Source organism: Phytohabitans kaempferiae (assembly GCF_042433955.1).
Classification (GTDB): Bacteria; Actinomycetota; Actinomycetes; order Mycobacteriales; family Micromonosporaceae; genus Phytohabitans; species Phytohabitans kaempferiae.
In genome coordinates, this window is the sequence record NZ_JBHLUH010000009.1 from 283,791 (window position 1) to 462,661 (window position 178,871).

A 178,871-nucleotide genomic window follows, 5' to 3' on the forward strand; every position below is an offset into this window, starting at 1 on the left:
CTGTCGGGGCTCGTGGCGCAGCAGGTGCAGAGTCAGGAACCGGTGACGGCGAGGGATTGAGATGACGAACACGATTCAGCAGAGCTTCACCCCCAGCCCGGAAGAGGTCGCCCAGTTCCACGAGCGCGGCTACCTCGGCCCGTTCAAGGTGTACGAGGAAGAGGAGATGAAGCGCCTCTGGCGGCGCGAGCGGCTGCGGCTGATGGACCGGACCGGCGCCGTCTACGACGAGGGCGACGCGCAGGCCGGCAACACGAACATCGCCAACTACGACCGCCACCTCGACTCGACCTTCCTCGCCGACCACATCTGCAAGCCGGAGATCGTCGACCGGGTCACCGCCGTGCTGGGCCCGAACGTGCTCTGCTGGCGCAGCGAGTTCTTCCCCAAGTACCCCGGCGACGAGGGCACCGACTGGCACCAGGCCGACACGTTCGCGTTCGCCTCGGGCAAGCCGCAGATCCTCTGGCCGGAGTCGGAGAAGGAGTTCGGCGGCACGATCACCGTGTGGACCGCGTTCACCGAGGCCAGCGAGGACACCGCGTGCCTCCAGTTCATCCCCGGCACGCACCGCACGATGTTCTACGACGAGACCAAGAACATGCACTACCAGCCCGACAAGATCAACGCTCAGGACAAGGACGGCGTCAACCGCGGCTTCTACGGGTACGACTACCGGCAGCTCCAGAAGGACCCGAACTGGCGGCCGCCGGAGGAGCGGGCGGTCTCGATGATCATGCGGCCGGGCGAGGCGATCCTGTTCTGGTCGACGATGATGCACGCGTCCAAGCCGCACACCTCTCCGGAGAAGGGCATGCGCCTCGGCTTCGCCGGCCGGTACGTGCCGACCTCGGTCGCCATCTACCCCGACACGGACGACGTGGACGAGTACGGCGGCAAGGTCAGCCTGAAGGACTACGGCGCGGTGCTGGTGTCCGGTGTGGACACCTACACGCACAACCGGAAGGTGACCGCCACCACGCGGGGCCACGTGTTCCCCGTCCGTTGAACGCGACGCGGTTTGGCCGGACTGGTCGGGATGGGGCGACCAGGCCGGCCACCGGTCTTTCGGTGCCGAGCGGAGAGGGCCCCGCCACATGCTGGACTCGCGTACGAGGGCGGCGGTCGCCCGGCTCGTGACCGCCGTCCTCTCGGTGAAACCGCTCCTCGACGGCATCGCCGCGCCGGTACGGGTCATGCCGGTCGCGGGCGACCCCGCCGCGCCCGCCGCGCGCGGCCCCGCCCTGGACGAGGTGCTGCGGCGGGTCACGCGGGCGGCCGGGGTCGAAGGGCTCGCGCTCTCGCCCGGCCTCGCCGCCGGCGACCTCCAGGTCTTCGAGCGCGTGATCAGCGACCGCCTGGCCCTCGCCGAGCTGCCGGACTCGCTGGCCGCGCTCCCGGACGAGCTGCTGGACGAGGTCGAGGAGGTCGCCGCCGCGGCCGTGGCGGACGGCTTCGACGCGTACTTCCACAAGGAGACGATCCGCTCGCCCGACGGCGTTCCGCTGACCGTGTACGGCGCCGGGCAGGGCGAGACGGTCGTCCTCATCCCCGCCTGCGGCATGCCCGCCGCGCTCACCGAGTCCTGGATGCGCTACCTCGCCCGGGACCGCCGCGTCCTGGCGTGGGAGACCCGAGGGCTCTTCGACGCGGCCGACCACCACGGCGACTTCGCGGTCGACCTCGCGACGCAGGCCGCCGACCTGTTCACCGTCCTGGACCACCACGGCGTGGCCAGCGCGCACGTGATCGGCCTCTGCGGCGGCGCGGTGATGGCGCTCGCGGCCGCGGCCGCCCAGCCCGGCCGGATCTCCTCGCTGAGCCTGTGGCACGGCGCGTACGAGTTCGCCAGCGGCTCGCCGCGCACCAGGTTCCAGAACGACCTGATCGAGCTGATGGCCCTGGCCGCGCGGAGCCGCGCCGCCGCCCGCTCGGTGCAGACCGCCTTCTGCCAGGTGGCGCTCACCAGTACGCCGGCGCAGGTGGCGCACTTCGTGCTCTACCCGTACACCGGCCCGGAGCTCTTCTACCGGTACTGCCGGCTCAACGACAGCCTCGCCCGCACCGACGTCGGGCAGTACCTCACGAAGGTGAAGCAGCCGACGCTCGTGGTCACCAGCCTGGACGACGAGACCGCGCATCCGGAGGGCTCGCGGCAGGTGGCCGGCGGCCTGCCCAACGCGCGCCTCTGGATGATGCCGCACGGCGACCACGCCTCCCTGTTCCACGCCGACGACAGCCTGTTGCGGGTCGCGGTCGACTTCATCGCCGAGGCGGTGGCCGACTCGCCGGCGGCTCCGGCGCCCGAAGACTCCCGGACGGAGTGACGATGAACGGACACGCGCAGGACATCGACCGCCGCTGGTTCAAACGGTTCGGCCGCACCGACAACACCGCGCACGTACGGCTGCTCTGCTTCCACCACGCCGGCGGCAGCGCGTCCGCGTACCGCCAGTGGCGCCGGCTCATGCCGCCCTCAATCGAGCCGGTCGGCGTGCAACTGCCCGGCCGGGCCGACCGCTTCAACGAGCGGACCCACGACCGGATGGGCCCGCTCGTGGACGACCTCCTGGACGCCATCAAGCCACTGCTCGACCGGCGCTTCGCCTGCTACGGCGTCAGCATGGGCGCCCGGGTCGCCTGGGCCGTCGCCCACGCGCTGCGCGAGCGCGCGATGCCGGTGCCGGTGCGGCTGTACCTGGCCAGCAACCCCGGTCCCGCCACCGACGACGGCACCTGGCCGTGGGAGGACCGCTCGGACGGTCTGGAGGGCTACCTGCACGAGATGGGCGGTACGCCGCCCGAGGTGCTGGAGCAGCCGGAACTTCTCCAGGCCCTGCTCCCCACGCTCCGCGCCGACCTTGACGTCCTCACCACGCACAACTTCCATCCGGCCGTACCGCTGGACATGCCGATCCGCGCCTTCGCCGGCGTCGATGACCCGATCGGCAGCCCGGAGCGGATGGACTTCTGGCGGGCCGAGACCACGGCCGACTTCGCGCTGTACCGCCTGCCCGGCGGGCACTTCCACGACGCCGAGGCGGAGGCCCAGGTGGTGAAGGCGATCACCGCCGATCTCGCCTACACGTGAGTGGGCGATGCCAGGGACACAGCCCGTATAAACCGCCAGCGGGGGGCCATGTCCCCGACATCGCCCTCGGCGCGGGGCAGACCACTGTGGACACACGCGAACGCGCTGGGCGAGAAGGGGCGGGCGTCGCGGTGGGCCAAGATCAGATCGCGAGGCCGCGGACGCGGGGCGGCCGGTCAGGCGGCCAGGCGGCCGCGGAGGTCGACGATGTGGCGCAGGGAGTCGAGCACCTGGTCGTGCGGCACGCCGAAGTCGATGAGGCAGGCGATCTCGTCGACGCCGATCGCGCGCAGCTCGCGTACCGTCTCCACGCCGTCCTCCACGGTGCCGAAGAGGCCGCTGCTGGTGAAGTACCGCTCGAAGGCGTGCCGGATCAGAAACTCCTTGTCCCGGTCCGGCAGCCGGCTGAGGTCGAAGCCCGCCGGGAGCAGGCTTGAAGCGGCCTTGACGACCAGGTCGGCGGAGCTGCGCAGGTAGTCGCAGAACGGCTCGCGCACCAGCTCGCGCACCTGGTCGCGGTCGGCGCCGAGCATCGTGTGGAGCATCAGGGCGACGTGGCCCCGCGCGTTCTCGCCGTGCGTACGCGCCAACTCCTCGCGGTAGACGGCGATGTTGCGGGTCACCGCCTCGCGGTCCTGGCCGAGCAGGTGGGTCAGCAGGCCCGCGCCGAGCCGGCCAGCGGCCCGGAAGGTCTCCGGCGAGCCGGCGCTGGTGATCCAGATCGGCAGCTCGGGCTGCACCGGGGCGGGATAGACGCGTACGGACTGCTTCTCCCCCGCGCCGTCGGAGAACTCGACCTCCTCGCCTCGCCACAGCCGCCGTACGGTCTCCACCACGTCCACCATGGCGCTCTTGCGGTCGGCGTAGTTCTCCGGCCGGAGCAGGAAGTCCACCGCGTGCCAGCCGGAGGCGAACGAGACGCCGACCCGGCCGCCGGAGAGGTTGTCGACGACCGACCACTCCTCGGCGACGCGGGCCGGATGGTGCAGCGGCGCGACCACGCTGCCCGCCCGGATGCCGACCCGCTCGGTCACCGCGGCGACGGCTGCACCGGTGACGGCGGGGTTGGGGTACAGGCCGCCGAACGTGTGGAAGTGCCGCTCCGGCGTCCACACCGCCGTCAAGCCGTTGGCGTCGGCGAAGCGCGCGCTCTCCAGCAGCAGCTGATATCCGTCGCCGCCGGCCGCGCCGCTGTCCGCGAAGAAGAAGAGGCTGAAGTCCATCGCAAACTCCTGTCCGCTGCCGCTTTCCTCCGGCTCACGCCCGCGGCCGGCTCCCCCACTCGCCGCCGGCTATCCCGATCGCAGCCGGCCGAGCAGGCTGTCGAGCTGCGCCGGGTCCACGCGGGCCAGCGGGAAGTCGGACGGCGTGTAGACCGGCCCGGTGGCGAGCCGGCCCAGCTCGACCAGCGCGCGCAGCTCCTCGACGTACCGGGCGGCCAGGTCCTCCAGCGTCTGCCTGGCGTGCAGGTGCTCGCTGTACCGCCAGCGGACCGCGAGCCGGCCGCCGGCGACCGAGGCCGCGACCTCGATCAGGTACGGCCGCCGGCCGCGCGGGCTCTCGTCGGCCCCGACCGGCTCCGCCACCACGGTGAAGGCGCCGGACGCCGGCTGGTCCACCTCGCCGAGGTAGGTGAAGGCGAGGTCGGTCGCCGCCGGCGGAGGCGGATCCGGCTCCTGGCGCAGCATCTGCCAGCCGATCCCGCCGGTGGGCACCGCGCGCAGGGCCTCCTTGACCGCCTTCAGGGTCGCCTCGGCCGAACCGGGCTCGGCGGTCAGGGCCACCGGATGGGTCGCGCTGAACCAACCGACCGTCCGACTCAGGTCGACCTCGTCGGAGATCCGCGGGCGGTCGTGCCGTTCGACCGCGACCAGGTGCCGCGGCGCCCCGGTCCAGCCGCTCAGCGTACGGCTCAGCGCCGCCAGCAGCAGCTCGTCGACCGTGCAGGTGAGCGCCTCGGGCGCCGCGCGCAGCAGCTCGCCGGTCGTCTCGGCGTCCAGCGTGGCGGTCACCGTGGCGGCGCTCGCCACCGTGTTGGCCGCGGGCTCCGCCTCGGTGTCCACCGGCAGCCCGGCCGAGGGTCCGGCGACCAGCTCGGACCAGTACGCGCGCTGCGACTGCACCGGCGGCGTGGCGGCGTACGCGATCAGCCGCCGGGACCACGACTGCCACGAGGTGGTCTTGGCCGGCAGCTTGACCTGCCGGCCGGCGGCGAGCTGGGCCAGCGCGGTCGCCAGGTCCTCAAGGAGGACGCGGATCGAGACGTCGTCGGCCACCAGCCGGTGCGCGACGACGGCGAGCTGGTCCGGCCGCCGCCCGCCGAAGGTGAGGAGCGCGAACCGCACCAGCGGCCCGACCGCCAGGTCGAGGCTGGCCTGCGCCTCGGCGACCAGCTCGGCGCTCCGGCGGTCCCCGTCGGCCTCCGCCAGGTCGGCCAGGTCGTAAACGGCGAACGGCGTGACGTCGCCGCGCGGGGCGATCCGCACCTGCGACCGCTCGCCCGCGAGCAGGAACCGCTGGCGCAGGCCGTCGTGGTGGGCGAGCAGGTGCGACACGGCCGTACCGAGCAGCCGCGCGTCGCCGGGGGCGGCCAGGTCGAGCAGGACCGACCGGTTCCAGTGGTGCGGCTCCTCGATGCCCGAGAGGGCGAACCAGCGCTGCGCGGGCGCCAGCGGGACCGGCCCGGTGACGTCGCTCTGCTCGGCGTCGACGGTCGGGCCGGCGGCGGCCACGCCGGAGAGGGCGGAGACGGTCGGATGCGCGAACAGGTCGAACGGGGTCAGGCGCAGCCCCGCCTCCTGTGCGCGGGCGACCACCTGGATGGCCAGGATCGAGTCGCCGCCGATCTCGAAGAAGTTGTCGTGCGCGCCGACCCGGGCGAGCCCGACGACGGCGGCGACGATGTCGGCCAGCGTCCGCTCGACCGGCGACCGGGGCTCGACGTACTCCTCGCCCACCTCCGGGCGGTCGCCGTCCGGTGCCGGCAGGCGGCGCCGGTCCACCTTGCCGTTGGGCGTGAGCGGCAGCGCGTCCAGCTCGACGAACGCGGCCGGCACCAGGTAGGCGGGCAGCTCGCGTTCGAGGTACTGGCGCAGCTCGGCGGGAAGGGGCTCGGCGCCGTCCGGCCGGGGGCCGGGCACCACGTACGCCACCAGCCGCCGGTCTCCGGGCGCCGGCTCGTGTACCGCCACGACCGACTCGGCGACCTGCGGATGCCGGGACAGGACCGACTCGATCTCCATCGGCTCGACGCGGAAGCCGCGGATCTTGATCTGCGTGTCCACGCGGCCGATGAACTCCAGGTTGCCGTCGGCCCGCTGGCGGACCAGGTCGCCCGTGCGGTACAGCCGCTGGCCGGGCCGGGCCGGCTCGGGGTCGGCGACGAACCGCTGCGCGGTCAGGCCGGGCCGGGCCAGGTAGCCGCGGGCCAGGCTGACGCCGCCGATGTACAGCTCGCCGGTGGCGCCGACGGGCACCGGTCGCAGGCGGCGGTCCAGCACGCGCAGGTCGGCCGAGGGCAGGGGCGTGCCGATCGGCAGGTTGGGCCAGTCGGTGACCGGGTCGGCCGGGTCCAGCCGGAAGAAGGTCGAGCTGACCGTGGTCTCGGTCAGGCCGTACACGTGGGCCAGCGGCACGGGGAGCCGGCGCCGCCAGCCGGCCAGCCGCTCGGGCAGCACGCGTTCGCCGCCGATGATCACGAGGCGCAGGCAGTCCGGCAGCGTGCGGTCCAGCCGCTCCAGCTCGCGGACCCACTCGTGCCAGTACGCGGTCGGCAGCTCGATGACGGTCAGCCGCTCGCGTTCGATCAGCTCGGCGAGGTCGTCGCCACCGCCGAGCAGGGGCCGCGCCGGGAAGACCACGCAGCCGCCGGCCAGCCAGGTCGGGAACAGCTCCTCCACGAGCACGTCGAAGCTGGGCGAGGCGAACTGGAGGAACCGGTCGCCGGTGCCGAGCCCAAGCCGGTCCACCACGTCGCGGGCGAACGTCACCAGGGAGCCGTGCTCGATCATCGCGCCCTTCGGCCGGCCGGTGGAGCCGGACGTGTAGACCACGTAGGCCAGCGCGTCCAGGTCCGGCGCCTCCGCCGGGTCGTCCTCGGCCTGGCCGTCCAGTGTGGACGGATCGTCCACGAGCACCGCCTCGTACGCGGGCGCCGGCTCGACACCGGCGAGGGCGCCGGCCAGCCGCTCCCCCGTGAGCAGCACCGTGACCTCGGCGTCGGCGAGCATGAACGCCAGGCGGTCGGGCGGGTAGCCGGGGTCGAGCGGCACGTACGCGGCGCCGGTCTTGAGCACGCCCAGGATCGCCACGGTCAGCGACGGCGTACGGTCCAGCAGGATGCCGACCCGCGACTCCCGGCCGACCCCGCGGGCGCGCAGGTGGTGCGCCAGCCGGTTGGCGTCCCGGTTGAGGTCGGCGTAGCTGGTCGGCACGCCGTCCCAGACGACCGCGGGCGCGTACGGGGCGACGGCGACCCGGCGCTGGAACAGCTCGACGAAGCCGGCGCTCGCCGGTGCCACCTCGGCCGCCACCGGCGGGGCGACGGCCAGCTCCAGCTCACCGACGGGCGTGTCCGGCGCGGTGACGAGCCGCGCCAGGATGCGGCGGAACTGGTCGGCGAGCACGACCACCGTGCTCTCGTCGAACAGCTCGGTCATGTAGAGCCACCGCAGTTGCAGCTCGTCGGTGTTGGGGTTGGCGTCCAGCGTGAGCGGGGTCGCCGCGAGGCTCGACTCCACCGGCTCGGCGGTGATCCGCATGCCGGGCAGCGCGAGCGTGCGCTCCGGCGTCCGGACGTCCAGCCACATGTCCATCAGCGACGCCTGGTTGACCTCCGGCCCGAGGTCGAGCTGTTCGAGCAGGCTGTCGAAGGGCAGGTCCTGGTGGTCGTACGCGGTGACCACGGTGTCCCGGGCCTGCCGCACGATCTCGCGCAGGGTCTGGTCGTCGGCCAGCCGCATGCGCAGCGGGAGCGCGCCGACGAAGCAGCCGATGAGCTGTTCGATCTCCGACCGGTTGCGCCCGGAGACGATCTCGCCGATCACCACGTCGTCCTGGTCGAGGTAGCGGTACAGCAGCACGGCGCAGGCGGCGACCAGGACCACGCCGATCGCGGTCTTCTCCCGTTCGGTGAAGCGGCGCAGCTCGGCGGTGAGCTCCGGCGACAGGTCCGCCCGGTACGCGCCGCCGGCGAACGTGGGCTCGGCCGGATAGGGCCGGTCGCTGGGCAGCGCGAGCCCGCCGGGGATGCCGTCCAGCACGCGCCGCCAGTGCTCCAGCTCGGCCGCTTTCCGCTCCCGCTCGACGTTGCGCTGCCAGGCGGCGTAGTCGCCGTACTGGATCTTGACTGGGGGCAGCTCGCCGGGGCCGCCGCCGCGGCGCATGGCGTACAGCGCGGCGAACTCCTCGACCAGGATTCCCACCGACCCCAGGTCCGCGGCGGCGTGGTCGGTGGTGATCAGCACGACGTGGGTACTGCCGTCCAGGCGCAGCAGGGAGACCCGCAGGCGCTGCGGCTGCGCCGGGTCGAAGGGGCCGACCACCTCGGCCTCCCAGCGCCGGCGCACCTCCTCCTGCCGCTCCTCCGGCGAGAGGTGGGTCAGGTCGACCACCGGGGTCGGCACCGGGGTCGCCGGATGCACCACCTGCACGCGGGCGCCGTCCTCGGCAAGCTCCACAGTGGACCGCAGCACCTCGTGCCGCTCCACGACCTCGGTGAGGACGCTGCCGAGCAGGGCCAGGTCCAGCTCGCCCTCGACCCGGAAGGCGCCCGGGATGTTGTTCGCGGCGCGGTACTGCGCGAACGTCCACTCCCGCTGCTGCTGGATGGCGAGCGGGGCGGGCCCGGTCGCGTCCCGCGGGTCGATCCGGTCCTCCGGCGCGCGGATGCGCGACGCGGTCAGGTCCGCGAGGCGCCGCTCGAGCAGCTCCCGCTGTTTCGGCGACAGCGCCGCGATGCGCCGTTGCAGATCAGTCATGGCTCGTCACCATCCCGGCGTCCTTTCGCAGCACCCGGCGCCGCTCCGCGGGGCGGCGACGGGGCCGCCCTCCGGTAGCGGATGACTCGGGCAGCGTCTGCCACTCGTGCCACGACGCTATTGGTGATCTCCCGGCGTCTGGAGTCACGGGAAAGGGCGACGGGACGGCCCCGAACCGGCCGACCGGAGCCGGAATCCGGGGCGCGGCCGAGCGGTCCGACCAGGTGTGTCCGCCGAAATGGGGACAGGATCGGCGGCCCGCGGCCCGGAATCGTATCCCTGGATTGGGTTTTCATCGACAGCGGCCGAAGGAGGAGGCATGGCAGCAACCGTGCCGTGGCGGCGCACGTTCATGATCTTCTGGATTGGGCAGTTCGTCGCCCTGACCGGACTGGCTCTCGCCATGTTCTCCCTGGGCGTCTACGTCTACCGGCTCTCCGACTCACCGACCACGCTCGGCATCGCCTTCGCGGTGCCGATCATCCCGTTCATCGTGGCCTCCCCGATCGGTGGCGTACTGGTGGACCGGTGGGGACCGAAGCGTGCCCTCCTGGTGAGCAACGCCCTCGGCCTCGGCAACGTACTGGTCGTCGCGCTGTTCCACGCGATCGGCACGTTCGAGGCGGGGCGCGTGCTGCTCTTCCTGTGGGCGGCGGCCGCCATCAAGGCGATGCACCTGGCCGCCTTCGAGGCGGCGACGGTGTTCCTGGTACCGAAGCGGAGCCTCGCCCGCGCCAACGGCCTGCGGATGTTCCTGACCGGAGCCGGCGCGCTGGTCGGTCCGGTGGTCTCGATCCCGCTGCTCGACGCCGCCAACGTGCTGGGCGTGATCCTGATCGGCAGCCTCAGCTTCGCGCTCTCCCTCGTCACGCTGGGACTGGTGCGGATACCGGACATCCAGCGGGACCGCGTCGGCGCCTCGGCCGGCACGAGCTTCGCCGGCGAGTTCCGGGACGCGTGGCGGTACATCACCGCCCGGCCGGGCCTGGTCGCCGTGATGGCGTGCCTCATCGCGATCAGCGCCGCCACCGGCTCCGCCGAGCTGCTGACCACGCAGCTCACGCTCTCATTCACCACCGAGGAGGCACTCAGCGTCGTGCTGCTCTCCGGGGCGTTCGGCCTGGCCGTCGGCACCGTGGCGATGCTCGTATGGGGCGGTCCCAAACGGCTCAGCTCCGGCCTGTTCAGCTTCTCGATGCTGTTCGCCGGCGCGATGCTGGTGAGCGGGCTGCGCCCCAACGTGCTGCTGCTCTCGGTCGCCGCGTTCCTGTTCATGGGGAGCACGCCGATCCTCATCGGCACCGTCAAGACCCTGTGGCAGCTGAAGGTGCGGCCGGAGCTGCTCGGCCGGACGGCCGCGCTGAGCAACCTGCTGGTCGACGTCCCCTACATGCTGGCGAACATCCTGATGGGCTTCGCCGCCGGCCTGGCGTTCGTGCCGCTGGTCGGCGAGGACGAGGTGCGCGTCCCCGTCCTGGAGGCGCTGCTCGGCGCCGGGCCGGGGCGCGGGTACGCGCTCCAGATGATGGTCGTCGGCCTGGTGGTCGCCACCTGCGTGATCCTCGCCTACCGGTCGCCGCGGATGCGGAACGTGGAGGAGGAGCTGCCGGACGTCACCCCCGAGGACGTCGAGGCGGGCGTCGAGACCACTCCCGAGGTGGTCAAGCCGGCCGTACGGTAGCGACGGCGCGACGGGCGCTCCCGGCAACACGCCGGGGGCGCCCCGACCCGTCGGTCAGGGCAGCACCACGTACTGTCCATTGTGGTACACCAGCGGCCTGCCCTCGGTGTGCCCGGCCGTCTCCGGTGCGGCCAGCACGATCACGTGGTCACCGGCCACGACCCGGGTCGCGACCCGGCAGACCAGCCAGGCCAGGGCGCGGTCCAGCAGGGGCACGCCGTGCGGGCCGGGTCGCCACGCCGTCTCGGCGAAGCGGTCGATGCCGCTGGTGGCGAAGGTCCGGGCCACGTCCTCCTGGTCGGCGCCGAGGAGGTGCACGGCCACGTGCGCGGCCGCGTCGAACACCGGAAAGCTGGACGACCCACGGTCGACGCAGAACGAGACCAGCGGTGGACGCAGGGAGACCGACGTGAACGAGGTGGCGGTGATGCCGACCGGCCGGTCCTCGCCCGCGGTGGTGATGACGGCGACGCTGTTCGCCTGCTGGCGCAAGAGGCGCCGCAGTCGGTCGGCCGCCAGGAGCGCCGCCGGGCCACTCGTCACGGTCATACCGTCCTCCTGTGCCCGAAACGTAGCCCGCGCCGCGTGCCCGCCGCGTGTCCCATGAAGCGGTGCCAGGCGCGGGCGGCCGGCGGCGCATCCGGGCGGCAGGCCGGAGTGCGGCCGTTCAGCCCTCGGCGCGTCCCGGCGCCAGCACGAGAAACTCGCCCAGCGCGAGAGCGTCCATCTCGGAGCGTGCGAACGTCGCCACCGCGTCCTCGGGGGTCCGGACGATCGGCTGGCCCCGGAGGTTGAACGAGGTGTTGAGCACCACGCTCATCCCGGTGCGGGCGCCGACCGCGGTGAGCAGCGCGGCGAAGAGCGGCGCCTCCTCGCGGAGTACGACCTGGACCCGGGCCGAGCCGTCGACGTGCGTGACCGCGGGCAACTGGGCGCGGTACCGCTCCCGCACCGGCGCGGTGACCAGCATGTGGCGAAACGCCGGCAGCCACCGGTCGGGGATGTCGAAGTAGGTGGTCGCCTCCTCGGCGACGACCGCCGGCGCGAACGGCCGGAACTCCTCCCGCTGCTTGACGATGCCGTTGAGGTGCTGGCGCATCGTCGGCGACCGGGGATCGGCGAGGATGCTGCGGTTGCCGAGCGCGCGCGGGCCGAACTCCATCCGGCCCTGGCACCAGGCGACGACCTGGCCGGCGGTGACCCGGTCGGCGACCGCCTCGACCAGGGCCGCCTCGCCGAGCCGGAGCACCGTGTAGCCGGCCGGGAGCTGCCCCACGGCCTCGGCCACCTTCGCCGGGTCGCAGCCCTCGCCCCAGTACGGCATCGCCATCCGCACCGGCGGCGCGGGGCGCTGGCGGCGGGCCGCGACGAGGGCCGCGCCGAGTGCGGTGCCGTCGTCACCGGCGGCCGGCTGGACGAACAGGTCGTCGACCAGGCCGCTGCGCGTGATCGTGCCGTTCGCGGTGCAGTTCAGCGCGACGCCGCCGGCCATGCAGAGCCGACGCAGCCCGGTCTGTCCAATGTGCTCGGTCAGCACGTGCAGCAGCGCCTCCTCCAGCCGCCGCTGCAACGCCGCCGCGATGTCGAGGTGCCGTTGCTCGATCGGCGCGTCGGGCTGCCGCGCCGGGCCGAGCAGTTCCGCGATCACGCGGAGCATGGCGCCGTGGGTCTCCCGGTCGGTGTGCGTCCGGTCGGCGTAGATGACGGGAATGTGGACGGTGCCCCCCGGGCCGAGGCGGACCAGGCCGCGGAAGGCGTCGGCGTACGCCGCCGGGTCGCCGTACGGGGCGAGGCCCATCACCTTGTACTCGTCCATGCTGAACAGGAAGCCGAGGTGGTGGGTCAGCGCGCCGTAGAGGATGCCGAGCGAGCTGCCGATCGGGAGCGACGCCCGCTCGGTGAGCTGCCCGCCGGCGCCGTGGAAGACCGTGATGGCCTCCTTCTCCCCCATCCCGTCGGCGACGAGCACGAGCGCCTCGTCGAAGCCGCTGAGGTAGTAGGCGCTGGCCGCGTGCGCGAGGTGGTGGCGTACGTGCACGAGCGGCGTGTCCCGGAGCTTCGGGTACGCGGCGGTGAGCATGGCCCGCTGCACGTCCCGCGCGTACACGTTCTTGTACCAGCCGGCGAGGTTCGCGTTCTCCTCCCAGGCGCGGGACGGCTCGTAGTCGAAGCCGTGCGCGACCACGTCGATGTCGCCGGGCTCCGCCCCCACCTCGCGCAGGCAGGCGTCGATCGCGCCGGCCGGGAACGCGCCGGTGCCCTTGTCGCCGTCGTGCCGCTCCTGGGCCGAGGCGACGATCCGGCCGTGCTCGTCCAGCAGCGCGGCGGCGGAGTCCAGCCCTTGACGCATCCGCGCGGTCCGGGGATCCGCGCCGGGAAGCACCTTCCGCTTGTACGCGGCGCTGGCGCCGAGGCCGCTGTAGCCCAGTACGATCAACTCGGACTCCTTCTCCAGGGCCGGTGGGGCCGTGGACACTAGTCCGATCGTCGCCGAGCGGTGGGCGGCGGCACCGTCGCCCAAAACTGTTACCGCCCCGCGTGCGCGTCCCACCAGTCGAGCACGCGCGTGCCGGAGAGGGTCAGCCACCTCGACGGCTCCCCGGCCGGCACGTCGACCTCAAACCACACGCGCCCCGGCTGCCGTCCACCTTGGAGCCAGCGGCCGTCCGGCTGCCGGGCGGCCCGGACCAGCTCGATCGCCTCGGCCAGGCGCGGGTCGGGCGCGGTGCCGTCGAAGAGGGCCGCCGCGCGGAAGTACTCGGCCGCGTTGAGCGCGCTGTAGCGCCAGCGGAACGGGTAGGCGAAGTGGTCGACCCACGGCCCCACCGGCTCACCGGTGGAGAGCCGGCGGACGAGCGCGCGCTCCAGCAGGTACTCCTCGCCGGCGCGCCGCGCCGCCCTGGTCTCCGCCGTGCCGCCGGTCGCGACCTCGTGGGCGAGCAGCCCCTTGAGGGAGTTGAGCGTCGAGTGGAACGACGAGCGCTTCGAGCCCTCGACCCAGTCGCAGTTCCAGCCGCCGTCGGCGAGCCGGTGCTCCACGAACCAGGCGGCGATGCCGTCGACGTCGGCGCCGAGCCAGACCCCGTTCGCCACCGTCCAGGCGTTGACGCAGCAGTCGACCTCGCCGCCCCAGTACGGCCGGTTCTCGTACTCCCAGCGGCTGTTTTCGGCCAGCAACTCGACCGTGCGGCGCTCGCGCAGGACGGCCGGGTCGAGGCCCCACTCGCGCAGCGAGTTGAGCGTCCACGTGGTCGCCGTCCACGGCTGCGCGCCCGGCTCGGCCGCCTCCGGCCCCTGCCAGTCGAAGTCGCCAGGGAAGAACGCGCCGCCGTCCCACTGGCCGTCCGGGTCCTGGTGGGCGAGCAGGCGGGCGCCGAAGCCCTCGGTGGCGACCCGCGCCCGGGTCGCCTCCCAGACCTCCGGCGGCTCGCCGAGCAGGTCGCGCTCCACCTGCCAGCGCAGGGCCGGGTCGGAGTCGAGGAGCCAGGAGTGCGCGGCATCGGTAGGCATGGCGACCGATGATAGAGCGCGCGGCCGGCCCCCGCGGGGCCCGCCCTTGGTGCGGCGGAGCGTGCGGCCGCGGGAGCGGCGGCCTGGGCCACGGCGGACATCGCGGTAGCCCAAATAGAGATCCGTTACGTGTTGCGCGGGCGACGGGCGACGAGCAGCACGTGGGTCACCGGCCAGTCGAGGGGTTGCCCGTCCGGGCGGGCCAGCGATGCCACCGGCGCGATCCGGTTGTCGACGATCCACTCGTTGCGGAACGTGCCCGACGCGAAGTCGATCTCGAAGCCCACGTCGGTGAGCAGCGCCTTCCAGTCGGCGAACTCGATGCCGCAGAACTGCTCCCGCGCCTCGGAGAGCCAGTTGTCGGCGTAGTCCTTGCGGGTCAGGTAGTCCATCGCGTCCGCCAGCGTGAGGCTGACCCGGCCCGCGTCCCCCTCCACCGGCTCGAAGGGCAGCCCGAAGCGGTAGTCGACCGCGAACTGGTCGAGCCGCGCCCGCGTGGAGAGGCCGGCGACGTACCGCGCGACGTCGCCGGGCGGCAGGCCCGCCAGGTCGGTGCGGGGCGCGGGCGGGTTGGCGCCGTCGGTGGTGTCGAGCCGCAGGACCACGCGCCGGTCCCGGTTGTCGGGGCCGCAGACGTCCGAGTTGATCCAGACCCCACCGGGTACGGTGTGGTCGTAGATCGCCTGGACGAACCGGCGCAGCGACTCCCACCGCTCGCCGTACGACCAGATCTCGTGGGTCAGCGCGAAGGTCAGCGTGGTGTCGACCGACCGGGGCGGGAAGACCGCGCCGCCGAGCACGTTGCGCCGGTAGAAGTACACGTTGGGGTTGCCGAAGCCGCCCTGCGCCTTCTTGTGCACGCACTCCTCGTAGAGGTGGCGGGCGACCTCCACGCCGACGAGGTCGCTCTCGCGCAGCGCCGGGTCGCGGTCGGCCAGCTCGAGGATCGCGCCGGCACCGCAGCCGATGTCGACGATGCGCCCCGGGCGTACGTGCCGGCGCACCAGCTCCCACTTGCGGGCCGCCCCGTCGGCGAACGCCTCCACGTACGTGCGGTAGTCGCGCGTCGCGGTGAGCCCGCCCTCGTCGCCCACCACGGGGTCGTTGGCCACCGCGCGCACCACGTCGACCAGGCGGTACCGGTCGAGGACGTCGACGGTCGCCGGATGGGCCAGCTCCCGCCAGGTGCCGTCGCCGGCCGCGAGGCGCAGCAGCACGTCCCACGGCCGCTCGGGACCGGCGCCGCCGGGCAGCGCGGCCTCCGGGTCCGCCTCCACGCCGGCGATCGCGAACCCCAGCTTCTCGTAGAGAACCGCCACCCCCGGCGTCGAGCAGGCGACGAGCGTGTCGGCCGGGGTCAGCTCCAGCCCGGTGGCCACCGCGATGCTCTTCAGCGTCACCTCGGCGAAACGCTCGGTGGGCGCGGTGTCGAAGACCGGCACGACCACCGACCGCAGCCCGGCGAGCAGGCTGAACCGCTCGATCGCCGCCTCCCGCCGGTGGTACGGCACGGGATTGCGGCGCGTGTTCTCGTGGTTGGCGGAGGTCACCGCCCACACCACCGTCACCTCGCCCGGCCCCGCACGGTCAGCGAGCCGACACAGATAGTCAGCCTGGAAGCGCGTGAGCAGGTGGTGCCGGCCCGGGAAGAGCACGTACGACGGCGGCTGCTGATCATCCATCACCCCTGTTCATAGCATGCCGGCACGCCCCGCCAGACGGAGCGCGGACGCGCGCGGTACCGTCCCGGGCGGCAACGACACCGTCCGATGCCCGACAGTCCGGCGACTTCGCCGCGCCGAGGACGCACCATCGGGCGAAACCAAGATCTTCACGGGAGTGTCGGAATGAGCGGTGGTGGCGTCGTACTGGCCCTCGCCGGCGGGCTGGTCTGCCTGCTGGCCGTGGTCGTGGTGGTCTGGGCGCTGGTCACGTACAACCGGCTGGTGCGCCAGCGCAACCAGGTGGAGGCGTCCTGGGCGCAGATCGACGTGCAGCTCAAGCGCCGCCACGACCTGATCCCCAACCTGGTGGAGAGCGTCAAGGGGTACGCGGCCCACGAGCGCGGCACGCTCGACGCCGTGGTGATGGCGCGCAACAACGCGGTGACCGCGGCTCAGGGGACGACCGTGTCGGGGCGGGCGGAGGCGGAGAACATCCTGACCCAGACGCTCGGGCGGCTCTTCGCGCTCGTCGAGGCGTACCCGGATCTCAAGGCCAGCCAGAACTTCGCCGCGCTCCAGGCCGAGCTGGCCAACACCGAAGACAAGATCGCGTACGCCCGGCAGTTCTACAACAGCGCGGTGCAGACGATCAACACCAGCGTGCAGACGCTGCCCACCAACCTCATCGCGGGCGTCGGAGGCTTCCGCGCGATGGACTACTTCGCCGCCGACGGCGGCGAGCGCGGCCCGGTCCAGGTCCGGTTCTAGCGGTACGGGATGGACGACCGCGCCCTGCTCGACCTGGCCATCGGCGGGCTCGCCGTCGCCGGCTGGCTGCTCGCGTACGGCCTGGCCCGGCTGGTGACCCGCCCGGCCAGCCCGCCGCCCGACCCAGCCACGCCCGACCTGGGCGCCGAGCCGCCCGCCGTGGTGAGCCTGCTGGTCAACCGGTGGCAGGTCACCGAGGACGCGGCCGAGTCGACGCTGCTCGACCTCGCCGCCCGCCGCTTCCTGGAGCTGCGCCAGCCGGCCGCCGACCCGATGCGGACCACGGTGCACCTGCCGTCGACGGCGCCGGACGAGAGCGGGCTGCGGCCGTACGAGCGGCGCGTGCTCAGCCGGATCCGCGGGCTCGCGGTCGGCGGCGTCGTACCGCTGAGCGCGCTGACCTTCCGCGACGAGGGGCGGGCCAAGTCGTGGAACAAGCGGCTGCGCGCCGAGGTGGTCGCCGACGCCCGCGCGGCCGGCCTGTCGCGGCGCCGCTTCGGCCCCGGCGTCACCGCGGTGCTCGTCACCCTGGCGGTGCTCGCCGCGCTCGGCACCGGCGCGGCCGCGTTCCACTATGCGCTGTGGAGCGACTCGGAGGACAACGCCGCCTTCCCGGTCGCGCTCGTCACGTTCATGGTGCTGACCGGGATCGCCGGCCTCTCCCCCGGCGAACGGGACACACCGCTCGGCCGCCAGGTGGCCGCCCGCTGGCTCGGCGTACGGGCCTGGCTGCGCGGCCACGAGCAGTTCGCCGAGCTGCCGCCCGCCTCGGTGACGGTGTGGGACCGCTACCTCGCGTACGGCGCGGCGGTCGGCGCGACCCGCCTCACCAGTGCCGTCCTCGACCTCGGCATGGGCAACCGCGCGCTGGTGTGGTCGTCGTTCGGCGGCACCTGGCACCGGGTACGCGTCCGGTATCCGCGCTTCTGGCCCCGGTACGGCCGCCCCCTCTCCAACCTGCTGGTCCGCTCGCTCGTCTGCCTGGCCATCGGCGCCGCCCTGGTGTGGCTGCTGCCGGGCGGGCTGGACTCGCTGGCCGACATCGACGGCACCGGCCGGCGCGCGCCCGACCCCGTGGGCGACGGCATCTTCGCGGTCGGCGCGCTGCTGCTGCTCTTCGGCCTCTACCTCCTCGTACGCGCCCTGGCCGACCTCGCCACCGAACGCACCATCACCGGCGAGGTCCTGTGGCTGGAGGTCTGGAACTCCTCCTCGCAGGGGAACGACAGCCCGCCCCGGCCCTGGCTGCACTACCTCGCGGTGGACGACGGCACCGCCGACCGCACCACCGCGTGGGGGCTGCCCAGCGAGTGGGCGTCGAGGTGCCAGGACGGCGACACGGTCACGATCCGGGTGCGCCCGTGGAGCCGCCGGATCGTCGACCTGACCGTGGTCGGCCACGGGCGCTCCCGCCAGCTCACCGAGCCGGCGACCGGCGACCTCGGCCCGACGCCGCCGACCGGTGCGCCCGGGCCGGTGCCGGCCACGCCGCGCGCTCCGGTCACGGTCGAGCTGCTGACCGTCGAGGAGGTGACCCGCGCTCTGGGCCAGCCGGTACGCACCGGCGACGCGATGGCGCTGGGCGGCGTGATCGGCGGCACGCAGTACCTCTCCGCCGAGCGGGGCCGGCCGCTGCTGCTGGTGCAGACCGTCACCGGCGCGCCAGCGCGGTGGGCGTGGCGGGCCAACTCGCGCGGCCAGGAGCTGCCCGGCATCGGCGACGGCGCGTACGCCTCCGGCGACCGGGCCGCCCTCCGCCTCGGCGACACCACGCTGGTGCTCACGCTGCTCGGCGAGGCGCGGGGCCGACACACGTACCTGCCGTGGCTGCTGGCCCAGTGCGCGACCCGGCTGGGCACGGAGCGCCGCGTCTAGGTGTTTTGCCCTCCGCGTCGCCGTAGCGCCGCGAGGAGGATCAGCAGGCCCGGCACCGCGCCGAGCAGCCAGACGACCGCGACCGGCCAGTGGATCAGCGCGCCCACGGCACCGCGGATCTCCGGCACGTCACCGACGAGGTAGCTGGCCTCCGGCGGGGCGTCCTGGCAGTCGAGCGCGTACCGGCCGGGCTCGGGCACGGTGATCGTGGCGACCCACGCGTACGAGGCGTAGTCGCCGCCGTAGTTGCCTGGTGGGATGCTCACCGGCTCGGCCCGCCGCTCCGCCACGCCCGGCACGCTGTACCGGCAGTCGGGCCGCCGCGGCGCGGAGCCCATCGCGAGGAGCGCGTAGCGGCCGGCCTTCGGCAGCACCATCTGCCCGGGCATGCCCTCCGGTACGCCTGCCGGCCCCACACCGCCGGCGCCGCCCTCGTCGAACCGGACCGTGCTGTCCTCCGCGCCCAGACGCACCGTGGTCGTCGCCAGCACGGCACCGAGCAGCGCGACGACCACGCCGAGCACCAAGCCGGGCCGGACCCACGCGCGGCCACCGGGCCAGCGCCGCGGCGCGATCACGTGGCCGGCGACCGCGCCGGCGACCGCCAGCGCCGCCCCGGTCCACCAGAACCGGGGCCAGCTCGCCTCGCCGTCGAGCGGGACGACCCAGCGGTACCAGACGGTGGACGCGGCCAGGAACACGGCGGCGACGGCCGTGCCGGCGGCGATCGCGGCGAACCGGCCGACGGCGGTGGACCGCGGGCGCGCGGCGGCGGGCGTGGCGGGCCGGGCGCCAGCGGTGGACCGCGGGCTGGACAGGCGCGCGGCGGCGGTCGCGGCGAGCACCGGCAGCGGGGCGAGCGCCCAGTAGAGGGCGGTGGAGAGCGGCTGGTCCTCCTCCCAGCGGTGGGTCGCCTGGAAGAACACGAGCGGCGCGGGCACGGTCACCGCGAGCCACGCCGCCAGCTCCACCGGACCGGGGAACGCCCGCCCCACCGCCTTAGCGCCCGCACCGTCCATCCGGACCAGCGAACCATCCCGGGACGGCGCCGTCGAGCACGCGGGGCCGATCGCGTTGACGGCGGTCGCCGTCGTGCGCCCCGATGGCCAGGTCGTCGCGGGGGTCCTCCACCGGCGGTGGTTCGCCGACCTCGACCCCACGCCCGCGCCGGCCGCACCCCGCCACCGCGACTGATCTGGGGCAGCATGGGAGGGTGAGCGCGAGCTATCCGCCCGAGCCGTGGCGCCTGCGCGGCCAGATGTACGTGTCACTCTGGTCGGTGCCACGCGCCCAGCTCCCGCCCCTGCCTCCGGCCGTGCGCCCCCTCACGCTCGCCGGACGCGCGCTCGTCGGCACCGCCTGGGTCGACTACGGCCCGGGCGGCGTGCTGGAGTACCGCGAGCTGCTCTCCGCCGTACTCGTCCGGCGTGCCGCCCGGCCGCTGGTGACGATCACCGACATCTGGGTCGACAGCCCCGCCTCCCGTGACGGCGGGCGCGAGCTGTGGGGCATCCCCAAGGAACTCGCCGACCTGACCCTCCCCGCCCCGCGAGCGGGCGGTCCCCGCGCGGGCAGCGACGTCGCGCGAGCCGCCAGCTACGGCGCGGTGATCGCCGAGGCGCGGCTGTCGGTGGGCGCGCGGCTGCCGGGGCGCTGGCCCGCCAGGTTCTCGGTCGCGCAGATGCTGGGCGACCGGATCGCGGTCACGCCGGTGCGCTCCCGCGCGCACGTCCAGCGGGCGACGGCGTCCTGGCACGCGGCGCCGGACGGCCCGCTCGCCTATCTCGCCGGCCGGCAGCCGCTGGTGACGCTCGCCCTGCCCGACTTCCGCCTGCGCTTCGGGCGATCGCCGGCCAGCTAGCGTGAGTCGTGCCCCGACGCCCGCGGTGGCTGACCCGCTAGCGCGACGTCGGCGTGGAGCGGGCGTCTCGCGGTCCGGGACGCGGCCACGCGTTCGGGCTGACATCGGCGGGTCAGGCGGGCACGGCCACGCGCGGCTTCCCAGCCGGCCACGACGCTGGCAGGATGCCGGGATGGACGACACGAGGCAGAGTTCGGTCGACGACCCGCGCCCCGGCCCCACGATGGGTCGGCGAGCCTTCTTCGGCCGGACCCTGCTGGCGACCGCTGGCGCCGCCGGCCTGGTGGCACTCACCGGCTGCCCGGGCGGCGACCAGGATGACGATGACGACGGCGACGGCGACGGCGACGGCGACGGCGACGGCGACGGCGACGGCGACGGCGATGACGACTGACCGCCTCCGGTTGCGGGCCGCACCGCGCACCGCGTCGGCCCCGAGCCGGTCGCGCCGCCCCTGACCCACCGCGATACGGCCAAAATCCCTCAGCGGGTCACGGCGGTCTCCCGCTCGATGTGCGACAACTTCTCGGGATTGCGTACGGCGTAGAGCCCGCTGATCAGGCCGTCGTCGATGCGCAGCGCGAGGACGGTGTCGATCTCGCCGTTGAGCCGGAGCAGCAGCGCGGGGTGGCCATTGACCTGTGCCGGCTGGAGCGACACCGCGTCGGCGATCCGGCCCAGCCCGGCGACCAGCAGGCGGGCCACCTTGGCGGCCCCCATGACGGGCGACGGGACCGCCTTCACGACTCCGCCACCGTCCCCCAGGAAGACGACGTCCGGCGCGAGGATGTCGAGCAGGCGTTGCAGGTCGCCGGTCACGACCGCCCGCCGGAACGCCTCCAGCGCGTCCCGGGTCTCTGCCGGTGAGACGACCCCGCGTGGCTTCCGCGCGGCGACGTGCGCCCGCGCCCGGTGGGCGATCTGGCGGACCGCGGCCGGGCTCTTGTCGACCGCCTCCGCGATCTCCTCGTACGCCAGGTCGAACACCTCGCGCAGCACGAACACCGCCCGCTCGGTCGGTCCCAGCGTCTCCAGCACCAGCAGCATCGCCATCGAGACGCTGTCGGCCAACTCGACGTCCTCGGCCACGTCGGGCGCGGTCAGCAGCGGCTCGGGCAGCCAGGGCCCGACGTACGACTCCTTGCGGCGGCTGAGCGCACGCAGCCGGTCGAGCGCCTGGCGAGTGGTGATCCGGACCAGGTACGCACGCTGGTCCCGTACGGTGTCGAGGTCGATGCTCACCCACCGTAACCAGGTCTCCTGGAGCACGTCCTCCGCGTCGGCGGCCGAGCCGAGCATCTCGTAGGCGACGGTGAAGAGCAGGTTGCGGTGGGCGACGTACGCCTCGGTGGCGCGGTCCATGCGCTCGCTCATAGCTGGCTCCTACCTCTCCGCTCTCGAACCTGCCCCATGCACACAGGACGCCGATCCCCACCGCTTTGTGACGCCCACGATGGGCGACGCGCGTCACACGGCCACGCGGCTCCGTAGCCTCGACCGGAGGCGTGCCGGCCCTGAAGAGCTTTCGCGGTCGGGCTTGGTGTCGCTTCGCGGCGCGGGTTCTCGTCGCGCCCGCGGCGGGGCGCTTGGGCCGCGGGCCGGGCTAGGCGCGGCTGAGCCTGTTGGTCGAAGACGTATCCGCGTATTCGGGGGCGGGGACGCTCACGGCCATCAAGATCCACGCCGCCGCCGGGCCTGGTCACTTCACAAGCGGCTATGTCAGGGACACAGCCCCTTGCGGCCGGTTTGAAAGGGCTATGTCCCCGACAACGCCCACACACACCTCGCCGAGGTCCGGCGCAGCTGGCCCACCGGCCCCGGCATCCACACCACCAGCCACGCATCCGGCGACCCGTCCCGGGAGTGGGCGCACCGGCGCGCCCAGCTCGACAGCTTCTCCAACACACCACACCAGCTCCGAACGCAGCCCAGCCACACGACCACCCCGACACCGAAATCTCTCCAGAGAGCTTTCGGCCCCGTCCACGATGACCTCTGCGGATGGCTGCCTTCTATCGGTTTGTTCGGTTCGGCAAGGTCCGGACGCAGGGCCACGCTCCACAGGCACCTAGTTTCGGCGGACATCGCGGTAGCCCAGGTCTGTCCCGCGGCACAGATCATCTACGACGCGCTGGCGATGAGTCCGATCGTGACGGCCAGGGCGAAGGCCCCGACCGCCAGCCAGGAGATGATCCGTGCGGCTTTGATCAGCCCTCGACCCGCCGGCTGGCCGGAGCGCTCGTCGTGCGCACTGGCCTTGCGGGCGAGCACGAGTGCCACCGGGACAAGGAGCACACCGACGGCCGACAAGACCAGCAGGAACGCCAGGATGGCGACGACGAGGGCCGCCACCGCCTTTCGGTTGGTCGGCTCCGGCTCCGGCTCCCGTGGAGGGTCCGGCTCGGGCTCCCGCAGAGGCGCCGGCTGAGGCTCCGGCGGGGAGGGCCAGGTGACCTGCGGTGCCGGCCGCTGCGGAGCGACCGGTTGTGCCGTCCACTGTGGTGGTTGCGCCGGCGCCGTCCCTTGTCGCTGGGCGGGAGGCTGGGCACGGATGTGCGGCGGCGGCTCGAAGGTGATGGGCGGCACCACCTTGGGACGCGCCTGCGGCCGAGGCGGCGCGGCCTCCGCAGGCGGCGCATCCGAAGGCGCCGCGGCCTCCGCAGGCGGCACCACCACCGGAGGCGGCACGACAGGCGAAGGCGGCACCACCTGCGAAGGCGGCACGACCGGAGGCGGCGGAGGCGGTGGAGCCGACGAAGACGGCGCGAGGCCCTTCGTCATGGGCTCGGTCGGCTGCGGGGTCGGTCGGCTGCGGCGCTTGACGTGTACCTCGACGCGGAGCGCCTGTGCCGTCCCCGAGGCGCGGTCGCGGATCATGATTTTGCCGCGGTTGGGGCCCTCGCGGGGGTTGAGGCGGATCACCACGCGGTCGCCGCGGATCTCCGTGCTCAGCCAGGACGCCTCGGTCTCGGCCGTGCAGTCGACCGGCTCGTCGCCGAGCTGGTAGATCTCGACGACCTCCGGTGCCAGCCGCTCCTCCGGGTCGACGTCGCGGAGCGTGATGCTGGTCTCGGAGAGCGCGAAGACGGGCTCGCGCCGCTGGCCCGTACGCGGCACCTTGCTGATCGGGGGCGGCTCGGGCGGGGGTACGCGCCGGCGTGCCAGCGAGACGGCGGCGTCACCGTCGAACCGGCAGTGCGGCACCTGGTGGGTACTGGCGGTGAGCTGGCCGTGCACGTAGTCGTAGATCTCGCGCAGGTCGACGTAACCGTCGCCGTTGCGGTCGGCCGCCTCGCCGAGCAGGCCGGTCACGAGGTACTCGGTGAACAGGCTCGTGCCGGTCGCGGTCGCCGCGTCGTTGGCGAGGGCGCTGCCCCGGGTGCTGGAGACGATGTATCGCCCGGGGCCGGCCAACTGGAGCCCCACGCCGCCGCCCTTGAACATGCCGCTGCTGCAACAGTCGAGCACGATAACGGTGCACTTGGCCACCGACTGGCCGATGAACTCGTTGATCCGCACATTGCTGACCGCGGTGCGCAGGAGCCGGTCGGACCGTGTGTTGCGTCCGCAGAGAAAGAGCCGATTGCGCTCGTCGAGCAGCCCGTGCCCGCTGTAATAGAGCAACAAAAGATCCTCGCGGTGGGCCGAGGAAAAGAAAGCGTCGAGCTCGTCGAGCAGTTCGTCAGTAGTGCGTTCGGTCACCAACCGGACGTTTTCGTCGGCGAAGAGGCCGGTCTCGGAGTCGACCAGTGCCCGGTGCAGGCGGGCGACGTCTTTCGTCGGTGCGTTGAGCGGATTGAGGCTCGCGTCGGCGTCGAACGTGCTGTTGCCGATCAGCAGGGCCCGGTATGTCATTGCCGTTCCCGCAGGGTTGTCGACACGACCGCGAGAATGTGCGCGAAGGACTCGGGGCCGGCGTTTTCGGCGGTGACGCGGACGGTGCGTTGCTGGCCGTCCGCGCCGGTCACGGTCATCTCGATCGCCCGCCGCTTGTCGCGCGCCAGCCAGGCGCGAACGATCTCGATCGCCGCGGTGAAGACGCCCGCCGAGCCGAGCGAGAGGATCAGCTGGTCGACGGTGCCCTTGGTGCCGGGCACGGGGGTACGCCTGTATCGCACGGAATCGGTGCCGCGACGCAGCCCGTCGACAAGATCGGCGACCTGGTCGAGCCAGCGTGGATCATCGTCGGCGAAGCGTTCGTTGTGCGCGACGAGGGCGACCTCGAGTGGTGTGAGCATTCGCGCTCCAGGGTGAGGTGCTGGATAGCCACATCATCCACTCGGGACATCAACGAAACCAGCCGACGACAAGACGGATTCATGACTCGGCTATTTGGCAGAATTGCCTTTTCGGCCAGTGGCGCCTCGAACGGAGGCCAGTGGCCCCTCGAACGGAAGCCGATGGCGCCTCCGACAGGGGGCGTTTCCAGCCTACGCCGTCAGGAGCCCAAGCATCCCTCCACGGCGTGCGCCGGGGCCCGTTGCGGGGCATGGATAGGCTCCGCTGTCACGGGCGACCGGCGAAGCATCCGGTGGTGAGGAGGACCCGATGACGCCTCAACCGTGTACGGACGGCACGTTCCGGCATCTGTCCGTGGATCTCCACGGAGCGGGCGGCGGGGACGACGGGATGTGGGGGTACGCGCTGTGTTCGGCTCCGGAGCGTCCGATCAGGGGCAGTGATCAGTCGGCGATCGACTTTGTGTACGACATGTATCGCACTGACACATGCGTCGAGATCGCCGCGCTGCCGCCGTGTGTGGAGTGCCTGCGGGTGCGCGCCCCGGCCTCCCCGGACAGGGACCGGTGGCGCCTCGGACGGACGCGCCACCGGCCTTTCACCGACAAGAGATCAGAGACCGGCCGCGTGCGCCGCCGCCGTACCGCCCACGATCGGCAGCACCACGTTGCTGGTCTTCAGCGCCACCTGGAGGTTTGCCCGGGACTGGTCGGCCTGGCTGGAGTACTGCGGATAGCTGCCCACGATGATGACGCCGATCCGATGGCCGGGCTGGAAGACGTAGTCTTCGGGCAGCAGCGGGAAGCTGTAGTTGTACGCCTGCCCGGGCACCAGCGGCACCGCCACGCGGATCGACTGCCGGTTCTGGGCGTCCATGATGCCCTTGGTCACCAGCTCCACATCGGACGTCGCCACGCGCTTCTGGGTCTGCCTGTAGCAGCCGTCGTCGGTCGGGCTGCTCTCGCCCCAGCAGTCCTGGGTCTCCAGCGTGATGATGCCCTCCCCCGAGGCGCGGTGGTTGACCCGCTCGGCGGTGCCGTAGTCGACCAGGATCGCGCCCAGGTTGGTGTCGGTCTGGTCGGCCGCGACGCGCAGCCGCACCTCGGGCGTACCGGAGATGTGCAGTGGCGCGGTCAGCGGCGCCGACAGGTACGCGAGGCGGTTGGGCTGCACCGCGTCGGGGTTGAGGATCATCGTGTTCTGGCTCTGCGTCGGACTGTCCTGGAAGGACTCGCTCCTCGGCTGCGCCACCGGCACCAGCTTGAGCCCGCCGGCACCGCCCGCGCCGGGCTGGAGGAAGACCTCGGTGCCCGCCGTGCCGGGGATCGGCCAGTCGGCGTGCGTCTCCCAGACGTCGGCGGCGCGCTCGATGTCGACCTTCGGCTCGTCCATGATGCCGTTGGGCACGGCGTGCAGCCAGTAGTCGAACCACCGGTGCAGCGTCTCGACCCACACCGCGCGGCGGGAGTCGAACGGGTCGACGTGCCCCTCCTGCGACAGCCACAGCTTGCGCGGGACGCCGTTCTCGGCCAGCGCGTACCAGAACTTGCTGAAGTGGTCCGCGCGCACGTTGTCGTCGTTGAGACCGTGGTAGAGCAGCACGCTGGCGGTCATGTTGGGGACCTTCTTGACGTAGCTGCGCTCGTTCCAGAACGCGGTGTAGTCACCGTGCTCGTCGCCGTCCTCGGCGGCGATCCGGTCCCGCGTCGGCTGGCAGTACGCCCGCCGCTCGGGGTTGGTGACGACGTTGGCGAGGTAGGCGACGTAGCTGTTGCCCCGGGTGATCACGCCGTTGCTGCGGACGTAGTCGTAGTACTCGGTCGGCCCGCTGATCGGCACCACCGTGGTCAGGCCCTTCACGCCGGTCACGGCCGTCGCCATGGCCAGCGACCCGTCGTACGACTTGCCGATCATGCCGGTCCTGCCGTTGTGCCAGTCGGCGCGGACGACCTCACCGGCGGCGTTCCGGGCGGTGGCCCGGCCGTTGAGCCAGTTGATCGCCTGCTTGGCGCTGAGGTTGTCCTCGTTGGCGTTGGTGGTCGGGCAGCCGGTGGAGTTGCCGGTGCCGACCATGTCGAGCAGGATCACCGCGTAGCCGCGCGGCACGAAGTAGTTGTCGTAGAAGAGCGGCCACCGGTCGAGCAGCCCGTCGCCGTCGAGGTCGGCCTTGCACTCGCCCTCGTTGCCCCGGCAGAGCGTCGAGTAGTACGGGCTGGCGTCCATGATCACGGGGACCTTGAGGCCGTCGAGCGTGGCCCTGGGGCGCATCACGTCGAACGCGATGATGTCGCGCAGCCCGTCCCGGTCACTGTCGAACGTGGAATCGATGAACAGCCGTTCGCGGATCGCGTCCGAGTAGCCGAAGACCGGCTGCGTCACGCCGGCGGAGACGACGATCGCCGGGGCTTGCGCGGCCAGCGCGGGCACCGCGCCGCCCACGACGGCGACCGCCACCACCGGTAGCAGGGCAGCGGCCACGCGGAGCAGCCTGCCGATGCGACTCATGCACCCTCCCAAATGCGCCCCGGGGAGCCGCTCGCGGCGCGCGCGTCCCGCCGGGGCCCGCAGGACCCGAGGGTGCGTACGTTAGGGCGCCCGGGCCGCCGGCCGCCATACCCAGGCATGGAAATTTACCGACCTCAGTCAGGTGTCGAAAGGATCGAAGTTGATCTACCGGCAGATGTCCAGTGACGCGCTCGGGCCGGCGCCCATACATTCACGGTCACCTCCGTGGCGGTCCGCGCGCCGACACCTCCGACGAAGGGCTATGGGATGCACCTTCAACTCACCTGGCGGACGGGGTTGGCGGCGGCGGTCGCGACCGCGCTGGTCGTCTCCGTGGCCACCGGGCCGGCCCTCGCGGCGCCCGGCAACCCCGCCGGCGGTACGGGCCCCTTCGAGGTGCTCGACCCACAGGCATGGCAGAACCCGGACACGATGACCTGGAACGACTACCGGCCGGTGCCCAGCAAGAACTGGGCCGATCCCTCGGTGAGCGGGTCGGTGCGCGACTTCAGGATCGCTCTGGTCACGCTCGACTATCCGGACCAGCCCTTCGTCGTCACGCAGCGGGCCCGCTCGACGGTCTTCGGCAACCCCCAGGCGACCGCCCAGAACATCCCCCGCGACCAGGTGGCGAGGTTCTACCAGGAGTTCCTCAACACGCCCAACACGCTGAACAAGGGGCACACCCTCCACGAGTACTGGATGCAGGACTCCAATGGCCGGTACGGCGTCGACCTGGCCGGCTTCGGGCCGTACCAGATGCCCGCCAAGTCCTACCAGTACGGCATCGACAACGGCTTCAACCCCGGCGCCTGCCCCACCGGCGAGCAGTGTGCCCGCAACATCCGCACCGACGGGCTCGGCGCCTGGCGCGCGGCCGTCGGTGACGAGGTCGCCGACCAGTACGAGCTGGTCTTCATCCTCTCCGCCGGCCAGGACGAGTCGTCGACCTGGCAGGAGTTCGGGCAGATGATGTTCCAGACCAAGGAGGACGTGCCGGACGCGTGGGGACCGCCCGACCCGAGCCTGCCCAACTACGCGCGCACCAGGTACGTCGAGTGGACCTCCTGGAAGGCCGCCTCGGCGATCTGGCCCAACGCCGGCGGCGGCTCCTCGACCCAGGCGGAGAGCTCCGGCATGGGCACGTACGCGCACGAGCTGAGCCACCTGCTGAGCATCGGCGACAACTACAACAACCCGTACGGCGTCCCGCTGCGCCGGGCGTACAGCGGGATTTGGAGCATGATGTCGCGCGGCACCTTCAACGGTCCGGGCGGCCCGCACACGCGGTGGCAGATCCCGCCGGTCAACGGCGGCGCGATCGGCTCGCTGCACACCGTGCGCGACAAGGTGAAGATCGGGCTGCTCGGCGAGGAGCACCTGCTGCGGCTCTCCCGCGAGGCGCTCTCGTCGTCGGGGCTCGTGGTCGCCGAGATCACCGCGCGGGCGGTCGACGCCGGGCCGAAGGGGCTGACCGGCATCAACATCGCGATGAACCGCGACAACTCGCCGGCCTGTGTCACCAGCGAGGACCCGCTCTGCGACGGCGGCGGCTACAACAACTACACGGTCGAGGTCGTCGACCGGATGGGCGCCGACTCGTTCGTGCCGGACAGCGGCGTGCTGATCAGCAAGACCAAGAACGCGGACAGCGCGCCCTTCGTGTGGGTCATCGACGCGAACCCGCAGGACATCGACATGATCGACTTCTACCGGCCGGATGGCACGCCGCAGAAGATCACGATGGGCGACTACCGGCAGCTCTCCGACGCGCTCTTCCACGCCGGTACGCGCTCCGGCAGCGAGTACGAGTACGTCGACGCGGCCAACCGCCTGCACTTCTACGTGCTCGACCTCAAGCGCGACGCGGACGGCATCCTGTCGTACAAGGTGGCGGTCCGGTCGCTGGACGGCACCGGCGGCCCGAGCACGCACGGAGTCGACCTGGGCCAGGGCTTCGTCAGCACCGGCACCAAGCCCACCAACAAGGGCGTCACCTGCACCTTCACGCTGACCAACACCGGCGCCTACTCGGCCGGCGGCCAGCAGCATCCGGAGAACGTCTCCGCGTACCTCAAGTCGGACGTGTACCGCCTCACCGCCGACGTGGCCGGGATCGGCTGGCGGGTCGAGGTGCCCAACGCGCTGGCCTCGGTCGGGTTCGGCAAGAGTACGAAGGTCAAGGTCTCGGTCGGCGCCACCGCGAACGCGGCGCCCTCCGGCTTCGTGAAGCTGACCGCCACCTCGGTGAGCGACCCGAGCAAGACGGTCACCAGCCCCTGCCGCGTCGACAAGGACTGACCCGCGATGCGGCGACCCATCGGGCGCGCCGCGGCGGTCGTCGCCGCGGCGCTCCTCGGGGGCGGCCTGAACGGCTGCGGTGACGAGGCCGCCGAGGCGAGGACGGTCCGCGTGCTGGTGCGTGACATCAACATCCGCGAGGAGGGCGTCGACTGCGCCGGCACCGGGGCGTACACGTTCTTCCACAACCGGGCGCCATTTCGCGTGCTCGACGGCGACGGGGAGACGCTGACCGGCGGCCGCCTCCCGCCCGGCAAGGCGGTCCGCACCTTCGAGGAGGATCTCGAGGTCGAGCGGATCCCCACGTACTGCGAGTTCGCGGTGCCGGTCGCGGTGCCCAAGCGGGCGGGGTACAGCCTGGTCGTCGACGACCGCGCGCCGATCCCGCTCACCGCGGACGCCGACTCGCTGGTGGCGGTGGTGCCGTCATGAGGCTGGCCGCGACGGCGCTCGCTGTGGTGCTCGCCCTGACCGGCTGCGGCGGCGAGGCGGTCAAGCCGGCTGGGGGCGCCGAGGCCCTGCCCGGGCCGGTGCCGGCTGGGCTCGCGCCGCGCCCCGCCCCGCCGGACGCGCCCGGCGCGCCCGCGTTCACCGGCGCGCTGACCGACGGGACCAGCCTCGCCGCCGCCGACCTGTGGGCACAGCGCCCGGTCGTGCTCCTCTTCCTCACGTCCTGGTGCACGGTCTGCGCCGAACGCCAGGACGCGCTCAGTGAACTGGCCCGCGCGTACCGCGACCGGGTCGTCTTCGTCGGCGTGGCCAACGACGACGAGCCGGCGGAGCTGGACGCGTACCTGCGCGCGCACCGGGCCGAGTTTCCGGTGGTGGTCGACGCGGACGGCACGATCTCCCGGTCGTACGCCGTCCGCGAGCCCGCCGCCGTCGTGATCGTCGCCAAGGGCGGCGCGCTGCTGCGCGGCTGGCCCGGCGGGCTCGACGCGTCCACTCTGGACGCCCGGCTCCGCGAACTTGTCCTGGGATGAGGTGAAGCGATGCGAACAGTGATCGCGGCGCTGGCGGGGGTTCTCCTCGGCCGCCCCAGGCGCTCAGGAGCCCGGGCCGTACTGGCCGCTGAGCCGGGCGAGCTTGAGCGCCAGGTGCAGGCAGAGCCGCTCGTTGCCGTCCTTCAGGTCGGTCTCGGCGAGCTGCTCGACGCGGTGCAGGCGGTAGTAGAGCGTGGTGCGGTGCAGCCGCAGGCGCTCGGCCGTCGCGTGCGCGTTGCCGGCCAGGTCGAGGTATGCCTCCAACGTCTCCAGCAGCGCCTGGTTGGCCTCGTCGCCGAGCAGCCGGTGCAGCCCGGGGTGGACGCCGGCCACGTCGAGGTGACGACCGTCCATCTGCGACAGCGTGCGGTAGACGCCGAGGTCGGCCCAGGCGACGATGCGCCCCAGCCCGGCCAGCCGCACCCCCACGCGGACCGACTGGAGCGCCTCGTCGTACGAGTGCACGGCGTCCGCCAGCCGGGGCCGGGGCGCGCCGACGCCGACCACGACCCGGGCCACCGAGGCGAGGTTGCGGATCGCGGCCTCCAGCGCCTCGCTCAGGTATCCGGCGGCCGCCTCGGCGGACGGGCGGCCGGCGACCTGCCCGCCCCGGATCAGCAGTACGCCCTGGTCGTGGCGGAGCAGGTGGAGCGCCTCGTGCACGCCGATCCACCGCCGGGTCGCGACGAGCACCTGCTCCAGTGCGATCCAGGCGACCTCGTCGAGCACCTGCCCGCGGGCCGGTACGAGCTGGGCCACCACCGCGGTAGCCGGGCCGTCGAAGGTCACCACACCGTCGGCGAGTAAGGAGCGGGCCACCTCGTCGCGCGTCTCCGGATTGTCCGCCAGCAGCGTGCGGGCCGCCTCCGCCTCGCGCTGGGAGGCCAGCTCGCCGAGCAGGTTCTCCCGGTAGAGGGCGAACGACAGGTCACCGGTCGCCCGGGTCACCACGTCGATGTCCGCGTCGCTCATGCCGCCCTCGACGTCGATGAACCACACGAACCCGAGCAGCAGGTCACGGTGGACGATCGGCACGCAGAGCCGGGGCAGCAGGTCGAGCTCGGGGCAGGCCGGCGTGCGCACCGGCGCGCGGGCCTTCATGATGCCGATGTCGCGAAACCAGGAGATGACCTCGGGCGTGGTGTGCCGGCGCAGGATCGAGGTGCGGCGGACGTCGTCCATCGTGCCGGTGTGCTCGCTGTAGACGACCACACGGTGCCGCCGATCCTCGATCAGCGCCGGCCGGCCCACGCGTGCCGCCATCGTGTCGACGATGCGTTGCAGCTCCAGATTCATGCCGCTCCCGACGCGCTCGTGGCCCGCTGCGCGGCCCGGACGCCCGGTCAGGCACCGACCCCGCCGGTCCTTACCATCGACGCCTTCCGCCGCCCGCGCAAGGGCTCCGAGGACTCACCTCAGTCACAGTCGTGGATGCCCCACGATTTCAGGATTCGAGCTACCGCGACGCCCGTCGCGGTCCAGACCGCCGCTCCCGCGGCCGCACCCTCCGCGCTCCCACAACCTCCCCCCTTGGCGGGCGTGACCGGCAGCGGGCGTCCGACCGCCCACCGGGCAGTCAGCCCCTGGATCGAGACGCGTCGGGCTAGCAGCAGATGCCCGTGGAGCGTGGCCCTGCTCCCGGGATGAGGTGGTCGCGAGGGCTGGGCCGCGTTCGGACCTGGAGTCGTGTGTTGGAGAAGCTGTCGAGCTGGGCGCACCGACGCGCCCAACCCGGACGGACGCCGGATGCGCGGCGTGCGTGCCGGGTCCGCTGGGCCAGCCGGCGCCGGACCCGGCAGGTCCGCGGGCAAATGTCGGGGACATAGCCCCTTCGAGGCCACCGCAAGCGGCAAAGTCCCTGACAAAAGCCCCCTTTGCGCGGGGCGACCAGAGGTCCGTCCGTGGCGATCGGGGCATGGCCCAAGAATTGGTCGATCACGTGGGGTGTACACGCCGGGTCGGGACATCGGGCTGGACCGAGCAACGGAAACGCCATGCAGCTTCGTGTTAGAGGCGAGGCGAGGAGGGTCGGTTGACATTCGAGGAGTACGTCGCGGCTCGGCTGCCGGCGCTTCTTCGGCAGGCGACGGCGTTGGCCGGTGATCCGCACGTGGCCGAGGACGTCGTGCAGGACGTGTTGATCAAAGCGCAAGCGCGCTGGAAACAGATCCGCGGGGTCGACGTGCCGGACGCGTACCTGCGCAAGATGATCGTGAACGAGCTGCTGTCCGCCCGGCGCCGGGTGGCCGCCGCCCTGCGCCGCGAGCGCGCCCAGCCGCCCGCGCCCGTCCTGGATGGCGCCGACGTGGTCGTGGTGCAACGCGCCGCGATCCTCCAGATGATCCGTACCCTTCCCGCCCGTCAGCGCATCGTGATCGCTCTGCGCTACTTCGAGGACATGGCCGACGGCGACATCGCCGCGCTGCTGGACTGCACCGAGGGGACGGTACGCAGTCAGGCGTCGCGCGCGCTGGCCAAGCTCCGCGGGATCGCCGCGACGCAGCCGCCACAGGAGGAAGAATGATCGACAGCGAAGCCATCCGTACTGCCTTCGCCGCCCTGGCCGACCAGGCACCGCCACCGGACCGGATCCGGGCGGCGCTCGCCGCCCGCGTCCGTCAGCACCACCGGCGCCGGCTCGTGCTGCGGCTGGCCGGCGCCGGCGTGGTCGCGGCCTCCACCGGCGTCGCGACAGCAGGCGTGTGGCGAGCCACCCGCCCGTCCGGGCCTGGGTTCCCCGTGCTCGACGGCGGACCCGGCGGCGGCTGGCTTGACGTCCCACTCCAGTACCGGCCGGCGTGGCTGCCCCAGCGGTACGGCGAGAGCGCACGCACGGTCGTCGTCGACGGGGAACGGGCTCCCGTCATTTCCCGGGACTGGCAACCAGGGCCGGCTGAACAGCCGATCTCGCTGCTGGTCGGCTGGCATCCGTCGCTCGACGCGGACCGCCCTGGTGGAACGCCGGAAAACGTCGAGGTCAACGGCGCACCGGGTGAGCTTGTCCAGGTGGACGCCGACCGGTTCGCCACCTACGTCACCTGGCGGGCCCCCGGCCAGCCCCAACTGATGGTGAGTGTCCTGACGGACGACGGTGCCGACGCCCAGCGGGACCTGGCCATGCGGGTCGCGCGGTCGGTGCGGCCCGATCCGGGACGCATCGGGGTCGGCCCCCGCTTCGGCTGGCGTCCGGCGGATATGGCGACCACGCCGTGGCGGCTGCGTCACGGTTTCCAGGACACGGACTGGGTCCAGGATGTTGTGGTCAACGGCACCGGCGGGCGGCAGCTCCTCATCAGCATCGGCGCCGGCGCCGCCACCAAATTCGAGAACACGACCGTCGCCACCGAGCCGATCCGGATCCGCGAGTGGAAGGGCTGGCGAATTCCGGAGATGAATCAGCTCTTCCTGACCCTGCCCGCCGGCGTCGAGGTGTTCGCGCAGCTCGACAGTGGGCCCGCGGGCGAGCAGACCATGTCCGCGTTGACCCGCGTCGTGGAGGAGTTCGACTTCGGACCATGGCCGGACATGAGCTGGGTCGGCAACCGGTGAGCCGCCCACCGAGATCGATCAGCGCCGGCGGCCTCGACCACTCCTGAACCCGCGTCCCGGTCGGCAGCGCCAGCTCGCAGTCCGCGCGATCCACCCCACGACCCACGCATCCGGCGTCCGTCCAGGTTGGGCGCACCGGTGCGCCCAGCTCGACAGCTTCTCCAGCACACCGACCTGACGCCCCAAGCCGGGACCCGGAGCCGCCGGTGCGGGGGCGCCGCGGGCGCGGCGGCGGCCGCAAATTCCGTCGAGGATCGCGGCGGCATGGCCTACCTTGAGCGGCATGGACGTCGATCCGGTGGTGCACAACCGCGCGGCCTGGGATCTCCAGGTCGAAAAGGGCAACGAGTGGTCGCGGCCGGTCTCGCCGGAGACGGTGGCGCGAGCGCGGGCGGGCGACTGGTCGATCGTGCTGATCGGCTACGAGCCGGTCGATCGCTCCTGGTTTCCCGCCGACCTCGCCGGCGTCGACGTGCTCTGCCTGGCCTCCGGGGGCGGGCAGCAGGGCCCGACGCTGGCCGCCGCCGGCGCGCGGGTCACGGTCTTCGACAACTCGCCCCGGCAGCTCGCGCAGGACGAGCTGGTGGCCGGCCGCGACGGGCTGGAGCTGCGCACCGTGCTCGGCGACATGCGCGACCTCTCCGCGTTCGCCGGCGACTCCTTCGACCTGGTGGTCAACCCGGTCTCCAACCTCTTCGTGCCCGAGCTGGCCCCGGTCTGGCGCGAGTGCTTCCGCGTGCTGCGCCCGGGCGGCGCGCTGCTCTGCGGCTTCGTCAACCCGGACGTCTTCCTCTTCGACCACGAGACGCTGGACACGCGCGGCGAACTGGTGGTCCGCCACCGGCTCCCCTACAGCGACCTGACCCACATGCCCGCCGGCGAGCGCGAGCGGCTGTGGGGCGCGGACGCCCCGCTGGAGTACAGCCACACGATGGCCGACCAGATCGGCGGCCAGCTCGCCGCCGGCTTCGTGATCACCGCCTTCGCGGAGGCGCCGCACCACTCCGACGCCACCGCGGGCTGGCTGTCCGGCTACTTCGCGACCCGGGCGGTGAAGCCCGCGGCGTAGCCGTCACAGCGGGTCGCCGGAGCGGGCGCGGGCGAGCGCCAAGCCGCGGGCCGACTCGGGAAAGCGGCGCAGCATCCCGCGCATCCGCTCGGCGTCCACATTGGCTCCGAAGAGGTCGGTGCCGGGCTCGAAGCGCACGCCCTCGGCGAGCGGGCCGGCGGCCACCGGGTCGAAGCCGAGCGCGTCCACGAGGTCGGCCACCGCGTCCACATCGGACGGATCGTCGCCGGCGATCGCGATGCCCTTGCGACCGGGCGAGCCGGCGGGGCGGGCTTCGGCCTCCACATCGCGGTACCCCATGTGGTTGAGGGTCTTGACCACCCGCGAACCGGGCAGGAACGCCTGGACGATCTCGCTCGACGAGGTGCGGGGGTCGGTGAGGTCGTCGCGGACGCCGTCGGTCTCCCACCAGTAGTTCATCGTGTCGACGACGAGCCGGCCGCGGAGCGCGTCCACGGGCACGGTGTGGTACCTGCCGAGCGGGAGGGCCAGCACCACGATGTCGGCGCCGGCGGCCGCCCGCTCGGCGGTGACCGCGACCGCGCCGGGCGCGAGCACCTCGACGGCGAGCGCGATCCGCGCCGGCTCGCCCGACCCGGCGACGAGGACCCGGTAGCCCGCGGCGAGCGCGAGCCGGGCGAGCACGGTGCCGAACCTGCCCGCGCCGAGGATGCCGACCGTCGTGCGCTCTCGTGTGCGGCTCATGGTGGGCGTCAGCCGGGAATCACGTCGCGCACCATGGAGATCACCGGTCAATTATTCGAACGCAACAGTTGATGCGTCAACCACTTCGGGAATGACCCTGGCCACTCCCCCTCGGCGGCGGGCGGCGACGGCCGCCGGGAGGTCCCGCACCGCACGCTCCCCCGGCGCGGTCATGCCAGAGCGGCGCCCGGCCGTGAGAATCTTCACGCCCGCCGGCGAGGCTCGGGCGGTCGCGGGTCAACGCCGGTCGATCGCCGGCGGTCCCGCCCCGCACCAAAGTCGTTGCGCCGTCAAGGAAATCTCCCGGCGCCCGGCGCGACATCCCCCTTTCGGCCCCCCCATGATCCACTCACAGGCCCCTGGCCAGCATCTTTATCCTGGAGCAGGGGGTACGGCAGGTGGCGCCCGGACGTAGCGCGGCGAGTGCGGTGCGTGCCGATGCCGAGTACAAGATGGGGGTATTTCCGACCGTGAGCGGTTTCGCCACCCGGTCCTGGGAGGGCTTGATCATCCCGGCGCCCGGGATCTACGAGCTCGACCCGGCCCACAAGCGGGTCGGCTTTCTGGCCCGGCACATGATGGTCAGCCCGGTGCGGGGCGAGTTCGAGACGGCGACCGCCCGGATCGTCGTCGCCGAGGACCCGCTGGAATCGTCGGTGACCGCCACCATCCAGACGGCCAGCATCAGCACCGGCAGCGCCGATCGGGACGCCCATCTGAGCAGCGCCGACTTCCTCGACGTGGAGACGTACCCCACGCTGGAGTACCGGAGCACCGGCATCAAGCGCCCGGAGACCGAGGACCCGATCTTCTTCTGGGCCCGGCTCAAGGCACACCAGCGAGGGCTGCGCGAGGGCGTCGCCCCAGCGCCCCAGCGCGCCGCCGGCCGCTTCGTGCTCACCGGCGAGCTGACCGTGCGTGACGTGACGCGCCCGGTCGACCTCCAGGTGGAGTTCGGGGGCGCGCGGCGCGACCCGTACGGCAAGGAGATCTTCGGCTTCAGCGCCACCGCCGAGATCAACCGCGAGGAGTACGGCCTGCTCTGGAACGTCGCCCTGGAGAGCGGCGGCGTGCTGGTCGGCAAGACGGTCCGGATCGAGATCGCCGGCGAGGCCATCCGCGAGTCGTGACCGGCGCCGCGGGCGACGCGCGCCCCGCCGCCGAGCCGTCCGGTGGCCGATGTGGACGGCCGCCCTGTTACAGCCGATGAGCTGCCTCGACCGGTCATTGACAGATCAAGTCGATGGCATCCAGGATGGTCGAACCTCCATCCACCGTCCCCGCTCTCCCCGCCGATACTTTTCCGCCGCAGACGTCCCCGCCACGCGGGGGGCGCGGCTCGGGCTGCCGCACGGGCGTGACCGTGCGGCGCCCCACCGTCCATCCACTGTGGATGGCGGTACCCGCCTGTCCGCACACCTCACGGTTCTGTTGCGCCGCAGTCGAAAGGTACCGAGATGTCTTCTTCCTTCCTGCCACGGTGGCGGAGGGGTCTGTTCGCGGCCACCGCCGCGGCGTCCGCCTTCGTCCTGCTGGCCGGTCCGGCCACCGCGGTCCCCGCCGCGCCGGCCGATGCCGGCGACGCCCCCGTCATCCTCGAACGCTTCGCCGACGAGCAGGCCAGCGTCGTGGAGGTCACGGTGGCCGATCGTGACGAGCTCGACCGGCTCGTCGCCACCGGAGTCGACCTGGACCACCACGTCTCCCACACCGAGGCGGGCATCGTGGTCCACGCCGTGGTCACGCCCAACGAGGTCGAAGGGCTGAGGGCGCTCGGCTACCGGGTCGGCCAGACGCTCTTCGACCCGGACGACAGCGAAGACCGGATCGGCGAGCGCGAGGCGACCATCGCCGAGCACAAGGCGGACAACCAGGCGTTCTCCGCCACGCTGGCCCAGAACGCGACCGCCTCCGACGTGCGGATCATCCGGGCCGACTACTACACCTCCGGCACCAACCAGGTGCTCTCGGTCGAGGCGAAGTGGGCGCAGGGACAGACCTCCACCAGCACGCTGACGGTGAGCCGGGACAGCGGCCCCGGCACCCCGATCGGGTCCGGCGGCACGCAGAGCATCTCCCGGTTCGTCGACGCCGGCGTGTACCTGTACCACCGGGGCGCCTCCGCCGTCACCGCCCGGCCCGACAGGATCCAGATCACCAGCCCCACCGGCGACGTCGCGGTCGCGCAGGTCAAGGAGTGGCTCCCGATCGACGGCGAGTCGCCCGAGGGCCCGGGCTACCAGAAGGACTTCGTCACCAGCTACCTCACGCCGACCGAGCTGTACGACCGGATCAAGCGGCTGGCCGCCGAGTACCCGCAGCTCGCCGAGATCGTGGAGCTGCCCTACAAGACAAACGGCTACCGGCGCAAGGCGCAGGTCGTGCTCGGCACCGCCAACGCCAGCCGCGTGGCGGTCGACTCGCTCGCCTGGGGCCACCAGGGCGGCAACGACATCACCGTCGAGCTGGCCGACCCCGGTGCCGCCAACCAGCCGCTCAACGCGACCGTGACCGGCAGCGCGATCCGGGTCAGCCTGGCCACCGACGCCGGCGGCGCGGTCACCAGCACCGCGGCCCAGGTCGCCGCGGTCGTCAACGGGGCGGCGGGCAGCCTGGTCAAGGCGTACACGTACCGCGGCAGCGCCGGCGACGGCGTGGTCACCCCCGTCGCCGCGACCCCGCTGACCGACAACCTGCGGGCGCCGGCCTCCGTCTCCCGCGACCCGCATCCGGTGTACGCCATCCGGATCGGCAAGTTCCGCGACGGCTCCCGCACCGGCGTCCTCGCCTACGCCCAGGAGCACGCCCGCGAGTGGGTCCCGCCGCTGGTGACGATCGAGACCGCCGAGCGGCTGCTGCGCAACCAGAAGCACGACCCCAAGACGCAGGAGCTGCTGCGCACGCTCGACATCTGGATCGTCCCGTCGATCAACCCCGACGGCGGGCACTACTCGTTCTACGACTTCAACTCGCAGCGGCGCAACATGACCAACCACTGCGCCGAGGGCGGTTCGACCGACGCGCTCGCCCGCAACTCGTGGGGCGTCGACAACAACCGCAACTACAGCGAGTACAGCCTCTTCGACGGGTACTCGGGCGCCTCGACGAGCTGCACCGGCGACACGTACGCCGGGCCGAGCGAGCTCTCCGAGCCGGAGAACAAGAACCTCGACTGGCTGGCCAGCCGGCCCAACATCAAGTTCTCGATGAACCTGCACTCCTCCGGCAACTACTTCATGTGGTCGCCGGGCGCGTACTCGGTCCCGGGTCGGATCTCCGCGCCGCGCCCGACCCTGGCCGAGGAGTCGTTCTTCTGGGGCGCCTCCTCGCAGATCCTGACCGCCATCAAGCGGCACCGGAACATGGCGGTCACCCCCGCCCGCACCGGTCCGATCTCCGACGTGCTCTACTCCGCGGCCGGCAACTCCGGTGACATGCTCTGGTACAAGTACGGCATCTACGCCTGGAACTTCGAGGTCGGCACCTCCTTCCAGCCGGCCTGGGACGAGGCGCACCAGCAGACCCTGGAGTACGCCAACGGTCTGGTCGAGCTCATGCGAGTCGCCCGCGCGTACGACAAGGACAAGAAGCGGCCGACCAGCACGCTGGTCACCGCGCCGAGCGCGACCGAGGGCATGGTCGACGTGAAGTTCGACGTGAGCGAGCCGGCCGCCGTCTTCTACACATTGGACGGCAGCAAGCCCACCTTCGACTCGACGCTCTACGCCTCCGCCGGTGTCCGCGAAGGGGGCGAGACCCTGACCGTGCCGTACGGCACGCGGGTCTTCTGGTTCTCCGTCGACGCCGCCGGCAACATCGAGAACAACTACCGGCCAGACACAGAGGCGAAGAACTGGAACCGGGCCTTCGCCATCATCTCCGACAGCTGACCCGTAATCACAGTGCGGCCGGGGCGTCCACCGCCCCGGCCGCACGGCTGTCCACTCCGGACGGACGGTCAGAGCGTCCAGCGCAGATGTGGCTGGTTGACCCGCTTGGCCCGGCGGCCGAGCCGGGAGCGCACCGCGCGGGCCAGCCGCAGGGGCAGCCAGGCGACCAGCTCCATCAGGTAAAAGACCACCAGGGCGAGGGCGATCAGCACCGCCGGCGGCGCGACGACCGGCAGCGCGACGAGCGTGACCAGCGCGACCCGCCACGCCTCCCGCCACCAGCCCGCGCGCCCGCCGCGCTTGGTCAGGGCCGCCCACCGCACGGCCGCCCACATGATCCAGCGACGCAGGAACGGCACGCCGAGCTCCCGCATCGCCTGGAGGAAGATGCCGTCGGCGTCCCGCCAGGTCAGGTCGCCGCCGGAGGCGGGCACGACGACCCGCCAAAGGTGGTCGTGCAGGATCGCCGCCGCGGTGTAGCGGCCATAGCGTGGCAGGAACCACACGAACAGGCGAGGCACCGAGGCGAAGTCGGTCTCCCCGTCGACGGGCACCTCGAAGTCGCGCAGCCGGGCGTTGTACCTGAGCGCGCGCAGCACCGTCCAGCTCGTGTCGTCGCGCTGCCGCACCTCGACCGCGCTGTCGGGGCCGAAGCCGAGAACCCGTGGCGCCGGCTGGGCGGCGAGATCATCTGTAGCGTTGGCCATGGCGGCCTCCTCGCGTCGTTCCTGCCTACTCAGAGTCCCGCCGGCGGGACGTGATACAGGCCGGTCAGGTGGCGCAGATGGTGGTCGCGCGGACGCCCGGTGCCCCGCCCGCACTGGGTCGCCGCGGCGGTCAGTATGGCGTCATCACGCGGCGCCTCACGGCGTGCGGCTGTTCCGGTCGGTCGTGCCGGCGCCGGCTTGCATCCGGTACCCAGGTACAGGCTTACGGTCGAAGCGGAACGGCGCCGGACAGCGGGCCGCCAGCACACGGAGGCATCCCTGATGAGCACGGAACCCACCGGACTGCGCACCGGCGAGGTCGCCGTACGGGCCGGGGTCAACATCCAGACCCTGCGCTACTACGAGCGGCGGGGCCTGCTGGCCGCACCACGGCGCAGCATCGGCGGCCACCGCATCTATCCCACCGACACGGTCGCCCTGCTCGGTGTGATCAAAACCGCCCAGCGGCTCGGCTTCACCCTCGACGAGGTCGCCGAGTTGCTGGAGACCGGGCGGCGCCGCCACCCCTCGCCCGACCTGCGCCAGCGAGCCGTCGCCAAGATCGACCAGATCGACGCGAAGATCGCCGACCTGACCGCGATGCGGGACGCGCTCGCCCAGGTCGTCTCGGCGAACTGCGACAGCCTCACCAACTGCACCTGCCCGGAGTGCCCGATCCCGTTCATCGACCTCAGCCACCTGGAAGGACCACACCGATGACCCTGCCCACACACCGGCCCGCCGAGGTCACCGCCCGGCCGGTCCCGGTGCGGATCGACGCCGCCCCGCCGACCCGCAGCAAGGTCACCGGCGCGCTCGCCGTCCTGGCCTGTGCCGCCTGCTGCGCGCTGCCGCTGCTGATCGCCGCCGGCGTGCTCACCGGTGCGGGCGCGGCCATCCTGGAGAAGACCCTCCTCGCGGTCGCCGCCGGCCTGGCCGCCGCCGCGCTGGGCATGTGGTGGCTGCACCGGCGGCGGGTGCTCGTGGGCCTGGCCGTACCGGCGATCCGCCGCATGCGCGAACCCCGCTGACCAGCGGCCCAGCCGGTGTCGAGCAGCCGCCCGCCGCACACGCCGACCCCGCTGACCAGCGGCTCAGCCGGCGCCGAGCCGCCGTCCGCCGCACGCGCGAACCCCGCTGACCGGTGACTCAGCCGGTGCCGAGCCGCCGGACGAGGTAGCGCCAGGCGTCGTCGATGAGCGCGTCGCCGTAGCAGTGCTCCCGCTTGGACAGTGCCTCCGCGTCGCTGGAGCGGTGCGCGGCGCCGCCGGCCGCCAGTACCCGTAGCTGCATGTCGCAGGCCGCGTCCAGCAGCAGCGTCGCCACGACGGCGGTGGGGATGTCCTTGGCGGCCACGGCCACGCCGTGGTTGACCATGAGCACGGCGGGCCGGTCGCCGAGGCATTCGGCGAGCCGCGCGCCCAGCTCGCGGGTGAGGATGAGGTCGCCCGTGGCGGTGAAGCGGGGGACGTCCGGCGGTGTGAAGAAGGTGCCCTCGTGGGAGACCGGCTCCAGCGCCCGGCCGGTGGCGGCGAGCGCGACCGCGGCCCGCGAGTGCGTGTGCACGACGGCGTTCACGTCGGGGCGCCGGGCCATGATCTCGGTGTGGATCGGATACTCGGCGTGCCGCCGCTCGGTGCCGTCCAGCACGCGCCCGTCCCGGTCGACCAGCACGGTGCGGTCGGCGGTGATCTCCTCGAAGCCGTAGCCGGCGGCCTTCATCCAGGTGCCGGCACCGTCCGGGTCACGCGCGGACAGGTGCCCCCAGACGTAGTCGCCCTGCGCCGCGCCGGCGAGGATCCGGCAGCCGACGGCGATCTGTTCGCGCAGCTCCGCGCTCATGGGCGGCTCCCCTTTCCGGAGTCCGGTGCCGGTGCCAGCAGGTGGCGCAGGCCGTGCACGTCGAGGCCGGACTCGCCGGCGGTGAGTCTCCGCCGCGCGGCGGCCTCCTTCTCCGCGCGCTCCCGGCCCGCGGCGGCGACCCGGGCGGCCTGGGCGCGCGGGACCACCAGCACGCCGTCGTCGTCGGCCAGGATCACGTCGCCCGGATGGACGAGCGCGCCACCGGCCACGACCGGCACGTTGACCGCGCCGGGGTCGGACTTCGCGGTGCCCTGCGCCGAGACGAAGCGGGACCAGACCGGCAGCCGCATCGCGGTGAGGTCGGCGACGTCGCGGACGCCGGCGTCGGTCACCAGCGCCACGCCGCCGCGGGCGCGCAGCGCGACGCCGAGCAGCTCGCCGAACATCCCGTCGCGGCAGAGCGAGGTGGTCGCGACGACCAGCACGTCGCCGGGGCCGCAGACGTCGACCGCGCGGTGGATCGGCAGGTTGTCGCCGGGCGCGCAGAGGACCGTCACGGCGGGGCCGGCGACGCGGGCGCCCGGGTAGATCGGGCGCAGCTCCGGGGCGCAGAGCCCGACGCGGCCCAGCGCCTCGTGGCAGGTGGCCACGCCCAGCTCGGCGAGCGCGGCGCGGGTCGCGTCGACCGCCGCGGTCACGCCGGCCCGCCCGTCCGGTCGACGCCCAGGTGCGAGCGGACGTACATCTGGGCGCCGGCCGCGCCGAGCAGGACCATCAGGTTGCGCAGCGCCACCGGGTTGACGCCGCCGGCGAGCAGGGCCGGGGCGTCGCGGTCGACGATCGCCGCCCGCTCGGTGGGGGTCAGCGCGTAGCCGTCCAGCACCGGATCCGGGTCGGCGTCGAACCGGTCGCGCAGCCCGTCGACATGTTCGAGATCCCACGCCAGGCGGGTCACCGCGTAGGCGCTCACGCCGCCTCCTCGCTTCGCCGGGAGCCGCCGCTCGCGCCGGCCGCCGAGCCCGATGGTTCGGTCGCGAACTTCCTCACGCCGGCACTCCGATCTCGTAGCGGACGATGCCGATGCCGGTGTGCCAGGGGTGCATCGGCGCGTAGGCGAGCACGGTCGCGGGAGCGGATCGGGCCGCACCGTGCGCGACCATCCAGGTACGGATCTCCAGGGCGCCGTTGCCGGCGTACTCGTTGATCCACTCGTCGCTCCAGGAGAGCACCTCGTCGAGCTGGGTCGCGCCGATCAGCTCCAGGAACCGCCGGTCGAACTCCTCGTTGATCTGGCCCGCGCGGGGCAGGCCGACCCAGTGCGAGATGCCGCCGGTGCCGACGACCGCGACCCGTGTGTCGCCGGGCAGCCGCTCCACCACGTCGGCGATGGCGCCACCGAGCGCGAAGCACCGGCTGAGCGAGGGCAGTGGCGGAGTGTTGCAGTTGACGAAGAGCGGGATCACCGGGATCGGCGGGGTACGCAGCAGCTTGGTCAGCGGCACCACGAAGCTGTGGTCGAGCCGCATGTCGAAGGAGCGGGACAGGTCGAAGCCGCGCGACACCAGCCCTTCCAGCAACGCCTCGGAGAGCGCGGCGTGCCCGGCGACCGTACCGGTGGGGTTGCCGAACTCCCCCCACGCCTCGTAGCTGTCGCTGACGCCGAGGCAGAAGCTCGGGTAGTTGTGCAGCCCGAACGTCTCGTAGTGGTCGGTGGCCACCACGATCAGCGCGTCGACCTCCCGGCCGTACAGGTCGTCCCGCATCGTGTCCCAGGCGGCGTGCAGCCCGTCGGAGACTTCGGGGGTGGCGTGCGGATCTCGGGCGATCTTTCCTACGTGCGAGGTGGCGCCCGCGTAGGCCAACGTTCCCATGGATCGGATCTCCTTACTTCTGCGCCATCGCTACTTCTGCGTCATCGCTACTTCTGCGTCATCGCTACTACTGCGCCATCGCTACTACTGCGCCATCGCTACTACTGCGTCATCGCTGGGTCTGGCCGACCGCGAACTCCGCGGGGTCCTCGAAGCTCCGGTCGCCGCCGCGGATCAGCTGGAACACGGTGCTGCGCAGCTCCGCGAAGCGGGCCAGGCTCTTCGTCGCCACCTGGTCACGGGGCAACGGCAGGTCGACGGTGATGTCCCGCAGCACGGTCGCCGGGCGCTTGGAGAGCACCACGACGCGGTCGGCGAGGTAGACCGCCTCGTCGATGTCGTGGGTCACCAGCACCACCGTCAGCCCCGCCTCCGCGCGGATGCGGAGGATCAGGTCCTCCAGGTCCGCGCGGGTCTGCGCGTCGACCGAGGCGTACGGCTCGTCCATCAACAGGATCTCCGGCTGGTACGCCAGGCCGCGCGCGATCGCCACGCGCTGCTGCATGCCGCCGGAGAGCTGCCACGGGTACCGGGAGCCGAAGCCGCCGAGCCCGACCTGTTCCAGTGCCTCCTCGACCCGCGCACGGCGGACCCGGCTGTCGCGGATCTTGTTGCGCAGCGGCAGCCCGACGTTGGTGGCGACGGTCAGCCACGGCATCAGCGAGCGGCTGTAGTCCTGGAAGACCACCGCCATCTCGGCCGGCGGGCTGGTCACCTCGGCGTCGTTGAGGCGCACCGACCCGCCGCTGACCGGCAGCAGCCCGGTCAGGCAGCGCAGCAGCGTGGTCTTGCCCGCGCCGGACGGGCCGACGACGCAGACGAACTGACCCCGCTCGATCCGCAGGCTCATGTCGCGGATGGTCTCCACCGCGTCCTGGTCCTTGCCGTACGTCTTGCACAGGTTGGTCACGACCAGCACTACGCCACTCCCGCCTCTGTCTGGCTGGCGCGAGCGCCCAGGTGGGCGTGCAGCAGCCGCTTCTCGATCGCCAGGAAACCGTTGTTGAGCAGGTAGCCGAGCACGCCCATCAGGATCATGCCGGCCCACATCTCGGGGATGCGGAAGTTGCGCTGGGCGGCGAGGGTGGCGTACCCGATGCCGTTCGTGGCGCCGATCATCTCGCTGATGATCATGACGATGAAGGCGACCGACATGGCGATCCGCAGCCCCGCGAAGATCGGCAGTGCCGCCGACGGCAGGAGCAGGTACGCGGCCCGCTGCCACGGAGTCAGCCGGTAGGACCGGGCCACGTCGTTGAGGGTCGCCTCCACGCCGCGCACACCGTCGATCGTGTTGAGCAGGATGGGGAACACGCAGACGACCGCGATCAGGATGATCTTCATGCTGTCGCCGATGCCGAGCAGCAGGATGGCGATCGGGATCATCGCGGTGGACGGGATGGCCCGGACGAACTGCACGACCGGGTCGAGCGCGTACCGCAGCGTGGTGACCCGCCCGAGCAGCAGTCCGAGGCCGATCCCGGCGGCGGCCGCGAGGCCGTACCCGGCGAACATCCGGGCGAGGCTGGGCGCCACGTCGGAGACCAGCCGCTCGCGCAGCCACGTGTGGTACAGCGCGCTGAGGATCTCCGACAGCGGCGGGAAGAACACCGACGTGCTGTCGCGGGAGGCGAACCACCACAGCGCCGGCGCGCCGACCGGCACGATGAGCAGGAGCAGCCAGGTCCGCAGCCGTTGTGGGGAGAGGGTCATGCCGCACCGCCCGGTCGGTAGGGCTCGTGCCAGCGCAGCATCCGCCGTTCGACGAACTCGAAGAGGCGGACCACGAGCAGCCCCAGCAGGCCACTCGTGGCCACGATGCCGTAGATCGCCGGGTAGACGCCGTTGGTCTGGTACGCGACCAGCCGGCTGCCGAGCCCGGGGACACCGGCGGTGAGCTGCACCGCCATCGCGATGATCAGCGCGACCGAGACCGCCAGCCGCAGGCCGGTGGCGATCGAGGGCAGTGCGCTGGGCAGCGTCACCATGAAGATGCGCTGCACAGTGGAGAGTCCGTAGACCCGGGCCGTCTCGACCGCGACCGGATCGACGCCGCGCAGGCCGTACGTGGTCTGGTAGAGCATCGGGAAGAAGACCCCGACCGAGATGACCATGATGGCGGTCTGGCTGGTGGCGCCGAAGAGCAGCAGCATCAACGGCAGGTAGACGATCGACGGGATGGGCCGGATGAACTCCAGCGGCAGGCGCAGCAGCCGTTCCAGCAGCGGCACCATCGCCACCGCGAAGCCCAGCGTCACCCCGCACACCACGCCGATCGAGACGCCGACCAGCCACTGGAGCATGGTGTAGCCGACCGCCTCCCAGAAGACGGCGGTGGTGGCGTTCTCGGCGAGCCACGCGGCGATGTCGGTGACCGGCGGCACCTCCTCCGGCAGCAGGCCGGTGCGCGCCGCCACCTCCCAGACGGCCATCAGGCTGAGGACAGTGGTGGCGCCCAGCCGGGTCCTGCGGCTGCGCCGGTGCACCGCCTTCGGCTTCGGTTTACCGGTGCGGCGCCCATCCCGCCCGATGGGCGCCGGCCGGGCGGGCGGGGACAGTCCGGCGTCCACCGCGCCGGTCGCTGTCTTCGACTGGGCCACGCGCCACCTCCTCGCGTCGGGGGTCGGATCTCAGGGTTTCCAGAGCAGGTCGTCGACGCTCGGCGCCTTCTCCTTGGCCAGGTCGCCGTATTGCACGAGCACGTCGATCTCGTGCTGGAGCACGTCGCGGTCGATCTCGGTCCCGTACCCGGGCAGGGGGATCTTCGCCAACTGCTCGACCGGCAGCTCGGTGAGCTTGCTGGCCGCCTGGCGGGCCGCCTGCGGGTCGTCGTTGGCCACTGTGGACGCTTCGCCGAGCGCCTCGACGAACTGCCGCAACGCCTCCGCGTTCTTCTCGGCGAAGGAGCCAGCCACCACCGTGTAGATGATCGGCGCCTGCTCCGAGTCGAGGGCGGAGATCGCCGGGTCGCCCAGGCTGCGCAGGCTCGGGTCCTGGCTGGCGCGGTAGGCGAACGGCTGCGTCACGGTGATCGCGTCGACCGTGCCGTCGCGCAGCGCGGCGACGGCGTTGGACTGCGGTATCTCGACCGAGGTGAGCTGCTTGGAGTCACCGCCGGCCTTGTCGATCGTGGCCCGCGTGTGGATGTCCAGCGAGCTGCCCAGCCCGTTGACGCCCAGCTTCCCCTTGACCTGCTGGAACGTGGTGATGCCGCTGTTGGCCCGGACCAGCGTGGCCCGGCTGGCGCCGTCGTCGGTGACCACGTTGTAGCTCACCGACGAGACGATCTTCAGGTCGACGCCCTCGGCGATCGCGGAGATGACCGTCGCGGCGCCGGCCGTGGTCATCTGCCACTGGTTGTTGAGCAGCAGGGGTACGGAGGCCGACGAGCTCTGGTGGCTGTCCAGCTCGACCGCCAGCTCGCGGGCCGTGAACTTGCCCTGGTCGATGCCGATCTGCATACCGGCCACGTTGACGTTCGGGGAGACGCCGATCTTTATCTTCGTTGGCCCGGCCGCGGCGCCGCTGTCGCTACCCGAGTCGCCGCCGCAGGCCGTGACCGACAGCAGCAGCGCTGCCGCCGTGGCCAGGTATCGCATCCGCATTATGGTGCCCTTCCTATGGCATATGAGGAATTTGTTCCTTTCGGCGGCCTTGGTTGATCACCGCACGCTGGCGGCGAACAGGTCGTCGATATCGATAGGTGCGGTCGTCAGGCCCTGCTCGCGGGAGAAGCGGCAGAGCTCGTGCAGCATGTCCCGGTTCTCCGGCAGCCCGTACGGCGCCGGATCCGGTCCCAACATCGCGTCCTGCTGGCGCAGGAACTGCCGGCCCAGCGGGAGGCCACCGGCCACCGTGCGGGTCAGCGCGCCCGCCGCAAGGGCCTTGGCCCGGCGGAACGCCTCGTACAGGTTGTACGCCACCCAGGGATGGCGGTCGTACACGTCGCCCCGGATCACCACGAGGTTGTTGGCCGGTACGAAGCCGTGCGCGGCCACGTACCGCCCGGCCTCGGCCAGGACGTCGTCGAAGAGGGGGCGGAGCCCGTCCCAGCCGGCGGCCGGCTCGTCGGGGTCCACCGCGTTCGGCAGGTGGTAGCGGGCCCGACCGGCCGGCGCGGCGTCCAGCTCGCCGGCGAGCAGCATCGAGTCCAGGCTGCGCCCGGGCGGTACCTGCCGCAGCCGGATCCCGGGCGGGACGGTGAAGCCGGTCGCGCCGCCGTGGCTGCGCTCGGCCGGCCGTTCCATGAACCACTCCACGGACTCCGGCGCCACGCCGAAGTCGTGCTGGAGGATGCCGCGGGTCCAGAGCGCCGAGGTCTGCTGGTACTCCGGCACGCCGACCCGCTTGCCGGCCAGCGCGCCCGGACCGTCGATCTTCGCCGCGGCGTTGGCGTACAGCTCGGTGTGCATGAACCTGCGCCCGGGAAACACCGGCAGCCCGACCATCTCCACGCCCCGCTCGCGGGCGATCAGGAACGACGACAGCGACATCTCCGACGCGTCGAACTCGCCCAGCCGCAACTGCCGCCAGAACAGCTCGGACGGGTCGGAGCGAGTGACCAGCAGCTCGATCCCCTCCGCCGTGACCTCGCCGGAGGCGATCGGCGCGACCCACGGGTTGGCGGTCACGGCCAGGGACAGCCGCAGCCGGCCGGTCATGACTGGCCCTCCATCGTCCGGTGGCCGAACGTGGTCTCGTAGTCCCGGCGCAGAGCCGCGGGGAGCACCAGCTCCTCCAGGTCGCGCAGCCGGTCGGTGCCGAGCAGGGCCTTGTCCGGCACCGGTCCCCACGGGCCGGCGGCGATCCGCTCGCGCCACCGGTCGAGCGCGGGCGGGCCGTCCCGGCGCAGCTCGTGCAGCAGCTCCCAGGCCGCCTGCGCACCGGCTCGGGCGGCGACCACCGGATGCAGCACGATCCGCACCCCGAGCCGCGCATACTCGGCCAGCGTCGGCGCCGGGTCCGGGCCGCCCCAGATCGCCAGCACCGGGGCCGGGATCCGGGCGCACGCCTCGGCCAGCTGCTCGCGGCTCTGCACGGTGTTCAGCCAGACGAAGTCGGCGCCGCCCTCCTCCACGTACGCCACGCACCGGTCGACCGCGTCGGCGAACGTGCCGCCCTCGGCGCCGATCGCGTCGCACCGGGCGCAGACCACGAACTCGGGGTCCAGCTCGTCGCGGGCCAGCACCGCGGCCCGGTACTTGCCGACCGCCTCGTCCCGCGAGATCAGCCGGCGCCCGCTGACCGTACCGGACTTCTTCGGCGCCTCCTGGTCCTCGATCTGTACCGCCGCGACCCCGCTGCGGACCAGCTCGCGGACCGCGAACGTGACGTTGACCGCGTTGCCGTAGCCGGTGTCGCCGTCCACCATGATCGGGATGTCGGTGGCCGAGGCGACGTGCCGTACGTGGTCGACGACGTCGCGCAGGCCGAGCACGCCGACGTCCGGATAGCCGTACAGGAACGCCGCGAGCTGGGAGCCGGCAACGAAGAAGCTCTCGAAGCCGGCCTCCTGCGCCATCCGGGCGTAAAGCGGGCCGAACCCGCCGGGCATCACGGTGACCTCGTCGCGGGCCAGCAGCTCCCGCAGCGCCCGCCGCTTCGCCGTGGCGGTGGGCCGGGCCGGCGCGGTGCCGTTCACGGTGCCACCGCCCCGGGAACGGCCTGCTGGAGCCGGTGGTACCGGTGCCGCGCGCGGGCCTCGTCCAGCCGGGCGCCGGCCGCCACCTCGGCGCGGATCGCCTGTTCGGTCGTCTCGATCTCGCGGGCGGCCGCGAGCACGGCGTCCGCGCGTCCGGCCGGTACGACCAGCGTGCCGTCGTCGTCGGCCACCACGATGTCGCCGGGGCGGACCCGGACACCGCCGATCGACACCGGTACACCGATGGCCTCGGCCCGCACGCGGTCCTTGCCGGTGCGCATCCAGACCGTCCGCGAGTACAGCGAGTAGCCCAGCTCGCGGGCGCGAGCCACGTCCCGGCACGCCCCGTCCACCACCGTGGCGGCGACCCCGCGCCGGGCGGCCGTCTCGCTGAGCAGGCCGCCCCAGATCGTCCCGGTGAGCCGGCCGGCGTTGGCCAGCACCACCACGTCCCCGGGTCGCACGTCGTCGATGAAGTCGCCCACGCTGCCGCCGTCGACGCCGACCGGCTCGTACCGGACGGTGTACGCGCGGCCGGCCACGGTCCCGCCGCCGGCGACCCGCCCGATGCCGGCGGCCTGGCCGTCGATGCCGAGCCGGTCGAGCGCGTCCGACACGGCGGCGGTGGTGAGCGCGCGGAAGGCGTCCAGCACCGTGTTCTCCTCACTCATCGCGCGGCTCCTTCTCGCCTGCGCCGGCTGGCCGGCTCATCCGCTCGTATCCGCGTCCCAGCACCTCGGTGACCGCCGCGCCGCCCCGCAGCGCCTCGGCCATGCGCGCCTCCCAGTCGGCGAGCCCTTCGGCCACCTCGATCACCTCGGTCGCCCGGGCCGCCGGTACGAACACCACGCCGCTGCGGTCGGCCAGCACGAGGTCGCCCGGTTCGACCCGGACCCCGGACAGCTCCAGCGGCTCGCCCTGGGCCACCTCCACCACGCGACCACGCGCGGTGCGTGGCGTGGCCGACCGGGCGAAGATGGGCATCCCCACCTCGGCGAGGTCGTCCACGTCCCGGCAGGCGCCGGCGACCACGACCGCCGCGACTCCACGCAGCCGCGCGGCGAGCCCCAGCAGGCCGCCCCAGCCGGCCGCGCGCCCCTGCGCCGCCTCGTTGTCCACCACGATCACGTCGCCGGGCTCGGCGGCGGCGATCGCGGCGGTGCCGAGGTGCCGGGACGGCGGTCCGGCGCCCGGCTCGGCCAGCCCGAGGCGTACCGTGCCGACCCGCCCGGCGACCCGCCCGCAGGTCCACATCGGACCGATCCCGGTCACCACGCCGGCGAGGCCCAGGCGGTCCAGCGCGTCCGACACCGAGGGCGTGTCCAGCCGGCCCAACCGCTCCACCAGGCCGCTCCCGGCGGCCGCCGCCTCAGGCATCGACGGTCACCTCCTCGGCCAGGCCCGCCTCGGCCAGGCCCGCCTCGGCCACCGCCTGCCGTACCGCCGCCACGTCGGCCGGGGAGAGCGGCTGGAACGGGGGCCGGCAGACCGAGGTCGGGAAGCGTCCCCGCGCGTGCAGCGCCTCCTTCTCCACCGCCCAGTGCTGCATCAGCGGGACCATGCCGTAGATCGCTCGGGACAGCCCGCGCACGCGACCGAACGCCTCGCGGGCCTGGTCCAGCTCACCGGCCTGGCAGAGCCGGAACATCTCCACCAGGTACTCGGGCGCGACGTTCGCGAACGAGCTGATCGCGCCGTCGGCGGTACGGAACCGGCTCAGGAACAGCGACCCCTGGGCGACCAGGAGGGCGACCTTGCGGTCGAAGTACTGGAACTCGGTCCACGCCGCCTCGTAGTCGAACGACGAGTCCTTGATCCCCACCACCTGCTCGACCTGGCGGGCGATCTCGACCAGCACCGGCACGGAGTACCGCAGCCCGGACTGCTCGTGGTACCGGAAGATCACCAGCGGGATGGAGACCGCCTCGGCGATCGCCGCGAAGTACGGCACCACCAGGCCGGGATCGTCGACCGCGCCGAAGGAGAAGTGCGGCAGCGGGCAGACCAGCAGCGCGGAGGCGCCGGCCATCTCCGCCTCGACCGCGCACTCGACCACCTCGCGCGTGCTCATCCCGGTGACGCCGGCGATCAGCCGCAGGTCCGGCCCGGCGGCGTCGCGGGCCCAGGAGATGGCGGCGGCGCGCTCGAACGGGGTCAGGCTCTCCAGCTCGCCGGCGTGGCCGTTGATGGTCAGCCCCGCCACGTCGAACGAGGCGAGCCAGCTCACGTGCCGCCGGAACGCCTGCTGCGACGGCGTGCCGTCGAGGTCCATCGGCATGTTGACGGCCGGGAACACGCCGGCCCAGGTCGATCCGGTCACCACAGTGCCTCCTCGGCCACGAACTGCGCCTGTCTCGTCGCGCGGTCCCGCCTCGCCGCGCGGGCGAACGACAGGTCCCACATCAGCAGGGGGTTGTAGCCGGCCAGCTCGGGCGCGGTGCGCGAGCGCAGCCGGTGCGCGGTGCCGATGCCCGCCGGGGTCGGCACCGGGTCCGGGGCGATCTCCTCCCGGAGCAGGTCGTACAGCTCGGCGACCGGCGAGGAGGAGAGGTCGAAGTGCTCCCCCAGCAGGTCGGCGCAGTCCCGTTCGGCGATCGCCAGCGCGGTGGCCCGCTCGTCGCGGAACAGCTCGTTGGCGTCGAAGGCCGCGTCCACCAGCGCCTGCACGGCTGGCCGCCGCTCGGCGACGACCCGCTCGGTCGTGGTGAGCGTGACGTGGCCGCCCTCGAAGTCGTACCCGGGGTGCGGGATCGGCGTCAGCCCGGCGGCGAGTGCCGGCGCGGCGTAGAGCGGCGACATGAAACAGGCGTCGCACTCCCCCTCGGCGACCCGCTTCCAGTGCCCCCACCGGCCGGTCTCCCGCTGCGGCACCACGACCTGCTCGACCTCGCCGGCAAGGCCCGCGTCCTCCAGCCACAGGCCGGGGAAGAGCGCCTGCGGACCGGTGTCGCGGACCGCGAACCGCCGCCCGGCCAGGTCCTCGACCCGCCCCACGCCGGGCCGGACGAGCAGCAGCTCCCGCCAGCGGTGGGCGGTGCTGGCGACGGTCAGGAACGGCACTCCACGGGCGGCGTAGGTCATCAGCCCCCAGTAGTTCTCGGCGATGACGTCCACCTCGCCGCGCTCCAGCAGCCGCCCCCAGTCCGCGCCGGCCGCACCGGTCATCGGCACCGCCGAGGCGACCCGGCGCAGCTCGACGTCCAGGTCGTACGACCGGGCGCAGTGCCGCAGCGTGTAGAGGTACGGCGCCCGGTCGACGTCCCGGTACAGGACGGTCAGCTCGGCCATCTGCGCAACCCCCAGCCCCTCAGCCGGCGACCGGGGCCGGTGCGAGCCGGTACAGCGACCGGGCGTTGCCGCCGAGCAGCGCCTCGCGCTGCGCGCCGTCGAGCCAGTCGACCTCGTCCAGCAGTGCGCGGACGTCGTCGAACCACCGGCCGGTCGCCGGGTCGACCGCGGAACCGGTGCCCGGCTTCTCGGTGCCGAAGAGGCAGCGGTCCGGGCCGACCGTGCGCAGCAGCAGCTCCAGCGAGTCCTTCGTGTAGAGGCAGGTGTCGAACCAGAGCCGCCGCAGGCTCGCCATGAAGTCGTCGCCGCCGCGCGCGACGAACCGGCCGATCTGGTACGGGATGGCACCGCCGCCGTGCGAGACGACGATCTTCAGGTCGGGGAAGTCGGTGAAGACCGACGACCGCGCCAGGCTGGCCACCGCGATCGTCTCCTCGACGATGAAGTGCAGGCTGAACGGCTCCCGCGCGGGCGGGCGGCAGCCCGCCGAGTGCACCAGCGCCGGTACGTCCAGCTCGCAGAGCGCCTCGTAGAGCGGGTACCAGTACCGGTCGCCCAGCCCGGGCGCCGGCGGATGCTGTCCCTCGTTCGGGTCGGGGTTGAGCAGGCAGCCCACGAAGCCCAGGTCGGTGACGCAGCGGCGCAGCTCGCGGACCCAGGTGGCCGGCTCGGTGGCGGGGTTCTGCGGCAGCCCGGCCACGCCCCGGAACCGGTCCGGGAAGAGTTCGCAGGTGCGGTGGATCAGGTCGTTGGTGGCCTCGGCGAACCACTCGACGATCTGCGGCGGCTGCTCGCTGTGCATCATCGTGTACGGCCGGGGCGAGATGAGCTGCACGTCGATCCCGCCGCTGGCCAGGTGGTCGAGGTGGGAAATGCCGCCGTGCTGGGCGATCGGCCGGGTCACCGCCTCGCGGATCCGGTCGTCGCTGACCGAGAGCCGGCCGCGGCCGTGCGATCCGCGGTGCGCGATCAGGTTCGCCTGGTACGCGTACAGCTCAGGCGGGGCACTCAGGTGCCCGTGCACGTCAACGATCAACTCCAGCCTCCACGGGTAGCGGCCCGGCGTCGGCCAGGCGGATGTCGTACGGGTCCGGCGCGTCCTTCTTGCACACGTCCACGGCATGCAGCCGGCCGCAGCCGGGGCAGGCGTACCGGCGGATCTCCATCACGTCGTTGAGCCGCAGGCCGAGGCGGATCTCCTCCGGGTCGGCCACGTCGCGGCCGGCGTACTCGCGCCAGTTGACGTCGGCCGGGGCGAGCACGTGCGAGCAGGCGCACCTGACCCACAGCCGGCCGGCGGCGTCGCGGGCGAGTTCCAGCCGGTCCCCGAACGGGCCGGCCCGGTCGAGCGCGCCCGCCGGCGGCTCGGCCCGCCGCCCGGCCGGCCAGGCCCGCCGCTCGCCGCGGAGCGCGGACCTGCGCGCCTCGGTCGCCGCCTCGTCCAGCCGGCCGTCCTCGTCGACGACGACGCCGTAGATGGTCCACGCCGCCGCGACGCTGACCACGCGGGCGGCCACGTCCTCGCGTACCGCCGCCACGTCCCGGTCCAGCGGGTCGCCCCAGCCGGCGCCGGAGGGCATCGTGCAGAAGAGCACGGCGTCCGGGCCGAGCGGCTCGCTGCGGGGCATGTCCCGGGTCAGCAGGCGCTCGCCCTCGATCTCGGCGAACTCGGGGACCCGGCCGCCGGCCAGCAGTTGCTCCACGTTGGAGCTTCGGATGAAGTAGCCGCGCTTCTCCGCGCCGGGGTGGCCGCCGAAGATGCCGGCCGAGTCGGGCACGTCCCAGCTCTGCCCGAGGCCGGAGACGGTCGGGGCCCGCTCCGTTCCTTTGTAGACACTCCCGACGCTCAGCCCGCCCCGGTGCCGGCCGGCGCCGCCGCCGTCCTCGCTCAGCCCGCGCCACAGGTAGAGGATCGGCATGTCCAGCTCCAGGTTCTCCACATTGGAGATCTGTGCCCGCTCGATGTTGTGGTGCCCCTGCGCGTACACGCCGTCGTGCCAGCCGTACGCGCCCGCGCCCGTGGCGAGCATGTCGTACGTGCGCCCGGTGAACGCCTCGCCGTCGTTGTTCGTGCCGTACAGCAGGAAGCTCCCCGGACGCCCGCCGGCCGACGCCTGCGCCTCCCGCCAGTACTGGTCGGAGCAGGCGGCCAGCCGGGAGAGGGCGGCGACCGTGGTCAGCTCGACCTCCCACGTGGCGCCGTTGATGCTGGAGCTGACCGCCGCCGGCATGGTGGCGTTGCAGATCCGCCCCTCGGCGCAGACGACCTCGACCGGCCGGAACAGACCCTCGTTCCACGGGATGTCGTACGCGATCGTCGGCATCATGCCGGCCGCGATGCCGGCGTTCAGGCCGGCCCAGGTGCAGTTGGTGGAGTTGGCGGCCTGTGGCGACGAGCCGGAGTAGTCGAAGGTGAGCCGGTCGCCCTGCTTGGTCAGCTCCAGCACGATCTCCGGCACGGTGCCCGAGCGCGGGTCGTACTCCAGGTAGCCGACCGCCCGCACGGTGGCGTCGGGCAGCTCGCGCAGCCGGCGGCGCATCCGCTCCTCGGACGAGCGGATCAGCCCGGCCATGACCGCGAGCGTGGCGTCGACGCCGTACCGGTCGGTCAGCTTGGCGAACCCGTCCGCCGCGGCGTGGTTGGCCGCGATGAGGCCCTTGAGGTCCAGGCTCATCGCGGAGGCCGCCCGGCTGTGCGTGAGGATGAGGTTCCAGATGTCGCGCCGGACCGCACCGCGCTCGACCACCTTGGTCGGGGGCATCATCAGCCCCTCCTGGTAGCACTCGGTCGCGTCCAGGCCCATCCCGCCCTCGCGCAGGCCGCCGATGTCGGCCATGTGCATCATCGCGCCGGACCAGGCGACGAGGCGGTCGCCGGCGAAGATGGGCGCGACGACGGCCATGTCCGGCCCGTGCACCGCCCCCTTCCACGGGTTGTTCACCACGAACATGTCGCCGGGGCGGATGCCGGGGTTCTCCGCGCAGTCGTCGATGACGTGCCGCACCATGGCGGCCATGCACGAGGAGTGGAACAGGATCGTGCGTCCCATCGTGGCGACCGAGCCGTCCGCGAGGTACAGCCCGACGTTGTAGTCGGACATCTCGGTGACGTGCTTGGAGCCGGAGATGGTCCGGATGCGGGCCGCCTGCTCCTCGGTGATGCCGCGCAGGCGGTGCCGGATCACCTCGAAGGTGACCGGGTCGACGTCGGCCGCGTTCATCGGGCCGCTCCCGCTCCGGAGGCGTCGGTCAGCGTGATGATGATGTTCCCCTCTCCGTCCACGCGGGCGTGCTGGTCCGGCCCGACGACCACCGTGGTACCGGGAAACTCGAGGATCGCGGGGCCGGCCAGGTCCGCCTGCCGGGGCAGCCGTTCGCCCCGGTAGACGGCGGTGTCCAGCCGCTGCCGTCCGAAGAGGACGGAGCGCTGCCCGAGCCGAGCCGCGTCCACTGTGGATGCCTCTTCGCTCCAGTCCCGGCTCGCGGCGGAGACGTCGCCCGGGATGCGGCCCTCCACGCGGAACGTATTGATCTCGATGCCCGCCTCCGGCAGGCTCGTCCCCTCGCCGTAGATCCGCTCGTACCGGCTGTGGAACTGGCGCACCAGCTCGTCCAGGTCGTCCGGGGTCAGGTCCCGGTCCGGCACGAGGATCGGCAGTTCGTGGGTCTGCTTGCGGAAGCGGAAGTACAGCAGGCGGCTCGTCCGCAGGCCGGGATGGTCGCCCATCTCGCGGCGGCACCGCTCCACCAGCTCGCCGAAGGTGCGGTTGATCCGCTCCACGTCGAGGAACTCGGCCGGCCGGTCGGCCCGCGGCGGGGTGCGCTGCGGGTCGCTGATCTGCACGCCCCGGTACCGGTCCGAGGAGACCGCCCCGTACGCCGAGTTCACCGTCGCGGTGTACGGCACGACGATGGTGTCGATGCCGGCCTCGCGGGCGAAGCTGTAGGCGTGCGCGGGTCCGGCTCCGCCGTACGCGAAGAGCACGAAGTCGCGCGGGTCGTACCCCTGCTGGATGGTGACCGTGCGCAGCAGGTCGGCCATCTGGTTGTCCACGACGCTGCGTACGCCGGCCGCCGCCTCGTCGACCGGCAGGCCGAGCGGCTCGGCGACGTGCTTGCCGATCGCCTCCTCCGCCAGCTCGCGGCGCAGCGGGATCCGGCCGCCCAGGAAGTACTCCGGGTCGATGATGCCGAGCGTGACGTCGGCGTCGGTGACGGTGGGCCTGGTCCCGCCCCGGCCGTAGCACGCCGGACCCGGTACGGCGCCGGCGCTCTCCGGGCCGACCACAAGGACGCCGTCCTCGTCGACCGCGGCGATGCTGCCGCCGCCGGAGCCGACCGCCGTGATCTGGATCCGCGGGGCGGCCAGGTGGTATCCCCCGTCCACGCTGCTGGTGGCCACCAGCGGCTCGCCGTCCACGATCAGCCCGACGTCGAAGCTGGTGCCGCCCATGTCGCTGGTGATCACGTTGGGGTAGCCGAGCCGGCGGGCCAGTGCCGCCGAGGCCAGCACACCGCCGGCCGGCCCCGAGGCGAGCAGCTCCACCGCGCGGTCGGCGGCCTGGGCGGAGTCCATGACCCCGCCGGCCGAGTCCATGACCGTGAAGTCGCCGGTGAAGCCGTTGTCGCGCAGCCGGCGCTCCAGCAGCCCGACGTACCGGTTGATGACCGGCCCGAGGTAGGAGTTCACCACCGCGGTCGCGGTCCGCTCGTACTCGCCGATCACCGGCGCGATGTCACTGGAGAGGGTCAGGAAGACCTCCGGCCACTCCTCGCGGACGACCTCCGCGGCGGCCAGCTCGTGGTCGGGGCGGACGAAGGCCCACAGGAAGCAGATCGCCACCGCCTCCACGCCCGCCTCGCGCAGCTGACGCGCGGCGGCCCGCACCTGCTCGTGGTCGAGGGCGACGACCTCGGTCCCGCCGAAGCCGAGCCGCTCGTCGACCTCGACGATGTGCCGGCGGTCCACGATCGGCGCGGGGTTGCGGCGGCGGCTGTAGTGCCCCGACTCGCTGTCCAGGCCGGTCCACGAGCCCATCGCCCGCTGTACGGCCAGCGTGTCGGCGAAGCCGCGGGTCGTGATCAGCCCGGTGGTGCTGCCCTTCCGCTCGATCAGCGCGTTGGTCGCGGCCGTCGTGCCGTGGGCGAAGTACCGGACTGCCCGCGTGAAGTCCTCCAGGCTCATCCCGTACTGCTCGGCCGCGAGCTTGAAGCCGTCGATGACGCCCTGGCTGCGGTCTTCGGGCGTGGTGGGCAGTTTGAACAGCCGCAGTACCGACTGATCGTCCAGCACCACCATGTCGGTGAAGGTGCCGCCAATATCGGTCCCCACCGAGAACGTCCGTGCGCTCAAGAGTCCTCCCGTACCAGCGGTCCTATGGTCAGCTAGTGGACCGTATGTTAGGCACGGGCGGCAGCCAAGGTCAACAGGTTGGTAACCAGGTCGAAACGCGGACGAGGCAGATGACCCGGACGCGCGAGAGGCTATCCACTGGTCATATGATGGACAATAGGAACCGATCCAGTGAGGATGCCGATGCTCGAACGTGACGGCCCTATGCCGCTCTACTACCAGATCGCCAACATCCTTCGCAGCAGGATCGCCTCGGGCGAGTGGGCACCGGGCGACCGCCTCCCCTCCGAGGCGCAGCTAGCCGCTTCCTTCCAGGTCAGCCCGGTCACGATGCGGCAGGCGCTGGGCGTGCTGGAGCGCCAGGGACGGCTCGACCGCCGCCAGGGGGTCGGCACGTTCGTCCGCCCCGGGGCCGTCCAGGAGGACCGCGTCCGGATCACCATCCCGCTGGAGATGTTCGCCGAGCCGATCGCCGGCTTCGAGGTGCGCACGCTCAGCCTCGACCACGCCCTGCCACCGCCCGACGTGCGGGAGACACTCGGCCTCGCCCCCGGCGAGCAGTGCGTCCACGTCCGCCGCGTCCGGTCGGCCGCCCACGGGCCGGTGACGTACGCCAGCTCGTACATGCCGCGCTGGATCGGCGACGGGCTGACCCTCGCCGACCTTCAGCACTCCCTGATGACCGACATCCTGGAGAAGCAGGGCGTGCGGGTCAGCGGCGCCATCCAGACCATCGAGGCCAGCCTTGCCAACCAGGACAGCGCAGGCGTCCTCGGCGTCCCGGTCGGCGCCGCCGTCCTCCTGGTCCGCCGCGTGTACCAGCTCGAAAACGGGCAGGTCGGCCTCGTGGCGGTCAACCACCACCCCGGCCACGAGATCCGCTTCGAGCTGCGCCTGACCCGCGACAGCGACGCCGGCCGCTGGGACCTGCACACGCAACAGAACGACACGTAGCCCGGGGCGGTTGCCGAACAGGCGCGGGGTCGAGCGGCGGAGCGGCCGTATCCGCGCCAAAATGGCCCGTATGCGGGTGGCGACGCTCAACCTCTGGTGCCGGCACGGCGACTGGCCCGCGCGGCGGAAGGTCCTGGCGGAGGGGCTACGCCAGCTCCGGCCTGATCTCGTCGCGTTTCAGGAGTCGATCGTCACGGACGGCTACGACCAGGTCGCCGACCTGCTCGGCGACGGGTACGAGCTGCACCACGGCACCGGGCGCACGCCACATGACGGGGCAGGCACCACGATCGCCAGCCGCTGGCCGGTGACGAGGACACACGAGCGGGACCTGAGCGTCAGCCCGCGCGTCGACCCCGCCGAGCCGTGGATCGGCAGCGTGTGCGCCGCCGAGGTCGACGGCCCCGAACCGCTGCTCTTCGTCCACCACAAACCCTCGTACCCGCTGCACATGGAGCTGGAGCGCGAGCTGCAGGCGGTGGCCACCGCACGGCTGGTGGAGGATCTGTGCGGCGGTGATGGGCGGCACGTGGTGCTCGCCGGCGACTTCGACGCCACGCCCGACGCGGCGTCCGTCCGCTTCTGGTCGGGCAGGCAGTCGCTGGCCGGCACGAGCGTCTGCTACCGCGACGCCTGGGAGCACGCCCATCCCGGCGAGCCCGGTTACACGTTCACGACCCGCAACCCGCTGATGAGCTGGGACTGGGACCGGCGGATCGACTACATCCTCGTACGCTGCGGCGGCACCGGACCGACCCTGCGCGTGGACCGGTGCGAGCTGCTCTTCGCCGAGCCGGTCGGCGGAGTGTGGGCCAGCGACCACTTCGGCGTGGTGGCCGACCTCAGCTTCGCGCCGGCCCGACCCTGAGGCGCCGTCCCGGTGCGTCCGGTGTGCAGGGCCACTGGATGCCGCTCCCGCCGCGCAGCTTCTCGTACGTGAGCCCGGCAGCCCGGGTCCAGGCAGGACAGATAGTGCGTTCTGGCCGGCCGAGGAGGATGATGGGGCTGTGTCCGTTTCGATCATCTGAGCCCATGAGGGCCAGGGCTGGCCAGAGCCGGCCTGGCCAGGGTATAGACGTTCGGAGTTGCCCGCACGGACAAATCGCGAACAGCGACGTCGCGCCCGGCACGCCGCAGACGGGTTGTTTCACCCAGACTGGGCCCGATGTGCGGGAAAGGCGGCCAAAATGGTTACCGAGTTCTCTATTGCCAGACGCGTCGTAAATCGTGTTCTGCGGATCGAGGTGATCGGCGAAGTCGACATGAACAGCAGCGACGAACTCGCCACCGCGACCCGCACCGCCATCACCACCGACGACCTCGCGGGGATCGTCGTCGATCTCGGCAAGGTGTCGTTCATGGACTCGAGCGGGATCCGCGCGCTGCTCCTCCAGCAGGAGCACGCCAGGGAGTACGGAGTGGGCTACCGGATCGAAAACCCGAGCCCGCAGGTCCGCCGGGTCCTGGAGATCACCGGCGTGCTGACGCTGCTGTCGGCGAGCTGACCGCGCGGGCGGTATCCACAATGGACTCGCACCAGGGCGGGTTTGATCTTGATGGTCCTGGGCATCCCGGCAGTGTGGCGGAGACGGACAAGGAGCGTTACGAACGCAACTTCGCCGATCTGTTGCAGGAGCTTCGCGTCGCGCAGACCGGCGTGCAGATCCTGTTCGCGTTCCTGCTGACGCTCCCGTTCAGCGCCCGCTTCACCGAAGTGACCCAGTTCCAGAAGACCGTGTACGTCGTCACGCTGCTCACCGTCGCCGGTGCCGCCGCGCTGCTCATCGCGCCGGTCGCGTACCACCGCGTGCTGTTCCAGCGCGGGCGCAAGGCGGAGCTGGTCCGCTCGGCGCACCGGCTGGCCTCCGCCGGTCTGGTGTTCATGCTGGTGGCGATCGTGAGCGCGGTACTGCTGATCACCGATTTCATCCTCGCCCGGTGGCTCTCGCTGCTGTTCAGCGGGCTCACGGCGGCGTGGTTGCTGCTGCTGTGGCTGATGCTCCCGGTCCTGCGCCGGGACGACCGCGGCTAGGGCTGGTTCAGGAGGTTTGCCGGCGCGTTCGGGCGGAGATGGTTTCGGACAGGTGCGACCGGCGAGGTCCGGCCGCGGCGGGAGCTACCGCCCTCCGCCGTGACCACCCCCACCGCGCCCAGCACGGCCCGCGACCAAGGGAGGCTGCGATGCCCACCGGTTCCAGCCCGAAACGGGAACGACAGTACGAGCACATCAAGGACAGCGCGAAGAAGCGGGGCGAGTCGACGAAGCGGGCCAAGGAGATTGCCGCCCGCACCGTCAACAAGGAACGCGCCCGCTCCGGCGAGTCCCGCACCGCCAGCCGGACGTCCACACAGGACATCTCGTCCGGCCGCCGCGGTGGCCTCCGCTCCCGCTCCGGGGCGCAGGGGCGTACCAAGGAGCAGCTGTACAACGAGGCGAAGAAGCGCGGCGTCAAGGGCCGCTCGCGGATGACCAAGGCCCAGCTCCAGCGCGCCCTGGGCTGAGCGGCGACCGCACCGCCGCCGGCCTGACCGCCGCACGGCCGGCGAGACCGCGGCGGCGTGGCTGGCTGCGTCCCGGGCTGCAACCGTGCCGCGCGCCGGGGGCGGCCGCCCGGCACGGTCAGGGCACGTCGAGCGTGTACTCCGCGGTCCGCACCTTCCCGCCCACCTGGAAGTCGAGGAACGCCCGGTACCGCCCCGCGCTCGGCGCCGTCAGCCAGAACTTGACCGCCCCGTCCACCAGCTCCGGCTCCGGATGGACGTGCACGAAGCCCAGATCGCCCTCACGCACCACGACCAGGTGGCCGTACGCGCCCAGATAGCGTTCCAGTTGGGCCGGGCCGGGCGCGCCGGTACGGCTGATCCGGAAGAACATCGGCGCCGTCACGCCCACCGTCGGCGTACCCTCCATCGACACCGCGAACGGCCCCACGCTCGCCCGCGCCGCAGCCGATGGCAGCGCGGCCGGCGTGTGCGCGCCCGGCACCAGGTGGTCGACGCCCAGCACCAGCGGGAGCATGCTGCCGTCCGCCGAGGTCACCGAGAAGTCCGCGTAGATCCGGTAGCCGCCGGCCCGGGCCAGCTTCAGCGGGACGCTCCAGGTGCCGTCCGGCGCCATCGTGGGATGCAGGTGCTGGTATCCGGACAGGTCGCGACCCACCACGATCAGATGCAACGGCTTCTCGTGTACGACCACGAACCGCGTGGCCGCCCGCCGGTCCGTCCCCACGATCCGGAACGTGTAGTCGGCGGTCGCCCCCGCCGCCTGCGCGCGCTGGGCCGGCTGCAAGGTGTACCCGCTGGCGCTGACCGCCGTCCCGGTCGCCTGCCCGGCGCTGGCGTCACCCGGATGCGAATGCGGACCGGTTCCGGCCGGATGCTGGTGCCCGTCGCCCGCGGAGAGCGCCGGGCCGCTCGCGCCGCCGGCCGGTACGGTGGCCGTCGCGCCCGCGGGCGATCCGCCGCCCGTGCCCATCCGCCCGAGGCCGAAGCCGGCGAGCAGGGCCACCACCAGCCCGCCGGCGAGCAGTGCCAGGCGCGTGTTGCTCAGCCCGCCGGCGGTCGCCGGTGCGGCATCGTCCACAGCGGACGCCGGGGCGCTCTCGGCCGTCACCTCCGCGCCGGCCTTCCGCGCCCCGCCGCCCTTGCCAGACGAAGCGGACGGTCCCGCCGGCGTCGCTTTGCGGCCCGCGGTGCCACGGCCGCCGCCCTTGCCGCCCGGCCGGGAGCCGCCGCGCTGTCGGGAAGGGCCGGCGGAGGTACGCGCGCGGGCGGCCGGCGCGGGACGGCGGCGCCAGCCCACGAAACCGGCGACCGCCGCGGCGATGGCGACCGCCCAGCCGGTCCAGGCGAGCCAGCCCGGGCCGCCCTCCTCCCCCGACTCCGCCACGGGAGCGGCCGCGGGCGGGACGGAGGTCGCGGCGGCGACGGGTGCGCCGGCACCGGACGAGGTCGAGCCGTGCCCGGAGGTACCGTGCTGCTCGACCGCCGCGACCAGCGCGGGGTCCGGCTGGTTGGTCGGCGGGCTCCACCCCCGTGGCGCCGGCGTCGGGCCGCCCTCGTAGCGGAAGCTCATCGTGCCCCGCACCGCCTCGCCGTCCGAGGCGACCGACAGGTAGCTCACCGAGTACTGCCCCACGGCCGGCAGGTGCGCCAGCGCCACCACCGCGGGGAAGCCGGTGGAGTACTCGCGTGGCTCGAACTTCCCGCCGACCAGGAAGTACTCCCGGACCGGCTTCTCCAGGGGCTTCGGCGAGCCGTACGACCAGCCGTTGTCGACCCGGCCGCCGCCCGGCGCGGTGACCGTGAAGTACGCGTTCGAGGCGACCTTCTCGGTGAAGTACAGCTCCACCGCCGCCGGCGGCTCCGTGACCGTGGCACCCTCGGCCGGCGTCGACACCGCGAGCGTGCCGTGCGCGGCAGCCGGCGGGGCGGCCGCGAGCACGGCGACGGCCGAGGCGAGGGCGACGGCGAGCAGGCCGGCGAGCGGACGGACGGACCACGCGAGGTGAGGGCGCATCCGACCATCTTCACGACGGCCGAACTTTTGGCAAGATCAGAAGAACTTTTTATTCAGATGGCAAGACTTCTGCGCACAGCGACGTAACACTTCGACCACAGGCGCGAAACCTCGACTGTCGGCTTCGGGCGGATCAGGCCGCTAGCCGTCGTCGTCGCCGACGGGCCTGCTGAGGCGGGCCGACGGCCAGGCACCGGAGCGCACCAGGGTACGGATCAGGCGACCGAGGGACGCGGCCACGGCCTCCACCGGCGGTGGTGTCCGCATGGTGCGCGACAGTCCGAGGACCACCGACCGGGACAGCTCCGGCTCGGTCAGCGGCGCGCCGCTGAGGATCCCGGCCGCGACGTCACCGGCCACGCCGGCGGCGGGAAGCACGGTCCATCCGTGTCCGGCCAGGACGAGCTTCTTCTGCAGGTGCATGGAGTCGACCTCGACGGCGATCCGTGGCTCGACCGGCATCGAGGAGCGCGCCTGGTCGATGAGCGCCCGAAGGCCGTGCCCGGCGACCGGCAGCACCAGCGGCTGCTCCAGCAGCGTCGCCCAGGTCACCGGCCGGTCCGGGGCGAGTCCGGCCGCCGTGGGCGCGACCACCCACAGGTCCTCCCGCAGCAGGGGGACCACCGCCAGTGACGGCGTCTCGGCCAGGTTGTAGAGCAGGGACAGATCCACGTCCCCGGCGTCCAGCCACTGCTGCAGGTGGCCGGAGTACGCGGCCATGATCCGCAGATGGATTTCCGGGTAGCGCTGCGCGACAGCGGTGACGAGCGGTGGCACGACGACGTCGACCACGCTGTCGAGCACGCCGACGGTGACGATGCCGGCCACCTGGCGCGGGTCGGGGCGGATCTCGGCGCGGGCGCGCTCCAGCTCCTGGAGGGCACGCCGGGCGCGGAGCACCAGCGCCTCCCCGGCGGCGGTCGGGATCATGCCCTGGTGGGTGCGGTTGAACAGGGCGACGCCGACCTCCTCCTCGAGCAGGCGGATCTGGCGGGTGACCGCGGGCTGGACCAGGTGCAGCAGGCGGGCCGCCTTGGTCACGCTCCCCACCTCCGCGACGGTCACCAGCGCCGTCAGCTGCTTCAGGTCCACCGCCGCCGCCCCCTCACCATCTCAACCCGGGATGCCCCCATCACAAGATGTTAGTTCCCCTAGATCACCATCAGATTTCATGATGTAGGACGAACCTGCTGGTACCGCGGCTGAAGGATCCGAGCATGTACGAACTGGAGCCCGACGAGGCCTCGATCGTCGACGTCGTCAAGGACTTCGTCGACCGCACGGTGAAGCCGGTCGCGCGGGACCTCGAACACGCCAACACCTACCCAGAGAAGCTCATCGAGCAGATGAAGCAGTTGGGGATCTTCGGCCTGGCCATACCCGAGCCGTGGGGCGACGCGCGGGTCTCCGTGCCCTGCTACGCCGCCGTCACCGAAGAGCTGGCCCGCGGCTGGATGAGCCTGGCCGGCGCCATGGGCGGCCACACCGTCGTGGCGAAGCTGCTGCTCGAACACGGCACCGACGAGCAGAAGGACGGCTACCTGCCCAGGATGGCCACCGGGGAGATCCGGGCCACGATGGCGTTGACCGAGCCCGGTGGCGGCTCCGACCTGCAGGCGATGCGCACGACCGCGCGCCGCGACGGCGACCACTATGTCGTCAACGGTTCGAAGACCTGGATCACCAACGCCCGCCACTCCCGCCTTGTCGCGCTGCTGTGCCGCACCGATCCGGCGGCCCAGCCCGCCCACCGAGGTATCAGCATCCTGCTCGTGGAGCCGGGCCCCGGCTTCGCCGTCTCCCGCGACCTGCCCAAGCTCGGCTACAAGGGGGTGGAGAGCTGCGAGCTCTCCTTCGACGACTTCCGGGTCCCCGCCACCGCGCTGCTCGGACCGGAGGAGGGCCGGGGCTTCGCCCAGATGATGCGCGGGCTGGAGATCGGCCGCATCCAGGTCGCCAGCCGCGCGCTCGGGGTCGGCCGGGCGGCGCTGGAAGACTCGCTGCGCTACGCGCAGGAACGGGAGAGCTTCGGCAAGCCGATCTGGCAACACCAGTCCATCAGCAACTACCTGGCCGACATGGCCACCACGCTCAGCGCCGCCCGGCAGTTGGTCATCCACGCCGCCCGCCGGTACGAGTCGGGCGCGCGTTCCGACCTCGAGGCCGGCATGGCGAAACTGTTCGCCTCGGAGGCGGCGATGAAGATCGCCCTCGACGCGGTGCGGATCCACGGTGGCTACGGCTACTCCACGGAGTTCGACGTCGAGCGGTACTTCCGCGACGCGCCACTGATGATCGTCGGCGAGGGCACCAACGAGATCCAACGCAACGTGATCACCCGAGAACTGGTCAAGCGGCACCCGGTGCGCTCGTGAGCACCCGCCGGCACTCCGTCTCCTGGCTCTTCGTCCCCGGCGACCGGCCGAACCGGTTCGACAAGGCCGCGTGCAGCGGCGCCCACGAGGTCATCGTCGACCTCGAGGACAGCGTCGCCGCGGAGCAGAAGGCGGCGGCACGCGATCATGCCGCCGCCTGGCTCACCAGCGGCGCCACGGCCTGGGTACGCGTCAACCCCGTCGGTACCCCCTGGCACGAATCCGACATCGCCGCCCTCGCCTCCTGCCCGGGGCTGCGCGGCGTCATGGTCCCCAAAAGCCAAGGCCCGGCCACACTGACCCACGTCGCCGAGAGCCTGCCGCGCCACGTCGGCATCGTCCCTCTCGTGGAGACCGCGCTCGGGGTCCACAACGCCGCCGCCATCGCCACCTGCCCCTCGGTCACCGTGCTGGCGTTCGGGTCCATCGACTACGCCCTCGACATCGACGCCGACGAGACCGACGAGGCGTTGCTCTTCGCGCGCGGCGCCCTCGTCGTCGCCTCCCGCGCGGCGGGGCTGCCGGGCCCGATCGACGGCGTGACCGTACAGACCACGGACACCGAGGCCGTCCGTGCCGCCGCCACCCGCGCCCGCGGCTTCGGTTTCGGCGGCAAACTGTGCATCCATCCCGCACAGGTCGACGCGGTCAACGCCGCGTTCGCCCCAAGCCGTGAAGACATCGAGCGGGCGCGCGCGCTGCTCGCCAGCGCGGCCGCGCGGCCCGGCGACGGCGCGTTCCTCGTGGAGGGCAAGATGATCGACGAGCCGGTCCTGGCCCGCGCCCGCCGGATCCTCGACCGCGCCGACCGGCCTGCGTGAAAGGGGACGGAGCGACATGAACCAAGGGCATGAGCGTACCGAGATCATCCTGCCCGGCCCCGCCCATGCCTTCGCCGCCTTGCTGGGCGTGGACCCGCCGGACCTCGATGCGGGCGAGGGTCTTCCGCTGTTGTGGCACTGGCTCTACCTGCTGGAGCGACCCGCGCAGGCCGACCTCGGCCCCGACGGTCACCCCGTCCGCGGCGCCGTCCCGGCACCTCCCGCGCCCGGCCTGCGCCGGATGTGGGCCGGCGGGCAGGTCCGGACGCTGGCTCCGCTTCGCTGCGGTGAAGCGGCAACCCGGCGCAGCCGTACAGTGTCCACAGTGGAGAAGATGGGACGCAGTGGACGGTTGGTCTTCGTCGCGGTCGACCATGAGATCCGCCAGGCCGACCAGGTGGTGGTCCAGGAGCGCCAGGACATCGTCTACCGGGAGCCGCGGGGCACGACGGTCGCGGCCGAGCCCGATCCCGCGCCGTCGCCGCTCACCGAGGAAGACTGGTCCGTCGAGGTGACGCCGACGCTCCTGTTCCGCTTCTCCGCGTTGACGTACAACGCCCACCGCATCCACTACGACCGGGACTACGCCCGCACCGCCGAGGGGTACCCCGGACTTCTGACGCACGGCCCGCTCCAGGCGCTCGCGATGGCCGAGGCCGCCCGGACCCGCGGCCTCGTCCGCGACCAACACCTGACCTACGAGTACCGGTTGGACGCTCCCCTCTTCGACCATCAGGGACTCGTCGTCCGGGCCACACGGCACGGCGACGACGTGCTCACCTCGGTCCGCGACCTCGCCGGCCGGCAAACCGCTCACGGCACGATCGTCCCTACGCCCTCCGCTTGATCCACCAGCCGAGCACGGGCGCCGCGAGCAACATCACGAACAGTCGCAGCACCTGGACGGACGTGACGTACGCCACGTCGGCATCACCCTGGATCGCGGCCGCGAGCACCGCGTTGAGCCCGCCCGGGGTCGTGGCGAGATAGCAGTCGAAGAAGGGCCGCCCGGTCCACCACGCCATGCCGAGCCCGATCGCCGCGCACCCGACCATGACGACGAGGATCGCGACCAGGATGGCCGGCAGGGCGCGCGCGGCACCCCGAAGGCGGGCCAACGAAAACCGCAGCCCGATCTGCAGCCCGACGACGAGGAACGCCACATCCTGAAGCGGCAGCGGCGTGGGCCGGACAAGGCCGGGCCACACGACGGCGACCGCCGCGGCCAGCAACATCGGGCCGAGCAGGGAGCCCGACTGGAGCCTGACCAACGCCGCCACGCCCGCCCCCACGCCGGCGACGACCACGCAGAAGAGCACACCCTCCACGCTCAGGCCACCGGCCGCCACCGGCGGCCAGTCCCCTCCACCGCCGCCCGCACCGACCCCGGCCAAGCCGGTGACCAGCGGAATCGAGAAGACGACAATGAGCACACGCAGGTACTGCATGACCGCGACCAGCGTCGCATCGGCGCCGGCCTCCTCGCTGACCACCACCACACCCGCCGCACCACCAGCGATCATGCCGAACGCACCGGTCGGACGATCGACCCCAGCCACCTTCGACAGCCCGAACCCGGCGGCCACACTGAGCACCAGCGTCGCGACGAGGGCCGCCGCGACAGCGAGGCCGTCCGCCGCGACCGCCTTGACGACCTCCAGCGTGACGGTCTGCCCGATCACCACCCCCACCACGGCGAACGCGGCATGCCCGACCCGCGACGGGACATCCAGCTCGAACCTGCCAAAGAGCGCGGCCAGCAGGCCGACCACCAGACCCGCGAACAACGTCGGACCGGGGAGGCCGAGGAGCGCCAGCGGGTACGACAGCGCCACGCTCACCGCGACGACGGCAAGCCACCGGACGACCGACGCGGCGCTCATGACAGCCTGACTATATCCGTAGCCAAGCTAACGATCTGCCGAGCGTGGCCGCTAGCTCCTGATCGTCGACAGGTGCTTCCTGTCCCAGGTGCGAGGGCCGTTCCCGCGCTGCCGGAGAACGTACTTGGTGACCCGCTGCGTGGCTGTCATGGGCATCTCGTCGATCAGCTCGAAGTACCGCGGCACCATGTACGCCGGCATTCGCTCGGCGAGGTTGCCCGCCATCGTCTCGAAGTCGATGCTCCCGGCCCCCGGGGCGGCGACGACGAAGACCTTCACCTCGACCCCGACGTCGTCGTGGGCGTCGACGCCCACGCATGCCACCGAGGCCACCCCGGGCTCGAGCATGACCTCGCGTTCGACCTCGAAGCTTGAGATGTTCTCACCCCGGCGCCGGATCGTGTCCCGATCCCGGCCGACCCAGAAGTACCCACCGTCGGCGTTCCTGCGAAACAGGTCGCCGGTGTGAAACCAGCCTCCCGCCCAGACCTTGGCGTTCGCCTCCGGATCCTTCAGGTAGTGGCCCTGCCGCATCGCCGGGTGCGCAGGGCGGATCAGCAACTCCCCCGTCTCACCGGCGGGCACCTCCACGCCGTCGCTGTCGACGAGCTTGTACTCGCCGTACCCCGGTCTCTCCCGGCCGGCGGATCCGGGCGTGGGGAGTCCACTGTGGTCACCGGTGCCGATCGGGCCGCCGGTCTCCGTGCTGCCGAACGAGGTCAGGATCCGCTCGATGCCGAACCGCTCCACGAACCTGGCCAGGTCTGGCGGCAGCGGCGCGGCGACCATCACGCGCACACGGTGGTCGCGGTCGCCGGGCGTCCGCGGCGTGGCGAGCAGCTTCGCGGCCATCGCCCCGACCAGGAAGCCGGCCGTCACATCGAGTTCACGCGCGATCTCGAAGTAGCGGGACAGGGACGGGCGGCGGCGCAGGACGGCGACCGCACCGGAGCGCATGCACCCGGCCGTCACACCGAGCCCGGCGGTGTGGAACAGCGGGAGGTCGACAAGAAACCGGTCGTCGGGGCTGAGGTTGCCGTCCCGGACGTACGCGCCCGTGGTGGACGCCTGAAGGACCGTGGACGACCACAGTTTGGACGGGCCGGTCGTTCCGGACGTCATCAGGATGACCTCCGGGTCGGAGAGCTCGATCGGGCGTCGCAGCCGCGGCTCGTCGGCCGGCCCCTCGCCGAGTACGGCCGGGTCGAGTGTCCGATATGGAGCAAGCTCCTTCGCCACGGCGGCGACCTGGTCGGGCGTCGACACCACGACGTCCGGCTCCGCCACGCTCAGCGGATGGGCGAGCATACGGCCGGTGTGCAAGTAGCCGACGACGACCCGCACCTCGCGGACGGTCTCGCCCTCAAGGTCCAGGACCAGCCCCGGGCGACCGCGCGGATGCCGCGTCGGGCCGGCCAGATCGCGGCCGTTGTCGCCTGGCGTCGACACCGTCTACAACGGCCGTCACGGACAGTGCTTCGTCGAGGGCTTACTCCGCGCTCGTCCCGGGCACCGCGCCGGTGATCATGCCGACGAGCTGGTCGCCGGTGACCTCGCTGGTCTGCGCGCCGCCGACCACCCGGCCGCCGCGCATCACCCAGACCCGCGCGGCGAGCCGCATCACCTGCTCCATGTTGTGGCTGATCACCAGCACGGTGGTGCCGCGCTCGACCACAGTGCGGATCAGCTTCTCCACCTGGGCGGTCTCCCGCAGCCCGAGGGCGGCGGTGGGCTCGTCCATGATGATCACCTTGCTGCCCCACATCACCGCGCGGGCGATGGCGACGGCCTGCCGCTGGCCTCCGGAGAGCCGCCGGACCCGGCTGCCAATCGACGGCATGCTCACCGAGAGGCTGTCGATCAGCTCCCGCGACCGCTGCTGCATCCGCCGCCGGTCCAGCAGCCGCACGGGGCCGATCCCGCGGGTCAGCTCCCGGTTGAGGAACATGTTCTGCCACACGTACAGGTCGTCGGCCAGCGCCAGGTCCTGGTACACGGTTTCCACGCCGTGCGCCCGCGCGCCCTCCGGTGAGCGGAAGTGGACCCGCTCGCCATCGAGCCGGATCTCGCCGGAGTCGGGCGCGTGGACGCCGGCGATGCACTTGATGAGCGTCGACTTGCCCGCGCCGTTGTCGCCGACGATCGCGGTGACCTCGCCGGGGTTGGCCCACAGGCTGGCCTCGCGCAGCGCCGTGACGCTGCCGAAGGACTTGCCGACGCCGCGTACCTCGATCATGGCGGTCTTGGTGTCGAGCGCGCTCATCGACGGCTCCTCATCAGGCTGGCCGCGACGATCACCACGGCGCCGACAACGATCGGTTCGTAGAAGGCGGACACGCCCAGCAGGATCAGGCCGTCCTGGAGCACGGTGAGCAGGACCGCGCCGGTGACCGGGCCCCAGATCGTGGCACGGCCGCCGAAGAGGCTCACCCCGCCGAGTACCACGGCCGCGATCGCCTTGAGTAGGTAGTCGGTGTTCGCGGCGGGCTGCGTCGAGCCGACGTACGCGATGAGCAGCACCGACATGGAGCCGGCCATCAGCCCACACAGCGCGTACCCGGCCAGCTTGACCCGCCCCACCCGGATGCCCATCGCCCGTGCCGCCTCGGTGTTGCCGCCGGTGGCGAGCAGGTGCGTACCGAACCGGGTGCGGTGCAGCAGCACGTGCATGCCGGCCGCCACGGCGAGCGCGATCAGCAGGTTGTACCGGAAGATGCCCACCGATTCGGTGGAGATCGTCGTGAAGAACGCGTTGTTGACCTCGATCGGCGTGCCGCCGGAGATCACCAGCGCGGTCCCCATCACCAGGCTCATCGTGCCGAGCGTGACGATGAAGTCCGGGATGCGTACCCAGCCGACGACCGCGCCGTTGACCAGGCCCACGACGAGGCCGGTGGCGAGCGACAGCAGGCAGCACGCCACCAGCGGAAGGCCGCGCTCGTACCCGATGCCGAACGACACGCTGCCCAGCGCCACCGTCGCCGCCAGCGAGAGGTCGATGCCGGCGAGTGCCACCACGAACGTGGCGCCGAGTGCCAGCAGGATCGGCAGCGACGCGTCCGCGAGCATGCCGCCGATGTTGTCGGCGGTCAGGAACCGCGGGGACAGGATCGAGAAGACCACGCAGATGACCAGCAGCCCGACCGGCGCGGTGGCCTTGGTGAGCAGGTCCTCGGTCAGCAGGCTGGCGGCGGTCCGCGTCCGGGGAACCCCGGACGCGGAGGCCGTCGGCGGGTCAGCCAAGTGGGTTGTCATAACGGAAGCTCTCCGGAGGTGCCGGGAACGAGGCGAGCGCCTCGGCGGCGTTCTCCTTAGTCACGACGAGCACGGGCGTGGGCAGCTCCGCCGGTACGGACTTGCTGTCCCGCGCGGCCAGGCACGCCTGCACGCCCTGCGCGCCCATCAAGTACGGGAACTGCTCCACCGCGGCCGGCATGCCGCCGCTCTGGATGTTCTTGATCTGGTCCTCGGTGCCGTCGATGCCGATGACGGCGATCTGGCCCTGCTTGCCGGCCTGGGTCACCGCCTCCTGGATGCCCAGCGACATGTCACCGCTCACCGTGAAGAAGCCCTTGACGTCCGGGTTGCCTCGGATGATCGCGGCGGCCGCGTTCTTCGCCTTGAGCCGGTCGGCGTCCGCCGCGACGGTCTGGAAGACGTCGAGCTTGCCGGCGACCTTGTCCTTGAATCCCTTGATCCGGGCGAGGCTGCCCGGGTCGGCCGCGAGACCGCCGATCGCCGCCACCTTGCCGCTCGGTACCACCTCGAGCATCGCCTCGCCGGCTGTGGCGCCCGCGGTCTCGTTGTCGGTACCGATGTACGTGGTCACCGTGACGCCGTTGGTCTTGGCCGCGTCCGCCGAAATCGGCAGGTCGATGTTGACGATCGGCTTGCCGTCCTTGGACACCGGCACGAGCGGCCGCAGCAGGTTGGTGCCGCTGGTGGGGTTGACGATGTAGCAGTCGTACCCGGACGACACCAGCGAGTTGAGCTTGTTGGCCTGACCGGAGTCGTCGGTCACGCTGGCCGCCGCCACGGTGGTCAACTCGACGCCGGCCTTCTTCGCCTCCTCCGACGCGCCCTTCTCCATCGCGCCGAAGTACGTGTTGTCCAGCGGCTTGAGCACCAGCGCGATCCGGTACGCCGACGTGTCACCGCCGGAGCCGGAGTCGCCGTCGTCGCTACCGCAGGCGGCGACGGCCAGCGCGGCGAAGCTCAGTGCGGCGGTGGCCGCCAACCATTTTCGGGTACGGTGCATCGCGCTCTCCTCGTATGAAGGCGTGCTTGTATCGGCGGACGGCCCGGCAGGGCTCCGCGCACACGGTCGATCGATGTGGGTTATACGGGCGCGGCCTGGGACTCCACGCTGATCGTGATCGCGGGCCGCTGCTGGTGGCAGCCGCACGTCGATCCGTACTCGATGAGGTGGTCGACGACGACCCGCCGGGCGGCGGTGCCGGGCGTGGCCTGGCGCTCGGCGAAGAGCTCCAGGGCCCGGTCGGCCACCTCGCCGGACTCGGTCACCGCGAACGTAGGCACCAGGCCGGTCACGGTCGCTTCGCCGATCGAGTCGAACGTCGTCACCACCACGTCGGCCGGGATGCGCAACCCGAGCTGCGCGATCGCGGCCATGGCTCCCCAGAACATCCGGTTGCCCGTGCAGAGCACCCCGAACGGCGGTCGCAGGTTCTGGAACATGGCCAGCGCGCCCGACGCGGCCTCCTCGGGCGTGACGTGCCCGCTGGACACGACCGTCGGCAGCCCGGCCTGGCGCATCACCCGCGTGTAGCCGGCCTGCCGCTGCCGGATGCCGGACGTGGACGTGCGGCCGGCCAGCAGCGCCACCTGCCGCACGCCGTGGCCTTCCACCATGTGCCGGACCAGGGTCTCAGCGGCCTGGCGGTCGTTGGCCAGCACCTCGCCGGCCCGCCCCCGGGCCGCGGTGACGGTGCGGTCGACCATCACCGTCGGGATCTCCTCAGCGGCGGCGGCGAGGCTCGGCGCGCCCACCGGCACGACGAAGATGCCCTCCACCCGCTGCTGCCGGAAGACCCGCAGGTATTCCTCCTCCTGCTCGACGCGCTCGTCCGAGTCGCCCAGGAGCACCGTGAGCCCCTGCGCCCGGAGCCGCTCCTCGAACGCGCGGATGAGCAGCGCGTAGTAGCCGTTGCGGATGTCGGGGATGAGCAGCCCGATGAAGCCGGACTTGTTGAGCCGCAAGGCCCGGGCCCGGGCATCCCCGATGTAGCCCAGCTCGCGGGCGGCCGCCTCGACCTTCTCCCGCATCCGGGCGGTCACGTACGGCTCGTCGTTGAGCACCCGCGACACGGTCTTCATCGACACGTTGGCGTGCCGGGCGATGTCGACAAGCCGGACAGCGCCGTGCTGAGGCGTGCCGTCGTGGCCCGCCGGGCGCGGCTGCTGCGATGCGTGACCCTCAGTGTTCATCAGGAGGAAACATTACGCACTCTGACAGCGATGTCAAGACTCGCTCTGACATCGCTGTCAGACGCTGCTGACCTCGGGCGACGGCGCTGCCTCGGCGGCCGGCCACCAGCCTCCGGCCACGCCGCCGAAGAGCGCCGCACCGCGCGCGACCGCCTCGGCGGTGTGCGCCCTGACCAGGGGCATCGCCACCGCCCGGCGCTTGGCTGCCAGCCACGCCCCGCTCGCCGTGCCGCCGCCGATGAGCACCATGCGGTCCGTCCGCGCGCCGGCGAGCCGCAACACGTCGACGGCGTCGGCCGCGCGCCGGGCGAGGACGGCCAGCGCGCCCGCCCAGAGCCGCTCCGGCGGCAGCGGCGGCACCGCCCCGAGCGCGGCGTCCGGGTCGTCGACCAGCGCCTCGACGAAGGGGTCTGGAATGGTGTCCGGCCACGCCAGCGCCCGGGCGTCCATTTCGGCCGGGCCGGCGCCGAGCAGGGCGGCGAGCCGCGCCAGGACCCGACCGGGCAGCAGGCTCTCGTACATCACCGCGACCCGGTCGCCGCCGGGCCGGCAGGAGAGCGTCAGCCCGCGGTCGAGGATCTTGTCCCGGTCGACGGCGTCCGCGGCGAGGAAGGCCACCACCGGCTCGCCGGTACCCATGGAGTCCACCAGGTCGTCCGGGCCGGCACCGGCGCCGATCGCCCCGACCAGGTGATCGTGGCCGGCGAGGGTCACCGGAACGCCCGGGGGCAGGCCGGACCAGGCAGCGCCGGCCGGGATGACCTCGCCGACGCGCTCGCCCGCGGTGCGCGGCTTGGCGAACCGGACGCCGTCCAGCCCCGCGGCGGCCAGCACCTCGGGCAGGTAGCGCCGCTCGACCGGGTCGAAGGCGCCCGTGGTGGCGGCCAACGACGGCTCGCCGGCACGCGCCCCGGTCAGGCGCCAGGCCACGAGCGCGGCCACACCGAGCCAGTCGCCGTCGGCGCGGTAGCCGTGCTCACGCAGCCAGCCGAGCTTCGCCACGGTCGTCGCGGCGCGCAGCGGCCGGCCGATACGGCGGTCCAGGTCCGGGCCGAAGTGCCGGCGCAGGGCCTCGGCGGTGTCCGCGCCGCGGGCGTCGTACCAGGCGGGCATCGGCTCCTCGACAGCCCCGCCGCCGGCCACGAACGCCCCGCACTCCCCCATGCTGGCCACGCCGACCCCGGCCACGCGGGCGCGCATGCCACCGAGCCCGGCCAGCAACTCCCCCACCGCCGCGAAGAGCGTCCGGGGCGTCATCTGCGCGCCGCCGTCCGCCGCGACGAACGGGGTCGGCACCGCGTGCGTCAGCACCGTTCGGCCGTCCCGGCCGACGAGCACGGCCTTCAACCGGGAACTGCCCAGGTCCAGTCCGAGCACGAGTGGGTCGTCGGTCATACGCGGATCCTCGCTGGTCAAGACGCCTCTTGGCAGCGGCGCGGGGCTTAGCGTACGGTGACCGCAGAGAAATTGTCCAACGTTGTCAGAACCGAAGGGCGTCACATCCATGTCGCTGGTCACTCTCCGTCAGGCACTCGACGAGGCCCGCCAGGGCGGGTACGGGCTCGGCGCCTTCAACGTCACCGACCTTCTCCAGGCCGAGGCGGTCCTGGACGCGGCAGCCGAGACCTCCTCCCCGGTGATCGTCGAGACGCTGGCCGGAAGCAGCTCCCATGGCAGCGACGAGCGGTTCTGGCGGGGGCTGCTGCACCTCGTCGAGGAGTATCCGGCGATCCCGGTCGTCCTGCACCTGGACCATGGTCCGGACGCCGCGACCTGCCGGCGCGCGATCGACGCCGGCTTCACCAGCGTCATGATCGACGGCAGCCTCGCGCCGGACCGGGTGACGCCGGCGACCTTCGCCCAGAACCTCGCGGTGACCGCCGAGGTGACCGCCTACGCCCACGAGCGCGGCGTCTCCGTCGAGGGCGAGCTCGGCACGATCGGCGGCTCCAAAGTGGACGGCAGCCGCGCCGAGATCCAGCTCGCCGACCCCGACGAGGCCGCCGACTTCGTGGCGGGCACGGGCGTCGACGCCCTCGCCGTCGCCATCGGCACCTCACACGGCGCGTACAAGTTCGACAGCCCTCCGGACGGCAGCGTGTTGCACATGGACCTCATCGAGCGGATCGCCGCGAAGGTGCCGGGCACTCACCTGGTCATGCACGGCTCCTCCTCGCTGCCAGCCGAGCTGCGCGCGCTGGTCAACAAGTACGGCGGCACGCTGCCGGAGTCGTGGGGCGTACCGGAGCAGGAGAAGGTCCGCTCGATCGCCATGGGCATCCGCAAAATCAACCAGGGCATGGACTCCCACCTCGCGTTCACCGGCGCGGTCCGGGCCCAGCTCGCCCACGACGGCCTGACCGTGGACCCCGCGCCGTACCTGCGCCCGGGCCGGGTCGAGATGCAGCGCATCATCGCCGAGCGGATGCGCGCGTTCGGCCAGGCGGGGCACGCCGGCGACTACGCCCCGCTCCCCCTCGCCGAGATGCGCCGCCGGTACACCGCCTGACCTCCACCGTGCCGAGCCACGGGAGGCCCGACCCCATCGGGACGTACTCGGGCCCGGGACGCGGTTCGTGGTCTTCTCTGAACGCCGGCACGGCCACCGCCGCGCACGTCGTTCACCCCGTGCCGACCTCGGCCGCCTCGACCAGGCGGTAGCCGGTCACCAGGCGCGGCTCGATGCGGATCACGCAGTCCATGGCGATCTCGACCCACGGGCGCAGCAGCCGCTCGTAGCGGGCCACCTCACGGGAGTCGGCCACCAGGTGCGCCACGCCGGTGACGACGACGCTCCAGCCGACGTGCTCGATTGGGTCGATGGCGTCCGCCTCGTACGCGACCACCGTGCCGCGTCCGGAGCCGACCGCGGTGGCCAGAGCACCGCCCAGGTGGCTGCGGATGATCACCGCACCGTCGTCCAGCACATGGTTGACCGGGCGGATCGCCGGCAACGCCTTCTCCGTGTAGACGACCCGGCCGAGCGACACGCCCCCGAGCAGCTCCAGGCAATCCGCGACATCCATCTGCTCCAGCACACGTCGCGACACGTTCCGATCGTCGAACAGGTCCGCGGCGCCGGGCAGGGCCGAAGGTCCCGAACTGGACCTGCCGGTCGGCCTCCCCAACCGCCCGGGGGTACGCCGGCGGCCCGCAGCCTCGTGACGGCCGGCTCGTCGGGCCGATACGATCCGAGCGTGTCGGGCCAGGATGAGAAGGAGTGGGCGTCGCCTTCGCTGGGCCTGAGCCCGCTGTCCCGGGTGCGGCTGGACGAGTTGCTCCAGGAGCTGCTCGACCGGGTCGGCGAGGTGGTCGCCAGCCGGGAGCGGTTGCGGTCGCTGCTCGACGCGGTCGTCGGCATCGGCAGCGGCCTGGAGCTGCGCGGCATGCTCACCCGCATCGTCGAGGCGGCCTGCGCCCTCGTCGGCGCCCGTTACGGGGCGCTGGGCGTGGTCGGTCCCGACCGGACGCTGGTCGAGTTCATCACGCACGGCATCTCCCCCGAGCTGCACGCCCAGATCGGCGACCTGCCGCACGGGCGTGGTGTGCTCGGGCTGTTGATCGAGGACCCGCGGCCGCTGCGGCTGCCGGACATCACCAAACACCCCAACTCGTACGGTTTCCCGCCAAGCCATCCGCCAATGCACAGCTTCCTGGGCACCCCCATCCGCATCCGCGACCAGGTTTTCGGCAACCTCTACCTGGCCGAGAAGCGGGGCGCCGCCGAGTTCACCGAAGACGACGAGGAGATCGCGGTGGCGCTGGCGGCCGCGGCGGGCGTCGCGATCGAAAACGCCCGCCTCTTCGCCACCGCCCACCGCCGCGAGCGCTGGCTGGCCGCCACCGCCGAGATCACCAACGTGCTGCTCGGCCAGGTCGACCGCACCAGTGCCCTCCAGCTCGTCGCCCGCCGGGCGCGCGAGGTCGCCGAGGCCCAGCTCGTGCTCGTACTGCTCGCCGACGAAGACGCCGGCCAGCTCACCGTCGAGGTGGTCGACGGCTCCGCCCCCGGCCTGGCCGGGACGACGGTGCCGCTGGCCGACACCGCGTTCGGCCAGGCGGTCAGCGACGCCGGATACATGGTGATCGACGACCTGGGCAAGGCCGGCGCGTGGAGCACTCCGATCAGCACCGGCCCAGCCCTGATCACGCCGCTCGCCGCCGCGGACGCCCTGCACGGCGTGCTCGTGGTCGCCCATCCGGCCGGTGCCTCCAGCCGGCCCGAGGACATCCCGATGCTGCGCACCTTCGCCGGCCAGGCCGCCCTCGCCCTCGAGCGGGCCCGCGCCCAGGACGAGCGCGAGCAGATCCTGGTGCTCGAAGACCGCGAGCGGATCGCCCGCGACCTGCACGACGTGGTCATCCAGCGGCTGTTCGCCACCGGACTGCACCTCCAGACCGCGGCACAGCTCGCCTCCCGGCCAGACCTGGCCCAGCGGATCAGCGGCGCGGTCGACGACCTCGACACCACCATCCGCGACATCCGCACCGCGATCTTCGAACTGCGTACGCCGGTGAACGCCGCCCTGCGCACCGAGGTCCGCGACCTGGTGGCGGGCGCGGCGGAGTCGCTGGGCTTCCGGCCCGGGCTGCGCCTGGACGGCCCGCTCGACAGCGCGGTCCCCGACGAGCTCCGCCCCGACCTGCTGGCCGTCGTCCGGGAGGCCCTCTCGAACGCCGCCCGGCACGCCCATGCCTCCTCTGTGGACGTTTCCGTCGAGGTCCGCGGCGGCCGGGTGACCGTGGTCGTGGTCGACGACGGCGTGGGCATGACCGGCGCCGAGCCGCGGGGCGGGCTGGTCAACCTCCGGGAGCGGGCCCAGCGCCGCGGCGGCGACTTCACCGTGCGACCCGCCGACCCGACCGGCACACGCCTGGTCTGGTGGGCGCCGGCCTAGGGCGCATCGCGCGCTACGCCGTCCATTCCAAGAGACAGATTCTGGGCTACCGCGATGCCCGTCGTGATCCAGACCGCTGCTCCCGCGGCCTCACCCTCCGTGCTCTGGCCCGCCGGTGGCGGGAGCCACCGGGCACACCACGGTCACCGCCGCAGAAACCATGATCATCCCGCCCGGCGGGGGACGCCGGAGGCGCGGCGGGTCAGGGCTGGCGCGGACGCTCACCGAGCAGGCGCGTGGCGAGCACCGCCGCCTGAGTACGCCGCTCCAGACCCAACTTCGCCAGCAGACTCGACACGTAGTTCTTCACCGTCTTCTCCGCCAGAAACATCCGCCCAGCGATCTCCCGATTGGTCAACCCCTCCGCGATGAACTCCAGGATCCGCCGCTCCTGCTCCGTCAACGACCTCAACTCACGCGGCTCCTCCACACCATGCCGGATCCGCTCCAACACACGCGCCGTCACCGCCGGATCCAGCAACGACTGACCCGCCGCAACCCGCCGCACCGCATCCACCAGATCCGTGCCGCGGATCTGCTTCAACACATAACCAGCCGCACCAGCCATGATCGCCGCGAACAACGCCTCGTCATCCTCGTACGACGTCAGAATCAAACCCCGAACCGACGAATCCACCGCCCGCACATCACGACACACATCAATACCACTGCCATCCGGCAAACGACCATCCAAAATCGCCACATCCGGACGCAACGCCGGAATCCGACGAACCGCCTCCACCGCCGAACCCGACTCCCCCACCACCTCGATGTCCCCCTCCGCCTGCAACAAATCAGCCAGACCGCGACGAACCACCTCATGGTCGTCCAGGAGAAAGACTCTGATCACCCCTACTTTGTACCGAGTCCGCGGCCGGTTGTCACAGGCCCAGCGGCCCGCTCGGCGAGGATCTTGACGAAGGCCCCGGTAGGCGGTGTGTGGTCGTGACGTCCGCGACCATCGACTTCCGCATGGCCTTCTCCTTCCGGGCTCACCCGCCGGGGATGGCAGCTCGGCGTCCTCACCACACGTCGCCCCGAGCGGGTGAGGCAGGGCCGGATGGCCTGGTAGGACGGGGCCTACCTCCCCCAACGCACCGCCAGCGCGGGCGGGCGCGCGTACGACCCCGGTAGCCCTGCCCGGTCGGGACCTCCGACCCTTCATGGGCGGCCGGTACCCGGGGCACGGTGGAGGCAGACCCGGACCAGGAGGCACGCCGATGACCCGCCACAGCACGCTCGCCGCCGCGACCCGGCACACCCCGGACCGCGTGCGACCCACGATCCTCGTCGGCCTGGGCGGCAGCGACGGCTGGCAGGCGCTGGCCTGGGCGGCGGACGAGGCGGCCACCACCGGCGCGAAGCTGGAGCTGCTGCACGTGTGCCCGCCGGGCTCCCCGCTGGCGGCCCGCGCGCCGTCACCGTCGCTGGCCGTCGTCGAGCTGTTCGACCCGCCGCTGGCCCGGGCGGTCGCCACCGCGCGGGCCCGGCTCGGCGGCGACCGGGTCCGCCTCCGGCTGGTGCCGGGACGCCCCGGCCCGCTGCTGGCCGCCGGGGCGGAGCGCGCCGACCTCGTCGTGGTGGGCCCGCCGGCGCGGCGGTACCTCGGCGGATACGGCAGCACGGCCCACCACGTCGTCGCCCACGCCCCCGGTCCGGTGCTCGTCGCGCGTCCGGTCACCGCCGGTCCGGACGCCCCGTTCCTCGGCCACGTGGTGGTCGGCGTGGACGGCGACGGCGACCCGGACCCGGCGCTGGAGTTCGGCTTCGAGCACGCCGCGCGCCAGCACCGCGTGCTCGCCGCCGTACACGTGACGGGGCGCCAGCGCGAGGACTACTGGTTCGACGAGAGCACGCTCTCCACGCACTTCTCCGCCGAGCCGGCCAGCCTGGAGCTGCTGCAACGCGCGGTCGAGCCGTGGATGCGCGCGTACCCGGAGGTATCGGTGAAGTGCGCGGTGTACGGCGACCGCCCACTGCCCGGCCTGATGCGCGCCGCCCGCGGCGCCCGCCTGCTCGTGCTGGGGGAGCGCGGACGCGGCCGGCTCGGCCCGGCCGGGCGGACCCTGTTCGGCAGCGTCGCGCACGGCGCACTGGACCAGACGACCGGGCCGGTCGTGGTGGTACGGGCGCGGGAGGAGACCGCCGAGGAGCGGCCACGGGCGGTCGCCGGAGCGTCGCGACAGGAGGGAACCACGCCATGATCACCACCGGATACGACACCGCGGTCCTGGACAAGGCGGTCCGGACGGCCATCCGGGCGCCGTCGATGCACAACAGCCAGCCGTGGCGGTTCCGGCTGCGGGACGGCGGCATCGAGGTACGCGTCGACCGCGAGCGCCTGCGCACCGCGCTCGGGCGCTTCGGCGTACCGCAGATGGTGATGCGGATCGGGTACGGCCAGCCCGGCGTGCCGACGCCGCGCCGCGCCGCGGCGGAGGTCGTCGACGAGCGCGACGGCGCGCCCACCGCCGGCGGTGCCTCGTGAGGGCGCCGGTCGTCGCCGGGGTCGACGGCTCACCGGCCAGCCTGGTCGCCGCCGCGCACGCCGCGGAGGCCGCCCTCCGCCGCGAGGTGCCGCTGGATCTGGTGCACGGCTACCTGCACGCGTTCCGGTACGGCGTGCCGCTGGACCCGTACCCGGTCCAGCTGCCGCCGCCAGACCCCGACGCGCAGCTGATGCTGGACGCGGCCGCCGAGGAGCTGCGCGCGTCCCGCCCCGGGCTGGAGGTCCGGACCCGCCAGGTCGCGGGCGGGGGCGCGGGCGCGCTCGTGGACGCCTCCCGCTCGGCGACGCTGGTCGTGGTGGGCAGCCGGGGGCACGGCGGCTTCGCCGGGCTGCTGTTGGGCTCGGTCGGCGCGCAGGTGGCGGCGCACGCCCAATGCCCAGCCCTGGTGGTCCGCCCGCCGTCGCCGCCACCACCGACCGGCGAAGGGCCGATCATCGTGGGGGTCGACGGCTCGCACGGCGCCGCGCGGGCCCTCGCGTACGCCGCCCGGGAAGCCCGGCTGCGCCGCACCGGCCTGCTACTGGTGCACGCCTGGTGGCTGGACGCGCGCGACGGCGGCGTACGCGAGACGTTCGCGGAGACGGAGAAGGCGGCGCGGGCCGCCGCCGAGGAACTGCTGGACGGCGCCGCGGCCGCCGTGCGCGAGACGCATCCGGAGGTACCGGTCCGGCGCCAGCTGGTACACGCCCGCGAGGCGGCGCCGCACCTGGTCGAGGCGAGCCGGGACGCGGCGCTGATCGTGGTCGGCTCGCGCGGGCGCGGCGGCTTCACCGGGCTGCTGCTCGGCTCGGTGAGCCAGGAACTGGTGCACCACGCCCACTGCCCGGTCCTGGTCACGCACGAACGGGACGACGCGCGATGACCGTCCACAGTGCCGAATCGCTAGTTCCACAGTAGACAGTTGGTTGGAGGACGCCATGACCACCTACCCCATCATCGTCGGGTTCGACGGCTCCACGCACGCGCACCGCGCCCTCCGCTGGGGGCTGGACGAGGGCGCCCGCACCGGTGCTCCGGTCACCATCCTGTTCGTGTTCGAGTGGCTTCCCATCGCCGGCCCGATCGCGCCCGGGCCGCGGGTCTTGCCGGAGCAGGTCGCCCGCGAGGACGCGCAGAAGCTTGTCGACGACGCCGTGTCCGAGGCCTTCCAGAGCCATCCGGAGGTGGTCGTGACCGGCAGGGTCACGGCCGGTTCCGCCGCGGCGCTCCTTCAGGAACGCTCGCGCGAGGCACGGCTGATCGTGCTGGGCGGCCGCGGCCACGGCGGCTTCGCGGAGCTGCTGGTCGGCTCCACCACCGCCGCCGTCACGGCCCACGCGCACTGCCCGGTCGTGGTCGTACGCGGTGCGGACCGGTCCCCCGCCGGCCCGGTCGTCGCCGGCGTGGACGGCTCCGACCACGCCCTGCTCGCGCTGGAGTACGCGTTCGAGCAGGCGGCCGCCCGTGGCAGCGCGTTGCGCGTGGTCCGGGCCTGGACGCCGGCCGCGCCCCGGTGGCGACCGGCGGCGTACGACCTGGACGAGCAGGTCGCCGCCGAGCGGGCCGAACTCGACGAGCTGCTGGCGACCTCGTGCGACAAGTACCCGCAGGTCGAGGTGATCGCCGACGTGGTGACCGGTCCGCCCGGACGCGTCATGGTCCAGGCGAGCGACGGCGCCCGACTGGTGGTCGTCGGCTCGCGCGGGCACGGCGGCTTCCGCGGGCTGCTGCTCGGCTCGACCAGCCAGCAACTGCTGCACCACGCCAACTGCCCGGTCGCGGTCATCCGCGAACTGCACGCTGCCACCGGCTGAGTGACCGGCGGCCATGGGAGGGGCCCGCAGCCGCCGACGCAGCCCGGACGACGACGTCAAGGAGGCCGACATGACCGCGACGAAGCGCTGGAACGTGGAGATCCTCATCGGTGAGCTGGACGACCGGACCTACGCCGAGGCGCAACTGTACGACGAGATCCGCGACGACCTGGTGGGCACCGGCCAGACCCGGCTGCACCCCGAGGAGCCCGACATCCCCGAGATCGGCGACGAGATCGCCGTGGCCCGCGCGCTGACGGACCTGGGACACCGCCTGCTGGTCGCCGCCACCGAGGACTTGGAGGAGGCCACGCGCCACCGCGTACGCCTGGAGCGTTGACCCTGGCCACGCGGACGACGCGCCTCCCCCGGCTGCCGGCGCGGCTGAGCGCGGAGGTGCCCGCACCGGCGCGCCGCCGCTCCGGCGGGCGTGACGCGGCCGGGTACCTCCGGTTCGGGCATCCGGCCCCGGTCCCCCGGCGGCGCGGTCACGATGGAGACGACGCAGAGCCCTTGGAGGTGGCGACCATGACCGACCCGACCACGAAGACCCTGGACCTGCTGGAGAAGGTGCGCGGTAGCCTGACCGCCCGTTCGGTGGTGGCGGAGCCGATCACCCAGGACGGCCTGACCGTCGTCCCGGTCGCCCGGGTCTCCGGCGGCGGGGGTGGTGGCGGTGGCGGCGGGACCGGACCGGGCGCCGGGGGCAAGGAGGGCAACGGCAACGGCGCCGGCTTCGGCGTGTCGTCCCGTCCGGTCGGCGCGTTCGTCATCAAGGACGGCACGGTGCGGTGGCGCCCCGCGATCGACGTCAACCGCGTCATCCTCGGCGGCCAGATCGTCGCCGTCGTCGCGCTGCTGACGATCCGCGCCGTCGCCAAGGCCTGGCGCCAGTCCTAGCTCGCCCTCCGCTCACCCTCCACGGTGGACGGGGGCGCGGGTCACTCGCACCGGGCACCGGCGGCTTTCCCGCCGTTTCGCCGCTGCCGACCGTCGCCGCGCGTACGTTGGCGCTATGGCTGACGGCTCCGGGGCGGCACCGGACGAGGCCACACAGCTCCGGGCAGCGGCCGAGGCGGCGGGGCAGGCCCCGTCGCTCCTGAACACGCGGCCTTGGCGGTGGCGGGTCCACGGCGACGAACTGGAGTTGTACGCGGACCGGTCGCGGCGCGTCGACTCGATCGACCCCGACGGCCGGCTGCTGACCCTGAGCTGCGGTGCCGCCCTGCACCACGCCCGCGTGGCGCTCGCCGCGGCGGGCCGCGCACCGGCGGTGGCCCGGTACCCCGAGCCCGGCGAACCGGACCTGCTCGCGCGCGTAGGGGTCGCCGGCCAGCACGCGGTGGGGCGCGCGGACCTCGACAACCGGCGCAGCATCGGCCGCCGGCAATCCGACCGGCGCCCGTTCCCGGCCACAGAACCCGTACCGGCGGACACGCTCGCCGCGCTGCACACGGCCGCGACCGCCGAACACGCGTGGCTGCACCGGATCGGCCCCGAACAGCTCGGCTTCCTGGAGACGGCCGAGGAGAGCGCCGGCAACATCCAGGCCAAGGACGAGGCGTACCGGGAGGAGCTGCGCACCTTGGCCAGCGGCGAAGGGGTACCCGCGAGCGCCTTCGGCACGCGCGCGGAGTGGCCGGTGCCGCTGCGCGACTTCGCGGCCGCCGGTGAGGCGCTGCTCGACCCCGGCCGGGGCGAAGACCGGTTCGCCGTGTACCTCGTGGTGGCGACCGACGGCGACCAGCCCATCGACTGGCTGCGCGCCGGCGAGGCGGTCAGCGCGGTCTGGCTCACCGCCACCTCGCGCGAGCTGGCCGGTTCGGCGATGAGCGACGCGGTCGAGGAGCCCGGCGCCCGTGCCCTCCTCGCCAGCCTGCTGCCCCGGCACGGGTACCCGCAGCTGGTGTTGCGGTTCGGCCTGGGACGCGCGGCGGCGCCGCCCACCGGTGAGCGTCCGGGGGCCCCATGATCGGCAGCGGTCCCGGGCGCGCGACACGACACGACCCTTGGAGCGATCATGACCACGCAGTCCATCGTCGTCGGCTACGACGCGTCCGGCGCCGCCGACGCCGCCCTCGACTGGGCACTGGACCACAGCGCCCGCGCCGAGACCCAGGTCAAGCTGGTGCACGTGTTCGAGTGGCGGTCGGTGGCCGGCACCATCGGCTTGGCCCCGGCGGTCTGGCAGGAGGACACCACGCGGGAGGCCGCCCAGGGCGTGCTCACCGAGACACTGGCGAGGGCGCAGGAATCGCATCCAAATGTGCCTATCTCAGGCACCGTGGTCGGCGGCGAACCCGCCGCCGTACTGGTCGACGAGTCGCGGGACGCGCACCTGGTGGTCCTGGGCGACCGCGGGCACAGCCGCTTCGCCAACCTGCTGCTCGGGTCGACCAGCATGTCGGTCTCGACGCACGCCCACTGCCCGGTCGTCGTCGTCCGGGGAACGGAACGGCGGGACGACGGTCCGGTGATCGCGGGCTTCGACGGCTCCCAGGGCTCCCGCCTCGCCACGGAGTTCGCGTTCGGCGAGGCGGACCGGCGCGGCGCGGAGCTGCGCGTGCTGCACGCCTGGCAGCCGCCGACAGCGCGGTGGCGGCCGCCCGGCTTCAACGTCGAGGAACAGGTCAAGGTCGAGCAGGAAGGGCTCAAGGGGGAGGTGACCGGCTGGCGGGACAGGTATCCCGACGTCGCGGCGGGCGCCCACGTCGTCGCCGGTGCGCCCGCCGAGACGCTGATCAAGGCCAGCCAGGGGGCGCAGATGATCGTGGTCGGCTCCCGGGGGCGCGGCGGCTTCAGCGGGCTGCTGCTGGGCTCGGTGAGCCAGCAACTGCTGCATCACGCGCAGTGCCCGGTCGTCGTGGTCCGGGAGCTGCACCCTTGACCGGCCGCGCGCGTGTGCCGGGCCGCCGCCGACAGCCCGGCACAGCGGGATCGACCGGGCGGGTACGAGCCCGTCAGCCGGCCAGCGCCGCCGGCTCCGCGGAGGGGAACAGACCGTCGAAGACGGCACCGCGGTCGAAGAGCATGGCTCGGGCCCGCGCGCGCACCTCCAGGTCGCGCCTCTCGGCCTCCGGCATCTCGAGTACGACCCGGTCGACCGTCTCGGCCAGCGCGGCGATGTCGCCGGGCTCGACGAGGACCGCGGTATCACCGACCGCCTCGCCCGTGCCACCGGTCAGCGTGGTGACGATCGGCCCGCCGCCGGCGAGCATCTTCTCGGCCAGCGCGATGCCGAACGTCTCCACGAAGTCCGGCTCGGGCTTGGTCGGCAGCACGTACGCCGCGCAGCCCGCCATCAGCAGCGGCTTCTCCCGATCGTCCACATCGGTGAGGTACGTGATCTGGTCGTCCTCCTTGGACATCGCCCGCACGTGCTCCAGCGCCGGCCCGGTGCCCGCGACGATCAGCCGCACGCGGTCCCGGCAGCGCATCTGCCCGTACGCGATCACCAGGTCGTAGATGCCCTTGGCCCGCGCCACGCGGGACAGGAACAGGAGGTAGCCGCCGCGCTTCAGGCCGCGCCGCGCCAGTGCGGCGTCCACCTCGGCGGGATCCAGATCGAGGTACGCCGACGCGTCGATCGGCGGATAGCTGACCGTCACGCGGCGCCGGCACTCCTCGGCGAACCGGGTACCGCAGTGCGCGTCCACCTGCTCGGCCGAGGCCACGATCTCCTCCCGCGTGTATTCGGAGACCGCCACCACCTCGTCGCTGGCCAGGAACGTGGTGAACAGGACGGTCGCCGCGCCGTACCGGCCGTCGCGCAGGCACGACTTGATGACGTTGGTGACGTCGGAGCCGACCGCCTTGGCGACGGTGCGCACGTCCGGCGCGAAGCCGGCCGCGCGGGCGGCGGTGACCGCGTCGTTGACGACCGTCGTGTGCGGCACGAGGTACATCGACAGGCAGGTGGTGGGTATCCCCTCGGCGAGCAGCTCGACCAGGCGGCCGGTGAGTCCGGCGATGTGCCGCCCGTCCGGCACGCGGTAGTCACCGACCGGCTCCGGCCGCTCCACGGTGATGCCGGGGCTGTACGGCAGCAGCCGGTCCAGCGGCTTGAGCGGCAGCCCGGCGGCCTGGAGCGCGGGTACCGGCCAGGTCAGCAGCCGTACGTCGTCGAACCCGCGGGTGAGGGCGACCTCGGCGAGGTTGCGCGCCTCGCCGGAGTGGCCGCAGATGACCGGGTCGGCCCTGACCACGATGACGAGACGGCGGGTAGGCAGGGACATCGGACCTCCTCAGGGGTGGAGGGGGTGGTGCCAGGGATGGAGGGAGGGTGGTGCGAGTGGTGCGGTCTTGCCCGGTTTTCAGCGATGCGGCGGGGCGGACAGGGAGGGTGGGCGGTTCTCGCATCCCCACCCCGTCGGCCGTTGCCCCAACCGCAGGTGCAGGCGGCCGCCGCGATGCACGACGGCCGCGCTCAGATGGCTGGCCCTCAGCGGCTTGCCGTCGAGGGTCGCCGACTCGACGTACCGCGCCGGCGGGTCGCGGTCGATGCCGTCGGCGCCGATCGGCGTCTCGCGGTGGCCGCTGGTCTCGATGACGAACTCACCGTCGCCGACCCGCAGCGCGGCCCGCTCGAAAGCGGGCGTGTTGACCAGGAAAAGGCTCTGCCCGGCGACCGGAAACAGCCCCAGCGACGCCCACACGTACCACGAGCTGAGCGCGCCGGAGTCGTCGTTGCCCGGCAGCCCGCCCGGCCCGGTGCCGAACTGCCAGGTCAGCGCCGCCTGCACCACCTGCGCGGTGCGGTCGGGCCGCCCCGCGTAGTGGTAGGCCCAGGGCGTCTCCATGTCAGGCTCGTTGTTGAGCCCTTCGAAGCGGTCGAGCGCGTAGCCGGCCGCCATCTGCGCCGGTGACGGGCGCCGGCCGGGCTGGGTCACCGGCGCGGCGCCGAAGCCGAAGAAGCGGTCGAGCATGCCGACGAACTCCGCGTCGCCGCCGGCCAGCGCGATCCGCGCGGCCATGTCGTGCAGCAGCCGGAACGAGTAGTTCCACTTGCCGCCCTCGTAGAAGTCGGAGTCGCGCAGCAGCCCGGTGGCCGGGTCGAAGGCGTTGACCCACTGCCGGGCGCGCCGCTCGAGGTCGTCGGCGAGGCGGTGGTCGTTCAACGCGCGGGCCACCTGCGCGGTGCAGTGGTGCGCGTACGCCAGGTCGAGCGTGTGGCTGATCGGATGCACCAGGCCCTGCTCGAAGAAGTCCTCGCCGTACAGCCGGCGCAGGTCGTCGGCCATGTGCACCAGCGCCCAGCTCCAGTCCACACCGGACCGGCCGAGCGCGTGCGCGTCGGCCAGCGCGGTGTGCGCGAGCGCGCTGGCCTGGCGGAAGAACCGGTCGGCGCCGCGCGCCATCCGGTACCCGTTGGGGAAGTTGCCCTCCTCCTCGCAGACCCGGATCAGCGACTCCAGCAGGTCGGTGGCCCGGTCCGGGACGATCGCCGCGAGCAGCGGAAGCTGGGTCTTGTAGATGTCCCACATCGTGCAGATGTCGAACGCGTACGGCCCGGAGGTCGGCCAGAACGGGCTCTCGTCGTCGGCGAAGCACGGCTTGATCAGCGAGTGGTACAGCGCCGTCGCCATCACGGTGCGCCGGGCCGGCGTGCCGCCCTCGACCCGCACGCGACCGATGTGGTCGGCCCACCGGGCCCGGGTCGCGGTGCGTACCCCGTCGAAGGCCGGCTGGGCCGGCCAGCACTCCCGCTCCAGGTTTTGCCGGGCCTGCTCGCAGCCGCGCAGCGAGAAGCCGAGCCGCACCTCGACGGTCTGCCCCGCCGTGGCCGGGCCCATGAACAGCAGGCCGAACGGGCGCAGCGTGGTGTGCCGGATGCTGTCGAAGTCGAGGCGGGTACCCCCGTCGATGAGCCGCCGGTCGTACCAGAGCATCTGCCGCCAGCCGGGGCTGTCGACCTCCAGGTACACCGACAGCGGCACGCCCTCCATCACCACCGTGCCGCGCGCCCGGCCGTACCCCATGTTCTCCACCTGGGCCCGCAGCGGCACGGTGCGGCCGAGCTCGATGTCGAGCCCGCCGCAGGACAGGTCGACCACGAGGCGGGCGCTGCGGTGCTCGGGGAAGGTGTACCGGTGGACGGCGACCTTGGTGCCGACCGTGACCTCGCAGCGCACGCCGGTGTCGATGGTCGCCGCGTAGTAGCCGGGCTCGGCGACCTCGTCGTGCAGGGGCCACGCCTGCCCGAGCACGTCGAGCGGCTGCACCATCGGGGTGACCCGGACGTAGTTGTAGTACTTGCGGATCGCGCCGGTGCCGGACTGCTGGAAGTGCGTGAAGCCGGACGCCTGGAGCCGGTCGAACATCTCCTCCGGCACGCCCTCGGTGTTCTTCGTGTATCGCCCGTATCCGGTCGGATAGGCCCCGGAGTAGGCACACGCGGACACCATGCCCAGCGGCGACGTCGCGCCGGGGTGCGTGTTGCCCACCTGCGGCTTCGGCCACCACCAAGTGGCGGCCAGACCACCAGCCCGAGGTAGGTCGGTCGCGGCGGTGCCGATGAACGGGTCGATGTCGTCGAGGATGCTGGGACGTTACCTACAACGCGCACTTTCTGGGTTTCGGCCAGGTGAAATCCCAGCGGGTCGCCGGTGCCGCCGGAGCCGGGCGGTCACGAGGCGCTGGCGAAGCGTTCCCGGGCGTCCTGGCGCAGCGCGGCCTTGTCCACCTTGCCGCCGGCGGAGAGGGGCAGCGCGTCGAGCGTCGCCAGCCGCTCCGGCCAGGTCTGCTTGGAGACGCCCTGCGCGGCCAGGCCGGCGCGCAGCTCGTCCAGGGCCAGGTCGGCGCCGTCGTCGGTGACCACGTACGCGCAGACCCGCTCGCCCAGGACGTCGTCCGGCACGGCGACGACCGCGACCTGGCGTACCCGGGGGCACGCGCCGACCGCCTCCTCGACGGCGAGCACGCTGACGTTGTGCCCGCCGCGGATGATGAAGTCCGCCGCGCGGCCGGTCACGGTGAGGTAGCCGTCCGGGTCGACCCGGACCAGGTCGCCGGTGAGCATCCAGCCGTCCGGGCGGAGCAGGGCGGCGTTCGCGGCCGGGTCGTCGTGATACCCGGGAGTGAGGCCGGGCCCGCGGGCGGCGCACTGCCCCGGCCCGCCGCCGTCGGTGACGTCGGTGCCGTCCGGCGCGAAGAGCCGCAGCCGCATCGCCGGGATGGCCCGGCCGGCGGTACGCAGACGGCGCTCCCGGCTGTCGGCGACGCTGGTGACGCTGAGCGGTCCGGCCTCGTTGGAGCCGTAGAACTGGAGCACCGCGCAGCCGGTCCGGTCCTCGAACTCGGCGGCCCGGGCGTACGGCACCTTCTCCCCGCCGGTGAAGAGCGCGCGCAGCGACGACAGGTCGGCCGTGGCCATCGCCGGCGAGTTGAGCATCATGACGAACTGGCTGGTCACCGCCGCGAGCACGGTGACCCGGTGCCGCTCGACCAGCTCCAGCGTGCGGGCCGCGTCGAACTCCTCGGGCAGCACGGTCGGATAGCCGTACATGGCCGGCACCACGTGCGCGCTCCACTGGCCGAAGCCGTACGGGGCGGGCAGCACGCTGGCGAAGACCTCGCCCGGGCCGAAACCGGCCGCCTCGGCGGCGAGCGGGCCGAAGTACTTGCGCGTGTTCATGGTCTGCATGACGCACTTGGGCAGGCCGGTGGTGCCGGACGTCGAGTTGACGAAGAAGACGTCGTTGGCGCCGAGCCCGTGGCCGGCGGTCTCTGCGACCGCCTCGGCCAGTGGCGGGAGCGGCAGCGGCGCGCCGTCGAGCCGCACGGCCGGCGCGGCGGGGTCCAGCACGACGTGCCGGTCGACCCCGAGCGCGGCCGCGAGTTCGCCGGTGTCGCGACCCCGGTGCACCGCCCGGGTCACCAGGGTCCGGGCGCGGGTACGGGTCATCAGGTGGCGTATCTCGGCGTCGCCGGAGCGGGGGCCGATGCCAACGGTAACGAGGCCGGCCTTCTGCGCGGCCAGGTACGCCAGGTGCGTGGCCGCGCCGTTGGTGAGCAGCACCGCCACCATCTCCCCCGGCGCCAGCCCGGCCCGCAGGTACGCGGCGGCGAGCCGCGTACTCAGCTCGTCGTACTCGCGCCAGGTGAGCGTGGTGTCGTCGGCGACGAAGGCGAGCTGGTCCGGCCGGGCGGCGGCGTGCCCGGCCACCAGGCCGGCGATCGTCTCGTCGCTCCAGTGGCCGGCCCGCGTGTACTCGGCGACCAGCTCGGCCGGAAACGGGCTCACGACGACGCTCCCGCCAGTACGGGCGCGAGCCGGTCGGCCGCCTCGTCCACAGCGGCCAGCCGGTCGGCGGCGGTCGCGCCTCTGGGCAGCCGGGTGAAGGGCGCGAAGACCAGGTGCTCCAGGCCGGCATCGCGGTACCGCTCCACGTTGGACACCGTGATGTCGCCGAAGATGCGGACGTAGTGCGTGAAGGGCAGGTGCTCGCGGCCGGCCTGCGCGCGCATCCGGTCGATCCGCCGCACGAAGTCCAGTGTGGACGGCAGGTCGACGGCCGGGCCGAACCAGCCGCTGGCGCGGGTCGCGGCCCGCCGCAGCGCGCGGTCGGCGTGCCCGCCGACGACGATCGGCACCGCCGCGTGCGGTGCCCCGCCGAAGCGGACCGGCGCGAAGCGGTGGAACTCCCCCGCGTACTCCACGGTCTGGCCCGACCAGAGCAGGTCGAGCACGTCGAGCATCTCGTCCGTGCGCCGGCCGCGCGTGCCGAAGTCGGCGCCGACCGCCGCGAACTCCTCGGCCATCCAGCCGGTGCCGATGCCGAACACGGCCCGGCCGCCGGACAGGTCGTGCAGCGTGCCCCAGGCCCGGGCGACGTGGAAGGGGTTGCGCAGCGGGAGGATGAACACGCCGGTACCGAGCTTGATCCGGCGGGTACGGGCGGCCAGGAACGACAGGGTCACCGCGACGTCGACCAGCGGCGTGTCGGCGCGGTAGCCGGGGTCGCCGTCGGCGTTGTACGGGTACGCGCGGGCGAAGTCCACCGGCGTGATGACGTGGTCGGCCAGCCACACCGTGTCGAACCCGCGCGCGTCGGCCAGCTCCACCAGGGGCGGAAACTCCACCGCGGGGATGCCGAAGAGCTGCAACGAAAGGCGCACGGCGGTCACGAGCTGTCCCGCATGCTGCGCGCGTCGTGGCCGGCGAGGGAGTCGGTGCCGACCTCGGCGTTGTGCGCGTGGGCCACGTGGTGCAGCCCGAAGGCGGAGTCCATGCCGGCGTGCAGGCCCATCAGGTCCTCGGCCTGGTTGACCGCCCGCTTGGTCAGCGCCAGGCCGAGCCGCGGCATCGTGGCGATCCTCCCGGCCACGTCGATGGTCTGCTCGCGCAGCTCGGCCCGGGGCACCACTCGGTTGACCATGCCGAGCGAAAGCGCCCGCTCGGCGCCGACCCGCTCGCCGAGGAAGAGGAACTCCTTGGCGAAGCGCGGCCCCATCACCCAGGGATGCGCGAAGTACTCCACGCCGGGGATGCCCATCCGCACCACCGGGTCGGCGAAGTACGCGTCGTCGGCGGCGATGAGGAGGTCGCAGCACCAGGCCAGCATCAGGCCCCCGGCGACGCAGGCGCCCTGCACCATCGCGATCGTCGGCTTGGGAAGCTCCCGCCAGCGGCGGCACATCCCCAGGTACACCTCGGACTCGCGGGCCAGCCGACTCTCCGCGCCGGCCTTGCCGACGTGGTCCCACCAGAGCCCGGCCCGCCGCTGGAAGGAGCGGTCGATGTCGCGGCCGGGGCTGCCGATGTCGTGCCCGGCGGAGAAGTGCCGGCCGGCGCCGGCCAGGACGATGACGCGTACGTCGTCGTCCGCGGCCGCCCGGTAGAAGGCGTCGTCGAGCGCGTACGTCATCGCGGAGTTCTGCGCGTTCGCGTACTTCGGCCGGTTCATCGTGACGATCGCCACCGGCCCGGCCGTCTCGTACAGCACGATCTCGTCAGTCGGTGCTTCCTGGTTCGCTCGCTCGTGCGGCGCTGAAGGCGACTCGCTCATCGTCATACCCCAATCGCGTCGGCGACACGGGCCAGGTGGGCGTCGACGCCGTCCCCGTCGGCGGCGAGCGCCCAGGCCCGCTTGGCGTACAGGTGCAGGTCGTACTCGACGGTGTAGCCCATGGCGCCGTGGCACTGGATGGCGGCGCGGGCCGCGCCGGCGGCGGCCTCGGCGGCCAGCACGTACGCGGTCGAGACGTCGCGGGCGCGGGTCGGCGCCCCGGTCGCGGCGGCCCACGCGGCCTGCAGCACGGCCGGCTCGGCGAACTCGACCTCGAGGGTCGCGTCGGCGAGCCGGTGCTTGACCGCCTGGAAGCCGCCGACCGGTACGCCGAACTGGTGGCGTTCGCGCACGTAGGCGACGGTCAGGTCGAGCATCCGCCGGCCGAGGCCGACGAGCTGGGCCGCGACCGCCAGCGCCGCCCGGTCCCGGGCCAGCGCGAGCGCCCCGGCGTCGACCTCGAACGCGCCGCCGGGCGCCTCGGCGAGGCGGACCAGCGCGCGCGAGCCGTCGATCGCCGGTACCGGCTCGGCGGGCAGGTCGGCGAGCGCGGCCAGGCCCGGCCCGGCCAGGTCGAGCACGAGTTCGGCCCGGCCGCCGTACGGCACCAGCCGCGTGCGCCCGGCCAGCGCGACCCGGGTCGCGCCGCCCAGCACGCCGGCCAGATGCCCGCCCGGATCGCCGGCGGCGGCCAGCAGCGGCGCGGCCACCGCGGCCGTCTCGGCCACCGGCAGCGGCACGGCGGCGTACCCGACCTCGACGAGCACCGCAGCCATCTCCACATCGGACAGCCCCAGCCCGCCAAGCTCCTCCGGAACGGCGGCACCGGTCAGTCCGAGGTCGGCCAGGCGCCGCCACAGCCCGTCCGCCGGCTTGCCGTCCCACGCCTCCCGCACCGTCCCCGGTGGACAGTGCGTGGCCAGCAGGTCGCGGGCGGCGTCCCGGAGCGCGGCCTGGTCGGTGGTGAGCGCGAACCGCACGGTCATCCCCTCGGCAGGCCGAGGACCCGCTCGGCGACGATGTTGCGCTGGATCTCGTTGGTGCCGGCGTAGATCGGGCCGGCGAGCGAGAACAGGAAGCCGCGCGGCCACAGTCCATCCACATCGGACTCCGGGCCGAGCAGCTCCCGCGCGGTCTCGTGCAGCCGTACGTCCAGTTCGGACCACCAGAGCTTGTTGAGGCTGGCGGCGGCGCCCGGCGGCCGCCCCTCCAGCATCCCGGTGACCTGCTGGAGCGTGTAGAGGTCGTACGCCCGCGCGCCGATCCACGCCCGTACGACGCCCTCGCGGAGCCGGGCCGGCGCGGGCCCGGAGCGGGCCAGCTCGGCAAGGCGCTCGGCGGCGGCGAGGAAGCGGCCGGGCGGGCGCAGCGTGAGGCCGCGCTCGGAGCCGGTGGTCGCCATCGCCACCTTCCAGCCCTCGCCGGGCCGGCCGACCACGTCCCGGTCCGGTACGAAAACGTCGGTGAGGAACACGTCGGCGAAGCCCTCGTCGCCGTCCAGCCGGCCGAAGCCGCGCACCTCGACGCCGGGCGCGTCCAGCGGCACGAGGAAGTAGGTCAGGCCGCGGTGCCGGGGCGCGTCCGGGTCGGTGCGAAACAGCCCGAACAGGTGCGTGCAGAACGCTCCCCGCGTGGTCCAGGTCTTCTGCCCGGTCAGCCGCCAGCCGCCGGCCGCCTCGTCGCGCACCGCCCGGCTGGTGATCGCGGCCAGGTCGCTGCCGGCCCCCGGCTCGGACCAGCCCTGGCACCACAGCTGCTCGGCGGCGGCCATCGCGGGCAGTACGCGGTCGCGCTGCTCCGCCGTGCCGAACTCGAACAGCGTCGGCGCGAGCAGGAAGATGCCGTTCTGCGTGACCCGCTGCGGCGCGCCGGCGCGGGCGTACTCCTCCTCGAAGATGAGCCACCGCCACAGCGAGGCGTCCCGCCCGCCGTACCGCCGGGGCCACGAGACGGCCGACCAGCCCTCGGCGAAGAGCCGCCGCTCCCACTCCAGGTGCGCCGCGAACCCCGCGCGCGTGTCACCGGAGGGCAGCGGCGGGTCGGGGACGTTCGCCACCAACCAGTCCCGGGCCTCGGCCCGGAACTCCTCGTCCTCACGCGAGTGGGTCAGGTCCATCGCTACTCCGCCGGACGGCCGAAGGAGCGGCGCACCTCGTCGGCGGCGCCGGAGAGGTTGAGCTCGAACGTGAAGCCCTGCTCGTACCGGTAGCTGCGCTTGACGTCCCAGAGGTCGATGCCGTTGAGCGACTCCTTCGCGGCCCGGATCACGCGCGTGTCCTTGGCCGCGATGCGGGCGGCGACGGCGTCTGCGGCCGCGCGCAGCCGGTCGGCCGGCACGACCTCCAGCACCGACCCGAAGGCGTGCAGCTCCGCGGCGGTGGCGGTGGCCGAGGTGTACATCATCGCCCGCGCCTTGTGCAGCGGCACCAGGCGGGACAGGTGCGTGGCCGCGCCCAGCGCGCCCCGGTCCACCTCGGGCAGGCCGAAGGTGGCGTCGTCGCTGGCGATGATGATGTCCGCGTTGCCGGCCAGCCCGATGCCGCCGCCGAGGCAGTGGCCGTGCACGGCCGCGACGACTGGCACGGGGCACTCGTAGACGGCCGCGAACGCCGCGAAGCAGCCTCGGTTGGCGCCGATCAGCGCCTCCGCCCCAGCCGCCTGGATCTCCTTGATGTCGACGCCGGCGTTGAAGCCGCGCCCCTCGGCCCGCAGGACCACCGCCCGGACCCGCTCGTCGGCGCCGGCCGCGGCCAGCGCGTCGGCGAGCGCGTACCAGCCGGCGACGGGCAGGGCGTTGACCGGCGGATGGTCCACGACGACCTGCGCCACACCATCCGCGTCGACGTTCCACGTGACCGGCACCGTGCCTCCTCAGGCTCGCTGGCTGCTCACCGACACGACCTCGCCGACCAGGTACGACGCGTAGTCGCTGGCGAGGAAGACGATGACGTTGGCGACCTCCCACGGCTCCGCCGCCCGCCCGAACGCCTCGCGGCCGGCCAGGTCGGCGAGCAGGGCCTCGTCGGTCACCTTGACGAGGTTGGCGTGCGCGGCGATGCTCGGGGCGACCGCGTTGATCCGCACGCCCGCGGTGGCCGCCTCGACGGCGGCGCAGCGGGTCAGCGCCATGACGCCCGCCTTGGCCGCGGCGTAGTGCGCCTGGCCGCGCTGGGCGCGCCAGCCGAGCACCGAGGCGTTGTTGACGATCGCCCCCCGGCCGCGCGGCATCATGTGCCGCAGCGCCGCCCGCGTGCAGCGGAACGTGCCGGTGAGCGTGACGTCGAGGACGCGCAGCCACTGCTCGTCGGTCATGTCCACGACGTCGGCGGTGCCGCCGAGGCCGGCGTTGTTGACCAGCACGTCGAGGTGGCCGAAGCCGGCCACGACCGCGTCGACCATCTCCTGCACCTGGTCTTCGACGGTCACGTCGCAGGGCACCGCCAGCGGTCGCTCGCCGGCCAGCTCGGCGAGCTGGTCGGCAGCCTCGGTGAGGCGCCGCTCGTGGCGGTCGCTGATCGCGACCCGGGCCCCCTCCTGGACGCAGCGGCGTGCGGTGGCGAACCCGATGCCGGTGCCCGCCGCGGCGGTCACCAGGACGGTGCGGCCGTCGAGCAGCCCGCGAGCCGGCGGCGGCTCGGGCGAACGGGGGTCAGACACGAAAGCAGTGTAGCAAGCGCTTGCTTGTTTACCTAGGGCGTGCCGGGGGCGAGCCGGTCCAGCGCCGCCTCCGCCTCGGCCATGATCCGGGCGACCAGCTCGGCACAGCTCGGCAGGTCGTCGACCAGTCCGGCGACCTGGCCGGTGGCCAGCACGCCCAGGTCCGTACGGCCGTCCACCATCGCGGCCCGCAGCAGCGCCGGTGTGTTCGCCGCGAGCAGCACCTGCCCCCAGGTCAGCTCCCGGGAACGGCGCATCGCCACGCCCTCGGCCAGCATCGCCCGCCAGGTGGTACCGGTGGAGCCGCGGAACGCCGCCGCGCTGCGTACCCCGCGCAGCAGCCGGCGGACCGGCCCACCGCGCCGCAACTCCTCCACGAAGCCGGTGCGCAGGACCCGTTGCGGCACGCCGTCCAGCGCCGTGGTGACCACCGTGTCGGTGAGCGTGGCGGCCAGGTAGTGGCGCTTGACCTCGTCCGGTACCGGGCTGTCGCTGGTCAGCAGAAACCGCGTGCCCATCGCGATCCCGGCGGCGCCGTACGCCAGCGCGGCCACGAGCCCCCGGCCGTCGAAGAAGCCGCCGGCCGCCACCACCGGGATGTCGACGGCGTCGACCACCTGCGGCAGCAGCAGCGTCGTGGGTACCGGCCCGGTGTGCCCGCCGCCCTCACCGCCCTGCACCACGACCGCGTCCGCGCCCCACGCAGCCACCTTCTCCGCGTGCCGGCGGGCGCCGACCGACGGGACGACCACCACGCCGCCGTCCTTGAGCCGCGCGATCAGCTCGGGCTTCGGTGCCAGCGCGAACGAGGCGACCCGCACCCCGTGGCGCAGGAGCAGGTCGACCCGGTCGGCCGCGTCCGGGGCGTCGGCGCGCAGGTTGACGCCGAACGGCTCCCCGGTCAGGTCGCGGATCCGCGCGATCGCCGCGTCCAGCTCGGACCGGCCGAGCGTGGCGCCGGCCAGGATGCCCAGCGCGCCGGCGTTCGCGGTCGCGGCCACGAGGCCCGGGTCGGAGACGTACCCCATCCCGGTCTGCACGATCGGGTACCGGACCCCGAAGAGGTCGCAGAGCGGGGTACGCAGCCGGCTCACCGCGGCACTTCGGCGGCGCGCCGGTCGCGGGGGTCGATGACGGTGCGGATCAGGTGCAGTTCCTCCTCGGTGGGGAGCCGCGTCGTCGGTACGTCGTCCGGCACGTGCAGCGCGAAGCCGGTCGCGTCGCGCACCTCCTGGACGGTCACGCCGGGATGCACCGAGGCCAGCCGCATCCGCCGGTCCTCGGTGGCGAAGTCGAGCACGGCCAGGTTGGTGACGACGCGGCGGATCTCGTGGCGCGCGGTCACCGGCGGACCGGCCTCGGCCGCCCGGTCGTACCCCACGCCGCTGACCATGTCGACCCGCTCCACGAAGACGCGGGGCGCGTGCCTCGGTACCCAGTAGCTGCACGGATGGCAGACCGTGTTGCCCGGCGCCCCGCGCACGCCCAGCAGCTGGGCCCGGGGCCGGCGGTAGTCGCCGATCGCGGAGATGTTCGCGTTTCCGTACTGGTCGATCTGGCCGGCGCCCATCATCGCGTGCCGGCGCCCGGCGGCGACGAGGTCGAAGATCGCCCGGAACGGAAGCCAGCCCTCGATCACCGTCGGCTGCTCGTCGACCGCCCAGATACCGGCGCCGAGCAGCGCCTCGCCGTCGGAGAGCAGCAGCTCCGGCTCGAACGTGGCACGGGCCAGGCGGGCACCGACGGTCGGCACCACACCGAACGAGCTGGCCAGTATCTCCCCGTCGCCGCGCCACACCTCGGCACAGGCGACCGCACAGACCTCGGCCCGCGTCGCCGGGGCCTGTTGTGCCTTCCCCGCTCCGCCGCTCATTCGGCCACCGCCTTCTGGTAGGCGTCCTCATCGACGTCCAGATACGTCTCCCGGAACCGCGCCCAGGCTTCCGGATCGTCGGCCGCGGCCACGTACTCGCGCTGGAAGCCCTCGTCCCGGCCGTAGTCGGGCGCACAGGAGGTGAAGTGCGCGCCGCGCGGGGCGTGCACCACGCCGCGGACCATCCAGCGCTGGATGCGCATGGTCGACAGCGCGCCGGCGGCGCCAAGCTCCTCGGTGGGCACCACCTGCTCGCAGGAGAGGTACGCCCGCTCGGCGGCCGCGCAGAACAGGTCGTCGAAGTAGGGGTCCGGCCCGAGTATCTGGCCGTTGCCGGCCTGGTCGGCCCGGTTGACGTGCACGAAGGCGGCATCCAGCGGCAGCGCCGGCACCGCGACCAACTCCTGCCCCCCGTACGGCGAGACGACCGTGCGCAGCTCCGGGTTGACCCGCATCACATCCGAGCCCAGACCCGCCCGGGACGGCAGGAACGGCAGCCCGGAGGCCGCCGCGTACAGGCCCCACCGGAGCATGCCCTCGTCAAGCTCGGTCACCTCCACCGTGCCGGCCTGCCGCGCCGCCCGGAAGTGCGGCTCCAGCGGGATCGAGTCCAGCGACACGAAGCCGTACACCAGGCGGCGCACCTTCCCCGCCGCCAGCAGCAACCCCACGTCGGGACCGCCGTAACTGACCACGGTCAGGTCACCAAGCGCCGACCGGGCCAGGGCGCGGACCAGGGACATCGGCTTGCGTCGGGAACCCCAGCCACCGATACCGATGGTCATTCCCGAGGACAGCTCGCCGACGACCTCGTCGGCCGACATCCGCTTATCAGCCATCACCGATTACCATCCCCATGCCTCCGGCCGGTCAGCCCGGCCGAACCATTCGACGCCGCGACCTTACCAAGCGCTTGGTTGGCGAAGCTAGTCCCGCGGCGTACCATCAGATCGACCCGAGAAGGAGGGACAGTGGCAGGAGCGAAGGGCCGCCGGGACCACATCCTGGCCCAAGCCGCGGCGCTGTTCGCCAGCAAAGGCGTGGCCAGCACGACCGTCAGGGAGATCGCCGACGAGGTCGGCATCCTGTCTGGCAGTCTTTACCACCACTTCGAGTCCAAGGAGGCGATGGTCGACGAGATCATCTCGTCCTACCTCGAAGATCTACGCGGGCGATACAAGAAGGCGCTCGCCGAGGCGACCGATCCCCGTGCCCGCCTGCACGCTGTGATCAAGGCCTCGCTCGAGACGGCGGCCGCGCATCCGCACGCGACGGAGATCTACCAGAACGACGCCAACTACCTGCGTGGCCTCGACCGCTTCGCCTACCTGAAGAACGTCGGCCGCGAGGTGCAGAACACCTGGCTCGGCGTGATCCAGGCGGGCATGAACGACGGCACGTTCCGGTCCGATCTCGACGCGAAGATCGTCTACCGCCTCATCCGCGACGCCACCTGGCTGTCGGTCCGCTGGTTCAAGCCGACGTCCAAGTACCCGCTGGAGAAGTTCATCGACGACTGCACCTCGACCTTCCTGGACGGCCTCGCCGGCCCGGGACACTGACCGGCCCCGCCGATGACGACGGGCGGTGACCTCCTCGACGAGGCGAAAACACCAGCGGCGACCGCCGCGCCGGCGCGCGTCCGTGCGCGCCGGCGCGCCCGCGCGCGGACGGTGTTCGGCCGGCTGGTCCACGTGGCGGTCGTTCTGCTGCTGGTCAGCTTCGTCACGTCCCTGCTGCTGGTGCTCGTACCGGGCGACCCGGCGATCACCGTCGCCGGCACCGACGCGACGCCGGCCGAGATCGCCCAGGTGCGGGACGAGCTCGGCCTCGACCAGCCACCGCTGGCCCGATACGGCCAGTGGATCTCGGACGTGGTCCGGGGCGACTTCGGCACCAGCCTCTTCCCGCCCCGCCAGAGCGTCACCGAGGCGATCCTCTCCCGCCTGCCGGTGACCATCGAGCTGACGCTGGTCGCGATCGGGCTGGCACTGCTGATGGCCGTACCGCTGGCGATGCTCTGCGCACTGCGTCCGGGCGGCCGGATCGACCGGGTCGTGGGCAACATCGCCTCCGCCGCCATCTCCATCCCCAGCTTCCTCGGCGCGCTGTTGCTGATCTTCCTGTTCGTGTTCCGGCCGGAGCTGGTCCGCACGGTGCTGCTGGCCGGAGCGGTGGCGATCGCCGCCTGGGTCGCCTGGTCGGCGCTGCGCCGCGCCCGCACCGAGATGGCCGAAGACCGGCGCGGCACGCTCGCCCGCGCGGCGCTGGTCGCGGCCGCCGTCCTGCTCGCGGGCGCGCTGCTGTACGCGTTCTGGCCGGAGTTGCCGCGCCAGGGCTTCGTGCGCTGGACCGACCCGGAGGGCATCGGCGGCAACCTGCGCAGCATCTTCCTGCCGGCCCTGGCACTGGCGCTGCCGGAGGGCGCGGTCTTCCTCCGCGTGCTGCGCAGCGACATGATCGGCACGCTGCGGGAAGACTTCGTGCTCGCCGCGCGGGCCAAGGGCATGTCGACCCGGCACATCCTGCTCCGCGAGGTGCTGCGCCCGTCGTCGTTCTCGCTGATCACGGTGGCCGGGGTGAGCCTCGGCCGGCTCTTCGGCGGCGCGGTCGTGGTGGAGGCGATCTTCCGCCTGCCCGGCATGGGCACGCTCGTCGTGCAGGGCGTGACCAACAAGGACTTCCCGGTGGTACAGGGCGCCGTGCTGGTGCTGGCGACCATCTACATCGGGCTCAACCTGCTCATCGACGCCACGTACGCCTATCTCGACCCGAGGATTCGCCGTGTCCGCCGTTGACGCTCCCGCCGGCCCCGCGCCGGCCACGACGGCCGCCGCCAGACGTGCGACGCGCCCCTGGTGGCTCATCTCCCTGGCGGCGGTCGCCGGCCTCGCCGCGACGTACGCCGGCGCGGTCGACCTGGCCGGGTCCACACCGGTCCGCGTCGTCCTCGTCGTCGCCGGGCTCTGGATCCTGCTGCGCGCGACCGACGCGGCGCTGCAACGCCTCCGCCCCGGCACCGACACCGGCCTGGTGCTCGCCTCCGCCTGGCTCCTGCTGATCGGTGGCGCCGCGATCGCCGCCGACTGGCTGCCGATGGCCGAGGGGCGCGACATCGCCAAGACGCTGACCACGCCGACGCTGCTCCGCCCCGACCTCTTCTCCGCCCATCCGCTCGGCACCGACCGGCAGGGCCTCGACCTGCTCGCCGAGATCGTCTACGGCGCGCGGATCTCGCTGGTCGTCGGCTTCGCCGCGGTGCTCGTCGGCACCCTCGTCGGCGGCACGATCGGGCTGCTGGCCGGCTACTACCGGGGCTGGCTCGACCGGGTCGTCGCGGTGGTCGCCGACTCGATGCTCGCGTTCCCGCCGCTGGTGCTGCTGCTGGCGCTCGTCGCCGTGCTCCAGCCGAGCGTCCGCAACGTCACGATCGGCCTGTCGATCCTGATCATCCCGACCTACATCCGGCTGGTACGGGCCAACACGCTCACGTTCGCGCAGCGCGAGTTCGTCACCGCGGCCCGGGCGCTGGGCGCGCGCGACCGCCGCGTGATCCTGCGTGAGATCGCGCCCAACGTGGCGCTGCCGGTCGCGTCGTACGGCTTCGTGATCGTCGGCGTGCTGATCGTCGCCGAGGCGTCGCTGAGCTTCCTCGGGCTGAGCGTGCAGCGGCCCAACCCCACCTGGGGCAACCTGATCGCCGCCGGGCAGAGTTCGTTCGCGACCGACCCGCACCTGGTCTTCGTACCGGGCACGGCCCTGTTCCTGACGGTCTTCTCGCTCAACCGGGTCGGCGAGCGCCTGCGCCGCTCCTGGGATCGCAGCGCCCGCTGAGCGACACGGCCACGCGAGGGCGAGCGCCTGCGCCGCTCCTGGCACCGCAGCGCCCGCTGAGCGACACGGCCACGCGAGGGCGAGCGCCTGCGCCGCTCCTGGCACCGCAGCGCCCGCTGAGCGACACGCCCGCGCGGGAGCGGGCGGCTACGCCTCGGCCAGGTGGCAGGCCACGTACTGGCCCGGGGCCACCTCGCGGGTCACCGGCGTCTCCGTGGCGCACCGGTCCACCGCGAGCGGGCAGCGCGTGCGGAAGTAGCAGCCGCTCGGCGGCGCCAGCACCGACGGCAGCTCGGCCTTGGCCCGGTCGCCCGGCGGGCGGTCCGCCGCCGCGCCCGGCACCGACTCCATCAGCAGCCGCGTGTACGGATGCGCCGGCCGCTGGAAGACGCGCTCGGTCGGCCCCACCTCGCAGACCCGGCCGAGGTACATGACCACGACCCGGTCGCAGATGTGCCGTACCACCGACAGGTCGTGCGAGATGAACAGCAGCGACAGCCCGTAGCTGGCTTTGACCGAGGCGAGCAGGTTGAGGATCTGCGCCTGCACGGAAACGTCCAATGCGGACACCGGCTCGTCGCAGACGATCAGCTCGGGCTCCAGCACGAGCACGCGGGCGATGCAGATGCGCTGGCACTGCCCGCCGGAAAACTCCGAGGGGCGCCGCGAGCCTGCGGTCGCCGGGTCCAGGCCGACGTCGTCGAGCGCCTTGGCGACCCGCTCGGCCACCTCCGCCCGCCCACCGCCGCCCCGGATCACCAGGCCCTCGGCGACGATGTCCCTCACGCGGCGGCGCGGGTTCAGCGACGAGATCGGGTCCTGGAAGATCATTTGGAGGCGGCCACGAAGCTCGCGCATCCGCTCGAAGGAGAGCGCGGTAACCTCCACGCCGTCGAAGTGCACCGAGCCCCGGCTCGGCGCCGGCAGCCGCAGGATCGCCCGCCCGGTGGTCGACTTGCCGCAGCCGGACTCCCCCACCAGGCCCACGGTCTCGCCGCGCAGCACGTCGAACGAGACGCCGGAGACCGCGCGGACGACGCCCTCCTTGGTGGGGTAGTCCACCTCCAGGTCGGTCACCCGCAGCAGGGCGGCCCCGTCGCGCAGTTGGGCGTCGCCAACCCCGGCCATCAGGCGCCTCCCGCCGTGACTGTCGACAAAGGATGGTGGCAGGCCGCGGCGCGCTGCTCACCGGTGACGGCCAGCGGCGGGGCGGCCTCGCACGCGCTGTCGGCCCGCGGGCACCGGGGCCCGAACGCGCAGCCGGAAGGGAGCGCGTCCAGCCTCGGCGGACGCCCCTCGATCGTCCGGAGTGGACCCTGGCTCGGCTTGTCGACGCGGGGGATCGAGGCGAGCAGCGCGCTCGTGTACGGATGCGCCGGCGCCCGCTGCAACTCGGCCGCCGGCGAGGTCTCCACGAACCGGCCGGCGTACATCACCGCCACACGGTCGGCGTGGTCGCCCACCAGCAGCAGGTCGTGGCTGATCAGGATCATCGCCATCCCGCGCTCGCGGCGCAGCCCGTCGAGCAGGTCGAGGATCTGCCGCTGCACGGTCACGTCGAGCGCGGTGGTCGGCTCGTCGGCGATGAGCAGCCGCGGGTCGCAGGAGAGCGCGATCGCGATGGTGACCCGCTGCCGCATCCCGCCGGACAGCTCGTGCGGGTACTGGCGCAGCCGGCGCACCGGGTCCGGGATCTCGACCCGCTCCAGCAGCGCCACACTGCGCCGGTGCACCTCGCGGCGGCCCAGCCCCAGGTGGTACCGGAGCGGGTCGGCGAGCTGGGCGCCGATCGTACGCACGGGGTTGAGCGAGGTCATCGGGTCCTGGAAGACCATCGCCACGTGCGTGCCCCAGAAGTGCCGCGCCTCCCGGCGTGAGCGGTGCCGCAGGTCGCGCCCCTCGAAGTGGACGGCCGAGCGCTCGCCCAGCCGCCCGCCGGCCGGCAGGATGTTCATCAGCGACCGGACCAGCATCGACTTGCCGCTGCCCGACTCGCCCACCACACCGAGCGTCTCGCCCCGGTCGAGCGTGAAGGAGACATCGTCGACCGGGCACACCTCGCCGGCCGGCGAGGTGAGGTACACGCTCTGGTGGCTCACGTCGAGCAGCGGCGCGGCCGTGGTCATGCCGGTGGTGGCTCGGACAGCGGGTGCGCGGCCAGCGGGGTGACCTCGATCTTCAGCCAGTCGAAGAGCGGCAGGGACTCCAGGTCGGCCTGGAGGGCCGCGACGGTCGGCGCGACCCGGATCGACACCGTGCGGTACGGCGCGCCGGGGATGCGCCAGATCTGCCGGATGGCGCCCGAGCGGGCCAGCTCGAAGCCGCGCTCGCGCTCCTCCCGGTAGAGCCGGGCCCGCTCCTCCGGCGCGAGCCCGACCACCGGCCGCAGCTCGGTCGTCACCAGAAACTCCAGCAGCGGCTCGGCCATCAGATCGCCTGCCCGATGGCGTACCCCATGGTCATGCCGGCACCGAGCGTGGCGCCGGCGCCGGGATAGGCCGGGCCGAACACGCTCGCCGCGACGTTGCCGCAGGCGTACAGGCCGGGCAGCGGTCGCTCCGACGCGTCGAGCACCTGCCCGTCGCGGTCGACCACCGGTCCGCCCTTGGTGCCGATGCAGCCCAGGTGCAGCTCCACCGCGAAGTACGGGCCGTCGCCGAGCGGGCCGAGGTTGCGGTGCGGCTGGTTGTTGCGGTCGCCCCGGTACCGGTCGTACGTCGATTCGCCGCGGTGGAAGTCGGGGTCGACGCCCTTGGCCGCGTTCTCGTTGAAGCGGGCCACCTCGTCGGCCAGGCCGGCCTCGTCGACGCCGATCGCGCGGGCCAGCTCCGCCAGCGTGGCCGCCTCGAAGACCCAGTCCGGCTTGGGCGCGTCCGGCGTCAGCGTGCCGACCGAGTACGAGGCGCGGTACTTCGCGTCGAAGACCAGCCAGCACGGCAGGTTCTCGTACTCGTACGACACCGGGTCGAAGTGCGCCAGGGCCTTGCCGAAGTCGTTGTAGTTCATCGCCTCGTTGACGAAGCGGCGCCCCCGGCGGTTGACGATCAGGCTGCCGGGCAGCGTACGGATGCCGCTGGTGGTGCGGTGCAGCGGCTTGCCGTCGTACGTGTCGCCGACCACGTCGAGCATCGGGCACCACCACGCCTCGGTCATGTTGCCCAGCGCGGCGCCGACCGACATCGCCATCCGCAGCCCGTCGCCCTCGTTCGCCGGAGGGCTGCCGGCGGCCCGCATCGGGACGCCGAGGAAGCGGTCGACGTAGGTCTCGTTCCACTCGAAGCCGCCGCTGGCCAGTACGACGCCGAGCCGCGCGGCGATCCGCTCGGGACCGTCCGGCCCGTCGGCCACCACGCCCACGACCCGGTCCCCCTCGCGCACCAGCTCGCGCGCGGGGGCGGCGGTGCGCACCTTCACGCCGTGGCGCAGGCACGCCTCCAGCAGCTCGCCGATCAGGGCCGCGCCCATGCCGACGACGTGGTTCTTGGTGCGCTCGGCGATCAGCGCCCAGTCCCACCGGTCGAGCGTGTCCATGCCCCACTCGTCCAGCTCGTGCTTGGTGATCGGCACGGTGCTGTGCGTACGGCGCAGGTCGGTGCGGGTCTCGCCGAGCCGCTTGGAGTCGTAGAGCCCGACCTGGATGGTGCGCCCGCCGGACCGCGCGCCGGCCAGGCCGGGCTGGTAGTCGGGGTGCTCCATGTTGGGCGTGAACTCCAGGCCGGTCTCGCCCTCCAGGAAGTCGAGCATCGGATTGACCGTGTCGACGTACCGGACCAGCAGCTCCTCGGGGACCCGGTCGAGCGTGAGCGCGCGCAGGTAGGCCAGCGCGTCCTCGCGGTCGTCCCGCGCGCCCACCTTGGCCGCGTACTTGTTGGCCGGCGCCCAGATCGAGCCGCCCGAGACCACGCTGGTGCCGCCGAAGACCGGCGCCTTCTCCAGCACCAGCACCGTGCGCCCGCGGGCCGCGGCGCTGAGCGCGGCGGTCAGGCCGCTCGCGCCCGACCCCACGACGACCACGTCGAAACTCTCCGCCATCAGCCGGCCTCCCGAATGCCGCCGTACCGCACTTCTCGCATGATCATGACTCCGCGGTCGCCGCCGCGTCGGGTTTCAGGTCGACCCAGACCGCGCGGTTCCAGTCCTTCCACCGCGCCATGATCGACTTGCTCCACTCGGAGGGCTCCTGGCGCATGTACGCCGGAGTGGTCGCCGCCTCCGGCGTCTCCAGCTCGTAGATCACCAGGTACCTGGCCTCGTGGTCGTGCGCCCGGAACCGCCGGGCGCTGACGAAGCCCGGCGAGGCGAGCTTCTCCGGCACGTGCTCCTCGTCGTACCAGCGGTTGAACTCTTCGTCGTCGGCCGGGTCGATCTCGACCTGGACGATGAGGACGGCTGCCATGCGATGCCTCCCGACTGTGCCGGTCCCTCCCGCCGTCGCCGGCGGGAGGGACCTCGCTTCACTTCTCCAGGAACGCCTTGTCGAACAGCAGCACGTTGCTCGCCGACGACTTCATGCCGCGCAGTTGCTTCGAGTAGGCGATGAAGTTCTCGATGCCGGCCAGCACCGCGACGCCGGGGTCGGTCTGCCACGCGGTCTGGATCGCGCCGAGTGCCTTCTTCTGCCCCTCGACGTCCGTGGCCGCCTTGAGGTCGGCGATCGCCTGGTCCACGGCGGGATTCTTGTAGCCGAGGTAGTTCGACTGGCTGTCGCTGCGGAACTGGTCCAGCCCGACCCACGGGTTCTCGTCGTTCACGTTCAGGCCCCAGCAGGAGATGTTGTAGTTGCTGGTGGTCAGCACGCGGGTCACGAGGTCGGAGAGCTGGAGGTTGCCGGTGAAGTTCACCTTGAACCCGGCCTGGGTCAGCTGCGCCTGGACGACAAGAGCGGTCTCCTGCCGTACGGGCGAGCCGTCGCAGGCGAAGTCGACCGAGCCGTCCCAGCCCTTCTCCGCCTTCACCTCCGCGACGAGCGCCGCCGCCTTGGCCGGGTCGTGCGCCACGCCCTTCTCCCCGAGTGCCAGCGGGGAGTTGGCGTGGATGAGGTCGGGCGTGGGCAGGCCCTTGCCGCTGTTGGCCCGCTGGTCGATGAGGGTCGTGTCGAGCGCGAGCTGGATCGCCAGCCGCACCCGGGGATCGGTGGTCGGAGGGTTCGAGCCCTGCACGCCGGAGTTGAGCGCGAGCGCCTCGCCCGCGTTCTGCACCTGCGAGTAGCCGGTGTAGCCCGCCTCCTTCGCCTGGCCGATCACCATTGGCTCGCGCAGGAAGCCGAGCTGGATCTCGTCCTGCTGGAGCGCCTCGTACGTGGCCGCGGCCCCGCTGATGAAGACGAACCGCAGCTGCTCGATGCAGACCGGGCCGCCCCAGTAGTCGGTGCGCGCCTTGAGCACGATCTCCTCGCCGGGCGCGTACTTCTCCGGGACGAACGGGCCGACCCCGGCTCCGGTCGGCATCTTGTTGAGCTCGTCGGGACTCATCGAGGCCACGACGCGGGGGTTGACGATCATGCCGGTACCGCCCGCGAGTACCGCCGGGAAGCCACCGAACGGCGACGTCAGCTTGATGTTCAGGGTGAGGTCGTCGACCGGGTCGGCGGAGGCGACGGTCGCCGCCAGCGAGCGCGGGGTCGCGTTCGTACCGGTCTTGGTCCGCTCGATGTTCGCCTTCACGTCGGCCGCGGTGAGCGTCTCACCGTTGCTGTACTTGACGTTTGGGCGAAGCTTCAGGACCCAGTTGAGATTGTCTGCCGTGGACAGTGATTCCGCCACCTGCGGCACGACCTTGCCCGACTTCTGGTCGTAGCGCATCAAGGTGTCATAGATGGCGGCCAACTCGGTGTCGCCGGTGCGGCCGGTGCCGCCGGTGACCGTCGGGTCGAGGCCCTTTGCCTCGGAGAGCACGCCCATCGTCACGCTGCCGCCGACACGGTCGGCGGTGCAGGTCGCATCGTTTTCAGTTGGGTTTGAAGGGTTGGCCGTCGTTTCTGTGCCGCCCCCGCCGCATGCGGCGAGCAGGGTGCCGGTCAGTACGAATGCAGCCAAGGTCTTGGTTCGAAGCACGCTCATGCTGGGCTCCTTGGACCGCTGCGTGCCGCGAAGTTACCAACAAAGCGCTTGCTTTGTCAACGAGCCGTTAACACTGCTGAAGCGCCCCGTTGACATGGGCCGCACGCCGTATGTAGCTTCCCGATACACCACGCACTGATCATCTCCGCGGGGCCATCAGGCCGGCTGTTTCCGGCCACGGAAGGAGGCCCGACGATGGAGTTCGGCTGGGACATCCCAAACGTCCACCACGGTTTCGGACTCGACTCGTACGCCGTCGGCGACCGCTACAGCGAAGGCGTCGCCGTCAACATCGACACGTTCCGGTACGCGGTCGAACGGGCCGAACGGATCGGCTTCGGCGCCATCTGGGTCGCCGACCATGTCCTGTTCCCCGACAAGTCCGCCGCTTCGCATCCACTCGGATACCGCGCGAACACCGGCCGGGCCGACGACAACGCGGGCGAGGGAAACAACGTCCGCTCCGGCGACCCGACGTTCGAGGCCATCACGACGATGAGCTTCCTCGCCGGCCGCACCTCGAAGGTGCGCATCGGCGTCGGCGTGCTCGTCATCCCGTACCGCAATCCGGTGCTCACCGCGAAGATGCTCGCCACGCTCGACGTGCTCTCCGAGGGGCGCATCATCCTCGCCGCCGGAGTCGGCTGGCTCAAGGAGGCGTTCGAGGCGCTGGGGGCGGACTACGCGCACCGCGGGGCGGTCACCGACGAGTACCTCGACATCATGAAGGTCATCTGGCAGGACCCGAGCCCGTCCTACACCGGCCGGTTCTACACGCTCCCGCCGGGCCTCCAGTACAACCCCCGGCCGGTGCAGAAACCGCACATCCCGATCTGGATCGGCGGCGTCTCCCGCCCCGCGCTGCGCCGGGCGGCCACTCGCGGCAGCGGCTGGCTCGGCGTGTACCAGACGCCGGAGGCCACCGCCGAGATGCACGCGACCCTGCGGGACCTGTTACGGCGGGCCGACCGCTCCGACGCGGAGTTCACCTTCGCGCACCGGCTGCGCTTCCAGGTCACCGACGCGGACGGCGGCGACCAGCCGTGCATCGGCTCGCCCCAGAAGATCGCGGACAGCATCCGCCGCTACCACGACCTGGGCGTCGGGCACCTCCAGCTCGCCCCGCCCCCCGGCCCCACGACCGCCGACCTGCTGGAGCAGGCCGACCGGTTCGCCGAGCAGGTCCGGCCGCTCATCGCCGACCTCTGGCCCGGCCGCACCGACTAGCCCGCCTGGAGGTCTCGATGATCAGGTACGACTTGACCGGCGACCGCGCGGTGGTGACCGGCGCCGCCGCCGGCATCGGCCGGGCGATCGCGGCCCGGCTCGCCGCCGAGGGCTGCCACGTCGCGCTGCTCGACGTCGACGAGGAGGGCGCGGCCGCGGCGGCCGCCGCCCTCGACGCGGGGCCTGAGGGCAGCCGTGCCATCGCCGTACGCTGCGACGTGCGCTCCACCGCCGACGTGCGCGCCGCCGTCGCCCGGGTCGACGCCGAGCTCGGCGGCATCGACATCCTCGTCAACAACGCCGGCATCATGGGCCCCATCCTGCCCACGGCCGAGTACCCCGAGGACGACTTCCAGCGCGTGGTCGACATCAACCTGATGGGCACGTACCGGATGACCCACGTGGTGCTGCCGCAGATGGTCGCGCGGGGCCGGGGCCGGATCGTCAACATCGCCTCCATCTCCGGCAAGGAGGGCAACCCGATGATGCCCGCGTACGCCGCCTCGAAGGCCGGCGTCGTCGGCATGACCAAGTCGGTCGGCAAGGAGCTGGCGCGCACCGGCGTCGTGGTCAACTGCATCACGCCCGGCGGCGTCGGCAACACCGACATCCTCGGGAGCGTCCCGCTCTCCGCGGCGGACGGCAAGGTGCCGCCCCCGCCGATGGGCCGCCTGGCCGAGCCGGAGGAGGTGGCCGCGATGACCGCGTACCTCTGCTGCGCCGAGGTCTCCTACACCACCGGGGCGGTCTTCGACCTCTCCGGCGGCCGAGCGATGTACTAGCAAGCCTTCGGGGCCGAGTTCTGAGTGGATCGCACAGCATCCACGCGCGTCGAGCTAGCCGCAGATCGGTCATCGCGGCCCCGTCAGGATGATCATGGGTTCTGCGGCGGTGACCATGGTGTCTGCCGCAGGTTTCGCCCGGAATGTCGTCGCACATCCCATGGTCATCGCCGAAAGGGGGCTCGCCTGGGCGCGAACAACACCCTTTCGTGAGTGAGGACCCCAAAGTCCACCGGATGGTCAGCCCGGGACCGAGGCCCGCGTTGGGCCGGGTCTAGAGAGGTTTCGGGGTCGAGGTGGTCGCGTGGCTGGGCCGCGTTCGGACCACGTGTCGTCTGTGGGAGAAGCTGTCGAGCTGGGCGCACCGGTGCGCCCAACCGCCGGGACGGTCGCCGGATGCTGGGGCTGGTGGTGTGGATGCTGGGTCTGGTGGGCCAGCGGCGCCGGATCCGGCGGGGTGTGTGTGGGCGTTGTCGGGGACATAGCCCTTTCAAACCGGCCGCAAGGGTCTATGTCCCTGACATAGCCCCCCTTTTTGCGAAGGCGACCAGGCCGGGCGGCGGCGTGACAACAGGGCCGGTGTGGGCACGCGCGAGCGGGCTGACCGGCTTTCGATGTGGAGGCCCGGCCGTCAGGCCGCACGCCGACGCGGCGAGCCAGCGCCCCACACGCCAGTGAACACGGTTCTCGCGGCGAGGCTGCGGGGTCTAGGCGACCTGTGGCGTCATAGCAGCCATGGCTCGTCTTGATCCGGGGGTCGCCCTGCCTGGTGGGTATACCGGGCCGCCGGTCCAACGAACTATCCCGACCTATCGCGCAACTGAGGGAGCGTGCCGGCGATTGGGCGCGTTGGTGCGCCCAGCTCGACAGCTCTGTTGAACGCAGACCCGACCCGACCGCCCGGGACCGAGGCCCGTCCACGTTGGGCTGGGCCGGGATCGTGGGGACGCGGAGGGCGAGGCCGCGGGAGCAGCGGCCCGGAGCGCGACGGGCATCGCGGCAGCTCCCCTCAGTCACGCCGGAATCGAACCGCGACGCAAAGCGCGAACATCGACCGCGAAAGATCTCTAGATCGTGGGCACGCGGAAGGTGAGGCCGCGGGAGCGGCGGTCTGTAGCGCGGCGGGCATCGCGGTAGCTCGGATCCGGCCTTGGGACGGGCAAGATGGACGTGCGGGGGTCAGGAGAGGCGTTCGAGCACCATCGCCATGCCCTGGCCGCCGGCCGTGCACATCGTCTCCAGCCCGAACTGCCGGTCGGCGTCGCGCAGTGCGTGGATCAGCGTCGTGGTGATCCGGGCGCCGGTCATGCCGAACGGATGCCCGACCGCGATCGCTCCACCATGGACGTTCACCTTGTCCAGCTCCAGCCCGAGCTGGCGGCAGGCGGGCACCACCTGTGCGGCGAACGCCTCGTTCATCTCCACCAGGTCGATGTCGGCGACGCCGAGCCCGGCAAGGTCGAGCGCTCGCCGGCTGGCCTCCACCGGCCCGAGCCCCATGACCTCCGGGCTGAGCGCGGAGACAGCCGTGGAGACGATCCGGGCCAACGGCGTGAGGCCGAGCTCGGCCGCGCGGGAATCGCTCATCACGACCAGCGCGGCGGCGCCGTCGTTGAGCGGGCAGCAGTTGCCGGCGGTGACCGTGCCGTTCGGCCGGAATACCGGGTCGAGCGCGGCCAGCGCCTCGCGCCGCACGCCCGGCCTCGGGCCGTCGTCAGCCGTGACCACGCGCCCGTCCGGCAGCGTCACCGGCGTGATGTCGGCGGCCCAGAAGCCGTCCGCGATCGCCTTCTCCGCGCGGTTCTGGCTCAGCGCGGCGTACTCGTCCTGCTCGGCGCGGGTCACGCCGCACAGCTCGGCCACGTTCTCCGCGGTCTGCCCCATCGCCACGTACGCGTCCGGCAGTTCGCCCGCGTCGCGCGGGTCGGTCCACGGCGCCTCGCTGCCGGTCGCCCGCCGGCCGGTGCGCTCCTGCGCCTCCGCGTACCGGGGGTTGTGGCTGCCCGGCGCTCCGTCGGACTTGCCGGCGCCGTACCGGGACACGCTCTCCACGCCGACCGAGAGGAAGGCGTGCCCCTCCCCCGCCCTGATGGCGTGCGCCGCCATCCGCGTGGTCTGGAGCGAGGAAGCGCAGTACCGGTTGACGGTCGTGCCGGCGGTGCCGTCGAGCCCGAGGCCGATCGCCACCATCCGGCCGAGGTTGTACCCCTGCTCGCCGGCGGGCTGCGCGCAGCCGAGCAGCACGTCCTCGATCGCCGTCCGGTCGAGCGCGGGCACCTGCGCCAGCGCCGCGTCGGCCATCGCCACCGCGAGGTCGTCCGCGCGGACGTCGGCCAGGGAACCCTTGCGCGCGCGGCCGATCGGCGACCGGGCCGCCGCCACGATGACCGCCTGCGGACCGTGTCGATGCATGCCCGCAGCCTACCTAACAAGCGCTTGGTACACCAGCGTGCGCCGGCGGCGTCCCGGGACACGAGGCCTTGTTCTGCTGAGGAGAAAAGCACGGCGCCCCACCATTCTCCTTGCCAGAACCGCGTTACGTTCCCGGCATGCCTACGGACGGTGGTGACATCGACGAGTTCGTGGTGGTCGGCGGCGGCATCGGTGGCCTCGCCGCCGCGCTCGCGCTCGCGGTCGCCGGGCGCCAGGTCCGCGTCCTCGAACGCGCGTCGCGGTTCGCCGAGATCGGCGCCGGCCTCCAGCTCGCGCCGAACGCCACGCGGCTGCTGGATCGCTGGGGGCTGCTGGACCGCCTGCTGGCGGTCGGGCACCGGCCCAGCCGGCTGGTCCTCGCCGACGCGCTGCGCGGCACCGAGCTGGCCTGGCTCGACCTCGGCACACCCTTCCTGGAGCGGTACGGCGCCCCCTACGTCGTCGCCCACCGCAGCGACCTGCACGACCTGCTGCTGGAGGGCTGCCGGAAGGCGGGCGTGGCGCTCGAACCGGCGCGCGACGTCACCGAGGTCGTACCCGACGCGGACGGCGTCACGGTCCGCTCGGCGGACGGGCGCACCAACCGCTGCCTCGCGGTGGTCGCCGCCGACGGCCTGCACTCGCGGCTGCGCGCGCTGCTGAGCGACGACGAGCCGATCTGCAGCGGCTACGTCGCGTACCGCGGCGCCATCCCCATCGACAGCGCCCGCCACCGGGCCGACCTCGACGACGTGGTGGCCTGGATCGGGCCCGGCGTCCACTTCGTGCAGTACACGCTGCGCGCCGGTGCGCTCTACAACCAGGTCGCGGTCTTCCGCAGTGAGCGGTACCGGCAGGGCGCCGCCGACTGGGGCGGCCCGGACGAGCTGGCGCAAGCCTTCGACACCGCCTGCCCGCACGTACGCGGCGCGGCCGAGGACCTGCGCCTGGACGCCCGGTGGCCGATGTACGACCGCGAGCCGATCGACCGCTGGGTCGCCGGTGACCGGGTCGCGCTGCTCGGCGACGCGGCCCACCCCATGCTCCAGTACCTCGCGCAGGGCGCCTGCCAGGCCCTGGAGGACGCCGACGCGCTCGCCCGCGCGGTGGCCGCCCAGCCGGACGACCTGGCCGCCGCGCTGGCCGCGTACACGGCCGAACGGGCGCCACACACCGCGCGGGTCCAGCGCAACGCCCGGGTCTGGGGCGACCTGTGGCACGCGGACGGGCTCACCGCGGCACTTCGCGACGACGGGCTGGCCGGCCGCTCCCCCACCGACTACGGCGCGACCGACTGGCTGTACGGCGCTGCACCGGACCAGCGCGCCTCCAGCCCGGCCCGCGCCCACGGGCCGTACCCGACCGGGAGGCGTTGATGGACCTCGATCGCAAATGGCGGATGCTGATCGGCGGCGAGCTGGTCGGGGCCGAGGGCGGCGCGGAGTACGAGACCCGCTCCCCGGTCACCGGCGAACTCCTCACGACCGTGCCGGCGGCCACGGCGGCGGACGTGGACCGGGCGGTCACCGCGGCCGAGGCCGCCTCGGCGAGCTGGCGGCGGGTCCCGCCCCGGGAACGGGCGGCCACGCTGCGCGCCGTCGCCGGCCTCCTGCGCACGCACCGCGACGAGCTGGGCCGGCTCGACGCGCTCGACGGCGGCAACCCGGTCACCGCGATGACCAAGGACGTCGACCTCGCCTGCGAGCAGCTCGAACTCTTCGCCGACTGGGCCGACCGGCTCGGCGGGCAGACCCACGTCTCCGGCCCCGACCACCTGCACTACACGCTCCGCGAGCCGTACGGCGTGGTGGCCCGGATCGTCCCGTACAACCATCCGCTGATGTTCGCCGCCGGCAAGCTCGCCGCCCCGTTGGTGGCCGGCAACGCGGTGGTGCTCAAGGCGCCGGACCAGACCCCGCTCTCCGCGCTGCGGCTGGGCGAGCTGGTGGCCGAGCTGCTGCCGCCGGGCACGGTCAACGTGCTCACCGGCCACGGCGCGAGCGTGGGACAGGCGCTGGTCGCCCATCCCGGCGTGCGGCGGGTCGCGTTCACCGGCAGCGTCGCCACCGGGCAGGCCGTGCTGCGCGGCGCCGCGAACGCCGGCATCAAGGCGGTCACGCTGGAGCTGGGCGGCAAGAACCCGATGCTGGTGCTGGACGACGCCGACGTCGAGGCGGCCGGCGCCGGCGCGGTCACCGGCATGAACTTCCACTGGACCGGCGGCCAGTCCTGCGGCTCCACCTCGTGGCTGCTCGTCCACGAGTCCATCGTGGACGACGTGGTGGCCCGCGTGGTCGAGGGCGCCCGCGCGGTCCGGGTCGGTGACCCGCTCGACCCGGCCACCGAGATGGGCACGATGGTGACCGCGGCGCACCGCGACCGCGTTGCCGGCTACATCGCCCAGGGCCGCGCCGAAGGGCTGCGGCTGGCCTGCGGCGGCGGCGCGCCCGACGGGCCGGCGGCGTACGTCGAGCCGACCGTGTTCGTGGACGTGCCGCCGACCTCGCCGCTGGCCCGCGAGGAAATCTTCGGGCCGGTGCTGTCGGTCACCCCGTTCCGCCGGATCGCCGACGCGGTGGAGCTGGTCAACCGCGCGCCGTACGGCCTGACCGCGAGCGTCTGGACCCGCGACCTGGCCCGGGCACACCACGTCGCCCGCGACGTCGACGCCGGCTACGTGTGGGTCAACACCGCCTCCCGGCACTTCGCCGGACTCCCCTTCGGCGGGGTCAAGGACTCCGGGCTGGGGCGCGAGGAGAGCGTCGAGGAACTCCGTTCGTTCACCCAGGACAAGGCGGTGTCCGTCCACATCGGACCGCCGGAAAGGGTCTACCGTGGACTCGAGTGACAGCTACGACGGCATCATCATCGGCGCCGGGCAGCACGGCCTGATCCTCGGCGGCTACCTGGCCCGGCAAGGGCTGCGGATCCTGCTCGTCGAGCGCCGCCTACAGTACGGCGGCGGGCTGTCCACAGAGGAACGCACGCTGCCCGGCTTCTACCACAACCTCCACTCGGTCAACCACTTCAGCATCACCTCGACCCCCTGGTTCAACGACCTGGGGCTCTCCGCCCGGGTCCGGTACGTCACGCCCCGGTACGAGTTCGCCCAGCCCCACGCCGACGGCACCGCACTGGTCTTCTCCCGCGACCTGGAGGAGACGCTGGCCAGCATCGCCCGCTTCGACAAGCGGGACGCCGAGACGTTCCGCGAGTGGAACGCCAAGGCCGAGGAGATGACCCAGCGCATCTTCCTGCGCGAGCGGTACAGCGAGCCGCTCGGCGCGGCGGAGCGGGACGAGATTCTAGGGCGCAGCGCGATCGGGCGCGAGTTTCTGGCGCTGACCCGGCGCCAGCCCGGCGAGGTCGTGGAGGAGCTTTTCCACGACGAGCGGGTCAAGGTGCTGTTCCTGTTCAAGCTCTCGCTCTTCGGCACGGTGCTGCACGAGGCGCTGGGCACGCACAGCCCGCTCGGCTCGCTGATCCGCGCGTTCGACCTCACGACCGGGTACGAGCTGTGCGAAGGCGGCAGCTGGAACCTTGCCCGCGGCCTGATGGAGGCGTTCGTGGCGGCCGGCGGGCACTTCGTCAACCAGGCGCACGTCAACCGGATCGTGGTCGAGGGCGGGCGGGCCACTGGCGTCGAGTTGGCCGACGGCCGGCACCTGCGGGCCCGGCAGTTCGTGGCGAGCACGCTCGACGTGCACCAGACCTTCGAGGACATGATCGGCCGCGACCAGCTCCCGGCCGCCTTCCTCGACCGGCTGGACGGTTTCCGGTACACCGGATGGACGCTCTTCGGCGTGCACCTGGCGCTGCGCGAGGCGCCGGACTACGCGGCCGCGAAGTTCGACCCCAACCTCAACAAGGCGCTGAAGTACAACGTCGGCTCCGAGACGATCCAGAGCCTGATGGACGCGCACGACGACGTCGAGCAGGGGCGGGTCCCGCGGCGCGTGCAGTTCGGCGCGGGGGCGCTGAGCGTGCTCGACCCGAAGCAGGCGCCACCGGGGCGGCACACCGCGTACGCCTGGCACGTCGTGCCCTGGGCACCGGACGGCGACCACGAGAATCTCAAGGCCATCCAGGAGTCCACGACCCGGGCGATCATCGAGAAGTGGCGCGAGTACGCGCCCAACCTCACCGACGACAACATCCTCGGAACGTACACGTACACCGCACACGAGTACTCCCAGCACCTGATCAACATGCGGCACGGCGACATCTTCATGGGCGCGCTCAGCGGCGACCAGGTGCTGCACAACCACTTCGGCTACCGCACGCCGCTGCCGAACCTGTACCTGGCCGGCTCGGCGACCCATCCGAACGGGGCGATCAGCGGCGGGGCGGGGTACATCTGCGCCGGCCTGATCGCGCGCGACCTCGGCCTCGACCCGTGGTGGCAGCCGCTGGACGCGCGGGTCGAGCTGGCCCGGCTGACCGATGGCTGAGACACCGGGACGGCTCGCCGGCCGGGTCGCGGTCGTCACCGGTGCCGGGCAGGGGCTGGGCCGCGCGTTCGCCCACCGGCTGGCCCAGGAAGGGGCGCGCGTCGCGGTGGCCGACCGCAACGCGGAGGCGGCCCGTACCGTCGCCGGCGAGATCGGCGTGGCGGCGCTGGCCGTACCGGTCGACGTGGCCGACGAGGCGAGCGTGGCGTCCATGGTGGACACGGTCGCCGGTGCGTTCGGCGGGATCGACATCCTCGTCAACAACGCCGCCGTCTTCTCCACTTTGGAGATGCGCCCGTTCGAGGAGATCGGCGTGCCGGAGTGGGACCTGGTGATGGCGGTCAACGTGCGCGGGCCGTTCCTCTGCTCCCGGGCGGCGACGCCGTTGATGCGGCGCGCCGGCCACGGGAGGATCGTCAACATCTCCTCGGCCGCCGTGCTGCTCGGCCGCCCCCGGTACCTGCACTACGTCACCTCCAAGGCGGCGGTCATCGGGATGACCCGCTCGCTCGCGACCGAGCTGGGGCCGGACGGGATCACCGTCAACGCGGTGCTGCCGGGCTCGACCGAGACCGAGGTGCCGCGGGCGACCGTGACGGCGGAACAGGCCGCCCGGATCGTCGACCGGCAGGCCGTCAAGCGCCGCCAGGTACCGGCGGACCTGGTCGGCGTGGTGGCGTTCCTGGCCGGCCCGGACAGCGACTTCATGACCGGACAGTGCGTCAACGTGGATGGAGGTGCGGCGTTCCTGTGAAGGAGCGAGTTGGCGCGGCGGCGTCTGGACTGAGCGGTCCCGCCGACGAAGTCGGGGTCCGGGGCCCCCGCGTAAACGTGGAGCGCAGCGGAGCGTTTTCGTGGGGTGGTCTTTCGGGGCCGCGAGGGAAGACGTCGCCTTTGGCGCCGCACGAGCGAGCGAACCAGGAGACACAGTGAGCAAGCTTCGGTTGAGCCTTTCCTGCTGGGACTACGACCGGACGGCGGCGCTGCGCGACGGCACCGTGGCGGTCGACGGAATCGACCTGACCTACCTGCCGCTGCCGCCCGAGGAGTCGTTCTTCCGGATGCTGCGGTACGCCGAGTTCGACGTGGCGGAGATGTCGCTCTCCTCGTACGTGCTGTCGCTCTTCGCCGACGAGCCGCCGTTCGTGGCGATCCCGGCGTTCCCGTCGCGGGTCTTCCGGCACGGCTCGATCTACGTCGGCCCGCGCGCCGAGGTCAGCGCGCCGGCCGACCTGGCCGGTCGGGTCGTGGGCGTACCGGAGTACCAGCTGACCGCGGCGGTGTGGATCCGCGGCATCCTCGCCGAGCACCACGGCCTCCCGGTCGACGCGGTGCGCTACCGCACCGGCGGGCTGCACGACGCCGGCCGGCCGGAGAAGCTGCGGCTGGACCTGCCCGAGCGCTTCGACGTGCGCCCGATCGACCCGCGCGAGACACTCGACGGGCTGCTCGTCTCGGGTGAGGTCGACGCGCTCTACACCGCCCGGGCGCCGCGCTCGTTTGGCCCGTCCGGCCCGGTGCGGCGGCTCTTCGCCGACCCCACGGCGGCCGAGCGGGTGTACTTCCGCGCGACCGGCATCTTCCCGATCATGCACACGGTCGTGCTGCGCCGGGACGTGTACGAGGCCAACCGCTGGATCGCCCGCTCGCTGCTGGACGCGTTCACCGCCGCCAAGGACCGCGTGTACGGCGCGATCCGCGAGGTGACCGCCCTCAAGTACGCGCTGCCGTGGACGGTGGACGCGGCCGAGGAGACCGTGGCGCTGATGGGCCCGGACTTCTGGCCGTACGGCCTGGAGGCCAACCGGGCGACCCTGGAGACCTTCCTGCGCTACTCGTACGAGCAAGGGCTCGCCAAGCGGCTGCTGGCGCCCGAGGAGCTGTTCGCCCCCGAGACCCTGGAACGCACGCTCATCTGACCGCGCCCCGCGAGAGATCCACCGACCCACGCTCGCCAGGCGGCATCACCGTGCGCATAAGGGGTGATCGGCTGGTGCCCGCTCGTCACAGAAGTTGCCGAACGGCTCCCCGTCGACCAGGACATAGATCACGTACCCGATACCGCTGTCCAGTCCGATCGACACGGGCGCGTCGGGGTGCGGGCCGGGCTCTCGCTCCACCTCGCCGCCCGGCCGGTGGGTCTCCGTCGTCGTCCTGGTCACCGTCCCGACGAGGCCGCCGCCATCGGGCCGCAGGACCATGTCCAGGACGACATCCTGCCTCCCCTGCGGGCCGTCGTAGCGCCAGACGAACCGCGCGGTGCCGTCCTCGTGGATTTCACCACCATCCGGATTGAGCGGGCCTGCCCACCTGCCGACGAACTGGTCCGGGATCACCACTCGCGGTGTCGGTGACGAGGTTGGCGTGGGCGATGGTGGGGCCGATGGCGTCGTCGTCGGTCGGGTCGTTCGCCAGAGGGGGATCTCCATGTCGGGGAGGTTCACCTTGGCCTCGCCGTCCCACTTGAGGAACCCTCGGCCAAGCCGCGCGCTGACCGTGACCGCCGGGGTGGCCTTGAAGTCGCCGCGCAGGCCGGCCAGATCGCTGGTGAACGTCGGTCCGGCCTTGATGTCCAGGGCGAGGGTGAGTTTGGCGATGCCGACCGGGTCCTGACCGGTCAACTCCGCGCGGAGCCCGATGCTGGCACCGAACGAGACCTCGACGTCGGGTGCGGCCGGCGGTTGGCTGGTCTCTTCGCCGGTCAGGAACCGGTCGCCGTGGAACCCGCCTTCATCGGAACGGTAGCCGGCCTCGAACCCGAGGGAGGTTTGCGACTGGATGACGCCGGTTTTCCAACTGCCTTTCGCCTCCAGGAAGGCTTCGCCCACAACCTTGAGATCGCAGCCCAGTCGGATCGGGCCGATCCTGATGATGCGCGCGAGCACGCTGGCGCAGCCCAGCCGGATCGTGCGGTCACGCTCGATCGCGCACCTGACCGCCATCTCGAACGTGCCTTCCGCGGTGTCCGCCACCGCCAGCGTCGCACCGGCGGAGACCGACACCGTCGGGTTGACGATGCCGTCCCAGGAGAACTCGCCGTCGAGGTCGAGGTCGAGGTCGTCGATCTGGTATCGGACGCTGCCGGCGTTGCGCCTCGCACCGGACTGTTCGTCTCCGGCCTGGCCCCGGGTGCAGGCGGGATCTCGAAGGCTCAGGGTATGGCTGAACTCCACGAGCGGGTCGGGCCGGTCCGTGGGCGTGAACGAGGCTGGACGCAGGATCGTGAGCCCTTCGGCCGTCTCCAACCTGATGACCCCTGCCGGCAGTGCCTCGTCGAAGGTGGCGGGCTCGGTGTCCACCACGATCGTGTCCCCGTTGGAGGTCACCGCCGCTACCCGCCGTACCAACATGTGCGGTACTCGTTCGCCTTCACCGGAGATGAGATGATCGCCCGACTCCAGCGCCGCCGCCTGAGGGGAGCCCGCGGCGAACACCACCTTCAGGTCACGAACCTCCAGGATGGCGGGGTCGTCCGGATCGAGAACCTCGGTCGTGTCCGGGATCGCGACCCGGTACGGCGCGGCGGTCGACGTGGTTCGCCCCGCCTCCACCACCACCTCGTGCCGCTCGTCAGCCGGATGGAAGGTGACAGCCGAGCCCTTGACCGACCCGATCGTCACCACGTGAACACCAGGAGGAACCCGCCGCTCGTCGGTGGCCGTGATCGTGTAACGACTCCCGTCCGGGCCCACGACCTCGACATGACCCACCACACCGGACGGCAACCCGGTGACCTCGACACGCAGCGACGTCGACGCCGGCCCCCGACTCGCGACGAGGGCGACCGACGCGAGCAGCACCACGACCACCGACAAGCTGACGCGCCGAGGCACCATCCGCCCTTCCCGGAACGGCTTCACGTTCGTCAGCGCATTCCATCCATCCAGCCCGACCCGCGCATGGCAAGCTCGCGGACCCCAGCCTGGCTCGCAGGATACGAAGGACCAGGGCCGGCTGGTGTCCGGTGAACGCCCCACAACATCCACCAGCGGGATGAAGTCGCCCCCGTGGGGTCAAGTAACCACCACGGACGCGCAGCGGCCGGAGCCGCGCGGACGCCCAGGTGTCTCCTGGAGGGAAGACCGCTCACAGGCAGGGCTTGAAACCGCGGAGGGTGAGGCTGCGGGAGCGACGGTCCGGACCACGACGAGCATCGCGGTAGCCCACATCTGTCCCTGACCGAAAAAGCTCGTCAGAGCAGGTTGGAGCGGTGGAAGCCGCCGTCCACGGGCACCATCGCGCCGGAGAGGTACGAGGAGTCCTCGCCGCAGAGGAAGGCGATGGCGGCGGCGAACTCCTCGTACGCGCCGACCCGGCCCAGGTGCACGTACGAGTCGAGCTGGTCCTGCCGCTCCTTGGGCCGGTTGGGAAACGGGGCGTTGCCGACGACGATCGCGTTGGCGGAGACGCCCTGGGCGCCGTACTCCTTCGCGATCGACGCGACGAGCGCGCTCAGCCCGCCCTTCGCGGCCGCGTACGCCGCACCGTTCACCTGGCCGTTGGTACCGGAGATCGAGCCGACGCAGACGATGTGGCCGCGCCCGGCGGCGAGCATCGACGGCAGCACGGCCCGGGCGCACCGGAACGCCGCGGTGAGGTTGAGCGCGAGGAAGCCGTCCCAGTCGCCGTCGGTCGTCTCGGCCACGGTGGTCCACCGCGCGCCGGGCAGCGCGCCGCCGGCGTTGTTGACCAGGATGTGCACGGCGCCGTGGTCGCGCACCACGGCGGCGACGAGCGCGTCGACCGCCGCGGAGTCGGTGATGTCGGCCGGCCCCGGCACCGCCCGGCCGCCCGCCGCCTCTACGGTGGCGACGGTCTCGGCGATGCCGGCCTCGTTGACGTCGTTGACGACGACGGTCGCGCCCTCGGCGGCGAGCCGGATCGCGGTGGCCCGCCCGATACCCCGGCCGGAGCCCGTCACGAGCGCGACCCGGCCGGTGAACCGCCCAGCCACGCTCAGCTCCCGGAGAAGAGCGGGTTGCGAGTGTTCTCGCTGATGACCGTCATCGTGGCGAAGCGCCAGCCGACCTCGGGCTCGCGCCGCATGCCGAACAGGTACGCCCCCTCGTGCTCGCCCCGGCGGAACGCGCTGCCGTCGCCGCTCGTGGCGACCAGGCTGTACACCGCGGCGACCGAGGCGGTCTGGCCGTCGTCGGCGACCCGGATCACCGGCGGATGGATGAGGTGCCGCAGCTCGTACGTGTTGATCTGCGCGGCCGGCGGTGGGCCAGCCGCGTCGCCGGCCCGGGGCAGCACCGGCCGGAAGTACAGCTCGCGCAGCTTCTCCTTGCCCTTGACCTTCTCGCTGAGCGTGCCGGCCAGCGTGCGCTCGAAGTCGTCCGTGTAGTACGAGAGCAGGTCGTCCCAGCGGCGCCGGTCGCAGAGCCAGCCGTAGAGCATCACCAGGTCGGTGATGCGCCGGTGGTCCTCGGCGAGCGCCACGCGCTCCTCGAGCGTCTCGCGTGCCCGCTCCGGAAGCAGCACGACGTCGATGAGCTGGTCGAGTTCCTCGTCCTTCACGGCCACCACCCTCGTCCGGTCCTGTGTTCGCCGCCGACGTTACCAAGCGCTTGTTTGGTAGGCAACACAGGCTTAGGCTTGCGTCGTGCAGGATCTGCTCGACGTCGAAGGACTCGTCACGTCGTTCCCCACACCGCGCGGCGAGCTGCGCGCCGTGGACGGGCTGTCGCTGCGCCTCGCGCCCGGCGAGGCGCTGGGCGTCGTGGGCGAGTCCGGCTCCGGCAAGTCGGTGCTCGTACGCACCATCATGAACCTGTTGCCCCGCAACGCCCGCGTCCCTCCCGAGGCCCGCGTGCGCTTCGCGGGTCGCGACGTCCGCGCGCTGCCGAGGGCCGAGGCACGGCACTTCTGGGGCCCGCAGATGGCGATGGTCTTCCAGGACCCGATGACCTCGCTCAACCCGGTGCGCACGATCGGCCGGCAGCTCACCGAGCCGATGCGCTACCACCTGCGGCTCGGCCGGCGGGCCGCCCGCGACCGGGCGACCGAGCTGCTCACGCAGGTCGGGATCGGCGAGCCGGAGCGCCGGCTGGACCAGTACCCGCACGAGCTGTCCGGCGGGATGCGGCAGCGCGTGATGATCGCGATCGCCCTCTCCTGCTCGCCGAAGCTGCTCATCGCCGACGAGCCGACGACCGCGCTGGACGTCACGGTCCAGAAGGAGATCCTCGACCTGCTGACCCGGCTGCGCCGGGAGATGGGGATGGCGATGATCCTCATCAGCCACGACCTCGGCGTGGTCTCCGGCCGCACCGACCGCACGATGGTGATGTACGCCGGCCGGGCCGTGGAGGTCGGTCCGACGGCGGCGCTCTTCGCCCGCACGCGGCATCCGTACACGGCGGCGCTGCTGCGCTCGATGCCCCTCATCGACCAGCCCAGCCACACCCCGCTGGAGGTGATCCCGGGCTCGCCGCCCGACCTCGTGGCACCGCCGGCCGGCTGCCGCTTCGCCCCTCGCTGCCGCAACGCACAGGAAGGCTGCCTCGTGGCCCCGCCACCGCTCGACCCCGACCCCGACGAGCCGCGCCACCGGTACGCCTGCCTATATCCGGTCGGCACCGAGCGCGGCCGGCAGGCCCTCGCGGAAAACCGCGCCCGCCGCCGCACCGGCGCCGGTCTCGACCTCGCGGCGGTCGGCGCCGGGGCTGGCAAGCTCCGGTCCGAGGAGCGCGGCGACGAGGGTGGAGCGCGCCAGCCACTCGGGGCCGCCAGCGAGCGAAGCGAGCGCGACCAGCACAGCGCCAGGGTGGACGAGGTGACGGGCTGATGGCCGGCACCGGCAAGGTGCATCTGCGCGACCCCGGCGAGGTCGTGCTCCGGGTCGAGGACCTGGTGGTGGAGTTTCCCGCCGGACGGGGCAGGAAGGTGCACGCGGTCTCCGGCATCAGCCTCGACGCGCGGGCCGGCGAGACCATCGGCCTGGTCGGCGAGTCCGGCTGCGGCAAGTCCACCACCGGCCGGGCCATCCTCCAGATGCCCCCGCCGACGCGCGGGTCGGTGCTCTTCGACGGCGTCGAGCTGACCCGGCTGCGCGGCGAGGAGCTGCGGCGCAGCCGCACGCACTTCCAAATGATCTTCCAGGACCCGATCTCCTCGCTGAACCCGCGCCGCTCCGTGCGCGAGATCGTGCGGGAAGGGCTGCTGATCTGGCCACGCGGCGGCGCGCCCGCGGACGAGCGGGTCGACGAGCTGCTCCAGGCCGTCGGGCTCGACCCCGCGCTGGTCGGCGACCGCCGGCCGCACGAGCTGTCGGGCGGGCAGTGCCAGCGGGTCTGCATCGCCCGCGCGCTCGTGCTCGCGCCCCGGCTGCTCCTCTGCGACGAGCCGGTCTCCGCGCTCGACGTCTCCGTACAGGCGCAGATCCTCAACCTGCTGGAAGAGATGAAGCGGCGCTACGACCTGACGCTGCTCTTCGTCGCGCACGACCTGGCCGTGGTGAAGCGGGTCAGCGACCGGATCGTCGTCATGTACCTCGGCAAGGTCTGCGAGGTGGCGGCGCCGGACGCGCTCTACCAGCGGCCCGCGCATCCGTACACCGCCCTGCTGCTGCGCTCGGTCCCGGAGCTGGACACCGGCGAGCCGGCCGGCGGCGGGCCGGCCCGCACCGCCGCCGAGACGCCCTCACCGGTCGCGCCGCCGAGCGGCTGCCGGTTTCGCACACGGTGCCCACGGGCGCGGGGAGTGTGCTCGACCACCGAGCCGCTGCTGCGCGAGGTCGGGGCGGACCAGTACGTGGCATGTCACTTCCCGGAGTAGTCCAGCACGTCGTCGAGGCGCATCCAGTCCAGGACGTGCTCGCGGCGGCGGATCAGCCACTGTCCGTCCACTTTGACCAGTTCGTCGAGGTATCGCAGTCCGCGCGTGCGCATGCGCGGGCCGGACGGCGGCTCGTCCACCAGGTGGGCCAGCGCGTACGTCTCGGCCGACGCGCGGTCGCCGTCCACCACGGCGATGTGGTTGCCCATGAAGTGCGTCGCCACGCGCAGGTTGACGATCTCCAGCGGGAAGCGGTGCGCCGACCGCCCCTCGAAGAAGGCCATGATGGCCTCGACGCCGCCGGCGACCCTCACCCCCTCGTACACGCCCTCCACGTCCTCCGTGAAGCAGGAGCGCAGCCGGGGCCAGTCGCGGCGGTCGACCGCCGAGAAGTAGCGCGCGACGACGTCGTTGATGCCCCACCGGTCACTGTCCACTCTCATCACTCCTTTGTCGACATACGAAAGGTGCTCCGCCATGCCCAGCTACGCCGAGGATCGCGCCGCGATCGAACAGATCCTGACGACGTACGCCCGCGCCTGTGATCGGCGGGAGTTCGAGACGGTCGGCGAGTGCTTCACCGCGGACGCGCAGGCCGAGTACTCCGGCGTGCGGCTGGCGCGCGGCGCGGAGCACATCGTGGCGCACATGGCCCCGCTGGCGAACCTGCCGGTCACCCAGCACGTCGTCGGCTCCGTCTCGGTCGAGGTCGACGGCGACACCGCCACGGTCGCCTCGTACACGGTGGTGCACATGGTCCGGACGGCCGGCGAGGGGCACGAGGTGGTGCACCGCGGGCTCACCTACGACGACCGCTTCGTGCGTACCCCGCAGGGCTGGCGCATCGCCGACCGGGTACACCGCGTGCTGTGGAGCACCACCGACCCGACCGTGTGGCCCGTGCCCCGCTTCACCGCGCGCTGACCTCATCCCCGGTCCCCCGGTTCACCGCGCGCTGAGCCCATCCCCGGTGTCCCGCCTCAGCGCGCGCTGAGCTCGTCCAGCGCCTCCGCCAGCCGCTGGACGGCCTCGACCAGGTGCTCGGGCGGCAGCATCGAGAACGACAGGCGCAGCGCGTGCGGGAATGCGTCGGTCACCGAGAACTCGTCGCCCGGCACCACCGCCACGCCGCGCCGCATGGCCGCCTTCGCCACCTCCAGCGCGCCGGCTCCCCCGCCGGCCAGCTCCGCCCAGGTGAACATGCCGCCGTCCGGCATCGGTGCGCTCATCCGGCCGCCCAGCCGCTCGCCGATCGCGCCGACCAGGGCCGCCGCCCGCGAGCGGTAGAGCGCGCGCAGCCCGGCCAGGTGGTCCTCGAACCAGCCCGGCACGGCCAGCGCCTCCGCGACCAGCCGCTGCGCCAGCGAGGAGGAGTTGAGGTCGGTGGCCTGCTTGGCGACGGCGAGCGGCCGCACCAGCCACGGCGGGGCGGCCGCGTACCCGACCCGCAGTCCGGGCGCGACAAGCTTGGAGAAGCTGCCGAGGTAGAGCACCTGCTCGCCGTACCGGGCCACCGGCGGCACGTCCGCGCCGGCGAACCGGAGCTGGCCGTACGGGTCGTCCTCGACCACGAGGAAGCCGTAGCGCGCGGCCAGCTCGGCCAGGTGCCCGCGGCGCTCGCCGGCGAGCGTGGTGCCGCTCGGGTTGGCGAAGTTTGGCACCGTGTAGCAGAGCTTGGGGCGCAGCCCGCGGGCGAGCAGGCCGGCCAGGTGGTCGGTGTCCATCCCAGACTCGTCGACCGGTATGCCGACGAACCGCGGCTCGTACGCGGCGAGTGCCCGCAGCGCGCCCACGTACGTCGGCGACTCGACCACCGCGGCGTCGCCCGGGTCGAGCAGCACCTTGCCGACCAGGTCGAGCGCCTGCTGCGAGCCGGTGGTGACGATCAGCCGCCCGGCCGGGTCCGGCAGCCCCAGCCGGTCGCGCAGGTCGGCCGCGACGACCTCGCGCAGCACCGGGTCGCCCTCGGTGGTGGAGTACTGCAACAGCGCCGGGTCGCCACGCGCGAAGAGCCGGTCCGCCGCGGCGGCGAGCGCCTCCAGCGGCATCGCCTCCGGCGGGGGCAGGCCGCCGGCGAGCGAGAGCACCGGGCCGCTCGTCGTGACGGCGATCAGGTCGCGGAGCTTGGACGAGCGCATGCCGGCCGTACGGCGCGCCAGGTCCGGTGCGGTCGGCCCGCTCACCCCATCGACCATCCGCCGTTGGCCCGCACGAGCTGGCCGGTGACGAAGCGGGCCGCGTCCGAGACCAGGTAGAGCACCAGCAGCCCCTGGTCCTCGGGGCTGCCGACCAGGTTGAGCGGCGACCGGGCGGCCATGCCGGCGAGCCAGGCCGCCTTGCGCTCCTCGTCGACGCGGCCGTCCGGCCCCGTGAAGTTGCGGGCGCTGAAGTTGGTGAGCGTGGCCCCGGGGGCGATGGCGTTGACCCGTACGCCCTTGGGCCCCAGCTCCAGCGCGAGGGTACGGGTCAGGCCGGCGACCGCGAGCTTGCCGACGTGGTACAGCCCGTGCCCGGCGGCCGGGATGTCCACCGAGGTCGAGCAGATGTTGACGATGGCGCCGCGCCCGGCCGGCACCATCACCTCGGCCGCCGCCTGGCAGCCGTAGAGGGCCGCCTTGAGGGTGATCGACAGCTCGCGGTCGACGTCGTCCTCGCGGACCTCGAGCAGCTCGCCCACCGGCGGGGGCGCGCCGGCGATGTTGCAGTGGATGTCGAGGCCGCCGTACGTGTCGACCGCGGTGGCCACGAGCCCGCCGAGGTCGCCACGGCGGGTCACGTCGGTGCGGTGGAAGCTGGCCCGCCCGCCGGCCGCGACGATCCTCGCCACGGTCTGCGCGCCCCCGGTCGGGTCGATGTCGCCGACCACGACCGCCGCGCCCGCGCCGGCGAGGACCTCGGCGACGCCGCGCCCGATGCCGCTGCCGCCGCCGGTCACCGCGGCCACGCGGCCGTCCAGCCGGAAGGGATCCGTACTCACCCTGCCTCCTGGTTCGCTCGCTCGTGCGGCGCTGAAGGCGACGTCTTCCTCCGCCAGCCCGAAACCCCGACTGCGTCGGCGGGCCGGCTCCGTCCAGACGCCGCCGCGCCAACTCGCTCGCTCACTGCCCCCTGGTTCGCTGCCGCGCCAACTCGCTCGCTCACACCTTCACCTCGCGGGAGTCCCAGCGGGCGCGCGCCCGCTCGCCGACCACGTTCAGGCTGTAGACGGTGAGGAACATGAACGCGCCAGGTACGAGCGGCACGTGCGGATGCTGCCGCAGCTCGCGCAGCCCGCCCTCGGCGACCATGTTGCCCCACGACGGTTCCGGCTGCTGGAGGCCGAGGCCGAGGAAGGCCAGCGAGCCCTCCGCGACGATGAGCACGGCGGCGACGATGAACGCGTACGAGACCAGCGGCAGCGCGACGTTGGGCAGGATCTCGCGGCGCAGCACGCGCAGGTGCTTGGCGCCCATGGCGCGGCTGGCCAGCACGAACTCCCGCTGCGCGTACACCATCGTGTTGGCCCGGGCGAGCCGGATCATCGTGGGGATGCCGACCACGGCGAGCGCGAGTCCGTTCTTCAGCACCGCCTCGCCAACCGTGGTGGGCGGGCCGAGCACGGCCGCGAACGCGATCAGCAGCACCAGCGCCGGGATGACGAGCGCCGCGTCGGCGAAGACGCCGATCACCAGGTCGACCGAGCGCCGGAAGTAGCCGGCGACCATGCCGATCGTGCCGCCGACCAGGAGGCTGACGGCGACGGTGAGGCCGACCGTGAGCAGGCTGACCCGGGCGCCGTACACCGATCGCGCCAGCAGGTCGAGACCGAACCCGTTGGTGCCCAGCGGATGCGCGGAGAGCAGGTCCGGGGTCGCGTACCCGGCCTGGCCGATCGTCTGCGTGGTATCCGTGGCGTTGCCGAGCGGCAGCAGGTCGGCGAGTGCCGCGGCGGCGGCGAGACCGGCCAGCCAGGCGATGCTCAGCCAGAAGCCCGCGTCGAACTCCCCGCCCCGGATCCCGGCGCCGATTCGCCGCACGCCCTGGCCGGCGAGGCCGATGGCGGCCAGGACCAGCAGCAGCTTGAGCAGGTTGCCGAGCCCGCCGGCCGGTACCAACGCGACCCAGAGCAGGACGGCGCCGGCCACCAGCAGGGCCGCACCGGCCGCGACGGCGACCCCGCGACGGCGCGGCGGGCGTACCGGCGGCGGGGCGACCGGTTCCGGCCGGACCTCGGCGACGACCTCAGACATGGCGCCGCCTCACCCGTGGGTCGAGGAAGCCGTAGAGGACGTCGACGGCGAGGTTCAGCAGCAGGTAGACGGCGGCGATCAGCAGCACGCCGCCCTGTACCAGCTTGTAGTCGTTGTTCTGCGCGGCGTTGATGATGACGCTGCCGACGCCGGGCAGGGTGAACACCGCCTCGACCAGGATCGTGCCGCCCAGCAGCCGGCCGACGCTGACCCCGGCGAGCGTGACGAGCGAGAACGACGAGGGGCGCAGCGCCTCACGGAGCATGATGTGCCACGACGGCATCCCCTTGGCCCGGGCGGCCAGGATGAAGTCCTCCCGCAGCGTCGCGATCAGGTCGCCGCGGAGCAGCCGGGCGAAGACCGGCGCCTCGGCGAGCGCGAGCGTCAGCGCCGGCAGGAAGGCGTGCAGCAGGTTCTCGCCGAGGCCCGCCTCGGTGGGGCGGGCCCACTGGCCGAGCGGGAAGACCCGCACGTTGATCGCGAACGCGAGCAGCAGCACCAGGCCGAGCAGGAACGACGGTACCGAGATGATCCCGACCGTGCCGGCGGCGATCCACCGGTCCGCGCGCCCGCCCGGCCGGTACGCCGACCACATGGCGAGCGGCACGGCCAGCACGAGCGCCATCACGATGGCCAGGAACGCCAGCTCGAGGTTGACCGGGAAGGCGCGCATGAGCCGGTCGGAGACGTCCTCGATCGGCGGTACCAGGTTCTGCCCCAGGTCGCCCCGGACGACGCCGCCCAGCCAGTCGAGGTACCGCTGCACCGGCGGCTCGTCCAGCCCCATCTGCTCGCGTACGCGCTCGTAGTCCTCCGCCGTGCCGGTCTCCCCCAGCACGGCGACGACCGGGTCGCCCGGGCCGAGCTGGAGGAGCGCGAACGTGCCGACGCTCACCAGGAGCAGCACGGGCACGAGCAGCAGCACCTTCGCCGCCGCCATCCGTAGCATGATCCCCCCGTCACACCATCGACGCGACGCCGCCGTCGACCTCGACGGTCTGGCCCATCACGTACGAGGCACCGTCACCGGCCAGCCACAGGATCGCCTCGGCGATCTCCTCCGGCTCGCCGATCCGGCCCAGCACCGCCACGCCGCCCATCGCCGCGATCTCCGCCTCGGTGCGGTTGCGGCGCATGAGCGGGGTACGCACCGGCCCCGGCGCGACGCAGTTGAACCGCACGCCCCGCGGGCCGTGGTCGAGCGCCATGGCCCGGGTCAGGGCGGCGACCCCGGCCTTGGCCGCCACGTACGCCGGATTGGCCCGCATGCCACGCAGCCCGGCGCCGGAGGCGACGTTGACGACCGCGCCCCGGCACGCGACCAGGTGCGGCAGGGCGGCCCGGCACATCAGGAACACCGACGTGAGGTTGAACGCGACCCATCGGTTCCACTCGTCCAGCGTGAGGTCGGCGACGGTCTGGCCGGGCCGGCTCCCGCCGACGGCGTTGACCAGCACGGCCAGCTCGCCGTACGCGGAAACCGCCTGCTCCACCGCCGCGGCCGCCCCCGCCTCGGTGGTGCAGTCGCCGTCGGCCAGCGTGACCTCGGACCCGTCCAGGTCCGCGCGGACCCGTTCCAGGCCGTCCCGGTCGATGTCCGCGAGGACGAGACGGTAGCCGGCGCGGGCGAACGCGTGGGCGGTCGCCTCGCCGATCCCGTTCGCCGCGGCGGTGACGAGGGCGGTCCGGCCGGTCCCGGCCCCTCGGCCGGCTTCCGGCCCGGTCATGAGGCGGGCTTGGCGTCGTGGAACATGACGACCGTGCTCGCGTTGAGCACCAGGCCGGTGAGCTTCTCCGAGACCAGCACCTGCTCCGGCTGGGAGGTCAGGACCAGGAACGGCACGTCCTCGGTGTACGCCCGCGCGACGGTGGAGATCGCGGCCTTCATGGCCGCCTCGTCCCCGGCCGCCCGCCCGGCGGCGATCGCCTGGTCGACGGCGGGGTTGACGTAGCCGGAGTAGTTGCCGCCACCGCTCTTGACGAACGCGGAGTTGAAGTCGCGGTTGATGGCGAAGAAGGGCTCGGCGTCGGAGATGGACGAGCCGAAGCAGGCGATGTCGAAGTCCTTGCGGACGATGACCGCCGAGGTGTTCGCGGCGATCTCCTGCTGGTCGGTCAGGTTCACCTGGAAGCCGGCCGCCTCGAGCATGCCCTTCACCGCGGTACCCCAGGTCGGCAGGCCGGTGTGGCAGCTGACCCGGATCTGCCCGTTCCAGCCGGCCGCCTTGGCCTCGGCGACGAGCGACTTGGCCCGCGCCACGTCGTACGCCGGCCCGGTGACCCCGTCGTACCACCGCGACTGCTGGGCGATCAGGTCGGTGGTGACCTCCCCGGCGCCGTTGTAGACGCGCTGGTTGAGCGTTTGCAGGTCGATGGCGGCCGCGACGGCCTGCCGGACCCGCTTGTCCTTCGTCGGCGCGGTGGACGGGATCTCGGTGCCGTCCGCCTTGCCGGCGCACTTCGGTGCGGGCTCGCCCTTCTGGCAGGTCACCGTGATGCCGTTGTTCATGATGAGCGTGTCGTTGGCGGAGAAGCGCTGCGTGAAGCCGCCGACCCCGTCCGCCTTCGCCTCGGCCACGGAGGCCGGGTCGCGCAGGAACGCCACCTGCACCGTGCCGGCCCGGAACGCCTCGTACGTCTGGGCGCCGGTGCCCGCGTAGATGAACTTGAGCCCCTCCACCGCGACCTGGCCGCCCCAGTAGTCGGGGTTCCGCTTCAGGGTGACCGACTCGTTGGCCCGGAAGCTGTCGATGACGAACGGCCCGGCGCCCGCGCCGACCGGGTTGGTGCCGAGCCCGTCGCCGAGCTTCTGCACCGCCGCCGGGGAGACGACCATGCCCGGCCCGCTGGCGAGCGCGAACGGGAAGCCGTTCCACGGGAACGAGAGCGTGAAGACCACCGTGAGGTCGTCCGGTGTGTCGTACTTGGTGATCGGGGCGACCAGGGAGACGGTGTTGGAGCGGGTCTCCACGTGCCGCTTGAGGTTGGCGACCACGGCCGCCGCGTCGTACGCGGTGCCGTCGGAGAACTTGATGTTCGGGCGCAGCTTCAGCGTCCACTGCGTGAAGTCGGCGTTGGGGGTCAGGGACTCCGCCGTGTGCGGCTCGAACGTCCCGGACTCGGGGTCGTACCGCATGATCGTGTCGTAGATGGCGGCGATCTCGGCGCCGGCCGAGTTGCCGGTGGCGGCGGCCTGCGTCGGGTCGAGCGACTTGGTCGCCGACCAGGTGGCCATCGTGACGACACCGCCGCCGGCCGTGTTCTGGTCGCCGTCGCCACCGCAGGCGACGAGGGCGCCCGCGGCGAGAAGCAACGACGCGCCAGAACGCGCGAGTCGCGCTGTCCGGGATGTTGGTCTGTCGGTCCGCGCGATTCTCATCTGCGCCTCCGTGGAAGGAGCTCGCCGGGATCGGAACGCCTTGTAACGTAGCTCTCAGCCGGCTAGCAATCAAGCGCTAGTTAGGGAAACATGACAACCGGACGGCGGTGAACCAAGCGCTTGGTTGTTGACGTATACTCCCCTGTGTCCGGCCGTACCGGTCCGGCTGATCCGACCGAATGGGGCGATGTGGCAGAAGCTCTCGACCGGCGGCAGCAGATCATCGACAGCGCCGCCGCCTCCTTCGCCAGCCGGGGCGTGGCCGCGACCACCGTGCGGCAGATCGCCGACGAGGTCGGCATCCTCTCCGGCAGCCTCTACCACCACTTCGAGAGCAAAGAGGCGATCGTCGAGGCGATCATCAGCCCCTACCTCGACGAGTTGCGCGTGCGATACCGGGAGGCGCTCAGCGGTGCCGGCGACCCGCCGACCCGGCTGCGCAACCTCGTCGCTGCCTCGCTGGCGACCGCCGCGACGCATCCGCAGGCCACCGAGATCTACCAGAACGACGTGAACTACCTACGTGGCTTCGAACGCTTCGCCTTCCTGCGCGACGTCCAGCGCGAGGTACGCGCCGCGTGGCTCGCCGTCATCAACGAGGGCGTGGCGACCGGGGCGTTCCGCTCCGATGTGGACCCTCAAGTCTTCTACCGCCTCATCCGCGACGCGGTGTGGCTCTCGGTGCGGTGGTTCTACCCCAGCGACGACTATCCGGTGTCCCGCCTTGCCGACCAGTGCACGGCAGTGTTCCTCGACGGCCTCGCCGCCCGGCCGGCCGCCCCCGCCGCGCCCTCCAGCCGCCGGCGCCGGTCCGCCGCCCGCACATCCGCGAGCTGAGGTTCCGCGCGGTACGAAGGCCGGCGAGCGTCAGCCCACGATGGTCAGGAACCGCTCGATCGTCGCGTGTACCTGGTCCGGCACCTCGATCTGCACGAAGTGACCGGAGCCGACGGTCTGCGCCACGAAGACGTTGTCGCGGCCCCGCGCGAACTCCGTCGGGTCGGTCATCCCGCCGCCCTTGATGTGCACGCAGAGCACCGGCTGGGCGCAGTCGAGCAGGCGCCGCTCCTCCGGCCAGACCCGCACGGAGACCAGCGCGGGCACGGCGACCTCGGCCGGCGTGCGCATCATCTCCGCGACGTGCTGGTCGGCCCAGCGCGCGTCGTCGTACGGCCCGAACAGGCGCCCGTCACGGTGTGCCGACCGCATCGCGCCCTCCCTCCAGCGCGGCGCGGACGTCGCGCAGGAAGTCCTGCGCCGCCGGCTCGATCATCGGCGCCATCAGCAGCTCGATCATCGGTGCCATCGGGCCGCCGGGGGCCACCTCCAGGTGGAAGACGAGCCGCGAGCCGCCGCCGGTACCGGCCTCGACGGCTCCCGCCCCGGCCGCAGGCGCGGGCGCGGCAGCGTCCGGCGTGGCCTTCGCGCGGCGGTTGAGCCGGCGCAGCAGGAAGCGGGCGACCGCGAACCGCAGCCGGCGCAGCGGCCCGTCCCGGCGCGGGGCGGCCGGCGCCGGTGGCGGGGCGGCCTCGGACGTCGGCCCGGCCTCGGACGCCGCTCCGTCCATTGCGTACAGGTCGAAGGTGCCCCGGCCGCTCAACCGCTCGGTGATCCCGGTGATGGTGAACTCCGCCCGCCGCAGCGGCTCCCAGACCGTGATGTCGGCCTGGATGTCGACCTCGCGGGTGAGGATGCCGACGTCGCCGCGGAGGGTCCAGACCGACCGCCGCTCGTCGACGAGTTCGAGCTTCTGGAAGCCGATGACGAACGGCGCCCAGTTGGGGATCTTCTCGACGTACTCCCAGACCTTCTCGACCGGTACGGCAAGCTCGATCGTGTAGTCCGCCTCAATCATCGCGGCGCTCCCGGATCTCGATCGTGACGGGCTGCTGGAGCAGGCTCCACGGGAAGGCGATCTCGATGGCGCCGGCGGGGCACTCGACCCGGCACACGTCGCAGTGGCTGCACTCGTCCGGATAGCGGACCATCTCGCCGACGCCTCGGTCGATGTGGAGGATGTCGCCGGGGCAGACGTCCTGGCACTTGCCGCAGAGCGTGCAGACGTCGGGGTCGATCCTGGGCGGCACGGCTAGGCTCCCTTCCCGGCCGGCGTGGAGACTCGCACCACGCGCGTGGGTACGGCCGACGCGGCGAGGCCACCGGCGTCGGAGTCGGGGCGTCCGGTGCTGCCGGCCGCCTCGCGCAGCCGTTGCTCGCGCCACTCCGGCGTGGGCACGGTGCGCTCCAGTACGACGCGGTCGCCGTCGTGGGACGCGAGCACGGCCACGCCGGTCCAGGTCTCGTCGTCCGGATCGGGCCGGTCGGTGCGGTGGTGCCCCATGAGGAAGCTGAACCGCGTCTCGTCCCGCTCCAGTGCGGCCGCCGCCATCATCTCGTCGAACAGCCGCAGGTCGAACGCCTCGTGCGCGCGCATCAGCTCGTGCCCGCCCGCGGCGCCGACACCAACTTCGGCATCGGCGTACGACGAGAGGTACGCCGATGCCTGGCGCAGCCCGATCTCGTTGCGGTCCATGCCGACGTACTTCGTCATGAGGTCCTGGAGCTCCCGCTCGAACTCGCGCCAGCCGGTGCCGCCGCGGCGGTCGAGCGGCGCCAGCGTCCGCGACCGCTCGCGGGCGACCGCGTCCCGGTCCAGCACCGGCGCCGCCGCCTCGCGGGCGAAGCGGGCCGCGCTGTCGCCGGTGACCCAGCCGGAGGTGAGCGAGCCGGCGAGCGCGTACGCGGGGGTCGACAGGTCGCCAGCGGCGAAGAGCCCCGGGGTCGCGGTCTGCCCCGTCCCGTCGACGACCACGCCCTTTGGCGAGCCGGTGGCCGACCAGGCGCCGTTGAAGAGCTCGAACTCGACCGGATGGCGGGCCAGGTCGATGCCGGACTGTTCGAGGAACTCCCGGAACAGCGGCGCGTCGTACGAGATGTAGGTGGTGATGTCGGCCAACGCGGCCGGCGACAGGTGCGTGCAGTCGATGTAGATGGGGCCGCGCCCGGCCCGTGCCTCGCCCGCCGCCTTGGCCACGATGCCGTGCCCGAACTGGCGGCCCTCCACGTCGGGGAGGCCGGCGATGAGGTCGCCGTTGCCGTTCACCAGCCGGCCGCCGGCCTCCAGCAGGTTGCCCATCGCGCCGGTGGCGAAGCCGCGCGGGAAGAGGAAGGTGCCGAGGAACTCGATGTTCGCCGCGGCGGCCCCGGCCCGTGCGGCCAGCGCGAAGCCGGTCGCCCCGTGGTACGGCCGGTGGTACGTGTTGAACGGGTCGCGGCGCGGCGAGTTGAAGATGACCCGCTCGGCGTTGCCGGTCGCGATGACGACCGCGCCGGCCCGGAACGTGACGAACTCGCACGAGCGCACGTCGAAGCCGGTGGCCCCGACCGCGCGCCCTTCCCCGTCCCGCTGCACGGAGGTGATGTGGACGCCGCCGACGACGCGGACGCCGGGCGTGCCCTCCGCGCGCTCGGTCAGCCGCGGCTTGATGTCCTCGCCGTCGAACTTGAGGACGATCGGCCCCGGTGTCCACATGCGACTGACCCGGTCGTAGCCGCCCTCGGCGTTGCGCAGCGGGACGCCCGACTCCTCCAGGAACGCCACCACGTCGGGGAGCGGGTCGATCGCCACCGGCCAGGCGACCGACATGTCGACCAGGCCGAGCGCGATGTCGCAGTACCACCGGGCGAACGCGGCCGGCGTGTCCCACTCCTCGCCGAGGTCGAGGTAGGTGGTGAGGAAGGCGAGGCCGCGGCCGGCGTCGCCGGAGCGCCGCACCGAGCGGACCTTGTCGACAAGTACGACCGACGCGCCCGCCTCCGCCGCCCTGGTGGCCGCCACGCAGCCGGCGATGCCCCCGCCGACCACCAGGACGTCCGCCTCGATCACGTCCAGACTCGCCACCTTCGCTCCTCTCGCTCCTACAGCCACGGCGGCACCGCCGGGGCGCCGTCCAGCGGCGCGCGCCCGGTGAGCCAGCCGAGCAGGTCGGCGGCGGGCGCCCGCAGCGTCGCGACGCCGTCGTCCACTCCGATCCGCCAGGTCCGGTCTCGGTCCATAGGCGCCAGCACCACCGCGGGCGCGCCGCCACGCGCGGTGAAGGTCGCTGTCACCTCGTCGAGCAGCGCGTCGACCAGGTCCGGTGGCAGGTCGCCGAGGGCCACGCCGGCCCGCAGGTCGACCGCGTGGATCCACAGCTCGCGTACCCGCATCCAGGGCACGACGCTCGCCGCCACCGTGCGGCCCTGGGCGGTGCGCACGGGTGCTTCCCAGGCCGCGCCGGGCAACGCGGCCAGGGCCGCGTCCAGCCGGTCACCGGCCGCGTCGAGGTCTTTGGCGAGGATGCCGGCGGGACGGCCGGCGCCCTCCTCGATGTCGGCGGTGCGCTGCTCCGGGCTGGCGTACATCGGCCGCTCCTCGCCGGTACGCGCCCAGGTGAGCAGGTTGACGAGGGCGTCGGCGTTGCGGGCCAGGTGCGTGACCACGTGCCCGCGCGTCCAGCCGGGCAGCGCGCTGGGCTCACGGGCCGCCGCGTCGTCCAGGCCGGCGACGGCCGCGCGGACCGCCGCCGTGCCGGTCCGCAGCCACGGCAGCGCTGTCTCGTGGCCGGGGGCGCTCACAGCTTCTCCGCGCGGCACACGTTGCGGCACTCGCCGACGCCCTCGACCCGGGTCACCAGCACGTCGCCGTCGGCGAGGTAGCGCGGCGGCTTGCGGGCGTGCCCGACACCGCCGGGGGTACCGGTGGCGATGACGTCGCCGGGGCGCAGCGTGACGATCCGGGACAGGTACGCCACCAGCGTCACCGGGTCGAAGACCAGCTCGGCCGTGCTGTCGCGCTGCACGACCTCGTCGTTGACCGAGCAGGTGATCTCCAGCCCGGCGCCGGCCGGCACCTCGTCCGCGGTCACCAGCTCCGGCCCGAGCGGCGTGGTCGCCTCGAACGTCTTGCCGGCGAGCCACTGCGTGGTCCGGTACTGCCAGTCGCGGGCGGTCACGTCGTTGAGCACGGTGTAGCCGGCGATGGCGGCGTGGGCGGCGTCCGGGGAGGCGTGCCGCACGGCCGTGCCGATCACGACCGCCAGCTCCGCCTCCCAGTCGACCTGGGCGCTGGCCCGCGGCAGGGTCACCTCGTCGCGGGCGCCGACCAGGGCGGACGGAAACTTCACGAAGAGCGTGGGATGCTCGGGCAGCTCGCGCCCCATCTCCAGGATGTGCCGCCGGTAGTTGAGCCCGACACAGATGATCTTCTCCGGCCGGGGTACGAGCGGCGCGTGGTCGAGCGTGCCGGGCGCGTGCCGCCGGCCCTCCGCCGCGGCGGCGCGCGTGGCCCAGTCGGGGAGCGCGAGCAGCGCTCCGACGTCGGGCGGGCCGATCTCGACGGCCTCGCCGCCGGGCTCGACGCGGACGGCGGCGGTGCCTTCGGTGGTACGGATCGTGGCGAGTCGCATCAGCGTGCCACCACCGCGTGGCGGGCCAGCCGGAGCGCCTCGTACGCCGGCGCGTCGCTGAACCGGAACAGGTCGACCGGTCCGTCCGCGCGCAGCGTCAGCGGGCACCAGGACGGTACGACGAAGAGGTCCCCGACACCGAGCGAAACCTCGCGCTGGTCGAGCGTGACGGTGGCGGAGCCGGTGAAGACCTGCCACACCGACGAGCCCACCTCGCGGCGTGTGGCCGTGACCGTGTCTCCGGCGAGCCTGTGCATCTCCAACCGGAGGGTTGGCAACGCGTCCCGACCGGTCGTTGGGTTGGTGAAGCGTACGGCCGCGTGGCCCGGTTCGACCGTCGCGGCGTGCCCCTCCGCCTCCAGCTCCAGCTGGGCGGCGAGCGCGGCGTCGGTGTGCCGCCACCGGTACGCCGGTAGGGGTGAGTGCGGCAGGTCGGCCAGCCCGGAGAGCGGTCGCAGCCCGGGATGCCCCCACAGCCGCTCCCCCCGCGAGGACTCCGGTGTCGAGTCGTCGGTCAGCTCGTCCGGCCCGAACTCGAAGAAGCCGGCGTCGAGCTGGGCGACGAGCGGGATGTCCAGCCCGTCCAGCCAGACCATCGGCTCGGCGGCGGTGTTCTGGTGCTCGTGCCACGCCCAGCCGGGGGTGAGCAGCAGGTCGCCTCGGCGCATCGCGACCGGGTCGCCGTCGACGACCGTCCACACGCCCTCGCCGTCCAGCACGAAGCGGAAGGCGCCCTGCGCGTGCCGGTGCGCCGGCGCGACCTCCTTCGGGCCGAGGTACTGGACCGCGGCCCAGAGCGTGGGTGTGGCGTACGGCTCGCCGCCGAGGCCGGGGTTGGCCAGGGCGATTGCCCGCCGCTCGCCGCCGCGGCCGACCGGCACGAGCCGCCCGGCCCGCTCGGCGAGCGGGAAGAGGTCCTTCCAGGCCCACGCGTGCGGCGCGGCGGCGGGGGCCGGCTCCTGCGGCATCAGCCCGGCTCGCACTGTCCACAGTGGCATGAGCCCGGCCGAGGCGAAGTCGTCGTAGAGCTTCGCGAGCTCCGCGGATTCCTGGGCGTCGACTGCCGTCATGCGGCCAGCGTATGCAGCTTCTTTACCATGGAACGCTGGGCCGGCCATAATTCTCTGGTGCAGAATGAGGTTCCATACCGCATCGAGTCGGTCGACAACGCGCTCCGGCTGATCCTGCTGCTGCGCGACCGGTCCCGGGTCGGTGTGGCGGAGGCGGCCCGCGAGCTTGGCGTGGCGCCGTCGACCGCACACCGGCTGTTGCAGATGTTGCGGTTCCACGGCTTCGCCGTGCAGGACCCCACACGCGCCTACCGGCCCGGTCCGGTCTTCGCCGACCTCGGCCTCGCCGGCCGGCCCGGCCGCGACCTGCGCTCGGTCGTGCGCCCGCACCTGGAGGCGCTCTGCGCCGAGCTTCAGGAGACCGTGCACCTGGTCGTGCTCCAGGGCACGGCGGCCCGGTTCGTCGACGGCGCCGAGGCGACGCACGGGCTGCGGGTCGGCTCGCGGGCCGGCATGTCGCTGCCGGCGCACTCCACCTCCGGCGGCAAGGTGCTGCTGGCCCAGCTCTCCCCGGCCGAGCTGACCGCGCTCTACCCTCGGGGCCTGCCCGCGACGTACGGTCCGGCGGTCGCCGACCTCGCGGCGCTGCGCCGGCAGCTCACCGCGGCCCGGCGGCTGGGCTACGCGGTCAACCGGGAGGAGAGCGAGCGGGGCATCATCGGCGTGGGCGTCTGCCTGCGCGACAGCGCGGGGCGGGTGCGCGGGGCGCTGGCGGTCGGCATGCCCACCGCGCGCTGCCCCAACTCCCGCGTGCCCTCGGTCGCCCGGGCGCTGCACGCCGCCGCCGACGCGGTCCGGGCGGGCCTTGACGAGACCTGACGCGCTGCCGACGGCCACGAGGCGACCCCCAACCGGGCAGCCGGCGGCGGTGCCGGCGTGGCGAGGACGTTACCAACGAAGCGCTTGTTTGTCGACGCCCCGAGCCGCAGGATGAAGATCCATCCGCCGGCGAAGGGATGCGCGATGAACACCGATCTGACCGGCCGCACGGTGGTCGTGGCCGGTGCCGGTGGCGGCGGCATCGGCACGGCGGTCGCGGCCGCCGTGGGGGCGGCCGGCGCCCACGTGGTCGCCGTCGACCGCGACCCGGAGCGGCTGGCCCCCGCTGTCGAGCGGCTACGCGCGGCCGGCGCGTCCGTGGCCCCGGTGGTCGCCGACGTACTGGACGCCGCCGACCGGGCCGCTGTGGTGGCCGCCGCGCGGGAGGCGCCCGCTCCCCTGTACGGGCTGGTCACCGTGGCCGGCGGGATCGCGGCGCCGTACTGGGGACCGACCCTCGACGTCGACCCCGGGCGTTGGCGCGAGGTGGTCGCGCTCAACCTCGACTACGTGGCCTTCCTCGGTGCCGAGCTGGCCCGGCTGATCGTCGACGGCGGCGGCCCCGGTGCGGTGGTCGCGGTCTCCTCGGTCAGCGGGATCGGCGCGGCGCCGTTCCACGCGCCGTACGGCGCCGCCAAGGCCGGGCTGATCAGCCTCGTCCGCACGCTCGCGCTGGAGTGGTCCGAGCACGGCATCCGGGTCAACGCGGTGGCGCCCGGCACGATCGCCACACCGACCTCGGGGGCCGCCGCCGACCCCGGGCGCGACCGGGCCGCGGTGCCGCTGGGCCGGCGCGGGCGACCGGAGGAGGTGGCCGGGGCGGTGCTCTTCCTCCTCTCCGACCTGGCCGCCTACGTGACCGGGCAGTGCCTCGCCGTGGACGGCGGCATGAGCGTCAAAGGTGCCCATCTGGCCGATGACAACACGCCCGTCTTCGTGACCGACCCGGCGATGCGGGCGGCGATGCGCGGCGGCGCCGACCGCCCGGAGCCCTCGGGGAGCGAAGCGAGCGCGACCGCCGCAGAACCACCGGCGTAACCGAGCCTTGACACGCCGAAACCACACATCCATACTCCCAAACCAAGCGCTTGCTTGCTTCGCCCGGCTGGCGGGCAGACCTGAATAGCCCAGGAGCGTGGTATCCATGGTGCGAGGTATCCGGCTGACAGCGGCCGTGACCATTGGCGCGCTGTGCGCCACCTTGACCGCGTGTGGCGGCGACGACGGGGGCAGCGGATCGAGCGACCCCTTCCGGATCGGCGCGGTGGCCCCGCTGTCCGGCCCGTACGCCGCGATCGGCACCGGTGTCAAGGAAGGACTCGAGCTCGGCGCCGAGGAGGTGAACGCCAACGGCGGCATCCTGGGCCGGCAGGTCGAGGTGCAGACGCTGGACAGCGCCGGCGACCCGGCCCGCGGCCTGGCCGCCGCGCAGCAGCTCGTCGAGCGCGACAAGGTCGACTTCGTCTACCCCGACGCCTTTCCCAACGTGGTGCTGGCCATCCTGCAGTACACCAGCGCGCGCAACGTCCTGACCGTCACCGCGGGCGCGACCCCGGCCATCACCGAGATCGACAAGTACCCCTTCAGCTTCTCGATCGGCGCCCCGTTCAACGCGTACGACGAGCAGATGGCCGCCCAGTTCAAGGCCATCAACGCCACCGACATCGGGCTGCTGGTCACCGACGACACCTCCGGCACCGCGTTCACCGCGGTCTGGGAGAAGGACTTCCCCGCCGCCGGACTCAACATCAAGGCGGTCGAGCGGTACAGCCCGACGGCCACCGACGTGACCGCGACGCTGCAACGGCTGCGCGGCGCCGGCATCCAGGCGATCGCGTTCTACGGCGCCGGGACGCAGACCTCGGCGGTCATGCAGGGCATCGAGGCGCTCGGCTGGGACGTGCCGGTCGTGGCGCAGACCGCCTCGGTCACCGGCGACCTGGCGACGCTGATCCCGGCCGCCGTCCAGGACCAGTTCCGGGCGGTCGCCCTGCGCATCCTCGGCCGGAGCACGCCGGACGCGGTCGACGCGACGTTCCAGCCGTTCACCGGCAAGCTCAAGTCCGCCGGGCCGATCGTCAGCCTGGTCGGCTCGGCCGTCAGCCGCGACATCGTGCTGCTGCTCAAGTGGGCGTACGAGAAGGCGGGCAGCACCGACTCCGCGGCGGTACGCACCGCACTGGAGAGTACCGGCGCCTCCCCGCCCGACCTGGACCTGCTGGCGAGCCCGGTGCCCGCGTTCAGCGCCACCGTGCACAACATGAGCGCGACCCGGTTCCCGCCGGAGCTGCTGACCGTCATCAAGCCGAGCAAGCCCCTGGACGGGACGTACGAGATCCTCGCCGGGAGCTGACCGATGACCGCCGAGGCGACGCTGACGGTCGAGGATCTCAAGGCGTGGTACGGCCAGGCGCGGGCCCTCTTCGGCGTCGACCTGACCGTGCGGCCGGGCCAGATCGTCGGGGTACTGGGGCACAACGGTGCCGGCAAGACCACCTTGCTGCGCTCCATCGCCGGCGTGCACCGCTCCCGCTCGGGGACGGTCCGCCTCGGCGAAACCGACCTGCGGGCGAAGTCCGCCGACGCGATCGCCCGGGCCGGGCTCAGCCTGGTCCGGGAGGGCGCCCGCGTCTTCGACTCGATGACCGTCACGCAGAATCTGGCCCTCGGCCGACAGTTGGCCCGCCGCCGGGGCACCGAGCCGCCCGCCCTGGAGACGGTCCTCGACGTGTTCCCCGCGCTGCGTGACCGGCTCGGCGTCAAGGGGGCACTGCTCAGCGGCGGCCAGCGCCAGATGCTCTCGCTGGCGCGGGCGCTGCTGTCCCGCCCCTCCGTGCTGCTGCTGGACGAGCCGTCCGCCGGCCTCGCGCCGGTCGTGGCCAAGGAGGTCTTCGACGCGGTGCGCACGCTCGCCGGCGACGGCGTCGCCCTGCTGTTGACCGAACAGAACCCGCACTGGTTGCGCGGCCTCGCCGACACCGTCTACCTGCTGGAGAGCGGGAAGGTCGCGCGCAGCGGGGTCATGGAGGAGGTGGTCGGCGGATGAACCAGAACCTGCTGCTGTTGCTCACCGGCATCACCGCCGGGTTGGGCCTCGGCGCGATCTACACCGTGGTCGCGCTCGGCTACAACCTCGTGCTCGCCGCGTCGGGCATCTTCAACTTCTCGCTCGGGGCGGTCGTGATGGGCGGGACGATCGCCGCCTATTACCTCACCGTCCACCTCGCCTGGCCGGTCTGGCTGGCCGTACCGGTCGTGCTCGCCCTCGGGTACGCCGCCGGTGTGCTCTCGTACTACATCGTGGTCCGCACGGTGGCCCGGGCCCGCGACGTCAACATCTCCGCGGTCGTCACCTCGCTCGGCCTGGGCCTGGCCGCGGTCGCCGCGGCCGGCGTGCTCTTCGGGGTCAACAACCGCAGCGTGCCGTCGTACATCTCGACCCGCCCCATCATCGTCGGCGACGTGCCGATCCGCCCCATCTACGTGGTGATGGTGGCCTTCGCGCTGGTCGTCGCCGTCGCCATCGACCTCGTACTGCGTCGCACCGGCGTGGGCCAGGCCGTACGGGCGACGCTGGAGGACCGCGAGGGCGCCGCGTTGCAGGGCGTACCGACGCAGAACATCGTGCGGAACACGTTCGCGCTCGCCGGGATGCTGGCCGGGATGGCCGGCTACCTCATCGCACCGATCACCGGCGCGGAGCCGACGGTCGGCACGACCCAGGCGCTGTACGGCTTCGCCGCGGTGGCCATCGGCGGCTTCGGCAGCTTCGGCGGCGCGGTCACCGGCGGGCTGATCGTCGGGCTCACCACCGGCATCGTGCCGGCCTTCCTCGCGCCCGCGTACGTCACCCCGCTGGTCATCGCCATCATGTTCCTGGTCCTGCTGATCCGGCCGCAAGGGCTGCAAGGCGCCGCGGGACTCTTCGGCGCGAAGGCGCAACGCGATGTCTGAACGCATCGCGACCGCGCGCCGCCTCGCCCGCCACCGCCCGCTGCTCGTACCGGCGGTCGTCTTCGCCGTCCTGCTCCTGCTGCCGCTCGTGGTCCAGGAGTCGTACGCGCTCGGCCGCTACCAGCTCATCCTCATCTACGGCCTGCTCGCGCTGGGCATGCACTTCCAGCTCGGCTTCGGCGGCCAGTTCGCGCTCGGGCAGGGCGTGGCGATGGGCGTCGCGGCGTACGCCTCGGGCCTGCTCGTCCTGCACGCCGGCATCCCCACCGAGCTGTCACTGCTGGCCGCCATCGCCGCCGCCGTCGTCACCAACGTGCTGCTGAGCCTGCCCAGCCTGCGCCTCAACGGCTGGTACCTGGCGCTGGCGACCATCTTCCTCGCCGCCGCATTCCCGGACATCGTGCGCATCGGGCCGGAGTGGCTGGGCGAGGACATCGGCTTCGGCGGCATCGCGCCGCTGAGCCTGCTCGGCCGCGACCTCGGCCCGATCGGCGTCTACCTGCTCGTCGTCGTGCTGCTGGCGCTGGCCTGGTTCCTGGTCCGCAACCTCATGCGCTCCGGCTGGGGGACGCTGCTCGGCGGCCTGCGCGAGTCGCCGCCGGCGACCCTCTCCACCGGCGTGCGCCTCGGCCCGCTCCAGCTCCTGGTGTACGTGGTCTCGGCGATCCCCCTCGGCCTCGCCGGCGGCCTGACCGCGCAGATCAACCAGTACGTGAGCGCGCAGTCGTACGGCCTGTCGCTGACCAACCTGGCGCTGGCCAGCGTCCTGCTCGGCGGCACCGGCACGCTGTGGGGCCCGCTCGTGGGCACCGTGATCCTCCAGGGCATCAGCTTCTTCATCGACCCGTTCAGCCCGCTCAACGGCGTCTTCCTCGGCGTGGCGCTGATCGTCACGCGGATCGCCCTGCCCCAGGGCATCGTCGGCTCCGCCGCCGAGATCACCGCGCGCCTGCGCCGCCGCCGCGATCCGGAGCCCACGACGCTCGCGCGGGCCGAGCGACCACCGGACCTGCCGGCCATCCTGCGCGAGCGGTCCGAGCCCACCACGCCGGTACCGCCGCTGGTCGTCGCCGGCATCACCAAGAGCTTCGGCGGAAACTCGGTGCTGCGCGGGGTCGACCTGCGCGTGGAGCCCGGCCGGCTGGTCGCGCTCATCGGCAGCAACGGCTCCGGCAAGACCACGCTCATCAACGTGGTCACCGGCTTCGTCCGCCCCGACGGCGGCAGCGCGACGGTCGCCGGGCGGGACGTCACCGGCCAGTCCACGCCACACGTGGCCGAGGCAGGGCTGCGCCGTACGTTCCAGGTGCCCCGCCTCATTCCACAAGCGACGGTACGGGAGAACGTGGAGCTGGGCGTACTGGCGACCCGCCGGGCCGGCCTCGCCGCCACCGTGCTGCGCACGCCCCGACACCGCCGGATCGAGGCCGAGCGGGCGGCCGACGCGACCGACGTGTGCCGCTGGCTCGGGCTCCCCGACGAGGTCATCGACCGCTCCGCGGCAGAGCTGTCCCTCGGCCTCAAGCGGGTCGTGGAGATCGGTCGCGCGGTGATCGCCCGCCCCGCCCTGGTCTGCCTGGACGAGCCGGCCGCCGGCCTCAACGAGGCGGAGATCGAACGGCTCGCCGCCGCCCTCCGCCAGCTCGTGGCGGCCGGCATCGCGGTGCTGCTCATCGAGCACAACGTGCGCTTCGTCCTCGCCGTCAGCGACGACCTCCACCTGCTCAAGGACGGCCGGATCGCCGCCAGCGTCGACCTCACCGCCGACCGCACCGCCCCGCTTCCCAAGGATCTCGCCGACTACCTGGCCTGGGACGACGTCTCCTCCACACCGGCGGCGCCGCGGTGACCACTCCCCTGCCCGACCTGCTCGACCTCCGCGGCGCGCACGCGCTGGTGACCGGCGCGGCGCGCGGGATCGGCCGCGCGGTCGTCGCCCGGCTGCTGGAGGCCGGCGCGCGGGTCACGGCAGTGGACCTGGCGCAATGCCCCGCCGATCTCGCCGGCGCCGCGCTCACCTGGCACCGCGCCGACGTGCGGGACGCGGCGGCCGCCGCCCGGATCGTGGACTCGGCCGGCGGGCTCTCGGTGCTGGTCAACAACGCCGGCGTGTACCCCCTGGCGGCCTGGGACGACGTCGACGACGACGCCTGGGCGGCCGCGCTCGACGTCAACCTCACCAGCGCCGCCCGGTACTCCCGGCTGGCCGGCGACCGGATGCGCCGGAGCGGCACGGCCGGCGCGATCGTCAACGTCTCGTCGGTCGCCGCCGTCCGCCCGGTGCCGATGCTCGTGCCGTACGGCGTCGCGAAGGCGGCCGTGCGGCAGCTGACCCGGGCGCTGGCGGTCGAGTACGCGCCGGCCGGCATCCGGGTCAACACGGTGACCCCGGGCGGGGTACGGACCGAGGGCGCGGCCGTCGCGCGGGAGCAGGCGCGGGCGCGGCCCGACGCCGGCTTCCGGACCGGCGCGCCGCCGCTGGGCGGGCCCGGTACGCCGGACGACGCCGCCCGGGCGGTCCTCTACTTCGCATCGCCGATGAGCCGGTACGTGACCGGCGCCGAACTGGTCGTCGACGGCGGCTCGCTGCTGAGCTGACCGCGTGGATTTCGCCGCTGACCTGACAGCCGTGGATGAGGAGGCACCGGAGATGACGGACGAGGCCCTGGACGAGCGCGTGGCGCGGCTGCTGGACGAGCGCGACATCCTCGCGACGCTCAACGGCTACGCCCACGCGATGGACTACCACGACGAGGCGACCTGGGTCGACGCCTTCACCGAGGACGCGGTCTTCGACGTGGTCGACTCGGTCTCCGGCGTACGCGTGCACCGCGAGGAGGGGCGCGAGGAGCTGGCCCGCTACATCGCCAACTACCCGAGCCCGCCGCCGTACCGCAAGCACGTCATGGTCAACCCCGTGGTGACCGTGGACGGGCGCACGGCGACGGTCCGGGCGTACTGGATCCTGCTCGAACGCATGGCCGGCAAGGGCCTGCCCGAGCTGGTCGCGTTCGGCGCCTACCGCGACCGGCTGGTCAAGCAGGACGACGGCAAGTGGCGCATCGTCGAACGCTTCGGCGACGTGGAGGCCAACGCCCGCGTGCCCTGAGCCTCCCTGCCATAGACAGCTCCCGATATTGTTCAACCCGCCCGCCACCGTGGGTGGCCGCTCAGTACGAGCCGGTGTCCTCCGAGCGGGCCCACGCGGCGCAGGGGTCGCCGTACCGGCCCTTGATGTAGCCGAGGCCCCACTTGATCTGCGTCACCGGGTTGGTCTGCCAGTCGGCGCCCGCCGAGACCATCTTCCCGCCCGGGTATGCCTGCGGGATGCCGTACGCACCGGAGGACGGGTTGCGGGCCTTGTGGTTCCAGCCGCTCTCCTTCGTCCACAGCTTGTCCAGGCAGGGCATCTGGTCGAGTCCGAACCCGCTGCTCAGCAGCAGCGCGCAACCGGTCTTGCGGTTGCCGCTGTAGACGTTGCAGGAGGCCGGGATCGGCCCGGCGAACGGCGGCGGCTCCGCCTTGGCCAGCTCGTCCGCGCGCTTCTTGCGGTTGGCCGCGTCGGTCGCCTTCTGGGCCCGCTGGGCCTCCGTCCGCGCCACGGCGGCCGCCTTCTCCGCCGCGATCCGCTCGGCCTCGCGGTGGCGTGCGGTCGCCGCCGTGTACTCCCGGTGACGCCGCTTGAGGTAGGCGGCCTCCTCCTGGCCGGCGTCGGCGGTCAGCTGCGCGGTAATCTCCCGCCGCCGGTCCTCCCGGTCCTGGCCCAGCTGGTAGCCGCCGCCCACGCCCGCCACGAGCAGCGCGAAGGCCAACGCCCGGATGCCGAACCGGCGCCACAGCCGACCCATGAAGTGGTCCTCCGTCCGGTATGCGGGTACACCGCCGAGGATCCTGTCACAGTCCCCCCGCCCGCGCCTGCCCTCCCCGCGCCACCAGCGAGTACGCCGGTGCTTGGCCAGTCGTCAGCTCAGCGTGACCACCTTCAGGTCGTCACGGTTGCCGTGTTCGATCGCCACCACGCGCTTGCCGTCGGGCGCCACGCTGAGTGCGCCGAAGAGGCCGCCGGCGAGCTTCTGGACCGCGCCGCCTTCCGGGCGGATCAGCCACAGTCCTGAGTCGCCGGAGCGGGCAACGCTCACCACGACCGCGGAGTCGTCGCCGGAGACCGTCGTGGCACGTACGTCGGTGAAGCCGGAGGCGAGCGTCCGTACCCCCTGGTCGGCGACGGTCATCGCGCAGAGCCAGGAGGCGGAGAGGCGCCTGTCGTCGGTGTCGGAGACCCCCGCGGCGGCTCCGGAGGCAAAGAAGTAGAGCCGCTGTCCGGTCGAGTCGACGGCCGGCCACCCCGCGTCGCCCATCGTGGTGCAGTCGAGCTGCCTCCCGAGCCTGAAGTAGGCGTCAGCCCACCAGTGCCTCCCGTCGACGCTCAGCTCGCTCTGGAAGCGGCCCACTCCGCCACCGTTTGCCGGCGCGAGCGACCAGCAGGCGTTGACCTCGTTGCTTCGCGAGACGAATCCTTGGTTGGTCCTCGGATCCCAGGCCACGTGGCTCAGCTTCTCCGGGAAGCGCGCCAGCGAGGCGGTCACCTCGCCGTCGACGACCGTGACCAGTTCGGTGCCGGGCTCCTTGCCGGAGCCGCAGTCGCGAGCCGCGACCATCGTGCCGTCGGCGCCGCGGCTGAAGAACTGGTAGGTCGGCTCGGCACAGGCTTCGCTCGCGAGAGACAGCGGCTCGGGCCGACCACCTGGTCGCTGCCGCCACAGCTCGTCCGGGGCGTCATACAGATCTTCTATGAAGTAGATCCATCCGTCGTTCGACCACGCGACACTCGAAATGGCACGCGGGCTGATCGCTTCAAGAGCGCGGGGGGCCACCGCGCCGCAGCCGGCCACCGCCAGCGTGACGGCACAGAGACAGACCGCCCTCAGCCAACGCGAGCGCCGGACGCCGGCGGTCTTCAGCACGCCGCGCACTCTACCGGCGGAGCGGGGTGGTGGCCGGAGGCCCGGCTCATCACCGGTCGTATGCTGACGGCGTGCGTATCGCGTTCGGGGCCGACGACGACAACGAGACCACCAGGGCGGTGGTCGACTACCTGTCCGGGCTCGGCGAGGTGGTCCGGGTCGGCGCCGACGAGCCGTGGCCGAGGATCGGCGCCGCGGTGGGCCGCGCGGTGACCTCCGGCGCCGCCGAGTTCGGTGTGGTGATGTGCTGGACCGGCACCGGCACCGCCATCGCGGCCAACAAGGTGCCGGGCGTGCGGGCGGCGCTGGCCTGGGAGCCGTGGATCGCCACCGGCGCTCGACTGTGGAACGACGCCAACGTGCTCGCGCTGAGCCTCAAGCGCCTCGCCCCGGATGTCGCCGTCGAGGTGGCCCGCGCCTTCTTCGAAGCACCTGCCCCCGACCCCGACGAGGCCGACAACATCGCCCTGCTGTCCAGATTGGACGTAGACGAGGCGCCCTGACGCCCGTCGCTACTTCAGCTCCCCTTCGAGCAGACCCATCGTGTACTTGTCGAGCCAGCGGCCGTCGCGGCGAAAGACCTCCCGCAGCCGCCCCTCCTCGACGAACCCCACCTTCCGGTAGACGCTCAGCGCCGCCTCGTTCTCCACCACGACGGTGAGCGTCACCTTGTGCAGGCGCATCGCCTCGAAGCCGTACCGGCACGCCGCGCGCACCGCGTCGGTGGCCAGGCCCCTGCCCCAGTACTCCTTCTCGCCCAGGTAGATGTCGAGGTCGGCGCAACCGATCTCGGGCGCCGCGCCGGAGAGGCGGACCAGCCCGACCAGGCGCCGGCCACCGCCCGCTCCCCCGGCTCCGGGGTCAGCCGGCGCCTCGATGCCGAAGAGCACGTCGTCGTATCCGTTACGCGGCCGCTCCTGGAGCCACGCGCGTACCCTCGCGAGCGGCTGCGCGTATCCCGCGTCCATCCACCGCATCACCTCGGGGTCGTGGTTCCACCGCCACAGCGCCTCCGCGTCTTCCGGCTCCATCGCCCGCAGCCGCACCCGCTCACCGGTGACGAACACGCCACTCCCCCGTCCCGTCCCGCGTCTTAGCCGCGCGGCGACAGCCCGAATCTAGAGGATCCGTCGATCCCACAAGACAGATTTTTGGGCTACCGCGACGTCCGCCGCGGTCGAGACCGCCGCTCCCGCAGCCCCACCCTCCGCGCCCCCACAACCCCACCCCTGCCCCCTAATCCGATGACCATGGGATGCGCAACGACATTTCGGGCGAAACCTGCGGCAGACACCATGATCACCGCCGCAGAACCCATGGTCATCCGGCTAGGACCTGGGGGCGCCTGGCGGGCTCGGTGGTGGTGAGCTTTTCCGGGGCGAGGGGGTGACAGGTCGTAAGACCGCTGCGGGCACGCGCCGACAGGTCTACGGTGGTGGGCGATGGCGCCCGAGGATTCGACATGTATGGACTGCGGCGGTCTGGTCACCGCCGAGCGGGTCAGCGCGCACCCCAGCGGCATCACCATCGAATACGGCGAGTGCCTGGCCTGCGGGTCGAGGCTGCGCCGGATACTGGCCTCGGGCATCGACGCGCCGGCGGAGCCGCCCGGGCCGTGGATGGCCATCGCCGCGCCGCGGGCCGCACCCCGCAGGCGGCACCGCAGCCTGACCCGACCCCCGCGAGGCGTCGGCACACGCCGCCCCGGCCGCTAGCCGGGTCGCCCTTCGGAGTCGCTGGCTCGCGGCTGACCAGTGCCCCGCGGGCATCGCCCCGCGCGGGCGAGGTCGGTGGCGCGGGAGACGACCGCGGGCGGCTCAGATGACCCGCCCGCGGTGTCCACTGTGGGCATCTGGTCAGGGGCCGGTCCAGAGGCGGGCGGAGGCGACGCGGGCCAGCCGCTCGAGGATCGCGTCGCTGGCTCCGGTGTACCCGTCGATGCTCAGGCTGAGCGTGTCGCGTCCGCGCCGGGCCAGCAGGAACCCGCTGCTCAGCACGGTCGCCTCGTCGCCGATCCCGGCCACCTGCCGGCTGGTCACGCCGTCGACCGAGGCGAAGTTCTCGATCTGGCGCCGGTGGTCGTCACGGGCCGCCCGCTCGTCCGGATGGCGAGTGGAGTGCATCTCGATCCAGACGTCGTCGCGCCCGGTCCAGATGCACGCGCCGTCCACCGGCGTGCTCTTCTCGACGGCGGGGCCGAGCGGCTCGGCCAGGTCGGCATCGGTCAGCGCCTCACACAGGTAGCTCCCACCACTCGGCGGCGGCGCAGCGCGTTCCGGGTCGAAGATCCGGTCCTTGACCCACCGGCGCTCGTCGGTGAGCCACTCGTACCGCGCCGCCCCGGATGGCTGCTCGTGGAGGTGGTGCATGGTGACGGTGAGCTCGTGCGTGGCCGGCCTGCCGTTGACGGTCAACCGGACGGTGATCGTGAGGACCACCACGTCGGCGTCGCTCGTGTTCGCCCGGCTCCGGGTCACGTAGAAGGGGAGGCGGACGTGCTCACCGGCGGCGACGTTCATGATCTTGTCGCGGAGGGCGTCCGGTGGCGTGTCGTACTCCACCGGGAAGACCTCGGCGCCTCGCTCAAGGGTCACGACGGGCGCCTGGGTGAAGTAGTCCTCGCCGTGCACGGCGATGTCTTCGGAGAAGGCGTCGTCGCCGGGGAGCGGTATCCAGCGATTGCGCCAGTCGGAGGTGTCGCACTGGACGATCGTCTTCGCGGTCGGCGGGCGGCGTCCGGTCACCGCGACGGCCACGTCGTCGACCCTGATCTGGAGCAGCCGGTTGGCGGTCAACCGGAGATCGACCCGGCCGGTGTTGATCGCCGCCGGTCCCTGCTCGGCCGCCCATCCCAGCAGCGCCTCGCAGCTGTCTGGCGTGGGAAGCCGCTCGGGCGACGTGATCGCCTGCTCCAGTACGGCCGTGCGGACGGGCAGCAGCGGGGCGGCGACGGCGTAGTCGGCCGGCGGCGAGGCGGTCGGGGCCGGCGCGGTTTCGGTCGCGGCGGGCGGCTCGGCCCCGTTGGCGACGACCACGGCACCGGTCACCGCCGCGGGCGTCACCAGGATGAGGACGACGAGCCAGCGCGGCAGCCTCCGGGCGCTCATGCCGGCCTCACCCTCGGACGGACCGGCAGTCGGCGCCGCACATGTCCCGGACCGGGACCTGGCGCAGCGCCCGCGTGGAGTACTCGTAGGCGCTCGCGTACCGGGCGCTGGCGGCCGTCACCCGAAACTGGTCGGGGGCGCCGATCGGCGTGTCATGGGTCTCGCCGTCGCTGACGTGCCGCATCACGGCCGACCAGACCACGTCGTGTGCCCTGGTGTGCCCAGCCATGCGCAGCCGCATCTGCTCGCCCGGCTTCAGCGTCATGCCGTACCGGTCGAGGTAGTGCGTGGTGCTCGGCTCGTCGCCGGACGTGGTGCGCGCCTCCAGGTCGGCGGTGTCGAGCGCGAACCCGATCGGCACCGGCGGGTCCTCCCCGCCGCCTCCGCCCGGCGCCACGCGGAGGATGGCCCCGGCCAGGGGATCCCGCCGTGGCGTCTCGACGATCGCCCGGATGCTCGTGATCGTCAGCGACCGCGAGCCGACGTTCTCCACGGTGACCACGACAACTCCGGCGCGTAATGCCACCGCATCGGCCGCGCGGATCTCCTCCGGGTCGCCTTCTCCGAGCGGCGGCGACGAATTCGCGAATGCCCACAACGAACCCTCGATCGGATCGAAGCCGCCGTCGTCGTCGACGGTGACCTTCACCGCGGACTCGCCGTTCGATTCGCCGACCCCGCCGGCTGCCGCGTTGTAGATGATCGGCAGCCCGAAAGCGACAATCGCGGCCAGGACTCCACTCGCCGCGAGATATCCGATCACCGCCCGGAGCCGCCCGCGCCCGGACGTGCTCGCCGCCTCGGTGCCGCTGGCCTGCGCAGATGCCGGCGGCGCCACGCGACCCTTCCTGGTCTGTCGACGGCGTCCCACGAGATGCGGCCTCCGGACGAAAGGTGGCGCGGTGAATGACGGCCAAGCCTATGGCCCGCTTCGTTCGCCACATGTCGGCTTCGGGACAGCCGTCGACACATTCGCTGTTTGGCCGGGTAACCATCGGCCAAACGTGGACCGATCCGCCTCTTTTCGATCGCGGCCGCCATTCAATGCGACGAGGCCGCCCTGCTAGCCGGGCTTCTCGCGGAAATCGCGCGCCATTTCAGCGCGCGGTCACCTGCGATTGTCGCCGGGGCGGTCGCGGTGGCGGGCGGCGCTGGTGCCACGCCGGCCGAGGCCGTGACTCACCGGGCACGGCTCGCGGTGGCGACCCCGGTTGGGCGGTCCGAGCCGAAAGGGAAACGCCGGTCCGGGCTTCCCCTCGCCCTCCGCGTCCGCCGGCATGTCATCTCGATCGCCCATCCGTACCCCCCTCGGCCCGCCTCCATCGTGGACCGGAATCGAGCCGGCCGGTCGCACAGGCGGTGCGTCCCGGACCGCGGGAGATATGCGGTGACGAGCCAGTCAGCGGCGCGGAAAAGGACACCGTCCGATGTGGTGCCCGGGCCGGTTCAGGTCCGCTCCCGCCGGGCACGGTGGTTGGCGTACTTGCGGGCGGCGAAGCCGTGCGCCTCGGTCAGCAGGGTAAGCACCGCCGGCAGGGTCGCCTCGCCGGGGTTGACCACGCAGACCCAGTACTGGGCGGCGTAGTGCGGATGCGGCAGGAGCGTGTCCTCCGCCGCGTAGTCGTACCCGGACTCCAGGACGCCGGCGGCATCCCGGACGGTCGGTGGGTCACCGAGGAGCGCGGTGTACGTCGCCTTGGTCACCCCGATGTTGAGCCGGTAGGCGCCGGGCCGGTCGAGTTTGGACACGCTGTCGTAGTGGTCGCCGGTCACGATCGTGGCGAACGGCATCTGCCGCTCCGGCGGGAGGTCGCCGTCCGGGTCGTAGAGGAAGAACGTGTCCCCGTTCGCCTCCGCCTCCCGGACCCCCGCGAACTCCGCCCTGATCTGCCGCCTCATCTCCTCTGCTCGCATCCTTCAAGTGTTCCATTCAACTCCTGATTGAGGCTTTACGAGACAGGCACGCGCTGGTGGCCGCCCAGCCCGCAACTGCCCAGTCGATAGATCCGGTATCCGGCGACCTCCTCGACCCGGGCCGGCTGGCCGCGTGCGGCGAGCCGCTCGGCGAGGGCCCGATCGATCGGGGAGCCGACCGGCAGCGCGTACGCCGGTTCGGGGTGGGCCGCGACGATGTCCCGGTATCGGCGGTAGCGGTCCAGCCGGGGCGCAGGTCGGGTTCGAGCGTGCCCATGTAGTGCTGGCCGTAGAAGTACACGAGCCACCGGACAGCATGACGACCACGCCCGCACCACTCCTCTGTGGAGAAACTGGGCGCGCCGCCACCTACCTAGAGCACGCTGGTGCCGGGAAGGTTGAAGCCGCGGCGGGATCTTTGTCTTTCCGCGATCCTCCGTCCGCAGTGGACGCAGTGCTTGGTCCTAGGCGGCGCTACGGTCCGAGCGCCAGGGCGAGCAGCCCGGCGCCGAGGCAGCCGGCCTCGTCGCCGAGCGCCGCGCCCACGATCCGCGGCTCACGCTGAAACGTCAGCCGCTCCCGCAGCGCCGCCCGCAGCGGCCCGAGCAGCGCCTCCCCCGCGCGGGAGAGCCCGCCGCCGAGCACCACGACCTGCGGGTCGAGCAGCGCCTGGACGGTGAGCAGGCCGTCGGCGAGCGCCTCCACCGCGTCCCGCCACACGGCCGCCGCGGCGGGGTCGCCGGCCGCGGCGCGGGCCACCACCTCGGGCGCCGGCCGGCCCGCGCGCCGGGCGATCGCGGCGGCGGACGCGACCGCCTCGAGGCAGCCCCGCGCACCGCAGCCGCAGCGCGGGCCGCCCGGGCGCACGACCACGTGCCCCAGTTCGCCCGCCGCGCCGGCGCCGGCCAGCACCGCCCCGCCCGCCACGTAGGCGGCGGCGATGCCCGTGCCGACCGGCACGAACAGCACGTGGTCCGCGTCCCGCCCGGCGCCGAGGCGGGCCTCGGCCAGAGCGCCACCACGCACGTCGTGGCCGAGCGCCGCGGGCACCTCCAGGCGATCGGCGACAAGATCACGCAGGGGTACGGAGGCGAGTGGCACATTGGCCGCCTTCACCGCGACTCCCAGTTCCTCGTCGACGACGCCCGGCACCACCACGCCGGCGGCCCGCGCCGTCCAGCCGCCCGCCCGCGCCCGGCCGGCGAGCGTTCCGGCGAAGTCCAGGATGGACGCGACCACGGCGGGCTGGCCGCGCCCGGCCCCGGTGGCGCGGCGGGCGCGGTGCCGCACCACACCACCGGGGCCGACGAGCGCGCCCTTGATGTCCGTACCGCCGACGTCGAGCGCGACGACGACGCCGTCGGTCACCTGACGGTCACCGTGTGCAGCAGGTCGTTGTAGCCGGTGGCGGGCTGCCAGACGCCGGTGTTGGCCAGGCGGAGGGCGTACTCGGGGCGGCTGGCCAGGCCGGATCGGGGGTCGGGGAGGTTGAGCAGCAGCCGGTACGAGCCGGCGGGTACGCCTGAGAGCGAGACGCTCTGGCTGACCGTGGTCGTGGTGCCGGCGGCCCAGCGGCGCGGGTCGGCACTGAGCGGTCGCTTGTAGACGGTACCGGTGGCGGTGTTGCGCAGCACCAACTCCAGCCCACGCGGGTTGAACGGCGCCGCCCAGCCCACGTTCCGCACGCCGAACTGGACCGCCAGACTGCCGCTCGCCGAGGCGGGGTACGTGCCCTGGGTGAGCTGGAAGCGGTGGCCGAGGTTGCGGCGCACGTCCGCCATGCAGCCGCCGCTGCTCCATCCGTTGAGGACCTCGGCACGGTAGTCGATGTTGAGGTAGTTCCAGTGGAACTGGCCCAGCTCGGCGAGCGCGGTCGGGCACTGCGAGCGGGGCGGGTTGGGCTGGCAGGTCTCCCCGCCCATCGGCAGCCACTGCGTCTCCGCCGCCAGGTAGGGGTACTCCACCGCCGTGTTCTCGTACGTGCCGAGGTCGTCCGGGCTGGCCAGGAAGCAGTCGTTGTGGTGGCCGAGGCGGGCGACCGCGCTGCCGTTGTACGCCTGCCCGGAGCCGAGCGCGCTCGTGCCGTACATCGTGCGCTTGAACTTGGGCGTGCGGAGCTGGACCATCCGGTTGGTCGGCAGCACGCTCAGCAGCTTGTCCACCACCGCCTTGCGGTTGGCCCAGTCGGTCGCGCTGACCGTGCCCTGGTTGCCGAAGTTCTGCGTGTAGTACCACTCGCCCCACGCGCCGACGAAGCCAGCCTGCACCACGTGGATGACGTCGCTGTTGGCGTTGAGGTACGGCGCGAGCTGGTCCAGGTGCTGCACGACCCGGCTGAGCGGGGCGTCGTCGCCCGCGGTGGAGGTGGTGTACGCGAACCGCAGGATCATCTTGAGTCCGGCCGCGCGCACGGTGTCCGCCTGCTGCTGGAACTGGGCGAGGGCGGCCGCGCTGATCGGGGCGTTCCGGAACGCGGCGAGGTAGAACACGCACATGACCAGCGTGATCTGCTGGCTGGTGCGGTAGCTCTGGAGCGTGGCGAGGCTGAAGTCGTTGGTGTCGCAGTCGCCGGTGTGGTGGTAGAGGCCACGCTCGGGGTTGGCGAAGTCGGTGGCGTCGGCCTGGTAGGTGACCGTGCCGCCGCCCTCGCCCGATCCGCTGTAGACGTGCGTGTACCTCGCCGAGGTGTCCAATGGAGACTCGGTCTGGAAGACGAGGTCGGCGTCGTTCGGCGTGGCGGTCTCGCCGAGGTCGGCGCGGTTGACCGTCCACGTGGCGGTGCCGCCACCGCCGGTGTGGGTGACCGCGGTGACGGCGTTCCACGCCCAGCCACCGCCGCCGTGCCGGTAGAGCGTACCGTTCTCCAGCAGGTAGTCGGCGCCCACGCCGGCGGTGGCGAAGCCGGTGGCCGGGTTGCGGTCGGTGTCCACGTAGACCCGAAGCCAGGCCGGTCCGCCGGTGTACTGGTAGCGGTAGGTGACCGTGGTGGCGGTGTTGGTCGCGGACTGGCCGGTGATGGCGGCGTGCGCGGGCGGTGCGCCGAGCGCCACCGTGCACAGCAGGACCGCGAGGACGGCGGCGGTCACGCGTTTCGGGGACATCGCGTTCTCCTTCAGACGGTGGCGACCGGGAAGGGGTCGGGGGTGGCCGGGAGCCGCTCGCCGGCCAGGTTGTTCTTGAGGTAGCCGAGGCGGATCCGGCGGCCGGGGGTCAGGCCGAGCGCGGCGAGCGGGATGGCGGCCTCGACGGTCGTGTCGTTGCGTACGAAGGTCATCGCGCCAAGCGGGGTCCACGACCAGCCGGTGCCGTTGTGCCGGTACAGGTTGGCGTTCTCCAGCATGTACTCGGCGCCGGAGGGGTTGCTCCAGCCGCTGGCCGCGTATCCGGTGGCGGGGTTGTTGTCGGTGTCGAGGTGAAACTGGCCGAGCACGTTCAGCCCGGTGCCGCGCACGAGCAGGTACAGCGTGGTGCCGTTGCTGGTCATCGAGAGCGACTGCACGGTCGAGCCGCCGGTCAGCAGTGGGGTGATGCCGGCCCAGTCGGCCGGCGAGCCGTCGACCGTGATGATGCCGGAGGGCGGCACCGACGGGCTCGGCGTGGGTGTGCGCGAAGGCGTGGGAGAGGGCGAGGGCGAGGAGGTGGGCGAGGGGCGTGGCGTGGTCGGGTTCGGCGTCGGGTTCGAGGTGCCGCCGGGTACGAAGAACCGCACCGACTGCCCGCCGAAGTTGGCGACCCGGAACCAGGTCCAGATCTCGCGCCCGGCCATGGACGGCGGGAAGATGTAGCCGCGGCCGAACTCCAGCTCAGCCCGCGTGCCGGACTGCACGACCCGCACCGGCCAGCCCCGGTTGCCCGGCGCGGCCGGGCTGCCGAAGCGGAAGACGTCCCCCTGACCGGCCACGTGCGGCAGCAGGTACGCCTGGTTGAGGTTTTCCAGGTAGACGCGGGCGTCCGGGGAGGTGGGCCAGAAGGGCTGCCATCCGGATGGGCCGTCCCGGTCGTAGTCGAAGTAGATCATCTCCTGGGCCAGGCTGAGCGCCTGCTTCGCCTCGACCATCATGAAGAACCGGTCGCCGGCGAACTTCGTGTACACCTTGGTGATGCCCTTGGCGTTGGCGCCGGCCGGATCGTGGAAGACGGGCGTCTCGGCGGCCCACTCCCCCGTGTCGCCGTCGGCCACGAAGCCGCCGAAGAGGTTGGTGGGATGCGCGCCCGCCTGGCCCGGCGCGGCCAGTCCTCGGGCGTCGAGCCAGTTCTTCGCGTCGTCGTAGACGGCGGAGTTGAAGTGGTTGGCTCCGGAGACGTCGTAGCCGAGGTAGCCGGAGTTGACGACCACCTCGTTCATCCACTTCTGCGTCCCGCTGGCCGGCACGCGGAAGTCGATTATGGCGATGTTGAAGCCGTCCGTCCGGTTGGCCTGGGCGTTCATGTACGTCTTCCAGAAGCCGCCGAAGTTGTCCCGGTGCCGGTAGCCGGCCGAGCCGGGATTGGCGTTCCAGTTCGTCTCGTAGCCGGGGCTGCTGTCGTAGAAGCCGGGGATGTAGGTGTTGTAGTACCAGGACTCGGTGACGAAGACGTTGATGGCGCGGCGGTAGCGGTCGGCGAAGCGGGACGTGCCCTCGTCGGGGTTGAAGTACCAGTAGCCGCGGTTGGCGGCGACCACCTTGCTCGGGTCGACCGCCTTGATCTTCTCGACCAGGTCGATCATGCCGCCGGCGGTGAAGCCGAAGTTGCCGCGCGGCCCCCACGAGACGCCGGGACCGGCGCCGCCGACCGGGTCGGGCGTGTCCACGGTGTCCAGGAAGACGCCGTCGTAGTCGCCGTCGTGGACGATCTTGTCGACCTGGTAGGTGACGAACCGCTGCCACGCCGGGTCGCCGCCGTTGATGTAGCCGCCGCCGTACGTGCGGTTGACGTCGACCGTGCCGTCGCCGTCGCGCCAGTAGCCTCCGTAGAGGTAGCGGCTGTCGCTGACCCAGGTGCCCTGCTGGTCGAGGTACCACGGCATCACCCCGCGGTTGCGCCAGGTGAGCCGGTTGCCCCACGAGGAGTAGTTGGCCGCGATGCCGAGCCCGGTGTATCCCGCGTAGCCGTCGTCGTACGTGCCGTCGGGGCTCGCGCCGCCCTCCACGTCGACGTATCCGCCGGAGGCGTTGTAGCTCCACGGGTTGGGGCCGTGCAGCGGGCCGGACGGTCCACTGTAGCCGGCGGGCAGCAGGCCCAGCTCGATTCCCTCCTGGACGGTCATGTGGCCGCTGTGCCCGGGGATGATGGTCGGCAGCATCTCGCCGACCGAGATGTAGCCGAGCACGATGACGTCGTCGGCGGTGCCGAGCACGCCGTCCAGCCCGCGCTTGATCTCCTGCACCTGGGCACTGGTGACCGACTCGAAGTAGAAGTGGTCGGCGGCCACGCTGAGCACGCGCAGGGTCGGTTCGAGCACGACCAGGTCGTACCCCTTGAGCTGGTTGGTCTTCGCCTGGTCGAGCTGGCCGTACCAGAACGCGGTGCGACTGTGCTGGTTGAGCGTGGGGACCTTGCCGTAGAACGGGGTGCGGCCGATCTCGAAGTCGGCCGCGCCGGCGGGTCCGGCGGTCACCAGCCCGATCGTGGCCACCAGCAGCACGCCGCCGAGCAGCGCGATGGTCTTGCGAAGCACGGCTCCTCCTCAGTGGACGTCGACGACGGGGCTGTAGTACTCCGGCGAGCTGCCGGCACCGTGGAAGACGACGCGGTGCGGCGCGGGCGCCAGCGCGACCGGGATCTCCCATGCGTACCGACCGTCCACCGAGGAGACGAGCGGGCTCGGGCCGTCCACCGGTGTCCAGCTCCAGCCGGTGCCGGTGTGGCGGTAGAACCAGCCGTTCTCGATGAGCAGGTCGGCGCCGACGCCCGCGGTGGCGAAGCCCGTGGCCGCGTCGCTGTCGGTGTCGACGAAGACGTGGTGGAAGTCGAACGGCAGGTTGAACGTGGCCGCGTAGGTGACCGCCGTGGCGCCGATCGTCCCGCCCTCGTCGGTGATCGGGTCGCCGGTGGGCACGGTGGTGGTGACGGTGAGCGGGCCGGCGGCGGGCGAGGTGTTGCCGCTGGCGTCCCGGGCGACGACCGTCACCGCGTACGTGGTGCCCGGCTCCAGCCCGCTGATCGGCACCTCAGGCTCGGCGCCGGCCAGCCACGCCGGCAGCGCGAGCAGCCGGGCGCCGTCGAGGTGCACCTCGTACCCGACGACGTCCCGCTCCGGCACGGCGGTCCAGGCCAGGCGCGCGTGGGCGACACCGGTGTCGGCGGCGCGCAGCCCGGCCGGCGCGGCGGGCGGGCGCGGATCGGGCCGGGCAGTGGTCACCGGGACCGCGCGGCTGGGGGCGGAGGCGTTGCCGGCCCGGTCGCGGGCGACCACGCTGACCTGGTGCCGCCGCCCGGGGTCCAGCCCCCGGATCGTGGCCAGCGGCTCCGCGCCGAGCGTGCCGGCGACCCGGACGCCGTCGACCAGCACGTCGTATCCGGCGGCGCCTCCGGTGGCCGGCAGCCAGGCGAGCGTCACCTCGGTCGGGGTGACCCGGATCGGGAGGGGCGCGCCGGGCGCCCGAGGCGGCACGCGGTCCGGGCTCGCGGCGGCGGCGAGCTGGCGCTGCCAGTACTCCTCCGGCGGCAGGCTGTCCCACGGGTTGGCGAGCACGTCCGGCGTGACGTAGACGTAGCCGGCGTTGCGCCGCTCGCTCAGCCGCATCGCCTCGTCGAGCCGCTCCAGCGTGCCGGTGGCGTGTACGAGGTGCCACAGCCGGCGCGGGTCCAGCGCCCGGTGCCACGCCGGCGGTTCCCACTCCACATAGGACTCGTATGTGCCCTCGAAGGTCAGGATCACGTCACCGATGTCCGCGTAGCAGCGCTCGGTCCCGATGCCCGGGTTGATGACGGTGAACGCGCCCCGGTGCCACGCCCTGGTGTGCTCGTCCAGCGCCCGGTAGGTGCGGGCGTACGCGCCGTCCGGGCCGCAGACGTTCTGCACCTCGTCGAAGAAGACGCCGCCGAGCCCGTCGCCGCCGTAGAGCCGGTACCAGGTCTCGATGTCCTGCTGCACCTGAGCGGACCAGGCGGCCGGCGTGGTCTCGCCGAGGCGCGTGGCCCGGCCGGTCGTACCGAGGTACCCGGTCGGCACGTAGCCCAGCACGGTCACGCCCGCCGCCCCCGCCGCGGCGATGGCGGCGGCGTAACCGGGGTCGCGGGTCTTGCCCGGACCGGAGAACGGGTTGGCGACCGCGATGCCGGTGCCCTGCGCGGTGAGCCGCTGCCAGAGAGCGGCGCCGTCGCCGCCGGGGTAGAAGTACGCCGGTACGGCCAGCCGCTGCCCCACACCGCCGGTCGTGGCGGCGGCCGGGGCGGGCATCGCGAGGGGCGCTACGACGAGGGCCAGCGCGGCGGCCAGAAGGCGCGCGCGACCGCGGCCATGCCTACGGGACATGGTCGGCTCCGTTTCTGTCTTCAGTCAGCCCTTGTTGCCGCTGAGCGTGATGCCTTCGATGAAGTGGCGCTGCATCACCACGAAGACCGCGATGACCGGCAGCGACGCGAGCAGCGAACCGGCCATGAGCACCGGGTAGTCGGTCTGGAACTGGCCCTGCAACGAGGCGAGCCCCGCCGACAGCGTCATCTTCTCCGGGTCGGTGTTGACGACCAGCGGCCAGAAGAGGTCGTTCCAGGACCACAGGATCGTGAGGATGGCGAGCGCCAGCAGGCCGGGCTTGGCCAGCGGGAGCATGACGGACCAGTAGATGCGCAGCGGCGAGGCGCCGTCGAGCCGGGCCGCCTCGTCGAGCTCCTTGGGCAGCCCGAGGAAGAACTGCCGGAGCAGGAACACGCCGAACGCGCTGAACAGCCCGGGGACGATCAGCGCCGGGAGCGAGTTGAGCCAGCCGAGGTCCGCCATGATCTCGTACTGCGGGATGACGAACAGCGGCGGCGGCACCATGAGCACCGAGAGGAAGACTCCGAAGAGGAGGTTGCGGCCGGGAAACTGCAGGCGGGCGAAGGCGTACGCGGCCATCGAGCAGAAGAGCAGCTGCCCGGCCGTACGCCCGAGGGTCATCAGCACGGTGTTGAGGAACTGGTCGCCGAAGGGCAGCAGCTCGAAGACGCGGCCGTAGTTGGACCAGCGCCAGTCCGGCACGAGCGTCGGTGGTACGCGGGAAGCGCTGGAGAGCGTCTTGACCGAGGTCAGAAACTCCCACACGAACGGGATGACCATCAGCGCGGCGCCCACCACCAGGACCGCGTGCGTGCCGGCGTGCCGTCTACCCATAGTGGACCCACCTCTTCTGGAGCCGGAACTGCACCGCGGTCAGCACCACGATCAGCAGTAGCAGCGCCATCACGATGGACGCCGCGTAGCCTCGGTCGTTGGTGTGGAACGCCTTGTCGTAGAAGAGCGCCACGACCGTCTCGATTCGGGGGTACGCGGGGTTGCTGCGGGCCGACTGGCCGCTGCCGCCGATGACGTACACGAGGTCGAAGAGCTGGAGTGAGCCGATCACCGAGATGACCGAGACGAAGAAGATGGACGGGGAGAGCAGCGGCAGGGTCACCTTGCGAAACTGGGCGAGCGGGCCGGCCCCGTCGATCGACGCCGCCTCGTAGTACTCCCTCGGGATCGCCTGCATGCCGGCGAGGAAGATGACCAGGTTGTAGCCGAGACTGGTCCAGATGCCGACCGCGGCGAGGGCGTAGAGCGCGGTGGCCGGATCGGCGATCCAGTGTGGACCCTCGATGCCGACGAGTGAGAGCAGGTAGTTGATGAGGCCGTACTCGCCGTTGTAGAGCCATCGCCACACCATCGCGACGGCGACCGGCATCGTGACGACCGGCAGGAAGAAGAGCGTGCGGTACACCGAGACGCCGCGCAGCCGCCGCCGGTTGAGCAGCGCGGCGAAGGCGATGGCGATCGGGATGCCGAGCAGGCCGAGCCCCGTGTAGAGCGCGGTGTTGCCGAGCGCCCGCAGCACCTCACCGTCACCGGCGAGCGTGCGGTAGTTGTCCAGCCCGATCCACTCGTGCCCGCCGAACGGTCCCCACTCCGTGAACGAGAAGTAGGCGGTCTGCACCACCGGCCACAGGTAGAAGACCGCCAGCCCCAGCCCGGTGGGGGCGATCAGCAGGTATCCCCACAGCGCCTCGCTCCCCCGCCGCCGCCAGGGCCGCGGCCGGCGCGGGCGCCCGGGTGCGGGCACCGCGGCGGGTTCGACCCGCGCGGTGCCCGACTCGGCGACCACCATGCTTACCACGCTCCGTCGCTCGGCGCTCGTCCACCGGCGTGGTCAAGGACCGTAGCCTCGCGACTCCCGCCCTGCGCCAACCACGCTCCGTCGCTCGGCGCTCGTCCACCGGCGTGGTCAAGGACCGTAGCCTCGCGACTCCCGCTCATCTGGTCACTCACTCCTTCGCCAGCAGCGCGTTCATGTCGGTGGCGAGCGCCTTCGCGGCGGTGTCCACGTCGACCGCGCCGCTGTACGCCTGGGTCAGGTGCTTCGCCTCGGCCTCGTTCCACGCCGCCGTGTTGCGGGAGACCGGGTACGGCACCGCGTACGCGACCGCGTCGAGGAAGAGCTGCACCTTGAACTGCGCGTTGGCGGTGGCCCACGCGGTCTGCGTGCCGGTGTACGCCGGGATGGGCCCCTTGCGGCCCAGGATCTCGGCGGCCGGCTGGGAGCCGAGGAACCGCACGAACTCCCACGCCTGGTCGGGATGGGCGGTCTTGGCCGAGACCACGTTGGCGAGGCCGTGGATGATTGTTGCCTTCTTGACGCCGGCCGGCAGCGGTGCGACGTCCACTCTGGACTTGGTGTACTCGTTCTTGGAGAACTCGGAGACATTCCACGAGCCGCCCCAGTACATGGCGAGCTTGCCCGACTCGAAGAGCTGCAACGGCTGAGTGTCCGTCATCGTCTTGAGGTCGGGCGACTGCTTGGCCGCGATGAGGTCGGTCCAGAAACGCAGGCCCTCGATGGTCGCCGGCTGGTCGTAGCCGGAGGTCTTGCCGTCGGGCGAGATGACCTGTCCGCCGGCCTGGTAGATGGTGTTGTAGTAGTACTCCTGGCCGGAAAGGTTGGCGCCGACCGCGTACACGCCCTTGGCCGGGTCGGTCAGCTTCGCCGCGGCGGCCTTGAAGTCGGCCCACGTCCAGTCGTCGGCGGGATAGGCCACCTTCGCCGCGTCGAAAAGCTCCTTGTTGTACCAGACGCCGACGGTGTCGAAGTCCTTCGGCAGGCCGTACACCTTGCCCTCGAACGTGTACAGGTCTACCAGCGGCTTGGGGTAGACGCCCAGGTCGAGCCCTGCCTCGCCGATCCGGTCGGAGAGCGGCATGAGCACGCCGTTGTCGGCGTAGAGCTGGATGTTGGGGCCGTTCATCCAGAACACGTCCGGGGCGGCTCCCCCGGTCACCGCCGCCCGCAGCTTGGTCCAGTAGTCGGCCCACGGGGTCATCTGCACGTCGATCGCGACGGTGGGGTGCTCCTTGGTGAACGCCGCGGCGAGCTCCTCCATCACGGGCACCTGGTTGACGTCCCACACCGCGTAGGAGAGCGTCACCGGGCCGTCGGCGTCGCCGGCCGAGTCGTCGCCGCACCCCGCGGCGGTGAGGGCGAGCGCGGCGGCCACCAAGGCGGTGAGCCCCAGCCGCACTGGTCTGGACATATGGCGTACCCCTCTCGAGCGAGAGACTCAGGTCACATCGGATACCCCACTATTAATAGTCTCCTTCATAAGTCTGTCAAGGCTGATCTCTGCGACGAATCGATGAACGGGCGGCGCGGGGGGCGCCCCCAGGGCCGGGCCGGCGGCAGCGCGCTCAGCGGCCGGGTGCCGCCGGCGCGGCCAGGCCACTGCCCGGGTTGAACAGGTGCAGCTCCAGGTGGTCCAGCGCGTGCCTCACCGCGCCCAGCGCCACCGCGTCCTCGGCCAGCGCCGACTGGACCACCTCGGGCGTGCGGATGCAGCGCTTCTCCAGCTCCCGGCGGAACGGTTCGAGGATCACGTCGGCCGAGCGGGAGAAGCCGCCGCCGAAGACGACGAGCTGCGGGTCGAGGGCGAGCACCAGCGCGGAGGCGCCGAGGGCGAAGTCCTTCACGTACCGCCGGACCGCCGTCAGCGCCCGCCGGTCACCTTCCCGCGCGGCCGCGAAGACCAGCCCGGCGACGTCGTCGGGATCGGTGCCGGCGGGCGCGCCGGACCAGCCGCGCAGGTGCTCCTGCGCCCGGATCCAGCCCAGCTCGGGCAGCGCACCGATCTCCCCGGACGCGCGGGCGAAGCCCCGGTGCAGCCGCCCGTCGATGATCAGGCCGGCGCCGGTACGCAGGCCGGCGAGCAGGTAGACCACGTCGCGGGCGTACCGGGCGACGCCACGCCAGGTCTCGGCGAGTGCGGCCAGGCGGCTGTCGTTCTCCACCAGCACCGGGCCGGAGACCAGGCGGCTGATGTGCTCGGCCAGGTGCAGCCCGGTCCACTCGGGCAGCGCCACGGAGAGCACGACGCGGCCGGCGTCGTCGACGAGCCCGCTGGTCGCGACCGTCGTCGCCCACATCTCCGCGCCGGTGCGGCCGGCGCCGGCCAGGCATTCGGCGACCACCTTGTCGACCACGGCGAGCCGCTCGGCGCGCCCGACCGCGGGCGAGACCGGCTGCCGCTCGCTGTGCCGGATCTCGCCGTCGAGGTCGGCCACGAGCGCCCGCACGGTGTGGCCGCCGATGTCGACGCCGAGGACCCAGCCGGCGTCGGCCCGGAAGCGGTATCGCCGGGCCGGCCGCCCCATCGAGCCGGCCGCCGGGTCGACCTGCTCGACCCAGCCCTGCGCCTCCAGCTCGCGCACCACGTCCTCGGTGGCCGGGCGGGACAGCCCCGCGGCGCGGGCCATCTCGGTCAGCGTGCGCGGCGGCTGGTGGCGCAGCGCGTGCACCACCGCGAGCGTGTTGAGCTGTCGCAACCTCGAAAGATCCCCGCCGGCGAACTGTCCGCTCACGTGCGTACCCCTTGACGTTCCGGCCTCGCGTGCCTACTAATGATGGATAGTTTCTAAAGTAGCCCACGGGAGGCACGCAGATGACTGTAGACGGGGTACGGCTGGTCGTGGCGGGCGCCGGGGTGCGAGGGCTCGTGTACGCCCGCTGTGCGGTCGCCACCGGGCGCGCCCGCGTGGTCGCCGTCGCCGAGCCGGACCCGGGGCGCCGTGGCCGGTTCGCCGCCGAGTTCGGCATCCCGCCGGAGCACGCGTACACGGACTGGCGCGACCTGGCCGCCGCCGGGCGCGTGGGCGACGCCGTCGTGGTCGCCACGCAGGACCAGATGCACGCCGACCCCACCGTCGCCTTCGCCGAGCTGGGCTATCACATCCTGCTCGAGAAGCCGATGGCCACCACCGAGGCCGACGCGCTGCGCATCGCCGCCGCGGTCGAGAAGGCCGGCGTCATCTTCGCGGTCTGCCACGTCATGCGGTACACGCCGTACTCGGCGACGCTCAAGGGGCTGCTCGACGGCGGGGCGATCGGGCGGCTGGTCAGCGTGCAGCACCTGGAGCCGATCGGCTGGTGGCACTACGCGCACTCGTTCGTCCGCGGCAACTGGAGCAACAGCACCACCTCCGCCCCGCTGCTGCTGACCAAGTCCTGCCACGACATCGACTGGCTGCTGTACCTCTTCGGCGCCGCGCCGACCCGGGTCAGCTCCTTCGGCGGGCTCAGCCACTTCCGACCCGAGCACCGGCCGGAGGGTGCCACCGACACCTGCCTGACCTGCCCGGTCGAGCCCACCTGCCCGTACTCGGCGCCCCGGCTGTACCTGTCCTGCCTCGGCGACCCGAGCCGCGAGTTCTGGCCGCTCTCCCCGGTCACCGCCGACCCCACGCCAGAAGGGGTCGAGGCGGCGCTGCGCACCGGGCCGTACGGCCGCTGCGTCTACACCAGCGCCAACGACGTCGCCGACCACCAGGTGGTCTCGATGGCCTTCGCCGACGGTGCCACCTGCTCGTTCACGCTGACCGCGTTCACCCCGCAGGAGGGGCGCCGCACGCGGCTGTTCGGCACGCACGGGTACATCGACGGCGACAACACGCTGCTGCACGTCACCGACTTCCGGACCGGCGAGCGGCGCACGATCGACACCGGCGCGACGGCCGGCGCCACCGCCGGCGACGGCCACAACGGCGGCGACACCGCCATCACCGACGCCTTCCTGGCCGCGGTCGCGGAGGGCGACCCCGCGCTGGTCCCCTCCGACGCGACCTCCAGCCTGCTGAGCCACCGTGTGGTCTGGGCCGCCGAGCGGGCCCGCACCACGGGCACGATCGTCGACCTGCCCGTGCCAAGCTAGGGCCGACCGGGCGCCACGCCCGCGCTCGCGCGCTCCCGGCGGCGACGGCCGGTGCACGCTGCTCTTCGAGGTGCCGGACACCGCGGCGCGGCAGGTGCCCGGCGACCCCGCCCCGGCCGAGCGCCCCGGCGACGACCGCTGGAGCGCCTTCCGCGAGGCGGGCGCGCTCGTCGAGGCGCTGCGCGAGGCGGAGGCGGACCCGGAGCACGGGCACTGGATCTATCTGCGGCTGGCGACGACCGCGACCGGCGGGCGCGGCGGCTGGCGCCCTAGCGGTGCGCGCGCTGGCGCAGCCAGCCGCCGGCCAGGGCCGCGGCCACGCAGGTGAGCGTGAGGGTGACGGTCAGCATGGCCACGCCGACCGGCCACAGGTTGGCGCCGATCACCTCGGCGACCGCCATCCGCCAGCCGGAGAGCACCACGAGCGCGAGCACCACGCCAGCGGCCCCGAGCACCGGGCGGCCGCGCCAGGCCAGCCAGCCCGTGCCGGCGGCCGCCGTGGCGTGCACGAGGACCCAGTCGAACGCGCCGTTGGGGTCGCGGTAGCTGTCCGGGGTCGGCCCCGGCACCACCGACCAGTCCCATCCCATCACCAGCCGCCAGACCGCCACCGTGGCGACCAGCACGAGCGCGACCTCGACCAGCCCGGCCCGCGCGCGGATCTTCGTCAATGGCTCTCCTCGGTCGTGCGGGTATGGTCCACATGACGGTAGCCGAGCGCCCGGCGTGCGCGGCTGTCCTAAGCTGCGGCCGTGGCTTCGGGTCTACCGGCGCCCCGCCCCGTGCGGACGCCCGCTGAGTTCGTGGGCGAGCTGCGCCGGCTCAAGGCCTGGACCGGACTGTCCTATCGCGACCTTTCCCGGCTGGCCCGGACGCGCGGCCGGATCCTGGCCTACAGCACACTCGCCACCGCTCTGAGCCGCGAGTCGCTGCCCCAGCCCGACCTGGTGGCGGCGTTCGTCGCGGCATGTGGCGGCACCGACGGCGACGTGGACGCCTGGCTGGAGGTACGCCGGGGCGTCGCGCAGGCCGAGGCGGACGTCCCCGAGCCGCCACCGCCCACGCCCGACACGGTGCCGCGCCTGCTGCCGCCCGACCCGCGCCACTTCGCCGGCCGGGCCACCGAGCTGGCCCACGCCACCAGGCTGCTCACCGGCGGTGGTGCGGTGCTCGTGACCGGCCCCGCGGGCGTCGGCAAGACCACCTTCGCGGTGCGGCTCGGGCACGCGGTCGCCGACCAGTTTCCGGACGGCCAGCTCTACGTCGACCTGCGCGGCTTCCAGCCCAGCGGCTCGGCGGTGCCGCCGGCCGAGGCGGTACGGGTCCTGCTCGACGCGCTCGGCGTGCCGGCCGACCGCGTACCGTCCACACTGGAGGCCCAGGCCGCCCTGTACCGGAGCTGCCTCGACGGCCGGCGGATCCTCGTGGTGCTCGACAACGCCCGGGAGGCCGCGCAGGTCGCCCCGCTGCTGCCCGGCAGCGCCGGCTGCGCCGCGGTGGTGACCAGCCGTGACCAGCTCACCGGCCTCGTGGTGGCCGGCGCGGCCGACCCCCTCGGGCTCGACCTGCTCCCCGCCGCCGACGCCCGCGACCTGCTCAGGCAGCGGCTCGGCGCCGACCGGATACGGGCCGAGCCCGACGCGGTCGAGCGGATCGTCACGGCCTGCGCGCGGCTGCCGCTGGCCCTGGCCGTCGTGGCGGCCCGGGCGGCCACCAATCCGCGCTTCACGCTCGGCGCGCTCGCCCGTGAGCTGCGCGCGGCGCAGGGCGGGCTGGACCCGTTCACCGGTGGCGACCCGGCGGCCGACGTACGCGCCGTCTTCTCCTGGTCCTACCGGCTCCTCGACCCGGACGACGCCCAGCTCTTCCGGTTACTCTCCGTGCACGCCGGTCCAGACCTCACCGCGCCCGCGGCGGCCAGCCTCGCCGGCGTCCCGCCGGCCGTCGCCGCGCGCCGGCTGGCCACGCTGACCCGCGCCCACCTCACCGCCGAGCCTGCGCCCGGACGCTACGCGATGCACGACCTGCTCCGCGGGTACGCGGCGGAGCTGGCCGCCACCGACCCGCCGGACGAGCGCCGCGCCGCCACCGGCCGCCTGCTCGACCACTACCTGCACACCGCGCACGCCGCCGACCGGCTGATCTACCCCGAGTTGGCGGTGCCATCGGCCGAGCCTCCGCCGCCGGTGCCGGGCGTCACGCCGGAGCCGCTCGGCGATCCGGAGGCGGCACGGGCCTGGCTCGCGGCCGAACGCGACGTGCTGCTGCTGGCCTGCCACGCCGCCGCCCGAGCCGGCTTCGACGAGCACGCCTGGCGGCTGCCCCGCGCGGTCGCCAACCACCTGGACACGATCGGGCACTGGCACGACGTGATCTCCATCCAGCGGGTCGCGCTGGCCGCCGCCGAGCGGCTGGACGACCGGGGCGCCGAGGCCGGGGCGCACCAGGCGCTGGCCGCCGCGCACGGGCGGCTCGGCGACGACGCGACGGCGTATCCGCACTACGAGCGGGCGCTGGAGCGGTACGCGCAGCTCGGCGACCACCTCGGCGAGGCCCATGTCCACCGTGGACTCGGCGGGCTCTGCCACCGGCAGGGGCGCTACGACGAGGCGTTCGAGCACAACCAGCGGGCGCTCAACCGGTACGAGAAGCTGGAGCACCGCAACGGCCAGGCGATGACGCTCAACAACGCCGGCTGGCTGCACGCCCAGCGCGGCGCGTACGACCAGGCGCTCGCCGACTGCCAGCGGGCGGTCGCGCTGCTGCGGGAGACCGGCGACCGGCACGCCGAGGCGGCGACCTGGGACAGCCTCGGCTACATCCACGGCCACCTCCACCAGCCAGAGCGGGCCGCCGCCTGCTACGCCCGCGCCATCGACCTGTACCGCACGCTCGGCGACCGCTACAACGAGGCCGACACGCTCCGCAACCTCGCCACGCTGCACGAGTCCACAGGGGACGCCGATGCCGCGACCGCCGCGTGGCGCGCCGCGCTGCGCCTCCTGGAGGAGCTCGACCATCCCGAGGCCGCGGAGATCCGCGAGCGGCTGTGACCGGCGGCGAGACCGCGCCGCCCCCGTGACCGGCGCGGTCTCGTCGCCCGCGTCACGGGATTCGACTGCGTCGATTCTCGCGCGGTCGTCCGGGCGGACTCCAGACGTCGCGCGTTCGGGTCCGTTCGGATCTGTTCGAGCCGCGGGGCCGCCACGGCGTCCGAGAAGGGCCGGCGGGCTCGACAGGATGGGCCCGCGGATGCCGGTCAGCCCGCCGCCTTCTTCACCAGCTCGCCGATCCTCGCCTCGTTGGCGGCGGTCAGCTTCGTCAGGGCGAAGGCGGTCGGCCACATGGAGTCTTCGTCCAGGTGGGCGTCGTCGTTGAAACCGAGCGTCGCGTACCTCGATTTGAACTTCTGCGCGCTCTGGAAAAAGCAGACGACCTTGCCGTCCCTGGCGTATGCGGGCATCCCGTACCACAATTTTGGCGAAAGCTCCGGCGCATTGGCTTTGACGATGGCGTGGATCCGCTCGGCCATGACGCGATCCGATTCGGGCATCTCGGCGATCTTCTCGAGCAGAGCGCCTTCCGCGTCGGCCGCGGACCCGCGCTGGCCACGGCGCGCCGCCTTCACCTCTTTGGCGCGCTCCTTCATCGCCTCTCGTTCCTCGGGGGTGAATCCCTCGGCCGCCTCGTCGCGCGCCGTGGTCTTCTTCGCGGCCTTCTTCGTGTCCTTCATGGCAGCTTCCCTCGCTACGAGTCTTGATGGAATGACCCTATGCTAGGAAGCCGACGCGGCGATGGCTTCTTGAATCCTGACCGGTTCGCCCCGGGCAGGCGGCGCGCGGTCCACATTTTTGCCGTTTCTCGATGCTATTCGCGCTGAGCGAAAGCGCGATTTCGCCGCCGGCTTTCGCGCCGCCCGGCGCCGGTCGTGTGGGCACGGAGGGCGAGGCCGCGGGAAAGCACCCCAAGAAGACGCTCCGCTGCGCTCCACGTCTCCCCGGGGACCCCGCGCGGCGGTCCGGGGCGCGACGGACGCCGCGGTAGCTCAAAACGAAACGCGACCGGCCCGCGGGCACGGACGGAGCCCGCCCGCCGCGAGGGCGACGGGCGGGCTTTGGAGGGCGAGTTACGTGGTGACGCGGAACGTGGCGTCGCCGCGGCTCTGCGTGTCGCTGACCACGTCCAGGCGTAGGACGTATCCGTAGTGGCGGATGTGCCGGTCCGGATAGTTGTACGACTGGAACGACGTCCACGAGGAGTTGGCGAGCCCGGCCACTTGGCGGAAGGTGGCATCGCCGGCGAAGGTGCTCGTGCCGTCGTTCGCCGCGAGCTGGAAGTCGAAGCCGTAGTGGCGCAGGTAGTACCCGGGGAAGTTGACCGACTCGATGGATACGGTGCCGGAGGCAGCGGCGAGCCCTGGCACGAGACGGAACTGCGCGTCCTGGGCGGGGCTGACGTTGGGGTCGATGCGCACGTCGAAGTTGGAGTGGCGCACGTACCGGTCCTGGTAGTTGTACGACTGGATGCGGTTGACCGGGATCGTGCTCCCCCACCGCCCGAGTACCCGGGTCTCCTCGGCCGCGGTCAGGTTGAGGATCGAGCCGTGGCGCTTGCGGTTGCCGCCCATGGCGTAGTCGGTGCGGGTCCGGAAGTTCTGCGTGCTGCCCAGGTTGGTCGAGGTGATCGGCATGTACCCGCGGCCGGTGGCGTACTGGTCGAGCCAGAGCGCCCACTCGTTGCGCCCGTTGAACTGTGCCCACATCGGACCCTCGACCACGTTGCCGCCGCCGGTGCCGTTGGAGATGCCCATGTGCGAAAGGTTGCCGATGGTGGTCCAGCTGCCGAGGATCGAGTTGCTCCCCTCGATGGTGATGTGGCCGTCGGCCGAGGCGCGGTAGTACCGGTAGCCGCCCACGCTGCCCGGCACCTCCACGATCTGCGTGTCGATGATGCCCTGGCCGCTCCCCCGGTCGATGTAGAGCTGCGGCGCGGTGAACGAGCGGAAGTCGCTGGTGCGCACGTACCAGATGCGGTGCTTGGTGACGCCGTTGCGCAGCGAGTTGGTCGCCCAGTAGACGACGTAGTCACCGGTCGCGGCGTTGTAGATGGCCTCGGGCGCCCACGCGTTGCCGGCGCCGGGGATGCCGGCGGCGACGTTCATCAGCCTGGGGGCGGACCAGTTGACCACGTCGGTCGACTCCCACACGACCAGCGAGGTGCTGCCCCGGTTGGCCGCGTCGCTCCACGATGTACCGCTGGCGATGCGCAGGTCGGTGGCGACGATCCAGTACCGGTCGCCGTTGGGCGAGCGGACCAGGGCGGGGTCGCGGACACCGCGCGTACCGACGGTGGAGCGCAGCACCACGCCACCGTTGTTGAGGTCGGTCCAGCGCAGCCCGTCCTTGCTGTGCGCGAGGTAGATCTGCTCGCCGTTGGCTGACTCGCCGGTGAAGTGAGCCATCAGGTAGCCGGTGAACGGGTCGAGCGCGGACGCCTTCTTCGGCGCCGCCACCGACAGGGACGCGAACGCCAGGCAGGCGACCGTGAGTGTCGCTCCCACCCGGGCAAGGGTTCTCGACATGGGAAGCTCCTCTTACAGGGTCGGCACGATGGGACGGATCGTGCCGTCGGAGTTGAAGTCCATCCGGTCGATGGCGGTCTCCCGGTTGGTGCCGTTGCCGGCGGGGACGGCGAACCGGTGGTAGGCCACGTACCAGGTGTCGGTGCCGGGCGCGCGGACCACGGAGTGGTGCCCGGTGCCCTTGATGCCGGCGTCGAGCCGCTTCTGGAGCACGACGCCGCGCGCGGTCCACGGCCCCAGCGGTGACGACCCGGTGGCGTACGCGACCCGGTAGTCCTCGCTGCGCGTGTCGTTCTCGGACCACATCAGGTAGTAGAGGCCGTTGCGCTTGAACACGAACGGCGCCTCGTTGTATCCGGACGGCGTGATGACCCGTACCTGCGCCGCGTCGAACGAGACCATGTCGGCGTTCAGCCGCACGGCGCGCGCGACGCCCTGGCCCCAGTACAGATAGGACTCTCCATCGTCGTCGGTGAAGACCATCGGGTCGATCGCCTGGCCACCGGAGAACTGGTCGCCGCGGACCAGCGGCCGGCCCAGCGCGTCGCGGAACGGCCCGGTCGGCGAGTCGGCGACGGCGACACCGAGCTGCTTGGTGGTGTTGCCGCTGGCCGCACCGCCGCTGAAGTACAGGTAGTAGCGACCGCCGCGGGTCGCGACCGCCGGTGCCCAGGCCGAGTTGTCCGCCCAGGAGACGTCCGGCCCGTGGTCGAGGATCACGCCGTGGTCGGTCCAGTTGACCAGGTCGGTGGAGGAGAACGCCTTGTAGTAGGTGCCGCTCCAGCTCGCGTACCCGTCGGTGGTCGGATAGAGGTAGTACCGCCCGCCGAAGGTGGCGATGTGCGGGTCGGCGAAGAGCCCGGGGATGACCGGCCCCTTGGTGGACTTCGGGGTCCAGGGCGCGGTCAGCCGAAACGAGCTGTCCGCGCGGAAGGCCGCGGTGTCCTGCTGCGCGTCCAGCCAGAGGGCGAAGTCACGGTGCCGGATCCGCCGGTCGGGATAGTTGTACGAGGCGAGCGCGACGGAGCCGCTCACCGACCCGTCGACGGCGCAGAAGGTGGCGTCCCCGCGAAATGTCGGGTCGCCGGTGTTGGCGTCGACCCGCAGCCGGAAGTCGCGGTGCCGCAGGAAGAGCCCGTCCCTGGTCTGGAACGAGTAGCACGCGGGCGACGCCAGGCCGTTGACGACCGTGAACGTGGCCTCCCGCTTGACCTGCGCGGTGCTGCTCGACGTCACCGGGTCGACCTGGCCCAGCGAGCCGGTGTGCCGGACGAACCGGCCGGGGTAGCTGATCGACTCCAGCGAACGGGCGCCGGTCGGAAGCGGCGCGGCCTGGGCGGCGCCGGCCGGCAGGGCCACCAGAAACCCGGTGACCAGGATGGACAGTGTCACGCCGGCGAGCACACGCATCGCGATACTCCGATGTTTACGCAAACACGTGTGACAATGTTAGCGATAACAGTCTGGCTGTCAAGCCCTCGGACGAGGACCTTGGCGAGCGGGACGCCACGGGCGGGCGCCACCGCGGCGAGAGGGGCCGGCTGGTGGCCCGACGAGCCGGGCGCAGGTCGAGCCACCAGCCGGTGTCAAGAGGACCTCACAGTCCCGTCGCGTGCAGGTCGGCCACCTCGGCGGCGGTCAGCACGCGGCTGTAGAGCCGGAAGCCGTCCACCGCCCCGTCAAGGTACGGATCGGAGCCGTACTGGGATCGACCGATCCAGTTTTGTGTGGTGCTGCCCAGGTCAGCCGGGCGCAGCGTCAGGGCGCTGTTGCGGGCGACCTCGGCACCGTTGACGTACAGCACGCCGACCGAGCCGGAGAGCGTGACCGCGACGTGCGTCCACGCGCCCGAGGGCAGCGCGGCCGGGCCGTTGATCCGCTGCTCGCCGCCGGAGCCGGAGGTGGTGATGGCGAACCGCGCGGTGCCGGAGCCGCTGCGCGGGACCAGGAACATGTTGGCCGTCGCGCCCGAGCCGAGGTCGAAGAGGCGGGCCCAGTTGGCGACGGTGTCCAGCCGGACCCAGGTGGCGACCGTGCAGGCGGTGGCGCCGGCGAGGATGCCCGCCGGCAGTGACACGTACGCGCCGGTGCCGTTGAGGTTGACCGCGTTGCCGGTGCGGCCGGCGATCCAGCCCGCACCGCTGGCTAGCGTGGCGGTGCGGCCGTTGCCGGTCGCGTCGGCCGCGCTGGTGCCGGACGTCTCGTCGAAGCGGTAGTGCGCGACGAACGGCGCCGGCGGCGGTGTGGTGTTGACGTTCCAGTACACCGTGTACCGCTGCCCGTGCATCTTGTAGAACGGCAGCAGCGTCACCGCGCCGGTGCTGGCCGTCGCCGTGAACTGCAACGGCGTCGAGGTCGCGGCGATCGTCGCCGGGTTGAGCGTCGGCATGGTGGAGAGGTTGTTGGTGCCGTACGCGCCGGACAGCACGATCGGGCCGTACTTGACCGCCTGCACGGCCGCGTTGTCCGGTGTGGACTCCCGAACCAGCGACATCGGCAGCGTCACGTCGACCACGTCACCCGACGTCCAGGTCCGGGTTATGCTCGTGTACGACCCGGGGGTCACCGATCCACTCTGGAGTGTGCCGTTGACCCGGATCTGCGCGCCACTGGTCCACGACGGGATGCGGATCCGCATCGTCAGCGGTCCCGAGCCGGTGACGGTGAGCCGGGTCGACGGCACCTCTGGGTAAGACGTCTCCTGCCGCACCGTGATGCCCCGCCCCGGCCAGGTGAGCACCGAGGCGATGAAGAGGTTGACGTGGAGGACGTCTCCACTGTGGAAGTAAATGCTGTCGGCGTACTTGGTGTTGCTCTCCATGCCGGTGCCGTGGCAGCAGGTCCAGTTGTTGTAGTCGTTGCTGTACGTCTTGATGCCGCCCGGCCGCAGCGGCACGTAGTAGCAGTGGAAGCCGTGGCTGGAGCTGGGGTTCTGCGCGCCGAGGATGTGGTTGTAGAGCGCCTTCTCGTAGTAGTCCATGTAGTCGGTGCGCGCCGGGTTGGTGAAGAAGAGCTGCCGGGTCAGCTTCAGCATGTTGTAGGTGTTGCAGCACTCGCAGGTGGTGTCGGAAAGCTCGCTGGCGATGCGGTTGGGCGCCTTGAAGTACTCCCCGTTGGAGTTGCCGCCGATCGCGTACGAGTGCCGGCCGGTCACGATGTCCCAGAAGTTGACGGCGATGTCGCGGTATCGCGTGGTGCCGGTGGCGTGGTATTCGCGGATCGCCCCGAGCACCTTTGGGATCTGCGTGTTGGCGTGGTAGTTGTTGAGCGCGTCCACGTTGGACGCGAGCGGGTCGAAGACCTCGGCGTGGTCGAAGTGCTGCGCGGCGGTGAGGTGGTTGGGGTCGGCGGTGAGCTGGTAGAGGTTGGTGAGCACCTCGTTCATGCCGCCAAACTCGGTGTCCAGCATGTTCTGCCGCTGGGTGAGGGTCAGCCGGTCGTTGCGAAACTTCACCCACGCCGCCATCCGGGTCAGCACGGTGAGCGCCTGGGCGTTGCCGGCGAGCAGGTGCATGTCGAGCAGGCCCGCCATGATCTTGTGAAGCGTGTAGTACGGCGCCCACACCGACTGCCGCGCCTCGACCCGGTCGATGAAGCTCTCCGGATACGCCGAGAGGTATCCGGTGTTGAAGCCGGCGGCGGTGGCCCGGTCCTGGCACTTGGCCAGCTCCGCGACGAGGTAGTCGCCCTTGGTCTTGAACGCGGCCGGGCCGCCGTTGGCGTATCCCTGGGCGAGCGCGGTGAGCACATGCCCGGTGGAGTGGCCGCGCAGCTCGGTGGTGGGCGTCTCCCAGCCGCCCATGGCCGCGGCCGACGAGGGCAGCCCGACGTTGAGGCGGAACATGTGCAGCAGCCGGTCGGCGTCGAGGAAGCTCAGGTAGCTGTGTGTGCGGCCGGTGTTGGCCTGGAACGGCCCGGCCAGCAGGGTGACGGCGGAGAGCGGAAACGGGTAGGCGGAGACGCCGATGTCGGCGCGGGCGGCCGCGGCGGCCGGAGTCGCCCTGAGGGCGGTCAGCCCGGCGGCCGCGGCGGCGCCGGCCACGGAGGTGCGCAGCACGGTGCGGCGAGAGAGGGACACGGGTTACCTCCTGTCCTGTGTGGAGGCCACCGGGAACGGGCCCCGCGTGGTCGCCTGACCTCGGTCGGCCCACAGGTGGTAGGGAAACGAGGGTGAGGTTGCCCGGCTCTGTCTCTGTGCTGTTGGTCGCCCGATTGCCGAAAACCTTTTCGGCAATGTAGCCACCTGATTACGTCCGCGTCAAGGGAAGAGTTTATATGGCTCGATGATGTACGCTTTCGCCTCGAAAGGTTTTCGAAAGGATTTCGGTGGGTAGGCAGCGGTCCCGGTCGGTCACGTTGAGCGATGTCGCGCGGCTGGCGGGCGTGTCCGTGGCCACCGCGTCAAAGGCGCTCAACGCGCGCGACGAGGTGGCGCCGGAGACCCGCCGCCGCGTGCTGGAGGCCGCCGAGGAGCTCTCCTTCCAGCCCAACGTGCTCGCCCGCGGGCTGCTCACCGGTCGCACGCGCACCATCGGCCTGCTCACCGACGAGCTGGGCGGCCGGTTCTCCATCCCGATCCTGCTCGGCGTGGAAAACGCCTTGGCCAACGGTCAGATGTCGGTGCTGCTCTGCGACGCGCGAGGCGACGCGATCCGCCGCCAGCACTACATCCGCACGCTGATCGCGCGCCAGGTCGACGGCTTCGTGGTGCTCGGCGACTCCAACGACGTGCGGCCGTCGTTGACCCGCCAGTTCCCGGTGCCGGTGGTGTACGTGTACGGCGAGTCCGACGACCCGCACGACCTCTCCGTCCTCGCCGACGACGAGCACGGCGCCCGCCTCGCCACCGAGCACCTGGTGTCGCTGGGGCGCCGGCAGATCGCGCACATCACCGGGCCGGAGAGCTACCGTGCCGCCCGCGACCGGGTCACCAGCCTCCGCAAGGTGCTCGCCTCCGCGGGCCTCCCCCTGGCCGGCGGCGACCCGCTCTACGGCGAGTGGTCGCAGCGGTGGGGACGGCAGGCGGCCAAGATGCTCCTCTCCGCCAGCCCCGAGATCGACGCGATCTTCTGTGGCAACGACCAGATCGCCGCCGGGGTCGCCGGCGCCGTCCGGGAGCTGGGCCGCCGCGTCCCCGACGACATCTCCATCATCGGATACGACAACTGGCACGAGTTCGCGGCCGACTGCCAGCCACCACTGACCACAGTGGACCTCAACCTCCAGCAGCTCGGCGAGACGGCGGTCAAGCACCTCTTCGCCGCGCTCGACGGGCAGCCCGCCTCGGGGGTCGTGCGCCAGCCGTGCCGCCTGGTCGTCCGCGAGTCCACCGGCCCTCGCCCCCAGGCCGCCTGAGTCGGGCGCGCGCGCCGAGCCCGCTGCTGCGTTGTGGCGGGTCGCCCGGGGCTGGTCGGCCCCGGGCGACGTCGCTGTTAGGAGG

The 178,871-nt window shown here is 72.6% G+C and carries 163 protein-coding genes (1 of these 163 only partly in view); 65 read left to right on the forward strand and 98 right to left on the reverse strand.

Annotation, left to right across the window (positions count from 1 at the left end):
- From ACFFIA_RS07975 to ACFFIA_RS07990, 4 genes are all read left to right on the forward strand, one after another.
- Positions 1-60: the 3' end of an acyl carrier protein gene (locus ACFFIA_RS07975; RefSeq protein ID WP_377247797.1), read on the forward strand. Its footprint begins 219 nt before the window's first position; 60 of the gene's 279 nt are visible here — the last part of the coding sequence; the start codon falls outside the window, past its left edge; its stop codon occupies positions 58-60.
- 1 nt (position 61) lies between these two features.
- A complete protein-coding gene (locus tag ACFFIA_RS07980; protein WP_377247800.1) occupies positions 62-1,009 on the forward strand; it encodes a chlorinating enzyme in 948 nt (315 codons plus the stop codon).
- 88 nt (positions 1,010-1,097) lie between these two features.
- Positions 1,098-2,327, forward strand: coding sequence for an alpha/beta fold hydrolase (locus tag ACFFIA_RS07985; protein WP_377247803.1), 1,230 nt, complete (start codon positions 1,098-1,100; stop codon positions 2,325-2,327).
- Between the two features lie 2 nt (positions 2,328-2,329).
- Positions 2,330-3,091, forward strand: coding sequence for a thioesterase II family protein (locus ACFFIA_RS07990; RefSeq protein ID WP_377247806.1), 762 nt, complete (start codon positions 2,330-2,332; stop codon positions 3,089-3,091).
- A 176-nt stretch (positions 3,092-3,267) separates the two neighbouring features.
- Here ACFFIA_RS07990 and ACFFIA_RS07995 read toward each other — a convergent pair whose 3' ends face one another.
- Together ACFFIA_RS07995 and ACFFIA_RS08000 are read right to left on the reverse strand one after the other, a co-directional pair.
- Positions 3,268-4,314, reverse strand: coding sequence for a MupA/Atu3671 family FMN-dependent luciferase-like monooxygenase (locus ACFFIA_RS07995; RefSeq protein WP_377247809.1), 1,047 nt, complete (start codon positions 4,312-4,314; stop codon positions 3,268-3,270).
- A gap of 69 nt (positions 4,315-4,383) precedes the next feature.
- Positions 4,384-9,069 carry a non-ribosomal peptide synthetase gene (locus tag ACFFIA_RS08000; protein ID WP_377247812.1) on the reverse strand — a complete coding sequence of 1,562 codons (4,686 nt, stop codon included), beginning with the start codon at positions 9,067-9,069 and terminating at the stop codon, positions 4,384-4,386.
- 319 nt (positions 9,070-9,388) lie between these two features.
- On the opposite strand from ACFFIA_RS08000, the gene ACFFIA_RS08005 reads away from it, so the two are divergent.
- Positions 9,389-10,750 carry an MFS transporter gene (locus ACFFIA_RS08005; RefSeq protein WP_377247815.1) on the forward strand — a complete coding sequence of 454 codons (1,362 nt, stop codon included), beginning with the start codon at positions 9,389-9,391 and terminating at the stop codon, positions 10,748-10,750.
- Between the two features lie 54 nt (positions 10,751-10,804).
- Here the strand turns inward: ACFFIA_RS08005 and ACFFIA_RS08010 are convergent, their stop codons facing one another.
- From ACFFIA_RS08010 to ACFFIA_RS08025, 4 genes are all read right to left on the reverse strand, one after another.
- Positions 10,805-11,299 carry a flavin reductase family protein gene (locus tag ACFFIA_RS08010; protein WP_377247818.1) on the reverse strand — a complete coding sequence of 165 codons (495 nt, stop codon included), beginning with the start codon at positions 11,297-11,299 and terminating at the stop codon, positions 10,805-10,807.
- A 118-nt stretch (positions 11,300-11,417) separates the two neighbouring features.
- Positions 11,418-13,226 carry a carbamoyltransferase family protein gene (locus ACFFIA_RS08015; protein WP_377247821.1) on the reverse strand — a complete coding sequence of 603 codons (1,809 nt, stop codon included), beginning with the start codon at positions 13,224-13,226 and terminating at the stop codon, positions 11,418-11,420.
- A 50-nt stretch (positions 13,227-13,276) separates the two neighbouring features.
- On the reverse strand, positions 13,277-14,260 hold the full coding sequence (locus tag ACFFIA_RS08020; protein ID WP_377247824.1) for a squalene cyclase: 984 nt from the start codon (positions 14,258-14,260) through the stop codon (positions 13,277-13,279).
- 125 nt (positions 14,261-14,385) lie between these two features.
- The gene (locus tag ACFFIA_RS08025; protein WP_377247827.1) at positions 14,386-15,942 is read right to left on the reverse strand and encodes a class I SAM-dependent methyltransferase; all 1,557 of its coding nucleotides are present in this window, start codon (positions 15,940-15,942) and stop codon (positions 14,386-14,388) included.
- 165 nt (positions 15,943-16,107) lie between these two features.
- On the opposite strand from ACFFIA_RS08025, the gene ACFFIA_RS08030 reads away from it, so the two are divergent.
- Together ACFFIA_RS08030 and ACFFIA_RS08035 are read left to right on the forward strand one after the other, a co-directional pair.
- Complete coding sequence (locus ACFFIA_RS08030; RefSeq protein WP_377247830.1) at positions 16,108-16,692, forward strand: LemA family protein; 585 nt, start codon at positions 16,108-16,110, stop codon at positions 16,690-16,692.
- A gap of 9 nt (positions 16,693-16,701) precedes the next feature.
- Positions 16,702-18,567, forward strand: a complete 1,866-nt coding sequence (locus tag ACFFIA_RS08035) for a DUF2207 family protein (protein WP_377247833.1) — start codon at positions 16,702-16,704, stop codon at positions 18,565-18,567.
- Here the strand turns inward: ACFFIA_RS08035 and ACFFIA_RS08040 are convergent.
- Entirely contained in the window at positions 18,564-19,586 is a 1,023-nt protein-coding gene (locus ACFFIA_RS08040; protein WP_377247836.1) for a hypothetical protein, read from the reverse strand. The two genes, ACFFIA_RS08035 and ACFFIA_RS08040, sit on opposite strands and share 4 nt — an antisense overlap.
- Positions 19,587-19,780: 194 nt before the next feature.
- Here ACFFIA_RS08040 and ACFFIA_RS08045 point away from each other — a divergent pair, with 194 nt between their 5' ends.
- A complete protein-coding gene (locus ACFFIA_RS08045) occupies positions 19,781-20,428 on the forward strand; it encodes an acetoacetate decarboxylase family protein (protein WP_377247839.1) in 648 nt (215 codons plus the stop codon).
- Positions 20,429-20,600: 172 nt separating this feature from the next.
- On the forward strand, positions 20,601-20,822 hold the full coding sequence (locus ACFFIA_RS08050; protein WP_377247842.1) for a hypothetical protein: 222 nt from the start codon (positions 20,601-20,603) through the stop codon (positions 20,820-20,822).
- Between the two features lie 89 nt (positions 20,823-20,911).
- On the opposite strand, the gene ACFFIA_RS08055 is transcribed toward ACFFIA_RS08050, so the two are convergent.
- The 4 genes from ACFFIA_RS08055 to ACFFIA_RS08070 all read right to left on the reverse strand — a co-directional run bounded on the left by ACFFIA_RS08055 (position 20,912) and on the right by ACFFIA_RS08070 (position 27,172).
- Positions 20,912-21,802 (reverse strand): RNA polymerase sigma-70 factor, encoded by an 891-nt coding sequence (locus ACFFIA_RS08055; RefSeq protein WP_377247845.1) that lies wholly within the window; start codon positions 21,800-21,802, stop codon positions 20,912-20,914.
- A gap of 747 nt (positions 21,803-22,549) precedes the next feature.
- The gene (locus tag ACFFIA_RS08060) at positions 22,550-24,283 is read right to left on the reverse strand and encodes a caspase family protein (RefSeq protein WP_377247848.1); all 1,734 of its coding nucleotides are present in this window, start codon (positions 24,281-24,283) and stop codon (positions 22,550-22,552) included.
- Positions 24,280-24,666 carry an effector-associated constant component EACC1 gene (locus tag ACFFIA_RS08065; RefSeq protein WP_377247851.1) on the reverse strand — a complete coding sequence of 129 codons (387 nt, stop codon included), beginning with the start codon at positions 24,664-24,666 and terminating at the stop codon, positions 24,280-24,282. Before ACFFIA_RS08065 ends, ACFFIA_RS08060 begins: the two co-directional genes overlap by 4 nt.
- Positions 24,667-25,279: 613 nt before the next feature.
- Positions 25,280-27,172 carry a CocE/NonD family hydrolase gene (locus ACFFIA_RS08070; RefSeq protein ID WP_377247854.1) on the reverse strand — a complete coding sequence of 631 codons (1,893 nt, stop codon included), beginning with the start codon at positions 27,170-27,172 and terminating at the stop codon, positions 25,280-25,282.
- A 267-nt stretch (positions 27,173-27,439) separates the two neighbouring features.
- Between ACFFIA_RS08070 and ACFFIA_RS08075 the strand changes: the two genes are divergently transcribed.
- Genes ACFFIA_RS08075 through ACFFIA_RS08085 form a run of 3 tightly spaced genes read left to right on the forward strand, consistent with a single transcriptional unit; the run spans position 27,440 to position 30,456 of the window.
- Positions 27,440-29,473 carry a M6 family metalloprotease domain-containing protein gene (locus tag ACFFIA_RS08075; RefSeq protein ID WP_377247857.1) on the forward strand — a complete coding sequence of 678 codons (2,034 nt, stop codon included), beginning with the start codon at positions 27,440-27,442 and terminating at the stop codon, positions 29,471-29,473.
- A gap of 6 nt (positions 29,474-29,479) precedes the next feature.
- Complete coding sequence (locus ACFFIA_RS08080) at positions 29,480-29,905, forward strand: hypothetical protein (protein WP_377247860.1); 426 nt, start codon at positions 29,480-29,482, stop codon at positions 29,903-29,905.
- Positions 29,902-30,456 (forward strand): TlpA family protein disulfide reductase, encoded by a 555-nt coding sequence (locus tag ACFFIA_RS08085; protein ID WP_377247863.1) that lies wholly within the window; start codon positions 29,902-29,904, stop codon positions 30,454-30,456. The genes ACFFIA_RS08080 and ACFFIA_RS08085 overlap by 4 nt, the downstream gene beginning before the upstream one ends.
- Positions 30,457-30,519: 63 nt before the next feature.
- On the opposite strand, the gene ACFFIA_RS08090 is transcribed toward ACFFIA_RS08085, so the two are convergent.
- Positions 30,520-31,752 (reverse strand): PucR family transcriptional regulator, encoded by a 1,233-nt coding sequence (locus tag ACFFIA_RS08090; protein WP_377247866.1) that lies wholly within the window; start codon positions 31,750-31,752, stop codon positions 30,520-30,522.
- Between the two features lie 736 nt (positions 31,753-32,488).
- Between ACFFIA_RS08090 and ACFFIA_RS08095 the strand changes: the two genes are divergently transcribed.
- From ACFFIA_RS08095 to ACFFIA_RS08105, 3 genes are all read left to right on the forward strand, one after another.
- Complete coding sequence (locus ACFFIA_RS08095; RefSeq protein WP_377247869.1) at positions 32,489-32,980, forward strand: SigE family RNA polymerase sigma factor; 492 nt, start codon at positions 32,489-32,491, stop codon at positions 32,978-32,980.
- The gene (locus ACFFIA_RS08100) at positions 32,977-34,005 is read left to right on the forward strand and encodes a hypothetical protein (RefSeq protein ID WP_377247872.1); all 1,029 of its coding nucleotides are present in this window, start codon (positions 32,977-32,979) and stop codon (positions 34,003-34,005) included. The genes ACFFIA_RS08095 and ACFFIA_RS08100 overlap by 4 nt, the downstream gene beginning before the upstream one ends.
- A 283-nt stretch (positions 34,006-34,288) precedes the next feature.
- Positions 34,289-35,074 carry a class I SAM-dependent methyltransferase gene (locus tag ACFFIA_RS08105; RefSeq protein ID WP_377247875.1) on the forward strand — a complete coding sequence of 262 codons (786 nt, stop codon included), beginning with the start codon at positions 34,289-34,291 and terminating at the stop codon, positions 35,072-35,074.
- A gap of 3 nt (positions 35,075-35,077) precedes the next feature.
- Here the strand turns inward: ACFFIA_RS08105 and ACFFIA_RS08110 are convergent, their stop codons facing one another.
- Positions 35,078-35,779, reverse strand: coding sequence for an NADPH-dependent F420 reductase (locus ACFFIA_RS08110; protein WP_377247878.1), 702 nt, complete (start codon positions 35,777-35,779; stop codon positions 35,078-35,080).
- Between the two features lie 452 nt (positions 35,780-36,231).
- Here ACFFIA_RS08110 and ACFFIA_RS08115 point away from each other — a divergent pair, with 452 nt between their 5' ends.
- The gene (locus ACFFIA_RS08115; protein WP_377248295.1) at positions 36,232-36,909 is read left to right on the forward strand and encodes a YceI family protein; all 678 of its coding nucleotides are present in this window, start codon (positions 36,232-36,234) and stop codon (positions 36,907-36,909) included.
- Between the two features lie 327 nt (positions 36,910-37,236).
- Entirely contained in the window at positions 37,237-39,669 is a 2,433-nt protein-coding gene (locus ACFFIA_RS08120; protein WP_377247881.1) for a M14 family metallopeptidase, read from the forward strand.
- 68 nt (positions 39,670-39,737) lie between these two features.
- Here ACFFIA_RS08120 and ACFFIA_RS08125 read toward each other — a convergent pair whose 3' ends face one another.
- Positions 39,738-40,376, reverse strand: coding sequence for a DUF1353 domain-containing protein (locus ACFFIA_RS08125; protein ID WP_377247884.1), 639 nt, complete (start codon positions 40,374-40,376; stop codon positions 39,738-39,740).
- Between the two features lie 282 nt (positions 40,377-40,658).
- Here ACFFIA_RS08125 and ACFFIA_RS08130 point away from each other — a divergent pair, with 282 nt between their 5' ends.
- Both ACFFIA_RS08130 and merT read left to right on the forward strand, forming a co-directional pair.
- The gene (locus ACFFIA_RS08130) at positions 40,659-41,096 is read left to right on the forward strand and encodes a MerR family transcriptional regulator (RefSeq protein ID WP_377247887.1); all 438 of its coding nucleotides are present in this window, start codon (positions 40,659-40,661) and stop codon (positions 41,094-41,096) included.
- Complete coding sequence (gene merT, locus ACFFIA_RS08135) at positions 41,093-41,407, forward strand: mercuric ion transporter MerT (protein ID WP_377247890.1); 315 nt, start codon at positions 41,093-41,095, stop codon at positions 41,405-41,407. The genes ACFFIA_RS08130 and merT overlap by 4 nt, the downstream gene beginning before the upstream one ends.
- Positions 41,408-41,525: 118 nt before the next feature.
- On the opposite strand, the gene ACFFIA_RS08140 is transcribed toward merT, so the two are convergent.
- From ACFFIA_RS08140 to ACFFIA_RS08220, 17 genes are all read right to left on the reverse strand, one after another.
- The gene (locus ACFFIA_RS08140; protein WP_377247893.1) at positions 41,526-42,218 is read right to left on the reverse strand and encodes a class II aldolase/adducin family protein; all 693 of its coding nucleotides are present in this window, start codon (positions 42,216-42,218) and stop codon (positions 41,526-41,528) included.
- Complete coding sequence (locus ACFFIA_RS08145) at positions 42,215-42,877, reverse strand: 4-carboxy-4-hydroxy-2-oxoadipate aldolase/oxaloacetate decarboxylase (RefSeq protein WP_377247896.1); 663 nt, start codon at positions 42,875-42,877, stop codon at positions 42,215-42,217. The genes ACFFIA_RS08140 and ACFFIA_RS08145 overlap by 4 nt, the downstream gene beginning before the upstream one ends.
- Positions 42,874-43,149 carry a hypothetical protein gene (locus ACFFIA_RS08150; RefSeq protein WP_377247899.1) on the reverse strand — a complete coding sequence of 92 codons (276 nt, stop codon included), beginning with the start codon at positions 43,147-43,149 and terminating at the stop codon, positions 42,874-42,876. The genes ACFFIA_RS08145 and ACFFIA_RS08150 overlap by 4 nt, the downstream gene beginning before the upstream one ends.
- A gap of 73 nt (positions 43,150-43,222) precedes the next feature.
- Complete coding sequence (locus ACFFIA_RS08155; RefSeq protein ID WP_377247902.1) at positions 43,223-44,050, reverse strand: DODA-type extradiol aromatic ring-opening family dioxygenase; 828 nt, start codon at positions 44,048-44,050, stop codon at positions 43,223-43,225.
- 109 nt (positions 44,051-44,159) lie between these two features.
- Entirely contained in the window at positions 44,160-44,969 is an 810-nt protein-coding gene (locus ACFFIA_RS08160) for an ABC transporter ATP-binding protein (RefSeq protein WP_377247905.1), read from the reverse strand.
- Entirely contained in the window at positions 44,969-45,763 is a 795-nt protein-coding gene (locus tag ACFFIA_RS08165) for an ABC transporter permease (protein WP_377247908.1), read from the reverse strand. The genes ACFFIA_RS08160 and ACFFIA_RS08165 overlap by 1 nt, the downstream gene beginning before the upstream one ends.
- A complete protein-coding gene (locus ACFFIA_RS08170; protein WP_377247911.1) occupies positions 45,760-46,650 on the reverse strand; it encodes an ABC transporter permease in 891 nt (296 codons plus the stop codon). The genes ACFFIA_RS08165 and ACFFIA_RS08170 overlap by 4 nt, the downstream gene beginning before the upstream one ends.
- A gap of 30 nt (positions 46,651-46,680) precedes the next feature.
- Positions 46,681-47,649 (reverse strand): ABC transporter substrate-binding protein, encoded by a 969-nt coding sequence (locus ACFFIA_RS08175; protein ID WP_377247914.1) that lies wholly within the window; start codon positions 47,647-47,649, stop codon positions 46,681-46,683.
- Between the two features lie 63 nt (positions 47,650-47,712).
- Entirely contained in the window at positions 47,713-48,711 is a 999-nt protein-coding gene (locus ACFFIA_RS08180) for a substrate-binding domain-containing protein (protein ID WP_377247917.1), read from the reverse strand.
- On the reverse strand, positions 48,708-49,691 hold the full coding sequence (locus ACFFIA_RS08185) for an isocitrate lyase/PEP mutase family protein (protein ID WP_377247920.1): 984 nt from the start codon (positions 49,689-49,691) through the stop codon (positions 48,708-48,710). Before ACFFIA_RS08185 ends, ACFFIA_RS08180 begins: the two co-directional genes overlap by 4 nt.
- Positions 49,688-50,362 carry an RraA family protein gene (locus tag ACFFIA_RS08190; protein WP_377247923.1) on the reverse strand — a complete coding sequence of 225 codons (675 nt, stop codon included), beginning with the start codon at positions 50,360-50,362 and terminating at the stop codon, positions 49,688-49,690. The genes ACFFIA_RS08185 and ACFFIA_RS08190 overlap by 4 nt, the downstream gene beginning before the upstream one ends.
- On the reverse strand, positions 50,355-51,068 hold the full coding sequence (locus ACFFIA_RS08195; RefSeq protein ID WP_377247926.1) for an RraA family protein: 714 nt from the start codon (positions 51,066-51,068) through the stop codon (positions 50,355-50,357). Before ACFFIA_RS08195 ends, ACFFIA_RS08190 begins: the two co-directional genes overlap by 8 nt.
- Entirely contained in the window at positions 51,061-52,011 is a 951-nt protein-coding gene (locus ACFFIA_RS08200; protein ID WP_377247929.1) for a dihydrodipicolinate synthase family protein, read from the reverse strand. The genes ACFFIA_RS08195 and ACFFIA_RS08200 overlap by 8 nt, the downstream gene beginning before the upstream one ends.
- A complete protein-coding gene (locus tag ACFFIA_RS08205; RefSeq protein ID WP_377247932.1) occupies positions 52,008-52,979 on the reverse strand; it encodes an ABC transporter substrate-binding protein in 972 nt (323 codons plus the stop codon). The genes ACFFIA_RS08200 and ACFFIA_RS08205 overlap by 4 nt, the downstream gene beginning before the upstream one ends.
- Before the next feature lie 19 nt (positions 52,980-52,998).
- The gene (locus ACFFIA_RS08210; protein WP_377247935.1) at positions 52,999-54,015 is read right to left on the reverse strand and encodes an amidohydrolase family protein; all 1,017 of its coding nucleotides are present in this window, start codon (positions 54,013-54,015) and stop codon (positions 52,999-53,001) included.
- Positions 54,005-56,200, reverse strand: a complete 2,196-nt coding sequence (locus ACFFIA_RS08215) for a hydantoinase B/oxoprolinase family protein (RefSeq protein WP_377247938.1) — start codon at positions 56,198-56,200, stop codon at positions 54,005-54,007. Before ACFFIA_RS08215 ends, ACFFIA_RS08210 begins: the two co-directional genes overlap by 11 nt.
- Positions 56,197-58,332: a hydantoinase/oxoprolinase family protein gene (locus tag ACFFIA_RS08220; RefSeq protein ID WP_377247941.1), complete on the reverse strand. Its 2,136-nt coding sequence runs from the start codon at positions 58,330-58,332 to the stop codon at positions 56,197-56,199. Before ACFFIA_RS08220 ends, ACFFIA_RS08215 begins: the two co-directional genes overlap by 4 nt.
- Positions 58,333-58,515: 183 nt before the next feature.
- Between ACFFIA_RS08220 and ACFFIA_RS08225 the strand changes: the two genes are divergently transcribed.
- From ACFFIA_RS08225 to ACFFIA_RS08245, 5 genes are all read left to right on the forward strand, one after another.
- The gene (locus tag ACFFIA_RS08225; RefSeq protein WP_377247944.1) at positions 58,516-59,286 is read left to right on the forward strand and encodes a GntR family transcriptional regulator; all 771 of its coding nucleotides are present in this window, start codon (positions 58,516-58,518) and stop codon (positions 59,284-59,286) included.
- Positions 59,287-59,356: 70 nt separating this feature from the next.
- On the forward strand, positions 59,357-60,154 hold the full coding sequence (locus ACFFIA_RS08230; RefSeq protein WP_377247947.1) for an endonuclease/exonuclease/phosphatase family protein: 798 nt from the start codon (positions 59,357-59,359) through the stop codon (positions 60,152-60,154).
- A gap of 319 nt (positions 60,155-60,473) precedes the next feature.
- Positions 60,474-60,791, forward strand: a complete 318-nt coding sequence (locus ACFFIA_RS08235) for an STAS domain-containing protein (RefSeq protein ID WP_377247950.1) — start codon at positions 60,474-60,476, stop codon at positions 60,789-60,791.
- Between the two features lie 74 nt (positions 60,792-60,865).
- Positions 60,866-61,318: a DUF6328 family protein gene (locus ACFFIA_RS08240; RefSeq protein ID WP_377247953.1), complete on the forward strand. Its 453-nt coding sequence runs from the start codon at positions 60,866-60,868 to the stop codon at positions 61,316-61,318.
- 149 nt (positions 61,319-61,467) lie between these two features.
- Entirely contained in the window at positions 61,468-61,788 is a 321-nt protein-coding gene (locus ACFFIA_RS08245; protein WP_377247957.1) for a plasmid stabilization protein, read from the forward strand.
- A gap of 118 nt (positions 61,789-61,906) precedes the next feature.
- Here ACFFIA_RS08245 and ACFFIA_RS08250 read toward each other — a convergent pair whose 3' ends face one another.
- Both ACFFIA_RS08250 and ACFFIA_RS08255 read right to left on the reverse strand, forming a co-directional pair.
- Entirely contained in the window at positions 61,907-63,805 is a 1,899-nt protein-coding gene (locus tag ACFFIA_RS08250; RefSeq protein ID WP_377247960.1) for a DUF8832 domain-containing protein, read from the reverse strand.
- A gap of 141 nt (positions 63,806-63,946) precedes the next feature.
- A complete protein-coding gene (locus ACFFIA_RS08255; protein ID WP_377247963.1) occupies positions 63,947-64,897 on the reverse strand; it encodes a LysR family transcriptional regulator in 951 nt (316 codons plus the stop codon).
- A 125-nt stretch (positions 64,898-65,022) separates the two neighbouring features.
- On the opposite strand from ACFFIA_RS08255, the gene ACFFIA_RS08260 reads away from it, so the two are divergent.
- From ACFFIA_RS08260 to ACFFIA_RS08270, 3 genes are read left to right on the forward strand one after another with little or no spacing between them, the layout of a single operon-like run.
- The gene (locus ACFFIA_RS08260) at positions 65,023-66,180 is read left to right on the forward strand and encodes an acyl-CoA dehydrogenase family protein (RefSeq protein ID WP_377247966.1); all 1,158 of its coding nucleotides are present in this window, start codon (positions 65,023-65,025) and stop codon (positions 66,178-66,180) included.
- On the forward strand, positions 66,177-67,001 hold the full coding sequence (locus ACFFIA_RS08265; protein WP_377247969.1) for an HpcH/HpaI aldolase/citrate lyase family protein: 825 nt from the start codon (positions 66,177-66,179) through the stop codon (positions 66,999-67,001). The genes ACFFIA_RS08260 and ACFFIA_RS08265 overlap by 4 nt, the downstream gene beginning before the upstream one ends.
- A gap of 16 nt (positions 67,002-67,017) precedes the next feature.
- A complete protein-coding gene (locus tag ACFFIA_RS08270) occupies positions 67,018-67,848 on the forward strand; it encodes an HTD2 family dehydratase (protein ID WP_377247972.1) in 831 nt (276 codons plus the stop codon).
- On the opposite strand, the gene ACFFIA_RS08275 is transcribed toward ACFFIA_RS08270, so the two are convergent.
- The 7 genes from ACFFIA_RS08275 to ACFFIA_RS08305 all read right to left on the reverse strand — a co-directional run bounded on the left by ACFFIA_RS08275 (position 67,832) and on the right by ACFFIA_RS08305 (position 75,727).
- Entirely contained in the window at positions 67,832-68,884 is a 1,053-nt protein-coding gene (locus ACFFIA_RS08275; protein ID WP_377247975.1) for an AbrB family protein, read from the reverse strand. The two genes, ACFFIA_RS08270 and ACFFIA_RS08275, sit on opposite strands and share 17 nt — an antisense overlap.
- 51 nt (positions 68,885-68,935) lie before the next feature.
- On the reverse strand, positions 68,936-70,333 hold the full coding sequence (locus ACFFIA_RS08280) for an AMP-binding protein (protein ID WP_377247978.1): 1,398 nt from the start codon (positions 70,331-70,333) through the stop codon (positions 68,936-68,938).
- Between the two features lie 40 nt (positions 70,334-70,373).
- Positions 70,374-71,147 carry an ATP-binding cassette domain-containing protein gene (locus tag ACFFIA_RS08285; RefSeq protein ID WP_377247981.1) on the reverse strand — a complete coding sequence of 258 codons (774 nt, stop codon included), beginning with the start codon at positions 71,145-71,147 and terminating at the stop codon, positions 70,374-70,376.
- The gene (locus tag ACFFIA_RS08290; RefSeq protein WP_377247984.1) at positions 71,144-72,127 is read right to left on the reverse strand and encodes an ABC transporter permease; all 984 of its coding nucleotides are present in this window, start codon (positions 72,125-72,127) and stop codon (positions 71,144-71,146) included. The genes ACFFIA_RS08285 and ACFFIA_RS08290 overlap by 4 nt, the downstream gene beginning before the upstream one ends.
- Positions 72,120-73,142 carry a substrate-binding domain-containing protein gene (locus ACFFIA_RS08295; RefSeq protein WP_377247987.1) on the reverse strand — a complete coding sequence of 341 codons (1,023 nt, stop codon included), beginning with the start codon at positions 73,140-73,142 and terminating at the stop codon, positions 72,120-72,122. Before ACFFIA_RS08295 ends, ACFFIA_RS08290 begins: the two co-directional genes overlap by 8 nt.
- Positions 73,143-73,222: 80 nt before the next feature.
- Positions 73,223-74,332 carry a LacI family DNA-binding transcriptional regulator gene (locus ACFFIA_RS08300; RefSeq protein WP_377247990.1) on the reverse strand — a complete coding sequence of 370 codons (1,110 nt, stop codon included), beginning with the start codon at positions 74,330-74,332 and terminating at the stop codon, positions 73,223-73,225.
- Between the two features lie 57 nt (positions 74,333-74,389).
- On the reverse strand, positions 74,390-75,727 hold the full coding sequence (locus tag ACFFIA_RS08305) for an FGGY family carbohydrate kinase (protein WP_377247993.1): 1,338 nt from the start codon (positions 75,725-75,727) through the stop codon (positions 74,390-74,392).
- Positions 75,728-75,836: 109 nt separating this feature from the next.
- Here ACFFIA_RS08305 and ACFFIA_RS08310 point away from each other — a divergent pair, with 109 nt between their 5' ends.
- Positions 75,837-76,841, forward strand: coding sequence for a ketose-bisphosphate aldolase (locus tag ACFFIA_RS08310; protein WP_377247996.1), 1,005 nt, complete (start codon positions 75,837-75,839; stop codon positions 76,839-76,841).
- Positions 76,842-76,953: 112 nt separating this feature from the next.
- Here ACFFIA_RS08310 and ACFFIA_RS08315 read toward each other — a convergent pair whose 3' ends face one another.
- Positions 76,954-77,382 carry a pyridoxamine 5'-phosphate oxidase family protein gene (locus ACFFIA_RS08315; protein WP_377247999.1) on the reverse strand — a complete coding sequence of 143 codons (429 nt, stop codon included), beginning with the start codon at positions 77,380-77,382 and terminating at the stop codon, positions 76,954-76,956.
- 147 nt (positions 77,383-77,529) lie between these two features.
- Here ACFFIA_RS08315 and ACFFIA_RS08320 point away from each other — a divergent pair, with 147 nt between their 5' ends.
- The gene (locus tag ACFFIA_RS08320; protein WP_377248002.1) at positions 77,530-79,230 is read left to right on the forward strand and encodes a GAF domain-containing sensor histidine kinase; all 1,701 of its coding nucleotides are present in this window, start codon (positions 77,530-77,532) and stop codon (positions 79,228-79,230) included.
- 202 nt (positions 79,231-79,432) lie between these two features.
- Here ACFFIA_RS08320 and ACFFIA_RS08325 read toward each other — a convergent pair whose 3' ends face one another.
- On the reverse strand, positions 79,433-80,080 hold the full coding sequence (locus ACFFIA_RS08325) for a response regulator (RefSeq protein ID WP_377248005.1): 648 nt from the start codon (positions 80,078-80,080) through the stop codon (positions 79,433-79,435).
- 370 nt (positions 80,081-80,450) lie between these two features.
- Between ACFFIA_RS08325 and ACFFIA_RS08330 the strand changes: the two genes are divergently transcribed.
- The 8 genes from ACFFIA_RS08330 (at position 80,451) to ACFFIA_RS08365 (ending at position 86,420) form a co-directional block, all read left to right on the forward strand.
- Positions 80,451-81,434, forward strand: coding sequence for a universal stress protein (locus ACFFIA_RS08330; RefSeq protein WP_377248008.1), 984 nt, complete (start codon positions 80,451-80,453; stop codon positions 81,432-81,434).
- Positions 81,431-81,718 carry a hypothetical protein gene (locus ACFFIA_RS08335; protein ID WP_377248304.1) on the forward strand — a complete coding sequence of 96 codons (288 nt, stop codon included), beginning with the start codon at positions 81,431-81,433 and terminating at the stop codon, positions 81,716-81,718. The genes ACFFIA_RS08330 and ACFFIA_RS08335 overlap by 4 nt, the downstream gene beginning before the upstream one ends.
- Positions 81,715-82,602: a universal stress protein gene (locus ACFFIA_RS08340; RefSeq protein ID WP_377248011.1), complete on the forward strand. Its 888-nt coding sequence runs from the start codon at positions 81,715-81,717 to the stop codon at positions 82,600-82,602. Before ACFFIA_RS08335 ends, ACFFIA_RS08340 begins: the two co-directional genes overlap by 4 nt.
- Before the next feature lie 55 nt (positions 82,603-82,657).
- Entirely contained in the window at positions 82,658-83,533 is an 876-nt protein-coding gene (locus tag ACFFIA_RS08345; RefSeq protein ID WP_377248014.1) for a universal stress protein, read from the forward strand.
- A 70-nt stretch (positions 83,534-83,603) separates the two neighbouring features.
- On the forward strand, positions 83,604-83,873 hold the full coding sequence (locus tag ACFFIA_RS08350; protein ID WP_377248017.1) for a DUF1876 domain-containing protein: 270 nt from the start codon (positions 83,604-83,606) through the stop codon (positions 83,871-83,873).
- Positions 83,874-84,061: 188 nt separating this feature from the next.
- A complete protein-coding gene (locus tag ACFFIA_RS08355; RefSeq protein ID WP_377248020.1) occupies positions 84,062-84,433 on the forward strand; it encodes a GerW family sporulation protein in 372 nt (123 codons plus the stop codon).
- Positions 84,434-84,548: 115 nt separating this feature from the next.
- The gene (locus ACFFIA_RS08360; RefSeq protein WP_377248023.1) at positions 84,549-85,505 is read left to right on the forward strand and encodes an Acg family FMN-binding oxidoreductase; all 957 of its coding nucleotides are present in this window, start codon (positions 84,549-84,551) and stop codon (positions 85,503-85,505) included.
- A 48-nt stretch (positions 85,506-85,553) separates the two neighbouring features.
- Positions 85,554-86,420, forward strand: coding sequence for a universal stress protein (locus tag ACFFIA_RS08365; RefSeq protein ID WP_377248026.1), 867 nt, complete (start codon positions 85,554-85,556; stop codon positions 86,418-86,420).
- 73 nt (positions 86,421-86,493) lie between these two features.
- Here ACFFIA_RS08365 and ACFFIA_RS08370 read toward each other — a convergent pair whose 3' ends face one another.
- The 12 genes from ACFFIA_RS08370 to ACFFIA_RS08425 all read right to left on the reverse strand — a co-directional run bounded on the left by ACFFIA_RS08370 (position 86,494) and on the right by ACFFIA_RS08425 (position 99,909).
- Entirely contained in the window at positions 86,494-87,768 is a 1,275-nt protein-coding gene (locus tag ACFFIA_RS08370) for a glycosyltransferase (RefSeq protein WP_377248029.1), read from the reverse strand.
- 78 nt (positions 87,769-87,846) lie between these two features.
- Positions 87,847-90,072 (reverse strand): glycoside hydrolase domain-containing protein, encoded by a 2,226-nt coding sequence (locus ACFFIA_RS08375; RefSeq protein ID WP_377248298.1) that lies wholly within the window; start codon positions 90,070-90,072, stop codon positions 87,847-87,849.
- 86 nt (positions 90,073-90,158) lie between these two features.
- A complete protein-coding gene (locus tag ACFFIA_RS08380; protein ID WP_377248032.1) occupies positions 90,159-91,775 on the reverse strand; it encodes a class I adenylate-forming enzyme family protein in 1,617 nt (538 codons plus the stop codon).
- A complete protein-coding gene (locus ACFFIA_RS08385) occupies positions 91,772-92,659 on the reverse strand; it encodes a TIGR03619 family F420-dependent LLM class oxidoreductase (protein WP_377248035.1) in 888 nt (295 codons plus the stop codon). Before ACFFIA_RS08385 ends, ACFFIA_RS08380 begins: the two co-directional genes overlap by 4 nt.
- Positions 92,656-93,540, reverse strand: a complete 885-nt coding sequence (locus ACFFIA_RS08390) for an enoyl-CoA hydratase (RefSeq protein ID WP_377248038.1) — start codon at positions 93,538-93,540, stop codon at positions 92,656-92,658. Before ACFFIA_RS08390 ends, ACFFIA_RS08385 begins: the two co-directional genes overlap by 4 nt.
- A 2-nt stretch (positions 93,541-93,542) precedes the next feature.
- Positions 93,543-94,520 carry an acyl-CoA dehydrogenase family protein gene (locus ACFFIA_RS08395; protein ID WP_377248041.1) on the reverse strand — a complete coding sequence of 326 codons (978 nt, stop codon included), beginning with the start codon at positions 94,518-94,520 and terminating at the stop codon, positions 93,543-93,545.
- A gap of 2 nt (positions 94,521-94,522) precedes the next feature.
- Positions 94,523-95,656, reverse strand: a complete 1,134-nt coding sequence (locus ACFFIA_RS08400; protein WP_377248044.1) for an acyl-CoA dehydrogenase family protein — start codon at positions 95,654-95,656, stop codon at positions 94,523-94,525.
- 2 nt (positions 95,657-95,658) lie between these two features.
- Positions 95,659-96,402, reverse strand: a complete 744-nt coding sequence (locus ACFFIA_RS08405; protein ID WP_377248047.1) for an enoyl-CoA hydratase family protein — start codon at positions 96,400-96,402, stop codon at positions 95,659-95,661.
- A 9-nt stretch (positions 96,403-96,411) separates the two neighbouring features.
- Positions 96,412-97,197 (reverse strand): SDR family oxidoreductase, encoded by a 786-nt coding sequence (locus tag ACFFIA_RS08410; RefSeq protein WP_377248050.1) that lies wholly within the window; start codon positions 97,195-97,197, stop codon positions 96,412-96,414.
- 32 nt (positions 97,198-97,229) lie between these two features.
- Positions 97,230-98,282, reverse strand: coding sequence for an NAD(P)H-dependent flavin oxidoreductase (locus ACFFIA_RS08415; RefSeq protein ID WP_377248301.1), 1,053 nt, complete (start codon positions 98,280-98,282; stop codon positions 97,230-97,232).
- A gap of 5 nt (positions 98,283-98,287) precedes the next feature.
- Positions 98,288-99,070, reverse strand: a complete 783-nt coding sequence (locus ACFFIA_RS08420; RefSeq protein WP_377248053.1) for a CoA-transferase subunit beta — start codon at positions 99,068-99,070, stop codon at positions 98,288-98,290.
- Positions 99,067-99,909: a CoA transferase subunit A gene (locus tag ACFFIA_RS08425; RefSeq protein WP_377248056.1), complete on the reverse strand. Its 843-nt coding sequence runs from the start codon at positions 99,907-99,909 to the stop codon at positions 99,067-99,069. Before ACFFIA_RS08425 ends, ACFFIA_RS08420 begins: the two co-directional genes overlap by 4 nt.
- 132 nt (positions 99,910-100,041) lie before the next feature.
- Here ACFFIA_RS08425 and ACFFIA_RS08430 point away from each other — a divergent pair, with 132 nt between their 5' ends.
- The 3 genes from ACFFIA_RS08430 to ACFFIA_RS08440 are packed head-to-tail and all read left to right on the forward strand — an operon-like array spanning position 100,042 to position 102,904.
- Positions 100,042-100,632 (forward strand): TetR/AcrR family transcriptional regulator, encoded by a 591-nt coding sequence (locus ACFFIA_RS08430; RefSeq protein ID WP_377248059.1) that lies wholly within the window; start codon positions 100,042-100,044, stop codon positions 100,630-100,632.
- 12 nt (positions 100,633-100,644) lie between these two features.
- Positions 100,645-101,868, forward strand: a complete 1,224-nt coding sequence (locus ACFFIA_RS08435; protein ID WP_377248062.1) for an ABC transporter permease — start codon at positions 100,645-100,647, stop codon at positions 101,866-101,868.
- A complete protein-coding gene (locus tag ACFFIA_RS08440; protein WP_377248065.1) occupies positions 101,855-102,904 on the forward strand; it encodes an ABC transporter permease in 1,050 nt (349 codons plus the stop codon). The genes ACFFIA_RS08435 and ACFFIA_RS08440 overlap by 14 nt, the downstream gene beginning before the upstream one ends.
- Before the next feature lie 147 nt (positions 102,905-103,051).
- Here ACFFIA_RS08440 and ACFFIA_RS08445 read toward each other — a convergent pair whose 3' ends face one another.
- Genes ACFFIA_RS08445 through ACFFIA_RS08470 form a run of 6 tightly spaced genes read right to left on the reverse strand, consistent with a single transcriptional unit; the run spans position 103,052 to position 108,963 of the window.
- A complete protein-coding gene (locus ACFFIA_RS08445) occupies positions 103,052-104,032 on the reverse strand; it encodes an ABC transporter ATP-binding protein (protein ID WP_377248068.1) in 981 nt (326 codons plus the stop codon).
- Positions 104,032-105,030 (reverse strand): ABC transporter ATP-binding protein, encoded by a 999-nt coding sequence (locus ACFFIA_RS08450; protein ID WP_377248071.1) that lies wholly within the window; start codon positions 105,028-105,030, stop codon positions 104,032-104,034. The genes ACFFIA_RS08445 and ACFFIA_RS08450 overlap by 1 nt, the downstream gene beginning before the upstream one ends.
- Positions 105,027-105,332 carry a muconolactone Delta-isomerase family protein gene (locus ACFFIA_RS08455; RefSeq protein WP_377248074.1) on the reverse strand — a complete coding sequence of 102 codons (306 nt, stop codon included), beginning with the start codon at positions 105,330-105,332 and terminating at the stop codon, positions 105,027-105,029. The genes ACFFIA_RS08450 and ACFFIA_RS08455 overlap by 4 nt, the downstream gene beginning before the upstream one ends.
- Positions 105,332-106,936: an FAD-dependent oxidoreductase gene (locus tag ACFFIA_RS08460; RefSeq protein ID WP_377248077.1), complete on the reverse strand. Its 1,605-nt coding sequence runs from the start codon at positions 106,934-106,936 to the stop codon at positions 105,332-105,334. Before ACFFIA_RS08460 ends, ACFFIA_RS08455 begins: the two co-directional genes overlap by 1 nt.
- A 43-nt stretch (positions 106,937-106,979) precedes the next feature.
- Positions 106,980-107,300 carry a DUF4286 family protein gene (locus tag ACFFIA_RS08465; RefSeq protein ID WP_377248080.1) on the reverse strand — a complete coding sequence of 107 codons (321 nt, stop codon included), beginning with the start codon at positions 107,298-107,300 and terminating at the stop codon, positions 106,980-106,982.
- 58 nt (positions 107,301-107,358) lie between these two features.
- Entirely contained in the window at positions 107,359-108,963 is a 1,605-nt protein-coding gene (locus ACFFIA_RS08470; protein ID WP_377248083.1) for an ABC transporter substrate-binding protein, read from the reverse strand.
- 195 nt (positions 108,964-109,158) lie between these two features.
- Between ACFFIA_RS08470 and ACFFIA_RS08475 the strand changes: the two genes are divergently transcribed.
- Together ACFFIA_RS08475 and ACFFIA_RS08480 are read left to right on the forward strand one after the other, a co-directional pair.
- A complete protein-coding gene (locus tag ACFFIA_RS08475) occupies positions 109,159-110,190 on the forward strand; it encodes a TIGR03619 family F420-dependent LLM class oxidoreductase (RefSeq protein WP_377248086.1) in 1,032 nt (343 codons plus the stop codon).
- A gap of 17 nt (positions 110,191-110,207) precedes the next feature.
- A complete protein-coding gene (locus tag ACFFIA_RS08480) occupies positions 110,208-110,972 on the forward strand; it encodes an SDR family NAD(P)-dependent oxidoreductase (protein ID WP_377248089.1) in 765 nt (254 codons plus the stop codon).
- Between the two features lie 1,179 nt (positions 110,973-112,151).
- On the opposite strand, the gene ACFFIA_RS08485 is transcribed toward ACFFIA_RS08480, so the two are convergent.
- Positions 112,152-113,384: an acetyl-CoA C-acetyltransferase gene (locus ACFFIA_RS08485; RefSeq protein WP_377248092.1), complete on the reverse strand. Its 1,233-nt coding sequence runs from the start codon at positions 113,382-113,384 to the stop codon at positions 112,152-112,154.
- Positions 113,385-113,521: 137 nt separating this feature from the next.
- On the opposite strand from ACFFIA_RS08485, the gene ACFFIA_RS08490 reads away from it, so the two are divergent.
- The 5 genes from ACFFIA_RS08490 (at position 113,522) to ACFFIA_RS08510 (ending at position 119,754) form a co-directional block, all read left to right on the forward strand.
- Entirely contained in the window at positions 113,522-114,760 is a 1,239-nt protein-coding gene (locus ACFFIA_RS08490; RefSeq protein WP_377248095.1) for an FAD-dependent monooxygenase, read from the forward strand.
- Positions 114,760-116,232, forward strand: coding sequence for an aldehyde dehydrogenase family protein (locus ACFFIA_RS08495; protein ID WP_377248098.1), 1,473 nt, complete (start codon positions 114,760-114,762; stop codon positions 116,230-116,232). Before ACFFIA_RS08490 ends, ACFFIA_RS08495 begins: the two co-directional genes overlap by 1 nt.
- A complete protein-coding gene (locus ACFFIA_RS08500; protein WP_377248101.1) occupies positions 116,219-117,835 on the forward strand; it encodes a phytoene desaturase family protein in 1,617 nt (538 codons plus the stop codon). The genes ACFFIA_RS08495 and ACFFIA_RS08500 overlap by 14 nt, the downstream gene beginning before the upstream one ends.
- On the forward strand, positions 117,828-118,589 hold the full coding sequence (locus ACFFIA_RS08505) for an SDR family NAD(P)-dependent oxidoreductase (RefSeq protein WP_377248104.1): 762 nt from the start codon (positions 117,828-117,830) through the stop codon (positions 118,587-118,589). The genes ACFFIA_RS08500 and ACFFIA_RS08505 overlap by 8 nt, the downstream gene beginning before the upstream one ends.
- A gap of 175 nt (positions 118,590-118,764) precedes the next feature.
- Positions 118,765-119,754 carry a substrate-binding domain-containing protein gene (locus ACFFIA_RS08510; RefSeq protein WP_377248107.1) on the forward strand — a complete coding sequence of 330 codons (990 nt, stop codon included), beginning with the start codon at positions 118,765-118,767 and terminating at the stop codon, positions 119,752-119,754.
- Positions 119,755-119,799: 45 nt separating this feature from the next.
- On the opposite strand, the gene ACFFIA_RS08515 is transcribed toward ACFFIA_RS08510, so the two are convergent.
- The 3 genes from ACFFIA_RS08515 to ACFFIA_RS08525 form a co-directional block, all read right to left on the reverse strand.
- Positions 119,800-121,695 carry a hypothetical protein gene (locus ACFFIA_RS08515; protein ID WP_377248110.1) on the reverse strand — a complete coding sequence of 632 codons (1,896 nt, stop codon included), beginning with the start codon at positions 121,693-121,695 and terminating at the stop codon, positions 119,800-119,802.
- 332 nt (positions 121,696-122,027) lie between these two features.
- The gene (locus ACFFIA_RS08520) at positions 122,028-122,789 is read right to left on the reverse strand and encodes an SDR family NAD(P)-dependent oxidoreductase (protein ID WP_377248113.1); all 762 of its coding nucleotides are present in this window, start codon (positions 122,787-122,789) and stop codon (positions 122,028-122,030) included.
- A 2-nt stretch (positions 122,790-122,791) separates the two neighbouring features.
- On the reverse strand, positions 122,792-123,355 hold the full coding sequence (locus ACFFIA_RS08525; RefSeq protein WP_377248116.1) for a nuclear transport factor 2 family protein: 564 nt from the start codon (positions 123,353-123,355) through the stop codon (positions 122,792-122,794).
- Positions 123,356-123,440: 85 nt separating this feature from the next.
- Between ACFFIA_RS08525 and ACFFIA_RS08530 the strand changes: the two genes are divergently transcribed.
- Positions 123,441-124,625 (forward strand): ABC transporter ATP-binding protein, encoded by a 1,185-nt coding sequence (locus ACFFIA_RS08530; RefSeq protein ID WP_377248119.1) that lies wholly within the window; start codon positions 123,441-123,443, stop codon positions 124,623-124,625.
- Complete coding sequence (locus tag ACFFIA_RS08535; RefSeq protein ID WP_377248122.1) at positions 124,625-125,614, forward strand: ABC transporter ATP-binding protein; 990 nt, start codon at positions 124,625-124,627, stop codon at positions 125,612-125,614. The genes ACFFIA_RS08530 and ACFFIA_RS08535 overlap by 1 nt, the downstream gene beginning before the upstream one ends.
- On the opposite strand, the gene ACFFIA_RS08540 is transcribed toward ACFFIA_RS08535, so the two are convergent.
- Complete coding sequence (locus ACFFIA_RS08540; RefSeq protein WP_377248125.1) at positions 125,599-126,057, reverse strand: nuclear transport factor 2 family protein; 459 nt, start codon at positions 126,055-126,057, stop codon at positions 125,599-125,601. The two genes, ACFFIA_RS08535 and ACFFIA_RS08540, sit on opposite strands and share 16 nt — an antisense overlap.
- Before the next feature lie 34 nt (positions 126,058-126,091).
- On the opposite strand from ACFFIA_RS08540, the gene ACFFIA_RS08545 reads away from it, so the two are divergent.
- Positions 126,092-126,538, forward strand: coding sequence for a nuclear transport factor 2 family protein (locus ACFFIA_RS08545; protein ID WP_377248127.1), 447 nt, complete (start codon positions 126,092-126,094; stop codon positions 126,536-126,538).
- Positions 126,539-126,594: 56 nt separating this feature from the next.
- On the opposite strand, the gene ACFFIA_RS08550 is transcribed toward ACFFIA_RS08545, so the two are convergent.
- From ACFFIA_RS08550 to ACFFIA_RS08575, 6 genes are all read right to left on the reverse strand, one after another.
- A complete protein-coding gene (locus ACFFIA_RS08550) occupies positions 126,595-127,797 on the reverse strand; it encodes an aminotransferase-like domain-containing protein (RefSeq protein ID WP_377248130.1) in 1,203 nt (400 codons plus the stop codon).
- Positions 127,794-128,591 (reverse strand): SDR family NAD(P)-dependent oxidoreductase, encoded by a 798-nt coding sequence (locus tag ACFFIA_RS08555; RefSeq protein ID WP_377248133.1) that lies wholly within the window; start codon positions 128,589-128,591, stop codon positions 127,794-127,796. Before ACFFIA_RS08555 ends, ACFFIA_RS08550 begins: the two co-directional genes overlap by 4 nt.
- A 160-nt stretch (positions 128,592-128,751) precedes the next feature.
- Complete coding sequence (locus ACFFIA_RS08560) at positions 128,752-129,843, reverse strand: ABC transporter permease (RefSeq protein ID WP_377248136.1); 1,092 nt, start codon at positions 129,841-129,843, stop codon at positions 128,752-128,754.
- The gene (locus tag ACFFIA_RS08565) at positions 129,836-130,783 is read right to left on the reverse strand and encodes an ABC transporter permease (RefSeq protein ID WP_377248139.1); all 948 of its coding nucleotides are present in this window, start codon (positions 130,781-130,783) and stop codon (positions 129,836-129,838) included. The genes ACFFIA_RS08560 and ACFFIA_RS08565 overlap by 8 nt, the downstream gene beginning before the upstream one ends.
- Before the next feature lie 19 nt (positions 130,784-130,802).
- Complete coding sequence (locus ACFFIA_RS08570; protein ID WP_377248142.1) at positions 130,803-131,570, reverse strand: SDR family NAD(P)-dependent oxidoreductase; 768 nt, start codon at positions 131,568-131,570, stop codon at positions 130,803-130,805.
- Positions 131,567-133,156: an ABC transporter substrate-binding protein gene (locus ACFFIA_RS08575; protein ID WP_377248145.1), complete on the reverse strand. Its 1,590-nt coding sequence runs from the start codon at positions 133,154-133,156 to the stop codon at positions 131,567-131,569. Before ACFFIA_RS08575 ends, ACFFIA_RS08570 begins: the two co-directional genes overlap by 4 nt.
- 255 nt (positions 133,157-133,411) lie before the next feature.
- Between ACFFIA_RS08575 and ACFFIA_RS08580 the strand changes: the two genes are divergently transcribed.
- A complete protein-coding gene (locus tag ACFFIA_RS08580) occupies positions 133,412-134,059 on the forward strand; it encodes a TetR/AcrR family transcriptional regulator (RefSeq protein ID WP_377248148.1) in 648 nt (215 codons plus the stop codon).
- A gap of 30 nt (positions 134,060-134,089) precedes the next feature.
- Here the strand turns inward: ACFFIA_RS08580 and ACFFIA_RS08585 are convergent, their stop codons facing one another.
- The 7 genes from ACFFIA_RS08585 to ACFFIA_RS08615 are packed head-to-tail and all read right to left on the reverse strand — an operon-like array spanning position 134,090 to position 139,739.
- A complete protein-coding gene (locus tag ACFFIA_RS08585) occupies positions 134,090-134,431 on the reverse strand; it encodes an alpha/beta fold hydrolase (RefSeq protein ID WP_377248151.1) in 342 nt (113 codons plus the stop codon).
- Positions 134,412-135,077 carry an SRPBCC family protein gene (locus tag ACFFIA_RS08590; protein WP_377248154.1) on the reverse strand — a complete coding sequence of 222 codons (666 nt, stop codon included), beginning with the start codon at positions 135,075-135,077 and terminating at the stop codon, positions 134,412-134,414. The genes ACFFIA_RS08585 and ACFFIA_RS08590 overlap by 20 nt, the downstream gene beginning before the upstream one ends.
- Positions 135,070-135,309, reverse strand: coding sequence for a 4Fe-4S dicluster domain-containing protein (locus ACFFIA_RS08595; protein ID WP_377248157.1), 240 nt, complete (start codon positions 135,307-135,309; stop codon positions 135,070-135,072). Before ACFFIA_RS08595 ends, ACFFIA_RS08590 begins: the two co-directional genes overlap by 8 nt.
- 2 nt (positions 135,310-135,311) lie before the next feature.
- Entirely contained in the window at positions 135,312-137,123 is a 1,812-nt protein-coding gene (locus ACFFIA_RS08600; protein ID WP_377248160.1) for an FAD-dependent oxidoreductase, read from the reverse strand.
- A gap of 17 nt (positions 137,124-137,140) precedes the next feature.
- Positions 137,141-137,839: a maleylpyruvate isomerase family mycothiol-dependent enzyme gene (locus tag ACFFIA_RS08605; protein WP_377248163.1), complete on the reverse strand. Its 699-nt coding sequence runs from the start codon at positions 137,837-137,839 to the stop codon at positions 137,141-137,143.
- Positions 137,836-138,669 (reverse strand): fumarylacetoacetate hydrolase family protein, encoded by an 834-nt coding sequence (locus ACFFIA_RS08610; RefSeq protein WP_377248166.1) that lies wholly within the window; start codon positions 138,667-138,669, stop codon positions 137,836-137,838. Before ACFFIA_RS08610 ends, ACFFIA_RS08605 begins: the two co-directional genes overlap by 4 nt.
- Positions 138,669-139,739 carry a cupin domain-containing protein gene (locus ACFFIA_RS08615; RefSeq protein ID WP_377248169.1) on the reverse strand — a complete coding sequence of 357 codons (1,071 nt, stop codon included), beginning with the start codon at positions 139,737-139,739 and terminating at the stop codon, positions 138,669-138,671. The genes ACFFIA_RS08610 and ACFFIA_RS08615 overlap by 1 nt, the downstream gene beginning before the upstream one ends.
- 57 nt (positions 139,740-139,796) lie before the next feature.
- Between ACFFIA_RS08615 and ACFFIA_RS08620 the strand changes: the two genes are divergently transcribed.
- From ACFFIA_RS08620 to ACFFIA_RS08655, 8 genes are all read left to right on the forward strand, one after another.
- The gene (locus ACFFIA_RS08620) at positions 139,797-140,558 is read left to right on the forward strand and encodes an IclR family transcriptional regulator (protein WP_377248172.1); all 762 of its coding nucleotides are present in this window, start codon (positions 139,797-139,799) and stop codon (positions 140,556-140,558) included.
- 144 nt (positions 140,559-140,702) lie between these two features.
- Positions 140,703-141,596 (forward strand): SDR family NAD(P)-dependent oxidoreductase, encoded by an 894-nt coding sequence (locus ACFFIA_RS08625; protein ID WP_377248175.1) that lies wholly within the window; start codon positions 140,703-140,705, stop codon positions 141,594-141,596.
- A gap of 106 nt (positions 141,597-141,702) precedes the next feature.
- Entirely contained in the window at positions 141,703-142,911 is a 1,209-nt protein-coding gene (locus ACFFIA_RS08630) for an ABC transporter substrate-binding protein (RefSeq protein WP_377248178.1), read from the forward strand.
- A gap of 3 nt (positions 142,912-142,914) precedes the next feature.
- Positions 142,915-143,604, forward strand: coding sequence for an ABC transporter ATP-binding protein (locus ACFFIA_RS08635; protein ID WP_377248181.1), 690 nt, complete (start codon positions 142,915-142,917; stop codon positions 143,602-143,604).
- On the forward strand, positions 143,601-144,512 hold the full coding sequence (locus ACFFIA_RS08640; protein ID WP_377248185.1) for a branched-chain amino acid ABC transporter permease: 912 nt from the start codon (positions 143,601-143,603) through the stop codon (positions 144,510-144,512). The genes ACFFIA_RS08635 and ACFFIA_RS08640 overlap by 4 nt, the downstream gene beginning before the upstream one ends.
- Complete coding sequence (locus tag ACFFIA_RS08645) at positions 144,505-146,361, forward strand: branched-chain amino acid ABC transporter ATP-binding protein/permease (RefSeq protein WP_377248188.1); 1,857 nt, start codon at positions 144,505-144,507, stop codon at positions 146,359-146,361. Before ACFFIA_RS08640 ends, ACFFIA_RS08645 begins: the two co-directional genes overlap by 8 nt.
- Positions 146,358-147,110: an SDR family NAD(P)-dependent oxidoreductase gene (locus ACFFIA_RS08650; RefSeq protein WP_377248191.1), complete on the forward strand. Its 753-nt coding sequence runs from the start codon at positions 146,358-146,360 to the stop codon at positions 147,108-147,110. The genes ACFFIA_RS08645 and ACFFIA_RS08650 overlap by 4 nt, the downstream gene beginning before the upstream one ends.
- A gap of 52 nt (positions 147,111-147,162) precedes the next feature.
- A complete protein-coding gene (locus tag ACFFIA_RS08655; protein WP_377248194.1) occupies positions 147,163-147,621 on the forward strand; it encodes a nuclear transport factor 2 family protein in 459 nt (152 codons plus the stop codon).
- 61 nt (positions 147,622-147,682) lie between these two features.
- On the opposite strand, the gene ACFFIA_RS08660 is transcribed toward ACFFIA_RS08655, so the two are convergent.
- Positions 147,683-148,360, reverse strand: a complete 678-nt coding sequence (locus ACFFIA_RS08660) for an aggregation-promoting factor C-terminal-like domain-containing protein (protein ID WP_377248196.1) — start codon at positions 148,358-148,360, stop codon at positions 147,683-147,685.
- 114 nt (positions 148,361-148,474) lie between these two features.
- Positions 148,475-149,476 carry a TolB family protein gene (locus ACFFIA_RS08665; protein ID WP_377248199.1) on the reverse strand — a complete coding sequence of 334 codons (1,002 nt, stop codon included), beginning with the start codon at positions 149,474-149,476 and terminating at the stop codon, positions 148,475-148,477.
- A gap of 71 nt (positions 149,477-149,547) precedes the next feature.
- On the opposite strand from ACFFIA_RS08665, the gene ACFFIA_RS08670 reads away from it, so the two are divergent.
- Positions 149,548-149,979 (forward strand): RpiB/LacA/LacB family sugar-phosphate isomerase, encoded by a 432-nt coding sequence (locus ACFFIA_RS08670; RefSeq protein ID WP_377248202.1) that lies wholly within the window; start codon positions 149,548-149,550, stop codon positions 149,977-149,979.
- A 9-nt stretch (positions 149,980-149,988) separates the two neighbouring features.
- On the opposite strand, the gene ACFFIA_RS08675 is transcribed toward ACFFIA_RS08670, so the two are convergent.
- Entirely contained in the window at positions 149,989-150,543 is a 555-nt protein-coding gene (locus ACFFIA_RS08675) for a GNAT family N-acetyltransferase (RefSeq protein ID WP_377248205.1), read from the reverse strand.
- A 375-nt stretch (positions 150,544-150,918) separates the two neighbouring features.
- Here ACFFIA_RS08675 and ACFFIA_RS08680 point away from each other — a divergent pair, with 375 nt between their 5' ends.
- Positions 150,919-151,191 (forward strand): hypothetical protein, encoded by a 273-nt coding sequence (locus ACFFIA_RS08680; protein ID WP_377248208.1) that lies wholly within the window; start codon positions 150,919-150,921, stop codon positions 151,189-151,191.
- A 141-nt stretch (positions 151,192-151,332) separates the two neighbouring features.
- Here ACFFIA_RS08680 and ACFFIA_RS08685 read toward each other — a convergent pair whose 3' ends face one another.
- From ACFFIA_RS08685 to ACFFIA_RS08740, 12 genes are all read right to left on the reverse strand, one after another.
- Positions 151,333-152,583 (reverse strand): hypothetical protein, encoded by a 1,251-nt coding sequence (locus ACFFIA_RS08685; RefSeq protein WP_377248210.1) that lies wholly within the window; start codon positions 152,581-152,583, stop codon positions 151,333-151,335.
- A gap of 7 nt (positions 152,584-152,590) precedes the next feature.
- Complete coding sequence (locus ACFFIA_RS08690; protein ID WP_377248213.1) at positions 152,591-153,421, reverse strand: hypothetical protein; 831 nt, start codon at positions 153,419-153,421, stop codon at positions 152,591-152,593.
- Positions 153,422-154,029: 608 nt separating this feature from the next.
- Positions 154,030-154,497, reverse strand: a complete 468-nt coding sequence (locus ACFFIA_RS08695; RefSeq protein ID WP_377248215.1) for a DUF6194 family protein — start codon at positions 154,495-154,497, stop codon at positions 154,030-154,032.
- Positions 154,498-154,532: 35 nt separating this feature from the next.
- Positions 154,533-154,805, reverse strand: a complete 273-nt coding sequence (locus ACFFIA_RS08700; protein WP_377248218.1) for a hypothetical protein — start codon at positions 154,803-154,805, stop codon at positions 154,533-154,535.
- A 166-nt stretch (positions 154,806-154,971) separates the two neighbouring features.
- Positions 154,972-155,865: an ROK family protein gene (locus ACFFIA_RS08705; protein WP_377248221.1), complete on the reverse strand. Its 894-nt coding sequence runs from the start codon at positions 155,863-155,865 to the stop codon at positions 154,972-154,974.
- Positions 155,862-157,598, reverse strand: coding sequence for a DUF4832 domain-containing protein (locus ACFFIA_RS08710; protein ID WP_377248224.1), 1,737 nt, complete (start codon positions 157,596-157,598; stop codon positions 155,862-155,864). The genes ACFFIA_RS08705 and ACFFIA_RS08710 overlap by 4 nt, the downstream gene beginning before the upstream one ends.
- 11 nt (positions 157,599-157,609) lie before the next feature.
- On the reverse strand, positions 157,610-160,156 hold the full coding sequence (locus ACFFIA_RS08715; RefSeq protein WP_377248227.1) for a putative glycoside hydrolase: 2,547 nt from the start codon (positions 160,154-160,156) through the stop codon (positions 157,610-157,612).
- Between the two features lie 9 nt (positions 160,157-160,165).
- Complete coding sequence (locus tag ACFFIA_RS08720; RefSeq protein ID WP_377248229.1) at positions 160,166-161,956, reverse strand: spherulation-specific family 4 protein; 1,791 nt, start codon at positions 161,954-161,956, stop codon at positions 160,166-160,168.
- A 24-nt stretch (positions 161,957-161,980) separates the two neighbouring features.
- Positions 161,981-162,793: a carbohydrate ABC transporter permease gene (locus ACFFIA_RS08725; RefSeq protein ID WP_377248232.1), complete on the reverse strand. Its 813-nt coding sequence runs from the start codon at positions 162,791-162,793 to the stop codon at positions 161,981-161,983.
- Entirely contained in the window at positions 162,786-163,763 is a 978-nt protein-coding gene (locus ACFFIA_RS08730; RefSeq protein WP_377248235.1) for a carbohydrate ABC transporter permease, read from the reverse strand. The genes ACFFIA_RS08725 and ACFFIA_RS08730 overlap by 8 nt, the downstream gene beginning before the upstream one ends.
- A 157-nt stretch (positions 163,764-163,920) precedes the next feature.
- Entirely contained in the window at positions 163,921-165,183 is a 1,263-nt protein-coding gene (locus ACFFIA_RS08735) for an ABC transporter substrate-binding protein (protein ID WP_377248238.1), read from the reverse strand.
- A 154-nt stretch (positions 165,184-165,337) separates the two neighbouring features.
- Positions 165,338-166,504 (reverse strand): ROK family transcriptional regulator, encoded by a 1,167-nt coding sequence (locus ACFFIA_RS08740; RefSeq protein WP_377248241.1) that lies wholly within the window; start codon positions 166,502-166,504, stop codon positions 165,338-165,340.
- Between the two features lie 80 nt (positions 166,505-166,584).
- On the opposite strand from ACFFIA_RS08740, the gene ACFFIA_RS08745 reads away from it, so the two are divergent.
- Together ACFFIA_RS08745 and ACFFIA_RS08750 are read left to right on the forward strand one after the other, a co-directional pair.
- Complete coding sequence (locus ACFFIA_RS08745) at positions 166,585-167,850, forward strand: Gfo/Idh/MocA family protein (protein WP_377248244.1); 1,266 nt, start codon at positions 166,585-166,587, stop codon at positions 167,848-167,850.
- A 70-nt stretch (positions 167,851-167,920) separates the two neighbouring features.
- A complete protein-coding gene (locus ACFFIA_RS08750; protein WP_377248247.1) occupies positions 167,921-168,178 on the forward strand; it encodes a hypothetical protein in 258 nt (85 codons plus the stop codon).
- On the opposite strand, the gene ACFFIA_RS08755 is transcribed toward ACFFIA_RS08750, so the two are convergent.
- Complete coding sequence (locus ACFFIA_RS08755; protein ID WP_377248250.1) at positions 168,120-168,521, reverse strand: hypothetical protein; 402 nt, start codon at positions 168,519-168,521, stop codon at positions 168,120-168,122. The genes ACFFIA_RS08750 and ACFFIA_RS08755 overlap by 59 nt on opposite strands.
- An 81-nt stretch (positions 168,522-168,602) precedes the next feature.
- Here ACFFIA_RS08755 and ACFFIA_RS08760 point away from each other — a divergent pair, with 81 nt between their 5' ends.
- Positions 168,603-170,903, forward strand: coding sequence for an ATP-binding protein (locus tag ACFFIA_RS08760; RefSeq protein WP_377248253.1), 2,301 nt, complete (start codon positions 168,603-168,605; stop codon positions 170,901-170,903).
- A gap of 206 nt (positions 170,904-171,109) precedes the next feature.
- On the opposite strand, the gene ACFFIA_RS08765 is transcribed toward ACFFIA_RS08760, so the two are convergent.
- The 4 genes from ACFFIA_RS08765 to ACFFIA_RS08780 form a co-directional block, all read right to left on the reverse strand.
- Positions 171,110-171,583, reverse strand: a complete 474-nt coding sequence (locus ACFFIA_RS08765; RefSeq protein ID WP_377248256.1) for an iron chaperone — start codon at positions 171,581-171,583, stop codon at positions 171,110-171,112.
- Positions 171,584-171,976: 393 nt separating this feature from the next.
- Positions 171,977-173,431, reverse strand: coding sequence for a glycoside hydrolase family 43 protein (locus ACFFIA_RS08770; RefSeq protein ID WP_377248259.1), 1,455 nt, complete (start codon positions 173,429-173,431; stop codon positions 171,977-171,979).
- Positions 173,432-173,443: 12 nt separating this feature from the next.
- Complete coding sequence (locus ACFFIA_RS08775) at positions 173,444-174,841, reverse strand: family 43 glycosylhydrolase (protein WP_377248262.1); 1,398 nt, start codon at positions 174,839-174,841, stop codon at positions 173,444-173,446.
- Positions 174,842-175,028: 187 nt separating this feature from the next.
- Positions 175,029-177,509 (reverse strand): glycoside hydrolase family 127 protein, encoded by a 2,481-nt coding sequence (locus ACFFIA_RS08780; protein ID WP_377248265.1) that lies wholly within the window; start codon positions 177,507-177,509, stop codon positions 175,029-175,031.
- A gap of 248 nt (positions 177,510-177,757) precedes the next feature.
- Here ACFFIA_RS08780 and ACFFIA_RS08785 point away from each other — a divergent pair, with 248 nt between their 5' ends.
- Positions 177,758-178,786, forward strand: a complete 1,029-nt coding sequence (locus ACFFIA_RS08785; RefSeq protein WP_377248268.1) for a LacI family DNA-binding transcriptional regulator — start codon at positions 177,758-177,760, stop codon at positions 178,784-178,786.
- Positions 178,787-178,871: the final 85 nt, after the last annotated feature.

Excerpts from the sequence above, each read along its gene's own strand:
- ACFFIA_RS08215 (WP_377247938.1), bottom strand. The coding sequence starts at position 56,200 with ATGAACGCGGCCGACGTCGACCCGGTCACCTTCGAGGTGATCCGGCAC.
- ACFFIA_RS08070 (WP_377247854.1), bottom strand. The coding sequence starts at position 27,172 with ATGAGTCGCATCGGCAGGCTGCTCCGCGTGGCCGCTGCCCTGCTACCG.
- ACFFIA_RS08470 (WP_377248083.1), bottom strand. The coding sequence starts at position 108,963 with ATGAGCGTGCTTCGAACCAAGACCTTGGCTGCATTCGTACTGACCGGC.
- ACFFIA_RS08000 (WP_377247812.1), bottom strand. The coding sequence starts at position 9,069 with ATGACTGATCTGCAACGGCGCATCGCGGCGCTGTCGCCGAAACAGCGG.
- ACFFIA_RS08615 (WP_377248169.1), bottom strand. The coding sequence starts at position 139,739 with ATGACGGCAGTCGACGCCCAGGAATCCGCGGAGCTCGCGAAGCTCTAC.
- ACFFIA_RS08360 (WP_377248023.1), top strand. The coding sequence starts at position 84,549 with ATGGCTGACGGCTCCGGGGCGGCACCGGACGAGGCCACACAGCTCCGG.
- ACFFIA_RS08695 (WP_377248215.1), bottom strand. The coding sequence starts at position 154,497 with ATGCGAGCAGAGGAGATGAGGCGGCAGATCAGGGCGGAGTTCGCGGGG.
- ACFFIA_RS08435 (WP_377248062.1), top strand. The coding sequence starts at position 100,645 with ATGACGACGGGCGGTGACCTCCTCGACGAGGCGAAAACACCAGCGGCG.
- ACFFIA_RS08735 (WP_377248238.1), bottom strand. The coding sequence starts at position 165,183 with ATGTCCAGACCAGTGCGGCTGGGGCTCACCGCCTTGGTGGCCGCCGCG.
- ACFFIA_RS08230 (WP_377247947.1), top strand. The coding sequence starts at position 59,357 with ATGCGGGTGGCGACGCTCAACCTCTGGTGCCGGCACGGCGACTGGCCC.
- ACFFIA_RS08020 (WP_377247824.1), bottom strand. The coding sequence starts at position 14,260 with ATGCCTACCGATGCCGCGCACTCCTGGCTCCTCGACTCCGACCCGGCC.
- ACFFIA_RS07985 (WP_377247803.1), top strand. The coding sequence starts at position 1,098 with ATGCTGGACTCGCGTACGAGGGCGGCGGTCGCCCGGCTCGTGACCGCC.
- ACFFIA_RS08245 (WP_377247957.1), top strand. The coding sequence starts at position 61,468 with ATGCCCACCGGTTCCAGCCCGAAACGGGAACGACAGTACGAGCACATC.
- ACFFIA_RS08115 (WP_377248295.1), top strand. The coding sequence starts at position 36,232 with ATGGGGGTATTTCCGACCGTGAGCGGTTTCGCCACCCGGTCCTGGGAG.
- ACFFIA_RS08225 (WP_377247944.1), top strand. The coding sequence starts at position 58,516 with ATGCTCGAACGTGACGGCCCTATGCCGCTCTACTACCAGATCGCCAAC.
- ACFFIA_RS08540 (WP_377248125.1), bottom strand. The coding sequence starts at position 126,057 with ATGAGAGTGGACAGTGACCGGTGGGGCATCAACGACGTCGTCGCGCGC.
- ACFFIA_RS08765 (WP_377248256.1), bottom strand. The coding sequence starts at position 171,583 with ATGAAGGACACGAAGAAGGCCGCGAAGAAGACCACGGCGCGCGACGAG.
- ACFFIA_RS08110 (WP_377247878.1), bottom strand. The coding sequence starts at position 35,779 with ATGAGCCGCACACGAGAGCGCACGACGGTCGGCATCCTCGGCGCGGGC.
- ACFFIA_RS08420 (WP_377248053.1), bottom strand. The coding sequence starts at position 99,070 with ATGAGCGGCGGAGCGGGGAAGGCACAACAGGCCCCGGCGACGCGGGCC.
- ACFFIA_RS08590 (WP_377248154.1), bottom strand. The coding sequence starts at position 135,077 with ATGATTGAGGCGGACTACACGATCGAGCTTGCCGTACCGGTCGAGAAG.
- ACFFIA_RS08155 (WP_377247902.1), bottom strand. The coding sequence starts at position 44,050 with ATGGGAACGTTGGCCTACGCGGGCGCCACCTCGCACGTAGGAAAGATC.
- ACFFIA_RS08040 (WP_377247836.1), bottom strand. The coding sequence starts at position 19,586 with ATGGACGGTGCGGGCGCTAAGGCGGTGGGGCGGGCGTTCCCCGGTCCG.
- ACFFIA_RS08140 (WP_377247893.1), bottom strand. The coding sequence starts at position 42,218 with ATGAGCGCGGAGCTGCGCGAACAGATCGCCGTCGGCTGCCGGATCCTC.
- ACFFIA_RS08350 (WP_377248017.1), top strand. The coding sequence starts at position 83,604 with ATGACCGCGACGAAGCGCTGGAACGTGGAGATCCTCATCGGTGAGCTG.
- ACFFIA_RS08645 (WP_377248188.1), top strand. The coding sequence starts at position 144,505 with ATGTCTGAACGCATCGCGACCGCGCGCCGCCTCGCCCGCCACCGCCCG.
- ACFFIA_RS08060 (WP_377247848.1), bottom strand. The coding sequence starts at position 24,283 with ATGACATACCGGGCCCTGCTGATCGGCAACAGCACGTTCGACGCCGAC.
- ACFFIA_RS08025 (WP_377247827.1), bottom strand. The coding sequence starts at position 15,942 with ATGGATGATCAGCAGCCGCCGTCGTACGTGCTCTTCCCGGGCCGGCAC.
- ACFFIA_RS08100 (WP_377247872.1), top strand. The coding sequence starts at position 32,977 with ATGATCGACAGCGAAGCCATCCGTACTGCCTTCGCCGCCCTGGCCGAC.
- ACFFIA_RS08425 (WP_377248056.1), bottom strand. The coding sequence starts at position 99,909 with ATGGCTGATAAGCGGATGTCGGCCGACGAGGTCGTCGGCGAGCTGTCC.
- ACFFIA_RS08660 (WP_377248196.1), bottom strand. The coding sequence starts at position 148,360 with ATGGGTCGGCTGTGGCGCCGGTTCGGCATCCGGGCGTTGGCCTTCGCG.
- ACFFIA_RS08120 (WP_377247881.1), top strand. The coding sequence starts at position 37,237 with ATGTCTTCTTCCTTCCTGCCACGGTGGCGGAGGGGTCTGTTCGCGGCC.
- ACFFIA_RS08445 (WP_377248068.1), bottom strand. The coding sequence starts at position 104,032 with ATGGCCGGGGTTGGCGACGCCCAACTGCGCGACGGGGCCGCCCTGCTG.
- ACFFIA_RS08180 (WP_377247917.1), bottom strand. The coding sequence starts at position 48,711 with ATGACCGGCCGGCTGCGGCTGTCCCTGGCCGTGACCGCCAACCCGTGG.
- ACFFIA_RS08475 (WP_377248086.1), top strand. The coding sequence starts at position 109,159 with ATGGAGTTCGGCTGGGACATCCCAAACGTCCACCACGGTTTCGGACTC.
- ACFFIA_RS08630 (WP_377248178.1), top strand. The coding sequence starts at position 141,703 with ATGGTGCGAGGTATCCGGCTGACAGCGGCCGTGACCATTGGCGCGCTG.
- ACFFIA_RS08065 (WP_377247851.1), bottom strand. The coding sequence starts at position 24,666 with ATGCTCACACCACTCGAGGTCGCCCTCGTCGCGCACAACGAACGCTTC.
- ACFFIA_RS08165 (WP_377247908.1), bottom strand. The coding sequence starts at position 45,763 with ATGACCCTCTCCCCACAACGGCTGCGGACCTGGCTGCTCCTGCTCATC.
- ACFFIA_RS08030 (WP_377247830.1), top strand. The coding sequence starts at position 16,108 with ATGAGCGGTGGTGGCGTCGTACTGGCCCTCGCCGGCGGGCTGGTCTGC.
- ACFFIA_RS08125 (WP_377247884.1), bottom strand. The coding sequence starts at position 40,376 with ATGGCCAACGCTACAGATGATCTCGCCGCCCAGCCGGCGCCACGGGTT.
- ACFFIA_RS08050 (WP_377247842.1), top strand. The coding sequence starts at position 20,601 with ATGGACGACACGAGGCAGAGTTCGGTCGACGACCCGCGCCCCGGCCCC.
- ACFFIA_RS08370 (WP_377248029.1), bottom strand. The coding sequence starts at position 87,768 with ATGTCCCTGCCTACCCGCCGTCTCGTCATCGTGGTCAGGGCCGACCCG.
- ACFFIA_RS08390 (WP_377248038.1), bottom strand. The coding sequence starts at position 93,540 with ATGAGCGAGTCGCCTTCAGCGCCGCACGAGCGAGCGAACCAGGAAGCA.
- ACFFIA_RS08570 (WP_377248142.1), bottom strand. The coding sequence starts at position 131,570 with ATGACCGGGCCGGAAGCCGGCCGAGGGGCCGGGACCGGCCGGACCGCC.
- ACFFIA_RS08235 (WP_377247950.1), top strand. The coding sequence starts at position 60,474 with ATGGTTACCGAGTTCTCTATTGCCAGACGCGTCGTAAATCGTGTTCTG.
- ACFFIA_RS08775 (WP_377248262.1), bottom strand. The coding sequence starts at position 174,841 with ATGCGTGTGCTCGCCGGCGTGACACTGTCCATCCTGGTCACCGGGTTT.
- ACFFIA_RS08250 (WP_377247960.1), bottom strand. The coding sequence starts at position 63,805 with ATGCGCCCTCACCTCGCGTGGTCCGTCCGTCCGCTCGCCGGCCTGCTC.
- ACFFIA_RS08195 (WP_377247926.1), bottom strand. The coding sequence starts at position 51,068 with ATGCCTGAGGCGGCGGCCGCCGGGAGCGGCCTGGTGGAGCGGTTGGGC.
- merT (WP_377247890.1), top strand. The coding sequence starts at position 41,093 with ATGACCCTGCCCACACACCGGCCCGCCGAGGTCACCGCCCGGCCGGTC.
- ACFFIA_RS08495 (WP_377248098.1), top strand. The coding sequence starts at position 114,760 with ATGGACCTCGATCGCAAATGGCGGATGCTGATCGGCGGCGAGCTGGTC.
- ACFFIA_RS08640 (WP_377248185.1), top strand. The coding sequence starts at position 143,601 with ATGAACCAGAACCTGCTGCTGTTGCTCACCGGCATCACCGCCGGGTTG.
- ACFFIA_RS08260 (WP_377247966.1), top strand. The coding sequence starts at position 65,023 with ATGTACGAACTGGAGCCCGACGAGGCCTCGATCGTCGACGTCGTCAAG.
- ACFFIA_RS08055 (WP_377247845.1), bottom strand. The coding sequence starts at position 21,802 with ATGAGCGAGCGCATGGACCGCGCCACCGAGGCGTACGTCGCCCACCGC.
- ACFFIA_RS08450 (WP_377248071.1), bottom strand. The coding sequence starts at position 105,030 with ATGACCACGGCCGCGCCGCTGCTCGACGTGAGCCACCAGAGCGTGTAC.
- ACFFIA_RS08560 (WP_377248136.1), bottom strand. The coding sequence starts at position 129,843 with ATGTCTGAGGTCGTCGCCGAGGTCCGGCCGGAACCGGTCGCCCCGCCG.
- ACFFIA_RS08270 (WP_377247972.1), top strand. The coding sequence starts at position 67,018 with ATGAACCAAGGGCATGAGCGTACCGAGATCATCCTGCCCGGCCCCGCC.
- ACFFIA_RS08455 (WP_377248074.1), bottom strand. The coding sequence starts at position 105,332 with ATGGCCGAGCCGCTGCTGGAGTTTCTGGTGACGACCGAGCTGCGGCCG.
- ACFFIA_RS08480 (WP_377248089.1), top strand. The coding sequence starts at position 110,208 with ATGATCAGGTACGACTTGACCGGCGACCGCGCGGTGGTGACCGGCGCC.
- ACFFIA_RS08655 (WP_377248194.1), top strand. The coding sequence starts at position 147,163 with ATGACGGACGAGGCCCTGGACGAGCGCGTGGCGCGGCTGCTGGACGAG.
- ACFFIA_RS07980 (WP_377247800.1), top strand. The coding sequence starts at position 62 with ATGACGAACACGATTCAGCAGAGCTTCACCCCCAGCCCGGAAGAGGTC.
- ACFFIA_RS08330 (WP_377248008.1), top strand. The coding sequence starts at position 80,451 with ATGACCCGCCACAGCACGCTCGCCGCCGCGACCCGGCACACCCCGGAC.
- ACFFIA_RS08610 (WP_377248166.1), bottom strand. The coding sequence starts at position 138,669 with ATGCGACTCGCCACGATCCGTACCACCGAAGGCACCGCCGCCGTCCGC.
- ACFFIA_RS08680 (WP_377248208.1), top strand. The coding sequence starts at position 150,919 with ATGGCGCCCGAGGATTCGACATGTATGGACTGCGGCGGTCTGGTCACC.
- ACFFIA_RS08565 (WP_377248139.1), bottom strand. The coding sequence starts at position 130,783 with ATGGCGGCGGCGAAGGTGCTGCTGCTCGTGCCCGTGCTGCTCCTGGTG.
- ACFFIA_RS08365 (WP_377248026.1), top strand. The coding sequence starts at position 85,554 with ATGACCACGCAGTCCATCGTCGTCGGCTACGACGCGTCCGGCGCCGCC.
- ACFFIA_RS08770 (WP_377248259.1), bottom strand. The coding sequence starts at position 173,431 with ATGTCGAGAACCCTTGCCCGGGTGGGAGCGACACTCACGGTCGCCTGC.
- ACFFIA_RS08275 (WP_377247975.1), bottom strand. The coding sequence starts at position 68,884 with ATGAGCGCCGCGTCGGTCGTCCGGTGGCTTGCCGTCGTCGCGGTGAGC.
- ACFFIA_RS08005 (WP_377247815.1), top strand. The coding sequence starts at position 9,389 with ATGGCAGCAACCGTGCCGTGGCGGCGCACGTTCATGATCTTCTGGATT.
- ACFFIA_RS08205 (WP_377247932.1), bottom strand. The coding sequence starts at position 52,979 with ATGGCCGAGCTGACCGTCCTGTACCGGGACGTCGACCGGGCGCCGTAC.
- ACFFIA_RS08010 (WP_377247818.1), bottom strand. The coding sequence starts at position 11,299 with ATGACCGTGACGAGTGGCCCGGCGGCGCTCCTGGCGGCCGACCGACTG.
- ACFFIA_RS08490 (WP_377248095.1), top strand. The coding sequence starts at position 113,522 with ATGCCTACGGACGGTGGTGACATCGACGAGTTCGTGGTGGTCGGCGGC.
- ACFFIA_RS08035 (WP_377247833.1), top strand. The coding sequence starts at position 16,702 with ATGGACGACCGCGCCCTGCTCGACCTGGCCATCGGCGGGCTCGCCGTC.
- ACFFIA_RS08720 (WP_377248229.1), bottom strand. The coding sequence starts at position 161,956 with ATGTCCCGTAGGCATGGCCGCGGTCGCGCGCGCCTTCTGGCCGCCGCG.
- ACFFIA_RS07990 (WP_377247806.1), top strand. The coding sequence starts at position 2,330 with ATGAACGGACACGCGCAGGACATCGACCGCCGCTGGTTCAAACGGTTC.
- ACFFIA_RS08130 (WP_377247887.1), top strand. The coding sequence starts at position 40,659 with ATGAGCACGGAACCCACCGGACTGCGCACCGGCGAGGTCGCCGTACGG.
- ACFFIA_RS08635 (WP_377248181.1), top strand. The coding sequence starts at position 142,915 with ATGACCGCCGAGGCGACGCTGACGGTCGAGGATCTCAAGGCGTGGTAC.
- ACFFIA_RS08295 (WP_377247987.1), bottom strand. The coding sequence starts at position 73,142 with ATGCACCGTACCCGAAAATGGTTGGCGGCCACCGCCGCACTGAGCTTC.
- ACFFIA_RS08305 (WP_377247993.1), bottom strand. The coding sequence starts at position 75,727 with ATGACCGACGACCCACTCGTGCTCGGACTGGACCTGGGCAGTTCCCGG.
- ACFFIA_RS08080 (WP_377247860.1), top strand. The coding sequence starts at position 29,480 with ATGCGGCGACCCATCGGGCGCGCCGCGGCGGTCGTCGCCGCGGCGCTC.
- ACFFIA_RS08090 (WP_377247866.1), bottom strand. The coding sequence starts at position 31,752 with ATGAATCTGGAGCTGCAACGCATCGTCGACACGATGGCGGCACGCGTG.
- ACFFIA_RS08400 (WP_377248044.1), bottom strand. The coding sequence starts at position 95,656 with ATGGACCTGACCCACTCGCGTGAGGACGAGGAGTTCCGGGCCGAGGCC.
- ACFFIA_RS08335 (WP_377248304.1), top strand. The coding sequence starts at position 81,431 with ATGATCACCACCGGATACGACACCGCGGTCCTGGACAAGGCGGTCCGG.
- ACFFIA_RS08285 (WP_377247981.1), bottom strand. The coding sequence starts at position 71,147 with ATGAGCGCGCTCGACACCAAGACCGCCATGATCGAGGTACGCGGCGTC.
- ACFFIA_RS08465 (WP_377248080.1), bottom strand. The coding sequence starts at position 107,300 with ATGGCAGCCGTCCTCATCGTCCAGGTCGAGATCGACCCGGCCGACGAC.
- ACFFIA_RS08730 (WP_377248235.1), bottom strand. The coding sequence starts at position 163,763 with ATGGTGGTCGCCGAGTCGGGCACCGCGCGGGTCGAACCCGCCGCGGTG.
- ACFFIA_RS08545 (WP_377248127.1), top strand. The coding sequence starts at position 126,092 with ATGCCCAGCTACGCCGAGGATCGCGCCGCGATCGAACAGATCCTGACG.
- ACFFIA_RS08175 (WP_377247914.1), bottom strand. The coding sequence starts at position 47,649 with ATGCGATACCTGGCCACGGCGGCAGCGCTGCTGCTGTCGGTCACGGCC.
- ACFFIA_RS08505 (WP_377248104.1), top strand. The coding sequence starts at position 117,828 with ATGGCTGAGACACCGGGACGGCTCGCCGGCCGGGTCGCGGTCGTCACC.
- ACFFIA_RS07995 (WP_377247809.1), bottom strand. The coding sequence starts at position 4,314 with ATGGACTTCAGCCTCTTCTTCTTCGCGGACAGCGGCGCGGCCGGCGGC.
- ACFFIA_RS08300 (WP_377247990.1), bottom strand. The coding sequence starts at position 74,332 with ATGAACACTGAGGGTCACGCATCGCAGCAGCCGCGCCCGGCGGGCCAC.
- ACFFIA_RS08085 (WP_377247863.1), top strand. The coding sequence starts at position 29,902 with ATGAGGCTGGCCGCGACGGCGCTCGCTGTGGTGCTCGCCCTGACCGGC.
- ACFFIA_RS08355 (WP_377248020.1), top strand. The coding sequence starts at position 84,062 with ATGACCGACCCGACCACGAAGACCCTGGACCTGCTGGAGAAGGTGCGC.
- ACFFIA_RS08075 (WP_377247857.1), top strand. The coding sequence starts at position 27,440 with ATGCACCTTCAACTCACCTGGCGGACGGGGTTGGCGGCGGCGGTCGCG.
- ACFFIA_RS08485 (WP_377248092.1), bottom strand. The coding sequence starts at position 113,384 with ATGCATCGACACGGTCCGCAGGCGGTCATCGTGGCGGCGGCCCGGTCG.
- ACFFIA_RS08105 (WP_377247875.1), top strand. The coding sequence starts at position 34,289 with ATGGACGTCGATCCGGTGGTGCACAACCGCGCGGCCTGGGATCTCCAG.
- ACFFIA_RS08345 (WP_377248014.1), top strand. The coding sequence starts at position 82,658 with ATGACCACCTACCCCATCATCGTCGGGTTCGACGGCTCCACGCACGCG.
- ACFFIA_RS08535 (WP_377248122.1), top strand. The coding sequence starts at position 124,625 with ATGGCCGGCACCGGCAAGGTGCATCTGCGCGACCCCGGCGAGGTCGTG.
- ACFFIA_RS08460 (WP_377248077.1), bottom strand. The coding sequence starts at position 106,936 with ATGGCGGAGAGTTTCGACGTGGTCGTCGTGGGGTCGGGCGCGAGCGGC.
- ACFFIA_RS08725 (WP_377248232.1), bottom strand. The coding sequence starts at position 162,793 with ATGGGTAGACGGCACGCCGGCACGCACGCGGTCCTGGTGGTGGGCGCC.
- ACFFIA_RS08625 (WP_377248175.1), top strand. The coding sequence starts at position 140,703 with ATGAACACCGATCTGACCGGCCGCACGGTGGTCGTGGCCGGTGCCGGT.
- ACFFIA_RS08190 (WP_377247923.1), bottom strand. The coding sequence starts at position 50,362 with ATGAGTGAGGAGAACACGGTGCTGGACGCCTTCCGCGCGCTCACCACC.
- ACFFIA_RS08745 (WP_377248244.1), top strand. The coding sequence starts at position 166,585 with ATGACTGTAGACGGGGTACGGCTGGTCGTGGCGGGCGCCGGGGTGCGA.
- ACFFIA_RS08310 (WP_377247996.1), top strand. The coding sequence starts at position 75,837 with ATGTCGCTGGTCACTCTCCGTCAGGCACTCGACGAGGCCCGCCAGGGC.
- ACFFIA_RS08710 (WP_377248224.1), bottom strand. The coding sequence starts at position 157,598 with ATGTCCCCGAAACGCGTGACCGCCGCCGTCCTCGCGGTCCTGCTGTGC.
- ACFFIA_RS08585 (WP_377248151.1), bottom strand. The coding sequence starts at position 134,431 with ATGCGGTCGGCACACCGTGACGGGCGCCTGTTCGGGCCGTACGACGAC.
- ACFFIA_RS08685 (WP_377248210.1), bottom strand. The coding sequence starts at position 152,583 with ATGAGCGCCCGGAGGCTGCCGCGCTGGCTCGTCGTCCTCATCCTGGTG.